The organism is Rhodococcus sp. DMF-1, from assembly GCF_021441945.1.
Classification (GTDB): domain Bacteria; phylum Actinomycetota; class Actinomycetes; order Mycobacteriales; family Mycobacteriaceae; genus Rhodococcus; species Rhodococcus ruber.
Genome location: NZ_CP090442.1, coordinates 1,197,288 through 1,426,526, shown reverse-complemented (window position 1 = coordinate 1,426,526; position 229,239 = coordinate 1,197,288). Strand labels below are relative to the sequence as shown.

210 protein-coding genes and 7 tRNA genes (2 of these 217 running past the window's edge) are annotated in these 229,239 nt (G+C 70.8%); 85 read left to right on the top strand and 132 right to left on the bottom strand.

Translation table 11 applies throughout. The annotated features are described in order from the left end of the window. A protein-coding gene (locus LZP97_RS06655; RefSeq protein WP_010595223.1) for an Hsp20/alpha crystallin family protein crosses the window boundary here: on the bottom strand, positions 1-407 show its 5' portion. 10 nt of this gene lie to the left of the window's left edge; 407 of the gene's 417 nt are visible here — the first part of the coding sequence; the start codon lies at positions 405-407; its stop codon lies beyond the left edge, outside the window. Between the two features lie 300 nt (positions 408-707). Between LZP97_RS06655 and ctaD the strand changes: the two genes are divergently transcribed. Beyond that, positions 708-2,456: an aa3-type cytochrome oxidase subunit I gene (gene ctaD / locus LZP97_RS06650; RefSeq protein ID WP_017681344.1), complete on the top strand. Its 1,749-nt coding sequence runs from the start codon at positions 708-710 to the stop codon at positions 2,454-2,456. A 99-nt stretch (positions 2,457-2,555) separates the two neighbouring features. Then, positions 2,556-3,053, top strand: a complete 498-nt coding sequence (locus LZP97_RS06645) for a hemerythrin domain-containing protein (protein WP_048774318.1) — start codon at positions 2,556-2,558, stop codon at positions 3,051-3,053. A gap of 132 nt (positions 3,054-3,185) precedes the next feature. Here LZP97_RS06645 and LZP97_RS06640 read toward each other — a convergent pair whose 3' ends face one another. From LZP97_RS06640 to LZP97_RS06625, 4 genes are read right to left on the bottom strand one after another with little or no spacing between them, the layout of a single operon-like run. Then, entirely contained in the window at positions 3,186-3,893 is a 708-nt protein-coding gene (locus tag LZP97_RS06640) for a hypothetical protein (RefSeq protein ID WP_010596860.1), read from the bottom strand. Positions 3,894-3,937: 44 nt separating this feature from the next. After that, positions 3,938-4,582: a hypothetical protein gene (locus tag LZP97_RS06635; RefSeq protein ID WP_026137909.1), complete on the bottom strand. Its 645-nt coding sequence runs from the start codon at positions 4,580-4,582 to the stop codon at positions 3,938-3,940. Then, positions 4,569-5,843, bottom strand: coding sequence for a histidine--tRNA ligase (gene hisS, locus LZP97_RS06630; protein WP_017681347.1), 1,275 nt, complete (start codon positions 5,841-5,843; stop codon positions 4,569-4,571). Before hisS ends, LZP97_RS06635 begins: the two co-directional genes overlap by 14 nt. Before the next feature lie 40 nt (positions 5,844-5,883). Further along, positions 5,884-6,567 carry an MBL fold metallo-hydrolase gene (locus tag LZP97_RS06625; RefSeq protein ID WP_026137910.1) on the bottom strand — a complete coding sequence of 228 codons (684 nt, stop codon included), beginning with the start codon at positions 6,565-6,567 and terminating at the stop codon, positions 5,884-5,886. 167 nt (positions 6,568-6,734) lie between these two features. Here LZP97_RS06625 and LZP97_RS06620 point away from each other — a divergent pair, with 167 nt between their 5' ends. The 3 genes from LZP97_RS06620 to LZP97_RS06610 all read left to right on the top strand — a co-directional run bounded on the left by LZP97_RS06620 (position 6,735) and on the right by LZP97_RS06610 (position 9,302). Beyond that, positions 6,735-7,607, top strand: coding sequence for a peptidylprolyl isomerase (locus LZP97_RS06620; RefSeq protein ID WP_010596856.1), 873 nt, complete (start codon positions 6,735-6,737; stop codon positions 7,605-7,607). Further along, on the top strand, positions 7,607-8,392 hold the full coding sequence (locus LZP97_RS06615; protein WP_010596855.1) for a peptidylprolyl isomerase: 786 nt from the start codon (positions 7,607-7,609) through the stop codon (positions 8,390-8,392). Before LZP97_RS06620 ends, LZP97_RS06615 begins: the two co-directional genes overlap by 1 nt. 112 nt (positions 8,393-8,504) lie before the next feature. Then, positions 8,505-9,302 (top strand): peptidylprolyl isomerase, encoded by a 798-nt coding sequence (locus LZP97_RS06610; protein WP_228287157.1) that lies wholly within the window; start codon positions 8,505-8,507, stop codon positions 9,300-9,302. Positions 9,303-9,331: 29 nt separating this feature from the next. Here the strand turns inward: LZP97_RS06610 and LZP97_RS06605 are convergent, their stop codons facing one another. The 21 genes from LZP97_RS06605 to LZP97_RS06505 form a co-directional block, all read right to left on the bottom strand. Beyond that, the gene (locus LZP97_RS06605) at positions 9,332-11,638 is read right to left on the bottom strand and encodes a RelA/SpoT family protein (RefSeq protein ID WP_026137911.1); all 2,307 of its coding nucleotides are present in this window, start codon (positions 11,636-11,638) and stop codon (positions 9,332-9,334) included. Between the two features lie 91 nt (positions 11,639-11,729). Further along, entirely contained in the window at positions 11,730-12,287 is a 558-nt protein-coding gene (locus tag LZP97_RS06600) for an adenine phosphoribosyltransferase (protein WP_010596851.1), read from the bottom strand. Further along, positions 12,284-14,029, bottom strand: a complete 1,746-nt coding sequence (locus LZP97_RS06595; RefSeq protein WP_234574992.1) for an ABC transporter substrate-binding protein — start codon at positions 14,027-14,029, stop codon at positions 12,284-12,286. Before LZP97_RS06595 ends, LZP97_RS06600 begins: the two co-directional genes overlap by 4 nt. Before the next feature lies 1 nt (position 14,030). After that, the gene (gene secF / locus LZP97_RS06590; RefSeq protein ID WP_225223261.1) at positions 14,031-15,233 is read right to left on the bottom strand and encodes a protein translocase subunit SecF; all 1,203 of its coding nucleotides are present in this window, start codon (positions 15,231-15,233) and stop codon (positions 14,031-14,033) included. Between the two features lie 2 nt (positions 15,234-15,235). Next, positions 15,236-16,975, bottom strand: coding sequence for a protein translocase subunit SecD (secD, locus tag LZP97_RS06585; RefSeq protein WP_040271183.1), 1,740 nt, complete (start codon positions 16,973-16,975; stop codon positions 15,236-15,238). Between the two features lie 184 nt (positions 16,976-17,159). Continuing rightward, entirely contained in the window at positions 17,160-17,498 is a 339-nt protein-coding gene (gene yajC, locus LZP97_RS06580; protein WP_010596847.1) for a preprotein translocase subunit YajC, read from the bottom strand. A gap of 117 nt (positions 17,499-17,615) precedes the next feature. Beyond that, positions 17,616-18,710: a Holliday junction branch migration DNA helicase RuvB gene (gene ruvB, locus LZP97_RS06575; protein ID WP_010596846.1), complete on the bottom strand. Its 1,095-nt coding sequence runs from the start codon at positions 18,708-18,710 to the stop codon at positions 17,616-17,618. Then, the gene (gene ruvA / locus LZP97_RS06570; RefSeq protein WP_010596845.1) at positions 18,707-19,300 is read right to left on the bottom strand and encodes a Holliday junction branch migration protein RuvA; all 594 of its coding nucleotides are present in this window, start codon (positions 19,298-19,300) and stop codon (positions 18,707-18,709) included. The genes ruvB and ruvA overlap by 4 nt, the downstream gene beginning before the upstream one ends. Next, positions 19,297-19,875, bottom strand: a complete 579-nt coding sequence (gene ruvC / locus LZP97_RS06565) for a crossover junction endodeoxyribonuclease RuvC (protein ID WP_017681352.1) — start codon at positions 19,873-19,875, stop codon at positions 19,297-19,299. The genes ruvA and ruvC overlap by 4 nt, the downstream gene beginning before the upstream one ends. 101 nt (positions 19,876-19,976) lie before the next feature. Continuing rightward, on the bottom strand, positions 19,977-20,729 hold the full coding sequence (locus LZP97_RS06560; RefSeq protein WP_010596843.1) for a YebC/PmpR family DNA-binding transcriptional regulator: 753 nt from the start codon (positions 20,727-20,729) through the stop codon (positions 19,977-19,979). 64 nt (positions 20,730-20,793) lie between these two features. Beyond that, the gene (gene pdxT / locus LZP97_RS06555) at positions 20,794-21,414 is read right to left on the bottom strand and encodes a pyridoxal 5'-phosphate synthase glutaminase subunit PdxT (RefSeq protein ID WP_026137913.1); all 621 of its coding nucleotides are present in this window, start codon (positions 21,412-21,414) and stop codon (positions 20,794-20,796) included. Between the two features lie 111 nt (positions 21,415-21,525). Continuing rightward, the gene (locus LZP97_RS06550; RefSeq protein WP_010596841.1) at positions 21,526-22,341 is read right to left on the bottom strand and encodes an acyl-CoA thioesterase; all 816 of its coding nucleotides are present in this window, start codon (positions 22,339-22,341) and stop codon (positions 21,526-21,528) included. A 117-nt stretch (positions 22,342-22,458) separates the two neighbouring features. After that, entirely contained in the window at positions 22,459-23,361 is a 903-nt protein-coding gene (gene pdxS, locus LZP97_RS06545) for a pyridoxal 5'-phosphate synthase lyase subunit PdxS (RefSeq protein ID WP_010596840.1), read from the bottom strand. 243 nt (positions 23,362-23,604) lie between these two features. Next, positions 23,605-24,624, bottom strand: a complete 1,020-nt coding sequence (locus LZP97_RS06540; RefSeq protein ID WP_010596839.1) for an NUDIX hydrolase — start codon at positions 24,622-24,624, stop codon at positions 23,605-23,607. Positions 24,625-24,664: 40 nt separating this feature from the next. After that, positions 24,665-25,792 (bottom strand): glycosyltransferase family 4 protein, encoded by a 1,128-nt coding sequence (locus LZP97_RS06535; RefSeq protein WP_010596838.1) that lies wholly within the window; start codon positions 25,790-25,792, stop codon positions 24,665-24,667. Then, the gene (locus tag LZP97_RS06530) at positions 25,789-26,694 is read right to left on the bottom strand and encodes a phosphatidylinositol mannoside acyltransferase (protein WP_048774321.1); all 906 of its coding nucleotides are present in this window, start codon (positions 26,692-26,694) and stop codon (positions 25,789-25,791) included. Before LZP97_RS06530 ends, LZP97_RS06535 begins: the two co-directional genes overlap by 4 nt. Then, positions 26,691-27,371, bottom strand: a complete 681-nt coding sequence (gene pgsA / locus LZP97_RS06525; protein WP_048774322.1) for a phosphatidylinositol phosphate synthase — start codon at positions 27,369-27,371, stop codon at positions 26,691-26,693. The genes LZP97_RS06530 and pgsA (LZP97_RS06525) overlap by 4 nt, the downstream gene beginning before the upstream one ends. A 112-nt stretch (positions 27,372-27,483) precedes the next feature. Further along, complete coding sequence (locus LZP97_RS06520; protein WP_010596835.1) at positions 27,484-28,032, bottom strand: HIT family protein; 549 nt, start codon at positions 28,030-28,032, stop codon at positions 27,484-27,486. Then, the gene (thrS, locus tag LZP97_RS06515) at positions 28,029-30,110 is read right to left on the bottom strand and encodes a threonine--tRNA ligase (RefSeq protein ID WP_010596834.1); all 2,082 of its coding nucleotides are present in this window, start codon (positions 30,108-30,110) and stop codon (positions 28,029-28,031) included. Before thrS ends, LZP97_RS06520 begins: the two co-directional genes overlap by 4 nt. Before the next feature lie 139 nt (positions 30,111-30,249). After that, on the bottom strand, positions 30,250-30,816 hold the full coding sequence (locus LZP97_RS06510; protein WP_010596833.1) for a DUF742 domain-containing protein: 567 nt from the start codon (positions 30,814-30,816) through the stop codon (positions 30,250-30,252). A gap of 167 nt (positions 30,817-30,983) precedes the next feature. Next, positions 30,984-31,055, bottom strand: a tRNA-Val gene (locus LZP97_RS06505). 310 nt (positions 31,056-31,365) lie between these two features. On the opposite strand from LZP97_RS06505, the gene LZP97_RS06500 reads away from it, so the two are divergent. The 6 genes from LZP97_RS06500 to LZP97_RS06475 all read left to right on the top strand — a co-directional run bounded on the left by LZP97_RS06500 (position 31,366) and on the right by LZP97_RS06475 (position 31,965). Beyond that, positions 31,366-31,438 (top strand) — tRNA-Gly (locus LZP97_RS06500). A 25-nt stretch (positions 31,439-31,463) separates the two neighbouring features. Next, positions 31,464-31,534 (top strand) — tRNA-Cys (locus LZP97_RS06495). A gap of 1 nt (position 31,535) precedes the next feature. Next, positions 31,536-31,610, top strand: a tRNA-Val gene (locus LZP97_RS06490). Positions 31,611-31,671: 61 nt separating this feature from the next. Beyond that, positions 31,672-31,747, top strand: a tRNA-Gly gene (locus LZP97_RS06485). Positions 31,748-31,754: 7 nt separating this feature from the next. Beyond that, positions 31,755-31,829, top strand: a tRNA-Val gene (locus tag LZP97_RS06480). Positions 31,830-31,889: 60 nt separating this feature from the next. Next, positions 31,890-31,965: transfer RNA gene (locus LZP97_RS06475), tRNA-Gly, on the top strand. 105 nt (positions 31,966-32,070) lie between these two features. Here the strand turns inward: LZP97_RS06475 and LZP97_RS06470 are convergent. Beyond that, entirely contained in the window at positions 32,071-32,583 is a 513-nt protein-coding gene (locus tag LZP97_RS06470; protein ID WP_010592556.1) for a hypothetical protein, read from the bottom strand. 365 nt (positions 32,584-32,948) lie between these two features. On the opposite strand from LZP97_RS06470, the gene LZP97_RS06465 reads away from it, so the two are divergent. After that, complete coding sequence (locus LZP97_RS06465) at positions 32,949-33,509, top strand: GNAT family N-acetyltransferase (RefSeq protein WP_010592557.1); 561 nt, start codon at positions 32,949-32,951, stop codon at positions 33,507-33,509. Positions 33,510-33,551: 42 nt separating this feature from the next. On the opposite strand, the gene zapE is transcribed toward LZP97_RS06465, so the two are convergent. Continuing rightward, complete coding sequence (gene zapE / locus LZP97_RS06460; RefSeq protein WP_010592558.1) at positions 33,552-34,568, bottom strand: cell division protein ZapE; 1,017 nt, start codon at positions 34,566-34,568, stop codon at positions 33,552-33,554. A gap of 153 nt (positions 34,569-34,721) precedes the next feature. Between zapE and LZP97_RS06455 the strand changes: the two genes are divergently transcribed. Genes LZP97_RS06455 through msrB form a run of 3 tightly spaced genes read left to right on the top strand, consistent with a single transcriptional unit; the run spans position 34,722 to position 38,071 of the window. Continuing rightward, entirely contained in the window at positions 34,722-36,278 is a 1,557-nt protein-coding gene (locus LZP97_RS06455) for an alpha/beta hydrolase (RefSeq protein WP_200903453.1), read from the top strand. 46 nt (positions 36,279-36,324) lie between these two features. Further along, positions 36,325-37,632: a glycosyltransferase family 87 protein gene (locus LZP97_RS06450; protein WP_010592560.1), complete on the top strand. Its 1,308-nt coding sequence runs from the start codon at positions 36,325-36,327 to the stop codon at positions 37,630-37,632. A 10-nt stretch (positions 37,633-37,642) separates the two neighbouring features. Next, positions 37,643-38,071: a peptide-methionine (R)-S-oxide reductase MsrB gene (gene msrB, locus LZP97_RS06445; RefSeq protein WP_040271349.1), complete on the top strand. Its 429-nt coding sequence runs from the start codon at positions 37,643-37,645 to the stop codon at positions 38,069-38,071. On the opposite strand, the gene LZP97_RS06440 is transcribed toward msrB, so the two are convergent. Next, positions 38,034-38,759, bottom strand: a complete 726-nt coding sequence (locus LZP97_RS06440; RefSeq protein ID WP_010592562.1) for an HAD family hydrolase — start codon at positions 38,757-38,759, stop codon at positions 38,034-38,036. The two genes, msrB and LZP97_RS06440, sit on opposite strands and share 38 nt — an antisense overlap. Positions 38,760-38,825: 66 nt before the next feature. On the opposite strand from LZP97_RS06440, the gene LZP97_RS06435 reads away from it, so the two are divergent. Continuing rightward, positions 38,826-39,788: an L-lactate dehydrogenase gene (locus LZP97_RS06435; protein WP_026137915.1), complete on the top strand. Its 963-nt coding sequence runs from the start codon at positions 38,826-38,828 to the stop codon at positions 39,786-39,788. Between the two features lie 104 nt (positions 39,789-39,892). Here LZP97_RS06435 and LZP97_RS06430 read toward each other — a convergent pair whose 3' ends face one another. From LZP97_RS06430 to hemE, 4 genes are all read right to left on the bottom strand, one after another. Beyond that, entirely contained in the window at positions 39,893-42,208 is a 2,316-nt protein-coding gene (locus LZP97_RS06430) for a molybdopterin-dependent oxidoreductase (protein WP_040271159.1), read from the bottom strand. Between the two features lie 101 nt (positions 42,209-42,309). Then, on the bottom strand, positions 42,310-43,005 hold the full coding sequence (gene hemQ, locus LZP97_RS06425; RefSeq protein ID WP_010592565.1) for a hydrogen peroxide-dependent heme synthase: 696 nt from the start codon (positions 43,003-43,005) through the stop codon (positions 42,310-42,312). A 5-nt stretch (positions 43,006-43,010) separates the two neighbouring features. Further along, complete coding sequence (locus LZP97_RS06420; RefSeq protein ID WP_040271156.1) at positions 43,011-44,369, bottom strand: protoporphyrinogen oxidase; 1,359 nt, start codon at positions 44,367-44,369, stop codon at positions 43,011-43,013. Next, positions 44,366-45,463, bottom strand: a complete 1,098-nt coding sequence (hemE, locus tag LZP97_RS06415; RefSeq protein ID WP_010592567.1) for a uroporphyrinogen decarboxylase — start codon at positions 45,461-45,463, stop codon at positions 44,366-44,368. The genes LZP97_RS06420 and hemE overlap by 4 nt, the downstream gene beginning before the upstream one ends. 116 nt (positions 45,464-45,579) lie before the next feature. On the opposite strand from hemE, the gene LZP97_RS06410 reads away from it, so the two are divergent. From LZP97_RS06410 to LZP97_RS06380, 7 genes are all read left to right on the top strand, one after another. Next, the gene (locus LZP97_RS06410; protein WP_048772851.1) at positions 45,580-46,155 is read left to right on the top strand and encodes a DUF3000 domain-containing protein; all 576 of its coding nucleotides are present in this window, start codon (positions 45,580-45,582) and stop codon (positions 46,153-46,155) included. A gap of 91 nt (positions 46,156-46,246) precedes the next feature. Further along, positions 46,247-47,659: a WS/DGAT/MGAT family O-acyltransferase gene (locus LZP97_RS06405; protein ID WP_010592569.1), complete on the top strand. Its 1,413-nt coding sequence runs from the start codon at positions 46,247-46,249 to the stop codon at positions 47,657-47,659. Positions 47,660-47,765: 106 nt separating this feature from the next. Further along, positions 47,766-49,142: a WS/DGAT/MGAT family O-acyltransferase gene (locus LZP97_RS06400; RefSeq protein WP_048772846.1), complete on the top strand. Its 1,377-nt coding sequence runs from the start codon at positions 47,766-47,768 to the stop codon at positions 49,140-49,142. 100 nt (positions 49,143-49,242) lie between these two features. Further along, positions 49,243-50,481, top strand: a complete 1,239-nt coding sequence (locus LZP97_RS06395) for an HRDC domain-containing protein (RefSeq protein WP_010592571.1) — start codon at positions 49,243-49,245, stop codon at positions 50,479-50,481. 355 nt (positions 50,482-50,836) lie between these two features. Then, positions 50,837-52,045: a thiolase family protein gene (locus LZP97_RS06390; protein ID WP_010592572.1), complete on the top strand. Its 1,209-nt coding sequence runs from the start codon at positions 50,837-50,839 to the stop codon at positions 52,043-52,045. 2 nt (positions 52,046-52,047) lie between these two features. After that, positions 52,048-54,153, top strand: a complete 2,106-nt coding sequence (locus LZP97_RS06385) for a 3-hydroxyacyl-CoA dehydrogenase NAD-binding domain-containing protein (RefSeq protein WP_010592573.1) — start codon at positions 52,048-52,050, stop codon at positions 54,151-54,153. A gap of 139 nt (positions 54,154-54,292) precedes the next feature. Continuing rightward, a complete protein-coding gene (locus LZP97_RS06380; protein ID WP_010592574.1) occupies positions 54,293-55,732 on the top strand; it encodes a sugar porter family MFS transporter in 1,440 nt (479 codons plus the stop codon). 49 nt (positions 55,733-55,781) lie between these two features. On the opposite strand, the gene dxs is transcribed toward LZP97_RS06380, so the two are convergent. Next, positions 55,782-57,755: a 1-deoxy-D-xylulose-5-phosphate synthase gene (gene dxs, locus LZP97_RS06375; protein ID WP_017681362.1), complete on the bottom strand. Its 1,974-nt coding sequence runs from the start codon at positions 57,753-57,755 to the stop codon at positions 55,782-55,784. A gap of 285 nt (positions 57,756-58,040) precedes the next feature. Here dxs and LZP97_RS06370 point away from each other — a divergent pair, with 285 nt between their 5' ends. Both LZP97_RS06370 and LZP97_RS06365 read left to right on the top strand, forming a co-directional pair. Then, positions 58,041-59,015 carry a daunorubicin resistance protein DrrA family ABC transporter ATP-binding protein gene (locus tag LZP97_RS06370; protein WP_010592576.1) on the top strand — a complete coding sequence of 325 codons (975 nt, stop codon included), beginning with the start codon at positions 58,041-58,043 and terminating at the stop codon, positions 59,013-59,015. Further along, positions 59,012-59,851, top strand: a complete 840-nt coding sequence (locus tag LZP97_RS06365) for an ABC transporter permease (RefSeq protein WP_048772843.1) — start codon at positions 59,012-59,014, stop codon at positions 59,849-59,851. The genes LZP97_RS06370 and LZP97_RS06365 overlap by 4 nt, the downstream gene beginning before the upstream one ends. On the opposite strand, the gene LZP97_RS06360 is transcribed toward LZP97_RS06365, so the two are convergent. From LZP97_RS06360 to LZP97_RS06345, 4 genes are all read right to left on the bottom strand, one after another. Further along, positions 59,852-61,384 carry an MDR family MFS transporter gene (locus tag LZP97_RS06360; protein ID WP_010592578.1) on the bottom strand — a complete coding sequence of 511 codons (1,533 nt, stop codon included), beginning with the start codon at positions 61,382-61,384 and terminating at the stop codon, positions 59,852-59,854. Positions 61,385-61,443: 59 nt separating this feature from the next. Continuing rightward, on the bottom strand, positions 61,444-61,902 hold the full coding sequence (locus tag LZP97_RS06355; RefSeq protein ID WP_040271130.1) for a MarR family winged helix-turn-helix transcriptional regulator: 459 nt from the start codon (positions 61,900-61,902) through the stop codon (positions 61,444-61,446). Positions 61,903-62,025: 123 nt separating this feature from the next. Further along, positions 62,026-63,294 (bottom strand): class I SAM-dependent RNA methyltransferase, encoded by a 1,269-nt coding sequence (locus LZP97_RS06350; protein ID WP_048772839.1) that lies wholly within the window; start codon positions 63,292-63,294, stop codon positions 62,026-62,028. After that, a complete protein-coding gene (locus LZP97_RS06345; RefSeq protein WP_010592582.1) occupies positions 63,291-65,282 on the bottom strand; it encodes an APC family permease in 1,992 nt (663 codons plus the stop codon). The genes LZP97_RS06350 and LZP97_RS06345 overlap by 4 nt, the downstream gene beginning before the upstream one ends. 177 nt (positions 65,283-65,459) lie before the next feature. Here LZP97_RS06345 and LZP97_RS06340 point away from each other — a divergent pair, with 177 nt between their 5' ends. Both LZP97_RS06340 and LZP97_RS06335 read left to right on the top strand, forming a co-directional pair. Continuing rightward, positions 65,460-66,125, top strand: a complete 666-nt coding sequence (locus LZP97_RS06340) for a potassium channel family protein (protein WP_017682082.1) — start codon at positions 65,460-65,462, stop codon at positions 66,123-66,125. 61 nt (positions 66,126-66,186) lie between these two features. Then, positions 66,187-66,840: a potassium channel family protein gene (locus LZP97_RS06335; protein WP_010592585.1), complete on the top strand. Its 654-nt coding sequence runs from the start codon at positions 66,187-66,189 to the stop codon at positions 66,838-66,840. A gap of 4 nt (positions 66,841-66,844) precedes the next feature. Here the strand turns inward: LZP97_RS06335 and LZP97_RS06330 are convergent, their stop codons facing one another. Both LZP97_RS06330 and LZP97_RS06325 read right to left on the bottom strand, forming a co-directional pair. Next, a complete protein-coding gene (locus LZP97_RS06330) occupies positions 66,845-67,522 on the bottom strand; it encodes a DUF3159 domain-containing protein (protein WP_017682083.1) in 678 nt (225 codons plus the stop codon). Between the two features lie 70 nt (positions 67,523-67,592). Beyond that, positions 67,593-67,970 carry an OB-fold nucleic acid binding domain-containing protein gene (locus LZP97_RS06325; protein WP_003935573.1) on the bottom strand — a complete coding sequence of 126 codons (378 nt, stop codon included), beginning with the start codon at positions 67,968-67,970 and terminating at the stop codon, positions 67,593-67,595. Positions 67,971-68,105: 135 nt separating this feature from the next. Here LZP97_RS06325 and LZP97_RS06320 point away from each other — a divergent pair, with 135 nt between their 5' ends. Next, the gene (locus LZP97_RS06320; protein ID WP_048772835.1) at positions 68,106-68,834 is read left to right on the top strand and encodes an alpha/beta fold hydrolase; all 729 of its coding nucleotides are present in this window, start codon (positions 68,106-68,108) and stop codon (positions 68,832-68,834) included. A 12-nt stretch (positions 68,835-68,846) separates the two neighbouring features. Here the strand turns inward: LZP97_RS06320 and LZP97_RS06315 are convergent, their stop codons facing one another. Continuing rightward, positions 68,847-69,635, bottom strand: a complete 789-nt coding sequence (locus LZP97_RS06315) for a DUF3710 domain-containing protein (RefSeq protein WP_048772832.1) — start codon at positions 69,633-69,635, stop codon at positions 68,847-68,849. 1 nt (position 69,636) lies between these two features. Further along, positions 69,637-70,107: a dUTP diphosphatase gene (gene dut, locus LZP97_RS06310; protein ID WP_082061237.1), complete on the bottom strand. Its 471-nt coding sequence runs from the start codon at positions 70,105-70,107 to the stop codon at positions 69,637-69,639. A gap of 19 nt (positions 70,108-70,126) precedes the next feature. On the opposite strand from dut, the gene LZP97_RS06305 reads away from it, so the two are divergent. Continuing rightward, positions 70,127-70,636, top strand: coding sequence for a DUF3093 domain-containing protein (locus LZP97_RS06305; RefSeq protein ID WP_010592591.1), 510 nt, complete (start codon positions 70,127-70,129; stop codon positions 70,634-70,636). 60 nt (positions 70,637-70,696) lie between these two features. Here LZP97_RS06305 and LZP97_RS06300 read toward each other — a convergent pair whose 3' ends face one another. Next, complete coding sequence (locus LZP97_RS06300) at positions 70,697-70,999, bottom strand: DUF4193 domain-containing protein (protein WP_003935578.1); 303 nt, start codon at positions 70,997-70,999, stop codon at positions 70,697-70,699. 366 nt (positions 71,000-71,365) lie between these two features. Between LZP97_RS06300 and cei the strand changes: the two genes are divergently transcribed. Further along, positions 71,366-72,049, top strand: coding sequence for an envelope integrity protein Cei (gene cei / locus LZP97_RS06295; protein ID WP_010592592.1), 684 nt, complete (start codon positions 71,366-71,368; stop codon positions 72,047-72,049). A gap of 13 nt (positions 72,050-72,062) precedes the next feature. Here cei and LZP97_RS06290 read toward each other — a convergent pair whose 3' ends face one another. Next, complete coding sequence (locus tag LZP97_RS06290; RefSeq protein ID WP_010592593.1) at positions 72,063-72,959, bottom strand: inositol monophosphatase family protein; 897 nt, start codon at positions 72,957-72,959, stop codon at positions 72,063-72,065. 122 nt (positions 72,960-73,081) lie between these two features. Here LZP97_RS06290 and ppgK point away from each other — a divergent pair, with 122 nt between their 5' ends. Together ppgK and LZP97_RS06280 are read left to right on the top strand one after the other, a co-directional pair. Continuing rightward, positions 73,082-73,867 carry a polyphosphate--glucose phosphotransferase gene (ppgK, locus tag LZP97_RS06285; protein WP_010592594.1) on the top strand — a complete coding sequence of 262 codons (786 nt, stop codon included), beginning with the start codon at positions 73,082-73,084 and terminating at the stop codon, positions 73,865-73,867. A gap of 134 nt (positions 73,868-74,001) precedes the next feature. Further along, on the top strand, positions 74,002-75,360 hold the full coding sequence (locus LZP97_RS06280) for an RNA polymerase sigma factor (RefSeq protein WP_010592595.1): 1,359 nt from the start codon (positions 74,002-74,004) through the stop codon (positions 75,358-75,360). 8 nt (positions 75,361-75,368) lie between these two features. Here LZP97_RS06280 and LZP97_RS06275 read toward each other — a convergent pair whose 3' ends face one another. Genes LZP97_RS06275 through LZP97_RS06265 form a run of 3 tightly spaced genes read right to left on the bottom strand, consistent with a single transcriptional unit; the run spans position 75,369 to position 77,465 of the window. Continuing rightward, entirely contained in the window at positions 75,369-76,589 is a 1,221-nt protein-coding gene (locus LZP97_RS06275; protein ID WP_010592596.1) for a cation:proton antiporter, read from the bottom strand. 3 nt (positions 76,590-76,592) lie between these two features. After that, positions 76,593-77,075, bottom strand: coding sequence for a cation:proton antiporter regulatory subunit (locus LZP97_RS06270; protein ID WP_010592597.1), 483 nt, complete (start codon positions 77,073-77,075; stop codon positions 76,593-76,595). A 45-nt stretch (positions 77,076-77,120) separates the two neighbouring features. After that, positions 77,121-77,465, bottom strand: a complete 345-nt coding sequence (locus tag LZP97_RS06265; protein WP_010592598.1) for a DUF952 domain-containing protein — start codon at positions 77,463-77,465, stop codon at positions 77,121-77,123. Positions 77,466-77,720: 255 nt separating this feature from the next. Here LZP97_RS06265 and LZP97_RS06260 point away from each other — a divergent pair, with 255 nt between their 5' ends. After that, positions 77,721-77,915, top strand: a complete 195-nt coding sequence (locus LZP97_RS06260; protein ID WP_048772828.1) for a DUF7455 domain-containing protein — start codon at positions 77,721-77,723, stop codon at positions 77,913-77,915. A 103-nt stretch (positions 77,916-78,018) separates the two neighbouring features. Here LZP97_RS06260 and LZP97_RS06255 read toward each other — a convergent pair whose 3' ends face one another. Beyond that, complete coding sequence (locus LZP97_RS06255) at positions 78,019-79,743, bottom strand: DEAD/DEAH box helicase (protein ID WP_010592600.1); 1,725 nt, start codon at positions 79,741-79,743, stop codon at positions 78,019-78,021. A gap of 253 nt (positions 79,744-79,996) precedes the next feature. Here LZP97_RS06255 and LZP97_RS06250 point away from each other — a divergent pair, with 253 nt between their 5' ends. Then, positions 79,997-81,172, top strand: coding sequence for a YihY/virulence factor BrkB family protein (locus LZP97_RS06250; protein WP_017682086.1), 1,176 nt, complete (start codon positions 79,997-79,999; stop codon positions 81,170-81,172). On the opposite strand, the gene LZP97_RS06245 is transcribed toward LZP97_RS06250, so the two are convergent. Beyond that, on the bottom strand, positions 81,145-81,381 hold the full coding sequence (locus LZP97_RS06245; RefSeq protein ID WP_003935590.1) for a DUF3039 domain-containing protein: 237 nt from the start codon (positions 81,379-81,381) through the stop codon (positions 81,145-81,147). The genes LZP97_RS06250 and LZP97_RS06245 overlap by 28 nt on opposite strands. A gap of 72 nt (positions 81,382-81,453) precedes the next feature. Between LZP97_RS06245 and LZP97_RS06240 the strand changes: the two genes are divergently transcribed. The 3 genes from LZP97_RS06240 (at position 81,454) to LZP97_RS06230 (ending at position 84,490) form a co-directional block, all read left to right on the top strand. Further along, on the top strand, positions 81,454-81,813 hold the full coding sequence (locus tag LZP97_RS06240) for a DUF3099 domain-containing protein (RefSeq protein WP_010592602.1): 360 nt from the start codon (positions 81,454-81,456) through the stop codon (positions 81,811-81,813). Positions 81,814-81,864: 51 nt separating this feature from the next. Next, positions 81,865-83,346 carry a DUF7782 domain-containing protein gene (locus LZP97_RS06235; RefSeq protein ID WP_017682087.1) on the top strand — a complete coding sequence of 494 codons (1,482 nt, stop codon included), beginning with the start codon at positions 81,865-81,867 and terminating at the stop codon, positions 83,344-83,346. 181 nt (positions 83,347-83,527) lie between these two features. Beyond that, positions 83,528-84,490, top strand: a complete 963-nt coding sequence (locus LZP97_RS06230) for a sigma-70 family RNA polymerase sigma factor (protein ID WP_003935593.1) — start codon at positions 83,528-83,530, stop codon at positions 84,488-84,490. A 134-nt stretch (positions 84,491-84,624) separates the two neighbouring features. Here LZP97_RS06230 and LZP97_RS06225 read toward each other — a convergent pair whose 3' ends face one another. Both LZP97_RS06225 and LZP97_RS06220 read right to left on the bottom strand, forming a co-directional pair. Further along, a complete protein-coding gene (locus tag LZP97_RS06225) occupies positions 84,625-87,243 on the bottom strand; it encodes a bifunctional acetate--CoA ligase family protein/GNAT family N-acetyltransferase (protein WP_234575052.1) in 2,619 nt (872 codons plus the stop codon). A 229-nt stretch (positions 87,244-87,472) separates the two neighbouring features. After that, on the bottom strand, positions 87,473-88,744 hold the full coding sequence (locus LZP97_RS06220; RefSeq protein WP_010592605.1) for an acetoin utilization protein AcuC: 1,272 nt from the start codon (positions 88,742-88,744) through the stop codon (positions 87,473-87,475). Between the two features lie 150 nt (positions 88,745-88,894). On the opposite strand from LZP97_RS06220, the gene LZP97_RS06215 reads away from it, so the two are divergent. Both LZP97_RS06215 and galE read left to right on the top strand, forming a co-directional pair. After that, positions 88,895-89,581 (top strand): metal-dependent transcriptional regulator, encoded by a 687-nt coding sequence (locus LZP97_RS06215; RefSeq protein ID WP_010592606.1) that lies wholly within the window; start codon positions 88,895-88,897, stop codon positions 89,579-89,581. Positions 89,582-89,633: 52 nt separating this feature from the next. Next, a complete protein-coding gene (gene galE, locus LZP97_RS06210; protein WP_048772822.1) occupies positions 89,634-90,626 on the top strand; it encodes a UDP-glucose 4-epimerase GalE in 993 nt (330 codons plus the stop codon). Positions 90,627-90,636: 10 nt separating this feature from the next. Here the strand turns inward: galE and LZP97_RS06205 are convergent, their stop codons facing one another. After that, positions 90,637-91,770 carry a DUF4192 domain-containing protein gene (locus LZP97_RS06205; RefSeq protein ID WP_048772819.1) on the bottom strand — a complete coding sequence of 378 codons (1,134 nt, stop codon included), beginning with the start codon at positions 91,768-91,770 and terminating at the stop codon, positions 90,637-90,639. A gap of 164 nt (positions 91,771-91,934) precedes the next feature. Beyond that, on the bottom strand, positions 91,935-92,693 hold the full coding sequence (locus tag LZP97_RS06200; protein WP_010592610.1) for a hypothetical protein: 759 nt from the start codon (positions 92,691-92,693) through the stop codon (positions 91,935-91,937). 137 nt (positions 92,694-92,830) lie between these two features. Here LZP97_RS06200 and LZP97_RS06195 point away from each other — a divergent pair, with 137 nt between their 5' ends. From LZP97_RS06195 to LZP97_RS06175, 5 genes are all read left to right on the top strand, one after another. Next, positions 92,831-93,784, top strand: coding sequence for a proteasome assembly chaperone family protein (locus tag LZP97_RS06195; RefSeq protein WP_010592611.1), 954 nt, complete (start codon positions 92,831-92,833; stop codon positions 93,782-93,784). A 182-nt stretch (positions 93,785-93,966) separates the two neighbouring features. Next, on the top strand, positions 93,967-95,004 hold the full coding sequence (locus tag LZP97_RS06190; RefSeq protein ID WP_010592612.1) for an alpha/beta fold hydrolase: 1,038 nt from the start codon (positions 93,967-93,969) through the stop codon (positions 95,002-95,004). 108 nt (positions 95,005-95,112) lie between these two features. Then, positions 95,113-97,617, top strand: a complete 2,505-nt coding sequence (locus LZP97_RS06185) for a DEAD/DEAH box helicase (RefSeq protein WP_017680653.1) — start codon at positions 95,113-95,115, stop codon at positions 97,615-97,617. A gap of 3 nt (positions 97,618-97,620) precedes the next feature. After that, positions 97,621-99,063, top strand: coding sequence for an amidohydrolase (locus LZP97_RS06180; protein ID WP_048772816.1), 1,443 nt, complete (start codon positions 97,621-97,623; stop codon positions 99,061-99,063). A 4-nt stretch (positions 99,064-99,067) separates the two neighbouring features. Then, a complete protein-coding gene (locus LZP97_RS06175; RefSeq protein WP_048772814.1) occupies positions 99,068-99,820 on the top strand; it encodes a LysR substrate-binding domain-containing protein in 753 nt (250 codons plus the stop codon). Between the two features lie 77 nt (positions 99,821-99,897). On the opposite strand, the gene LZP97_RS06170 is transcribed toward LZP97_RS06175, so the two are convergent. Together LZP97_RS06170 and LZP97_RS06165 are read right to left on the bottom strand one after the other, a co-directional pair. Next, the gene (locus tag LZP97_RS06170; protein WP_017680656.1) at positions 99,898-100,275 is read right to left on the bottom strand and encodes a VOC family protein; all 378 of its coding nucleotides are present in this window, start codon (positions 100,273-100,275) and stop codon (positions 99,898-99,900) included. A gap of 94 nt (positions 100,276-100,369) precedes the next feature. Then, the gene (locus LZP97_RS06165) at positions 100,370-101,026 is read right to left on the bottom strand and encodes a hypothetical protein (RefSeq protein ID WP_017680657.1); all 657 of its coding nucleotides are present in this window, start codon (positions 101,024-101,026) and stop codon (positions 100,370-100,372) included. Positions 101,027-101,162: 136 nt separating this feature from the next. Here LZP97_RS06165 and LZP97_RS06160 point away from each other — a divergent pair, with 136 nt between their 5' ends. The 4 genes from LZP97_RS06160 to LZP97_RS06145 all read left to right on the top strand — a co-directional run bounded on the left by LZP97_RS06160 (position 101,163) and on the right by LZP97_RS06145 (position 104,428). Further along, on the top strand, positions 101,163-102,212 hold the full coding sequence (locus tag LZP97_RS06160; RefSeq protein WP_010592618.1) for an alpha/beta fold hydrolase: 1,050 nt from the start codon (positions 101,163-101,165) through the stop codon (positions 102,210-102,212). 111 nt (positions 102,213-102,323) lie between these two features. Beyond that, the gene (locus LZP97_RS06155; protein ID WP_010592619.1) at positions 102,324-102,911 is read left to right on the top strand and encodes a cysteine dioxygenase family protein; all 588 of its coding nucleotides are present in this window, start codon (positions 102,324-102,326) and stop codon (positions 102,909-102,911) included. Positions 102,912-102,960: 49 nt separating this feature from the next. Next, a complete protein-coding gene (locus tag LZP97_RS06150) occupies positions 102,961-104,103 on the top strand; it encodes an MBL fold metallo-hydrolase (protein ID WP_048772811.1) in 1,143 nt (380 codons plus the stop codon). 61 nt (positions 104,104-104,164) lie between these two features. Continuing rightward, the gene (locus LZP97_RS06145) at positions 104,165-104,428 is read left to right on the top strand and encodes a hypothetical protein (protein WP_010592622.1); all 264 of its coding nucleotides are present in this window, start codon (positions 104,165-104,167) and stop codon (positions 104,426-104,428) included. A 38-nt stretch (positions 104,429-104,466) separates the two neighbouring features. On the opposite strand, the gene LZP97_RS06140 is transcribed toward LZP97_RS06145, so the two are convergent. Then, positions 104,467-105,729 (bottom strand): aminotransferase family protein, encoded by a 1,263-nt coding sequence (locus tag LZP97_RS06140; RefSeq protein WP_048772808.1) that lies wholly within the window; start codon positions 105,727-105,729, stop codon positions 104,467-104,469. A gap of 58 nt (positions 105,730-105,787) precedes the next feature. Here LZP97_RS06140 and hrpA point away from each other — a divergent pair, with 58 nt between their 5' ends. After that, positions 105,788-109,708, top strand: coding sequence for an ATP-dependent RNA helicase HrpA (gene hrpA, locus LZP97_RS06135; protein ID WP_048772805.1), 3,921 nt, complete (start codon positions 105,788-105,790; stop codon positions 109,706-109,708). A gap of 24 nt (positions 109,709-109,732) precedes the next feature. Here hrpA and nrdR read toward each other — a convergent pair whose 3' ends face one another. Further along, the gene (gene nrdR, locus LZP97_RS06130; RefSeq protein ID WP_010592625.1) at positions 109,733-110,206 is read right to left on the bottom strand and encodes a transcriptional regulator NrdR; all 474 of its coding nucleotides are present in this window, start codon (positions 110,204-110,206) and stop codon (positions 109,733-109,735) included. A gap of 192 nt (positions 110,207-110,398) precedes the next feature. After that, complete coding sequence (locus LZP97_RS06125) at positions 110,399-110,947, bottom strand: LysM peptidoglycan-binding domain-containing protein (protein ID WP_234574990.1); 549 nt, start codon at positions 110,945-110,947, stop codon at positions 110,399-110,401. A 276-nt stretch (positions 110,948-111,223) separates the two neighbouring features. Between LZP97_RS06125 and lexA the strand changes: the two genes are divergently transcribed. Continuing rightward, the gene (lexA, locus tag LZP97_RS06120; RefSeq protein WP_010592627.1) at positions 111,224-111,937 is read left to right on the top strand and encodes a transcriptional repressor LexA; all 714 of its coding nucleotides are present in this window, start codon (positions 111,224-111,226) and stop codon (positions 111,935-111,937) included. 71 nt (positions 111,938-112,008) lie between these two features. On the opposite strand, the gene LZP97_RS06115 is transcribed toward lexA, so the two are convergent. The 3 genes from LZP97_RS06115 to ptsP form a co-directional block, all read right to left on the bottom strand. Then, entirely contained in the window at positions 112,009-113,151 is a 1,143-nt protein-coding gene (locus LZP97_RS06115; protein ID WP_040271906.1) for an acyl-CoA dehydrogenase family protein, read from the bottom strand. An 80-nt stretch (positions 113,152-113,231) separates the two neighbouring features. After that, entirely contained in the window at positions 113,232-114,581 is a 1,350-nt protein-coding gene (locus LZP97_RS06110; RefSeq protein WP_394855356.1) for a uracil-xanthine permease family protein, read from the bottom strand. 28 nt (positions 114,582-114,609) lie between these two features. Continuing rightward, a complete protein-coding gene (ptsP, locus tag LZP97_RS06105) occupies positions 114,610-116,295 on the bottom strand; it encodes a phosphoenolpyruvate--protein phosphotransferase (protein ID WP_048772796.1) in 1,686 nt (561 codons plus the stop codon). Positions 116,296-116,433: 138 nt separating this feature from the next. Between ptsP and LZP97_RS06100 the strand changes: the two genes are divergently transcribed. The 4 genes from LZP97_RS06100 to LZP97_RS06085 are packed head-to-tail and all read left to right on the top strand — an operon-like array spanning position 116,434 to position 120,561. Next, positions 116,434-117,201 (top strand): DeoR/GlpR family DNA-binding transcription regulator, encoded by a 768-nt coding sequence (locus LZP97_RS06100; RefSeq protein ID WP_010592632.1) that lies wholly within the window; start codon positions 116,434-116,436, stop codon positions 117,199-117,201. Then, positions 117,198-118,214: a 1-phosphofructokinase family hexose kinase gene (locus LZP97_RS06095; RefSeq protein WP_040271897.1), complete on the top strand. Its 1,017-nt coding sequence runs from the start codon at positions 117,198-117,200 to the stop codon at positions 118,212-118,214. Before LZP97_RS06100 ends, LZP97_RS06095 begins: the two co-directional genes overlap by 4 nt. A gap of 9 nt (positions 118,215-118,223) precedes the next feature. Next, positions 118,224-120,266, top strand: a complete 2,043-nt coding sequence (locus tag LZP97_RS06090) for a PTS fructose transporter subunit IIABC (RefSeq protein ID WP_010592635.1) — start codon at positions 118,224-118,226, stop codon at positions 120,264-120,266. Positions 120,267-120,303: 37 nt separating this feature from the next. Beyond that, entirely contained in the window at positions 120,304-120,561 is a 258-nt protein-coding gene (locus LZP97_RS06085) for an HPr family phosphocarrier protein (RefSeq protein ID WP_010592636.1), read from the top strand. Between the two features lie 2 nt (positions 120,562-120,563). Here the strand turns inward: LZP97_RS06085 and LZP97_RS06080 are convergent, their stop codons facing one another. The 5 genes from LZP97_RS06080 to LZP97_RS06060 all read right to left on the bottom strand — a co-directional run bounded on the left by LZP97_RS06080 (position 120,564) and on the right by LZP97_RS06060 (position 125,702). Continuing rightward, on the bottom strand, positions 120,564-121,640 hold the full coding sequence (locus LZP97_RS06080; protein ID WP_040271894.1) for a membrane protein: 1,077 nt from the start codon (positions 121,638-121,640) through the stop codon (positions 120,564-120,566). Then, complete coding sequence (gene hflX / locus LZP97_RS06075; protein ID WP_010592638.1) at positions 121,640-123,088, bottom strand: GTPase HflX; 1,449 nt, start codon at positions 123,086-123,088, stop codon at positions 121,640-121,642. Before hflX ends, LZP97_RS06080 begins: the two co-directional genes overlap by 1 nt. 98 nt (positions 123,089-123,186) lie before the next feature. Continuing rightward, positions 123,187-124,053, bottom strand: coding sequence for a diaminopimelate epimerase (gene dapF / locus LZP97_RS06070; RefSeq protein ID WP_010592639.1), 867 nt, complete (start codon positions 124,051-124,053; stop codon positions 123,187-123,189). 9 nt (positions 124,054-124,062) lie between these two features. Beyond that, positions 124,063-124,998: a tRNA (adenosine(37)-N6)-dimethylallyltransferase MiaA gene (gene miaA / locus LZP97_RS06065; protein WP_010592640.1), complete on the bottom strand. Its 936-nt coding sequence runs from the start codon at positions 124,996-124,998 to the stop codon at positions 124,063-124,065. Next, positions 124,986-125,702 (bottom strand): hypothetical protein, encoded by a 717-nt coding sequence (locus LZP97_RS06060; RefSeq protein WP_010592641.1) that lies wholly within the window; start codon positions 125,700-125,702, stop codon positions 124,986-124,988. Before LZP97_RS06060 ends, miaA begins: the two co-directional genes overlap by 13 nt. A 151-nt stretch (positions 125,703-125,853) precedes the next feature. Between LZP97_RS06060 and LZP97_RS06055 the strand changes: the two genes are divergently transcribed. Further along, a complete protein-coding gene (locus LZP97_RS06055; RefSeq protein ID WP_010592642.1) occupies positions 125,854-127,212 on the top strand; it encodes a DUF349 domain-containing protein in 1,359 nt (452 codons plus the stop codon). Positions 127,213-127,347: 135 nt separating this feature from the next. Here the strand turns inward: LZP97_RS06055 and LZP97_RS06050 are convergent, their stop codons facing one another. Both LZP97_RS06050 and miaB read right to left on the bottom strand, forming a co-directional pair. After that, positions 127,348-127,956 (bottom strand): Rv2732c family membrane protein, encoded by a 609-nt coding sequence (locus LZP97_RS06050; protein WP_010592643.1) that lies wholly within the window; start codon positions 127,954-127,956, stop codon positions 127,348-127,350. Further along, on the bottom strand, positions 127,953-129,503 hold the full coding sequence (miaB, locus tag LZP97_RS06045) for a tRNA (N6-isopentenyl adenosine(37)-C2)-methylthiotransferase MiaB (protein ID WP_026137739.1): 1,551 nt from the start codon (positions 129,501-129,503) through the stop codon (positions 127,953-127,955). Before miaB ends, LZP97_RS06050 begins: the two co-directional genes overlap by 4 nt. Before the next feature lie 274 nt (positions 129,504-129,777). Here miaB and LZP97_RS06040 point away from each other — a divergent pair, with 274 nt between their 5' ends. The 4 genes from LZP97_RS06040 to LZP97_RS06025 all read left to right on the top strand — a co-directional run bounded on the left by LZP97_RS06040 (position 129,778) and on the right by LZP97_RS06025 (position 133,082). Beyond that, positions 129,778-130,506: an amino acid ABC transporter ATP-binding protein gene (locus LZP97_RS06040; protein ID WP_010592645.1), complete on the top strand. Its 729-nt coding sequence runs from the start codon at positions 129,778-129,780 to the stop codon at positions 130,504-130,506. Positions 130,507-130,558: 52 nt separating this feature from the next. Continuing rightward, positions 130,559-131,392 carry a glutamate ABC transporter substrate-binding protein gene (locus LZP97_RS06035; RefSeq protein WP_010592646.1) on the top strand — a complete coding sequence of 278 codons (834 nt, stop codon included), beginning with the start codon at positions 130,559-130,561 and terminating at the stop codon, positions 131,390-131,392. Positions 131,393-131,475: 83 nt separating this feature from the next. After that, the gene (locus LZP97_RS06030; protein WP_010592647.1) at positions 131,476-132,156 is read left to right on the top strand and encodes an amino acid ABC transporter permease; all 681 of its coding nucleotides are present in this window, start codon (positions 131,476-131,478) and stop codon (positions 132,154-132,156) included. Then, positions 132,153-133,082 carry an amino acid ABC transporter permease gene (locus tag LZP97_RS06025; RefSeq protein WP_010592648.1) on the top strand — a complete coding sequence of 310 codons (930 nt, stop codon included), beginning with the start codon at positions 132,153-132,155 and terminating at the stop codon, positions 133,080-133,082. The genes LZP97_RS06030 and LZP97_RS06025 overlap by 4 nt, the downstream gene beginning before the upstream one ends. Before the next feature lie 4 nt (positions 133,083-133,086). On the opposite strand, the gene recX is transcribed toward LZP97_RS06025, so the two are convergent. The 9 genes from recX to LZP97_RS05980 all read right to left on the bottom strand — a co-directional run bounded on the left by recX (position 133,087) and on the right by LZP97_RS05980 (position 142,900). Next, positions 133,087-133,665 carry a recombination regulator RecX gene (gene recX / locus LZP97_RS06020; RefSeq protein ID WP_010592649.1) on the bottom strand — a complete coding sequence of 193 codons (579 nt, stop codon included), beginning with the start codon at positions 133,663-133,665 and terminating at the stop codon, positions 133,087-133,089. Positions 133,666-133,673: 8 nt separating this feature from the next. Further along, positions 133,674-135,806, bottom strand: a complete 2,133-nt coding sequence (gene recA, locus LZP97_RS06015) for an intein-containing recombinase RecA (protein ID WP_010592650.1) — start codon at positions 135,804-135,806, stop codon at positions 133,674-133,676. A 183-nt stretch (positions 135,807-135,989) separates the two neighbouring features. After that, positions 135,990-136,184 (bottom strand): DUF3046 domain-containing protein, encoded by a 195-nt coding sequence (locus tag LZP97_RS06010; protein WP_010592651.1) that lies wholly within the window; start codon positions 136,182-136,184, stop codon positions 135,990-135,992. A 111-nt stretch (positions 136,185-136,295) separates the two neighbouring features. Continuing rightward, positions 136,296-137,450, bottom strand: coding sequence for a glycosyltransferase (locus LZP97_RS06005; RefSeq protein WP_026137740.1), 1,155 nt, complete (start codon positions 137,448-137,450; stop codon positions 136,296-136,298). 4 nt (positions 137,451-137,454) lie between these two features. Further along, a complete protein-coding gene (locus LZP97_RS06000; protein WP_157179985.1) occupies positions 137,455-137,631 on the bottom strand; it encodes a hypothetical protein in 177 nt (58 codons plus the stop codon). A 177-nt stretch (positions 137,632-137,808) separates the two neighbouring features. Then, positions 137,809-139,344: a serine/threonine-protein kinase gene (locus LZP97_RS05995; RefSeq protein ID WP_234574989.1), complete on the bottom strand. Its 1,536-nt coding sequence runs from the start codon at positions 139,342-139,344 to the stop codon at positions 137,809-137,811. Positions 139,345-139,584: 240 nt separating this feature from the next. After that, a complete protein-coding gene (locus tag LZP97_RS05990; protein WP_040271880.1) occupies positions 139,585-140,661 on the bottom strand; it encodes an alkene reductase in 1,077 nt (358 codons plus the stop codon). A gap of 77 nt (positions 140,662-140,738) precedes the next feature. Then, positions 140,739-142,286 (bottom strand): glycerol-3-phosphate dehydrogenase/oxidase, encoded by a 1,548-nt coding sequence (locus tag LZP97_RS05985; RefSeq protein ID WP_010592655.1) that lies wholly within the window; start codon positions 142,284-142,286, stop codon positions 140,739-140,741. After that, a complete protein-coding gene (locus LZP97_RS05980; protein WP_048772784.1) occupies positions 142,283-142,900 on the bottom strand; it encodes a TetR/AcrR family transcriptional regulator in 618 nt (205 codons plus the stop codon). The genes LZP97_RS05985 and LZP97_RS05980 overlap by 4 nt, the downstream gene beginning before the upstream one ends. 20 nt (positions 142,901-142,920) lie before the next feature. Between LZP97_RS05980 and LZP97_RS05975 the strand changes: the two genes are divergently transcribed. Both LZP97_RS05975 and LZP97_RS05970 read left to right on the top strand, forming a co-directional pair. Then, on the top strand, positions 142,921-144,543 hold the full coding sequence (locus LZP97_RS05975) for an FAD-binding oxidoreductase (protein WP_010592657.1): 1,623 nt from the start codon (positions 142,921-142,923) through the stop codon (positions 144,541-144,543). Then, positions 144,540-145,445, top strand: a complete 906-nt coding sequence (locus LZP97_RS05970) for a diacylglycerol kinase (RefSeq protein ID WP_010592658.1) — start codon at positions 144,540-144,542, stop codon at positions 145,443-145,445. Before LZP97_RS05975 ends, LZP97_RS05970 begins: the two co-directional genes overlap by 4 nt. Here the strand turns inward: LZP97_RS05970 and LZP97_RS05965 are convergent. Continuing rightward, complete coding sequence (locus tag LZP97_RS05965) at positions 145,427-146,140, bottom strand: PIG-L deacetylase family protein (RefSeq protein WP_010592659.1); 714 nt, start codon at positions 146,138-146,140, stop codon at positions 145,427-145,429. The two genes, LZP97_RS05970 and LZP97_RS05965, sit on opposite strands and share 19 nt — an antisense overlap. Before the next feature lie 57 nt (positions 146,141-146,197). On the opposite strand from LZP97_RS05965, the gene LZP97_RS05960 reads away from it, so the two are divergent. Together LZP97_RS05960 and LZP97_RS05955 are read left to right on the top strand one after the other, a co-directional pair. Beyond that, a complete protein-coding gene (locus tag LZP97_RS05960) occupies positions 146,198-147,529 on the top strand; it encodes an alpha/beta hydrolase (protein WP_017680680.1) in 1,332 nt (443 codons plus the stop codon). Continuing rightward, entirely contained in the window at positions 147,526-150,012 is a 2,487-nt protein-coding gene (locus tag LZP97_RS05955; protein WP_017680681.1) for a DUF2156 domain-containing protein, read from the top strand. The genes LZP97_RS05960 and LZP97_RS05955 overlap by 4 nt, the downstream gene beginning before the upstream one ends. Positions 150,013-150,024: 12 nt before the next feature. Here the strand turns inward: LZP97_RS05955 and LZP97_RS05950 are convergent, their stop codons facing one another. After that, on the bottom strand, positions 150,025-150,198 hold the full coding sequence (locus tag LZP97_RS05950) for a hypothetical protein (RefSeq protein ID WP_003935645.1): 174 nt from the start codon (positions 150,196-150,198) through the stop codon (positions 150,025-150,027). A gap of 216 nt (positions 150,199-150,414) precedes the next feature. Between LZP97_RS05950 and LZP97_RS05945 the strand changes: the two genes are divergently transcribed. The 3 genes from LZP97_RS05945 to LZP97_RS05935 are packed head-to-tail and all read left to right on the top strand — an operon-like array spanning position 150,415 to position 152,316. Next, positions 150,415-151,011: a biotin transporter BioY gene (locus LZP97_RS05945; protein ID WP_017680682.1), complete on the top strand. Its 597-nt coding sequence runs from the start codon at positions 150,415-150,417 to the stop codon at positions 151,009-151,011. Positions 151,012-151,033: 22 nt separating this feature from the next. Continuing rightward, on the top strand, positions 151,034-151,714 hold the full coding sequence (locus LZP97_RS05940; protein WP_010592663.1) for an energy-coupling factor ABC transporter ATP-binding protein: 681 nt from the start codon (positions 151,034-151,036) through the stop codon (positions 151,712-151,714). Beyond that, positions 151,711-152,316 (top strand): energy-coupling factor transporter transmembrane component T family protein, encoded by a 606-nt coding sequence (locus LZP97_RS05935; RefSeq protein WP_010592664.1) that lies wholly within the window; start codon positions 151,711-151,713, stop codon positions 152,314-152,316. Before LZP97_RS05940 ends, LZP97_RS05935 begins: the two co-directional genes overlap by 4 nt. Before the next feature lie 14 nt (positions 152,317-152,330). Here LZP97_RS05935 and pspM read toward each other — a convergent pair whose 3' ends face one another. The 5 genes from pspM to pgsA (LZP97_RS05910) form a co-directional block, all read right to left on the bottom strand. Beyond that, the gene (gene pspM, locus LZP97_RS05930; RefSeq protein ID WP_010592665.1) at positions 152,331-153,140 is read right to left on the bottom strand and encodes a phage shock envelope stress response protein PspM; all 810 of its coding nucleotides are present in this window, start codon (positions 153,138-153,140) and stop codon (positions 152,331-152,333) included. 40 nt (positions 153,141-153,180) lie between these two features. Next, on the bottom strand, positions 153,181-153,996 hold the full coding sequence (locus tag LZP97_RS05925; RefSeq protein WP_003935651.1) for a PspA/IM30 family protein: 816 nt from the start codon (positions 153,994-153,996) through the stop codon (positions 153,181-153,183). 194 nt (positions 153,997-154,190) lie between these two features. Beyond that, entirely contained in the window at positions 154,191-154,586 is a 396-nt protein-coding gene (locus tag LZP97_RS05920; protein WP_010592666.1) for a helix-turn-helix domain-containing protein, read from the bottom strand. 146 nt (positions 154,587-154,732) lie between these two features. Then, complete coding sequence (locus LZP97_RS05915) at positions 154,733-155,233, bottom strand: CinA family protein (RefSeq protein WP_026137742.1); 501 nt, start codon at positions 155,231-155,233, stop codon at positions 154,733-154,735. An 8-nt stretch (positions 155,234-155,241) separates the two neighbouring features. Continuing rightward, complete coding sequence (gene pgsA / locus LZP97_RS05910) at positions 155,242-155,898, bottom strand: CDP-diacylglycerol--glycerol-3-phosphate 3-phosphatidyltransferase (protein ID WP_010592668.1); 657 nt, start codon at positions 155,896-155,898, stop codon at positions 155,242-155,244. Between the two features lie 132 nt (positions 155,899-156,030). Here pgsA (LZP97_RS05910) and LZP97_RS05905 point away from each other — a divergent pair, with 132 nt between their 5' ends. Together LZP97_RS05905 and LZP97_RS05900 are read left to right on the top strand one after the other, a co-directional pair. After that, complete coding sequence (locus tag LZP97_RS05905) at positions 156,031-156,558, top strand: amino-acid N-acetyltransferase (protein WP_082061259.1); 528 nt, start codon at positions 156,031-156,033, stop codon at positions 156,556-156,558. Positions 156,559-156,589: 31 nt separating this feature from the next. Beyond that, positions 156,590-156,874, top strand: a complete 285-nt coding sequence (locus LZP97_RS05900; protein ID WP_010592670.1) for a YciI family protein — start codon at positions 156,590-156,592, stop codon at positions 156,872-156,874. 23 nt (positions 156,875-156,897) lie between these two features. Here LZP97_RS05900 and LZP97_RS05895 read toward each other — a convergent pair whose 3' ends face one another. From LZP97_RS05895 to thyX, 6 genes are all read right to left on the bottom strand, one after another. Beyond that, positions 156,898-157,884, bottom strand: a complete 987-nt coding sequence (locus LZP97_RS05895) for a TerC family protein (protein WP_010592671.1) — start codon at positions 157,882-157,884, stop codon at positions 156,898-156,900. Positions 157,885-158,091: 207 nt separating this feature from the next. Further along, positions 158,092-160,758: an FtsK/SpoIIIE family DNA translocase gene (locus LZP97_RS05890; RefSeq protein ID WP_192811058.1), complete on the bottom strand. Its 2,667-nt coding sequence runs from the start codon at positions 160,756-160,758 to the stop codon at positions 158,092-158,094. A gap of 82 nt (positions 160,759-160,840) precedes the next feature. Beyond that, a complete protein-coding gene (locus LZP97_RS05885; RefSeq protein WP_026137743.1) occupies positions 160,841-161,464 on the bottom strand; it encodes a TIGR03085 family metal-binding protein in 624 nt (207 codons plus the stop codon). A gap of 60 nt (positions 161,465-161,524) precedes the next feature. Next, the gene (locus tag LZP97_RS05880) at positions 161,525-163,342 is read right to left on the bottom strand and encodes a ribonuclease J (protein WP_017680686.1); all 1,818 of its coding nucleotides are present in this window, start codon (positions 163,340-163,342) and stop codon (positions 161,525-161,527) included. Further along, complete coding sequence (gene dapA, locus LZP97_RS05875) at positions 163,339-164,247, bottom strand: 4-hydroxy-tetrahydrodipicolinate synthase (protein WP_010592676.1); 909 nt, start codon at positions 164,245-164,247, stop codon at positions 163,339-163,341. The genes LZP97_RS05880 and dapA overlap by 4 nt, the downstream gene beginning before the upstream one ends. Before the next feature lie 49 nt (positions 164,248-164,296). Continuing rightward, positions 164,297-165,052 carry an FAD-dependent thymidylate synthase gene (gene thyX / locus LZP97_RS05870; RefSeq protein WP_010592677.1) on the bottom strand — a complete coding sequence of 252 codons (756 nt, stop codon included), beginning with the start codon at positions 165,050-165,052 and terminating at the stop codon, positions 164,297-164,299. Between the two features lie 116 nt (positions 165,053-165,168). Between thyX and LZP97_RS05865 the strand changes: the two genes are divergently transcribed. Together LZP97_RS05865 and LZP97_RS05860 are read left to right on the top strand one after the other, a co-directional pair. After that, on the top strand, positions 165,169-165,687 hold the full coding sequence (locus LZP97_RS05865; protein WP_010592678.1) for a toxin-antitoxin system HicB family antitoxin: 519 nt from the start codon (positions 165,169-165,171) through the stop codon (positions 165,685-165,687). 60 nt (positions 165,688-165,747) lie between these two features. After that, entirely contained in the window at positions 165,748-166,185 is a 438-nt protein-coding gene (locus tag LZP97_RS05860) for an SRPBCC family protein (RefSeq protein ID WP_010592679.1), read from the top strand. A gap of 23 nt (positions 166,186-166,208) precedes the next feature. On the opposite strand, the gene LZP97_RS05855 is transcribed toward LZP97_RS05860, so the two are convergent. From LZP97_RS05855 to LZP97_RS05815, 9 genes are all read right to left on the bottom strand, one after another. Beyond that, positions 166,209-166,691 carry a flavodoxin family protein gene (locus LZP97_RS05855; protein ID WP_010592680.1) on the bottom strand — a complete coding sequence of 161 codons (483 nt, stop codon included), beginning with the start codon at positions 166,689-166,691 and terminating at the stop codon, positions 166,209-166,211. A gap of 157 nt (positions 166,692-166,848) precedes the next feature. Next, positions 166,849-167,325, bottom strand: a complete 477-nt coding sequence (locus LZP97_RS05850) for a hypothetical protein (RefSeq protein ID WP_010592681.1) — start codon at positions 167,323-167,325, stop codon at positions 166,849-166,851. After that, the gene (gene dapB, locus LZP97_RS05845) at positions 167,322-168,077 is read right to left on the bottom strand and encodes a 4-hydroxy-tetrahydrodipicolinate reductase (protein WP_010592682.1); all 756 of its coding nucleotides are present in this window, start codon (positions 168,075-168,077) and stop codon (positions 167,322-167,324) included. Before dapB ends, LZP97_RS05850 begins: the two co-directional genes overlap by 4 nt. 83 nt (positions 168,078-168,160) lie before the next feature. Then, positions 168,161-169,510, bottom strand: coding sequence for a M16 family metallopeptidase (locus tag LZP97_RS05840; protein ID WP_010592683.1), 1,350 nt, complete (start codon positions 169,508-169,510; stop codon positions 168,161-168,163). An 84-nt stretch (positions 169,511-169,594) separates the two neighbouring features. Then, the gene (gene narI / locus LZP97_RS05835; protein WP_010592684.1) at positions 169,595-170,326 is read right to left on the bottom strand and encodes a respiratory nitrate reductase subunit gamma; all 732 of its coding nucleotides are present in this window, start codon (positions 170,324-170,326) and stop codon (positions 169,595-169,597) included. A 2-nt stretch (positions 170,327-170,328) separates the two neighbouring features. After that, positions 170,329-171,024: a nitrate reductase molybdenum cofactor assembly chaperone gene (gene narJ, locus LZP97_RS05830; protein WP_010592685.1), complete on the bottom strand. Its 696-nt coding sequence runs from the start codon at positions 171,022-171,024 to the stop codon at positions 170,329-170,331. Further along, a complete protein-coding gene (narH, locus tag LZP97_RS05825; protein ID WP_010592686.1) occupies positions 171,021-172,697 on the bottom strand; it encodes a nitrate reductase subunit beta in 1,677 nt (558 codons plus the stop codon). The genes narJ and narH overlap by 4 nt, the downstream gene beginning before the upstream one ends. Before the next feature lie 40 nt (positions 172,698-172,737). Beyond that, positions 172,738-176,454, bottom strand: a complete 3,717-nt coding sequence (locus LZP97_RS05820; protein WP_010592687.1) for a nitrate reductase subunit alpha — start codon at positions 176,452-176,454, stop codon at positions 172,738-172,740. A 24-nt stretch (positions 176,455-176,478) separates the two neighbouring features. Further along, positions 176,479-177,693 carry a nitrate/nitrite transporter gene (locus LZP97_RS05815; protein WP_072786443.1) on the bottom strand — a complete coding sequence of 405 codons (1,215 nt, stop codon included), beginning with the start codon at positions 177,691-177,693 and terminating at the stop codon, positions 176,479-176,481. Positions 177,694-177,971: 278 nt separating this feature from the next. Between LZP97_RS05815 and LZP97_RS05810 the strand changes: the two genes are divergently transcribed. The 3 genes from LZP97_RS05810 to LZP97_RS05800 all read left to right on the top strand — a co-directional run bounded on the left by LZP97_RS05810 (position 177,972) and on the right by LZP97_RS05800 (position 181,263). Then, positions 177,972-178,211: a hypothetical protein gene (locus tag LZP97_RS05810; protein ID WP_010592689.1), complete on the top strand. Its 240-nt coding sequence runs from the start codon at positions 177,972-177,974 to the stop codon at positions 178,209-178,211. A 45-nt stretch (positions 178,212-178,256) separates the two neighbouring features. Then, complete coding sequence (locus LZP97_RS05805) at positions 178,257-178,445, top strand: hypothetical protein (protein ID WP_124258794.1); 189 nt, start codon at positions 178,257-178,259, stop codon at positions 178,443-178,445. A 91-nt stretch (positions 178,446-178,536) separates the two neighbouring features. After that, the gene (locus tag LZP97_RS05800) at positions 178,537-181,263 is read left to right on the top strand and encodes a LuxR C-terminal-related transcriptional regulator (protein WP_010592690.1); all 2,727 of its coding nucleotides are present in this window, start codon (positions 178,537-178,539) and stop codon (positions 181,261-181,263) included. Positions 181,264-181,354: 91 nt separating this feature from the next. Here the strand turns inward: LZP97_RS05800 and LZP97_RS05795 are convergent, their stop codons facing one another. The 5 genes from LZP97_RS05795 to LZP97_RS05775 form a co-directional block, all read right to left on the bottom strand. Beyond that, positions 181,355-183,652: a polyribonucleotide nucleotidyltransferase gene (locus tag LZP97_RS05795; RefSeq protein WP_010592691.1), complete on the bottom strand. Its 2,298-nt coding sequence runs from the start codon at positions 183,650-183,652 to the stop codon at positions 181,355-181,357. Between the two features lie 369 nt (positions 183,653-184,021). Next, a complete protein-coding gene (gene rpsO / locus LZP97_RS05790) occupies positions 184,022-184,291 on the bottom strand; it encodes a 30S ribosomal protein S15 (protein WP_003935677.1) in 270 nt (89 codons plus the stop codon). A 128-nt stretch (positions 184,292-184,419) separates the two neighbouring features. Then, positions 184,420-185,049, bottom strand: a complete 630-nt coding sequence (locus tag LZP97_RS05785) for a WS/DGAT domain-containing protein (protein WP_234575050.1) — start codon at positions 185,047-185,049, stop codon at positions 184,420-184,422. 5 nt (positions 185,050-185,054) lie between these two features. Then, positions 185,055-185,831: a wax ester/triacylglycerol synthase domain-containing protein gene (locus LZP97_RS05780; RefSeq protein WP_234574987.1), complete on the bottom strand. Its 777-nt coding sequence runs from the start codon at positions 185,829-185,831 to the stop codon at positions 185,055-185,057. Positions 185,832-185,879: 48 nt separating this feature from the next. Beyond that, positions 185,880-186,851 (bottom strand): bifunctional riboflavin kinase/FAD synthetase, encoded by a 972-nt coding sequence (locus LZP97_RS05775; protein ID WP_026137746.1) that lies wholly within the window; start codon positions 186,849-186,851, stop codon positions 185,880-185,882. A 96-nt stretch (positions 186,852-186,947) separates the two neighbouring features. On the opposite strand from LZP97_RS05775, the gene LZP97_RS05770 reads away from it, so the two are divergent. Genes LZP97_RS05770 through LZP97_RS05755 form a run of 4 tightly spaced genes read left to right on the top strand, consistent with a single transcriptional unit; the run spans position 186,948 to position 190,218 of the window. Beyond that, on the top strand, positions 186,948-187,859 hold the full coding sequence (locus LZP97_RS05770; protein ID WP_072786447.1) for a metal ABC transporter substrate-binding protein: 912 nt from the start codon (positions 186,948-186,950) through the stop codon (positions 187,857-187,859). Next, the gene (locus tag LZP97_RS05765) at positions 187,856-188,623 is read left to right on the top strand and encodes a metal ABC transporter ATP-binding protein (RefSeq protein ID WP_010592695.1); all 768 of its coding nucleotides are present in this window, start codon (positions 187,856-187,858) and stop codon (positions 188,621-188,623) included. Before LZP97_RS05770 ends, LZP97_RS05765 begins: the two co-directional genes overlap by 4 nt. Continuing rightward, positions 188,620-189,507, top strand: coding sequence for a metal ABC transporter permease (locus tag LZP97_RS05760; protein ID WP_010592696.1), 888 nt, complete (start codon positions 188,620-188,622; stop codon positions 189,505-189,507). Before LZP97_RS05765 ends, LZP97_RS05760 begins: the two co-directional genes overlap by 4 nt. 51 nt (positions 189,508-189,558) lie before the next feature. After that, on the top strand, positions 189,559-190,218 hold the full coding sequence (locus LZP97_RS05755; RefSeq protein ID WP_040271917.1) for a metal-dependent transcriptional regulator: 660 nt from the start codon (positions 189,559-189,561) through the stop codon (positions 190,216-190,218). A 42-nt stretch (positions 190,219-190,260) separates the two neighbouring features. Here LZP97_RS05755 and tnpA read toward each other — a convergent pair whose 3' ends face one another. After that, on the bottom strand, positions 190,261-190,731 hold the full coding sequence (gene tnpA / locus LZP97_RS05750) for an IS200/IS605 family transposase (protein ID WP_048772774.1): 471 nt from the start codon (positions 190,729-190,731) through the stop codon (positions 190,261-190,263). A gap of 25 nt (positions 190,732-190,756) precedes the next feature. Here tnpA and LZP97_RS05745 point away from each other — a divergent pair, with 25 nt between their 5' ends. Beyond that, positions 190,757-191,950, top strand: a complete 1,194-nt coding sequence (locus LZP97_RS05745; RefSeq protein WP_010592699.1) for an RNA-guided endonuclease InsQ/TnpB family protein — start codon at positions 190,757-190,759, stop codon at positions 191,948-191,950. A 43-nt stretch (positions 191,951-191,993) separates the two neighbouring features. Here the strand turns inward: LZP97_RS05745 and truB are convergent, their stop codons facing one another. From truB to rimP, 11 genes are all read right to left on the bottom strand, one after another. Beyond that, positions 191,994-192,911, bottom strand: coding sequence for a tRNA pseudouridine(55) synthase TruB (gene truB / locus LZP97_RS05740; RefSeq protein ID WP_017680695.1), 918 nt, complete (start codon positions 192,909-192,911; stop codon positions 191,994-191,996). A 31-nt stretch (positions 192,912-192,942) separates the two neighbouring features. Continuing rightward, on the bottom strand, positions 192,943-193,647 hold the full coding sequence (npt, locus tag LZP97_RS05735) for a 4'-phosphopantetheinyl transferase Npt (RefSeq protein WP_010592701.1): 705 nt from the start codon (positions 193,645-193,647) through the stop codon (positions 192,943-192,945). Beyond that, positions 193,644-194,609 (bottom strand): metallophosphoesterase family protein, encoded by a 966-nt coding sequence (locus LZP97_RS05730; RefSeq protein WP_017680696.1) that lies wholly within the window; start codon positions 194,607-194,609, stop codon positions 193,644-193,646. The genes npt and LZP97_RS05730 overlap by 4 nt, the downstream gene beginning before the upstream one ends. Then, entirely contained in the window at positions 194,606-196,024 is a 1,419-nt protein-coding gene (locus LZP97_RS05725) for an MATE family efflux transporter (RefSeq protein WP_010592703.1), read from the bottom strand. Before LZP97_RS05725 ends, LZP97_RS05730 begins: the two co-directional genes overlap by 4 nt. Positions 196,025-196,026: 2 nt before the next feature. Continuing rightward, a complete protein-coding gene (locus tag LZP97_RS05720; protein WP_010592704.1) occupies positions 196,027-197,010 on the bottom strand; it encodes a DHH family phosphoesterase in 984 nt (327 codons plus the stop codon). 7 nt (positions 197,011-197,017) lie between these two features. Beyond that, complete coding sequence (gene rbfA, locus LZP97_RS05715; RefSeq protein WP_040271914.1) at positions 197,018-197,554, bottom strand: 30S ribosome-binding factor RbfA; 537 nt, start codon at positions 197,552-197,554, stop codon at positions 197,018-197,020. Between the two features lie 59 nt (positions 197,555-197,613). Next, positions 197,614-197,904 carry a DUF503 domain-containing protein gene (locus LZP97_RS05710; protein ID WP_003935690.1) on the bottom strand — a complete coding sequence of 97 codons (291 nt, stop codon included), beginning with the start codon at positions 197,902-197,904 and terminating at the stop codon, positions 197,614-197,616. Between the two features lie 104 nt (positions 197,905-198,008). Further along, positions 198,009-200,909 (bottom strand): translation initiation factor IF-2, encoded by a 2,901-nt coding sequence (gene infB / locus LZP97_RS05705; protein WP_082061257.1) that lies wholly within the window; start codon positions 200,907-200,909, stop codon positions 198,009-198,011. A 150-nt stretch (positions 200,910-201,059) separates the two neighbouring features. Next, positions 201,060-201,380 (bottom strand): YlxR family protein, encoded by a 321-nt coding sequence (locus LZP97_RS05700; RefSeq protein ID WP_010592706.1) that lies wholly within the window; start codon positions 201,378-201,380, stop codon positions 201,060-201,062. Between the two features lie 44 nt (positions 201,381-201,424). After that, the gene (nusA, locus tag LZP97_RS05695) at positions 201,425-202,453 is read right to left on the bottom strand and encodes a transcription termination factor NusA (protein WP_003938972.1); all 1,029 of its coding nucleotides are present in this window, start codon (positions 202,451-202,453) and stop codon (positions 201,425-201,427) included. Continuing rightward, positions 202,450-203,058, bottom strand: a complete 609-nt coding sequence (gene rimP / locus LZP97_RS05690; protein ID WP_010592707.1) for a ribosome maturation factor RimP — start codon at positions 203,056-203,058, stop codon at positions 202,450-202,452. The genes nusA and rimP overlap by 4 nt, the downstream gene beginning before the upstream one ends. 162 nt (positions 203,059-203,220) lie before the next feature. On the opposite strand from rimP, the gene LZP97_RS05685 reads away from it, so the two are divergent. Together LZP97_RS05685 and LZP97_RS05680 are read left to right on the top strand one after the other, a co-directional pair. Then, positions 203,221-203,721: a hypothetical protein gene (locus LZP97_RS05685; RefSeq protein WP_048772770.1), complete on the top strand. Its 501-nt coding sequence runs from the start codon at positions 203,221-203,223 to the stop codon at positions 203,719-203,721. Further along, positions 203,718-204,164 carry a ferritin-like domain-containing protein gene (locus LZP97_RS05680; protein WP_010592709.1) on the top strand — a complete coding sequence of 149 codons (447 nt, stop codon included), beginning with the start codon at positions 203,718-203,720 and terminating at the stop codon, positions 204,162-204,164. Before LZP97_RS05685 ends, LZP97_RS05680 begins: the two co-directional genes overlap by 4 nt. A gap of 18 nt (positions 204,165-204,182) precedes the next feature. Here the strand turns inward: LZP97_RS05680 and LZP97_RS05675 are convergent, their stop codons facing one another. Together LZP97_RS05675 and LZP97_RS05670 are read right to left on the bottom strand one after the other, a co-directional pair. Then, positions 204,183-204,857, bottom strand: coding sequence for an O-methyltransferase (locus tag LZP97_RS05675; protein ID WP_017680571.1), 675 nt, complete (start codon positions 204,855-204,857; stop codon positions 204,183-204,185). A 27-nt stretch (positions 204,858-204,884) separates the two neighbouring features. Continuing rightward, entirely contained in the window at positions 204,885-206,618 is a 1,734-nt protein-coding gene (locus LZP97_RS05670) for a proline--tRNA ligase (RefSeq protein WP_010592711.1), read from the bottom strand. 53 nt (positions 206,619-206,671) lie between these two features. Here LZP97_RS05670 and yaaA point away from each other — a divergent pair, with 53 nt between their 5' ends. Next, a complete protein-coding gene (gene yaaA / locus LZP97_RS05665; protein WP_010592712.1) occupies positions 206,672-207,415 on the top strand; it encodes a peroxide stress protein YaaA in 744 nt (247 codons plus the stop codon). On the opposite strand, the gene LZP97_RS05660 is transcribed toward yaaA, so the two are convergent. From LZP97_RS05660 to mqo, 5 genes are all read right to left on the bottom strand, one after another. Further along, positions 207,386-208,519 (bottom strand): FUSC family protein, encoded by a 1,134-nt coding sequence (locus LZP97_RS05660; RefSeq protein WP_017680570.1) that lies wholly within the window; start codon positions 208,517-208,519, stop codon positions 207,386-207,388. The genes yaaA and LZP97_RS05660 overlap by 30 nt on opposite strands. Before the next feature lie 97 nt (positions 208,520-208,616). Beyond that, the gene (locus tag LZP97_RS05655; RefSeq protein WP_017680569.1) at positions 208,617-210,098 is read right to left on the bottom strand and encodes an MFS transporter; all 1,482 of its coding nucleotides are present in this window, start codon (positions 210,096-210,098) and stop codon (positions 208,617-208,619) included. An 11-nt stretch (positions 210,099-210,109) separates the two neighbouring features. Next, a complete protein-coding gene (gene cobA, locus LZP97_RS05650) occupies positions 210,110-211,399 on the bottom strand; it encodes a uroporphyrinogen-III C-methyltransferase (RefSeq protein WP_225222750.1) in 1,290 nt (429 codons plus the stop codon). Between the two features lie 111 nt (positions 211,400-211,510). Next, complete coding sequence (locus LZP97_RS05645) at positions 211,511-213,193, bottom strand: long-chain-fatty-acid--CoA ligase (RefSeq protein ID WP_017680567.1); 1,683 nt, start codon at positions 213,191-213,193, stop codon at positions 211,511-211,513. Positions 213,194-213,323: 130 nt separating this feature from the next. Further along, a complete protein-coding gene (mqo, locus tag LZP97_RS05640) occupies positions 213,324-214,853 on the bottom strand; it encodes a malate dehydrogenase (quinone) (RefSeq protein ID WP_026137715.1) in 1,530 nt (509 codons plus the stop codon). Between the two features lie 234 nt (positions 214,854-215,087). Between mqo and LZP97_RS05635 the strand changes: the two genes are divergently transcribed. Beyond that, positions 215,088-216,095 carry an alpha/beta hydrolase gene (locus LZP97_RS05635; protein WP_026137714.1) on the top strand — a complete coding sequence of 336 codons (1,008 nt, stop codon included), beginning with the start codon at positions 215,088-215,090 and terminating at the stop codon, positions 216,093-216,095. Positions 216,096-216,126: 31 nt separating this feature from the next. Then, positions 216,127-217,500 (top strand): mycothione reductase, encoded by a 1,374-nt coding sequence (mtr, locus tag LZP97_RS05630; RefSeq protein WP_048772765.1) that lies wholly within the window; start codon positions 216,127-216,129, stop codon positions 217,498-217,500. A gap of 58 nt (positions 217,501-217,558) precedes the next feature. Here the strand turns inward: mtr and LZP97_RS05625 are convergent, their stop codons facing one another. From LZP97_RS05625 to LZP97_RS05615, 3 genes are all read right to left on the bottom strand, one after another. Further along, complete coding sequence (locus LZP97_RS05625) at positions 217,559-218,125, bottom strand: hypothetical protein (RefSeq protein WP_026137713.1); 567 nt, start codon at positions 218,123-218,125, stop codon at positions 217,559-217,561. A gap of 48 nt (positions 218,126-218,173) precedes the next feature. Further along, positions 218,174-219,031, bottom strand: coding sequence for a type I methionyl aminopeptidase (map, locus tag LZP97_RS05620; RefSeq protein WP_010592724.1), 858 nt, complete (start codon positions 219,029-219,031; stop codon positions 218,174-218,176). 70 nt (positions 219,032-219,101) lie between these two features. Next, the gene (locus tag LZP97_RS05615) at positions 219,102-220,760 is read right to left on the bottom strand and encodes an AMP-binding protein (RefSeq protein WP_040271845.1); all 1,659 of its coding nucleotides are present in this window, start codon (positions 220,758-220,760) and stop codon (positions 219,102-219,104) included. A gap of 106 nt (positions 220,761-220,866) precedes the next feature. Between LZP97_RS05615 and LZP97_RS05610 the strand changes: the two genes are divergently transcribed. Next, positions 220,867-221,727, top strand: coding sequence for a helix-turn-helix transcriptional regulator (locus LZP97_RS05610; RefSeq protein ID WP_040271842.1), 861 nt, complete (start codon positions 220,867-220,869; stop codon positions 221,725-221,727). Between the two features lie 40 nt (positions 221,728-221,767). On the opposite strand, the gene LZP97_RS05605 is transcribed toward LZP97_RS05610, so the two are convergent. The 5 genes from LZP97_RS05605 to dxr form a co-directional block, all read right to left on the bottom strand. After that, positions 221,768-223,609 carry a penicillin-binding transpeptidase domain-containing protein gene (locus tag LZP97_RS05605; RefSeq protein ID WP_010592727.1) on the bottom strand — a complete coding sequence of 614 codons (1,842 nt, stop codon included), beginning with the start codon at positions 223,607-223,609 and terminating at the stop codon, positions 221,768-221,770. 67 nt (positions 223,610-223,676) lie between these two features. Further along, on the bottom strand, positions 223,677-224,513 hold the full coding sequence (locus LZP97_RS05600; protein WP_017680563.1) for a GNAT family N-acetyltransferase: 837 nt from the start codon (positions 224,511-224,513) through the stop codon (positions 223,677-223,679). Between the two features lie 84 nt (positions 224,514-224,597). Continuing rightward, on the bottom strand, positions 224,598-225,752 hold the full coding sequence (gene ispG, locus LZP97_RS05595; RefSeq protein ID WP_010592729.1) for a flavodoxin-dependent (E)-4-hydroxy-3-methylbut-2-enyl-diphosphate synthase: 1,155 nt from the start codon (positions 225,750-225,752) through the stop codon (positions 224,598-224,600). A 45-nt stretch (positions 225,753-225,797) separates the two neighbouring features. Then, the gene (locus LZP97_RS05590) at positions 225,798-227,015 is read right to left on the bottom strand and encodes a M50 family metallopeptidase (protein WP_010592730.1); all 1,218 of its coding nucleotides are present in this window, start codon (positions 227,013-227,015) and stop codon (positions 225,798-225,800) included. Positions 227,016-227,030: 15 nt separating this feature from the next. After that, positions 227,031-228,194: a 1-deoxy-D-xylulose-5-phosphate reductoisomerase gene (gene dxr / locus LZP97_RS05585; RefSeq protein WP_010592731.1), complete on the bottom strand. Its 1,164-nt coding sequence runs from the start codon at positions 228,192-228,194 to the stop codon at positions 227,031-227,033. 142 nt (positions 228,195-228,336) lie between these two features. Here dxr and LZP97_RS05580 point away from each other — a divergent pair, with 142 nt between their 5' ends. After that, positions 228,337-228,582, top strand: coding sequence for a DUF2631 domain-containing protein (locus LZP97_RS05580; RefSeq protein ID WP_010592732.1), 246 nt, complete (start codon positions 228,337-228,339; stop codon positions 228,580-228,582). Between the two features lie 78 nt (positions 228,583-228,660). On the opposite strand, the gene rlmN is transcribed toward LZP97_RS05580, so the two are convergent. After that, positions 228,661-229,239: the 3' portion of a 23S rRNA (adenine(2503)-C(2))-methyltransferase RlmN gene (gene rlmN, locus LZP97_RS05575; protein WP_010592733.1), read on the bottom strand. 531 nt of this gene lie beyond the right edge of the window; only the last 579 of its 1,110 coding nucleotides appear in the window; its start codon lies off the right edge, out of view — the gene reads right to left on this strand; its stop codon occupies positions 228,661-228,663.

Sequence of the window (229,239 nt, the reverse complement as noted above, 5' to 3'; positions counted from 1 at the left end):
ATCGCCTTCTTGTCGCCCACCGCGATCTCGATCTTGCGCGGCTTGGCCTTCTCCGCCACGGGGATCGTCAGCCTCAGCACACCGGCGTCGTACGTCGCCTCGATGTTGTCGGTGTCGAGGTTCTCCCCGAGGAACAGCTGCCGGCTGAACACGCCGCGCGGACGCTCGGCCGCGACCATCTCCTGACTCTGGTCGCGCGCCGGTCGTTCTGCATGCACCGTCAGCACGTTCCGTTCGACGTCGAGGTCGAGCGAATCCTCGGCCACACCGGGCAGGTCGAACTCGACGACGAACTTGTCGCCCTCACGCCAGGCGTCCATGGGCATCACCGCGGGCCGGGCCGCCGTACCGAGAACCTGCTGCGCGAAGCGGTCGAGCTCGCGGAACGGATCGGTGCGCATCAACATCGTTTCCACCTCCACAGACTCTCTTCGTGCCGGTTGAGGAGAGCAGCCGATCTATGTCTGCCGCTACACCTTTCTTGTACCACTCACAACATACGAAGGCAAGGGTTTGTTCCCGGAACCGGCGCGAATCCCGCGTCGCCGGGCCATAATCCGCCGACGCAAAACCTCCCGTGCGCGGCTGTGTCCGGCTACGCTCGACCTACCGCATGATGCCGCGGCGGTTCCGGGATGCCCTGAGGCCTCACGGAGCACGCGGCGCCGCAGCGACGTCGCCGCCCCGGGGCAGCGCAAGGAGGCACCATGGTTGTCACCGAAACGAAGGCCGTCCGGCCGTACCCGCCGCGGTACGCGCCGAAGGGTTCGACGTTCTACCGACTCGTCACCACGACCGACCCGAAGATGCTCGGTCTGATGTACATCGTCACGTCGTTCACGTTCTTCCTCATCGGCGGCCTGATGGCACTGCTGATCCGCAGCGAGCTCGCCGTCCCGGGTCTGCAGTTCCTGTCCAACGAGCAGTACAACCAGTTGTTCACGATGCACGGCGGCATCATGCTGCTGATGTACGCGACCCCGATCGTGTTCGGGTTCGCGAACTACATCCTGCCGCTGCAGATCGGCGCGCCCGACGTCGCGTTCCCCCGTCTGAACGCGTTCAGCTACTGGCTGTACCTGTTCGGCGCAACCGTCGTCGCCGCCTCCCTCATCACTCCCGGCGGTGCACCGGACTTCGGATGGACGTCGTACATTCCGTTGGCGGACGATCTGCACACCCCCGGCATCGGCGCCAACCTCTGGTTCACCGGCCTCGCGGTGGCCGGTCTCGGCACCATCCTCGGCGGGGTCAACATGATCACCACGGTGGTGTGCCTGCGCGCCCCGGGCATGACGATGTTCCGGATGCCGATCTTCACCTGGAACATCTTCATCACGATGATCCTGATCCTGCTGATCTTCCCCCTGCTGACGGCCGCGTTCATGGGGGTGATGGTCGATCGGGTACTGGGCGGGAACATCTTCGACCCGGCCACCGGCGGGGTGCTCTTGTATCAGCATCTGTTTTGGTTCTTCGGTCACCCTGAGGTGTACGTCATCGCGCTGCCGTTCTTCGGCATCATCTCCGAGGTCATCCCGGTCTTCTCCCGGAAGCCGATCTTCGGCTACACCGGCCTGGTCTACGCGACCCTCGCGATCGGTGCCCTGTCGATGGCCGTCTGGGCGCACCACATGTATGCCACCGGCGCCGTGCTGCTGCCGTACTTCTCGTTCATGACGTTCCTGATCGCGGTGCCCACCGGCGTGAAGTTCTTCAACTGGATCGGCACCATGTGGAAGGGGCAGGTGACGTTCGAGACGCCGATGCTGTTCTCGGTCGGGTTCATCATCACCTTCCTGTTCGGTGGCCTGACCGGCGTCATCCTCGCCAGCCCGCCGCTCGACTTCCATGTCCACGACTCGTACTTCGTCGTCGCGCACTTCCACTACGTGCTCTTCGGCACCATCGTGTTCGCCACCTACGCCGGCATCTACTTCTGGTTCCCGAAGATGACCGGGCGGCTGATGGACGAGCGCCTCGGCAAGTGGCACTTCTGGCTGACCTTCGTCGGCTTCCACACCACGTTCCTGGTGCAGCACTGGCTGGGCAACGAGGGCATGCCGCGCCGCTACGCCGACTACCTGCCGTCGGACGGATTCACCACGCTCAACACCATTTCCACCATCGGGGCGTTCACCCTCGGCGTCTCGACGCTGCCGTTCCTGTGGAACGTGTTCAAGAGCTACCGGTACGGGCAGGTCGTCACCGTCGACGACCCGTGGGGCTACGGCAACTCCCTCGAGTGGGCGACCACCTGCCCGCCGCCGCGGCACAACTTCTACGAGCTGCCGCGCATCCGCTCCGAGCGGCCCGCGTTCGAGCTGCACTACCCGCACATGGTGGAGGTCATGCGGGCGGAAGCGCACGTGGGCGTCGGCAGGCGGCACGCCGCCGAGGTCGCCGAGGAACCCCACATCCGGGACACCGCCGACCGGACACCCAAGAGCACCTGACCGGTCGGCCGGATCGGTGTAACCGGGTTCCCGCCGGGGTATCTGGAGCGCACGCCCCGCACGGGCGAGCACTCGAGAACCACTTCGGCGGGAGGCCCGGTGTCCACTGACGCAATCGTGTTGTTGAAGGAAGACCACAAGGAGATCCGCAAGTTGTTCCGCGAGTTCCGCGGCGCGGACGACGACGACGAGGAGAAGGGTCGGATAGTCGGACGGATCATCGAACTGCTGACCGTGCACACCTACATCGAGAACGAGGGCATGTACCCCGAGGTGCGCTCGCTCCTGCCCGACCTCGAATCGGACATCCTCGAGTCGTTCGAGGAGCACCACGTCGCGGATGTGCTGGTGATGGAACTGGCGGGGATGAAGCCCGGTGCCGAGCGGTTCGACGCGAAGACGACGGTCCTCATCGAGAACGTCGAGCACCACATCGAGGAGGAGGAAGAGGAGTGGTTCCCGAAGGTGCGGGAGGCACTCGGCCGCAAGAAGCTGCAGGAGATCGGGGCGCGGATGCTCGAACTGAAGGAGAAGGCACCCCGCTCCCCCGCGCAGCCGTCGGCCCTGAAGAAGACGATCGACGCCGTCGTCAGCTGACACGTCGCCGGACCGCTACCGGTCCGGTTCACGAAGGCCGGGGGTGTGGAGTTGCTCCGCACCCCCGGCTACTGCGCTCCGGCGCCCCAGCGGTCCGGCGCCCCAGCGGTCCGGCGCCCCAGCGGTCCGGCGTTACGGAGCGGCGGCGGAGTCGGGCAGATCGCTCCGCGCGGACCCGTCGGCCGCGCCGCGACCCGCGCGGCTGCCCTGGTAGGCGTCGCGACGGAACGACACGAGCCACCGTGGCCACAGGTCGACCGAGGCCGGGTGGTTGAGCACCGGGTCGAACGACGGTTGCGCCTCGTCGGAGGCGCGTACCTCGCTCTCGAGCGTGACGCGCCCGGCCGGCACGAGCCGCCCGCGGGCCGACGCCACGTGCAACGAGAACACCAGCGGCCCGCCGCGCCGAGCCAGTTCCCGCACAGACGTCGACGCCGGCTGCTCCCCCTCGGGGAACGCGAAGATCCACCGCGGCGCGAGATCGACGTTCGTGCGATACGCCATCAGGGAGCCGTACCGCGCCGTCGACCAGCCTCGCGCCGGCAGCAGCACCGCCCTGGTCGGCACGTGCAGCGTGGCGAGCAGGATGTCCCACGGACCGCTCTCGAGCGAGAACCGCAGCGCCAGACCGAGGATGTCGGGCACACCGTCGGGCGTGCCCACGGCACCGGACAACCGGGCGGTCACCGGTACCCGGGCCGGGACCGAGCGCGGCCACCAGCCCGGCGCCAGTTCCGCTTCCCCCTGGAAGAGCACCCCGTGCGGGTGGAACACCCGGGCGCCGCGCAACGCGGAGGCAGCCCGGAACGGCGCGGCGAACACCGCGTGCATCGAGATCATGCGCCCCGCATACCCGGGGTGCCGCCACACCAATCGGCGTGCGCTCATTCGACGAGCGAAGCCACCTCGTGATCGGTGAGCGTGGTCTGCGGCACGCGCCCGGCGTCCCGGGCCAGCAACACCGCCCGGTACAGCGGCCGTTGCTCCAGTCCCGCTTCGCGGGCCTCCGCCCGCAGCTGCTCCACCAGTACCGACGACATCGCCGCGGCCGAGGCCAGCTCACTCGCCGCGAGCGCGTCTGCGAGCCGGCGCAACGCCAGCACATCGAGCTCCCGGCAGCCGCCGTTCGCGTACAACGCCAGCGGGACCGACACGATCCGGTCGCCGTCGTTGAGCCGCAGCACCACCTGACTGACCCGCAGCGCCGACACCACCAGTTCGACCCCGGCGAGGTTGCGCAGCTGCACCCGCCGGGTGCGCAGTGCCCCCTTCGCCGTGATCGTGGTGCCGTCGATCCAGCGGCGCCGGCGCAGCACCGCCAGGGCGCCCACTGCCGGCGGCACCCCGACGATCATCCCGGACACGACCGCGACCAGCGGGCTGGCCACCAGGTACACCAGCAAACCGGCCACCACGCCGATCAGGAGGGAGAACGCCGCGACCCTCCCGGCGCGGGGTGCGAGCACCCGCGCCGGGATCAGGTCCAGACGGGTCGGCGCAGGACGTCCCGACGGGTCAGGTGCCGGCAACGACGTCCCCGACCCGGGCGACCACGTCGTCGAGCGGCACGGTGTGCTGTTCGCCGGTGCGCAGGTCCTTGACCACGATTTCGCCGGCTTCGAGCTCTCGCTCCCCCAGGACCAGGGCAACGACGGCTCCGGAGCGGTCGGCGGCCTTCATCGCTCCCTTGACGCCGCGCCCTCCGTACGCCAGGTCCACCCGGATGCCGGCGGCGCGCAGCCGATGGGCGATCGGGACCAGCGTCGACTTGGCGGAGTCGCCCATCGGCACGCAGAACACCTCGCAGCGGGCGGGGCTGCCCGCGCTCTTGCCCTCGGCGGCGAGGGCGAGCACCGTGCGATCGATCCCGAGACCGAACCCGATGCCCGAGAGGGGCTGCCCGCCGAGCTGAGCCATCAGGCCGTCGTAGCGTCCGCCGCCGCCGATCCCGGACTGGGCGCCGAGGCCGTCGTGGACGAACTCGAAGGTGGTCTTCGTGTAGTAGTCGAGGCCGCGCACCATGCGCGGGTTGATCGTGTAGCGCACGCCGAGCGCGTCGAGGTGCGAGAGCACCTCGTCGAAGTGCGCCTTGGCCGTGTCGGAGAGGTGGTCGAGCATGAGCGGGGCGTCGGCCGTCATCTCCCGCACGTGGGGGCGCTTGTCGTCGAGGACCCGCAGCGGGTTGATCTCGGCGCGCCGGCGGGTCTCCTCGTCCAGGTCCAACCCGAACAGGAACTGCTGCAACAATTCCCGGTACTGGGGGCGGCACGTCTCGTCGCCGAGGGAGGTGATCTCGAGGCGGAATCCGTCGAGGCCGAGGCTGCGGAATCCGGCGTCGGCCACGGCGACGACCTCGGCGTCGAGGGCGGGGTCGTCGACGCCGATCGCCTCGACCCCCACCTGCTGCAGCTGACGGTACCGCCCGGCCTGGGGACGTTCGTACCGGAAGAAGGGGCCCGAGTAGCTCAGCTTGACGGGCAGCTGGCCACGGTCGAGGCCGTGCTCGATCACCGCCCGCATCACCCCGGCGGTCCCTTCCGGCCGCAACGTGACGGACCGGTCGCCGCGATCGGCGAAGGTGTACATCTCCTTGCTCACGACGTCCGTGGACTCGCCGACGCCGCGCGCGAACAGCCCGGTGTCCTCGAAGATCGGCAGCTCGATGTGCCCGTAGCCGGCCAGCCGCGCCGCGCGGGTCAAGCCGTCGCGCACGGCGACGAACTCCGCCGACTGCGGCGGGACGTAATCGGGTACACCCTTGGGCGCCGAGAACGTGGAGGGCTTGCTCAACTGTCGCTGCTTTCTCTCGTCGGTGGGTCGGGAGGCCGGGTCAGCGGGAGCCGGTCAGCCCGGCCAGAAAGGGGTTCGACGTCCGCTCCTGACCGATGGTGCTGGTCGGGCCGTGTCCGGGCAGGATCGCGGTGGAGTCGTCGCGCACGAGCAGTTTCGCCGCGATGGAGGCGAGCAGCTGTTCGTGGTCGCCGCCCGGCAGATCGGTGCGGCCGATCGAACCCTGGAACAGGGTGTCGCCGGTGAGGGCGATCTCGACGTCGTCGCCGTCGGCGGTCGTCGCGTGGGTGCGCAGCACCACCGAACCCTGGGTGTGCCCCGGGGTGTGATCGACGACGAACCGGATGCCGGCGTGCTCGACCTGATCGCCGTCGGCCAGTTCGATCACGGTGCGCGGCTCGGTGAATTCGGCGCCTTCGAGGAACGGCTTCAGCGTCGGGCCGATACCGCGACCGGGATCGGTCAGCATGTAGCGGTCCTCGGGATGGATGTAGGCCGGGATGTCGTAGCGGTCGGCGACGGCCTGCGCCGACCAGATGTGGTCGAGATGCCCGTGGGTGAGCAGCACCGCGCGCGGCGTCAACCCGGACCGGGTCAGAAAGTCCGCGAGGGGCTCGGCGGCATCCTGTCCGGGGTCGACGACGACGCAGTCCTCGGCGTCGTCCTGCGCGAGGATGTAGCAGTTCGTCTGGAACATCCCGGCGGGGAATCCGGTGACGAGCACGGGCATCGCTCCTACGGTGTGGGCCTCGGTGTGGCTCCTACAGCCTAGGCCGGGCTCCCCGGCGACCGGCTCTCAGGTTGGGGTGGCAGACTCGATCCGGCTCGAGCCGGGGGCCAGCGGCGACGATGGATCCGGCAACGACGATCGGTTACGGGAGGACTACTGCAGTGCCGAGTAACGCACAGCGGCGCCAGGCCGCCAAACGCAAACTCGAGCGGCAGCTCGAACGACGGGCCCAGCGGGCGCGCAAGCGCCGCCAGCTCACCATCGGCCTGTCCGCGCTCGGTGTGGTCGCGGTCGTCGCGGCCGGCGTCGGTGTCTGGATGCTCACCCGCGACGACGGCGCGGACTCGACCGCGGCGTCGGAGACGACCGAGCCGGCGCCGCCGGAGTTCGGAGCGCTGCCGGCGGCCCGGTCCGAACCGTTGCCCGAATCCGTGACCTGTGCCTATCCGGCCGCCGGTGAGCCCGCCAGGCCCGTGCAGCCGCCCCGCACGGACGGCATCCTCACCACCGGGGAGGGCAACACCGACATCAGCGTCAGCGTGGAGACCACCCAGGGCAACATCGGGCTGGTCCTGCAGAACGACACCTCCCCGTGCACGGTCAACAACTTCCTGTCGCTGGCGTCGCAGGGGTACTTCGACGACACCGCCTGCCACCGCCTGACCACGTCCGACACGCTGGCCGTGCTGCAGTGCGGCGACCCCACCGGCACCGGGGCCGGCGGTCCCGGCTACCAGTTCGCCAACGAGTTCCCCACCGACCAGTACGCACCCGAGGATCCGGCGGCCACGCAGCCGTTGACCTATCCCCGCGGGACCGTCGCGATGGCCAACGCCGGCGCCGACACCAACGGCAGCCAGTTCTTCCTCGTGTACGGCGACTCGGTCCTGCCGCCGCAGTACACCGTGTTCGGCACCATCGACGAGACCGGCCTCGCGACCCTCGACAAGGTCGCCGCGGGCGGGGTCGAGGGCGGCGGCCAGGACGGCGCGCCGGCCCAGCCGATCTCGCTGACCAGTGTCAGGATGGACTGATGACTCGTACTCGATCCGTCGTCGCCCGGACGGCCGTGGCCGGAGTGGGCGTGGCGCTGCTGCTCGCGGGGTGCTCGGACGATCCGGACGGCGGGTCCGCGACCGCGACGAGCGCCGCGGCGCCGACGTCCGCCCCGTCGCTGTCCGACTTCCCCGCCTTGCCCGTCCAGCGTGCCGAGCCGCTGCCCGAGACGGTGAGCTGCGCGTACCCGTCGGACGGACGGACGGCCGCGAAGCCGGCGCAGCCGCCGCGCGCCGAGAATGTCCCCACCACCGACACCGGCGTCACCGTCACCACCACCCAGGGCGACATCGGCCTGACTCTCCGGGGCGAGCTGTCCCCGTGCACCGTCAACAGTTTCCTGTCGCTCGCGTCGCAGGGATATTTCGACGACACCGACTGCCACCGCCTGACCACCGACCCGACGCTGTCGGTGCTGCAGTGCGGCGATCCCACCGCCACGGGCACCGGTGGACCGGGCTACGAGTTCGCCAACGAGTTCCCCACCGACCAGTACGCGCCCGGAGATCCACAGGCGCAGAATCCGATGGTCTACCCGCGGGGCACGCTCGCGATGGCCAACGCCGGCCCCGGCACCAACGGCAGCCAGTTCTTCCTCGTGTACGGCGACTCGATCCTGCCGCCGCAGTACACCGTGTTCGGCACCATCGACGAGACCGGCCTGGCGACGCTCGACGAGATCGCCGCGGCCGGGGTGGACGGCGGCGGACCCGACGGCCCACCGGCCGCGACGACGACGCTGACCGCCGTCCGCACGGCCTGACCCGGCGCGTTCCGCAACGCCCCGCCCACCCGCCGGTGAGCGGGGCGTTCGCGTCCCCGCCGCGGGCAGGGGTCTGTCGGTTTGTGACGGGATCGTCTACTGTGCCGTGTCTGTGACCTCTGGTACCTCCATCGCTGTGCGTGCGGCCCTGAGCGTGGCCGTGGCACTCGCGACCGCAGCGTGTGCCGCGTCCGCGACCGCGCCCGCCCCTGCCGCGCTGCGGGCGACGACGACCGCTACGGTCGCCGGGCCCGCCGGGTTCGACCCGTCCGCCTATGCCGCTCTGCCGCCGCGTCCCGAACCGGGTGCCGCCACGGTCACCTGCACGTATCCTGCCGCCGGACCGGCGGCGCGGACGGCGACCATGCCCGGATCGACGTCCGTGCCTGCGACCGGAACGGTGGAGCTCACGCTGACGACCTCCGCGGGACCGGTCCCGTTGGTTCTCGAGCGCGCCGCAGCCCCGTGCGCGGTGCACAGCTTCGCCGGTCTCGCGCGGCAGGGCTTCTTCGACGGGACGCAGTGTCATCACGTGACGGACGAACCGGGCATGCAGATGCTCCGGTGCGGCGATCCGAGCGGATCCGGGGTGGGCGGGCCCGGCTACACGTTCGCCGACGAGTACCCCGTCACGGTCGTCCGCGGGGAGAACGGCTATCTGCCCGCCCCGGTCGTGTATCCACGCGGCACCGTCGCGATGGCAGGCGCCGGGCACCGGGACAGCAACGGCAGCCAGTTCCTGCTCGTCTTCGGCGACTCGCTGCTCCATCCGCAGTACTCGGTGTTCGGTACCGTCGCCGAACCGGGCCTGCCGGTGCTCGAGGAGGTCGCCGCGGCCGGCAACGACGGCTCGAGCCCGCTCGGCGGCGGGCGCCCCCTCGCTCCGCTCGTCATCACCGACGTGGGATGAGGCGCGACCGGCGCGGCCCCGGAACCGGCCTACGCCGCGGAGGTCACCCGGTACACGTCGTAGACGCCCTCCACGTTGCGGACGACGTTGAGGACGTGGCCCAGATGCTTGGGGTCTCCCATCTCGAAGGTGAAGCGGCTCACCGCGACCCGGTCGCCCGTCGTGGTCACCGACGCCGACAGGATGTTCACCTTCTCGTCGGCGAGGGCCTTCGTGACATCCGAGAGCAGCCGGTGCCGGTCCAGCGCCTCGATCTGGATGGCCACGAGGAACACCGACGACGGCGACGGTGCCCACTCGACGTCGATGATCCGCTCGGCCTGCTGCTGCAGGGATCCGGCGTTGGTGCAGTCGGTGCGGTGCACGCTCACCGAGCCGGTACGGGTGACGAAGCCCATGATCTCGTCGCCGGGTACCGGGGTGCAGCACTTGGCCAGTTTCGACACCGTGCCCGGGGCGCCGGGCACGAGGATGCCGGAGTCGCCGCTCTGCCGGGACCGGGTCGGAATGGACGACGGCGTGGCCCGTTCCGCGAGTTCCTCCTCGACCCCACCGACCCCGCCGAGGAGCGCGACGAGACGCTGCACGACGTGGTGCGCCGAGACATGGTGCTCCCCGACCGCGGTGTAGAGCGCCGATACGTCGGCGTACCGCAGTTCCTTTGCCACCGCCTGCATCAGGTCCGCGTTCATCAGGCGCTGCAGCGGCAACCCGACGCGCTTGACCTCCTTGCCGATGGCGTCCTTGCCGGTCTCGAGCGCCTCTTCGCGGCGTTCCTTCGCGAACCACTGCCGGATCTTGGCCTTCGCACGTGGCGAGACCACGAAGGACTGCCAGTCGCGGCTCGGCCCGGCGTTGGGATCCTTGGAAGTGAAGACCTCGACGACCTCGCCGTTCTCGAGTTTGCGCTCGAGCGCGACGAGCCGGCCGTTGACCCGTGCGCCGATGCAGCGGTGCCCCACCTCGGTGTGCACGGCGTACGCGAAGTCCACCGGGGTCGACCCGGACGGCAACGTGATCACGTCCCCCTTGGGGGTGAAGACGAAGATCTCCTTCACCGCGAGGTCGTAACGCAGCGACTCGAGGAACTCGCCGGGGTCGGCGGCCTCACGCTGCCAGTCGAGCAACTGCCGCATCCACGCCATGTCGTCGAGTTCGGCGGCGTCGCCCGAGTGCTTGCCCTTGGTCTCCTTGTACCGCCAGTGCGCGGCGATGCCGAACTCGGCGGTGCGGTGCATCTCCCGGGTCCGGATCTGCACCTCGAGCGGCTTGCCCTCGGGGCCGATCACCGTGGTGTGCAGCGACTGGTACACCCCGAACCGCGGCTGGGCGATGTAGTCCTTGAAGCGGCCTGCCATCGGCTGCCACAGCGAGTGCACGACACCCACTGCGGCGTAGCAGTCGCGGATCTCGTTGCACAGGATTCGCACGCCGACCAGGTCGTGGATGTCGTCGAAGTCGCGGCCCTTGACGATCATCTTCTGGTAGATCGACCAGTAGTGCTTCGGCCGGCCCTCGACGGTGGCCTCGATCCGCGACGCCGAGAGCGTCGAGTTGATCTCCGCGCGGACCTTGGCCAGGTAGGTGTCGCGCGACGGCGCCCGGGTGGCGACGAGCCGGACGATCTCCTCGTACTTCTTCGGATGCAGGATCGCGAAGGACAGGTCCTCGAGTTCCCACTTGACCGTGGCCATGCCGAGACGGTGCGCGAGCGGAGCGATCACCTCGAGGGTCTCGCGTGCCTTGCGGGCCTGCTTCTCCGGCGGCAGGAAGCGCATGGTGCGCATGTTGTGCAGTCGATCGGCGACCTTGATCACCAGGACCCGGGGGTCGCGTGCCATCGCGATGATCATCTTGCGGATGGTCTCGCCCTCGGCCGCGGTGCCGAGCACCACCTTGTCCAGTTTGGTGACACCGTCGACGAGGTGGGCGACCTCCTCGCCGAACTCGGCGGTGAGTTGTTCGAGGCTGTAGCCGGTGTCCTCGACGGTGTCGTGCAGCAGCGCCGCGATCAGCGTCGTGGTGTCCATGCCGAGTTCGGCGAGGATCGTCGCGACCGCGAGGGGGTGGGTGATGTACGGGTCACCGGACTTGCGCTTCTGCGACGCATGCCGCTCCTCCGCCACGTCGTAGGCGCGCTGCAGCTCCGACAGGTCGGCTTTCGGGTACAGCTCGCGATGGATCGTGACCAGCGGCTCGAGCACCGGCTTGAGGTTGGTGCTGCGCTGCCCGGTGATGCGGCGCGCCAGCCTGGCCCGCACCCGGCGGGACGCCGAGGTGGATGCCGAGGTCGGGGTCGGACCGGAGTTCTGGGACCGATCAAGATTCTGGGTCATGCCCACACCTCCCGTCGCCGATGCACACCGGGCGTACCGTCGCGCATTCCTCGTCGTCCGGAACCACCGGCACCTGCGCCAACTCTAGCTCTCAGAGCCGGACCAATGACGTCACCGGGTACTTTTCCAGCCGCGCGCGCCCGCCGAGAACCTCGATCTCGGTGACCACGGCCACCGCGACGACGAGAGCGCCGGCCGCGTCGAGCAACTCCGCCGTCGCCGAGAGGGTGCCGCCGGTCGCCAGCACGTCGTCGACGACGAGTACCCGTCGGCCGCGCAGCCGAACCGAATCCTGCGGAATCTCGATCGCCGCGGTGCCGTACTCGAGCGAGTACTCGCGGGTGTTCACCGGCGGGGGCAGCTTGCCGGCCTTGCGCACCGCGAGGACGCCGGTGCCCAGTGCGTGGGCGATCCCGCCGCCGAGCAGGAAGCCGCGGGCGTCGACCCCGGCCACCAGTTCCGCATCGGGTGCGGTGGCGGCCAGCGCCGCGATCACCGCCCCGAACGCCTCGCCGTCGGCGAAGACCGGGGTCAGGTCGGCGAAGCGGACCCCGGGTGTCGGGAAGTCGTCGACCCAGCGGGTGTGGGCGGTGACCGCTGTGGCGGCACGGTCCATCAGCGCGTGCGCTCCGGCGGGAAGGCTGCTCATCGGTTGAGGATCCACCTGTCCATGTTCCAGCCCGCACCGGCGGCGCTGGCGTTGACGACGGCGGCACGAAGGCCGCCGGCGAAGGTCGTCTCCCGGGGCTGCGCGTACAGCGGCAGGGTCGGCATCTCGGTCCACAGGATCGTCTCGGCCTCGCCGACCAGGCCGGAAATCGTGGCGTCGTCGGTGGTCACGGCGAGGGCATCGAGGATCCGGTCGACTCGGGCATCGGCGAAGCGACCGACGTTGGCGCCGGCGGCGGAGTTGAGGGAACCGCGGGCGTCCTGCATGTCGGCCGTGCCGCCCGCGCCCGCGGCGGCGGCGGTCCCGGCCAGTACGGCGTCGACCTGACCCGCCGCGAGCTGCGACGGCGTGAACGTGTCGGAGGCGGCGTCGACCACCTCGATGCCGGCCTCGCGACAGGACTGGGCGATCAGTTCGACGGTGCGGGCGCGGCGCGGGTCGGGACCGAGGTACCCGATCCGCACGGTGATGCGGTCCGTCCCGGCCGCGGCGAGCTCGGCCTGCGCCGCGGTCGTGTCCGCCTCGTCGTAGCGGGCCGCGGGCCCGGACACACCCGGGTACAGGGGCGAGTCGGCGGGCAGCAGCCGCGACGAGGTGGTCCCGGAACCGAGACCGGTGGCGGGGACGTCCCCGACCCGGCCGAACTCGTCGAACAACTGCGACCGGGGCACGCACAGCGCGAACGCCCGGCGCGCGGCGGGGGCGCCGAGGCTCCCGCCCTCGGTGCCCAGCACGAGCTGTTCGACGTTGCGCGAGGCCGTGTCCGTCGTTTCCGCGTCGTCGCCGAGCGACAGGTCCAGGGCTCCGGTGGCGGCGTCGACGACGTGGACGCGGCCGTCGGAGGCGGCTGCGGCGGCGTCGGTGCCGCGCGGCCACACCACGATCCGGTCGGTGCCGGGCTTGTTGCCCCACCAGCGCTCGTTCGCGACGAGGACGAGTCCGTCCTCGACGGTGAACGACTCGATCCGGTAGGGACCCGAGGCCGGCAGCAGCGACAGATCCACCGCGCCCGGGGTCAGGTTCCATCCCGTGTTCCAGAAGTCGGCGAGCCGGCGCAGCGCCTCGACGTCGCCGCCGCCGATTGCGGCGACCACGTCGGGCACCCCCGAGACGCGGGCCGCGACGTGCGCAGGCATCAGTTCGGTGGCGCCGAACAGGGCCCGCCAGTCGGCGTAGGCGCGGCCTGTGCGGAAGACGACGGTGGCGTCTTTGGATCCGGTCTGGCAGTCGATCCGTTCGATGTCGACATAACCCGAGCGTCGCGCGGCGGCAAACAGGTTCTCCGCTGCTCCCGACGCGTCGGGAGCGGTGAATCGCCCACTGGCGGCCGCCCAGGTCAGCACCAGGTCGTCGCACGACATCGGCACCCCGTCCGAGTACACGGAGTCCGGGGACAGCCGGTACTGGACGGTCAGCGGGTCCTGCGCGACGACGGTGGCCGTCCCGATGTCGGTGTCGGAGATCACCTGGCCGGCCGGATCGACGTAGCCGAACCCGGGCAGCACACGGGCCAGGGCCTGCCGGGCTCCCGAGGCGGCGCCGTCGACGGTGTTGGCGTTGTAGGTGGTGACCGTGTTGTCGAGTGCGTACCCGATGGAGGGCAGAGACTCCTCCGTCGTGCCGCAGGCCACGATCGTCGCGGCGAGTGCTGCTGCAGCAGCCGTCGCCGCAAGGGCCGCGCGGACCGACCGGCGGCGCCGGGTGTGCTCGGGTGCCGACATGTCAGTGCCTTCTCTTGGCGCGCTTCCCGGTGGGGCGGACCCCCGGTCTGGGGGTGCGTTCGGCCACCCGGGGAGCACCGGCACCCGCCGTCGTGGCCACCGCGCCGCGCTCGGTCACGGACATCGGTGCCGCAGCGGCGTGCGCGCCGACGGTCTTCTCACCGGACGGCACCGAACGCGACTGCGCGGCGTCGCGCTTGGCCAGCACTTTGCGGGTGTGCGCCGCCACCGGCCCGCGCCACTCCTTGAGCGTCACCAGCAGCGGCGTCGCGAAGAAGATCGACGAGTAGGCGCCGACCACGATGCCGACCAGCTGGACGAGGGCGAGGTCCTTGAGGGTGCCGACGCCGAGCAGCCACACCGCGATCACCATCAGCGCGAGCACCGGCAGCACCGAGATGACGGTGGTGTTGATCGACCGCATGAGGGTCTGGTTGACGGCGAGGTTGGCCTGCTCGGCGTAGGTCCGTCGATGCAGGTGCAGAATGCCGCGGGTGTTCTCCTCGACCTTGTCGAACACCACCACGGAGTCGTACAGCGAGAAGCCGAGGATGGTGAGCAGGCCGATGACGGTGGCCGGGGTGACCTCGAAGCCGACGAGGGAGTACACCCCCGCGGTCACGATCATGTCGAAGAACAGCGCGGCCAGCGCCGCGAGTGCCATGTCCCGCTCGTAGCGCACCGCGATGTAGATGCTGACGAGCACCAGGAACACCGCGAGTGCGATGAGGGCCTTCTGGGTGATCTGTCCGCCCCACGTCTCGCTGACGTCGGCGACGCTGATCGCGTCGCGCGACGGCACGCCGTCGGGCCCGGTGGGCTGGAACTCGTCGTAGAGCGCGTTCTGCAGCGCCCGGACCTGTTCCAGGTCGAGGGCTTCCGACCGGATCTGGATGGAGGCGCCGGCGCCGGACCCGACGGTCTGCACCGATTCGGGTTCCGCGCCGAGGGTGTCGGAGTACACCGTCTCCACCTGTTCGGTGGTGACGCCCTCGGCGGCCGGGAGCTGGATGCGGGTGCCGCCCTCGAAGTCGATGCCCCAGGTGAAACCGCGGATCAGCATGCTCAGCAGCGCCACCAGCACGATGGCGCCGGTGAGCAGATAGTAGAACTTGCGGCGGCCGACGATCTCGAACGCGCCCGTGCCGGTGTAGAGGCGCGAGAGGGTGCTGTGCCGGGGTGCGGTCGTGGTGGTGTCGGTCATCGTCACGCCTCCTTCGCCGAGGCAGCCGCGAGCTGGCGCTCACGGGCGACCTGCTGAATGGCGCCGAGACCGTTCACGCTCGGCTTGGACCAGAACTTCGACTTCGACGCGAGGTGCACCAGCGGCCAGGTCACGAGGAACACGACCACGACGTCGAGGATGGTGGTCAGACCCAGCGTGAACGCGAAGCCACGGACCTGGCCGACCGCGAGGATGTAGAGCACCGCGGCCGCGATGAAGCTCACGGCGTTGCCGGACAGGATGGTCCGGCGGGCCCGCGCCCAGCCGCGGGGCACGGCGGAGCGGAAGCTGCGTCCTTCACGGATCTCGTCCTTGATGCGTTCGAAGAAGACCACGAACGAATCGGCGGTCATGCCGATACCGATGATCAGGCCGGCGATGCCCGCGAGATCGAGGGTGAAGTTGATGTAGCGGCCGAGCAGCACCATCACCGCGTACACGGCGAGGCCGGACATCACCAGCGACAGCGCGACGAGTACCCCGAGCATGCGGTAGTACACGAGGCTGTAGATCAGCACCAGGAGCAGTCCGACGACGCCGGCGATCAGCCCGGCCTCGAGGGACGCCAGACCGAGGGTTGCGGACACCGTCTCGGCCTCCGACGCCGCGAAGGACAGGGGCAGCGAGCCGTACTTGAGGGTGTTGGCGAGCTCGGTGGCCTCGGTGTTGCTGAAGTTGCCGGTGATGGAGGTTGCGCTTCCGGCGGGGGTGGCGCCCTGGATGACGGGCGCACTGACCACCTTGGAGTCGAGGACGAACGCAGCCTGCTGGCCGATGTTGGCGGCGGTGAACTGCGCCCAGGTGCTGCTGCCCTCGGAGTCGAACGTCAGGCTGACCTCGTAGCGGGACTGCTGGGAGTTGTAGCCGGCGGACGCGTCGGTGATCTGCTGACCGTCGATGATGCTCGGGCCGAGCAGATAGACGGCGGTGCCGTCGGTGGAGCAGGCCACCAGCGGCTTGGCCGGATCGTCGTTGCCGGCGAGCGGGTCAGCGGCCGAGCAGTCCAGGGTGGCCATGGCCTCCTGCAGGACGGCCGGGTCCTCGCTCTGCCGCGTCTCCTTCGCCGCCGCGATGTCCGCGGCCGCCCGGGCCTGCGGGTCGAGGTCCTCCGCGGGAGCGGGGGCCGGGGTGTCCGTGGCGGGTGCCGGGGTGCCGGTCTCCGGGCTGTCGGGGGTCGGGGTGTCGGGGGTCGGGGTGTCGGTGGGATCCTGCGCCGGGAACGGCCGGCCTTGCGGTTCCGGTGCGGCCGGTTCCGGGGCGGGCGTCGCGGCGCCGGGTGCCGGCGTCCCGGGAACGGGAGCCGGGGAGTCCGCGGGCGCGGGCTGAGCGGAGTTCGCGCTCGCAATGGGCTGGCCGATCACGGGCCGGATGTACAGGCGCGCGGTCTGACCGAGGGTCCGGGCCTGCGAGCTGTCGTCGCCGGGCACCGTGATCACCAGGTTGTCCCCGTCGATGACGACCTCGGAACCGGACACGCCGAGACCGTTCACGCGGGTCTCGATGATCTGCTGGGCCTGCCGGAGACTGTCCTGGCTGGGCGCACTGCCGTCCGGGGTGCGGGCGGTGAGGGTTACTCGGGTGCCGCCCTGCAGGTCGATGCCGAGCTTCGGCGTCGCCGATTTGTCCCCGGTGAAGAAGATCAGTGCATACAGCGCCACCAGGATCGCCCCGAACAGGGCGAGGGAGCGAACTGGATGCACCGATCCGTTGGAAGGTGCCACGGTCTGTCAGTCTCCTCGATGCGAGTGAGTGATGCGCTGGTCACGGGGCCATCGCACCCGTCGGGCGCGGCCCCCGCCCGGCCCGCACATCGGCCGGGATGTCGACCGGGCAGAGTCCGGCCGTTCGGTGCTCGGTTCTTCGGTGCTCGGTTGTTCGGTGCTCGGTTCTTCAGTGCTCGGTTCTTCAGTGCTCGGTCGGCCGCCCGGCCGGCGGCTCGGTGTCGTCGCCCTTGTCGAGCGAGAGTCCACCGGTCTCGTCCGCCGAGCCTTGATCGGTGATCCGCTCACGGACCACGACCCGGGCCCAGGTGGTCACCACGCCGGGTGCGATCTCGAGCTCCACGGTGGTGTCGGTGAGCGCGGTGATGGTGGCGTGCAGTCCCGCCGTGGTCATCACCCGGTCGCCGACCTGCAACGCATCCTGCAGTTCCGCGGTCTTCTGCATCTCCTTCTTCTGGCGCCGGATGCCGAGGAAGGTCGGCACCAGCAGGGCAAGGATCAGCAGCGGGAAGAGCAGTTCCATCGTTGAAGTCAGTCCTCGAAGTCGTCCGGCATCGGGCGCCGGTCGTCGCGGACCGGCGCAGTAGACCAGTGTGCCATTACCGGCGCGGCTGCTGTACCGGCGCCGGTGGCGGAGCGGTCAGTCGTCGTCGAACAGGCCGGGCTGCGGTTCGCGGGCCCGCACCTCGATGCCGCCGGTTGCGGCCTCCGGCGGCGGGGTCAGCCCGAGTTGCAGCCACGCCGCCTGGGTCGCGACCCGCCCGCGCGGGGTACGCGCGATCATGCCCGCCCGCACCAGAAACGGCTCGCACACCTCCTCGACGGTGCCGGGCTCCTCACCGACGGCTACCGCGAGGGTGGACACGCCCACCGGTCCGCCCCCGAAACTTCGGACGAGCGCGCCCAGCACGGCCCGGTCGAGTCGGTCCAGGCCGAGCGCATCGACGTCGTAGACGGCGAGGGCGGCCCGGGCGATCTCGCGGGTGATGACGCCGTCGGCGCGGACCTCGGCGTAGTCGCGGACCCGTCGCAGCAGCCGGTTGGCGATGCGCGGGGTGCCGCGGGAACGGCCGGCGATCTCGGCGCTCGCCTCCTCGCCCAGGTCGATGCCGAGGATGCGGGCCGAGCGGAGCAGGATCTGCTGTAGCTCCGCCGGTTCGTAGAAGTCCATGTGCGCGGTGAAGCCGAACCGGTCGCGCAGCGGGCCGGTCAGCGCCCCGGAACGGGTCGTGGCTCCGACGAGGGTGAACGGGGCCACCTCGAGGGGGATCGACGTCGCACCCGGACCCTTGCCGACGACGACGTCGACGCGGAAGTCCTCCATCGCCAGGTACAGCATCTCCTCGGCGGGACGCGCGATGCGGTGGATCTCGTCGATGAACAGCACGTCCCCCTCGACGAGGTTGGACAGCATCGCGGCCAGGTCGCCGGCCCGTTCCAGGGCGGGGCCCGACGTCAGCCGCAGCGACGACCCGAGTTCGGCGGCGATGATCATGGCCATCGACGTCTTGCCCAGGCCCGGTGGGCCGGACAGCAGGATGTGGTCGGGGGTGCCGCCGCGCAGCTTCGCCCCGCGCAGCACCAGCTGCAGCTGTTCCCGCACCCGGGGCTGGCCGATGAAGTCGTCGAGATTCTTGGGCCGCAGACTCGCCTCGACGTCGCCGTCGCCGGCGGTGTACTCGGCGGTCATCGGAGCCTCGTCCGAGGCTCCCTCGGTGGGAAAGTCCTCGATCATCGGCTCTTGCCCAGCAGAGCCAGCGCCGACCGCAGCGCGGTCGAGGTGTCGGCGTGCGGGTCACCTGCGAGAACCGTGTCGGTGGACTGTTCCGCCTGCTTGACGGGGAAACCGAGCCCGACGAGAGCCTCGACCACCTGGTCCCGCATCGGTGAGCCGACCACCGCCGTCGGGGCGGAGGCGCCGGCGTACGCCGCCACCTTGTCCCGTAGTTCGACGACCATGCGTTCGGCGCCGCGTTTGCCGATGCCCGGGACCCGGGTCAGGGCAGCGGTGTTGCCGTCGGCGAGGGCCGCACGCAACGAGTCCGGATCGAGCACCGCGAGGGTGGCCATCGCGAGTCGGGGTCCGACACCGGAGACCGTCTGCAGCAACCCGAACAGGTCCCGGGCGTCGGGATCGGGGAACCCGTACAGCGTCATCGAGTCCTCGCGCACGATCATCGCCGTGACCAGGCGGGTGTCCTCGCCACGACGGAGCGTGGCGAGGGTGGCGGGCGTGGCGTGGATCCGGTAGCCGACCCCCGCGGATTCGATGACGACGTGGTCGAGGGCGATCTCGAGCACTTCCCCGCGCACCGAGGCGATCACCGTGCACCTGCCTTCCGCGCGGCGGCCTGTTCCCGCAGCCGCGCCTCGTACCGTCGTTTCTGTTCGGCCGCGGCGGCTTCGGCGGCGGCCATGCGCGCGAGCATGGGCGCACGCCAGCAGTGGCAGATCGCCAGGGCGAGGGCGTCCGCGGCGTCCGCGGGCTTCGGGGCGGCGGCGAGGCCCAGGATCTTGGTGACCATCGCCGTGACCTGCTTCTTGTCGGCCGAGCCGTTTCCGGTCACGGCGGACTTGACCTGGCTCGGGGTGTGGAAGGCCACCGGGATGCCGCGCCGGGCGGCGGAGAGCGCCACCACTCCCCCCGCCTGGGCGGTGCCCATCGCGGTACGGACGTTGTGCTGGGAGAACACCCGCTCGACGGCGACGACCTCTGGTTCGAAGCGGTCGAGCCACTCCTCGGCAGCCGTGGAGATGCACAGCAGCCGGGACGGCAGGTCCATCTCGGGAGGTGTGCGGATGACATCCACTGCGACGGCAGCGACCTCGCGCCCGCGACCGGTGTCCACGATGCCGAAACCACATCGCGTCAGTCCCGGGTCCACACCCATCACGCGCACCCGTTCACCTCTCGACCGCTACGAACAATTGTTCGAGAGCATAGCGGCCGGGGCGGCGCGTCGCGGTACCGACACGCAGCCCCGGCCGGGAGCCGTCCGACTCAGGCGTCGAGTTCGGCGAGGACCTCGTCGGAGACGTCGACGTTGGTGTAGACGTTCTGCACGTCATCGGAATCCTCGAGCGCGTCGACGAGCTTGAACACCTTGCGGGCGCTCTCCGCGTCGACGGGCACCTCGACCGAGGCCCGGAAGTCCGGATCGGCCGATTCGTAGTCGATTCCCGCCTCGACGAGCGCGGTGCGCACGGCGATGAGGTCGCCCGCCTCGGAGACGATCTCGAAGCTGTCGCCGAGGTCGTTGATCTCCTCGGCACCGGCCTCGAGCACCACCTCGAGAATCTCGTCCTCGGTGCGGCCGTTCTTCTCGAGCACGACGACACCCTTGCGGGTGAACAGGTACGACACCGAACCGGGGTCGGCCATGTTGCCGCCGTTGCGGGTCATCGCGGTGCGGACCTCGCCCGCCGCGCGGTTGCGGTTGTCGGTGAGGCACTCGATGAGGACGGCGACGCCACTGGGGCCGTAGCCCTCGTAGGTGATCGTCTGCCAGTCCGCGCCGCCGGCTTCCTCACCGGCGCCACGCTTGCGGGCCCGCTCGATGTTGTCGTTGGGGACCGAGCTCTTCTTCGCCTTCTGGATGGCGTCGTACAGCGTCGGATTGCCCGCCGGGTCACCACCGCCGGTCCGGGCCGCCACCTCGATGTTCTTGATCAGCTTCGCGAACATCTTGCCGCGCTTGGCGTCGATGGCCGCCTTCTTGTGCTTGGTGGTGGCCCATTTGGAGTGGCCGCTCATTCGATTGGAGCCCCTTCCGGCGAGGTGAGGTCGGACCGGGTCCGACTGGTTCGGAGGGTCGATTCTACTCCGCGAGCAGTGACCCCGAACGGACGGTGTCGACGAACAGCCGGTGCACCCGGAGGTCACCGGTGACCTCCGGGTGGAACGACGTCGCCATCACGGCGCCCTGGCGCACGGCGACGACCCGTCCGGCGGCCGGCCCCTCCGGGACGGTGGCCAGAACTTCCACGCCGGGGCCGACCTCTTCCACCCAGGGGGCCCGGATGAACACCGCACGCACCGGGTCGCCCTCGATGCCCGCGACGGTGAGGTCGGCCTCGAACGAGTCGACCTGGCGACCGAAGGCGTTGCGTCGGACCGTGATGTCGAGGGCGTCGAGATGCTCGGCGTCCGGACGGGTGTCGAGGACCTGCGAGGCGAGCAGGATCATGCCGGCGCAGGATCCGTACGCGGGCAGCCCGGCCTTCAGGCGCGCACGCAGCGGCTCGAGGAGGTCGAACACCTGCAACAGCCGGCTCATGGTGGTGGACTCCCCACCGGGGATCACCAGGCCGTCGACGGCGTCGAGCTCGCCGGGCCGGCGCACGCCGATCGCGCGGGCGCCGGCCGCTTCGAGTGCGGTCAGGTGCTCGCGGACGTCGCCTTGGAGAGCGAGCACGCCGATGGTCGGAGAACTTTCCACTGTCGCCTGTTCTGTCGGGGACGGGCAACGCCCGCCCGGAACCTGGACGTCCACGCTAGCAGCCGGGCCGAGGTGCCCCGGCTCACGGACCGGGAACCGGGCACCCGCTCATCAACGCAGGTAGCGGGTCAATCCCTCTTGTACCACCGCGGCGACCATGCGCCCGTTCCGGTCGAAGATGCGTCCCTGTGTCAGGGCCCGCCCGAAGCCGGCCGACGGGGAGGTCTGGTCGTACAGCAACCAGTCGTCGGCGCGGAAGGAGCGCAGGAACCACATGGCGTGGTCGAGGGAGGCGCCCTGGGTCTTCTCGTCGGGATGCGCGACGCTCGCGGAACCGAGCAACGTCATGTCGCTCATGTACGCCAGGGTGCACACGTGCAGCACGTTGTCGTCCGGGAGCGGGTCCCGGACCCGGAACCACACCTGCTGCTGGGACACGATGCCGGTGCGCCGGAAGATGCGGTCCTCCGGCACCCGCCGCAGGTCCCACTCGGGCCATTCCCGCCTGGCCCACTCGTTTCCGGGGTCCTCCGAGTCCGCGAGGCCGGAGAGTTCCTCGGGATCCGGCACCGGGGGCATCTCGTCCTGGTGCTCGATGCCCTCGTCCTGGACGTGGAACGATGCGGACATGGTGAAGATCGCCTGCCCGTCCTGAACGGCAGTCACCCGCCGGGTGCCGAACGACCGGCCGTCGCGGATCGGGTCGACGAGATACACGATCGGCTTCGCCGGGTTACCGGGACGGACGAAGTATCCGTGCAACGAATGCACCGAGTACGCCGGATCGACGGTGCGCACCGCGGACACCAGCGCCTGCCCGGCGACCTGGCCCCCGAAGGTGCGTTGCAGCGACGTCTCCGTCGCCACGCCCCGGAAGATGTTCTTCTCGAGATGTTCGAGCGCCAGGATCTCCTCGATCTTCGCCATGCGGGCTCCTTCCCAGTCCTGCGACAGGCTAGCGGCAGGTGCCCGGAACGGAGCGACGGGAGCCTCCGACACGGTGGAGGCTCCCGTCGCACCCGGGAAAGCCGGCGGTCGTGCGGGTCACCAGCCTCGCTCGGCGAGGCGGTGCGGCACCGGGATGTCGTCGACGTTGATGCCGACCATGGCCTCGCCCAGGCCGCGCGAGACCTTCGCGAGCACGCCCGGGTCGTCGTAGAAGGTGGTGGCCTTGACGATCGCGGCGGCACGCTCGGCCGGGTTGCCGGACTTGAAGATGCCCGAACCGACGAACACGCCCTCGGCGCCGAGCTGCATCATCATCGCCGCGTCCGCCGGGGTGGCGATGCCCCCGGCCGTGAACAGGGTCACCGGCAGCTTGCCGGCCTGGGCGACCTCGACGACCAGGTCGTACGGGGCCTGCAGTTCCTTGGCCGCGACGTACAGCTCGTCCTCCGGCAGGGAGGTCAACCGCCGGATCTCCTGCCGGATCTTCCGCATGTGGGTGGTGGCGTTGGAGACGTCGCCGGTGCCGGCCTCACCCTTGGAACGGATCATCGCCGCGCCCTCGTTGATCCGGCGCAGCGCTTCACCGAGGTTGGTGGCGCCGCACACGAACGGCACGGTGAACGCGAACTTGTCGATGTGGTTCTCGTAGTCGGCGGGAGTGAGCACCTCCGACTCGTCGATGTAGTCCACGCCGAGGGCCTGCAGGATCTGTGCCTCGACGAAGTGACCGATACGCGCCTTGGCCATCACGGGGATGGACACGGCCTCGATGATGCCTTCGATCATGTCCGGGTCGGACATGCGGGACACGCCTCCCTGGGCGCGGATGTCGGCGGGGACGCGCTCGAGCGCCATGACGGCGACGGCACCCGCGTCCTCGGCGATCTTCGCCTGCTCGGGGGTGACCACGTCCATGATCACGCCGCCCTTGAGCATCTCGGCCATGCCGCGCTTGACGCGGGCGGTACCGGTGGTGGGGACGGACTCGGGGCTGCTCACAGCAACAAACTCCTGGGGTATGGCCTGCAGAGACTGGCGCGGCGGACGGATTCGGGCACGTCACGACGCCGCTCCCGATTCTAGGTGCGGCCGGACGGCCGTCCCATAGCCAGTCGCGAGGCCCTGGCCTGCCTCGCGGGCATCGACACGGCCTGCCTCGCGGGCATCGACACGGCCTGCCTCGCGGGCATCGACACGGCCTGCCTCGCGGGCATCGACACGGCCTGCCTCGAGCGCCGCAGCTCACCGGATGGCACGAACCTCCGGTTCCACGCGGCGTACGGCGACGTCACGCGCCTCGCCCAGCAGATCGGCGAGATCCTGCGGGTACACGGCCTCCCCGCGTCGCTGCAGGTCCCGGATCTCGTTCTCGGCGAACCAACGGTGTTCGAGGCTCATGCGGCGCTCGAGGTCCGTGAATCCGCTGCTCCCCGGTTCGAAGGCGGGCGTCTGCAGGGCGAAGAACAGCTCCTCCGAACGGATGAGTTCCCCGTTGAAGGGGAATACCGCCACTCGGCGCCACAGGGGTCCGCACAGTTGCCCGGGCGCGACCGGCAGACCGGTCTCCTCCCCTACCTCGCGGGCCGCGGCCGCGCGCAACGTCTCCCCCACCTCGACGGCGCCGCCGACGGTGAACCAGAAGTGCACGTCCGGCGTGGTCGGGTCGTGGCCGCGCAGCAGCAACACCCGCCCCTCGTGGTCGAACAGCACGACCCGCGCCGAGGTGCGCGTCTCGTCGAGCGACAGGCCCGTCGCGGCAGCCGGGCCGGTGCGCTCGGTGATCTCGAAGTAGGTGGGCAACGGCGCCGTGCCACCGAGGTGCAGCCACCGGACCGGACGGCGGGCACGCAATGCCAGGGTGTCGCGGACGGCGTCGTTGTGGAATCGGCGGGCGATCAGCACCCGCGCCTCGGCGTCGGCGAGTTCGGCCACCAGCTGCGGTCGGAGCCGCTCGGTGTCGACCGCGGCCACGGCGGCCGACAGCGTGTTCTCCGCCGACTCCCGTTCGGCACGGTCCGCCCGCTCGGCACGGTCGGCCAGGGCGGCCAGCCGGCGGCCTTCGGCGACCGGGACGGAGGCCGCGATCCCGCGCACCACCACGGCGCGGCGAGCCAGGGCGGCGTCGAGCGCCTGCCAGGAGAGGTCCGACCGCACGTGCAGCCGGTCCAGCCGGTTGGCCGTGCCGTACGCCCACAGCCCGAGCGCGACGACGAGCGCGGTGACCAGCGCGAGGACGAGTACGGTCAGCGCGGACAGCGTCACGTCCCACTCCCCTCACGCGGCGGCGTCGCCCGGCTGCATGTCACGACCGGACCTCGCGGACCGGCCCGGCCCCGACCGTGACGGTCTCGTATACGCGCAGGATCTGCTCGGCCACCACCGGCCAGTCGTACGCGCCGACGATCTCGTTCGCCGCCTCCACGAGGGCGCGGCGCCGGGCTGCGTCGTCGAGCAGGCCGCGGATCGAAGCGGCGAGCGCCGCCGAGTCGCCCACCGGGACGAGTACGCCGGCGCGGCCGTCGCGCAGCACCCGGCGGAACGCGTCGAGTTCGCTGGCCACTACCGCGGTACCGGCGGCCATCGCCTCCACGAGCACGATGCCGAAGCTCTCCCCACCGAGGTTGGGGGCGCAGTAGACGTCGGCGCTGCGCATGGCCGAGGCCTTCTCCGCGTCGGACACCTGGCCGAGCAGCCGCAGGTGCCGTGCGTGCGGTCCGGCCTCCTTGCGCAGCCGTTCCTCGTCCCCGCGGCCGACCACGAGGACCTGCAGGTCCGGGTAGTGCTCGACGAGCAGGGGCAGCGCGCCGAGCAGCACCCCCATGCCCTTACGCGGTTCGTCGTACCGGCCGAGGAACAGCACGGTGCGGCCGGCGCGGGGATACCCGGGCAACGCGGGGGCGTGCGCGAACGACGACACGTCGACTCCGTTGGGGATCTCCACGGCGTCGGAGCCGAGGGAGGTCACCTGCCAGCGGCGGGCGAGCTCGGACACGGCGATGCGACCGCTGATCTTCTCGAGATACGGCTGCAGCACACCTTGGAACGTGCTCAGTACCAGCGACTTGGTCGTCGAGGTGTGGAAGGTCGCGACGATGGGCCCTTCCGCGATCTTCAGAGCGAGCATCGACAGGCTCGGGGCGTTGGGCTCGTGGATGTGCAGGACGTCGAAGTCGTTGTCGTTGATCCATCGCCGGACCCGCGCGTAGGACACGGGGCCGAAGCTCAGACGTGCCACGGACCCGTTGTAGGGGATGGCGACGGCGCGTCCGGCGGAGACGACGAAGTCGGGCAGTTCCGTGCGGTCGGATGCCGGAGCGAGGACACTGACCCGGTGGCCGCGTTCGATGAGCACGGTCGCCAGGTCCACGACGTGCGCCTGCACCCCGCCCGGTACGTCGAACGAGTACGGGCACACCATGCCGATCTTCACCGCGCCTCCATCCGGGCCAGGCGGGCCTCGGAGAGGTCGTCGAGCCAGAGCGGTTGCAGCATGTGCCAGTCCGCCGGGTGTTCGGCGATGTCCGCGGCGAAGCAGTCGGCCAGCGCCTGGGTCGCCGGTCCGATCCCGCCGGTGACGTCGATCTCGGGATGGACCCGGAAACCCCAGCCGTCGTCGGTGAACCAGCAGTGCACCGGCAGCAGGGGCGCCCCGGTCTCGACGGCCAGCTTCGCCGGGCCGGCGGGCATGCGGGTGGGCTCACCGAAGAACGTGACCGGCACGCCCCTGCGGGCCAGGTCGCGTTCGCCGAGCAGGCAGACGATCCGGTTCTCGCGCAACCGGGTCTCGAGCCGGTCGAACGGCGGGGTCTCACCGCCGCTGAGGGGGAAGATCTCGAAGCCGAGGCTTTCGCGGTACGCGACGAACCGCTGGTAGAGCGATTCCGGGCGCAGGCGTTCGGCCACCGTGGACAGTCCGCCGTAGGTCTGCGTGCACCACACACCGGCCATGTCCCAGTTCCCGCTGTGCGGCAGGGCGAGAATTGCACCGCGCCCGGCTGCCAGGGCCTGTTCGATGTGTTCGCGGCCCTCGACGGCGTCGTCGAGTGCCGCAGCCGTCGCGGCGAGGTCCATGGAGGGCAGCCGGAACGCCTCCCGCCAGTACCGGGCGTAGGACCGCAGGGACTGCCGGATCAGCTCGTCCGGGACCTGCGCCGCGGGCACACCCAGGACGCGGGCCAGGTTGCGGCGCAACTGCTGCGGGCCGGCGCCGCGACGGGCGGCGTATTCGGCCCCGACGTCGAACAGCCGGCGCGCAGTGGACTCGGGCAGCGCCCGCACGAGCCGCCATCCCGCGGCGTAGCCGAGGTCGGAGGCGCGTTCCGTCACGCTCATCGGGCGTCTCCGTCCGCCGGGGCCGACGACGGTTCTCCGTCGGCCGGAGTCGACGACGGCAGGGGCAGCAGCTCGCGGGCCTCCGGGGAGCGCCGCACCGCGAGCACCCGCTGGAACACGGTGATCACCGAACCGGCGGCGAGCAGCCACATTGCGGCGTGGATCGCCCACCACAGGCCGAGCCCGGTGAAGCCGGCGCCGACCAGGACGATGACGAGCCGGTCGGGACGTTCGATCAAGCCGCCGTCGGCGGACAGGCCGCTCGCTTCCGCGCGGGCCTTGGCATAGGAGATGACCTGGGAGGTGACGAGGCAGATGAGGGTGGCGACCAGCAGCGGCCGGCTCTGTTCCTCGTAGACCGCCCACCAGGCGAGCCCGGCGAAGATCGCACCGTCGGCGACCCGGTCACAGGTGGCGTCGAGGACCGCGCCGAAGCGGGTGCCGCCACCTCGGGCCCGCGCCATGGCGCCGTCGAGCATGTCGAACATCACGAACAGCCCGATCACCATCGCACCCCAGAACAACTGCCCCATCGGGAACAGCGTCACGGCGGCGGCGATCGTGGCGACGGTGCCGATCAGTGTCACCGCGTCCGGCGTGAGGCCGGTGTGGATCAGGGCCCTGCCGAGCGGCGCGGTGACCTTCGACACCGACGCACGCCCGAAGAAGCTGAGCATCCCACCGACCCCCGTCTTTCGTCACATCGTTGCGTCCGGGACACGATCCTGCCATGCCTGCGAACGGCGACAACCATACAGTCGCGGGGACGGCGTTCGGTTCGGGCCGGTGTCAGTCGTTCCAGGCCGCAGCGAGCAACGCGCGGGTGTCGCGCAGCAGCTGCGGCATGACCTTGGCGCCGCCGAGAACGGTGATGAAGTTGGCGTCGCCACCCCACCGCGGCACCACGTGCAGGTGCAGGTGCTCGGCGAGTGAGCCCCCGGCGGCGGCCCCGAGGTTGAGCCCCACGTTGAAGCCGTGCGGCCGCGAGACGCTCTTGATGACCAGGATCGCCCGCTGCGCGAACGACATCAGCTCGGTGCTCTCCTCGGGGGTGAGGTCCTCGAGGTTGGCGACCCGCCGGTACGGCACGACCATCAGATGGCCGGGGTTGTAGGGATACAGGTTGAGCACCGCGTACACGTGCTCGCCGCGCGCGACGACGAGGCCCTCCTCGTCCCGCATCTTCGGGATGTCGGTGAAGGGCTCGTAGGGCGCCTCCTTGGACCGGGGCGCCTCCGCGATGTACGACATGCGGTGCGGGGACCACAGTCGCTGGAGGTGATCGGGTTCGCCGGCACCCCGATCGACGAGGGCGTCGTCGGAGCAGTCCCCGCTCATGCGGCGCCGCCGCGGTCGACGGGAGCGACGAGCTCCGCGGTGGGCGAGGCGTTCTCCCGCCGCTCGATCCACTCGGTCACCAGACGGACCGCGTCGGCCACGGGTACCCCGTTGACCTGCGTGCCGTCGCGGAACCGGAAGCTGACCGCGCCGGCGGCGACGTCACGCTCGCCCGCGAGCAGCATGAACGGCACCTTCTGCGTGGTGTGGTTGCGGATCTTCTTCTGCATCCGGTCGTCGCTGGTGTCGACTTCGGCCCGCACCCCGGCGGCCTTCAACTGCCGGGTGACGTCGAACAGGTGATCCTCGAAGGCCTCCGCGACGGGAATCCCGACGACCTGGACGGGGGCGAGCCACGCCGGGAAGGCACCCGCGTAGTGCTCGGTGAGCACGCCGAAGAAGCGCTCGATCGAACCGAACAGGGCCCGGTGGATCATCACCGGCCGGTGCTTGCTGCCGTCGGGGCCGGTGTACTCGAGCTCGAATCGCTCGGGCAGGTTGAAGTCGAGCTGGATCGTCGACATCTGCCAGCTGCGCCCGAGCGCGTCCTGAACCTGGACGGAGATCTTGGGGCCGTAGAAGGCGGCACCGCCCGGATCCGGCACGAGATCGAGCCCGGAGGCCTCGCCGACCTCGCGCAGGGTCTCGGTGGCCTCCTCCCACAGGGCGTCGTCGCCGACGAACTTCTTGGGGTTCTTCGTCGACAGCTCGAGGTAGTAGTCCTCGAGGCCGTAGTCCTTGAGCAGGTCGAGGACGAAGTTCAGGGTCGTGGTCAGCTCGTCGCGCATCTGCTCGCGGGTGCAGTAGATGTGCGCGTCGTCCTGCGTCATGCCACGCACCCGGGTCAGACCGTGGACGACGCCGGACTTCTCGTACCGGTACACCGAGCCGAATTCGAACAGCCGCAGCGGCAGCTCGCGGTAGGACCGGCCGCGGGACCGGAAGACGAGGTTGTGCATCGGGCAGTTCATCGGCTTGAGGTAGTAGTCCTGGCCCGGCTTGCGCACGGTGCCGTCCTCGGCCAGTTCCTCGTCGATGTGCATCGCGGGGAACATGCCGTCGCGGTACCAGTCGAGATGGCCGGACACCTCGTAGAGGTGACCCTTCGTGATGTGCGGGGAGTACACGAACTCGTAGCCGGCCTCGACATGCCGCTTGCGGGAGTAGTTCTCCATCTCCTGGCGGATGATGCCGCCCTTGGGGTGGAACACCGGGAGGCCGGAGCCGAGCTCGTCGGGGAAGCTGAACAGGTCGAGCTCGTTGCCGAGCTTGCGGTGATCACGGCGCTCGGCCTCGGCGAGCAGCTCGAGGTAGCGCTCCTGCGCCTCCGCGGACTCCCACGCGGTGCCGTAGATGCGCTGGAGACCGGCATTGTCCTGGTCGCCGCGCCAATAGGCGGCGGAGCTGCGGGTGAGCTTGAACGCCGGGATGTACTTGGTGGTGGGGATGTGCGGACCGCGGCACAGATCGGCCCAGATCTTCTCGCCGGTGCGCGGATTGAGGTTGTCGTAGATCGTCAGTTCCTTGCCGCCGACCTCCATGATCTCGGGGTCCTCGTCCAGGGAGCTGTTTCCGGCCGACTTCTCGCTGATCAGCTCGAGCTTGAACGGCTCGTTCTTCAGTTCCTCGCGTGCGTCGTCCAGGCTCTCGACGACGCGGCGGGAGAACCGCTGCGCCCCCTTGACGATCTGCTTCATGCGCTTCTCGAGCTTCGTCAGGTCCTCGGGAGTGAAGGGGCGGTCGACCTGGAAGTCGTAGTAGAAGCCGTCCTTGATCGGGGGACCGATGCCGAGCTTGGCCTCGGGGAACTCCTGCTGCACCGCCTGGGCGAGGACGTGTGCCGCGGAGTGCCGGATGACGGAGCGGCCGTCCTCGGTGGCGGCGGCGACCGGCTCGACCTGGGTGTCCTGTTCCGGCGTCCACGACAGGTCCCGCAGCCGCCCCTCCTCGTCGCGGACCACGACGACCGCGTCGGGCCCGCTGTTGGGCAGGCCCGCCTCCCGGAGGGCGGCACCGGCAGTGGTCCCCGCGGGCACCCGGACGAGCACGGTGGGGTCTACGGATGCGGGCGTCGTCACTGTGGTGGGCTCCTCGGGCTCGTGCCGGTGATGGGTGCCGCCGACGCCGCGGGGTATGCCACGCGTCCGGCAACCAGACCATGCTATCGACACCACCCGGAACGGCAGTTCACCCGGGCACTGCCGGGCGTCGGGCGGGCTAGAGCCGACGCAGGCCGCCGAGGACCCGAGACAGCAACTGGGCGTCGGGTCCGAGTCCGTCGGCGGTGCGGTGGACGGTGAGTTCTCCCGTGGCGGCGAGATCTCCCACCAGGACACGTGCGACGCCCAGAGGCAGTCGGGCCAGGGCCGCGATCTCCATGATGGACCGCGGTTCGGCGCACAGCGCCAGGATGGTGCGGTGCTCCTCGAGACCCGCAGTTCCCTCGGCGTCGCTCACGGCGGAGACGAGGACCTCGAGCGGGAGATCCACCTCGGAGCGGGTCCGGCCCTGGCTGCGCACGAAGGGACGGACGAAGGAGGGCTGCTGCCCGATCGGTTCTTCCTCCCTCGTGGCCGCCGTGTGCCTCGGGACCGCGGGCATCGGCTGCGACGCGGGGACGGCGACGGCCGCGGAGGTCCCCGTGGTCGGGGCGTCCACCGCGGGCGTGGCCGCTCCGCGGTCGGCGGCGCCGGGTGCCGGGTGATCCTTGCGCCGGCGGCCGGCCGATCCGAATCGTGCTCCTGTGGCCCCGACCAGGGGCCAGTTGTTGTCGGCGACGCTCATCAGTCGCATCCTCCTCACACCGACCGCAATCCTGCCATCAGCGCAGCGCGGTTCGGTGAACGCGCAGGTCACCGCCGCTCCGTCGCCGACACGTTCCGGCCGGACGCGAACCGCGCCGGCCCGGAAACGACGAAGGGCACCCCGTGGGGTGCCCTTCGTCGGTGCTGTGGTCCCGGCTGGGATCGAACCAGCGACCTCCCCGGTGTGAACGGGACGCTCTTCCACTGAGCCACGGGACCGGGCCGCTTCGCAGCGGCTCGAACGAGAAGGAACATTAACACGCCCATCGGATGAACACGAATCGCCTGGTCGCCTGTGTTTTCGATACCGCGTCGGGATGCCGCGCCCCGAGGGGGCGCGAGTTCCGTGCCCCTCACCGAACGGATCGCCCAGCCGGCGCTCGCTGGCCCGACCCGCCGCCGGAACGGGCCGGGCAGGATCCACCAGGACGGCTCGTCCATGCCCTCACCTGCAGATTTGTGTGTTCTGACGATGGTCGGCTAATGTTCTCAACCGCACCACGGAGAGCACGGCGCCGGGCGGTGCGATGCGGATGTAGCGCAGCTGGTAGCGCATCACCTTGCCAAGGTGAGGGTCGCGGGTTCGAATCCCGTCATCCGCTCGAGAGGTTGGACTCGACCTTTTACGGTGGAGTGGCCGAGTGGTGAGGCAACGGCCTGCAAAGCCGTGCACACGGGTTCGATTCCCGTCTCCACCTCGCGCGATTAGCTCAGCGGGAGAGCGCTTCCCTGACACGGAAGAGGTCACTGGTTCAATCCCAGTATCGCGCACCATGATCGACCAGGTTTCACCCTGCACTTCTCGACCCGGGTCACCGGGTCGGGGAGTGCGCATGCGGATGTAGCGCAGCTGGTAGCGCATCACCTTGCCAAGGTGAGGGTCGCGGGTTCGAATCCCGTCATCCGCTCCACCCCCCGGCGCGATTAGCTCAGCGGGAGAGCGCTTCCCTGACACGGAAGAGGTCACTGGTTCGATCCCAGTATCGCGCACCACGATCCACCCTTTCCACGCTGCACTCCGTCGCCCGGTCCCTCGGGCCGGGGAGTGCGCATGCGGATGTAGCGCAGCTGGTAGCGCATCACCTTGCCAAGGTGAGGGTCGCGGGTTCGAATCCCGTCATCCGCTCCACCCCCCGGTGTGCCACCCGGACGAGGTCGCCGGTCCCGGTCGCCCACACCACTCGACAGCGAAGGCCCTCCCGGTCGGGAGGGCCTTCGTCGTGTCACCGCTCCCTCAGCGGGAAGCGTGCAGCCGGTTGGCTCCCGCGATCATCGCGCGCAGTGCCGATTCGGTTCCGGTCGCCGCGGCACCCATGCTCCAGAGCCGGCGCCCGTCCGCCTCGCACAGCAGGAATGTCGTGTGGGTGTCGCCGAGGTCGAACTGGTGGAACGAGAGAATCTCGAGCGGCATCCCGAGGGTGTGCATCATGACGGTCATGGCGGACACCGGACCGGTGGCCGTCGCCGCCGCCGTGTGGATGGTCTCTCCCACGCCGAAAGTGGCCTCGAAGTTCCGCCGACCGGCGCACGGAGCCCCGGCCGACCAGCCACCGAGACGGACCGGCCCGTGCGGTGCATAGGTCGCGGTGAACTCGGTCCAGCTCGTGCCGAGCGCCTCGGCACGCAACTCGCGCGGCAGGGATCGTCCGTAGCGGGCGGCGAACGGATCGATCGGCGCCGAGTATGCGGTCTCCGCGTCGCCGGCGGCGTAGGAGGTGCGGGGAGCGGTGGAGGTGAAGGCGTTCATCGTAGGAGGTCTTCCGCGTGAAGGGAGGACCGACAGGTAGCTCGACGACCCGCAGCGAGGGGTCGGTCCGAATCAGACCCCGCTACGGCGGTGAACTACGAGTACGCGCTTCATGAGAGCCCACAGTAGAGCGTTGCCCGGCGGAAGGCAACCACCCGGACGGCCGGCCCGTGACCCAACCGTGACCACCCCGGTTGGAACCTGAGGGATTCCTCATGTATTGTCGGAGATGCCATCCCCCCGATGGTAATGAACCCCAGCCATGACCCCCCATCCAAGGCTGGGGTTCAGCCATTTCCGGACGTCGAACGGATACCTGCCCCGACCGTCGGCGCGGTGCCCCGCCGAGTGATCTACTGGTTCCCATGTCCACTCCGTCACTCGAGGAATCGACCGCGAACGTCTCCGTCGAGCAGGCCGGCATCTGGGATGCCGAGACCATCGCCGATGTCGCAGCCACCACGTTCCCCCTGGCCTGCCCGGCCGACGCCTCCCAGGAGGACATCGCCGCGTTCATCGACGACACCCTCTCGGCGGAACGGTTCAGCGAGTACCTCACCGACCCGACCCGCATCGTGCTCAAGGCGACCGTCGGCGGCGAGATCGTGGGCTACCTCATGGCCGTCGATGCCGAACCGACGGACCCGGAAGTCCGTGAAGCCGTGACCGCGCTGCCCACCACCGAGATCAGCAAGCTCTACGTGCTGCCGGGCAAGCACGGCACCGGAGTGGCGGCGGCCCTGATGGCTGCCGTCGTCGAGCATGCCCGGGCAGCCGGCTGCCGGGGGCTGTGGCTGGGGGTCAACCAGCAGAACTCTCGGGCCCGGCGGTTCTACGCCAAGAACGAGTTCGAGGTCGTGGGAACGCGCACGTTCCAGGTCGGCTCGCAGACCCATCACGACTACGTCATGCAACGCACCCTGTGACGCGCGGACCCCGCCTGCGGCGGGGGCAGCCGGGAACCCGACTCAGCTGGCGGCGGTCTCGAACCGCGACAGCGCCAACAGGCGCGAGGTCGCACGCAGGTACTTCTTGCGGTAGCCGCCGGCGAGCATCTCGTCGGTGAAGATCTCGTCCAGCTTCGCGCCGGCGACGGTCACCGGAATGCTCGCGTCGTAGAGCCGGTCGGCGAGCACCACCAGACGCAGCGCCACGGACTGGTCGTGGGCGGCATGAACCCCGTTGAGGAAGACGGCCGCGACGCCCTCGACGAGCTTGCCGTACCGGGACGGATGCAGCGTGCTCAGGTGCGCGCACAGCTCGTCGAAGTCGTCGAGGGTGGCGCCGGGGACCGCATCGGCGCGATCGAGCAGCTCCTCGGAGCTGATCGGGTCCGGGGCCGGCGGCAGGTCGCGATGGCGGTAGTCGGGGCCGTCCACGCGGATGGTCTCGAAGATCGAGGCGAGCTTCTTGATCTCGCGCAGGAAGTCCTGCGCCGCGAATCGCCCCTCTCCCAGCTGCCCGGGCAGGGTGTTGGACGTGGCGACGATGGACACGCCCCGCGCCGAGAGTTCGGTCAGCAGGCGGGAGACCAGCATCGTGTCGCCCGGGTCGTCGAGCTCGAACTCGTCGATGCACAGCACGCTGTGGCCGGACAGCTCCTCGACGGCCTTGTTGAAGCCGAGAGCGCCGACGACGTGGGTCAGCTCCACGAAGGTGCCGAACGCCTTCGGCGACGGCGCCGCGTGGAAGATCGAGGCCAGCAGGTGGGTCTTGCCGACGCCGAAGCCGCCGTCGAGGTAGAGACCGGCGCCGGTGGACGGCGCCTTCCGTCCGAACAGGCCGCGCCGGCCGCCACCCCGGATCTTCGCGATCTTGTGGGCGAACTCCTCCGCCGTCGCGACAGCGGTCGCCTGGCTCGGCTCGTTCGGATCGGGGATGTAGGACGCGAAGCTCACGTCGTCGAACATCGCGGGCGGAACCATCTGGGCCACCAGTTGGTCGGACGGCACCACGGGATTGCGATCGACGAGACGTTCGTGCATTTCTCCAGGGTAGGGCCGTCGCTCGAGGCGACCGGTACACCCGGGGCAGATTGCGACCTACTTCACACCACGTACACCTGATCGTCACATCCGGCGGATCGGACGATCCGGTCACGTGCGCGGGCCCGCGCACCGACCTGGCAGGCTGTGCGCATGCGCAGAACCCGTGTGCTCACCGTGGGCATCGTCGTGCTCGGAACGATGACCGCCGCGTGCGGGGCGGGCCCTTCGGTACGCCCCGACGTCGCGGTGGTGCAGGAGGCGGACGGCCGGGCCACTCCCACCGGCGAGGATCCGGCCCTCGCCCCGGAGCTACCGGTGCCGGCCCGGGACCTGGACTGGCGCGACTGCACCGCCGACACCCTCGCCGCCCAGCAGCTGCCGCCGGGACCCACCGGTCTCGTCCTCGAATGCGCCCAGCTTCCCGCTGCGATCGACGCCACAGGCACCGTGCCGGGTTCGTTTCCGCTCGACGTGCTGCGCGCCCGGCTGGCACAGACTCCCACCGATGCGGCCCCGCTCGTCATGACGACGGGCGCGGACATGCCCTCCTCGGGGGCGCTGGCCGCACTGTCGACCGGCTCGCTCGCCGAACTCGTGGCCTCCCGGCCGATCGTCGCGGTGGATCGGCGCGGCCTCGGCGCCTCCCAGCCGATCGAGTGCATCTTCGGAGCGGACCGGCGCGCCCTGGCCGACCACGGACAGTTCGGCCGCACCGGCGACGGTCCGGAGCGGGTCGCCGAACTCGGGCGGCAGGCCACCATCGCATGCACCGACTACCTGCAGCCGCAGGAACTGCTGTTCGACGCCGCCCACGCCGCCGACGATCTCGAGCAGCTGCGAACCACGTGGGGCGTCGATCGGATCGGCGTGCTCGGCATCGGCAACGGCGCCACGGTCGCCCTCGCCTACGCGTCGAAGTACCCGACCACCCTCGGCCGCCTCGTCCTCGACTCCCCCGCCGCCGCGACGGCCGACGCCGAACTGCTGGCCGAGAGCCGGGTGCGCGGCGCGGAGTCGGCGGTCGACGCGTTCGCCCGCCAGTGCGTCGCGCTGGCGTGCTCGCTGGGGCCGGACCCGCGGGCCGCGCTCGAGGACCTGCACGCCCGCGCCGCGACCGGCGCTCTTGCACCGCTCTCGTCGAACGCCCTGCTCACCGCGGTGACGTGGTTTCTGGGAACCCCCCGCAGCGACGCGCAGGCCCGGGTCCGCGAGCTGTCCGACGCTCTGTCCGCCGCCGGTGCGGGAGACGTGACGCCGATGCTCGAACTCGTCGGCGCCGCCGAGGCCGTGCTGTCGTCCGACGGGCAGTTCGTCTCCCGCTGCAGCGACGGTCAGCGATGGCCCACGACGGCCCGGGCCACCGAGCTGCAGCGAACGTGGTCGGCGAACTACCCCCTGTTCGGCGGCGACAGCGCGGTCGGTCTCACCGCGTGCAGCGCCTGGCCGAGCATGCCGACACCGCCGCTGCCGCCGGAGGTGCGCGTACCCGTGCTGGTGACGACGGGTGCCGCCGATCCGCTCGTCGGCAGCGCGGGCCTCGAGTCGGTCACCGGCGCCCTCACCGCCGTCTCGGCCCGGTGGGCGGCGCTGTCCTGGCAGGGTGCCGGATACTCCGCGGTCCTGCACTCCGGCTGCGTCCAGGCACGCCTGGCGGCCTACCTCGACACCGGTGCCCTGCCGCCGAACGGCAGCCTGTGCCCGGCGTGAATCAGCGTGCGCCGCGTCCCGGGCCCGGCGCCGTCGGGTGGGGACGGTGGGCGGCCGCTCCCGGCTCTCGGTGTACCGTGCCGTAGTGTTCCTCAGCCGCCTCGAGCCCCGCACCGCCCGCACCACCGCGGAGGTGGTCAAGTGCGTGGTGTGGCCGTTGGCCGTGCTCACGGTGCTGCACCGTGTGGTGGTCAAAGCCGTCAACGGATTCCGCACCGACGACTTCACTCCCGTCTACAACGCGGCCCTGGCGTTTCTCAACCGCCGGCCGGTGTACACGGCGAACTTCGAGTGGGTGGACCCGCACTATCTGTACCCCCCGTCCGGGACGTTGCTGATCTCCCCGATCGCGGTGATCGACCCCGAACGCTCCCGGTGGCTGTTCATCATCGCCAACGCGATCGCGATCATCGTGGCGCTGTACCTGCTGCTGCGAATGTTCGGCTACGGTCTCGACTCGGTGCTCGCCCCGATCCTCCTGTTGGCGGCGTTCAGTTCCGAGACGGTGACGAACACCCTGGTCTTCACCAACATCAACGGCCTCGTCCTGCTCGGCGAGGTCGCCTTCCTGACGCTGTTGCTGAGCCGGCGCGATCTGTGGGCGGGCGTCGCGATCGGGTTGACGTTCGCGGTCAAACCGATCCTCGCGCCCCTGCTGCTGATTCCGTTCGTGCGCCGGCAGTGGAAGGTGTTCGCCACTGCCGCGGCGGTGCCGCTCGGCCTGACGCTCGTCGCGTGGCCGCTCTCGGTGGACGCCTGGGCGTTCGTCGAGCGCACCACGCCGTACCTGTTCGAGGCACGCGACTACTTCAACAGCGCCATCGTCGGCAACGGCATGTACTACGGCCTGCCGGCGTGGCTGATCCTCGGGCTGCGCGTCGTCCTGGGCCTCATGGTCGTCGTCTCGCTGTGGCTGCTGTACCGGTACTGCCGCCACGACGAGCTCTTCTTCGTCGGCACGAGCACGGGGGTGTTGCTCACCGCGTCGTTCCTGCTCGGTTCGCTCGGCCAGATGTACTACTCGATGATGCTGTTCCCGTTGCTGATGACGGTCGTGTTGCCCAATTCGGTGATGCGGAACTGGCCGGCCTGGCTGGCGGTCTACGGCTTCATGAGCTACGACAGCTGGCTGTCGGGGCGGTGGCCGGAGGCCGGGCGCGCCGCCGAGTACATGAAGACGACGTTCGGGTGGTCGCTGCTGCTCATCGTGATCTTCGCCGTGCTGCTCGACCGCTATCTGGCCGCCCGGCGGGAGGGCCGGCTGGCGGACGGCATCGAACCGTCGTTCCTGTTGCCGGCACACGAGCCCGCACCGCAGGGCGAGCTCGTGGCGACGAACCGCGGTGACGGCTAGCGTGGAGTTCATGGCTGACGCTGTCCCGACCGAACCCGCGCCGAAGGTATCCCGCAGCGACGACGAATGGCGCGCCCGCCTCACCCCCGCGGAGTACGCGGTGCTGCGGCAGGCCGGCACCGAGCGGCCCTTCGTCGGCGAATACACCGACACGGAGACCGAGGGTGTGTACGAGTGCCGCGCCTGCGGAGCCGAACTGTTCCGCAGCACCGAGAAGTTCCATTCGCACTGCGGGTGGCCCTCGTTCTTCGACCCGGCGTCGAGTGACGCGGTGATCCTGCGCTCCGACACGTCCCTCGGCATGCGCCGGGTGGAGGTACTGTGCGCGTCCTGCCACAGCCATCTCGGGCACGTGTTCGAGGGCGAGGGGTACCCGACTCCGACGGATCAGCGGTACTGCATCAACTCGATCTCCCTGCGCCTGGTTCCGAGGGACTGAGGCCCGCCGCGAACAACGCGCGCCACAGTCCGCGGCGACGCTCGGCGGTGGGCAGCGGCTCGACGAGGGCGAAGGAGCAGCCGATGCGGCGGGCCGCACCGTCGGCTTCCTCACTGTCGCCCACCATCAGGGTGCGCTCCGGGGACACCCCGAGCGCCGCGGTCGCGTGCCGGAAGATCTCCGGCTCCGGTTTGACCGCGCCGACTTCGAAGGAAAGCACGAACTCCGACACCAGATCGTCGATACCGAGCGCCGCGAACGCCGGCCGGATGTCGAAGGCGATGTTGCTCAGCACGGCCACCGCGAGGCCCTCGCCGGCGAGCGCCTCGATCACCGGCACCGTGTCCGGGTAGACCGTCCAGCAGCGCGGATCGGTCAGCTTGGTGTACAGGCCGAGGGCCTGCCCCTCGTCGGCGACTCCGGAACGGCGCAGCACCGTCAGGTATGCGTCCCGGTGCCAGCGGGGGTCGCGGTCGCGGTTGATCCAGGCGTGATGCTCGGCGGCGTCCATCTCGACGGGCTGACCGGTGGGGGCGGTCATCCGGCGCATCAGCTCGGCCTGCCGGTGCACGTCGAAGGGCTCGCCCCGCTCGTCGGTGAGGTCGGCCAGCCAGGATTCGTCCTCCTCGAGCCGGAACAACGTGCCGGAGAAGTCGAACAGCACGGCGTCGAACGGTTGAACGTTCATGATGCGAAGGCTAACGGCTGCACCGTCGGGGTGCGGATCGAGCGCGGAGCGACGACGATCGAATCCATGTCGACGACCCGTGCGTCCAAGTCCAAGGTTTCGATCGTCGGCGCCGGCAGCGTCGGCACCGCCGTCGCCTACGCATGCCTGATCCGGGGCTCGGCGGATTCGCTGGCCCTGTTCGATCCGAACACCGACAAGGTGCGGGCCGAGGTGCTCGACCTGAACCACGGCACCCAGTTCGCCCCCGCGTGCCGCATCGACGGCGCCGACGACCTCGCCGTCACCGCCGGCTCCGATCTGATCGTCGTGACGGCGGGCGCCAAGCAGAAGCCGGGCCAGTCACGGCTCGAGCTGGCGGCAGCGAACGTGCGCATCGTCCGGGAACTCACACCGGCGCTGCTCGCGCTCTCCCCCGAGGCGGTGGTGCTGTTCGTCAGCAACCCGGTCGACGTGGTGACGTATGCGGCGATCCGCGCAACGGACGCCCCCGACGGGCAGATCCTCGGGTCCGGCACGGTCCTCGACTCGGGACGGTTGCGCTTCCTCGTCGCGCAGCACGTCGGCGTCGCGGTGGAGAACGTGCACGCCCTCATCGTCGGCGAGCACGGCGATTCGGAGATCACCCTGTGGTCGAGCGCGACGGTGGGTGGGGTTCCGGCCACCGAGTACCGCGACGAGCACGGAGCGGCGGTGTTCGACGCCGCGGTCCGCGAGCAGATCTCCACCCGGGTGATGCGCAGCGCGTACGAGATCATCCAGGGCAAAGGCGCCACCAACCTGGCCATCGGCCTGTCCACCGCCCGCATCGTGGAGGCGGTGCTGCGGGATCAGCACCGGGTGCTGCCGGTCTCGACGCTGCAGCGCGGCGTGCACGGGATCGAAGGGGTGTGCCTGTCGCTGCCGACGATCGTCGACGGCCGCGGCGCCGGCCGGGTACTCGAGATCCCCCTCTCGCCCGACGAGGCCGCCGGGTTGCGGGCGTCGGCGCAGACGTTGCGGGAGGTGCAGCGCTCGCTGGGGTTGTGACCGCCGGGCCCGGCTCCGACCGACGCATCGTCCATCTCCCGGGTAGCGACGGATACCGTCGCTCGGCCCGCAGGTACCCGGGTGGCTCGGGCAGGTACCCCGCCTCAGCGGGTGCGGATCACCGGCGGGTCGTAGGCGCGGATCGGCGGCAGGTCCCCGTCGAAGCGTTCGATCTGCACGAGCGCGTGCTGGCCCGTGCAGCCGCGGGCCAGACTCGAGGTGCCCACGTCGGCGGTGAGCACGTTGGGATTTCCGTGCACACACATCGAGCCGGGATCGGCCGGATCGAGCGGGTCGTACCAGGCGCCGGTGGCCAGCTGCACCACCCCGGGCATCAGGCCGTCGTCGAGGACGGCGCCGGCCAGGCATGCGCCGCGGTCGTTGAACACCCGCACGACGTCGCCGCCCGCCACACCGCGGGCGGCCGCATCGGCCGGATGCATGCGGATCGGTTCGCGCCCGCGGATCTTCGAGGCCTGACTGACGCCGCCGTGGTCGAGCTGGCTGTGCAGGCGGGTCTTGGGCTGGTTCGCGATCAGGTGCAGCGGGTAGTGCTGCGCGCGGGGGCCGCCGAGCCACTCCTCCGGCTCGAACCACGCAGGGTGCCCGGCGCAGTCGTCGTAGCCGAAGCCGTCGATGTCGGCGGAGAAGATCTCGATGCGCCCACTCGGGGTACGCAGGGGGTTGCGCTGGGGGTCGGCGCGGAACTCCTCGAACAGTGTCAGCTCGTCCTCGGTGCGCATCCGCACGTGTCCGCGCACCCAGAACTCGTCGAACTCCGGAGGGGATTCGACGCGGGCGTCGTCGGCGAGGACGAATCCGCGCCACTGCTCGTACAGGTGCTCGAGCCACTGCCGCGCCGTGCGGCCCTCGGTGAACCGGTCCCCGAAGCCGAGACGGTGCGCGAGCGCCGAGAACGTGTCGTAGTCGTCGCGGGCGGCGGCGAATCGCGGGGCGGCGGCGTGCATCGCGACCAGCAGCGGGTCGTTGCGGGTGCAGCTGAGATCCTCGCGTTCGAGGGATGTGGTGGACGGCACGACGATGTCGGCGTGCTTGGCCGTCGGCGTCCAGTACGGGTCGTGCACGACGATCGTGTCCGGGCGGGCCAGGGCGCGGCGCAGCCGACCCAGGTCCTGATGGTGGTGGAACGGGTTGCCGCCGGCCCAGTACACGAGCCGGATGTCGGGGTACGTCAGGCGCCGGCCGTCGAAGTCGTACTCCTGGCCCGGCCGCAGCAGCAGGTCGGAGATCGCGGCCACGGGAATCAGGTCACCGACCGGATTGTCGCCCTGGAACAGGGTCGGGAGCGGGTACGGGACGGGCGCGATGCCGGGTTCGTTCATCGAGCCGTAGCCGTGACCGAACCCGCCGCCGGGCAGCCCGATCTGGCCGAGCATCGCGGCGAGGGTCACCCCCGCCCACGGGGCCTGCTCGCCGTACCGGACCCGCTGCAGCGACCAGGTGACGGTGATCAGGGTGCGGCCGGCGGCCATGCGCCGGGCCAGCGCGGCGAGGGTCTCGGCGGACAGCCCGGACAGGGCGGCCGCCCACTGCGGTGTCTTGGCGACGCCGTCGGTGCGGCCGAGCAGATAGTCCTCGAACTTGTCGTAGCCGACGCAGTAGCGGTCGAGGAAGTCGCGGTCGGCGAGGCCCTCGGTGGCGAGCACGTAGGCGAGGGCGAGCATGATCGCGACGTCCGTCCCGGGTCGCGGCGCGAGGCGTTCGGCGGCGCCGTGCAGATCGTCGTGCAGGGGGCTGACGGACACGACCGTCCCGCCGCGGGCGCGCAGAGCGTCGAGCGCCCCCCGCGTGGGATGGTTGCTGGTGCCGCCGTCGTTGACGGCCGTGTTCTTGAGCGGCACCCCGCCGAAACACACCATCAGGTCGGTGTCGCGGGCGATGACGTCCCAGTTCGTCGCACGGGCGAACAGCTTCCAGTGCGTGCCGACCACGCGCGGCATGATCACGCCGGTCGCACCGAGCGAATAGCTGTGCACCGAGCGGGTGTAGCCGCCGAGCATCTTCAGGAAGCGATGCACCTGACTCTGCGCGTGGTGGAACCGGCCCGGCGACGACCACCCGTACGAACCGCCGAAGATCGCCCGGTTGCCGTGCGCGTCGATCACGCGCTGCAGCTCGCCGGCCAGCAGTTCGGTCAGCTCGTCCCAGGACACCGCGACGAATTCGTCGTCGCCGCGGCGATCGCTCGGCCCCGGTCCGTGCTCGAGCCAGCCCCGGCGCACCGCCGGTCCCGCGACCCGCGAGCGGTGCCGCACCGAGCCGACGGCATTGTCGAGAAACGGTGACGGATCGGCGTCGCCGCGGAAGGGATGCACGGCGCTGACATCGCCCTCGTGCGTCTCGACCTCGAACATCCCCCAGTGCGCCATGTGCTGGTACCGCACGGGCCGAGAACTCATGGTGCACAGTCTGCCAGGGGGTGCACCGCGTCCTTCCGGCGAGCCGACGGCGCCCCCGGAGTCCGCGCAAGGGCGGCGTCTCCGGGGGGTGACGGCGGGCGTCAGGGCAGCGCGGTGATCAGCGTCTCGAGGTCGACGCGCGGTCCGGTGAAGAACGGGGTCTCCTCCCGGACGTGCATGCGGGCCTCGGTGGCACGCAGGTCGCGCATGAGGTCGACGATGCGATCGAGTTCGGGGGCTTCGAATGCGAGGATCCACTCGTAGTCGCCGAGGGCGAACGCGGGCACGGTGTTGGCCCGCACGTCCGGGTAGCCGCGCGCGGCCTTGCCGTGGTCGGCGAGCATCTGGCGGCGTTCGGCGTCGGGGAGCAGGTACCACTCGTACGACCGCACGAACGGGTAGACGCAGACGTAGTTGCCGGGTTCCTCACCGGCGATGAAGGCGGGCAGGTGGCTCTTGTTGAACTCGGCCGGCCGGTGCAGGCACACGTTCGACCACACCGGGGTGGTGGTGCGGCCGAGGACGGTGGTCCGGCGGAAATCGGCGTAGAGCTTCTGCAGATCTTCGAGTCGCTCGGCGTGCGTCCAGATCATGAAGTCGGCGTCGGCGCGCACCCCGGCGACGTCGTAGATGCCGCGCACGACCAGATCGGTGCCGTCGTAGGCCGCGAAGAACTTCTGGGCGTCCTCGATCGCCGCGGAGCGGTCGTCGCCGAGGGCACCGGGCTGGACCCGGAACACCGAGAACATCGCGTAGCGCAGGGTGGAATTGAGCTTGTCGTAGTCGAGACGTGCCATACCGCTCATCCTGCCACTCGGGTTGCCAGGCGCGTCGCGGCCGTCGTGCCTGATGCGACACATGCCGGCACACCCACGCCGTGGAGCATCGCGCCGGCGACCTCGAGGCCGTCGACGGCGGCGACCGCGTCCTCGAGCGCCGCGACGATGTCGAGGTGCCCGGCCCGGTACTGCGGCAGGCCCCCGTGCCAGCGCTGGACGAACGCGGCCACGGGCTCGTCGGTGACACCGGTGACGGTGGCGAGGTCGATGCGCGCGCGGGCGATCAGCTCGTCGTCGAGTGCGTCGACGATCGCGGCCTCGCCGTAGCGGCCGAACGATGCGCGGGCCAGCGCGACGTCGCGCCCGGCCAGGTGGGGCCACTTGCGGCTCGACAGGGTGAACGCCTTGGCGGACAGATCCTCGCCGGTGGCCACGAGGATCCCCGAGTTCTGCGGCAGTGCGGCACCGTCCGGCAGTGCCAGCGCGACCACCGCCGACGATGCGAGCGGGATCCGGGCCGCCTGGGCGGCTGCCGCCGGGACGGCGTCGGCGAGCAGTTCGGCGGCGCGGTCGGCGGGCACCGCGAGGACGACGCCGTCCACGGGCCCGATCGGGTCGAGGTCCCAGCGGCCGCCGCTGCGGCGCAGTCCGCTCGCGGTGACGTGCCGGATCTCGGCGTCGGCCGCCTTCTCGAGCGCGTCGAGCAACGTGCCGTAGCCGTCGCGCAGGGTGCCGAACACGGGTGTGTCCGAGGGCTCGGGCAGGGCTCGGACGACCGCCTCGCTCAGGCTCGGGGCCCCCGCGTCGAGGGCTGCGGCCAGAGCCGGCAGGGTGGCCCGCACGCCTGCGGTGTCCGAGAGCCCGGAGTAGACGCCGCCGAGGAGGGGGTCGACGGAGCGGCGCACCACCTGCTCGCCGAACCGGGCGGTCACCAGGTCGGCCACCGAGACGTCGCGGGTGCGGTCCCAGTGCAGCGGAACGGTGGGCTCGGCGGCGATTCGCGCAAGGGTCTCGGTGTCGACGAGACCGGTGAGCGCCCCGGCGTCGGCGGGGATCCCCATCAGGGTGCCGCCGGGCAGCGGGTGCAGCGCGGCGCCGGCGTAGATCAGCGGCCGGGCCCCGGACGGGTGGACGATCCGGTCGCTCAGGCCCAGCTCCGCGAGCAGCGCCGGGACCTCGGGGCGGCGACCGATGAACGCTTCCGCTCCCACGTCGACCGGATCGCCGGCGAGCGGCACCGTGTGCAGCTTTCCGCCGAGCCGATCGGCGCCCTCGAGCAGGACGATCCGGGCGTGCGCGCCGAGCAGGCGACGGAGCCGGTACGCCGCGACGAGCCCGGTGATGCCGCCCCCGACGACGGCGACGCTCGGCGTACCGCTCACAACGAGTGCACCAGGTCGACGACCGCGGTGAGGACGTCCGGGTCGGTGTCCGGGAGGACACCGTGCCCGAGGTTGAAGATGTGCCCGGTGGCTCCCGCGGCGCGGGCGCGGTCCCCCTCGGCGACGATGCGCCGCACCTCTGCCTGGACGACGTCGGGTCCGGCGAACAGGATCGCGGGATCGAGGTTGCCCTGCAAGGCCTTTCCGGCCCCCACCCGGGTGGCGGCGACGTCCAGCGGCACCCGCCAGTCCACGCCGACCACGTCGGCGCCGGCCTCACCCATCGCGCCGAGCAGCTCGCCGGTGCCGACGCCGAAGTGGATGCGCGGCACGCCGGCGGATTCGACCTCGGCGAACACCCGTTCCGAGTGGGGCAGCACGAACTCGCGGTAGTCGGCCAGCGACAGCGCGCCCGCCCACGAGTCGAACAGCTGGACCGCGTCGACGCCGGCGTGCAGCTGGGCCTGCAGGAACGCGATCGTGATGTCGGCGAGCCGCCCCAGGAGGGCGTGCCACGTGCGCGGCTCGGCGTGCATGAGGGCCTTGGTGCGCTCGTGGTTGCGGCTGGGACCGCCCTCGACGAGGTAGGAGGCGAGGGTGAACGGCGCCCCGGCGAAACCGATGAGCGGGACGTCGCCGAGCTCGCGGGTGAGCAGCCCGACCGCCCGTGCGACGGCACCGACCTCGTCGTGCTCGAGGATCGGCAGCTTCGCCACGTCCGCCGCGGTGCGCACGGGGTCGGCGATCACCGGTCCGGTCCCGGCCACGATGTCGAGGTCGATCCCCGCGGCCTTGAGCGGAACTACGATGTCCGAGAACAGGATCGCAGCATCGACGCGATGACGGCGCACCGGCTGCAGGGTGATCTCGCACACCAGCTCGGGATCGAAGCAGGACTCGAGCATGCCGATGTTCGCCCGGATCTCCCGGTACTCGGGAAGCGAGCGACCGGCCTGTCGCATGAACCACACGGGCCGGTGTGCCGGCTCGAGTCCCCGCGCGGCGGCGAGCAGGGGCGCCTGCGGGAGCTGGCGCCGCGTCGGGTACTCCACACGCGGGGTGGAGCCGACGTTCGTGTTCTCCAGGCCGGTCATCGATCCTCGTTCGTCCAGGGGCACGGGTCGCCGCCCATGCTGCCACGTCCGGCCACCCCTCCGGAATCGGCGCGCCTCCCGCGTGGCCCCGGTCACCCGGTCTAACGTCCGCAGTCGTGACCACCTCGCCCGCCGAGCCGGCTCAGTTCCGCGCGGCCATCGACTCGATGAACGCGGCCACCGTGCGGCCGGAAATCGAGGTGGGTCCGATCCGGCCGCCGCAGCGGCTGGCTCCGTACAGCTACGCGCTGGGCGCGGAGGTGCTTCATCCGGACACCGATCTGGTGCCCGAGCAGTCGGAGGGCGACGCGTTCGGCAGGCTGATCCTGCTGCACGATCCGGACGGCGACGAGGCCTGGAACGGCACCATGCGGCTCGTCGCCTACATCCAGGCGGACGTGGACGCCTCGCTGGCTGCCGATCCCCTGCTTCCGGAGGTGGCCTGGAGCTGGCTGGTCGATGCCCTCGACGCGCACGGCGAGCCGCTGACGGCGCTCGGCGGCACCGTGACGTCGACGAGTTCGGTGCGCTTCGGTGACATCGCCGGCCCGACCCGAGCGCATCAGCTCGAGCTGCGGGCCTCGTGGACCGCGCAGTCCGGTGAACTCGGCCCGCACGTGGAGGCGTTCTGCGAGGTGCTCGCGTACGCGGCGGGCCTGCCCCCGGCGGGCGTGACGCAGCTTCAGCCCTGAATCGTCGGCACGGAATCGTCGCCGCCGGCGCCCGGGTTCCCGACGGGCCGGAACGGGTGTACGGGGCACGTCGCGGTCCTATGATCGAGGCATGCGGCGGCTCAGCGGGCTCGACGCCGCGCTTCTCTACACCGACACACCCGGGCAGCCGGTACAGATCGGTGGCCTCGCCCTGCTCGACGTCTCCACCGTGCCGGGGGGCTACTCCTTCGAACGGCTGGGATCCGACCTGGCGGCGCGGGTCGCGGCAGTGCCGCTGCTGCGCCGGCGAGTGGTCGATTCCCGGTTCAATCCCGGCCACCCCGCGTGGGTGGACGACCCGGGTTTCGACGTCGGCCGGCATTTGCGCCGGTTCACCGTGCCACCGCCGGGTACCGCCGCCGAACTGGCGGTGCTCTGCGGGCAGCGCTTCGCGCAGCGGTTCGACCGGTCCGGGCCACTGTGGGAGACCGCGGTGTTCGAGGGGCTGGCCGACGGCTCGGTCGCGGTGCTGACACGCATCCACCACGCCGTGGTGGACGGCCTCGCCGGAGCGACCCTGCTGGCGCAGTTGTGTGACCTCGAACCGGGGGCGCCGCCCCCGCAACCCGAGTCGCCCGGCGTCGGCGGGGGCAACCGCCTGAGCGTCGCCGCGGGCGGCATCGCCGATCTCGCCGCGCGTCCGCTGCACCTGGCCCGGGCGGTACGGTCCAGCGCGGCGCTGGTGCCCGGTTGGGTGGGCCGGGCCCGGCGGGGCGAGGCGATGGCGGTTCCGCTCACGGCCCCGCGGACGTCGTTCAACCGCCGCGTGACCGGCCGCCGCAACGTCGCATTCGTGACGCTGGATTTCACGGCCGTGAAGGCGGTCAAGCGGGCGTTCGGCGTCACCGTCAACGACGTCGTGCTCGCGCTGTGTTCCTCGGTTCTGCGCCGGTATCTCGCCGCCCGCCGTGAGCTGCCGGCCTCTCCCCTGTTGGCGGCCGTCCCGGTCTCGGTGCACGGACGCGCCCGGGGCGACGCCGGCAACCAGATCTCGGTACTGATGGGGCGGCTGCACACCGAGATCGCCGACCCGGTGGTGCGGCTGCATGCCGTGGCGGCGGACCAGACCGCGGCGAAGGCGCATCAGGCCACGTTCGACCCGGATCTGCTCGGCAGCTGGGGCCAGGTGACCCCGGGAGCGGCGTTCGGTGCGGTGCTGCGGCTGTATTCGGCGCTGCGACTGCCCGACGTGCTCCCCGTGCTCAACAACCTCGTCGTCTCCGATATCCCCGGGCCGAAGGACACGCTGTACTACCTGGGCGCGCGGATCACCGCGCTCTACCCGTTCGGGCCGATCTACCACGGCGCAGGCCTGAACATCACCGTCCTGTCGCTCGACGGCGGCCTGCACTTCGGTCTGCAGTCGTGCCCGGACCTGCTACCGGACCTGTGGCAGCTGGCCGGCGGTTTCCCGGCCGCGCTCGCGGAGCTGGCCGACCGGCTTCCCGGCACGCCGCCGGCCCCGCTCGCCACGCCGGGCTGACTGCCGCCGCGGCTGCGGACACCCGGAGAACGCCGGCCGGGGTGGGTTCGCGCACGTGGAGCGATCGTTCCCGTGCAGATTCTAGAACTCGTTCTACCATGAGGGCATGCATCGACTCAGCGGCCTCGACGCCGGATTCCTGTACCTCGAGACGCCGACGCAGCTGCTGCACGTGTGCGGACTGATCGTCCTCGACCCGACCACGATTCCGGACGGATACCGCTTCGAGACGCTCCGCGCCGGACTCGCCGTCCGCCTTCCGGCCGTACCGTTGTTCCGGCAGAAGATCGCCGACAGCCCGTTCAATCTCGACCATCCGGTGTGGGTGGACGATCCGGACTTCGACCTCGACCGGCACCTGCACCGGGTCGCGGTCCCGGCGCCCGGGCGCCGGGAGGAACTCGCGGAACTGTGCGGGCACATCGCTGCGCAGCCGCTCGACCGCTCCCGGCCCCTGTGGGAAATGACCGTGATCGAGGGTCTCGAGGACGGGTCGGTCGCCGTCATGACGAAGATCCACCACGCGGGCGCGGACGGCGTCACCGGCGCCGAACTCGTGGCACAGCTGTGCAGTCTCGAACCCGATGCACCGCGGCCCGATCCGGTCGCCGACGGTGCCGGCGGGGGGTCGGCGCTCGAGATCGCCCTCGGCGGCCTGTTCAACGTCGCCACCCGCCCCTTGGGTCTGGTGCGGGCGCTGCCCAAGACCGTGGAACTGCTGCCCCGGTGGATCAGCCGGGCCCGCAGGGGCGAGGCCATGCCGGCGCCGTTCACCGCTCCGCGCACGTCCTTCAACGGCACCATCACCGGTCACCGCAGTGTCGGGTTCACGCAATTCGACCTGGACCGGGTCAAGGCGGTGAAGGACGCGCACGGCGTGAAGGTCAACGACGTCGTCATGGCGGTGTGCGCCGGGGCGCTGCGCCGCTACCTCACCGAGCGCGACGAACTTCCCGACTCCCCACTGATCGGCATGGTCCCGGTGTCGGTGCGCGGCACGTCGGACCGGCCCGGGCGCAATCAGGTCTCGCCGATGTTCGCGAGCCTGCACACCCACATCACGGATCCGATCGAGCGACTGCACGCAATCGCCGATGCGAACGCGTGCGCCAAAGAACACAATTCGGCACTGGGTGCGAGCCTGCTGCAGGACTGGACGCAGTTCATGGCACCGGCGGTGTTCGGCACCGCGATGCGCATGTACGCGTCGCTGCGGCTGGCGGAACGCCACCCCGTCGTGCACAACCTGGTGGTGTCGAACGTGCCGGGTCCCGCCGCGCCCCTGTACTTTCTCGGCGCACGGATCCGGGGCATGTATCCGCTGGGGCCGGTCTTCCACGGTGTCGGACTCAACGTCACCGTGATGTCGCTGGACGGCGCGCTCGATGTGGGCGTACTCGCGTGCCCCGAACTGGTTCCCGACCTCTGGTCGCTCGTCGACGGTTTCCCCGCGGCGCTCGAGGAACTCGAAACGAGCCGATGATCCGCCCTGTGCCTTTCGTCACGCCGGGAATCGACGTGGGGACCGCGCGGTTGACCGGGTCGACGCCCCCGTTTCCGCCACCCGGATAGAGTCACGAAGCATGTCGGTAGCCAACGAGCACGAGCCCGCGCGGGCAGCGGTCCCGTTGCTGACCCCGCGGGACGGGGTCCCCGAGGTCGTCACCACGGCTGCCGGAGTGGCCGCGGCCGCGGAAGCACTCGCCGCGGGCCGGGGACCACTCGCCGTCGACGCGGAACGCGCCTCGGGTTTCCGGTACTCCGCGCGGGCCTACCTGGTGCAACTGCGACGGGCCGGCGCCGGCACGGTACTGCTCGACCCGATCCCGACGGCCGGGGCGCTCGCCCCGCTCGCCTCGGCGATCAACGATCTCGAGTGGGTGCTGCACTCCGCCGACCAGGACCTGCCCGGCCTCGACGAGCTGGGGCTGCGACCTGCGGTGCTCTACGACACCGAGCTGGCCGGACGGCTGGCCGGCTTCGATCGAGTGGGGCTGGCCGCCATCGTCGAACGCACCCTCGGTTTCGAACTGCGCAAGGGGCACGGGGCTGCGGACTGGTCCACCCGGCCGCTTCCCGACGCCTGGCTGAACTACGCGGCACTCGATGTCGAGATCCTCGTCGAGCTCCGGGACGCGATGGCGGACGAGCTCGAGCGGCAGGGCAAGTCGGAGTGGGCCGCGCAGGAGTTCGAGCACATCCGTCGCGCCGGGCCCCCCGCCCCCAAACCCGACCGCTGGCGCCGCACCTCCCGGATCCACACCCTCAAGGATTCGCGGCGGCTCGCGATCGTGCGCGAGTTGTGGACTGCGCGAGACGAACTCGCGGCGCGGCGCGATATCGCACCCGGACGGGTACTGCCGGACTCGGCGATCGTCGCCGCCGCGGAGGCCGCGCCCCGCACGGTCGAGGAACTGCGCGCCCTGCCGGTGTTCGGAGGCCCCCGTCAGCGCCGGTCGTCGCGGATATGGCTGGGCGCGATCGAGCGGGCCCGGGCACTGCCGAAATCGGACCTGCCCCCCGTCACGCAGCCGTTCACCGGCCCGCCGCCGGCCAACCGCTGGGCCCGGCACGACCCCGAAGCCGCGGCGCGGCTCACCGCGGCCCGGTCCGCGCTCGCCGAGCTGAGCGAGCAGGTGCAGGTGCCGGTGGAGAATCTGGTCGGCCCCGAAATGGTGCGCCGGCTGTGCTGGGAGTGGCAGGTGCCGGCGGATGCGGACGTGGTCGCGTACATCGAGGAACGGTTCGCCGCCGACGGGGCACGGCCCTGGCAGCGGGAACTGACGGTGCCGCGGCTGGCGAAGGCGCTGTCCGCGGACTGACCCCCCGGATCCCCTCCTTCGCGACGGTCGAGCTCGGCGCGCCGCGATCGTCACCGTCCGCCTCGTGCCCGAGCGCGCGCTCGCCGGTGCCCCCGAGCGCGCTCGCGCCGGTGCTGCAGCCGTCCGAAGCCGGCGACGAGAACTGCCACGGGCAGGATCGCCGGTCACGACCGTCCACGGCCGTCGGCCGCGCCGCCGGAACGGCAGCCCGCGGCGCACCCCTCCCGCCACCCCGGACACGGGTGGTAAGTTACCGGTCGGTAACACGCCGGCGTCCGGGCTCCCGTCGCCGGATGTTCCCGGAACCCTGGCCTCGCCCACGGCGGCGAGCATCGCTCCATCGGGAGGAATACGCGTGGCGTCAACCACCACAACTCAACGCACTGTCGTCTTCGTCGACGGCGTACGCACCCCGTTCGGGAAGGCGGGCCCGAAGGGCATCTACGCGGAGACCCGCGCCGACGACCTCGTCGTCAAGACCATCAGGGAACTGCTGCGCCGCAACCCTCAGCTCGACCCCGCGCGCATCGACGAGGTCGCCGTCGCCGCAACCACCCAGACCGGCGATCAGGGCCTGACCATCGGCCGCACCTCCGCGATCCTCGCCGGCCTGCCCGAGACCGTGCCGGGCTTCGCGATCGACCGGATGTGCGCGGGCGCGATGACCGCGGTCACCACCACCGCCTCCGGGATCGGCTTCGGCCAGTACGACGTCGTCGTCGCCGGCGGCGTCGAGCACATGGGCCGCCACCCGATGGGCGAGGGCGCCGATCCGAATCCCCGCTTCCTCGCCGACAAGCTCGTCGATCCCAGCGCCCTGGTGATGGGCAACACCGCGGAGAACCTGCACGACCGCTTCCCCGGCATCACCAAGGCCCGTACCGACGCCTACGCCGTCGCCAGCCAGAACAAGTACGACGCCGCGAAGAAGGCCGGCCACCTCGCCGACACCCTCGTACCCGTCGCGACGCGGTCCGCGAGCGGATGGGGCCTGGCCACCGAGGACGAGCCGCCGCGTCCGGGCACCACGCTCGAGGATCTCGCGACGCTCAAGACCCCGTTCCGTCCCGCCGGCCGCATCACCGCCGGCAATGCCGCCGGCCTCAACGACGGCGCGACGGCCTGCATCCTCGCCGGCGAGGACACCGCCCGCGAACTCGGCCTGCAGATCGGGATGCGCATGGTCGGGTTCGCCTTCCAGGGTGTCGATCCGGCCGTGATGGGCATCGGCCCGGTGCCGGCGACCGAGAAGGTCCTGGCCCGCACCGGTCTGACCATCGACGACATCGGTCTGTTCGAGATCAACGAAGCCTTCGCCGTGCAGGTCCTCGCCTTCCTCGAGCACTTCGGCATCGACGACGACGACCCGCGAGTCAACCAGTGGGGCGGTGCCATCGCCTGCGGCCACCCGCTCGCCTCGTCCGGCGTGCGTCTGATGACCCAGCTCTCCCGGCAGTTCGCGCAGCACCCCGAGGTGCGTTACGGCCTGACCACGATGTGCATCGGCCTCGGCATGGGCGGCACCGTGATCTGGGAGAACCCCAACTTCGAGGGAGACAAGTAGTCATGAGCGAGCTTTCGTCCCTGTTCGCCGACGAGGTCGTCACGAACGCCTACACCAAGATCCTCCGGGTGCCCGGCATCGACGGTCCCGTCGCGCTGATCACGCTGGACAACGGGTTCGACCACACCAAGCCGAACTCGTTCGGCCCTGCCGGCCTCGCCGCATTCGACGCCGCGCTCGACGAGGCGTTCGCCGCCGATCCTGCCGCCGTCGCCGTCACCGGCAAGCCGTTCATCTTTGCCGCGGGTGCCGATCTCAAGGGCGTGCCCGCGATCACCACCCGCGAGCAGGGCATCGAACTCGGCCGGCTCGGCCACCGGGTCTTCCGGCGGCTGCGCGAGTCGGCCGTCCCGACCTTCGCGTTCGTCAACGGGCTCGCGCTCGGCGGCGGCCTCGAGGTCGGGCTGCACTGCCACTACCGCACCTACGCCGACAACGTGCCCGCGCTCGGTCTGCCCGAGACCATGCTCGGCCTGGTTCCCGGCTGGGGCGGCACGCAGCTGCTGCCGAATCTGATCGGACCCGACGCGGCCGTCACCCTGATCCTCCAGAACCCGCTCGACAACGGCAAAGTGATCCGTGCGAAGCAGGCCGAGCAGATCGGCCTCGCCGACGCGGTGTTCGGATCGGCGGATTTCCTCGAGCAGTCCTTGGCCTGGGCCGCGAAGGTACTCGCAGGGCAGATCACCCCCGCCCGCCCCGAGATCGACCGCGGCGCAGGCTGGGACAGCGCCCTCGAGCGGGCGAAGGCGCTCGTCGCGGCGAAGACTCGCGGCTTCGCGCCCGCCCCCACCCGGGCGATCGAGCTGCTCGATCTCGCCCGCAACACCGACATCGGTGACCCGCAGTCGCTGTCGGCCGGCTTCGCCGCCGAGGACGAGGCGCTGGCGGACCTGCTCATGTCCGACGAACTGCGAGCCGGACTGTACGCGTTCGACCTGGTCAACAAGCGCGCCAAACGTCCCGCGGGGGCCCCGGACAAGTCACTGGCCCGCAAGGTCACCGGCGTCGGCATCGTCGGCGCGGGCCTGATGGCCAGCCAGCTGGCGCTGCTGTTCGTCCGGCAGCTGAAGGTGCCGGTGATCCTCACCGACATCGACCAGGAGCGCATCGACAAAGGCGTCGGCTACGTCCACACCGAGATCGACAAGCTGCAGGGCAAGGGCCGGCTCTCGCCCGACGCGGCGAACCGCCTCAAGGCGCTGGTGTCCGGCTCGCTGGACAAGGCCGCGTTCGCGGACACCGACTTCGTCATCGAGGCCGTGTTCGAGAACATGGACGTCAAGAAGCAGGTGTTCGCCGATCTCGAGCAGCACCTCTCGCCCGAGACGATTCTCGCGACCAACACCTCGTCGCTGTCGATCACGGAGATGGCTGCGGATCTGAAGCACCCCGAGCGCGTAGTCGGCTTCCACTTCTTCAACCCCGTCGCCGTGCTCCCGTTGCTCGAGATCATCAAGGGCGCGCAGACGGACGACGCGACCCTGGCCACGGCCTTCGCCACCGCCAGGGCACTGAAGAAGTCGGCCGTACTGTGCGCGGACAAGCCGGGATTCGTGTTCAACCGCCTCGTCACCCGCACCCTCGGCGAGGTCATGACCGCCGTGGACGAGGGCACCCCGTTCGAGGTGGCGGACAACGCCGTCGGCGCGCTCGGCATGCCCATGAGCCCGTTCACCCTGCTCGCGCTCGTCGGCCCGGCCGTCGCGCTGCACACCGGCGAGACCCTGCAGGCCGCCTACCCCGAGCGCTTTGTCTCCTCCCCGGGCCTCGAGGCACTCGTCGAGGCCCGCAAGCCCGGGGTGTGGACGTACGTCGACGGCAAGCAGGTCGTCGACCCGGACGTCGCCGCGCTCTGGCCGCAGGGCGACAGGCCCTCCACCGCCGAGGAGGTGCTCGAGCGGACCCGCCGCGCGTTCGCGGAGGAGATCCGGATCATGCTCGAGGAGGGCGTCGTCGCCGCCCCCGAAGACATCGACCTGTGCCTGATCCTCGGTGGCGGCTTCGGATTCTGGAACGGGGGCATCACGCCGTACCTGGATCGCACCGGCACCTCGGAGGCCGTCAACGGCGCACGCTTCCTCGCACCGGGAGTGGCGAGCGTCTGACGTCCGGTTGCTCGTCGGGGCGGCCCGCGGTCCGCGCACTCCGCTGCGGACCGCGGGCCGCCCTCGGTGCATATCGCCCCGGCCACGGTGCCCGCCGAAGCGGCCCCCTCGGTGCACCGTCAGGCGTACCGTCCAGCCTGTGACCGACAGTTCCCACCTCCCCCATTCGAGGCTCGAACAGCAGCACACGGTGACCCGGGCGGTGCTGTTCGCCGCCGCGGCCGCACTCGGCGGATTCCTGTTCGGGTACGACACCGCCGTCATCAACGGCGCCGTCGGAGCCATCCGTGAGCGCTACGAGGTCGGTGCCGGCGCGATCGGATTGTCGGTGTCGCTGACACTGGTCGGCGCGGCGCTGGGCGCGTGGATCGCGGGCAGCGTCGCCGACCGGCTGGGCCGGATCCGGGTCATGCAGATCGCCGCGATCCTGTTCATGATCAGCGCCCTCGGGTCGGCGTTCCCCTTCAGCATCTACGACCTGACGTTCTGGCGCACCGTCGGCGGTGTCGGCGTCGGCTTCGCCTCCGTCATCGCGCCGGCCTACATCGCCGAGATCTCGCCCGCCGCGGTGCGCGGCCGCCTCGGCTCGATGTACCAGCTCGCCATCGTCCTGGGTATCGCGATTTCCCAGCTCGTCAACTATGCGCTGGCCGCGGCCGCGGGTGGGGCCGGCGAGAACCTGCTCGGCATCCAGGCCTGGCAGTGGATGCTGGCGCTGGAGGTCGTTCCCGCCGGCTTGTATCTGCTGCTGACCTTCCCCATCCCGGAGTCGCCGCGATTCCTCGTGCGGATCGGCCGGGAGGACGCGGCGCGGCGGATCGTCTCGGCGGTCGAGGGCGGCGACCAGGTGGCGGTCGCCGAGCGCATCGCCACCATCCGCGAGACCCTGCATCTCGAGGCGGCGCGGCCCGGCGTGCGGGACGTGTTCACCCGGCGCTTCGGCGTCGCCACACTCGTCTACGTCGGTATCGCCCTGGCCGCGCTGCAGCAGTTCGTCGGCATCAACGTGATCTTCTACTACTCGTCGACGCTGTGGCAGGCAGTCGGGTTCGGTGAGGATCGGTCCCTGCTCATCAGCGTCGTCAGCGCGCTGGTCAACATCGTCGGCACCTTCGTGGCCATCGCCGTGATCGACAAGATCGGACGCAAGCCGCTGCTGCTGGTCGGTTCGGTGGGCATGGCGCTCTCGCTGGGCACCGCGGCGGTGTGCTTCCACTCGGCGACGTTCGTCGTCGACGAGGACGGGGAGAAGGTCGCTACGCTGTCCGACACCTACGGGATGATCGCCCTGCTCGCGGCCAACGCCTTCGTGTTCTTCTTCGCCCTGTCGTGGGGGCCGGTCGTATGGGTCCTCATCAGCGAGATGTTCCCGAACCGGGTGCGCGCCGTCGCCGTCGGCATCGCGACCGCGTCCAACTGGATCGCCAACTTCCTCGTGTCTGCGACATTCCCCGCGCTGGCCGACTGGAACCTGTCGTTCACCTACGCCGGCTACGCGGCGATGGCCGCGCTGTCGCTGCTGGTGGTGATCAAGTTCGTGCCCGAAACCCGCGGACGGACGCTCGAGGAAGCCGGCTGAACGATCGGCGGGCCGACCGCAGGTGCGGTCGGCCCGCCGACAGCAGCACTCAGCGGCCGGGGTCCCGGCGGACGACGACGTCGCCCGCGGACTCCTCGCCGGCCGATCCGTCCACGGCCGGCTCTGTCTTCTGGGCGGCGCCGAGCCCGACCACCCAACCGGTGACCTGACGTGCGACGTCCTGCGCGGTCAGACCCAGCTCGCGGTGGATCTGCTCCCGCGATGCGTGATCCAGGAACCGTTGCGGCACACCGAGTTCGCGCGTGGGAACGTCCACGCCGGACGAGCGCAGTGCCGACGAGACCGCCGAACCGACGCCGCCGTGCATGCCGCCGTCCTCCACGGTGACGACGAGCCGGAAGTCCCGCGCCAGTCGGGCGAGGGCCGCCGGCACGGGCAGCACCCAGCGCGGGTCGACGACGGCGGCGGTGAGGCCGTGCTGCTCGAGTCGCTCCGCCGCGTCGAGGGCCAGGCCGGCGAACGCTCCGACCGCGACGATCAGCACGTCACCGCGGCGCCCGGACGGCATCCGCAGCACGTCGACGGTGCCGTCGATGCGCTCGACCGCGGGAATGTCGGGACCGACCGCCCCCTTCGGGAACCGGAGTACGGTCGGGCCGTCCGCGACGGCGAGCGCCTCGCCGAACTCCTCGCGCAGGGTTGCGCCGTCGCGTGGCGACGCCACCCGGATCCCCGGGATCACACCGAGCAGGGAGAAGTCCCACATGCCGTTGTGACTGGCGCCGTCGGCGCCGGTGATGCCCGCCCGGTCGAGCACGACGGTCACGGGGAGTTTCAGCAGCGCCACGTCCATCAGCAGCTGGTCGAAGGCACGGTTGAGGAACGTCGAGTACACCGCGACCACGGGGTGCATCCCGCCGAGCGCGAGGCCCGCGGCGGAGGTGACGGCGTGCTGTTCGGCGATGCCGACGTCGAACATCCGGTCGGGGTAGCGTTCGCCGAAGGCCGACAGGCCCGTGGGTCCCGGCATCGCGGCGGTGATCGCCACGACGTCCTGGCGGCGGCCGCCCTGCACGAGCAGTTCGTCGGAGAACACCGACGTCCAGTCCGGTGCCGACGCTGCCGCCGTGGCGCGGCCGGTGACCGGGTCGATGACACCGGTGGCGTGCATCTGATCGGCGACGTGGTTCTCGGCCGGTGCGTACCCGGCGCCCTTGCGGGTGACGGCGTGCACGATCACCGGCCCGCCGAACGACTTGGCCCGCCGGAAGGCCGCCTCGAGCGCGGCCTCGTCGTGCCCGTCGACCGGCCCGAGGTACTTCAGGCCGAGATCGGTGAACAGCACCTGCGGGCTGACCGCGTCCTTGATACCGACCTTCATCCCGTGCAGCACGGAGTACGCGGCCGCCCCGATCCACGGCAGCCGCTTCACGAAGCGGCGGCCGTTGTCGAGGACCCGCTCGTAGCCGGGTTGCAGCCGCAGCGCCGCGAGGTGCTCGGCGAGTCCCCCGATCGTGGGCGCGTAGGAGCGGCCGTTGTCGTTGACGACGATCACGAGCGGGCGGTCCCGTCCGGCTGCGATGTTGTTCAGCGCCTCCCAGCACATTCCGCCGGTGAGCGCGCCGTCGCCGACCACGGCGACCACGGTCCGGTCCTGCTGGTCCGACAGCTCGTAGGCCTTGGCGAGGCCGTCGGCGTAGGACAGGGCCGCCGAGGCGTGCGAGGACTCGATCCAGTCGTGCTCGCTTTCGGCGCGACAGGGATATCCCGACAGGCCGCCCTGCTTGCGCAGCGTGTCGAAGCCGTCCTTGCGGCCGGTCAGGATCTTGTGGACGTAGGCCTGATGGCCGGTGTCGAAGATGATCGGGTCGTGGGGTGAGTCGAACACCCGGTGCAGTGCGATGGTCAGTTCGACGACGCCGAGGTTGGGGCCGAGGTGTCCCCCGGTCGCCGCCACCTTCTCCACCAGGAACCGCCGGATCTCCTCGGCGAGTTCCCGGATCTCGGGTTGGCTGAGCCGGCGCAGGTCCTCGGGCGACTCGATGCGGGACAGGACACCCAACTGGTATTGCTCCCTCCGGCTCGGTCCCGCACGTTTCCGCGCGGGCGGTTCCACCCAGTCTACGGAGCGTCGGGGGTGGCCGACTCGTCACGTCGCGCCGCCGGTCCGTCTCACACCGTGTCCCTCACCTCATTATGCCGGTGCTGTGATGCTGCACACCCTTCCGACGGGGCCGGTTGCGGGATCCCTCGTCGCCGGGGGTGGGCACCACCCGCGGCCACGGCGGGCCGGTCGAATCCGACAAAACCGATTGCCGCGCCCGGCACCGTGGGCAAGGCTGGAGCCATGCCCCCTGCACTGGCCATCGAGACCTCGGGCTTGATCAAACGTTTCGGCGCGGACACCGCCGTGGACGGCATCGACCTCGCCGTGCCCGCCGGCGGCGTCTACGGCGTGCTCGGCCCGAACGGCGCCGGGAAGACGACCACGATCCGGATGCTCGCGACACTGCTTGCACCGGACGGCGGCACCGCGACCGTCCTCGGGCACGACGTGCGCCTCGAACCCGAGCGGGTTCGCCGCCGGGTCTCGCTCACCGGTCAGTTCGCCTCGCTCGACGAGGATCTGACCGGTTCCGAGAACCTGGTGCTGCTCGCGCGGCTGCTGGGATTCTCCAGGGCGGGTGCCCGGTCCCGGGCCGGACAGCTGCTGGCCGCGTTCGACCTGGAAGCGGCCGCGGGCCGTCAGGTGAAGCTGTACTCCGGAGGTATGCGGCGGCGTCTCGACATCGCCGCGAGCCTCATCGTCGCACCCGAACTGATCTTCCTGGACGAGCCGACGACGGGACTCGACCCGCGGAGCCGGAACCAGGTGTGGGAGATCGTGCGAGCCCTGGTGTCCGCCGGGACGACGGTGCTGCTGACGACGCAGTACCTCGACGAGGCGGACCAGCTCGCCGATCGGGTCGCGGTCATCGACCGGGGCCGGGTGATCGCCGAGGGCACCCCGGGCGAACTCAAGGCGTCCGTCGGGTCCGGTTCGCTGCACGTGCGGGTGGTCGATCCTGCGCGCCGGGACGATGCGGCGGCCGTGCTGGGCGCGGCGCTGGGGATGGCGGTGACGGCCGGCTCCGACCCGGCGGCGCTGACCGCGCGGGTGGACGATCCACGGGCCGCGGCGGCGGCTCTGACCGCCCTCGACACCGCGGACATCGGGGTCACGACGTTCGCCCTCGGGCAGCCGAGCCTCGACGAGGTCTTCCTCGCCCTCACCGGCCATCCCACGGAAGTTCCCGACGAAGACGAGGAGATCGCATCGTGACCTCGACCGCCGACCGACGGGCAGGCACGACCGCCGCCGTCGTGGACGTCCTGCACGTCGCCGGACCGCCCCCGACTCCGGCGTCCGCGTTCGCCGCGTCGCTGTCGTTCGGGTGGCGGGCGCTGCTGCGGATCAAGCACGTTCCCGAGCAGCTGTTCGACGTGACCGTGTTCCCGCTGATGTTCACGCTGCTGTTCACGTTCCTGTTCGGCGGTGCGCTGGCCGGATCGACCGATGCGTACGTGCAGTTCCTCATCCCCGGGATCCTGGTCCAGACGGTGTGCACCATCACGATGTACACGGGCATGACGCTCAACCGCGACATCGAGAAGGGGGTGTTCGACCGGTTCCGGTCCATGCCGGTGTGGCGGCCCGCACCGCTCGTCGGCGCCTTGTTCGGCGATCTCGCCCGTTACACGCTGGCGTCGGTGATCGTGCTGACGCTCGGGATCGTGCTCGGGTTCCGGCCGGCGGGCGGTCCGGTCGGCGCGGCCGCGGCGGTGGCGCTCGTGCTGCTGTTCGCGTTCAGTCTCTCGTGGGTGTGGACGATGCTGGCGATGCTGCTGCGCACCGAGCAGGCGGTCATGGGTGTGTCGATGACCATCCTGTTCCCGCTCACCTTCGCGTCGAACGTGTTCGTCGATCCCGCGACGATGCCGAGCTGGCTGCAGGGCTTCGTGACGGTCAATCCCATCAGCCGCCTCGTCACAGCCGTCCGGGACCTGACGGCGGGTACGCCGGACGCCGCGCACCTCGCGATGGTGTTCGGGTGGTGCGCGGCGCTGGTGGTGCTGTTCGGCCCGGCGACGATGTGGTTGTACAACCGCCGGTCCTGATCAGCGCCCCGCCGCGGCGGGCTGCTCCTCGGTGACGATGTCGATGGTCTTCCGCAGGGGACGGTTCGGGATGAACACGACCGCGGCGACGGTGACCAGCGCGATGATCGCGGCGACGAGGAACAGCAACCCGGTGGCGTCGCCGTAGGCGTGACGGATGATCTCCGCGACCGGCTCGGGCAGGGCCGCGAGGTCGAGGTTGCCGCCACCGCCGGCCGAGCCGGTGTCGATGCCGAGGGCGGCGAAGCCGTCCGCGGACAGCGTGGTCACCCGGGTGGCGAGGATCGATCCGAGCACGGACACCCCGATCGCTCCGCCGAAGGTGCGGAAGAACGCGACTGAGCTGCTCGCGGCTCCGATGTTGCGGACACTGACGGTGTTCTGCACGGCGAGCACGAGGTTCTGCATGAGCATGCCCGTGCCGAGGCCGACGATCGCGATGTACACACCGATCAGCCACATCGGGGTGGCGTGGTCGAGGAAGCCGAGCAGACCGAAGCCGACCACCTGCAGGACCGCGCCGAGCACCAGGAACGGCTTCCACCGGCCGAAGCGCGTGATGAGCTGACCGGAGACCACCGAGGCCACGAGCGAGCCGAACACCATGGGGATGGTGAGCAGGCCGGCGGCCGTCGGGCTGTAGCCGCGGGCCGTCTGGAAGTACTGGCCGAGGAAGGCGGTGGCGCCGAACATCCCGACGCCGACGGCGACCGACGCGATGATCGCGAGTGCGGTGGTGCGCTCGGTGACGATCTTCAGCGGGATGATCGGGTCGGCGACCTTGGACTCGACGACGACGGTGGCGGCGAGCAGTCCGACACCGACGCCGACGTACGCGAGGGTCTCCCACGACAGCCACCCGTAGTAGCCGGCCTTGCCCGCGAAGGACACCCAGATCAGCAGGACGCTGACACCGGCCGTCAGCAGCGTGGCGCCGAGCCAGTCGATGCTCACGTCCTGCTTGCGTTCGGTCACGATGTGCAGGGTGCGCTGCAGCAGCGCCATGGCGGCGACGGCGATCGGGATGGAGATGAAGAAGCACCAGCGCCAGCCGAGCGGGCTGTCGACGATGACGCCGCCGAGGATCGGCCCGCCCGACATGGACACGGCCATCACCGCGCCCATGTAACCGGAGTACCGGCCGCGTTCGCGGGGCGGGATGATGCTGCCGATGACCGCGACGACGAGCGCGGTGAGGCCGCCCATCCCGATGCCCTGGATCACGCGGGCGGCGAGCAGGACGGGCACGTTGGTGGCGAGGCCGGCAACGATCGAGCCTGCCACGAAGATGAGGATCGCCGTCTGGACCAGCAGCTTCTTGTTGAACAGGTCCGCGAGCTTGCCCCAGATCGGCGTCGAGGCCGCGTTGGCGAGCAGGGCGGTGGTGATGATCCACGCGAACTGGGTCTGGGATCCGTTCAGGTCCGCGATGATCGTGGGGAGCGCAACCGCCACGATGGTGCTGCTCAGCAGCGCCGTGAAGAGGGCGGCGAGCAGCCCCGCGAGAGCCTCGAGGATCTCGCGGTGCGTCATGGTGGTTTCGGCGGCGCCCGGGGCGCTCATCGAGGAGGGGGGACTGACAGCTGCGGCACTCACAGGCAGTTCCTTCCGGTGGTGTCGTGGACGGAAAGGGTGTCGTTCAGGTGCGCGAGCGCGCCGAGGGCGGATTCGGCTTGCGCCTGGTCCCAGCCGCCGAGCAGCTCGTGCAATCGGGAGGCGCGACGGTCGCGGATCTCGCGCAGGGCTTTGTGCCCGGTCTCCGACACGCTGACGCGGTGGGCCCGCCGGTCGTCGGGGTCGCGGTGACGGTCCACCATTCCCCGTTCGACGAGTTCGCCCAGCTGCCGGCTCAACGCGGACTGGCTCATACACAGTTCCGCGGCGAGTTCGCTGGGACGGCACTCCCCCATCCGCCACAGGACGAACAGAACTCCGGTCAGGGCGTTGGGCAGCTCGTCGCCCGTCGAGTTGGCCAGGGCCGTGCGCAGCGTGCGACCGAACAGGAAGATCGCGTCGACAAGCGCGTGCGCGGTGTCGGGCTGGACGGCCACGGATCGCCTCCGAATCGATATTAATTGCTTGCAACACGCAACTATACATTTAGTTGCGTGTTGCAAGCAACCACGAAGGCGCGGGACCCTACGACGAGGGCAGCCCCGATCAGCGGGTGAACATCAGCGGGTGAACAAGGCCAGACACTCCACGTGGTGCGTCGAGGGGAACGCCGCGTAGACGCGCAGGTCGGCAAGCTCGAAGCCGTGGTCCCGGTACAGGCCGACATCGCGGCCGAAGGCCGCCGGATCGCATCCGACGTGCACGACGCGCTCCGGCCCCGCCGCCGCGACGGCCGCCACCACATCCCGCCCGGCGCCGGCCCGGGGCGGGTCGAGCACCACGACCTGCGGGGCGGGAAGCTCCGGGAGCAACTGCTCCACCCGGCCCGCATGGAACCGCACCTGTCCGAGATCCGAGAGTGCCTCGGCCCCGTCCTGCGCCGCCCGGCGGGACAGTTCCACCGCCTCGACCCGGCCGCCGGTGCCGACCTGATCGGCCAGGACGGCGGCGAACACCCCCACCCCGCCGTAGAGATCCCACGCCGTCGCGCCCGGCGACACCGCCGCCCACTCCCCCACGGTGTCCGAATAGGCCTGCGCTGCCCCGCGATGCGCCTGCCAGAAGCCGGTTGCCGCCACGTGCCATTCGCGGCCGCCGACGCGCTCGACCGCCCGCCCCGAGCCTTCGACCACCTTCTCGGCGCGGGGCGCACCGGCCGCCGCGCGGCGGGCTGCCGCTCCCCGCCGCCCCGGGCTGCGACGGCCCGTGCGGGACACGGGCGGCGGTGCGATCTCGATCACGTGCCGCGTCCCGTCCGCATCGAGGACCACCTGGACCTCGGAACCAGGTCGCCACACCCGTTCCGCCAGCCCCTCGTAGGCCCGGGCCTCGATCTGCGGGCAGGCCAGGTCGGTCTCGATCTCGTGGCTGCGGTAGCGCCGGTACCCCGCTCGGCCCGCGGCGTCGACCGCCAGGCGCACCCGGGTGCGCCACCGGGTGCCGTCGAGCGCACCACCCGGCAACTCCTCGACGAGCACGTCCCGCTCGACCCCGCCGAGACGGCGCAACTGCTCCGCGACCACCGCGGCCCCGAAGGCCCGCTGGGCCGGCACCGTCGCGTGGGACAGGTCGCAGCATCCCGATCCGCCGGGCCCGGCGATCGGGCACACCCGCTCCCTCCGGTCCGGCGAGGCCTCGAGAATGTGCACGGCGTCGGCGCGGCAGAACGAGCCGCCTCGGTCCTCCGTCACCGACGCGACGACCCGCTCGCCGGGTAGGCCGTGCCGGACGAACACGACCCGGCCCTCGTGCCGCGCGACGCAGAACCCCCCGTGCGCCGGGTTGCCCAGTGTCACCTCGAGCCGGCGTCCGGACCAGTCGACACTCATCGTTCCTCCTCGAATCCCCGCCGCACCGATCCCGGCGCGGAATCCAGACGTTCCGCGCGGGCGTGGGCGGACGAACTCAGCTGCCACGGGACGCTGGTGACCATGACACCGGGCTGGAACAACAGCCGGCTCTTCAGCCGCAGCGCGCTCTGGTTGTGCAGGATCTGCTCCCACCAGTGACCGACGACGTACTCCGGGATGAACACGGTCACCACGTCGCGCGGTGAATCCCGCCGCACCCGCCGGACGTATTCGAGGACGGGACGGGTGATCTCCCGGTACGGCGACTCGACGACCTTGAGCGGGACGGTGATGTCGCTGCGTTCCCATTCGCGCACCAGCATCCGCGTGTCGGCGTCGTCGACGTTGACCGTGACCGCTTCGAGTGTGTCCGGACGGGTCGCCCGCGCGTACGCCAGCGCTCGCAGGGTCGGCATGTGCAGCTTGGACACCAGCACGATCGAATGGGTGCGACTGGGCAACACCCCGTCCCATTCGGTGTTCTCCAGTTCCTCGGCCACGCTGTCGTAGTGACGGTGGATGGCCTTCATCACGCCGAAGATCGCGACCATCGCCACGATCGCGATCCACGCGCCCGCCGCGAACTTCGTAACCAGCACGATCACCAGCACGGACGCGGTCATGGCCAGGCCGATCGTGTTGACGATCCGCGACCGCTGCATGCGTCTGCGCTGCTCGGGATCGGTCTCGGACGCCAGATGCCTCGTCCAGTGCCGGATCATGCCGGTCTGACTGAGGGTGAACGAGACGAACACACCGACGATGTAGAGCTGGATCAGCTTCGTGACCTCCGCGTCGAAGGCCCACACGAACACGATGGCCACGCCCGAGAGGAACAGGATGCCGTTGCTGAAGGCCAGCCGGTCGCCGCGGGTGTGCAGCTGCCGGGGCAGGTAGCGGTCCTGCGCCAACACCGAGGCCAGCACCGGGAAGCCGTTGAACGCCGTGTTGGCGGCCAGCACCAGGATCAGCGCCGTCACGACGGTGATCAGCACGAAGCCGAGCGGGAAGCCCTCGAACACCGCGTGCGCCAACTGTGCGACGAGCGTCTTCTGCTGGTAGTCGTCCGGCGCGCCGCGCAGCTGGGTCTCGGGATGCTCGGCGATGACCACACCCACCTTGTTCGCGAGCAGGATCATGCCGAGAAGCAGCACGATCGCGATCCCACCGAGCATGAGCAGGGTCGTGGCAGCGTTCCGGGACTTCGGCTTGCGGAACGCGGGCACCCCGTTGCTGATGGCCTCGACCCCGGTCAGGGCCGCACACCCGGACGAGAACGCGCGGGCGATGAGGAACACGAACGCGATCGCCGTCAGACCGGACTGCTCGGCGACCAACTCGAAGCCGGCCGACTCGGCCCGGACGTCCTCGCCGAACACGAAGATGCGCACCAGCCCCCAGCCCAACATCACGAGCATGCCGATCATGAAGGCGTAGGTGGGAATCGCGAAGGCCGTGCCGGCCTCGCGGAGGCCACGCAGATTGATCGCGGTCAGCACGACGATCGCGGCGACCGCGAAGAGCACCTTGTGCTGCGCCACGAACGGGACCGCCGAGCCGATGTTCGCCGCAGCCGAGGAGATCGAGACGGCGACGGTGAGCACGTAGTCGACCATCAGGGCGCTGCCGACGGTCAGGCCGGCGGTCGGGCCCAGATTCTTGGTCGCCACCTCGTAGTCTCCGCCCCCCGACGGATAGGCGTGCACGTTCTGCCGGTAGCTCGCGACGACGACCGCGAGGACGAGCGCCACCGCGACGCCGATCCACGGGGTGAACACATACGCCGACAGACCCGCGACCGACAGGACGAGGAAGATCTCCTCCGGGGCGTACGCCACCGACGACAGCGCGTCGGATGCGAACACCGGCAGGGCGATTCGCTTGGGCAGCAACGTGTGACCGAGCGTGTCGCTGCGAAACGGCCTACCCAACAACAACCGCTTCGTGGCGGTCGAGAGCTTGGACACTCGCAAAGCCTAAGCCGTCCCGCCGGCCACCCGCCGGGCGCCCGGGGTCGTGTCCGAAATGCACCGCTGCCGGGGCACCTTCGCCGGGCACTGCACACCGGTCCTGCGCGAGCGGTACGGTTCGGTTCTGCGCGTCGCGACCGGGCGACACGGCAAGCAAGAGAATCGGAGCGAACGGTGTACGTGGTGGTCATGGGTTGCGGCCGGGTGGGTTCCTCCCTGGCTGCGGCGCTCGTCCGGCTGGGCAACGAGGTGGCCGTCATCGATCGCGACCCGAGCGCGTTCCTTCGGCTCGGCCCGGACTTCCCGGGACACACGATCGTGGGGATGGGCTTCGATCGGGACGTGCTGGTGCGGTCCGGCATCGAGCGGGCCGACGCGTTCGCCGCGGTCTCGTCCGGGGACAATTCGAACATCATCTCGGCCCGGGTGGCCCGGGAGACCTTCGGTGTCGAGCGCGTCGTCGCCCGCATCTACGATGCCAAGCGCGCCGCGGTGTACGAGCGCCTCGGGATCCCGACCGTCGCCACGGTGCCGTGGACGACCGACCGGTTCCTGCACAACCTCACCCACGAGAGCCAGACCGCCAAGTGGCGGGATCCGACGGGCACCGTCGCCGTCGCCGAGGTCTCGGTGCACGAGGACTGGATCGGCCGCAACGTCACCGACTTCGAGGCGGCGACCCATTCGCGGGTCGCGTTCGTCATCCGCTTCGGCACCGGGGTCCTACCCGACCGGAAGACGGTGCTGCAGGCCGACGACCAGGTCTACATCGCGGCCGTCTCGGGCACCGTCGCCGAGGCGATCGCCCTCGCCGAACAGCCCCCCGCGGCCGACGACTGACCGTCCGGTGCCAGCAGGCGCAGCCGAACACACGACCCGGACATCACCGAGAGGAACGCCGATGAAGGTGGCCATTGCGGGGGCGGGAGCCGTCGGGCGCTCCATCGCGCGCGAACTGATCCGCAACCACCACGACGTCATGCTGCTCGAGCGCAAGCTCGAGCACGTCGAGCCCGACTCCGTACCCGATGCCAAGTGGGTGCACGCCGACGCCTGCGAGCTGAGCCTGCTCGAGGCCGCACAACTCGAGCAGTACGACGTGGTGATCGCCGCGACCGGCGACGACAAGGCGAACCTGGTGCTGAGCCTGCTTGCCACCACCGAGTTCGGGGTCGCGCGGGTCGTCGCGCGCGTCAACGACCCGCGCAACGAGTGGCTGTTCGACGAGTCGTGGGGGGTCGACGTCGCCGTCTCCACGCCGCGCATGCTGGCGTCGCTGGTCGAGGAGGCCGTCTCGGTCGGCGATCTGGTCCGGCTGATGACACTGCGCAAGGGCGCGAACCTGGTCGAGATCACCCTGCCGGACACCACCGCGCTGGCCGGGAAACCGGTGCGCAAACTGCAACTGCCCCGGGACGCGGCCCTGGTGACGATCCTGCGCGGGGGCCGCGTCATCGTCCCGCAGCCCGACGACCCGCTCGAAGGCGGCGACGAACTGCTGTTCGTCGCCGCGGACGAGGTGGAACAGGAACTGCGGGGAGCGCTCGGGCTCTAGCGGATCAGCGGACGTCCTGGTCGGGGCCGTCGGCGGCCCGGCCCGGCCCGGTCTCGATCGGCTCGTCGACCGTCTCGGGCGCCGGTTCGACGACCCGATCAGCGCGGCGCACCGCCCACAACGTGACCAGCAACGCCACCGCAGTCAGCGGCCATCCCATGCCGATGCGGGCCACGGCGAGCCAGCCGGTCCGGTCGGCGTCGTACAGCTCGTGTTGCACGAGGTAGCGGGCCGCGAACACGAGCGCCCACGCCGCCGTCGCGATGTCGTAGGCGCGCACGGCGACACGGTGCCGCCGCCAGGACGATCCCTGCCCGTTGAGCATGCCCCAGATCACGCCGACCAGGGGTCGCCGCACCAGGACGGACAGGACGAAGCCGGCGGCGTACAGCAGACTGGTGTAGATGCCGAAGAGGAAGTATCCCTTGGCGTCGCCGGTGCGATAGGCGATGAACGCGCACACACCCACACCGAGGAACCCTGAGACGGCGGGTTGGACGGGAGTGCGCTGGACGAGCCGCCACACGAGCACGGCGGTGGCCGCGGCGAGGGCGGCCCAGATCGCGGCGGTCAGACCCCAGATGCTGTTGACCGGAACGAACACCAGCACGGGCACGGTCGACGAGACCAACCCGCTGAGTCCACCGAGTTGTTCCAGAACCGTCTGCTGCTTCTCGCTCACTCCTACGAGGGTGCCACAGCTCAGCTCAGGGGCGGGTGGCGACGGGTACGGGCGCGGGGCGACGACCGGGTCAGGCCCGCTCGCGCAGTTCGTAATACGGGTTGTAGAGGACCTTCGCGCCGTCGCGTTCGCCGACGCGGCCGCGCACGAGCAGCGTCTTGCCCGGCTCGATGCCCGGGATGCGGCGACGTCCGATCCACACGAGCTTGACGGCTTCGGTGCCGTCGAACAGTTCCGCCTCGACGGCGGCGCTGGCGGCCTTCGGGCACGCCTCGACACTGCGGAGGCGGCCGAACATGGTCACTTCCTCCCCGCGCGCACAGTCGCAAGCGCGGCGGGCCCCGGTCGCCTGGGCGGTTTCGGCGATCTCCTCGGCGTCGAGCTGTTCGAGATCTTCCGTGAGCCGACGGGTGAGTCGGCGGAAGTAACCGGCTGCGGCGGTTGCCATAGCGTGCTCCTGGAACGGGCGCGGCACGGGTCGCGGGCCGCGCATGGGGCTTTCCTGAGGGCCACTGTAGACCCATCGGGACAGGGCAACCACTCCGGTTCCCACCTGCGCCGACGGGTCCGGCAGGATCGGGGCATGCCCTCCGTGAACAGCTCCCCCGAACGCCACGCGACCAGGGCTGTCGTCGCCGTGATCCTGCCCGGAACAGGCTCCGACGCGCACTTCGCCGAGCGTGCGTTCGCGGGTCCGCTCGCCGCCACCGGAGTACGCACCGTCGCGGTCGACCCGGATCCGGCACGCGTGGTCGGCAGCTACGTCGATGCCCTCGACCGGGCCGCGGCCGAGGGGCCGGTGCTGGTGGGCGGCGTATCGCTCGGGGCCGCGGTCGCACTGCGATGGGCGGCCGAGAATCCCGGACGCACCGTCGGCGTGCTGGCTGCGCTGCCGGCGTGGACGGGCTCACCGGACGCCGCACCGGCGGCGGCGAGCGCCCGATGGACCGCCGGGGAGCTACGCACCCACGGGCTGGCTGCGGTGACCGCCGCGATGGTGGCGTCCAGCCCCGCGTGGCTCGGGACGGAACTGGCCCGCTCCTGGCGGTCGCAGTGGCCGGGCCTGCCGGCGGCGCTCGACGAGGCATCCCGATACCGGGCCCTGGACCTGCACGAGCTGCAGGCCGTGGAGGTGCCGGTCGGCATCGCCGCCGCCGTGGACGACGCGGTCCATCCCCTCGCGGTCGCGCAGGAATGGTGTGCCCACCTGACGCGCGCCGCGCTGGGCACCGTCACCCTCGCCCAGATCGGCGCCGACCCGTCCGTACTGGGAACGACCTGCCTGGAGGCGCTGCGGCGCGTCCGGGGCTGACGGATCGGACCGTCAGAAACCGAGCTGCTGCATCGCCGAGCCCGACTCGCCGTGCCGCGGGCGCGTCTGTGGTGCCGGCTGCTGAGGCGGTGCCGGCTGCTGAGGTGCCGGCTGCTGGGGCGTCGGCTGCGCTGCCTGCTGCGCGGCTGCCTGCTGCTGCTGTGCGGCGGCGGCTAGTTGCTCGGCAAGAGCCTTCGGCAGCACCACCGGCAACGGCGTGCGCACCGGGTGCGGATCCTGGCCGCGACGCACGACGGTTTCGGCGACGATGCTGCGTGCGGTCTCCACCAGCGGCGAATCACCCGTCACCGAACCGGCCGGCCCGGCGACCACGCAGCGGATCATCCACCGGTAACCGTCGACCCCCAGAAAGCGCAGATCCGCGTTCGGGGTGCTGCCCTGCAGTTCCCGGCCCCACGGTCCGCTCTCGATGCTGACCGTCGCATTGTCGCGGCGCAGCGATTCGGCCAGCTCGGCAGCCACCTCCCGCCACTGCCCCGGAGACTTCGGCGCCGCGTACGCGGAGACGGTGATCCGTCCGTGCTGGGTCACCAGATGCACGGCCTGGGGTTGACCGTTCGGCGCCATCTCCACCTGGATCTGCCCACCCGGCGGCAGCGGCACGAGGACCGACCCGAGGTCGAGCCGGCCGCCGACCGCGTCCTCGCCGATGTCGTCGATGTCGTAGGGACCGCCCTGCGGCACCGGTGTCTCGTCCTCCCCGGGCATGGGCGCGAACTCAGCCTCGTCCGCGAGTCCGGGTGCTTCGGCGTCCCGGTTCTTCCGGCGTCGTCCGAACATGTCAGGAACCTTCCTTCACCAGACCTGCGTGCCCACCGCTCGATCCGTATCCTCCGGCGCCTCGGCTGGTGTCGTCGAGAGAGTCGACCTCGACGAAGTCGACGAGTTCCACCTTCTGCACGAGCAGTTGGGCGATGCGGTCGCCACGACGCAGCTCGACCGCGCGGTCGGGATCGTGGTTGATCAGGCACACCTTGATCTCGCCGCGGTAGCCCGCATCCACCGTCCCGGGGGTGTTGACCACCGAGAGCCCGAACTTCGCGGCCAGGCCGGAACGCGGATGGATCAGACCCACCGTGCCGACGGGCAGGGCCACCGCGATGCCGGTCCCCACCAGCGCTCGCCGCCCGGGCTCGAGGGTCACGTCCACCGTGGTGCACAAGTCCACGCCGGCGTCGCCGGTGTGTGCGCGGGCGGGCACAGGAATCCCCGGGTCCAGACGGAGCAGAGGGACGGCTGGAAGATCGGTCACGTGCACCGAGACTACTCTGATGGACGTGTCTCGAACCTCTCGACCCGACGCGGATGCGCAGCAGACGACCGACGTGCCGGTCTACTCCGAACGGATGTGGGTGCCGCTGTGGTGGTGGCCCCTCGGCCTGGGCGTGGCCGCGCTGCTGGCCGCGGAACTGCACATGGGGGCGCCCGGTCTGCAAGCCTGGCTGCCGTACGTGCTGCTGCTGCCGTTCCCTGTCTGGGCGCTCGTGTGGCTGTCCCGTCTGCGGTTGGAGGTGACGGGCGGGGAACTGATCGTCGGCCGGGCGCACCTGCCGCTCGAGGTGATCTCCCGCGCTGTCGTGGTGCCGGCGTCGGCGAAGAGCGCCGCCCTGGGCCGCCAGCTCGACCCGGCGGCATACGTCCAGCACCGCCCGTGGATCGGGACGATGGTGCTCGTCGTGCTGGACGACCCGGACGACCCCACCCCGTACTGGCTGATCAGCACCAGGCGGCCCGCGGAGCTGCAGGCCGCCCTGGGATGCGCCGACCACTCCGGACACTGAACCGGGCGCGGCCGGTCAGCGCGATCGTCCGGGACTCAGGCTGCACAGTCCCGCCGGGACTCAGGCTGCACAGTCCCGGCAGATCATCACGCCGTTCTCGTCGCTGGCGAGCCGACTGCGGTGGTGTACCAGGAAGCAGCTCGAGCAGGTGAACTCGTCGGCCTGCTTGGGCACCACCCGGACCGACAGCTCCTCGCCGGACAGATCGGCGCCGGGCAGCTCGAAGGACTCCGCGGTATCCGACTCGTCGACGTCCACGACGGCGGACTGCGCCTCGTTGCGTCGCGCCTTCAGTTCTTCGAGTGAATCCTCCGACACCTCGTCGGTTTCGGTTCGCCTCGGTGCGTCGTAGTCAGTCGCCATTTCCTCTACCTCTAGTCCTCGTGCAGGTGCCCGGCCGGAGGACACTGTTCATGTCCTTCGGCGGGGGCAACGCCCGACCGTCTCCGGAAGTTCCCGCCGACCGTGTCCGGGTCCCGGACACGACCCGGGCCTCCCGCTGTCGAAAGCCCGATCATCGAATCTTCGACGACCTGGGCCGCCGAACAATAGCGGAAGTACCCACAGAAGCCGTAACCGATACACGCGATCCGGGGAAATGTCGGTCAATTGTCACCAACACCACAGCAACTCGAGACATTCCACCGTTCGCCCGCCTTCGCGGACCCCCCCGGGATGCCCTCTACAGTGGTCGCACACACCCCTTGGAGATGCGAGAGGCAGGGCGCCGTGGTTTCCCTGATCACCGAAGGCCGGGCGCGTGACGAACGCGGCCGGCCGTTCCCCCGCCGCCGCGTCGTGCCGGCCGCGGCACTGTTCGCGATTCTGGCTACGGTCGGGATCGTGGTGTGGGCATCGGTGTTCGCCGGTTCCGACCCGGTATCCCGGACCGTGGCATGCAACGCCCCGCCGACCGTGCCGTCGGAGCCCGGAGGACCGCAACCGGCCCCCCTCGGCGAGGTGGTCGACCGGTCCGTCCTGCTCGACGTCGAGCCCGCTCCCCTGGCGGCGACGCGGGTGCGGGTGTTCAACGCCAACGGTGAACGTGGCCAGGCGACCCATGTGGCCACCCAGCTGGCCGAGTACGGCTTCGCGAGCGCACCGGACGTCCAGGCGGGCAACGACCCCGTCTACGTCGACCAGAACATGCAGTGCCACGGTCAGATCAGGTTCGGGGCGGCCGGAGCCGCAGCTGCCAGCACGGTGTGGCTGGTCGCACCGTGCGCCGAACTCGTCCGCGACGACCGTGCCGACGACACCGTCGACCTCGCCCTGGGCACCTACTCCAAGGAGATCGCGCCCAACGCCGATGCCGAGGAGGTGCTGCAGTCGCTGCGGGAGGCGCCGGTGGGTGCGGCCGCCGCGCCGCTGGACATCGACCTGCTGGCGGCGGCCCGCGACGCCCGCTGCTGAGCGCCGCGGACCGTCAGGCCGGGATCGGAGCGTCGGCGCCGAACGTGGCGAGCAGGTCCGCGAGCTGTGCTGCGACGCCGGGTGCAGCGGCGACGGTGATCTCGCCGACGTCGCCGCCACCGGTCGGTAGCCGCACCCAGGCGCCCGCCTCCGCGGCGATCAGCGCACCGGCGGCCCAGTCCCACGGTTGCAGCCCGTGTTCGTAGTGGGCATCGACCCGGCCCGAAGCCACCATGCACAGGTCCAGGGCGGCCGCGCCGATCCGGCGGATGTCCCGCACTCTCGGCAGCAGCTCCGCCACCAGAAGGCCCTGTCGTTCGCGCCGGTGCGGCGCGTAGGAGAAGCCGGTCGCGACGAGTGCGTGGGCGATGTCCCCGACCGGGTTGCAGCGCAGACGCGTCACCGATCCCCCGGCGTCGGTGCGGGTGGCCCCCTCTCCGCGCGCGGCCGAGTAGACATCTCCGGCGGCGACATCGACCACCGCTCCCGCCACGGATCTTCCACCGACCTGGGCTGCTATCGAGACCGCGTACGCGGGGATGCCGTACACGAAGTTCACCGTGCCGTCGATGGGGTCGACAACCCATCGGACACCGGTCGACCCGGCATCGGCGCCGCCCTCCTCTCCGAGGATCGCGTCGCCCGGCCGCGACCGGGTCAGCAGTCGCCGGATGAGGTCCTCGGTCTCGGTGTCCGCCATCGTCACCGGATCGGTGTCGGTGCTCTTCGATCGCACCGCGCCGGCCGTGCGAGCACCCGGGTCGGCGGCCGGGAACAGCTCGGGCCGCCGGGCGCGCACGTGGGCGGCGGCCGCCACCGCGACGTCCACGGCGATCTCCCGCAGCCGGGCCGGGTCCGTGGTGGCGTCGCGGGAAAGGGTGCAAGGGTGGGGATCCGGGGTGTCGGGCACCCGAGTATCCGAACACACTGCGCGGTACGGCACCACCCGCGTTGCCGCCGCGTTCGCATTAGGGTGACGTCACGACAGCGGTTGCCCGCGGTGACTGTTCCGGTGACGAGAGGGAGCGCGAGATGACGCAGACGACCCAGCCGGCCATGCCGGATCCGGACCTTCTGGGATTCGGTGTCGACGTCGGGGGCAGCGGCATCAAGGGCGGGGTCGTCGACATGTCCACGGGTGTTCTGGTGGGTGAGCGCATCAAGATCCTGACTCCCCAGCCGTCGACTCCGCAGGCGGTCGCGGACACCGTCGCCCGAATCGTGGAGCAGGCGCAGTGGACCGGACCGGTGGGGGTCACCCTGCCCAGTGTGGTGACCGGTGGGGTGGCGCGTACGGCCGCGAACATCGATCCGGCATGGATCGGCACCGACGCCCGGGCGTTGTTCGCTTCGGCTCTGGGGGATCGCCCAATCAGCGTGCTGAACGACGCGGATGCCGCCGGTCTCGCCGAGGACCGCTTCGGTGCGGCCAGGGACGCGTCGGGAGTGGTCGTCCTGCTCACCTTCGGAACAGGGATCGGCTCGGCGGTGCTGCACAACGGCGTTCTGTTGCCGAACACCGAGTTCGGGCACATGGAGGTCGACGGGATGGAAGCCGAGCACCGCGCGGCGTCGTCGGTCAAGGAGAGCAACGAGTGGTCGTACAAGCGGTGGGCCAAGGAGGTCTCGCTGGTGCTGTCGCGGTTCGAGGCCCTGCTGTGGCCCGACCTGTTCATCGCCGGCGGCGGCATCAGCCGCAAGCACGAGAAGTGGATCCCGCTGCTGACCAACCGCACGCCCGTCGTTCCGGCCGCGTTGCGCAACACCGCCGGCATCATCGGGGCCGCGTGGGCTGCGAAAACAGGCGTCCACCCCTGAGTCCTGCACATCGCGCACGACGGCGATCGTTACAATGGTGCACAGCCGGCTGCGAACCGGCCTGATCCCGACAGACCTCTCCGCCGGAACCCCTCTGGCGCGACGCCGCACTACCTCGTCACGAAAGGGCGTACGTGGCAGCCACCGACATCCACACGGCTGATTCCCCCAACGAATCGGCAGCCTCCGCGGACGCCGCGGAATCCGCGACCGGTACCGCACCCGCCACGAAGCGGCCGGCGAAGAAGGCCCCGGCCAAGAAGGCCCCGGCGAAGAAGGCGGCCGCCAAGAAGGCCCCGGCGAAGAAGGCCGCCGCCAAGAAGACGACGGCGAAGAAGGCCGCCGCCAAGAAGGCGGGCAAGCCGGCCGGCGACGAGTTCGAGGGCGAGGAAGCCGCGCTCGAGGACATCGACGTCGCCGAGGCCGAACTCGAAGGCGCCGAGGACGTGGTCGTGGAGGCGGCGGACGCCGACGACGAGCCCAGCGACAAGGACAAGGCGTCGGGCGACTTCGTCTGGGACGAAGAGGAGTCGGAGGCGCTGCGGCAGGCCCGCAAGGACGCCGAGCTGACCGCCTCCGCCGACTCGGTGCGCGCCTACCTCAAGCAGATCGGCAAGGTTGCCCTGCTCAACGCCGAGGAGGAGGTCGAGCTCGCCAAGCGCATCGAGGCCGGCCTGTACGCGACCTACCGGCTGCAGGAGTACGCCGACAAGGGCGAGAAGCTGCCGGTCGCGCAGCGCCGCGACCTGAACTGGATCTGCCGCGACGGCAACCGCGCCAAGAACCATCTGCTCGAGGCCAACCTGCGACTCGTCGTCTCACTCGCCAAGCGCTACACCGGCCGGGGGATGGCCTTCCTGGATCTCATCCAGGAGGGCAATCTCGGTCTGATCCGCGCGGTGGAGAAGTTCGACTACACCAAGGGTTACAAGTTCTCCACGTACGCCACCTGGTGGATCCGGCAGGCCATCACCCGCGCCATGGCGGATCAGGCCCGCACCATCCGCATCCCGGTGCACATGGTCGAGGTGATCAACAAGCTCGGCCGCATCCAGCGTGAGCTCCTCCAGGACCTCGGGCGCGAGCCCACTCCGGAGGAACTGGCCAAGGAGATGGACATCACGCCGGAGAAGGTACTGGAGATCCAGCAGTACGCCCGGGAGCCGATCTCGCTCGACCAGACCATCGGCGACGAGGGCGACAGCCAGCTCGGCGACTTCATCGAGGACAGCGAGGCCGTGGTGGCGGTGGACGCGGTGTCGTTCACGCTGCTGCAGGATCAGCTGCAGTCGGTACTCGAGACACTGTCCGAACGTGAGGCCGGGGTGGTCCGGCTGCGGTTCGGCCTGACCGACGGTCAGCCGCGGACCCTCGACGAGATCGGGCAGGTCTACGGGGTCACCCGCGAGCGGATCCGGCAGATCGAGTCGAAGACCATGTCGAAGCTGCGGCACCCGTCGCGGTCGCAGGTGCTGCGCGACTACCTCGACTGAGGATCCACCTAGAACTCCTCCGCTTCACGGCGATCGGCCGTCGGCTCCGCAGCCGGCGGCCGTTCGCGTAGCCGGGGTACCACGGCGCGGGTCGCCGGCTCGACGAACCGCGCCGCCACGGGGCCGAGCACCGCCGTGATGAGCACGTACGCCGAAGCGAGGGCTGCGAGCTCGGCGTCCACGTGACCCGAGGTGACGGCGAGTCCGGCGATGACGATGGAGAACTCACCGCGGGCGATGAGGGCGGCGCCCGCGCGAGCGCGGCCCATGGTGGCGATGCCGTGCTGTCGCGCCGCCCACCAGCCGGTGGCGACCTTCGTCAGCGCCGTGACGACGGCGAGCAGCGCCGCCCACCCCAGTACCGGAGGAATGGCGGTCGGATCGGTGTTGAGGCCGAAGAACACGAAGAAGATCGCCGCGAAGAGATCCCGCAGCGGCTCGAGGACGCGGGCCGCGTTGTGGGCGGTCGAGCCGGAGATCGCGATGCCGAGCAGAAACGCGCCGACCGCCGCCGAGACCTGCATCGCCGAGCTGACACCGGCGACCAGCAGCGCGGCGCCGAGAAGCTTGAGCAGCAGCGTCTCGCTGTCCGGGCTGTCGAGCACCGCGGAGACGTAACGCCCGTATCGCAGCACCAGCACGAGCACGACCGTGACCAGCCCCAGCGCGATCGCGACGGCCTCGAGCCCACCGATCAGGCTGACCCCTGCGAGCACCGCGGTCAGGATCGGCAGGTACACCGCCATCGCGAGGTCCTCGAAGACGAGGATCGACAGCACCACGGGAGTCTCCCGGTTACCCAGGCGACCGAGGTCGGTCAGGGTCTTGGCGATGATGCCCGAGGACGAGATGTAGGTGATGCCACCGAGGACGAACGCCCCCGTCGCGCCCCACCCGAGCAGCAGCGCGATCACCACTCCCGGCGCGGCGTTGAGTACGAGATCGAGCAGGCCTGCCGCGCGGGACCGTTTGAGCCCGGTGACGAGTTCGGAGGCCGTGTACTCCAGGCCGAGGAGCAGCAGCAGCAGGACCACGCCGATCTCACTGGCAACGTGACTGAACTCGCTGATGTCACCCAGCTGGATGAACCCACCGGTGCCGAACGCGAGACCGCCGAGGAGGTAGAACGGGATCGGCGACATGGCGAAGCGCGCGGCGAGGCGTCCGAGCACGCCGAGGGCGAAGAACACCGCCCCCAGTTCGATCAGGGCGAGCGTGGTCGAATTCATCGGTCAGCCGTTGCGCAGGATCCTGGCCGCGGCGTCCAGGCCGTCGGCCGTGCCGACGGCGACGAGGATGTCTCCCCCGGTGAGTACGAAGTCCGGCCCCGGCGAGGGCGTCACCTGCCCGGCGCGCATCACCGCGACGACGGACACACCCGTGCGGGTACGCATCGCCGTGTCCCCGAGCACTGCCCCGTCGAAACGGGAGCTGTCGTGGATGTGCAGCTGCCGGGTGATGATCCCGGGCAGTTCCCGGTGGTCCTCCTGGAGCTGGGCGACGAGTTGCGGCGCGCCGAGCAGGTTGCTCAGGGTGGCGGCCTCCTCGACGGTCAGCGGCAGGGAGGCCGCACAGGCATCGGGATCGTCCGCCTTCGAGACGATGAGGTCCGAATGGCCGTCCCGATGCGTGATGACCCCGATCCGCCGACCCGACGCCAGCTCGAAGTCCTTGCGCACGCCGATTCCGGGAAGCGGCGTCACTTCGACGTTCATGCCGCCAGAGTAGGACTCACAGTCCACCCGGGTGACGGCGCACCCTCAGGGATCCCCGAAAAGTCCGTTTCCCCCGGGGCGATAGTCCACCACCGCGGTGACCGCAGCGACCGGCAGCGGGCCGTAGAGGTGCGGAAACGTCATCCCCTCCGGATCGTCCGGGAGGCCCGGCTCCCATCGCACTTCGTCCGCGAGCCGCGCCGGGTCGAGATGCAGCAGCACCAGGTCCGTGCGGCCGGCGAACAACCGGTTCGCCGGCAGGTGCACCTGTTCCGGGGTCGACAGGTGCACGAACCCGTGCGTGGCGAGCGAGTCGGGGGCAAGCTCTCCTTGGCGCTGCGCCCGCTCCCAGTCGGCTCGCGCGCAGATGTGTACCAGCCGATTCGTCACCGCAGCCTCTCCCGGTGGCCGTTCCGGGCCCGCGACACCGCCGAGGGCTCTGCGCTGTGAGCGAACACCCGCAGCCCCGAAACCGCACGTCGTGGGCGTTCGGGGGGGTCGGGGGTGAAACTCGACACGATTTTCGGAGGATTGGAACAACGCGTGAACGGGAATCGTCTGACACAGTAGTTCCACCGCGCCGGCCCGGTGCGGCGGACCAGACCCCAGGCAACCGACGACAGTGGTGGCCAGTTTGGAGGAGTCATGCCCGGAACGTTGACCAGCCCGAAGTTGACCGCCGCAGACCGCTGCGATCGGTGCAGTGCAGCCGCTCGCGTCCGTGCCGTCCTTGCCACCGGTGGCGAGCTGCTCTTCTGCGGCCACCACGCCAAGGAGCACACCGACCGGCTGCGTGAACTCGGCGCCACGATCGAGTCCGACGCCGAAGCCGCCATCTGATCCACCGTTCCGGAGCCGGACGACTCCGAGACCCGAGCCGAAACGGGCGACCACCGCGGGTGGTCGCCCGTTTCGCCGTTTCGGGGGTGCGTCGGCAGTGGGTTCACCACTGGCGCAGCAGCGCGATGCGGTCGCCGAGTTGCTCGGCCGTGGCGATCGCGGTCGGCGGACCCCCGCACTGCCGTCGCAACTCCCCGTGGATGACCCCGTGCGGCTTACCGGTCCGGTGGTGGTGCATCGCGACGAGCGAGTTCAGTTCCTTGCGCAGCCGGGCCAGCGAGTCGGCGGTCGCCACCCGCTCGGCCACCTGCGGCGGCGGAGCGGGTGCGGGGACCGGCGTCGGCTTGTCCAGCTGCTCCTGCTGCCGGCGACGCAGCAGCGCCCGCATCTGTTCGGCGTCGAGCAGCCCGGGCAGACCCAGGTAGTCGGCCTCTTCCTCGCTGCCGGAGAACGTCGCCGTGCCGAACGAGGAGCCGTCGTAGATCACCTGGTCGAGTTCGGCCTCCGCGCCGAGCGCGGTGAACGCCTTCTCCTCCTCGCCCGGTTCGTCCTTGGTCCGGTTGGCGTCGGCGAGCAGGTCGTCGTCGAAGCCCTCCTTCACGCGGTGCGGCTTACCGAGCACGTGGTCCCGCTGCGCCTCGAGCTGGCTGGCCAGGTCGAGAAGCACCGGCACGGACGGCAGGAACACGCTCGCGGTCTCGCCCTTGCGTCGCGACCGCACGAAACGGCCGATGGCCTGGGCGAAGAACAGCGGCGTCGAGGCGCTGGTGGCGTACACGCCCACCGCGAGCCGAGGGACGTCGACGCCTTCGGACACCATGCGCACCGCCACCATCCAGCGCTGCGTGCTCGCGTCGAACTCCGAGATGCGCCGCGACGCGGTCGGGTCGTCGGACAGGACGAGGGCGGGCGTCTCACCGGTGAGCTGCTCGAGGATCTTGGCGTACGCGCGGGCCACCGTCTGGTCGCTGGCGATGACCAGTCCGCCCGCATCGGGCATCCCGCCCTGGCGCAGTTGCTCGAGCCGCGTGTTGGCGGCGGTGAGGACGGCCGGGATCCAGTCGCCGGCCGGATCGAGAGCGGTCCGCCACGCGCGTGCGGTCTGCTCGGCGCTGAGCGGCTCACCGAGTCGTGCCGAGTACTCCTCCCCCGCGTTGTTGCGCCATCGGGCTTCGCCGGAGTAGGCGAGGAAGACCACCGGACGCACGACACCGTCCGCGAGGGCGTCGGCGTAGCCGTACGCATGGTCGGCCCTGGACTGCATGAAGCCGTCGGTGTTCGGTTCGTATGTCACGAACGGGATGGCGCTGTCGTCGCTGCGGAACGGGGTACCGGTCAGGGCGAGCCGGCGGGTGGCGTCGCCGAACGCCTCCCGGATTCCCTCACCCCAGCTCTTGGCGTCGCCGCCGTGGTGGATCTCGTCGAGGATCACCAGGGTGCGGCGGGCCTCGGTGCGGACGCGGTGTTTGAACGGGTGCGAGGCCACCTGCGCGTAGGTCACCACGACGCCGTGGAAGTCGCTCGACGTCTGGCCGGTGGAGTTGGTGAAGTTCGAGTCCAGGGCGATGCCGGAGCGCGCGGCCGAAGCGGCCCACTGGTGCTTGAGATGCTCGGTGGGGGCGACGACCGTCACCTGGTCGACGGTGCGGTCGCGCAGCAGTTCGCCCGCGACTCGAAGCGCGAACGTGGTCTTACCGGCGCCGGGGGTCGCGACGGCGAGAAAGTCCCGCGGGCTCGTCGCGAGGTACTTCGTCAGGGCTCGGCGCTGCCAGGCGCGCAGCTGTCCGGCCGGGGCGGAGGGCGCTGTTCCGACGGTCTCGGTGCTCACCGGCTACTCGTGCTCCTTCTCCGGTCGTGCGGGTGGTCTCGCTCTGCGGCCCGCCGTCGGGCGGACGGACACCGCCGTGCGGTCGCCGGACGGACGACGGCCGTCGAGCAGCCTATCCCGGTCCGCCGGCCCCGCCCGCATCCGAGCCGCCGGCCGTGACGCGGGCGACAGGAGACGATCATGTCAGAATTCGCGGTGTCGTCGGCCCGCCGCCGCGCACTGCGGCGTGTCGTCAGGAATGCTGGAAGTACCCATGAGCGACACACCTCCTCCGGCCGGATCGACCGCCGCACCGCGCCCGCGGCGGCGGCCGGTGCATCGCGGGCTGCAGGTGCTCGCCCGGACGGCGGTCAAGGCATGGGACGACTCCATCTTCAGCAAGGCCGCGGCGGCCGCCTTCTGGCAGACGCTGTCGCTGCCCCCGCTGCTGCTGGGGCTGCTGGGCAGTCTCGGCTACGTCGCCGGGTGGTTCGGACCCGATACGGTGGAGATCATCCAGTCCAAGATCGTGACGTTCTCCCGCACCATGTTCAGCGAGAACGTGGTCGACGACATCATCGGGCCCACGGTGCAGGACGTGCTGCTGCGGGGCCGCGCCGACGTGATGTCCCTCGGATTCCTGCTGTCGCTGTGGGCGGGTTCGTCGGCGATCTCCACGTTCGTCGACTCCATCGACGAGGCACACGACCAGCACGACCACCGTCATCCCGTCTGGCAGCGGTTCTTCGCCCTGCTGCTGTACGTGGTGTTCCTCGTCCTGGCGGTGTTCACGCTGCCGCTCGTCGCGCTCGGGCCGACCATGATCGGACGGGCGCTGCCGGAGGCGTGGTACGACGTCGGGTCCCGGTTGCTGGACACCTTCTACTACCCCGGGGTGGGCCTGCTGCTGCTCGTGGGCCTGACGACGCTGTACAAGGTGGCGTTGCCGAGGTCCCTGCCGTGGCATCGCCTGCTGGGTGGTGCGATCCTGGCGGGCACGTTCTTCATGGCATCGAGCGCGGCGCTGCGCTGGTACCTGCGATGGGTCTCCGGGACCGGATACACCTACGGAGCGCTCGCCACCCCGATCGCGTTCCTGCTGTTCACCTTCTTCCTCGGCTTCGCCGTCGTGCTGGGCGCCGAGTTCAACGCGACGGTGCAGGAGTTCTGGCCGGCGCGCGAGACCCGCATCGAACAGATGCGCCGGTGGCTCGCCGAGCGGGCGGCCGCAGCGTCCGCACCGGCCGCGGTGACCGGCCTGACCCGGCGGCTGGGGACGGCACCGATCCCGATCCGGCTACCGGACATCATGCGGCCGGGGCAGCGGGAACCCGAGTCGTGCCCCGTGGACGCGCCGCACCCACGCGCAGCGGAGGGCATCGTCGGCGAACCCGCGCCGGCGGCCCCGGACGAGACGGTCGATCAGTCGCCCTTGCGCAGACCCTCGTAGACCTTCTTGCATTCCGGGCACACCGGTGACCCCGGCTTCGGGGAGCGCGTCACCGGGAAGACTTCGCCGCACAGCGCGACGACATGGGTACCCATGACCGCACTCTCGGCGATCTTGTCCTTCTTGACGTAGTGGAAGAACTTGGGAGTGTCGTCGTCGGTGGTTTCGTCGGTGGTGGTATCCGGCCGTTCCTTGATGTCGGTGCTCACCGTTACATGATGCCGCACCCCGGGTGCGGATGTGTATGTGCATTCCGTGGACGCGAGTGGGACAGTAGAAGGATGTCGAGAACTCCGGGTTTCCATGGGGACTACGACGACGGGTCACCCGAGAAACCGGTTCTGATCACCGAGGCGGCGTCGTCGCTGGAGGAGCAGCACCGAGCGAGGGTCCGCAAGTACCTGACGCTCATGTCCTTCCGCATCCCCGCCATGATCCTCGCTGCGCTCGCGTACGCGGCGTTCGCCAATCCGTGGCTGGCGGTGGGCATCCTCGCTCTGTCGGTCCCCCTTCCCTGGGTGGCGGTGCTCATCGCCAACGATCGCCCACCGCGGTCGAAGGACGAGCCCAGCCGTTGGGACGGCCGCGCCGACGACACCACGGCGCTCGAGGGCCCACAGCCGCGCATCATCGAGGGCTGACCCGGTTCCCCGGCCCGGGGCGCGGCACCAGGGTGCTGCCACAATGCGTGGATGGACCGCGACCTGCTGCTTTCGATCTGTCCCGCGCTGCGCACGGCACTCACTCGCGCACGGTTCGACACCGACACGATGCTCGAGCTGCTCGGTCCCGACGCGCACGCCGCGCTGGGACGCGGCGAACCCGTGCCGGTGCGACGGGCCGCGGCGGGCGGCGGTGATCTCGGCACCCTCGTGCGCCTGTTCCTCGTGTGCGACACGCTTCCCGCCGACGAGGTGGGCGACGCGCTCGCACCACTCGACGTGGCGACGGCGATCGCGTCCGGGCTGCTCGAACGCGACGGCGATGGTGTGCGCGCAGCGCTGGATCTGCGACCGCTCGACGCCGGCACCGGGACGCGCTGGATGCTGTCGGACCTCGACGGGGCGATGCGTCCCCGGCGCGCCCGCGAGGATCATGTGCTCGGCGTCGGACACGCGTCGCTGTCGCTGCTGCAGGCCATGCCCACCGATCCGGTCGGCTCGGTGCTGGACCTGGGCACCGGCTGCGGCGTGCAGGCTGTACGCGCGACCGATTTCGCCGACACTGTCACCGCCACCGACGTCAATGCCCGGGCACTGGTTCTGGCCGCCGCCACGGCCGCGCTCAACGAGGTCGAGATCGAACTGCTCGAGGGGTCGTGGTTCGAGCCGGTGGCCGGCCGTCGCTTCGACCGGATCGTCGCGAACCCGCCGTTCGTGGTGAGTACGGGACGGGTCGAGCACACCTACCGGGACTCGGGCCTGGACCTCGACGGCGCGAGCGAACTGATGATCTCGCGCGCCGCCGAGCACCTGAACCCGGGCGGGACCGCGGCGATGCTGGCTTCGTGGGTGCACCTCGAAGGCGAGGACTGGCGCCGCCGGATCGCGTCCTGGCTGCCCGCCCACGGCGTCGACGCGTGGATCGTGCAGCGCGACGTCGCCGACCCCGCCTTCTACGTGGGCACGTGGCTGCGCGACGGCGACGCCGACCCGCGGGATCCGGCGGTGGCGGCACGCGCCGAGGCCTGGCTCGACCACTTCGCGCGGCACGGGGTCGAGGGCATCGGCTTCGGATTCGTCTACCTGCGGCGCACCGACGCGCCGAGCGACGTCCTCGCCGAGGACCTGCGGCACGGCTTCACGGACCCGCTCGGGGCGGAGGCCGTCGCGTACTTCGACCGGCTGGCCTGGCTGCGTGACCACGACGTCCTGGAGGCGCGGTTCGTCGTCCGGCCCGACACCGCCCTCGAACGGGTGTACCTCCCCGGGGAGGACGGCTGGCGGCAGGTGGTGACGCGCGTGCACCGCGGCGGGGGCCCGAACTGGCAGCACGAGGTGGACGAGCCGGCGGCAGCGCTGCTGGCGGGGATGCGGGCCGACGGCCTGCCGCTGGCGGACCTGGTTGCGCTGCTCGCCGTCGCGCACGGCGAGGACGAACAGGCGCTGACCGAACGGGCGGTGGCTCTGGTACAGGCGCTCGTGCGGCACGGGCTCGTCGAGCCGGTCCGGTAGGGCGTTCCGGGCGGGCCGAAAGTTACCGGCCGGTTCCCCCGGTGGTGTGTTCTCAGCAACTTCTCAGGACCTCCGTGCCGTTTGCGCAGGTCAGAGCAGTTCCGGCAATGGAACCTCGGGAACTTTCCCAGGGGCCTGGCGCGTTGAACGCTTCGAGACACCACCGATGAGGAGGCACGTCATGGCACGCCCCGATACCACCGCCCGCGTCGATTCCGACCTCGACAGCCAGAGCCCGGCCGCAGACCTGGTCCGCGTCTATCTGAACGGGATCGGCCGCACGGCCCTGCTGAGCGCTGCGGACGAGGTGGAACTGGCCAAGCGGATCGAGGCCGGCCTGTACGCCCAGCACCTGCTGGAGACCAAGAAGCGGCTCACCGCAGCGAAGAAGCGCGACCTCGCGATCCTGGTGCGCGACGGACAGGCCGCTCGCAGCCATCTGCTCGAGGCGAACCTGCGTCTGGTCGTGTCCCTGGCCAAGCGTTACACCGGCCGTGGCATGCCGCTGCTGGACCTGATCCAGGAGGGCAACCTCGGACTGATCCGCGCCATGGAGAAGTTCGACTACGCCAAGGGCTTCAAGTTCTCGACCTACGCCACCTGGTGGATCCGTCAGGCCATCACCCGCGGTATGGCCGACCAGAGCCGCACGATCCGGCTCCCCGTCCATCTCGTCGAGCAGGTCAACAAGCTGGCCCGGATCAAGCGGGAACTGCACCAGCAGCTCGGCCGGGAGGCCACCGACGACGAACTGTCCGCGGAGTCCGGCATCCCGGTCGAGAAGATCGGTGACCTGCTGGACCACAGCCGCGACCCGGTGAGCCTGGACATGCCGGTCGGCAACGACGAGGAGGCCCCGCTCGGCGACTTCATCGAGGATGCCGAGGCGACGTCCGCGGAGAACGCGGTGATCGCCGGGCTGTTGCACAGCGACGTGCGCAGCGTCCTGGCCACCCTGGACGAGCGCGAGCAGCAAGTGATCCGTCTGCGTTACGGCCTCGACGACGGCCAGCCGCGCACCCTCGACCAGATCGGCAAGCTCTTCGGCCTCTCCCGTGAGCGAGTCCGCCAGATCGAACGCGAGGTGATGGGCAAGCTCCGCGAGGGCGACCGCGCCGAACGTCTGCGCGCCTACGCCAGCTGACCGGGCAGTCGGCCGGACGATCCCCGAGAACCGGGCTGGGTTCTCGGGGATCTTTGTCTCTGTGGCCGGTCCAGCGCAGCCGGCGGGACCGGCGTGGTCCGTCTGGCAGAGCCGGCCGGACCGCCGTGGTCCGTTCAACGCAGCCGGCGCGGGCCGAGGTCGAGTGGGTGCGGCTCGGGACCGATCCGCAGGTGCGCGTCGGTGAGCTCGGCGCCGGTGGGGGACGCGAGGACCGGTTCGCACGCGATCTCCCGTACCTCCGGTAGGTCGTCGGCAAGGGCGGAGATGCGCTGGACCAGGTCGACGAGTGCCGCCTTGCTGACCGGTTCGGTGTTGCGGTAGCCGGACAGCAGTGGCGCCGCCTTGGGGGCGTCGATCAGCTCGACGGCCTCGTCCTCGGTGACCGGCAGGACCCGGAAGGCGCGGTCGCCGAGCAGGTCGGAGATGACTCCGGCCAGACCGAACGAGATCAGCGACCCGAACGACGGGTCGTCCTGGACCTGCACGACGCATCCGATGCCCTTGGTGGCCATCTTCTGCACGTGCAGCAACGGCTCCCCCGAGACCGCGGCGAGGTCTCGGTACGCGATCCGCACCGCCTCGGGTCCGAGCAGATCCAGCCGCACACCGCTCAGGTCCGGCCGGTGCCGCCAGTGGGCGCCGGTGGCCTTCACCGCGACGGGAAACCCGATCTCCTCCGCGGCGGCGACGGCTTCCTCGGCAGTGGTCACCGCCCGGAACTCCGCGATGTGCACGCCGTAGCACGCGAGCAGGAGTGCGGCCTCGGTGTCCGAGAGCCAGCGCCCCTCCGGCGACGTCGCGAGCCACCCCTCGACGAGGGTGCGGGCCTTCTCTGCGTCGATGCCCGCCGGGCGGACGACCTGGGAGGCGGGACGGCTGCGCCACTTGGCATACCGCCATGCCCGGGCCAGCGCGAGGGCCGCCCGCTCGGGACCCGGATACGAGGGCACCGAACCTCGGGTGGGGTGACCGTCGGGTCCGCGCACCGCGAGGACGTCGGGCAGGCCCTCGGTGGCGAGGAACGTCGTGAGCACCGGCTTGTCGGTGCCGGCAACGGCGTCGCGCAGGGCCTGCGCGTACGGCTCGATCGTCACGGCGACCGGCGGTACGAACACTGCGATCACCGCGTCGACATCGGTGGATTCGAGTGCGTGGGTGACGGCCGCCGCGAACTGCTGTGGGGACGCCGCGGCCCCCAGATCGACGGGTTCGCCGACGTGCAGGCCCTCACTCCGGGCGGCGTCGACGGCGAGCACACCCAGCGCCGTGGAGTTGCCCACCACCGCGACGCGCGGGCCGGCCGGCAGCGGCTGATAGCCGAACAACAGGGCCGAATCGAACAACTGGGAGATCGAACCCACCTGCACGACCCCGGCCTGCTCGAACAGGTCCCGCACGATGGTGTCGTCCATTTCCCCCGTCCGGGCGGCCAGGACGGGGGGCACGGCGTGCCGACCGCTCTTGACGGCGACGATCGGCTTGCTGCGAGCCACGCGCCGGGCGATGCGCGAGAACTTGCGCGGATTGCCGAAGCTCTCGAGGTACAGCAGCACCACCTCGGTGGCCGGATCGGTGTCCCAGTACTGCAGCAGGTCGTTGCCCGACAGGTCGGCGCGGTTGCCGGCGGAGACGAACGAGGACAGGCCGACGCCGGTCTTGGCGGCCTCGTCGAGGATCGCGATGCCCAGCGCGCCGGACTGGCAGAAGAAGCCGACGTTGCCGGCCGCGGGCAGCACGGGCGCGAGGGTGGCGTTGAGACGGACCTCGGGGTCGTTGTTGGCGACACCGAGGGCGTTCGGACCGATCAGCCGCATGCCGTGTGCCCGTGCCGCGTGCGCGAGGCGGCGTTCCGCGGCCCGGCCTTCCGGTCCGGTCTCGCCGAAGCCGGACGACACGACGAGCAGCGCCTTGACGCCCTTGGCGAGGCAGTCGTCGAGCACCGCGTCGATGGCCTCGGCCGGGACCGCCGCGATCGCGAGGTCGATGTCGTCGGGGATGTCGCGGACGGTCGGATAGGCCCGCACGCCGCGCACCGAGCGGTGCTCGGCGTTGACCGGATAGACCGGGCCGGTGAAGCCGCTGCGCAGCATGTTGACCAGGACCGCGTTACCCACCTTGCGACTGTCGGTGGACGCGCCGATGACGGCGGCGCTGCCCGGGCTGAGCAGGTTGCGGACGCTCCGCGCCTCGGCGGCCCGTTCGCGGGCATTGCGTACCGACACCAGCGCCTCGGTGGGGTCGATGGCGAATTCGAGCCGCACCACGCCGCCCTCGAAACTACGGCTGACCTGGTATCCGGCCTCGCGGAACACCGTGACCATGTTGCGGTTCTCGGCGAGTACCTCCGCGACGAAGGTGTGGATGCCGTTCTCGGCGGCGGCGCCTGCCAGGTGCTCGAGCAGGATGGGGCCGAGACCGCGGCCCTGATGCGCGTCGGCGACGGTGAAGGCGACCTCGGCGGACAGGCCGTCGCCCTCGGGCAGTCCCTCGTAGCGGCCGACCGCGATGATCTCCCCGCCGAGCAGGGCCACGAAGGCGACCCGGCGGTGGTGGTCGACCACGGTGAAGTTGAACAGGTCCCGTTTCGACATCGTCGGGTAGGGACCGAAGTAGCGAAGGTAGCGGGTGCGCTCCGAGAGTTTGCTGTGGAAATCCACGAGCAGGTCCGCGTCCTCGGGGACGATGGGCCGCAGGTGCACGGCCTTCCCGTCGGAGGCCAGGACGTCCGCCACCCAGTGCTTGGGGTAGTTCCGCGCGACGGCGAGTGCCCGCTCCCGGGCGGCGTCCTTCTCCGCCTGGGCGCGCGCTGCGGCGTCGGCCTGCGTGCCGGCGGGTGCGTCGCCGTCGGGCGTCTGTCCCGCGGGGCCGTGAGGCGTGCCCTCGGATGCGGTGCTCTCGGATGCTGTGCTCTCGGATGCTGTGCTCTCGGATGCTGTGCTCTCGGATGCTGTGCTCTCGGATTCAGTCACGCGGGTCCTCCGGGTCCAGGCCGAGCAGCGGGAAGCAGGCCCGACGGGTGGCGACGATGGCCGAGTCGACTCGGCTGAGGGCACGATCGAACGAGGCGACGCCGGTCTCGGGGGTGCCGCCGGGACCGTCCCACGGCAGATACGCCACGTCGCCGCCCTCCCCCATCACGGTCGGCAGATCGACCCCCGGTGCCATCGCAGCGACCCGCTCCCGCCATTCGCCGGGAATCGGCGTAGCGGGGTCGATCTCGCGGTCGAGCACGGCGGCGATCAGGTGGGTCCACGATCGCGGTACCACCCGCACCAGCCCGTAGCCACCCCCTCCGACGGCGAGCCACCGACCCTCGCAGTGCCGGTCCGCGAGCTCACGCATCGCCAGGTACGCCGCGCGTTGACCGTCGACGGTCAACGAGAGGTCGGCCAGCGGATCCTCCCGGTGGCTGTCGGCACCGCACTGGCTGATGATGATCTGCGGCCGGAACGCGGCGACCGCCGCGGGGACGACGGCGTGGAACGCGCGCAGCCACAGGGCGTCGACGGTGCCGGGCAGGACCGGCAGGTTGACCGCGGTGCCCTCGGCGGCACCGGTACCGATCTCGCTGGACCAGCCGGTGTTCGGCCACAGCGTCGCGGGGTGCTGGTGGACGGAGACGGTGAGCACCCGGGGATCGCCGAGGAACGCGTGCTGCACTCCGTCGCCGTGGTGGGCGTCGACATCGAGGTAGGCGATCCGGTCGAAGCCGTTGTCGAGGAGCCACGAGATCGCGATGGCGGCGTCGTTGTAGACGCAGAATCCGGCGGCCCAGTCGGCCATCGCGTGGTGCATCCCGCCGCCGATGCTCACCGCCCGCCGGGTGCGGCCGGCCGCGATCTCGCGCGCGGCCGCGAGGGTGCCGCCCGCGAGGACGGCGCTCGCCTCGTGCATGCGCGGGAAGATCGGGTTGTCCTCGGTGCCGAGACCGTGCGGGGCCTCCGGTCCGGCGGTCGAGCCGGGAGGCAGGTTGCCGGCGTGCTTGACGGCCTCGACGTAGGCGGGGGTGTGGATGCGCAGCAGATCGGCGTCGGTCGCGGCCGGCGGGCGCAGGGTCTCCACCCCCTCGAGCAGGCCGAGACCCCGGGACAACGCCATCGTGAGATCGAGCCGGGTGGGGTTCATCGGGTGGGACGGACCCCACCGGTAGTCGAGGTAGTCCGGACTCCACACCACCACTCGGTCGCCGCTCGGATGTGTCGGATCGCCCGTCGCGGCGGAGGTCGTGGTCATGGCCACAAAGCTACTGCGCCGCTCCGGGTGACGCGAGTGCCCGAAGACCTCGGCGTGCCCACCGCCCACCGCGCCGGGCGGGGCCGCTCGGGGTTCACCCGCCGGGGGTTTCGCCCGGTTAGAATCGGCCGCAGACGAAGGGGTGTGAGAGTGAAGGACCTGGTCGATACCACGGAGATGTACCTCCGGACGATCTACGACTTGGAGGAAGAGGGCGTCGTGCCGCTGCGTGCGCGCATCGCCGAACGCCTGGAGCAGAGCGGCCCGACTGTGAGTCAGACCGTCGCCCGGATGGAGCGGGACGGGCTGCTGCGGGTGGCGGGCGACCGGCACCTCGAGCTGACCGAGAAGGGCCGCGATCTGGCGGTGTCGGTCATGCGCAAGCATCGGCTCGCCGAGCGGCTGCTCGTGGACGTGATCGGCCTCGACTGGGAGAACGTGCACGCCGAGGCCTGCCGCTGGGAACACGTGATGAGCGAGGAGGTCGAGCGCCGCCTCGTCGAGGTGCTGCACAACCCCACGACGTCGCCGTACGGCAACCCCATCCCCGGACTGGACCAGCTCGGCCTGGACCGGCCGGTGGCGGCGGACGAGCCGCTGGTCCGGCTCACCGAGATTCCGCCGGGTAAGCCGACCGCCGTGGTCGTGCGACGGCTCGCCGAATACGTGCAGTCCGATCACGAGGTGATCGGCCGGCTGCGGGAGGCGGGGATCGTGCCCGACGCACGCGTTACAGTCGAGACGAAGCCTGGGTCGGTGGTCATCAACGTGCCCGGCCACGACGGCTTCGAACTTTCCGACGAAATGGCCCACGCGGTGCAGGTGAAGCAGGTCTGAGGCAGGCCCGTTCGCCGGCCCTGCGCGGGCCGGCGAAGAAGGGGCGCACAGCGTGAGGCTTCTGGTGACCGGCGGCGCCGGGTATGTGGGCAGCGTCTGCAGCACGGTGCTGCTCGAGCAGGGACACGAGGTGGTGGTCCTCGACGATCTGTCCACCGGCAACGCCGACGCCGTGCCGGCCGGCGCGGAGTTCGTCGAGGGCGACATCGCCACCGCCGCCGCGACGGTGCTCGGCGACGGCGCTCGGCCCCGATTCGACGGTGTGCTGCATTTCGCGGCGCAGTCGCTGGTCGGCGAGTCCGTCGAACAGCCGGACAAGTACTGGCACGGCAACGTCGTCGCGACCCTCGCCCTGCTCGACGCGATCCGGCGATCGGGAACTCCGCGGCTGGTGTTCTCGTCGACGGCGGCGACGTACGGCGAACCGGAGCAGGTCCCGATCACCGAGGACGCCCCCGCCCGCCCCACCAACCCGTACGGCGCCACGAAACTCGCCATCGACCATGCGATCTCGTCCTACACGCGGGCCTACGGGCTGGCCGCGACGAGCCTGCGTTACTTCAACGTCGCGGGTGCGTACCACGGCGCCGGGGAGAACCGCGTGGTCGAGACCCACCTGATTCCGCTCGTGCTGCAGGTGGCCCTCGGCCAGCGCGAGCACATCTCGGTGTTCGGCACCGACTGGCCGACCAAGGACGGTACGGCGGTGCGGGACTACATCCATGTCAAGGACCTCGCCGACGCCCATCTTCTGGCACTGGAGTCCGCCCGTCCCGGCGAACACGCCGTCTACAACCTCGGCAGCGGTGAGGGTTTCACCGTCCGGGAGGTCATCGAGGCGTGTGGCCGGGTGACGGGGCTGCCTATCACGGTCGTCGACGCCGCCCGGCGTGCCGGGGACCCGGCCGTGCTGATCGCCTCGAGCCGCCGCGCCGTCGAGGAACTGGGCTGGAAGCCGCAGCACACGAGCCTCGACGAGATCGTCACCGACGCGTGGGCCTACCTGCAGGGGCTCGGCGACCGGTCGCACGCGGCACGGCGCTGAGCGGCCGAGGTCACGCCGCCGGCTCCGGCGGGGGCATTCGCACCCCGAGCCGCGCGGCGATCTCGTAGCCGGTGTCGGCGAGACCGCGCACGGTGTGCGGCCGCAACCCGGCCTGCAGGGCCTGGTCGAGAAGGTCGGCCAGCCGGTGCCGCGGATTCGATTCGAGTGCGACACCCAAAGCGACCCCGGCGAGCGGCCCGTCGCCACGTACGTATGCGCTGTAGCCGACGAGAGCGGCGGCCTCGGCTCGTTCCGGGTCCGGGAGACGCCGGGTGAGCGCGATCCACAATCGTTCGGCAGTGTCGGACTCGGCACCCGTCGCGAGGGCCATCACCGCGTCCCGCACGGTCGAGTTCGACAGCAGGACTGCGAGTTCGGCGAGTTCGGGGGCGAGCAGTTCGGCGCCGTCGCCGTGCCGGGCGATGTGACTCAGGACGGCCTCGAGTTCCTGACGGTCGGCGCGCTCGCGGCCGCCGGCACGGACGGCGAGTTCGTAGGCGAGGTCGCGGGTGTCGATCGCCTCGTCGATGTGGTCGGCGACCTGCAGCCGTCCGGGCATCGGCACGGGGGCCAGCAGGTCGGCGAGTTCGGCGCGCGACCGTCGGATGGCTCCGCCCTCGAAGACCCGAGCGGCGGCGACGGGTGAGGCCTGCGGGTCCGGCACCGTCCCGTGCACGCCGCCGACGAGCGCGAACCATATCTTGCCACAGGCGACTTCGGAGACGGCGTGGGCGCCGGCGATGCGGATCCCGTGACGATCGAGACGGACGGCGAAGTCGTCGAGCAAGCGGCAGGCTGCGGCGACGGCGGGGGCGTCCGGATGGTCGAGGCGGTCGTCGACGAGGACGACGAGCACGGCGTCGGCGCCCTCCCGGTCGCAGAGCGCACCGAACCGCTCGAAGACGTCACGCATCGCGGCCGGTACCGGATCGTCCTCGCCGGGAGGCAGCATCAGGTCGTGGCGCATGACGGCGCCGACGGCCGCGGACCGGGCGCCGTCGCGTCCGCCACCCACGTCGGACGCGAGACTCAGCACGATCAGCGACCGCGCGGGAAGGAAGCCGAGCATGGCCGGCACGGCGGCGATCAGTTCACCCGGATCGGTGAGTCGCAGCGGGCGGGGCGAGGAAGTCGATGTGGTCATGGCCCGACTGTCCCCGACGGTCCGCGCCCCCGGAGACCGTGCGACCCGGATTCGCCGAATCTGGGGACGAACGCCCCGGTTGTGGACAACTACGGCGGTTGCGGGAGTCCGGACCGCCCGTTGTCGGCGGGCGCTGGTAGCGTGCCGCGCTCGAGCGACTGCACTCAGGCGGCGCGAACACGCTCCACGCTCGCATCGAAGACCCGGGTGAGGCCGCCGGTGTCGGCGGGCCCGGCACCGAAGGACATGTAGGTCACCAGCACCCGCACGTCACCGAGCTGGGCGATGCGGCTGGTCATCGACTGGGTGACCACCTCCCGGCCCTCCCCCGACCGGACGGTCCGGGTGAAGGCGAGGGTCTCGACCCCCGGGGGCGCCGGGGGCGCCGACGGGTCGAGCGTGGTGGTCACGGTGGCGGTGACGCCCCGGCGGGTCGCCGCGACGACGGGGCATTCGACGAGATGCTCGCGGTAGGCGGCCAGCTCGTCGGTGACGGCGACGAGTTCCACCGAGATGGTGGCCCGGCTGTCGTTGTCCGTGCCGACCACCATCGCGGTCCCGTCCGGGCCGAAATTCTGCGGCGGTGGCAGGCAGCCGGGTGGATCCACCTTGGCACCCTCGGGCACGCCCGTGAGATCGGGAGCGGCCTGGGCGACCGCCTGCGGCGGGAGTACCACCGCGTCGTACGGCTCGGGGAACTCCTCGGGGGGCAGCAGCAGTTCGGCGAGGGGGCGGCTCGCGGTCGCGGCGTCGCCCGTGGTGGCCAGCGCGGCCGGCTCGGGCTGGGGTGTCCCGCCGACGGTCGACGAGCACCCGGCGGCGAGCAGCAGCACCGCGCCGAACGCGGTGGCGCCCAGCCGGCGGCCGGGGGCCGGGGGGCGGCGCGGCGGCCGGACGTCGTCTCCTGCGCTGTGGGGTGCCACCGGACCTCCGCTGTCGCGTTCCGCCGGTCACGCCCCGGCGGAAGCTGATCATCAGTTCAACTAGACTCGAACTCCACCATGCCACGCCGGGGACCCGGCGGTATCACGGCGCCCCGGATCGAACGGAGGATGTTCGCATGGACGACCAGTCCCGCATGTACGAGCTCGAGTTCCCTGCGCCCCGGTTGACGTCCGCGGACGGCGAGGGCCCCGTCCTGGTGCACGGCCTCGAAGGGTTCGCCGACGCGGGGCATGCGGTACGGCTCGCCACCACACACCTGCGGGAGAGCCTCGAAAGCGAGCTCGTCGCGTCGTTCGCCGTGGACGAGCTGATCGACTACCGGTCCCGGCGCCCGACCATGACGTTCAAGGCCGATCACTTCTCGGATTACGCCGCCCCGGAACTCAACCTGTACGCCCTGATCGACACCGCCGGTACTCCCTTCCTGCTTCTCGCCGGCGCGGAGCCCGACCTGAAATGGGAGCGGTTCATCACCGCGGTGCGCCTGCTGGCCGAGCAGTTCGGCGTCCGGCGCACGATCGGGATCAGCGCGATCCCGATGGCGATTCCCCACACCCGCCCACTGGGCGTGACCGCGCACTCGACGAACAAGGACCTGATCGCCGATCACCATCGCTGGACGGGCGAACTGCAGGTGCCGGCGGGGGTGTCGTCACTGCTCGAGCTGCGGATGGCGCAGCACGGTCACGAGTCGGTGGGGTTCTCGGTCCACGTGCCGCACTACCTGGCACAGACCGACTATCCGGGTGCCGCCGAGACACTGCTCGAGAACGTCGCCGAAGCCGGGGGCCTCGGGCTGCCCCTGGCCGCGCTCGGCGAAGCCGCCGCGCGCGTGCGCGAGCAGATCGACGAGCACATCGCCCAGAACGAGGAAGTGCAGGCGGTGGTCCGGGGACTCGAGCGGCAGTACGACAGCTATGTCGCCGCGCAGGAGCAGCAGGCTGCCCAGCTGCCGACGGACGAGAATCTGCCGACCGGCGAGGAGATCGGCGCCGAGTTCGAACGTTTCCTCGCCGAGTACGAGGATCGCGGCGGAAACGGGCCGGGTGAGGCGGAACCGCCCGCCTGACCGGGTTCGAATCGCCGCCGGTCCGACCCCTGATCATTACTCTCTCGTTACCTTTGACGTTGTGCAGGTCACATACAGTCAGTACGCTCGGTTCGACGAGTTGAGCGGAAGGGTCGGGCCGGCGACGGTCCGGCGCCTCGGACGACACAGGTCGACGAGGATCCGGCGGTCAGGAGACGCACATGGGTTCATCACGCACACGCACGCTCCGGCCGGTACCGGATGCGGAGACTCGGGTGGTCTTCCGGACCATCCACGGTTACCGCCGCGCGTTCCGGCTCGCCGGCGACGGGCCCGCCCTGCTGCTGATCCACGGGATCGGCGACAACTCCTCGACCTGGCAGGAAGTCATCCCGCACCTGGCCCGTAAGTACACCGTCATCGCCCCGGACCTGCTCGGCCACGGCCGCTCCGACAAGCCCCGCGCCGACTATTCGGTCGCCGCGTACGCCAACGGGGTCCGAGATCTGCTGTCGGTCCTGGGCATCGAGCACGTCACGGTGGTCGGGCATTCCCTCGGCGGCGGCGTCGCGATGCAGTTCGCGTACCAGTTCCCGCAGATGGTCGACCGGCTCATCCTGGTCTCGGCAGGCGGCGTCACCAAGGACGTCCATCCCGCCCTGCGCCTGCTGTCCATGCCGGGCCTGAGCGAGGTCCTCAAGCTGCTCCGGCTGCCGGGCGCGATGCCCGCGGTACGCGTCGCCGGCGGCCTGCTGGGGCAGTTGCACGACACGCCGCTGCGGCCGGGGGTCTTCCTGCACGACACGTCGGATCTGATCCGCGTCCTGAGCGGATTGCCCGATCCCACCGCCTACGAGGCGTTCCTGCGCACACTGCGGGCCGTCGTGGACTGGCGCGGGCAGGTGGTGACGATGCTCGACCGCTGTTACCTGACCGAGAACCTGCCCGTGCAGCTGATCTGGGGAGATCACGACAGCGTGATCCCGGTGAGCCACGGTTACCTGGCGCATTCGGCGATGCCGAATTCCCGGCTCGACGTCTTCCGCGGCGCCGGTCACTTCCCGTTCCGCGACGACCCCATCCGGTTCCTGCGGGTGGTCGAGGAGTTCCTCGACTCGACCGCGCCTCTCGTGTTCGACGAGGAGCGCTGGCGTGAGTTGCTGATCAACGGCGTCAGCGAGAGCCAGATCACCGGCGGCCCGGCCACCCGGCAGGCCGTGCTCGGTGCGATGGGCGCCGACGAGCGCAGCGCCACCTGAGCGCCCCGCCCACCGTGGCGAGCGGCGGACTCGACGGGGACGGGCGCCGCGGTCCGCGGCCGGCCGGCGCGTCGGCGCGGTCCCGCCGGCAACAACTAGCCTGGAGCGGTGCTGCTTCCGGAACTGATCCCCGACATCGTCGACGAGGACTCGTTGTTCGACGCCTTCACCGCCTTCACGACCGGGCGCGGCCTCTCGCTGTATCCGGCGCAGGAGGAGGCGCTGCTCGAACTGGTCTCCGGGTCGAACGTCATCCTCGCGACGCCCACCGGGTCGGGCAAGTCGATGGTCGCACTCGGTGCGCACTTCTTCGCCCTGGCCACCGGTAAGCGCACGTTCTACACGGCCCCGATCAAGGCCCTGGTCAGTGAGAAGTTCTTCGCGCTGTGCGAGGTGTTCGGCGCCGATCGGGTCGGGATGATGACCGGTGACGCCTCGGTGAACCCCGGTGCCCCGATCGTCTGCGCCACCGCCGAGATCGTCGCCAATCTGGCGCTGCGCGAGGGCGCCGACTCGGACATCGGCCAGGTGGTGATGGACGAGTTCCACTTCTACTCCGAGCCGGACCGTGGCTGGGCCTGGCAGGTGCCCCTCGTCGAGCTGCCCCGTGCGCAGTTCCTGTTGATGTCGGCGACCCTCGGCGACGTCACGTTCCTGCAGAAGGACCTGACCCGTCGCACCGGCCGCCCCACCACCGAGGTCTCCGGCTCCGAGCGGCCGGTGCCGCTGTCGTTCACCTATTCCCAGAAGCCGATCGGCGAAGAGATCGAGGAACTGGTCACCACCCATCAGGCCCCCGTCTACGTCGTCCACTTCACCCAGGCCGCCGCCCTGGAACGAGCGCAGGCCCTGACCAGCGTCAGCATGTGCTCCCGCGAGGAGAAGGAGGCGATCGCCGAGGCGATCGGCGCGTTCCGGTTCTCCACCGGTTTCGGCAGGACGCTCTCGCGGTTGGTGCGGCACGGTATCGGCGTGCACCACGCCGGGATGTTGCCGAAGTACCGGCGACTCGTCGAGCGGCTGGCCCAAGACGGCCTGCTCAAGGTCATCTGCGGCACCGACACGCTGGGCGTGGGCATCAACGTGCCCATCCGGACGGTGCTGCTGACCGGCCTGACGAAATTCGACGGCACCCGGACCCGGCAGCTCAAGGCCCGCGAGTTCCATCAGATCGCCGGCCGCGCCGGCCGCGCCGGGTTCGACACGATGGGCACCGTCGTGGTGCAGGCACCCGAGCACGAGATCGAGAACGTGCGGGCCCTCGCCAAGGCCGGTGACGACCCGAAGAAGCGCCGCAAGGTGCAGCGTAAGAAGGCTCCCGAAGGGTTCGTCTCGTGGGGCGAGGGCACGTTCGACAAGCTCGTCGCCGCCTCCCCCGAGCCCCTCACCTCGCGCTTCTCCGTGAGCAATTCCATGTTGCTGAACGTGATCGCCCGTCCGGGCAGCTGCTTCGAGGCGATGCGTCACCTGCTCGAGGACAACCACGAGACGCGCCCGGCCCAGCGCCGGCACATCCTCAAGGCGATCTCGCTGTATCGGGGGCTCGTGCAGGCCGGCGTGGTGCAGCAGCTCGACGAGCCCGACGAGTTCGGCCGGACGGCGCGACTGACGGTGGACCTGCAACGCGACTTCGCGCTGAACCAGCCCCTGTCGCCGTTCGCGCTCGCCGCGATCGAGCTGCTCGACATCGACTCCCCCACCTACGCGCTGGACGTGGTGTCCGTGATCGAGTCGACGCTCGACGATCCGCGGCAGATCCTCATGGCCCAGCAGCACGCCGCCCGTGGTGAGGCCGTGCAGCAGATGAAGGCCGACGGCATCGAATACGAGGAGCGGATGGAGCTCCTCGAGGAGATCACCTGGCCGAAGCCGCTCGCGGACCTGCTCGAGCCGGCCTTCGAGACGTACCGCACGGGGCACCCGTGGGTCTCGGAGTTCCCCCTGTCCCCCAAGTCGGTCGTGCGGGACATGGTCGAGCACACCATGACGTTCGCCGAACTGGTCGGCCACTACGGGCTGGCCCGCTCGGAGGGGCTGGTGCTGCGCTACCTCGCGGACGCCTACCGGGCCCTGCGCCAGACGGTTCCCGACGCGGCCCGCACCGAGGAACTCGAAGACCTCACCGAGTGGCTGGGCGAGCTGATCCGCCAGGTCGATTCGAGCCTGCTCGACGAGTGGGAGTCGCTGACCAATCCCGGCATCGAATCCGACGATCAGCAGGTGGCCTTCGGTGCGGACGTGCCCAAACCGATCTCGGCGAACCCACGGGCGTTCAAGGTGATGGTGCGCAACGCGATGTTCAAGCGGGTGGAACTGGCGTCGCGACGACGCTGGGACGCACTCGCCGGCCTCGGCGACGGACTCGAAGCGCAGGACTGGGCCGATCTCCTCGAACTGTACTTCGAGGAGTACGACGAGATCGGCACCGGTCCCGACGCGCGGGGCCCGCAACTGTTCACCGTCGTCGAGGAGAAGGACCTGTGGCGCGTCCGGCAGACCTTGGCCGACCCCGAAGGCGACCACGGCTGGGCGCTGCTCGGCGAGGTGAACCTCGCCGAATCCGACGCGGCCGGCGAGGTCGTGTTCGACGAGTTCGAGATCGTCGAAGGCTGAGCCGTGCCGCCGCACCTCGTCCTGCGCAATGCCCGCACCGCTCCCGGCGCCGACCCGGTCGACCTGCCGATCACCGGCGACCGCGTCGTCTCCGATCCCGCGGGCGGCGCCGAGACCGTCGACGTCGGGGGGCGACTGGTACTGCCGGGACTGTGGGACGCGCACGTGCACTTCGACCAGTGGGCCCTCGCGCACGCCGCGCTCGACCTGTCGGGCGCGACGTCGGCCGCGCACGCGGTCGCGCTGGTGGCCGCCCGCCTGGTCGTCGACCCCGCTCCCGTCGTGGTCGCGCGCGGCTTTCGCGACGGGCTGTGGCCGGACGCACCCACCGCAGCGGTGCTCGATGCGATCGCCCCCGCCCGGCCGGTCGTCGCGCTCAGCGCGGACCTGCACTGCGCCTGGTTCAATACCTCCGCGCTACAACACTTCTCGCTGCATCCACATCCCACGGGATTGCTGCGCGAGAGCGAGTTCATGCCGCTGATGAACGACATCCAGCGCGTGGACGCCGAGGTGCGCGACCGGCTCGTGGACGCCGCGGCCCGAGCGGCCGCGGCCCGGGGTGTCGTCGGGGTCGTCGACTTCGAGATCGCCGACAATCTGGCCGCCTGGTCACGCCGCATCGGCGCCGGGACGCGGTACCTGCGTGTCCGGTGCGGCATCTGGCCCCGGTGGCTCGGTGCCGCGATCGCGGCGGGAATGCGGACCGGCGACCCGGTGCCCGGCACGGCGGGTCTGGCGACGGTCGGTCCCGTGAAGGTGATCGTCGACGGGTCGCTCGGCACCCGCACCGCCTACTGCCACGAGCCGTATCCCGACGGCGAGCACGGGGTGCTGACGGTGCCCCCGGAACAACTCGAGCCGCTGATGCGCCACGCCCACGACCACGGGTTCGAGAGCGCAGTCCACGCGATCGGCGACCACGCGTGTGCGCACGTGCTCGACGCGTTCGCCGCCACCGGGGCACACGGCAGCGTGGAACACGCTCAGCTCGTGGCCGAGCGCGACGTCCCACGCTTCGCGCGGTCCGGTATCGCGGCGAGCATCCAGCCGGCGCACGTGTACGACGACGTGGACCTGGCCGAGCGGTACTGGCCCGGCCGGACGCACCGCTCGTTTCCGTACGCGACGCTCCACGCGGCGGGCGCGCGCCTCGTCCTCGGCTCCGACGCACCGGTCGCACCCCTCGATCCGTGGCGGACCCTGGCCGCCGCGATCGACCGCACCCTGCCCGACGGCCGCGTCTGGCACCGCGAGCAGGAACTGGATCTGCAGGTGGCGCTCGCAGCGTCCACCGGCGGCCGGACCCGCGTCACCGCCGGCGACGTCGCCGACCTGGTGGTGCTCGACGCGGACACGCTGCCCCGCTCCGGCGCGGAGCTGGCCGCGACGGCGGTGTGGGGCACGATGCTCGGCGGCCGTTGGACGCACGGGCCGCTAGCCTGAGCGGGTGAGCGAAGAGTCCGCCCCGGCGTTCCGGCTGGGCTACGTCCCCGGTGTCACCCCCGGGAAATGGGCGCGGGTGTGGGCGGAACGGATACCCGACGTCCCCCTGGAACTGGTACCGGTGGCGGCCGCGGCCGGCGAGAGCGCGGTGCGCGACGGCACGGTCGACGCCGCGGTGCTGCGATTGCCGCTGCCTCGCGACGGACTGTCGGTGATCAATCTCTACACCGAGACGTCGGTGGTGGTCGTGCCCGAAGACCATGTGGTCGCGGCAGTCGACGAACTGGACGTCGCGGATCTCGCGGAGGAAACGGTGCTGCACCCGCGCGACGACGTGCTGGACTGGGCGCGCCTGCCGGGACAGGAGGCGTTCGAGCGGCCGGCTACGACGGAGGCGGCCGTGTCGTACGTCGCCTCGGAGGTGGGGGTGCTGGTCGTGCCGCAGTCGTTGGCGCGGCTGTACCACCGCAAGGATCTGACGTATCGGCCGGTGACCGACGCCCCGCAGTCCCAGGTGGGACTGGTGTGGCCGTCGGAGCGGACCACCGAGCTGGTCGAGGAGTTCGTCGGGATCGTGCGGGGCCGCACCGCCAACAGCTCGCGGGGCCGGCAGGACGAATCCCAGCCGAAGCAGAAGCGGCGCGGGGAACGCCAGGGTTCGCAACCGAGGAAGGTCGTCGGCGACAAGAAGCCGAAGACCCGCCGCGGCAATGCGGGACGCCCGAAGAGCGCCGGACGTGCGCGGCGGCGTCGATAGCGGGTCCGGCGCGGTGACCGGTCTCGGAGCGGGGAGGCTGCAGGACACCGCGCGCAGAGCCCGGCGTACCCGGCGGCTCACCCCGAACGCACGAGGCAGAACACGTGGCCGCCCGGATCACGGTAGGTACGAAAGGTAGGGCTGGGATTGGGACCCGCGACGCGGGTCGCGCCGTGCCGCAGGGCCCACGCCTCCGCGGCCTCGAGGTCGTCCACCTCGAGGTCCAGGTGCGCCTGCAACCGCACCCCGCCGTCCGGCCACCTCGACGGGGTGAATTCGGGTGCCAGCTGGAACGCCAGGCCCCCACCGGCAGGGGCACGCAACTGGACCCAGTCGTCGTCGGTGGCGGCGTCGTCGATGTCCCAGCCGAGCAGCGCGGCATAGAACGAGGCCAGCCCGGACGGATCCGGTGTGTCGAGGACGTAGACCTGAAGTGCGATGGCGGGGCGCGACATGGGCTCATGATCCCGCGAAGTCACCGGCCGGGGCCGGGGAACGCGGCCATTCGACGGCGCGGGCTCCCGTCGACGGCACAGGCCGTGCGGGCTCTCACCCGGTCCCAGGGGGCACGACCTCGATCTCGCGTCCCCACGAGACACCGGGAGCGGCGGGCAGCCGGTCTCCGCTCCAGAACCGTCCGGGGTCGTACCAGTTGCTGCCGCGTCCGCGCTGCTCGAGCAGGCCCATCGCCTCGAGGGTCGCGCCCACCACCTCGGCGCAGTACGCGCGCTCGAGGCCCGCGTCCGCCGGACGTGTGCGCCACGGCAGCCGGCCCGCGAACCAGCGCCCCGCCAGCCGGCTCGTCGAGGGGAACGGCGTGCCGTCCAGCCGGGCGACGGTGCGCAGCAGCTGATCCTCCTGCGCCGGCGTCACCTCGACGCCGAGCTGGCGCAGCCAGCCGCGCTGCCCGTACCGGGCGCTCCACACCTGCACCGCCTCGCGCAGGTCGTGCAGCTGCACACCGCGGTGGTGCCGGCCGGTCCACATGTCGGGCAGGCTCCTGCCCAGCTCGGCGTGCCACATCAGTGGGGGCAGGTCGTCGAGCACCACTGCCAGGCCGACGTGGTTGACGGGGGCGTTGGTCAGCGTCTGGATCGCGCGGTCGGCGTGGCTGCTGCCGCGAAAGATCCAGAGATCACCGGTGCGGGTCACCGCCACCGCGTCGTCGAGGGTGATCCGGGCCTGCGCTGAGCGCCGCTGCTGCATGATCGACAGCCTCTCACGCGGGGAGGTAGCGGGATCCGGCGCCGGATCGCGGCAGCGGCCGACCCGCCGGCGCCACCCCGCATCGATACGCCTCGCCCGAGGTTGACAGTGCGGCAGACGGCGCTACGGTGCAGGGATGGACCACGAGGTCCGGTACGCCGCCGGCGGAGATGTCAGCATCGCATACCAGGTGCTGGGCAGAGCGGGACCCGACCTCGTCTTCGTTCCGGGATTCGTCTCACACCTCGACCTCGCCTGGGAAGAGCGGTTCTTCGCGCGTTTCCTGCGCAGCCTGGGGTCGTTCACCCGGCTGATCTGGTTCGACAAGCGGGGAACCGGCCTGTCGGACGTGCCACGGGAGGAGGTGTCCATGGACGCCTGCGTCGAGGACGTCCGGGTCGTGATGGACGCCGCCGGGTCCCGGCGGGCGACCCTGTTCGGGGTCGCCGTCGGCGCCGGGATCTGCACCTCGTTCGCATTGAAGTACCCCGGCCGCACACGTTCGATGATCCTGTGGGACGCGCATGCCCGGCTCCTGGAGGACGACGGGTATGCGGCGGGGTGGAGCGAGGAGTTCTTCTCGTCGGTCCTGGCCGGCATCGACGAGGGGTGGGCGACGGGCTCCGGTATCGCGTCGATGAATCCGACACTGGCCGGGGACGAGCGGTATCGATCCTGGTTCGCGCGTCACGCCCGGGCGGCGGCGGGCCCGGCGCAGGCACGGGAACTGTTCCGGCTCTGCGCCGCGACCGATCTTCGTCCGAGGCTGCACGAGATCCGAGTTCCGACGCTTCTGCTCCACCACGTCGACGATCCGTGGCTGTCGGTCGAACACTCCCGCTACGTCGCGGCGCGCATCCCGGGCGCGACGCTCGTCGAACTACCCGGGATCGATCACTGGCCCTGGATCGGCGACATGGACGCGGTGCTGATCGAGATCGAGGCCTTCCTGACGGGGGTACGGCGGGGCCGCCGGAACCGCCCGGCGTGGGGGCCGGAGGCCCTGACCACCCGGGAACGAGAGGTGGGCGCGCTGGCCGTCGCCGGACTCAGCTCCCTGGAGATCGGCCGGCGCCTGTTCATCGGCGAGCGGACGGTCGAGACCCACCTCGCCAACATCTACGCGAAGCTCGGCATCAACTCGAGGGTGGAGCTGGTGCGGCGAGCGGTCGACTTCGGTCTGTGAGCCGGCCTCCGGCACCGCCGGGACGGCGCGCGACGTCCGTACTGGTACCGATGCACTCATCTCTGGTGAGCGCATACCGTTCTCTTCGAAAGCGGTTGCAGGAGGTGCATCATGAACAGGCACGCCGAACTCGGCCACCGGCAGTCGATCCACGATCTGATCCCTCGCCTGCGACAGGCGTCCACACTGCGCGACGGACCGGAGTCGGTCCGTGCGGTTCTGGCCGCGGCAGTCGCCGACGACAGCGACTGGCTGGACCCGCAGTACCAGGAGCGTCCCGAGACGCGGGACTGGGTGCTGTACCCCGTCCACCGGGCCTCGGACGGGCACCTGTCGATCCTGGTGGCGGTGTTCAGGGCCGGAGTGAGCACTCCGGTCCACAATCACGGTGCGTGGGCGGTGGTCGGCGTGTACCGGGGCCGGGAACGTGAGACGTGGTATCGCCGGCTCGACGACGGGCGTGTGCCGGGCAGGGCCCGGCTCCAGGTTGCCGACACCTTCGTGAACCCGCGGGGCACGGTGACCGTCGTACCCGACGGAACGATCCACTCGGTGGAGGCGCTCGACGGGACCGATGCGATCTCGATCCACGTCTACGGCACGGACATTCTCACGCAGAACCGCAGCACGTTCGATCTGCGGACGGGGAGCGAGGCGCCCTTCCGTCCCGACTTCACCGACCTCGGATCCGAGCGCTGACGGCCCGGCGCCGACGGCTGTTTCACCGTATCCACCGGAAGGAGGAGGGGTGACGACGAGAGCGGAGACCCGCGATCGACGATCCGCCGGACAGCTGCCGGAGCGGGACCCGGTACGGGTGGAGCTCCGGCCGGTCGACGCGGTCGATGTGACGACGCTGGTGGACAACTCCTCCGATGTGCTTCTGCCCGACGTGGGGCCCGTCCGCCGCTGGGGGCTGGCCGGATCGGCAGGTCCGCTCCCGATCGTCCCCAGCGATCTGGCGGTCGGATTCCGGACTGTCGACCTCCTCCGTGCGGAGCACGGGTTCTCCGTACTGATCGAGATCCGGGTCGGCGAAACCACGCACCGCGTCCTCTACGACGCGGGGGCCACGCCGGACGGGCTGATGGCGAACCTCGATCGGCTGGCGATCTCCCCGGACGGCATCGAGGCGATCGTGTTCAGCCACGGCCACTTCGACCACGTCATGGGTCTGCAGGGCCTCGCCCGCCGGCTCGGCTCCCGGCGCCTGCCGATCCTCGTGCACCCCGATTTCTGGACGCGCCGGCGCATCGTCGGTCCCGGCGGCGCCTTCGAGCTACCGACACCGAGCCGCGCGGCGATCGAGGGCGCGGGGTTCGTCGTCGTCGAGAACCGGCGCCCCTCCTTCCTGCTCGACGGAATGCTCCTGGTGACCGGCCGGATCGCGCGGACCACCGGGTACGAGACCGGCATGCCGGGCCATCAAGTCCACCGGGACGGCCGCTGGCGGCCCGACCCGCTGATCGACGACGACCAGGCCGTCGTCCTGCACCTCCGCGAGCGGGGACTCGTCGTTCTCACCGGATGCGGGCACGCCGGGCTGATCAACATCCTCGAGCACGCCGAGCGGCTCACCGGGGTCGGCCGGCTCCACGCCGTCCTCGGCGGGTTCCATCTCCGCGACGGTCCGATCGTCCCTCGGACGGTGACCGCCCTCGCGGCGGCGGACCCGGCCGTGGTCGTGCCCGCCCACTGCACGTCCTGGAAGGCGCAGCACGCGCTGTTCACCGCCCTCCCGGACGCGTTCCACCCCAATGCCGTCGGTAGTCGATTCGAGTTCCGGACACGCCCGCAGCCGGATACGACCGGGACGCAACGGATCACCGGACAGGCCCTGAAACACACTGTCCGCCCGGAGCGGCCGGGAGATCGCGCCGGTCGACGGTGACGAGCATCGGTCACAGGTGAGCGCGGCCCCGGCCCGACCCCTGCCGTCTAGGCTCGCGCGCATGGCATTGAAGGGCAGGCAGTGGTGGAAACTCGTCGGGCTCGCCGGAGCGGTCGGCGTCGCCGCGACGGGCGCAGTCGTGATGCGCGACGAGCGCAGGCGGCGTGCGTACACCCCCGACGAGGTACGCACGAAGCTGCACGACCGCTACGCCCGCGTCGCCGCCGCGCACGACACGCAGAGCGCGGTGCCCCTGGACGAGGTGACCACGGGACTGTGCACGCGGATCCGCACCGGGTTCCGGGGGATCCGGATCCGCCGCTGAGGCGACCCGCCCGGCCGGGCGGCTGCGCCGGCCGCCGATCACCCCAGGGCGGAGGCGAACCCGTCCGCGAGGTCCTGCACCTGCTCGTCCGTCATCACGAACGACGGCGAGATCTGCAGTGCACCCTGCCCCGCGGCCCGGCTCGAAATCCCGTGCTGCCGAAGCGTCTTCACGAACTGCAGCGCCTCGGACGCGTCGGCGAGCTGCACTGCGGCCACGGCACCGAGACCGCTGCGGACCTCCGCGACGCGCGGGTGCTCGGCCAGCGGGGACAGCTTCTCGTGCAGGGTCCGCTCCAGCCGCGCCGACTCGGCGAGCAGGTTCTCGCGCTCGAGGATGTCCAGGTTCGCCAGGGCCGCCGCCGCGGCACCGGCATGCCCGCCGTAGGTGTAGCCGTGCCGCCACCACACCCCGCCGGCGAAGAACGGTTCGGCCACCTTGGGCGACACGAACACCGCGCCCATCGGCACGTACCCGGAGGTGAGCCCCTTCGCCGTGGTCATCAGGTCCGGTTCCAGACCGAGCCGGTCCGAGGCGAACCACGAGCCGCCGATGCGGCCGAAGCCGGTGACCACCTCGTCGACCACGAAGAGCACGTCGTGCTCACGGCAGATGTCGCGGACCTCGGCGAGATAGCCCTCCGGCGGCAGGTACACGCCGCCCGCGCCGATGATCGGCTCGCAGAAGAACGCCGCGATCCGGTCGGCCCCGACCCGTTCGATGAGGGCGAGCAGCGACTTCGCGTCGTCCCACGACACCTTGGCGGCGTCGTCCCAGAGGTCGCCGTACCCCTCGGCGTTGACCGGGATTCCGGCGAGGGACGTGCCCCCGACGTGCATGCCGTGATAGGCCTTCTCCCGGCTGACGACGAGGGTCTTCTCCGGCCGTCCCAGCTCCTGCCAGTAGCGGCGCGTCAGCTTGGCCGCCGTGTCGATCGAATCCGAACCGCCGGAGGTGAAGAAGATCTTGCTGCCGGGAACGGGTGCGATCGTGGCGAGCCGTTCCGCCAGTTCGACGGTCGGCTCCGCGGCCAGGTCGCCGAAGTTGGAGTAGTGCGCCACCTTCGCCAGTTGCGCTGCCACCGCGTCACCGATCTCGGAGCGGCCGTGACCGACGTTCGCGAACCAGAGGCCGGCGGTGGCATCGAGATACCTGGTGCCGGCCCGGTCCCAGATGTAGGCGCCCTCGCCGCGCGCGACGACGAACGCACCGTCCCGTTCGACGGCACCCATGTCTGCGAACCCGTGCCACAACGCGCCCACGATCTGCTCCTGTTCCACGAACGGCGATGAAACCGCCATCCTATGCGCCGGGCGGCGCGCAGCGAGAACGCGCGCTTCGCTAGGCTGTACATCCAGCATGTCCACCTCACGCGAGACTCCGCACTCCCCCGCCCCGCCCGGGCCGACACGCCGTGACCTGAAGTCGGCCCTCACCGACGTGTCGCTGCGCGACGAGCATCGCCTTCGCCGGCGGCTCGACCGGGCCCGCCGGCCCGGGGACCTGGCGAAGATCGCCGCCGAGATCGAGCAGGCCCGACTGCGGCTCGCCGCGCGGGTGGCCGCCGCGCCGACCGTCACCTATCCCGAGAACCTCCCGGTCTCGCAGCGCAAGGACGACATCGCCGCCGCCATCCGCGACCACCAGGTCGTCATTGTCGCCGGGGAAACCGGGTCCGGCAAGACCACCCAGATCCCGAAGATCTGCCTCGAACTGGGGCGCGGGGTGCGCGGCCTGATCGGGCACACGCAGCCGCGCCGCATCGCCGCCCGCGCGGTCGCCGAGCGCATCGCCGAGGAACTCGACTCCGAGCTCGGCGACACCGTCGGCTACACCGTCCGGTTCACCGACCAGGTGTCGGACGCAACCCTGATCAAGCTGATGACCGACGGCATCCTCCTCGCCGAGATCCAGCGCGATCGGCTGCTGCGCCGATACGACACCCTCATCATCGACGAGGCACACGAACGCAGCCTCAACATCGACTTCATCCTCGGCTACCTCAAGGAACTGCTGCCCCGGCGACCGGACCTGAAGGTGATCATCACCTCGGCGACGATCGACCCCGAGCGGTTCGCGAACCACTTCGCAGCAGCCGACGGCACGCCCGCACCCATCGTCGAAGTCTCCGGCCGCACCTATCCGGTCGAAGTCCGCTACCGGCCCCTGACGATCGAGGTGGGCGACACACTCGTCGACCGCGACCCGGTCGACGCCGTCTGTGAGGCGGTCGAGGAACTCGCCGCAGAAGGCGACGGGGACATCCTCGTCTTTCTCTCCGGTGAACGCGAGATCCGGGACACCGCCGATGCCCTGCGCGACCGCAGACTCCGGGGCACCGAGATCCTGCCCCTGTATGGACGGCTGTCGGCCGCCGAGCAGCACCGGGTGTTCACCCCGCACACCGGCCGGCGAGTGGTGTTGTCCACCAACGTCGCCGAGACCTCGCTCACCGTCCCGGGCATCCGCTACGTCGTCGACCCCGGCACCGCGCGGATCTCCCGCTACTCGGTGCGCACCAAGGTCCAGCGACTGCCGATCGAGGAGATCTCGCAGGCCTCGGCCAGGCAGCGGTCCGGGCGCTGCGGTCGTGTCGCCGACGGCATCTGTATCCGGCTGTACTCGGAGGAGGACTTCGAGGCCCGCCCCGAGTTCACCGAGCCGGAAATTCTGCGCACCAACCTCGCCTCGGTCGTGCTGCAGATGACGGCGCTCGGACTCGGGGACATCGCCTCGTTCCCCTTCGTCGAAGCCCCCGACCCGCGCGCCGTCCGCGACGGCATCGCGCTGCTCGAGGAGCTCGGGGCGCTCGAGCGGGCCGCGAAGGACGAACTGCCCCGGCTCACCGGGACCGGGCGCGAACTCGCGCTGCTGCCGGTCGATCCGCGGATGGCACGGATGATCGTGGAGGGGCACCGCAACGGATGCCTGCGCGAGGTCCTGATCATCGTCGCGGCCCTGTCGATCCAGGACGTGCGCGAGCGACCGGCCGAGTTCCAGCAGGCGGCCGACGAGAAACACGCCCGGTTCGCCGTGGAGGGCTCGGACTTCCTCGCGTACCTGCAGTTGTGGGACTACCTCAAGCAGCAGCGGAAGGAACTGTCGTCCAGCAGGTTCCGCAAGATGTGCCGCGACGAGTTCCTGCACTGGCTGCGGATCCGGGAATGGCAGGACCTGCAGGGCCAGCTCCGTCAGATCACCCTGAATCTCGGCTGGGAGACCCGGCACCAGGACGTCGGGCCCGACTCGATCCACCAGTCGCTGCTGGCGGGGCTGCTCTCGCACGTCGGCCTGCGCGAGGGCGAGAAGCGGGACTTCCTCGGCGCGCGCGGAACCCGGTTCGCGATCTTCCCCGGTTCGTCGCTGGCCAGGAAGCCGCCGCGCTGGGTGATGGCGGCCGAGCTCGTCGAGACGTCGCGGCTGTGGGCCCGGACGGCGGCGCGCATCGAACCCGAGTGGGCCGAGAAGCTCGCGCCGCACCTGGTCAAACGCACCTATTCCGAACCGCACTGGTCGACCAAGCGCGAGGCGGCCATGGCCTACGAGCGGGTCACGCTCTACGGCATCCCCCTGGTGGCGCAACGGCCGGTGCAGTACGGGGCGATCGACCGGGAGACCTCCCGCGAGCTGTTCATCCGGCACGCCCTCGTCCAGGGCGAGTGGCGGACGCGCCACAAGTTCTTCCATGCCAATCGCGCGCTGCTGGACGACGTCGAGGCGCTCGAGCACCGGGCCCGCCGGCGCGACATCCTCGTCGACGACGAGACCCTGTTCGACTTCTACGACCAGCGCGTCGGACCGGAAGTCGTGTCGGCGCGGCACTTCGACACGTGGTGGAAGAAGGAGCGGCAGAAGAACCCCGAACTGCTCACCTTCACCCCGGACACGGTGGTCAACCAGGACGCCGCCGCGGTCCTCGGCGGCGACTACCCCGACGCGTGGCGGCAGGGCGATCTGCAGTTCCCCCTCACCTACCAGTTCGAGCCGGGCACGGAGGAGGACGGCGTCACCGTCCGCATTCCCGTCGCGCTGCTCGCCGGGGTCCGGCCCGTCGGCTTCGACTGGTCGGTGCCCGGCATGCGGGTCGACCTGGTCACCGCTCTCATCAAGACGCTCCCCAAACATCTTCGCCGCCAAGTGGTTCCGGCACCGGACTTCGCCGCGGCGGCCCTCGCGTCGGTCCGGCCCCGGTCCGAGCCGCTCGTCAACGCGATGGCCCGGGAACTGTCGCGGCTCGGGGCGACACGGATCGAGCCGAGCGACTTCGAGCCGACCGCGCTGCCGGACCACCTGCGGATGACGTTCGCCGCCGTCGACGAACAAGGATCGGTTCTCGCGCGCAGCAAGAGCCTGACCGATCTGCGGAGGCGGCTGGGAACCCGCGTCGAGGCCGAAGTCTCGCGGGCGGCGTCGAGCACCGAACGGGAGCCGGCACTGGTCTGGACAGCCGAGACCCTCGGCACCCTCGAACCGACGGTGACACGCACCGTGGCCGGACAACGCGTGACGGGATATCCGACGCTGGTCTCCGAGGATCGTGGTGTGGCGGTCCGGGTGCTCAGCACCTCGCAGGCGCAGCAGGCCGCGATGCGCACCGGGTTGCGGGCACTGCTCCTCGAGGCAGTCCCCATGCAGGCCCGCGCTGCTGCGTCGGGCCTGAGCAACAGCGAGCGGCTGGCGCTCGGACGCAACCCCGACGGCTCCTTCGAGGATCTGCTCGAGGACTGCCGGGCCTGCGCGGTGGACGAGTCGATCGTCCGGCACGGCAAGCCGGTACGCACACCCGACGAGTTCAGCGCGTTGGCGAAGGTGGTGCGCGCCGAGTTGCCGGGCCGGGTCGCGGCGCTGCTGAAACTCGTCGTGCCCGCCCTGGCGCGCGCGCACGACGTGGAAGTCCTGCTCGAGAAGGTGCGCGGCGAGGCTGCCGAGGACGTGCGGGAACAGCTGGCCTCGCTGCTGTTCCGCGGATTCGTCACCGAACTCGGCAGTGCCCGGCTCGCCGATCTGCCCCGCTACCTGGCCGCGGCGGCGCATCGGCTCGAAGCGCTGCCGGCGAGCGCGCACCGCGATCGGCAAGGCATGGACGTGCTGGACCGGGTCTACGCCGAGTACGACCGCCTGCTCGCACGGCTGCCGCAGGAGCGGGCCACCGCCGCCGAGGTGGTGGCGATCTCGTGGATGATCGAGGAGCTACGGGTCAGCCTGTTCGCCCAGCATCTCGGAACCCGTGGGCCGATCTCGGAGCAGCGGATCCTCAAGGCCGTCGCGGCGATTCGCTGAGCGGCGACGCGTCCCGCCGGGCGCTCAGTTCTCGGATCCGGTCTCGCGCCGGTGCTGGTGCTCGCGCAGCTCCTTGATCTCGCGTTCGAAATCCTCTGCGGAGCTGAAGGACCGGTAGACGGACGCGAACCGCAGGTACGCCACCTCGTCCAGGTCGCGCAGGGGTCCGAGGATGGCCAGACCGACCTCGTTGCTCGGAATCTCCGGGGACCCCTTGGCCCGCACCGCGTCCTCGACCTGCTGGGCGAGGAGGTTGAGGGCATCGTTGTCGACGTCGCGTCCCTGACAGGCGCGAGCTACGCCGCGCACCACCTTCTCCCGGCTGAACGGTTCGGTGACGCCGCTGCGTTTGACGACCGACAGCACCGCCGTCTCGACCGTGGTGAACCGTCTTCCGCACTGGGGGCATGCCCTCCGGCGCCGGATCGCGGCCCCCTCGTCGGCTTCACGGGAATCGACGACGCGGGAATCGGGGTGCCGGCAATACGGGCAGTACATGTCGATTCCTTCGTCGTAGCCGTGCTGGCCGCGACGTCGGCGTCGAACCGATGCCGTCCTCCCGAGACCGGACCCACCGGCAGGCGAATCGCTCTCGGCGCGACCACACGAGGTGGTGTCACTGACAAGAGTCGACAATACCTGCATACCCGGGTCGTCGGCCGAACCCGGTGCCTGCCCGCCCATGCCTGTTCACCGCGGCGCGGAGGCCGGAACGAGCAGGGTCTGGCCGGTGCGGAGGCGACCGTCCGGCATGGCATTGAGGTCGAGGATCCGCTCGATCGCCTCGGACCGGGACAGACCCGGAGCCACCCGGGCCGCGACGTCGCCGAGCGATTCGCCCGCCTGCACGACGGTGACGTCGGTGCGTGCGGCGCCGGCCGCGACCTGACTGGTGCGCAGGTGCGCGATGCCGAGCAGTCCCGCAGTCACGAGCGCGGTCAGCAGCGCCGTCGCCAGTATCGTGCCCGGGCGGGTGTGTGCGACCTCGGCCGGCCGGTGCGGGACGCGTGAGACCCGGACCGGAGCGCGCCGGTAGTCCACGATCCCCCCGTCCGGACGGACGGGAAGCCGGCGGGCGGGCGCCTCGTGGGGGCGCCGCACGAGATGCGTCGTCCCTGCCCGGCGTACCCGGTCCTCGGTGTCCTGCGGCCCGGTGTCCTGCGGCCCGGTGTCGTGCGGCCCGGTGTCGTCGAACTGCCGGTGGTTCCGTTCGGTTCGGCGCACTGCTGATGTCCTCATCGAGGCCTCCGTGTCACTCGCCCGCGGGACGGTGCCCGCGACGTGTCGCTCGTCCGCGGGACAGGACCCGCAGCGGAACTTCGGTCATCGCTCGATCGACGGCCGTTCGATCACCTGTTCGAAGGAACGTATGTTCGATGTGTACCACGTCGCTCCGACAAAGTCAGCACAACGGGCGGAAAACGTCGAACAGATGTTTGATAACCGGGCCGCGGAGAGCTAGATTCGATCCATCACATCCAGCACATCCGACACACGACGCACGGAGGTCACGACATGACGGACGGCCATCCCCCGGCGGGGCGGAGCCGGACGACCACCGCGGATCCGGCCGTCGGCCTCACGGAACGCCAGCGCCGCGTCCTCGAGGTGATCCGCGAATCGGTCACCCAGCGCGGCTACCCTCCGAGCATCCGCGAGATCGGCGACGCAGTGGGCCTCAACTCCACCTCGTCGGTGGCGCACCAGTTGCGCACCCTCGAGCGCAAGGGTTTCCTCCGGCGCGATCCGAACCGTCCCCGCGCGGTGGACGTGCGCGGGCTCGAGGATTCGCAGCCGCCGGCGCCGCAGGCGCAGCCGGTGGACGGGGTCGATGTCGCCGCCGAGTCGGCCACGGCGGCTGCCATGGTCCCCGTGCTGGGCAGGATCGCCGCGGGCGGGCCGATCCTGGCGGAGGAGTCCGTCGAGGACGTGTTCCCGCTCCCGAGAGAACTGGTAGGTCAGGGTTCGCTGTTCCTGCTCAAGGTGGTCGGCGAGTCGATGGTCGACGCGGCCATCTGCGACGGCGACTGGGTCGTGGTGCGCCAGCAGAACGTCGCGGACAACGGGGACATCGTCGCCGCGATGCTCGACGGTGAAGCGACCGTGAAGACGTTCAAGCGCGTACACAACGACGTGTGGCTGATGCCGCACAACCCGATGTTCGAACCGATCCCGGGCAACGACGCGGTGATTCTCGGCAAGGTCGTGACCGTGATCCGCAAGATCTGACCTCGCCCCTTCCGCAGAACGCGCACGGCGGCGCCGCGATTCGCGGCGCCGCCGTGCATGTCCCGGTGGGGTCAGAGATTCAGGCCGCGGCCGATGATGTCCTTCATGATTTCGTTCGTCCCGCCGTAGATCTTCTGCACGCGGGCGTCGAGATACGCCTTCGCGACCGGGTATTCACGCATGTAGCCGTATCCGCCGTGCAGCTGCAGGCACCGATCGATCAGCTCGACCTGCTTGTCGGTGGTCCAGAACTTGGCCATCGCCGCCTCCTGCACGCTCAGGGTGCCGGCATTGAGCTGCTCGATGCACTTGTCCACGAACACGCGTGCAAGGGTGGTCTCGGTGGCCAGCTCGGCCAGCTCGAAACGGGTGTTCTGGAAGCTGCCGATCGACTTGCCGAATGCCTTGCGGTCCCGGCAGTACTGCATCGTGTCCTCGAGCACGGCTTCCATCGCCGCCGCCGCCACCACCGCGATCGACAGACGTTCCTGCGGCAGGTTCTGCATCAGGTAGATGAAGCCCATGCCCTCCTCACCGAGGAGGTTGGCGGCAGGCACCCGCACGTCGGTGAAGTGCAGTTCGGCGGTGTCCTGCGCCGCGAGGCCGATCTTGTCGAGGTTGCGGCCCCGCTCGAAGCCCGCCATCCCGCGCTCGACGACGAGGAGCGAGAAGCCCTGCGCGCCCTTCTCCGGGTCGGTGCAGGCGACGACGATCACCAGGTCCGCGTTGATGCCGTTGGTGATGAAGGTCTTGGAACCGTTGAGGATCCACTCGTCGCCGTCGCACACCGCGCGGGTCTTGATGCCCTGCAGGTCGCTGCCCGTACCGGGCTCGGTCATCGCGATCGCAGTGATGATCTCGCCGGAACAGAATCCCGGCAGCCAGCGCTGCTTCTGCTCCTCGTTCGCCAGCTTCAGCAGGTATGGGGCCACGACGTCGTTGTGCAGCATGAAACCGATGCCGCTGAACCCTCCGCGGGTGGTTTCCTCGGTGACGATCGTGTTGTAGCGGAAGTCCTCGACACCGCCGCCGCCGTACTCCTCGGGCACGGCCATGCCCAGGAAACCCTGCGCGCCGGCCTTCTTCCAGACCTCGCGGTCGACGATCTTGTCCTGCTCCCACTGCTCGTGGAAGGGAGCCACCTCCTGCTCGAGGAACTTCCGGTACGACTCCCGGAAGAGTTCGTGCTCGGGCTCGAAGAGGGTGCGTTCCATGTGCGCTCCTGTATCCGATGACGTACGTCACGCTCACGGTAGACATCGGAAGGCCCGTCTGACGCTGACAGGAACGAGCGTTATTTGTGACCGGACACGCCGGGCGCTCGACGGCGCAGGTCCGCCGCGCGGCGCAGGAGCGGGTAGGCGATCAGGATGCCGATCGAACCCCACGCGATGCCGCCGAGCTCGACGGAGCCCACGGTGAGGGTGAGGTCGCCGATCCCGGCCACCAGCGCGGCGGCGGCCACCGTGAGGTTGACCGGATCGGTGAAGTCGACCTTCGCCTCCATCCAGATCCGCACGCCGAGAATGCCGATCAGGCCGTACAGGACCAGGGTGGCGCCGCCGAGCACCCCGTCGGGGACGGTGAAGACGAGGGCCCCGAACTTCGGCGAGAAGGCGAGGACCACGGCGGTCGCGGCAGCCACCCAGTACGCCGCGGTCGAGTACACCCGCGTCGCGGCCATCACGCCGATGTTCTCCGCGTAGGTGGTGGTGCCCGAGCCGCCGCCGACCCCGGCGAGCGTCGTGGCCAGGCCGTCGGCGAGCAGCGCGTCGCCCGCGACGTCGTCGAGGTTGCGGCCGGTCATCGCCGCCACGGCCTTGACGTGGCCGACGTTCTCGGCGACGAGAACCACCACGACGGGCAGCGCCAGCAGCACCACGGAGAGCTCGAACGCCGGGGCGCGCAGTTCGGGCAGGCCGAACCATGCGGCGTCACGCAGGGCCGTGACGCGTTCCTCGGCGAGTCCGCCGGTGACGGCGGCGAATATCCAGCCGACGACGACGCCGACGAGAATGCCGAGACGGCCGACGAGTCCGGGGCCCAACACGGTGACGAGCAGGATGGCGGTCAGCGTGATCGCCGCGACGAGCGGCTGGGCTTCGAAGGACCCGACCGCGACCGGCGCGAGATTCAACCCGATGAGCGCGACGATCGCGCCGGTCACCACGGGGGGCATCAGTGCGTCGACGACGCGGGATCCCAGCGCCCTGACGACGAGTCCGACGAGGACGAGGGCGAGGCCCACGGCGACGATGCCGCCGAGCTGGGCGGCGGGGCCCTCCGCGGCCGAGGCCGTCAGCGGTGCGATGAACGCGAACGACGAGCCGAGGTAGCTCGGTACCCGGCCGCGGGTGATCAGCAGGAACAGGGCGGTGCCGACGCCGGAGAAGAGCAGCGTCGTGGTGACCGGGAAGCCGGTGATCGTCGGCACGAGCAGCGTCGCGCCGAACATGGCGACGACGTGCTGCATGCCGATGCCCACGGTGCGGGGCCAGGACAGTCGTTCGTCCGGGGCGACGACCTCGCCGTCGGCAACGCGACGCCCGTCGCCGTGCAGGGTCCAGCCCAACCCGGCCGTCCGTGTCCTCAGTTGTTCCTTCACAACGGGGAATGGTAGGCGCCCGCCCCGGTCCGGTCGCATCGGCTGCTCCCGGCGGCAATCGCGTCCGTCAGGCGAGTACGCGGGCCGCCGCGTCGCGGGCTTCCCCGGGGTCGACGGCGCGGAGCACCTCGTCCGCGGCCTCGCGGCAGCGGTCGAGGGTCACCGCGGCGAGTCGGGACCCGACACCGGCGACGGCCGCGGCCGCACACGACAGCGAGGTGACCCCCATGCCGGCCAGGACACAGCCGAGCAACGGGTCGGCGGCCGCCTCCCCGCACACCCCGACTCGCTTGCCGGCGGCGCGTCCGGCGGCGGCGGTGCGGGCGACCAGGGCCAGCACAGCCGGCTGCCACGGATCGGTGAGGGATGCGAGGTGGGGCGACATGCGGTCCGCGGCCATCGTGTACTGCGCGAGGTCGTTGGTGCCGATCGACAGGAAGTCGACGTGTTCGAGGAGACGTTCGGCGAGCAGCGCGGCGGCCGGCACCTCCACCATCACGCCGGGCACGAGCCCGCGGGCGCGGACGGCAGCGGCGAAGTGTGCGGTCTCGGCGACGGTCGCGATCATCGGTGCCATCACCCAGGGCTCGGTGCCCGTGCGCGCGGCCGCGGCGGCGACGGCGTCGAGCTGCCGGTCGAGCAGTCCCTCGGTGGCGTTCGCAATCCGGATGCCGCGCAACCCGAGTGCCGGGTTGTGCTCGTCGGGATGGTCGACGAAGCGCAGGGGCTTGTCGGAGCCCGCGTCGAGGGTCCGCAGGACGACCTTGCGGCCGGCGAAGGCGCTGAACACCTCGGCGTAGATCTCCGCCTGCTCCTCGACGGTGGGTTCGGTTTCCCGGTCCAGGAAGCACAGCTCGGTCCGGAACAGGCCGACTCCCTCTGCGGGGGTCGCGCGGGCCGCGCGGGCACCGGCGCCGTCCTGAACGTTGGCGAGGATCTCGACGCGATGCCCGTCCTCGGTGGCGCCCGGGCCGGCCCACGACGCGATGCGCGCCTGCTCGCTGCGGGCCGCGGCGACCGCAGCGGCCGCCTCTTCGGGGTCGGGATCGAGGCGGAGCTCACCGGCCGCGCCGTCGAGCAGGACGCGGACGCCGGCCGGGACGGTGTCGAGGTCGGCCGCCGCGACCACGCAGGGGACGCCGAGCTGGCGGGCGATGATCGCGGTGTGACTGGTGGGCCCGCCGAGGGTGGTGGCGAGTCCGATCACCCGGCTCGGGTCGAGGCCGGCGGTGTCGGCGGGGGCGAGGTCCTCCGCGAGCAGGATGGACGGCTCGTCGGGCAGGTCGAGGCCGGGTTCGGGATGGCCGGCGAGTTCGGCGATCACCCGGTCGCGGATGTCGAGAAGATCGGTGACGCGCTCGGCCATCAGCCCGCCGAGCTTGGTGAACATGTCCGCGAACTGGTCGGTGGCGCCGACTGCGGCCTCGATCGCGCCGGATCCGCTGCGGATCTTCGCGGCGACGGCGCCGAGCCACCCGCGGTCCTCGGCGAGCTGGGCGTTGGCGAGCAGAACCTCGGCGGCGGCGCCCGAGGCTCGCCCGGCGCGACTGCGCAGCCGCTCCGCGACCGCGCCGGCGGCGGCCCGGAAACGCTCGGCCTCGGCGTCGCGTGCGGTGTCCGGGATGCGCTCGAACGTGGTGGGGATCTGTGGCCGCGGGGCGGGGCGTACGACGGGCCCGTAGGCAACCCCGGGCACGACCGGCGTGCCCCGCACGATCGAGATCTCCGCCGCTGCGGGGATCGCCTTCTCCATGTCTCCTCCTCGCCGCCCGGTGTGTCGGGATGAGCCTCCGGGGTAATTCTGTGATCGAGATTACTCCGAACCATTGACATGTCAACACATACGGGCGTAAAACAACATGAAACAACATTCAGCGGCAAGGAGCCCGGCGTGTACGCAGAGGAACGGCAGCAGGCGATCGCCGAGTTGATCGGCCGGCGGGGACGGATGTCCGTCGCCGACCTGGCCACCCGCTTCCGCGTCACCACCGAGACCGTCCGCCGGGATCTGGCCCTGCTCGAACGGCTGGGACATGTGCGCCGTGTGCACGGCGGCGCCATCCCCACCGCTGCACTCACCGTCACCGAACCCGCACTGAACGAGCGCGAACACACCCACGCCGCGCAGAAGGACCGGATCGCAGCCGCGGCGGCCCGGTATCTCCCCGCCGCCGGCGGCAGCGTGGTGTTCGACGCCGGCACCACCACCGGCCGCCTGGTGGCGGCCCTGCCCGCCGACGTGGACCTCGAGGTGGTCACGAACTCGGTTCCCATCGCCGCGCGGCTCGCCGGACTCGGATCGGTGCGTCTGCACATGCTCGGCGGCCGGGTCCGCGGGATCACGCAGGCCACGGTCGGCGAGGATGCGCTGCGGTTCCTCCGCGCGCTGCACGTCGACGTCGCCTTCATCGGCACGAATGCACTCAGTGTCGGCCACGGCCTGTCCACTCCCGACCCGGACGAGGCCGCCGTCAAACGCGCGATGGTGCGCTGCGCCGACCGGGTCGTGGTCCTCGCCGACTCCTCCAAGATCGGCCGGCAGCACCTCATCAGCTTCGCCCCCGTCGACGCCGTGGACGTTCTCGTCACCGACACCGAGCTCGACGACACCGACTGCAAAGAACTCACCGACAACGGAATCGAGGTGGTGACGGCATGATCGTCACGCTGACCGCCAATCCGAGCCTGGACCGGACGGTGGCGCTGACGGGCCCCCTCGTCCGCGGCGCCGTGCACCGCGCCGCCGCCACCCGCGTGGACCCAGGTGGCAAGGGCGTCAACGTCGCCCGGGTGCTCCGCGCGGCCGGACGCCCGGTCCTGGCGGTCCTGCCGGGGAACACCGGCGACCCGCTGCTCACCGCGCTCGACGACCACGGCATCGGCTACCGCGCCGTGCCGACCGGGGGTCCCGCCCGCAGCAACATCACCGTCGCCGAGCCCGACGGCACCACCACCAAGTTCAACGAACCCGGGCCGGCGTACACGCAAGGCACCCTGGAGTCGCTGCGCCGGACCGTCGTGGACGCCGCCGCCGCCGCCCACTGGCTGGTGATGTCCGGATCCTTGCCACCCGGTGTGCCGACCGACTGGTACGCCGACCTCGTCCGCGCCGTCCGCGCCGCCGTTGACGGGTCCGCCTGCCGAATCGCCGTGGACACCTCCGAGTCGCCCCTGCTGGCGCTCGCGGCCGGGTTCCCGGACGCCGCACCCGATCTGCTCAAGCCGAACTCGGACGAGCTCGCACAGCTCACCGGCGCGGACGCCACCACCCTGGAATCGGCGGCGGCCGCCGGCGACACCGAACCCGTCGTCGCGGCAGGACGACGACTGGTCGAACGTGGCGTCGGGGCGGTACTGGCCACACTCGGCGCGGCGGGCGCGGTCCTGGTCACCGACGAGGGTGCGTGGCACGCAGTCCCCGGCCCCGTGACCGCGCGCAGCACCGTCGGCGCCGGCGACTCCTCCCTCGCCGGCTATCTCGTCGCGGAGCTGGCCGGACTCGATCCCGCCGAACGGCTCCGCCACGCCGTCGCATACGGCTCGGCAGCCGTGGCCCTGCCCGGCACCACGCTGCCCGGACCCGACGACGTCGCCACCGGCGCTGTCGAGGTCACCCCGATCCGTCCCCGCCCCCTCGGCACCCCCTCCCCGGTCCTCCCTCACCCCCAGTAAGGACACGCCATGCCAGACCTCGCCTCCGGCCCCGCCTCCGGACCCGCGATCATCGACGACGGCCTGATCGCACTCGACGCAGACCTCGGCGCCGACAAGGAGTCGGTCATCGCCGCGCTCGCCGCGCGGCTCGCCGACGCCGGCCGCGCCACCGACGCGGCGGCACTGACGGCCGCCGCCCTGGACCGGGAGGCCAAGTCGGCCACCGGCCTGCCGGGTGGGATCGCCATCCCGCACTGCCGCGCGGACGCCGTCGCCACCGCATCGCTCGGCTTCGCGCGGCTGTCCCCCAAGGTGGACTTCGGCGCCCCCGACGGACCCGCGGACCTCGTGTTCCTGATCGCCGCCCCGGAGGGGGCCGGTGCCGAGCACATGAAGCTGCTCTCCTCGCTCGCCCGGGCGCTCGTGCGGCCGGACTTCGTCGGTTCGCTGCGCGAGGCCGCCACCGCTGCGGACGTGGTCGCGCTGGTCGAGGGAGTGCTTCCGAAGCCGGCGCCGGCTACCGCTGCGGCCGCCGAGCCCACGCCGCCCGCCACCGAACCCACGCCGGCCCCCGCGACCGCCGAGCGCACCATCGTCGCCGTCACCGCCTGCCCGACGGGGATCGCCCACACCTACATGGCCGCCGACGCCCTCAAAGCCGCGGGTGAGCGCGCCGGAGTCACGGTGCGGGTCGAGACCCAGGGCTCGAGCGGCAGCACACCGCTGCCGGCGTCCGTGATCGCCGGCGCCGACGCCGTCATCTTCGCCACGGACGTCGGCGTGAAGAACCGGGAACGGTTCGCGGGCAAACCGCTCGTCGCCTCGGGTGTCAAACGAGCCATCAACGAGCCCGACGTGATGGTCGCCGAGGCGGTCCGCGCGGCGAAGGATCCGTCCGCGAGCACCGTCGACGCGGCCGCCGTCGCCGCCGCCGCCGACGAATCCTCGTCCGGCGAGGTGGGCTGGGGAGTTCGGCTACGGCAGATCCTGCTGACCGGCGTGAGCTACATGATTCCCTTCGTCGCGGCGGGCGGCCTGCTGATCGCTCTCGGCTTCCTGCTCGGCGGGTACGAGATCACCGAGCCCGCCGCCGACATCGTGGTGAACAACTCGCTCACCGACCTGCCGGACGGCGGCCTGCCCACCTACCTCGGCGCGGTGCTCTTCCAGCTCGGCTCGCTCGCGTTCTCGTTCCTGGTGCCCGCACTCGCCGGCTACATCGCCTTCGCGATCGCCGACCGGCCCGGTCTGGCACCCGGCTTCACCGCCGGCGCGGTCGCCGTGTTCGTCGGTGCCGGGTTCATCGGCGGCCTCGTCGGCGGCATCATCGCCGGCTTCGCCGCGCTGTGGGTGGGCCGCATCCCCGTCCCGGTGTGGGCGCGCGGCCTGATGCCGGTGGTGATCATTCCGCTGTTCGCGACCCTCGCCGTCGGCGCCCTGATGTTCCTCGTCCTCGGCAAGCCCCTCGCCGCGATCACCTCGGGCCTGACGAACTGGCTCAACGGCCTGTCCGGGAGCTCGGTCGTCATTCTGGGCGTGATCCTCGGCCTGATGATGTGCTTCGACCTCGGCGGCCCGGTCAACAAGGCCGCCTATGCGTTCGCCGTCGCCGGACTCGACGTCTCGAACAACGCATCGCTGCAGATCATGGCCGCCGTGATGGCCGCGGGCATGGTGCCGCCGCTGGCGATGGCGCTGTCGTCGACCCTGCGACCGGGGATCTACAGCACCGCCGAGCGGGAGAACGGCAAGGCCGCATGGCTGCTCGGGGCCTCGTTCATCTCCGAGGGCGCAATCCCGTTCGCGGCGGCGGACCCGCTGCGGGTTATCCCGTCCATGATGGCCGGCGGCGCCGTCACCGGCGCCCTGGTAATGGCGACCGGGACGACCCTCAGCGCCCCGCACGGCGGCATCTTCGTGTTCTTCGCCATCGGCAATCTGCTGTGGTTCCTCGTCGCCCTCGCCGCCGGCACCGTCGTGGGTGCGCTCTGCGTGACCCTGGCCAAGGAGGTGCACCGACCCGCCCACCTGCGCAGCAGCGACACCGCGGCCCAGCCTGCCGTCGCCTGATCCGATCGACGACCGTCCCTACCCCGAAGGAGTTCTCATGCCCAGCACCACCGTCACCGTCGGCTCGTCCATCGGCCTGCATGCCCGGCCTGCCGGCATCATCGCCGAAGCCGTGGTCGCCGCCGGAGTCCCGGTGACCCTCGCCGTGGACGGCGGCGAACCCGTCGACGCGGGCTCGGCGCTGCTCGTCATGACGCTCGGCGCCACCCAGGGCACCGAGGTCACCGTCACCAGCGACGACGCCGACGTGCTCGCCCGCATCGCCGAACTGGTGGCCGCGGACCTCGACGCCTGACCTCAGCCGCGGCGGCGGCGCGACGACCGTCGCCACAGCCCGCCCGCAGCGGCGGCGACCACCACGATGCCCGCGGCGATCGCCGCGGGCATCGCGCCGCGCGGGGTCCGCACCGGCTCCGGCGCGGCCACGGGCCGGAAGAGGGTCACCACGTCACGCCACACCCGCACGGGCGGCAGGGCACCACCGGCGGATTCGGACGCGGTCAGCAGGTCCCCGTCCGCGGTGAAGGCCACCGCCTCGCCCTGTGGTTCGCCGGGCACCGGCACCCGCAGGGACGGTCCCGCCGCGAGCGCGGCCGCGACGTCGCCGTCGGGGGCATGGAAGAGGTGGACATCGGTGTACGTGCGTACCGCGGCGACGGTGCCGTCGGGACTGATCGCGCCGCCGGTGATCAACGTGGAGGACGCCCCGCCGACGGGGCCACCGGGGGTGTCCGTGGGACCGAGGGTGACGGTCCCGATGCGTTCGAGAGGGACCGGACCCGGCTCGGGCAGCTCGTCCACGCTTCGTCCGCCGGCCGGCCGGTAAAGGCCGGCGCTGCCGAACAGGGGCTTGGAGACGATCAGCGGCACCCCGTCGCGGGGGACGAGCAGCGTCTCCGCATCGCGTGGGCCGTCGGGGTAGGCGAGCCGGTGCAGACTCCCCGCGCCGGTCTGCGGGTCGACCGAGATCAACGCGACGGTGTCGCGTGCGGCGCGATTGTCGCCGAGGTCGCCGAGCCAGAGCCGGCCGTCCGGACCCGCGGCCAGGTCCTCCACGTCGTACGGGTCGACGGCCGGCGGGATGCGTCGCAGCACCGCACAGTCGTCCCCCAGCTCGAAGACCGCCTCGTCGGCACCGGCGTCCGGCACCGCGAACAGTCGCCCCCCGGCGACGGCCAGGCCCGACAGTTCCGCGAGGGCAGGATCGGCGGGGGTGCACAACACGCTCCCGTCGACCTCGGCGGCCGGGGCGGTGGTCTGCGCCGTGGCGGCCGGGGCGGTGGTCTGCGCCGCGGCGACCGGGGCGGTGGTCTGCGCCGCGGCGGCCGGCGACGACACCGTCGCGACCACCAGGGCGACGAGAGCGCCGCGCACTAGGCGGCGTACTCGACCAGGGCCGACGCGAGGGCCCGCGGCACGCGGGCGTGCACGCGCGTACCGTCCACCTCGTGCGCGGAGGTCAGGACCTGCCCGTCCGAGTGGATCCGCGCGAGCAGGTCCCCTCGTGTGTACGGCAGCAGCACCTTCACCTCGACGTCCGGGTGTTCGAGCAGCGCGGCGAGGTGCTCGCGCAGATCGTCGAGTCCCGCGCCGCTGCGCGCCGAGACGAACACCGCGTCGGGGAGCAGGGCACGCAGTTCGGCGACGGTCAGCGGGTCTGCGGCGTCGACCTTGTTCACCACGATGAGCTCGGGCGGCGGCGGCGCGTCGGACTCGCGCAGCACGTCGGTGATCACCTCGCGCACCGCCTTGATCTGGTCGGTCGGCAGCGGGTCGGACCCGTCGACGACGTGCAGCAGCAGGTCCGCGTCCGTGACCTCCTCGAGGGTCGACCGGAACGCCTCGACGAGCTGGGTCGGCAGGTGCCGCACGAACCCGACGGTGTCGGTGAGCACGTACTCGCGCCCGTCCGGGAGTTCGGCCCGGCGGGTGGTCGGATCGAGCGTCGCGAACAACGCGTTCTGCACCAGCACACCGGAACCGGTGAGCTTGTTGAGCAGGCTCGACTTGCCGGCATTGGTGTAGCCGACGATCGCGACCGACGGGATGCGGTTGCGCATCCGCCGGGTGCGTTTGGTGTCGCGAACGGACTTCATCGCCTTGATCTCGCGGCGCAGCTTGGCCATCCGCTCGCGGATACGGCGACGGTCCGTCTCGATCTTCGTCTCGCCGGGACCACGCAGGCCCACGCCCCCGTTGCTGCCGGCACGGCCACCGGCCTGCCGCGACATCGATTCGCCCCAGCCTCGCAGCCGCGGCAGCATGTACTCCATCTGCGCGAGCGATACCTGCGCCTTGCCCTCGCGGGAGGTCGCGTGCTGGGCGAAGATGTCGAGGATCAGCGCGGTGCGGTCGATGACCTTCACCTTGACGATCTTCTCCAGGGCGGTCAGCTGCGCGGGGGTGAGCTCGCCGTCGCAGATGACGGTGTCGGCGCCGGTGGCCAGAACCACCTGGCGCAGTTCCTCGGCCTTGCCGGAACCGATGTAGGTCGCGGCGTCGGGACGGTCCCGGCGCTGGATCAGGCCCTCGAGCACCTGGGAACCGGCGGTCTCGGCCAGGGCGGCGAGCTCGGCGAGACTCGCCTCGGCCTGAACCGCGGTGCCTCCGGTCCAGACCCCGACGAGCACGACCCGTTCGAGGCGCAGCTGCCGGTACTCGACCTCGGTGATGTCCTCGAGTTCGGTGGACAACCCAGCGACGCGGCGCAGGGCGCTGCGGTCCTCGAGTTGCATCTCGCCGACCGACGGGTCGGCGGCGGCCCAGCCGGGGACGCGGTCCGTGTCGCCGGTGGCCGATTCGTTTCGTCGTGTGTTCGTCATACACGACCATCGTCCCACTTCGGGCGCGCGGACGCATGCGACTTTCCCGGTGTCCGCGCAGGGCGAAACCGTGCGACGACGCGGCGTCGCCGTGACAGTCAGTCCAGGCCGTCCCACCAGTGATCGCCGATCGTGCCCGACGCGACCAGCACCGAGGGGCCACGCAGCGCGGCCCGGCCGTCCTCGAGGCGCACCTGCACCGCCCCGCCGGGGACGTGCACCCGGACGGTGCCGGAGTCGGCGCCGTCGAAGCGCAGCGCCGCCGCGGCGGCGGCGACCGTGCCGGTGCCGCAGGACCGGGTCTCGCCCACCCCCCGCTCGTACACCCGCATGTCCACCGCGCCCGCGGCGATCGGGGTGAGGAACTCGATGTTGACGCCCTGGGGAAAGAAGCCGGGGTCGAAACCCGGACCGGACAGGTCGAGGGCGGCCAGGGTCGCCGCGGTCAGGTGCGGATCGACGCAGGCCAGATGCGGGTTCCCGACGTCGATGCCCAGACCGCGGTACACCCGGCCTTCGATGGTCGCGGTCGACTCCCCCAGCTCGCGCACCACGCCCATGTCGACGGTGACGTCGCCGTGCGTCGCGTCGGCGCTGTGCACCTGCACCGGCTTGCCGCCGGCGCGACTGCCGACGACGAACGCGTCACGCGATTCGAACCCGCCGGCGGTGACGAAGTGCGCGAACACCCGCACCCCGTTGCCGCACATCTCCGCGATCGACCCGTCGGCGTTGCGATAGTCCATGAACCAGTCGTCGGCGGCCGTCCCCTCCGGCAACGCGGGCAGGACCCCCGCGTCGACGAGCGCCCCGGCCCGCGCCACCCGCAGGACCCCGTCGGCGCCGAGACCACGACGACGGTCGCACAACGCCGCCACCCGCTTCGGCTCGAGGGAAATCCGCACCTCCGGATCGGGAAGGATCACGAAGTCGTTCTCGGTGCCGTGGCCCTTGCTGAAGTCCATGCCGCCACCTTAACGACGGTCCGCCCCGGCGAGAACTCGAAGCGCCGCGTCCCGCAGCGCAGGATCGGCGCCGTCGATCCAGTGCACCCGTGGGTCCCGGCGGAACCACGAGCGTTGCCGGCGCACATAGCGCCGGGTGCCGATGAAGGTGCGCTCCCGCGCGTGTGCGAGGTCGCACTCCCCGGCCAGGTACTCGAGTACCTGCGCGTACCCGATCGCCCGGCGAGCCGTGACCCCCTCGCGCAGCCCCCGTTCGCACAGCGCCGCGACCTCGTCGACCAACCCCTGCTCGAACATCCGGTCCGTGCGCCGCGCGATCCGGTCGTCGAGCGCCGCGGTGTCCCGGTCCACCCCGAGCACGACCGTCCCCCATCTGGGTTCGCCGATCTGCGGCTGCGACGCCGCGAACGGCGCCCCGGTGAGTTCGACGACCTCGAGTGCGCGGACCATGCGGCGACCGTCGGTGGGCAGGATCGTCGCCGCGGCCACCGGGTCGGCCCGGCGGAGCGCGTCGTGCACCGCGGCCACCCCCTCGTCGGCGAGCAGCGCCTCCCACTTGGCGCGGACCTGCGGATCCGTCGCGGGGAACTGCCACTCGTCGAGGAGCGCCTGGACGTACATCATCGAGCCGCCGACGATGATCGGCACGACGCCGCGCGACCGGATCGCCTCCACGTCGGCGGTCGCGGCCTGTTGATACCGCGCGACCGTGGCAGTCTCGGTGACGTCGAGGACGTCGAGCTGATGATGGGCGATGCCGCGGCGCTCGCCGACGGCGAGCTTGGCGGTGCCGATGTCCATGCCGCGGTACTGCTGCATCGCGTCGATGTTGACGATCTCCCCGCCGAGTTCCTCGGCGAGATCCAGGCCCAGGTCGGACTTTCCGGTGGCCGTCGGGCCGACGACGGCGACCGGGCGGACGGGGTCGACGCTCACGGCCGCCACATCCCCACGTGGTATCCGACCCCGTACGGCGCGCTGCTGTGGGTCGTGGCGGCCGACGCCGGTCCCTCGGGACCGAACACCGCGGCCAGCACCTGCCAGGCCGCGCGGCCGTCGCAGACCGTTTCGGCGCAGAGTGCCGGGTCGAGCGCGGCGAGGGCGGCGACGTCGCCGACCGCGAGGGCGACGCCGAGCGCCTCGTCCAGGTTCTGCGCCTCGGGACGGTAGGAGCCGGGAGACTTCGCGGTGAGCGTGGCGGGACCGTCGGCCACCACGAGCAGTGCCGTCGGGGTGCGGTCCGCGTCCAGGGTGCTGCGCAGCTGCCGCCCGAGCCGGGCGCAGTCCTGCGGGGTCGTCCCGGCCGGCACGACGTGCGTGGTGGCGCGCACGACCGGTGCGGTCCGGTCGCGCAGCCAGCCCGCGATCAGCGCCGGCAGCGGCAGCTGCGGATCGGGGGTCCCCGTGGCCGCCGGCCCGAGCGCGACGACCAGGTCGACGCCGAAGCCACGGAACGTTCCGACGGCGGTGTCCGGGACGTCCGTGGCGTCCGTGCCCGCACCGACGACGACCCACCGTGCCGCGGCACGCAGCTCCGTCCCGACGGCGAGCACGGCGGCGCGCAGGTCGGCGGTCTCGGCGGCCGCGGAGCCGGTCAGCTCGGGAACGAGCAGGGGCGGGGACGGCACGAACGCCGCGGCGATCAACACACGGGCCACCGTAGTCGACCCGACCCGCCGACTCGCGGCCGTGCGACCTGTTTCAATAGTGGGCGGGCGTGGTCTCGGAGCGACCTCCGCGGCCCGACCACGCGAACCAATGCGACCAGGCAGCCGTGCCGCGCGGCAGAGATGAGGACCGATGACCGACCCGAACGCAACCCAGGAATCCCGCGCTCCGAAGCCGGGCGCCCCCAAACCGGGTCGGCAGCGGCCGGCCGCCGAGACCTCGGCTCCCAAACCGCACCCGGCTGCCCATCCCCACCCGCAGCCCACCGTTCCGGCCAGCGATCCGAGCCGGTGGGGCCGCGTCGACGAGGACGGCACGGCGTGGGTGAAGACCGCCGAGGGCGAGCGGTGCATCGGGTCCTGGCAGGCGGGCGACGCCGCCGAGGGTCTGGCCCACTTCGGCCGCCGATACGACGACCTCGCGACCGAGGTGGCAATTCTCGAGTCGCGGCTGAGTTCGGGCACCGGCGATGCGAAGAAGACCCGGGCGGCCGCCCAGGCGCTCGCGGAGTCCCTTCCCACCGCCGCGGTGATCGGTGACCTCGATACCCTCGCCGCACGGCTTGCGGCGATCGTGGCGGACTCCGAGAAGGCGGCTCTCGCCGCGAAACAGGAGAAGGAGCACCAGCGGGCAGCGGCCACCGCCCGCAAGGAGGCCCTCGCGGCGGAGGCCGAGCAGATCGGCGCCGAGTCGACGCAGTGGAAGGCCGCCGGTGACCGGTTGCGGGAGATCCTCGAGGAGTGGAAGACGATCCGCGGCGTGGACCGGAAGGTGGACGACGCGCTGTGGCGGCGTTATTCGAAGGCCCGCGAGGCGTTCAACCGACGGCGTGGCGCGCACTTCGCCGAACTGGACCGTGAGCGTGCCGCCGCCCGGGCCCGCAAGGAGGAACTCGTCGCGCGGGCCGAGGACCTGCAGGACTCGACGGACTGGGGGGCGACGGCGGCCGCGTTCCGCGAACTGCTGGCGGAGTGGAAGGCGGCCGGCCGCGCCCCGCGCGAGGCCGACGATCAGCTGTGGAAGCGGTTCAAGGGCGCCCAGGACGTGTTCTTCGCCGCCCGCAACGCCGCCGCCTCGGAGCGGGACGCCGAGTTCGAGGAGAACGCGCGGGCGAAGGAGGCGCTGCTGCAGTCGGCGGCGTCGATCGATCCGTCGGCGGACATCGACGCCGCCCGGGCCCGGCTTCGCGAACTGCAGGACCGGTGGGAGGAGATCGGCAAGGTCCCGCGGGAACGTATGCACGACCTCGAGAGTCGTCTGCGGGCGATCGAGAAGCGGGTCCGCGAGGCCGCCGAGTCCGAGTGGCGGCGCACCGACCCGGAGGCGCTGGCCCGTGCCGCCCAGTTCCGGGAGCGTGTGCGCCAGTTCGAGGAGCAGGCGGCCAAGGCCACCGCGGCGGGCCGCCCGAAGGACGCCGAGAGCGCCCTCGCGCAGGCGCAGCAGTGGCGGGAGTGGGCCGACGCCGCGGAAGGTGCCGTCGGGGAGCGGTGAACCCCGGGCACGACCGAACCCGGACACGACCGAACCCGGACACGACCGAACCGCGAGCACGACCGAGCCCGGACACCACGGTGCCCCCGGCTCGTTCGAGCCGGGGGCACCGTGGTTCGTGCGGTTCCGGGACGATCAGTCGTCGAGCAGGCCCTTGTTCTCGTCCCGGGCGGCGGCGTCCCGCAGCTCCGCCTCGGCGGCGAGCTGGAGCGCGGTGCGCGTCCACACCACCTTCGCCCAGTGGAAGGTGAGCACCATGACGGCGAACCAGCCCAGGATCAGGCCGATGCCCGGTCCCGCTCCCGGGTCGCCGACGGGCAGGGTCTGCCGGGTCCAGATCGAGAGCATGCCGAACACGATCGACACCGCGGAGCCGGCCAGCGCCAGCCACGCCAGCACCCATCGGCGGGTGACGAGCGCCAGGATGGCGAAGATCGAGCCGAAGACCAGGGCGAGCCACACGAAGATGCGGGACGGCAGGGCAATGGATTCGGCGGTCGCATCGGGGGCGAAGGACAGCACCTCCCACCCGTTGGCCGCCCCGGCGTGGGGCAGGCTGAACGAGCCGAGCAGCACGAGCACCCCGACCGCGACGACGAGCGCCCGGGCGCCCGGGTCGATCTCACCGGCGATCTTGCGTTCGGCCGCTTCGAGGTCGGCACGGACTTCGTCCATCGGATCCCTTCCGTCGTTCCCGGCACCGTCGCCGGGGGTCCTGCCCTCGTCGGGGCCGCCCGCCGTCATGCCCCGCATCCCGTCCGGGCCGGAAGCGGTTCGGGCGCACCGATCTGCGGGAGACCGAGTCCGACACCGATGGGTGGTGTCTTGGGTGTGCGGCCCTGCTCGAACCGGTCGCCCGCGCGGGTGCGCCGGTGGGTCAGGATCGGGGTGTCCGCGACGAGATGATGGGGAGCGGCCTCGCTGACCACGACGGTGACGATGTCGCCGGGGCGGACCGCACGGTCGACGTTCCCCTCGGGCCGGAAATGCACGAGCCGGCCGTCCCGGGCGCGACCGCTCATTCGGGCGGTCTCGGCATCCTTGCGGCCCTCCCCCGCGGCGACGAGCAGTTCGACCTGAGCACCCACGAGCGCGCGGTTCCCCTCGAGGGTGATCCGTTCCTGCAGGGCGATGAGTCGTTCGTACCGTTCCTGGACCACGGCCTTGGGCAGCTGGTCGTCCATCTCCGCGGCGGGAGTGCCGGGACGCTTGGAATACTGGAACGTGAAGGCGCTGGTGAAGCGGGCCTTCTCGACGACGTCGAGGGTCTCCTGGAAGTCGTCCTCGGTCTCGCCGGGGAATCCGACGATGATGTCGGTGGTGATCGCCGCGTGCGGCATGGCCGCGCGCACCTTCTCGATGATCCCGAGGAATCGCTCCTTGCGGTACGACCGTCGCATCGCACGCAGGACGCGGTCCGAACCCGACTGCAGCGGCATGTGCAGCTGCGGGCACACGTTCGGGGTCTCGGCCATCGCCTCGATGACGTCGTCGGTGAACTCCGCGGGGTGCGGGGAGGTGAACCGGACCCGTTCGAGGCCCTCGATGTCGCCGCACGCGCGCAGCAGCGCGGCGAACGCGCCCCGGTCCCGGGGCTGCTCGGGGTCGGCGAACGATCGGCCGTAGGAGTTGACGTTCTGCCCGAGCAGGGTCACCTCGAGCACGCCCTCGTCGACGAGCGCGCGGACCTCGGCGAGGATGTCACCGGGCCGGCGGTCCACCTCCTTGCCGCGCAGCGACGGGACGATGCAGAAGGTGCAGGTGTTGTTGCAGCCGACGGAGATCGACACCCACCCGGCGTAGCTGGACTCGCGCCGGGCCGGCAGGGTCGAGGGAAACGCCTCGAGGGATTCGAGGATCTCCACTTCGGCGCGGCGGTTGTGCCGGGCACGATCGAGCAGTGCCGGCAGGTTGCCGATGTTGTGCGTGCCGAACACGACGTCGACCCACGGCGCCTTCTTCACGACGACCTCGCGGTCCTTCTGGGCGAGGCACCCGCCGACGGCGATCTGCATGTCGGGCTTGGCATCCTTGACCGGCCGGAGATGGCTCAGGTTGCCGTAGAGCTTGTTGTCGGCATTCTCACGCACCGCGCAGGTGTTGAAGACCACGAGGTCGGCGGCCGCACCCGGCCCGGCCTTGACGAATCCGGAGTCCTCGAGCAACCCGGACAGCCGCTCGGAGTCGTGCACGTTCATCTGGCAGCCGTAGGTGCGCACCTCGTAGGTGCGGGCGGCGGCCTCGCCGGTCGCGTCGAGGGCGGCCGGGGCGTTGGGGGGTTCACGGTCGATCGATGACACGTCTCAGCCTAGCTCACGGACCCGGCCGGCCCCGCAGTGGGCCGAGGGAAACAACGCCAAGGGAGACAACTTAGTCCATCGCCCGTCGCCGCGGGGCGAACCGGCTCCGGCCTTTCGGCGCCGACCGTAAATTTTCCATTACGCAGTCCGAACTCGGCTTCCGAAAGTTGCTGCACGGCGGCACGGGCAGCATAGGGTTCTGACCATGACACCAGCGGCGGTCGAATCCGAGAAGCCCTCCGGCTCGACGGGCGGCGCACCCCCGATGATCTCGATGTCGGAGGTGCAGAAGCACTTCGGAGCCCTGCACGTGCTGCAGGACATCAATCTGGACGTACCTGCGGGGCAGGTCGTGATCGTGGTCGGGCCGTCCGGGTCCGGCAAGTCCACCCTGTGCCGGACCATCAACCGGCTCGAGCCGATCGACTCGGGTGAGATCCGGGTGGACGGCAAGGTGCTCCCCGCGGAGGGCAAGGCGCTCGCGGCGCTGCGCGCCGACGTGGGCATGGTGTTCCAGTCGTTCAACCTGTTCGCGCACAAGACGATCCTCGAGAACGTCATGCTCGCCCCGGTGAAGGTCCGTCGCAAGGGCAAGAACGAGGCCAAGGAGCAGGCGCTGCAGCTTCTCGACCGGGTCGGCATCGCCAACCAGGCGGAGAAGTACCCCGCCCAGCTCTCGGGCGGGCAGCAACAGCGCGTCGCGATCGCGCGGGCCCTGGCGATGAACCCGAAGGTCATGTTGTTCGACGAACCGACGTCGGCGCTGGATCCCGAGATGGTCCAGGAAGTGCTCGACGTCATGACGTCCCTGGCCCGGGAGGGCATGACGATGCTCGTGGTGACCCACGAGATGGGTTTCGCCCGCAAGGCCGGCAACCGCGTGCTGTTCATGGCGGACGGGCAGATCGTCGAGGACACCGATCCCGACACGTTCTTCACCGCGCCCAAGTCCGCCCGCGCCCAGGATTTCCTCGGCAAGATCCTCAGTCACTGACCCGGCGTCGCTGCCGCATCCGGCGGCACCACCCACAACACGGAGGTACTCGATGAGAATCACCCGCTCGGTTCGCCTGGGCATCGGCGCGATCGCCGTCGCTGTGCTCGCCACCGCGTGTGGCGGAGACGAGCAGCGCAGCGTGTCGCAGTCCGCCGAGAGCGGCTCCCTCGTCGTCGGCATCAAGTTCGACCAGCCCGGACTCGGGTTGCGCAACCCCGACGGCACCTTCAGCGGGTTCGACGTCGAGGTCGCGAAGTACGTCGGGCAGCAGCTGGGGGTGGCGCCGGAGAACATCGAGTTCAAGGAGGCTCCGTCCCCGCAGCGCGAGACGCTCATCGAGAACGGTGAGGTCGACTACATCGTCGCCACCTACTCGATCACCGACGCGCGCAAGGAGAAGGTCGACTTCGCCGGGCCGTACTTCGTCGCGGGCCAGTCGCTGCTCGTGCGGGCCGACAACACCGACATCACCGGGCCGGAGTCGCTCAGCGGCGGTAAGCGGCTGTGCTCGGTGGCCGGTTCCACTCCCGCCCAGAACGTCAAGGACACCTACGCGCAGGATGTGCAGCTGCAGGAGTTCGACACGTACTCCGCCTGCGTCGAGGCGCTGCGCAACGGCGCGGTCGACGCCGTGACCACCGACGACATCATCCTCGCGGGTTACGCGGCGCAGTACCCGGGGCAGCTGAAGGTCGTGGGCGAGCCGTTCACCGAGGAGCGCTACGGCATCGGCCTGGCCAAGGGTGACACCGAGTCCCGCACTCTGCTCAACGACGCGATCGAGGAGATGATCGCGAGCGGTGCCTGGCAGGCGGCCCTCGAGTCCACCGTCGGCCCGTCCGGGTACCCGTTGCCGGAGCCGCCGCAGGTCGACCGCTACTGACCGTCCCATGCCGTCCGGCCGGCCCGTGCGACGACTCGTCGCGGGCCGGCCGGACCCCAGTCCCCGATCGGTGGAGTTGACCTGTGGATCTGTTGAGCAAGTACGGCGACGAGTTGATCGACGCCTTCTGGACCACTGTGCAATTGACGGTGCTCTCGGCGATCGGCGCGCTGATCCTCGGAACGATCCTCGCCGGGATGCGCGTGTCCCCGGTACCGGTGGCGCGGGCGGTCGGCACCGTGTACGTGGGGATCTTCCGCAACACCCCCCTGACGCTGATCATCATCTTCTGTCTCTTCGGCTTGTCGCAGACGCTCGGCATCAGCCTGGCACCGCAGTCGTCGCCGACGTTCCTGGTGGACAACAATTTCCGGCTCGCCGTGCTGGGACTGAGCGTGTACACCGCGGCGTTCGTCTGCGAGTCGCTGCGCTCGGGCATCAACACCGTGAACGTCGGGCAGGCCGAGGCAGGCCGCTCCCTCGGGTTGACCTTCGGCCAGAATCTGCGCCTGATCGTGCTGCCTCAGGCGTTCCGTGCGGTGATCGCCCCCCTCGGTAGCGTGCTGATCGCCTTGACCAAGAATTCGACGATCGCGTCCGTCATCGGCGTCTCGGAGGCCTCCCTGTTGATGAAGACCATGATCGAGAACGAGGCGCAGATCTTCGTCATCGGCGGCATCTTCGCCCTCGGCTTCGTGATCCTGACCCTGCCCACGGGCCTGCTGTTCGGCTGGCTGAGCACGCGATTCGAGGTGTCCCGGTGAGCACCGGCCGCGCAACCGTCCTCTACGACGCTCCCGGTCCCCGGGCGCGAACCCTCTACCACGTCGCCTCGGCGGCGGTGGCCGTGCTGCTCGTCGCCGTCGGCTACTTCGTCTACCGGGCGCTCGACGACAAGGGTCAGCTCACCAGCGACAAGTGGGACCCGTTCCTCGAATCGAGTTCGTGGACCACGTACCTGATCCCCGGCATCCGCGGCACCCTCGTCGCCGCGGCGATATCGATCGTGCTCGCCCTGCTTCTCGGGGCCGCACTGGGCATCGGCCGGCTCTCCGATCACCGGCCCGTGCGCGCCGTGTCCGGGTTCGTCGTCGAGCTGTTCCGGGCGATCCCGGTGCTGATCCTGATGATCTTCGCCTACCAGCTGTTCGCCGAGTACCAGGTCTTCCAGTCGGAGTATCTGGCACTGGCGGCGGTGGTCACCGGCCTGACCCTCTACAACGGCTCGGTGATCGCCGAGATCGTGCGTGCCGGCATCCGGTCCCTGCCCCGCGGACAGACCGAGGCCGCTTCGGCGCTGGGCATGCGCAAGAGCCAGATCATGCGCCTGATCCTGCTGCCGCAGGCCGTCACCGCGATGTTGCCGGCGATCGTCTCGCAGATGGTGGTGGCCCTGAAGGACTCCGCACTCGGTTACCTCATCGGCTACGTCGAAGTCGTGCGATCCGGTCAGCAGCTCGGTGCGTTCTTCGGCAACTACCTGCCGTCGCTGCTCGTGGTGGCGGCGATCATGATCGTGCTCAACGGCGCGTTGACGATCCTCGCGACCCGGCTCGAACGTCGCCTGCGCACCGGGCGCAAGAACCGGGCCGCGATGCCGGAGGCCGACGAGAACGCGCCCGACAACGTGCTGTCCGGCATGACCGTGCCCGGGGTGGACATCACGAGCGACCACGACAAGCGCCGGTAACGCGTCAGTCGGCGGCGAATTCGCCGGGCCCGGAATCGTGCCCGGCGAGTTCGTTGCGGACCACCTCGAAGGCCAGGCCCTGCGGGTATCCCCGGCGGGCGAGCATGCCGACCAGCCGTCGCACCACCTTGTCCCGCTCCGCAGCGATCTCGCGCCGGTCGCCCTCCGTGGGCAGCGGCGGTTGGGTGCGCAGCTTCTTGCGCACCAGTTCGGTGGCACGGGCGCGCTCGTCGTCGCCGTCGATCTGCTCGAGTGCCTCCGCGGCCTCGACCTGCCCGATTCCCTTGCGGCGCAGCTCCATGGCCAGGGCACGTTTGCCCTTCCCGGCGTACAGGTGGCGGGAGCGTACCCACTGCTGGGCGAACTCGGCGTCGTCGACGAGACCGACCTCCGTCAACCGGTCGAGGGTCCGCTCGGCGACGTCCGCGGCGAAGCCCTTCTGTTCGAGCTTCGCGGCGAGTTCGGCGCGGCTGCGAGCCCGGTCGGTCAGCAGACGGAGGCACAGGTCCTTGGCCTGTGCCTCCGTTCCACCACCGGGCCGGTCGCCGCCGCGCCGGTCACCGCGACGGGAGTCGCCGTCCAATGCCCGACTCAGAAGTCGGCGGGCTCGTCGGCGTTCTCGGCGGTGATATCCGCCCCGATCCCGAGCTTCTCCTTGATCTTCTTCTCGATCTCGTCCCGGATGTCGGTGTTCTCGAGCAGGAACTTGCGGGCGTTCTCCTTGCCCTGACCGAGCTGATCGCCCTCGTAGGTGTACCAGGAGCCGGACTTGCGGATGAAGCCCTGCTCGACACCCATGTCGATGAGCGAGCCCTCCTTACTGATGCCGTGGCCGTAGAGGATGTCGAACTCGGCCTGCTTGAAGGGCGGCGACACCTTGTTCTTGACGACCTTGACGCGGGTGCGGTTGCCCACCGCATCGGAGCCGTCCTTGAGGGTCTCGATGCGCCGCACATCCAGTCGCACCGACGCGTAGAACTTCAAAGCCTTACCGCCGGTGGTCGTTTCAGGTGAATTGTGAACCATTACACCGTCGACGAAGTAGTTGTGGTTGCCCTCGACCTCGATATCGAAACGGCTCATCGACCGGGTCGGCGGCTTCACGTGCACGTCGAGCACACGCGAGGGGACGAGCCGCTGAGTCGGCTCCACGAATTCGGGAGCCACGATGCCGAGACCGCGGAAGCGGGGCAGCAACTTGTACTCCATCGAAGGGGCCATGTACGGCGCAACGATCTCCTGGAACTTCGCGGAGGCCGACGTGGAGAAGACCAGCACGGCCTTCTGCGCGGCGCCGGCGAGTCGCAGCCGAACGTCGAGTCCGTGGACATCTCGCAGGTAGTCGCGCAGACGTGCGCGCGAGCCCTCGCTCATGGCCTCCACACAGATCTCGATACGGCCACTTCCATCCTCGGTACGCTGCTGCACTCCCTTGGAACGCACAGAGAACGACCCGTCGTCCATGTACCAGACCGCCAGCGCAAGCGGTGTGAGCGACTTCAGATACTCCTCCGAGAGAAACTTCTTGCCGTCCCCGAGGTACACGGCGCGCTGCAGCTCCGCCAGCTCGGGCAGCGGCGTGAAGTCGACGAACTTCGCACCCTTGTCGTTCTCCCGCACGGAGTGCCCGATGTTGCCGAGCAGATTCGTCTTCCAGTCGAGGTACGCGTGTTGCGCAGGACCGTGCCCCATGCGGAAGCGAACGCCGTTGCGGTCACGCCGGTTCGGGGAGAGATTGCCGTCCCCCATCAACGAGCCCAGGACGATCTGGAACTGCTGGTCGCTCAGGCGATGCGGTTCCATCGAGAGGACGCGGTCACCGGCGATGATCTCACCGGCAGGGGTCCACCCTCCCGGTGTACGGATGAGATGGTTCGGAGTCGCGGCGAACTGAGACCGACCGTTCCCTCCGGACTTCTCCACAGTGAACTGCAGGAAATGGTCGGCACGGCCGTTGTCGAACCAGTTCACGATCCGGCGCGGCACGATGCTGTCGGTGTCGGGATCGTAGGACATCACCTCGACGTCCATCTTCTGGTTGACGATCTTGCCGATCTTCTCCGTCGTGCCGTCGGCCAGCTGGACCCGGGTGCCGTAGGAGAAGCACCCGAACATGACGCCGATCTTCTCGCGCAGCTGGTTGATGAAGATCGCGGTGGTGCCGGAGTTGTTGAGCGCGCCGGTCATCTTGCGCAGTGCCTGGCTCATCAGGCGGGCCTGCAGTCCGACGTGGCTGTCACCCATCTCGCCCTCGATCTCGGCGCGCGGCACCAGGGCCGCCACCGAGTCGACCACGATGATGTCGAGCGCGCCGGAACGGATCAGCATGTCCGCGATCTCGAGTGCCTGCTCACCGGTATCCGGCTGCGACACGAGCAGGGCGTCGGTGTCGACGCCGAGCTTGCGGGCGTACTCCGGATCGAGAGCGTGCTCGGCGTCGATGAAGGCCGCGATGCCGCCGGCGGCCTGGGCGTTGGCGACCGCGTGCAGCGCGACCGTCGTCTTACCGGACGATTCCGGGCCGTAGATCTCGACGACCCGTCCGCGCGGGAGGCCACCGATGCCGAGCGCGACGTCGAGTGCGATCGAGCCGGTCGGGATCACGGCGATGGGCTGGCGGGACTCCTCCCCCAGGCGCATCACCGAGCCCTTGCCGAAGCTCTTGTCGATCTGCGCGAGCGCCAGTTCGAGCGCCTTGTCGCGATCGTGTGCCTGTGGTGCCATCGTGGTCCCCTTTTCGAGTCTCGTCTTGCTTGCCGATGACGTTAGAGTCCGGCACCGACAAGTTCGCCGTCCCGACCGGCGAGCGGCCGGATCTGTGGATGAATCGGACGCCTGTGGACTACTTCTCCACCACCCGCGCCCCAGCATAGGCGAACAATTGTTCGAACGGAACGGCGCGGCGGTTCACCGGCGTGCGGGCGGGACGTCGAATTCGTCGCACAGGGCCCGCCACACCTCGCGGGGTTCCTGCCCGGCCTCGATGGCCTCGGCGGCGGTGTGCCCGCCGAGGGAGAGCAGGACGTGGTCACGGAGCAGGGCGTCGCCACGCATCTGCCCGAACTCGTTGCGGACATACTCGTGGAATTCGGTCAGTCGCACCCGAGCCACGGTAGTCGCTCTCCGGCGTGGGCCCCGGCGCCCGGCGCCTGTCCCATCACCGCGCCCACGTCACCGCGCCCGCGTCACCGCACCCACGTCACCGCACCCGGGTCACCGTACCTCGGGCACGACGCCGCGGCAGACGGCGATCGGGTCCTCGACCTGCGCTGCCGTCGCGGCGGCCAGGCGCGCCGACCGGGCGAAGCGCGGCTCGGCCAGCACGGTGTCCACAGCCGCCCGCAGTGCGCCCGGCTCGAGTGGCCGCACGACGACCGCGCTGCCCTGCCGGGCGGCCCGATTGGCCAGTTCCCACTGGTCGCCGCCGCCGGGCACCACCACGGCGGGCACCCCGGCGCTCAGCGCCTTGGCGAGCATCCCGTGCCCGCCGCCACACACCACCACGTCGGCCTGCTCGAGCAGCAGGTCCTGCCGGCCGTGCCCGGCCACGACACCGTCCGGCCAGGCCCGCTCGGGCGGCTCGAGCATCGCGACGACGATCCGCATCCCGGAGCCGCCGAGACCCGCGCACACGGCGTCGAGCAGGCCGGGCACGCCGGTGGCTGCGGTGGACGGCGCCACCATCACCAGGGGTCCGTCGCCGGCGGGCGGCTCCAGGACCTCGCGGGTGGGTTCCCACAGCAGCGGGCCCACGACGTGCGCCTGCGCGGGCCAGTCCGGTCGCGGCACCTCGAGGGCCGGAAGCGTGGCGACGAGCCGGGCTGCCGGCCCCGGATCCCGCGCGGCCAGGCCGATCCCGACGCGCGCCTGCGCCCGTTCGCGCTCCCCCTGCCGAATCGAGCGGGCGGTCGCCGCCCGCAGCACCGCGTCCCGCGCCCGGCCGCGCAGGCCGGTGCCGGGGGCGAGACCGCTCCCGACGGGCGGCAACCCCCGCGAGGGCAGATACAGCGGATGGGGCGACAACTCCACCCACGGGATGCCGAGACGTTCCGCGGCCATGCCACCGCCGGCGGTGAGGACGTCGGAGACGACGAGGTCGGGAAGCAGGGCGCTGAGCCCGGGCAGCATCTCCGCCGCGATGTGCGCGGCGCGGGCATGGATGCGGGCGCCGGCATCGGCATCGTCGTCCTCCGGGCGCGGCGCCAGGCCGGCGAGCGGCGCCAGCGTCACGCCGTCGAGGTCCAGGCCCAGCCACCGCTCGCCGGTGAACAGAACCGGGTCGTCGCCCGCCTCGGCCAGCCGCAGACTCAGGGCTATCGCGGGGATCGCATGCCCCGCGTCCGGCCCGGCCACCACTGCCACTCGCATCGATTCAGACTGCCACACCGGGTTCCCGCACTCTGCGGACAGCGAGGATCGGGCCGGCGGCGGGGCACCCGGACGTGCCGATCCCGTCGGCCCGCCCGGACGGTGCGACGAGGTCGTCGCAGGCGGGCACGTCGACGAGCACGCAGCGTGGCACCGTCCCCAGCCGACGTTCGTCGCGCACGCGCCCGTGATGCCGGGTCCGGCGGACGGCCGCTCCCCCACAGCGAGCGGGCAGGTCCCCGCACGGGTGGCTTCTTCGACGGTCGGCTCACCGATCGGTGGTCGGTCCCTTCGAAGACGGGTATGGCGGTCGCTTCCGGTGATCACTCCGTTCCGGTCGCCCCGGGCGAGCGGCCTTTCAGGGATACGCCGACCAGAACTGGAGCACCTGTTCGCGGGTGGTGACCGTTCCGTTCTCGATGATCAGCAGTTCGTTCCGGTCGAACGTGTAGCGCACAGGTCCCGACACGACCGTGAATCCGGCGGCGTCCGGGACGGCATCGGCCAGCTCGATGTCGGCGCCGTCGCCGAGTCGCAGACCCTTGTAGTAGAGGCCGTCGAAGTCGTTGCGGCACACCAAGACCCGAGATTCCGAAGTGCGCGCCACCGCGACGGCCTCGTCGGCAGCGTTGCAACGCGGCCCGATGTCGTCGTCGAAGCCCCGGATACCTGCCTGCGCGACGGGGATGCGGTCCGGGCGGCTCTGTGGCGCGGCGGTGGTCGTCGGCGCGAGGGCGGAGGTGGTGATGTCGGTGATCTCCGCCGTGGCCGGGGCGGACACCGAAGGAAGCGTGGCCGGGCCGGGGGTGTCGACCCGTCCGGTAGCCGAGATGCCGGCCCGCACGTCCGCGTCCTGCGAGCCGTCGCGGGCGAGCAGGATCCCGGTCAGCGCCCCGGCCAGCGTGACAGCCGCCACCACGCCCAGCAGCACGAGCAGCGGCCGCGGAGAACGCGCCCCCGGATGTCCGGACGCGGCAGGGTGCCCGGGAGACACCGGGGCGGCGGTCGATGCGGCGGAGACCGTCCGCGTCGGCTCGGTGACCGGCTCGTCGAGAGCGGCGCGCGCGGCTGCGGCCAGCGCGCCGCACGTGGGGAAACGATCCTCGGGCCGCTTGGCCATCGCGCGGGCGATCACCGCGTCGAGCGCGGGTGGTAGCTCGGGCCGCGCCGCGGTGGGACGGGGCGGGGCCAGATGCAGATGTGCGTGGACCAGATGCGCCGCCTCGGTTCCCGGGAAGGGGGGCCGCGCCGTGAGCAACTGATAGAGCGTGCACCCCAGGGCGTAGACGTCGGTGCGAGGGCCGGGCGGCCGTCCCTCGATCTGCTCCGGGGAGGCGTACTGCAGGCTGGCGACGAGGATGCCGGTCTCGGTGACCGCCGTGCTGCCGAGACTCTTGGCGATCCCGAAGTCCGCGAGCAGGACGCGCTCCGGTTCACTTCCGCTGCTCGGGGCGAGCAGGATGTTCGCGGGCTTGACGTCGCGGTGCAGCACACCGTGCGCATGCGCGTGATCGAGTGCCCGAGCGGTCTCGGACACGATGCGCACGGCGCGCGCCGGACGCATCGGCCCCTCTCGCAGAGCGCCCACCGCATCGGTGCCGTCCACGTACTGCATCGCAATCCACAACTGGTCGCCGACGTTGCCGCGGTCGTACACGGTGACGATGGTGGGATGTTCGAGCCGCGCGACGTGATCGGCCTCCCGGAGGAACCGGCTGCGGTTGCCGGGATTCGCGTTCGCCGACAGGTCGAGCAGCTTCAGTGCAACGAAACGCGGCAGGTTGGGATGCCGCGCCAGGTAGACGCTGCCCATGCCCCCGGTCGCGAGGCGGCGTTCGATGCGGTACCCGGCGAACACGGAACCGGGCTGCAATTCTCCCACGGTGTCGTCCACTCCCGAGTCCGTCGTGGCGCCCGCCCGACGGCCGTCTCAGAATATCGCGCACCGACGCAGGACCCGCACCCGAATGCTCCGAATCGGATCGCGGTGCTACCCGATGTCGCCCGAGGCGCGGCAGCGTCGCCCGCACCCGGCGTCGGTGGCCCGGTCGGCGGCAGGTGATCACGAGGGCACGAGGCACGCAGCCACCTGGCCGGCTCTGCCCGGCTGCCGGAGCCGGGCAGAGCCGTGGGGTCAGCCCGCGTGCAGGAAGGGGTAGTCGGTGTAGCCCTCGGCGCCCGACGAGTAGAACAGCGCCGGTTGCGGCTGGTTCTCCGGGTGCTCCCCCGCCCACCGCTCGACCAGGTCCGGGTTGGCGAGGACCGCCCGGCCCACGGCCACGGCGTCGGCGTGGGCGGCCTCGATCAGCTCCACCGCTTCGTCCCGGGTGGTCGGCGCGCCGAAGCCGCTGTTGCCGATCAACTTGCCGCCGAACCGCCGGCGCAGCTCCTGCACCAGTTCGCCGGCCGGTTCCTTGTGCAGCACGGAAAGGTATGCCAGGCCCAGTGGACGCAGTCGATCGAGGAGGGCGCCGTAGGTGGCGAGGACGTCGTCGCGGTCGGTCTCGTAGGCGTCCTGGATGTTGTGCTCGGGCGAGATCCGCAGTCCGACCCGGCCGGGGCCGATGGCCGACGCCACCGCCGTGACCACTTCGACGACGAAGCGGGCCCGGTTCTCCGGAGAGCCGCCGTACTCGTCCGTACGCTGATTGGCGGCCGGTGAAAGGAACTCGTGCAGCAGGTAGCCGTTGGCGCCGTGGATTTCCACCCCGTCCAGCCCGGCCTCGATCGCCCGCCGCGCCGCGGCGACGAAGTCCTCGACGATCCCGCGCGCTTCGTCGGTGGTCAGCGCGTGCGGTATCGGGTACGGCTGCTTGCCCTTCTCGGTGTGTCCCACGCCGTCGATCGCAATCGCGCTCGGAGCGACGACCCGTCGGCCGCCGTTCACGTCGGGGTGGGTCACGCGTCCGCCGTGCATCACCTGCATCACGATGTGGCCGCCGCGGGCGTGCACCGCGTCGGCCACCCGTCGCCAGCCGGCCACCTGCGCGTCGGTGACGATTCCCGGCTGGCCGACGAAGGCCTGCGACTCGTGGTTGGGGTAGGTGCCTTCGGTGATGATCAGCCCCACGCTCGCCCGCTGCCGGTAGTGCTCGACCACCAGGTCGCCGGGAACACCCGACGGTCCGGACCGCAGCCGGGTCAGCGGGGCCATGACGACCCGATTGGCGAGCTCGAGATCTCCGAGAGTGACGGATGTGAACAGGTCCATGGCAGGGGCAACGGGTGCGGGCACACCTGCGATTCCCGATCGGAGTGCGGCAGGTGTCACACCGGTCGCTGCCGGGGTCAGTCCGGCACGTCAGCCAGCACGTCACCGGCGACGGCGAGCGCCCTGGCCCGGTCACCGGGTACGAGTCCGATCCGGGTGCGGCGGTCGAGGATGTCGTCGACATCCAGGGCGCCCTCGTGGGTGACCGCGAACTCGAGTTCCGCCCGGCTGACGTCGAGTCCGGGGGCGATCGGCTCGAGCGCGTGCGGACCCGCGGCGAGCAGCGCAGCTTCGGTTCCGTAACGCCGCACCAGGTTCGGCGGGGCCGCGACGGTGCGCAGCACGCCGGGCGGGGCTGCGCCGACGAGGGCAAGCCGCGTGGTGCGGCACGGTCCGGCGCGCAGCCCGGCGGCCTCGACCGCCGCGTCGACGGCGTCCTGCGCCATCCGCCGGTAGGTGGTGAGCTTGCCCCCGACGATGCCGATCGGACCGTGCTCGGACCGCACGACGGCGTGCCGGCGTGACAGGTCCGCGGTGGCGTCCCCGATTTCGGTGCCCGGTGCGGACGAGTCGAGCAGCGGCCGCAGTCCCGCGAAGGCCCCGAGGACGTCGTTGCGGGTCAGGGGTGTGGCGAGGGCCGTGTTGGCGGTGTCGAGGAGAAAGTCGATCTCGTTGTCGGTGGCCTGCGGGACGTCCGGCAGCGGGCCGGGCGCCGGCTCGTCGGTCAGACCCAGGTAGATCCGGCCCGACTGGGCGGGCAGCGCGAAGACGAATCGGTTGGTGGCACCGGGAATCGGCACGGTCAGCGCGGCGGTCGGGTTGCCGAGGGCGGTGGCGTCGAGGACGAGGTGCGTGCCGCGGCTGGGCCGTAGCCGGATCGAAGGATCTACCTGTCCGGCCCACACGCCGGCCGCATTGATCACGGCGGCGGCCGCCACCCGGATCTCGGTGCCGGTGAGCGTGTCACGCAGGACGGCGCCGCCGGCGGTGACGGACTGCGCGTCGACGCGGGTGAGGATGCGGGCGCCGTGGGAGGCGGCGGTGCGGGCGAGCGCGACGACGAGCCGGGCGTCGTCGACGAGCTGACCGTCGTACGCGAGCAGGCCCCCGCGCAATCCGTCGCGCCGGACGGCGGGCACCAGGCCGGCGACGCGTCCCGCGCCGATGCGACGCGAGCGCGGCAGCACCGCGGACGGGGTGTGCGCGGAGACGCGCAGGGCGTCGCCGGCCAGGAACCCGGTGCGTACAAGTGCGGCCTCGCCGCGTCCCACCGACGGCAGCAGCGGCACCAGCTGCGGCATCGCCCGCACCAGGTGCGGCGCCGTGTGGGTCATGAGGATGCCCCGCTCGACGGCGCTCTCGCGGGCGATGCCGATGTTCCCGGTGGCGAGGTAGCGCAGTCCGCCGTGGACGAGCTTCGAGCTCCACCGGCTCGTGCCGAAGGCGAGATCGTGACGTTCGACGAGGACGACGCTCAGGCCGCGCGACGCCGCGTCGAGGGCGGCGCCCGTGCCGGTGACACCGCCGCCGACGACGAGCACGTCGACGGTGGGGTCGGCGGCGAGGTCGTCGAGTTCCCGGCGTCTGCGGGCGGCGTCGAGGGCACTGGAGGCAGGTCCGGTCACGGTCGATCCTCTCCGGCAGGTGCGAGGTAGGTGTCCACGGCGTGCGCCAGCTCGGTCAGCAGTGCCTCGCGGTCGACCACCTCGGCGATCATCCCGGCGGACTGCACGACCGACTGGGCGGTGAGCAGTACGAACGCGGCGAGCGCACGGACGTCGCCGCTGCGGACGGTGCCGTCGCGCTGACCGCGGGTGAGCGCACCGGTCAGCACCTCGAGGACCGCGTGCTGGCTGGTGCCGAGCCGGTCCACGATGTACGTCATGAGCAGGTCCGGATCCGATCGGAGGATCTTCTCGAACAGCGGGTGCGCGCCGATCTCGTCGACGGCCGTCACGACGGCCCGTACGATCCGCGGCCGGACGGGTCCCTCGCCGTCGAGATCCGGGAGTACGGCGCGGATCTCCCGGGTGAGCAGGTCCGCGACCAGGGCACGGGTGTCGGGCCAGCGGCGATAGACCGTGGGGCGGCTGACACCGGCGCGGCGTGCCACCTCGGCGAGGGTGGTGCGCCGCAGTCCGAAGTCGAGCAGGCAGGAGCGGGTGGCGTCGAGGATCTGATCCTCGACGGTCGTTGCCGGCGCACCCGACGACCGGAATTCTTCGTTACGGATAGACATTGTATGTAACACTGTAACGCATGACTGTGAGCTTCACACCCCGCCATCCGTCCGCTGCCGCCGAGATGGAGTGGGACGCGTGGGGTACGGCGGATCGCCGGAAGGAACTCGGCGACGGCGTCCGCACCCTGCTGCAGCAGGCCCTCGGCGTGGACACCCACCGGGCCCCGTCCCTGGCCGAGAGCGCGGTGCGACTCCTCCCCTCCCGCCTGGACACGCGGCACCGCCACGGCCTCGGCCGCATCGTCGGCCCCGGGCACGTCGGCGACGACGACGCGGCCCGCCTCCGTCACGCCGGCGGCAAGAGCACCCTCGACCTGCTGCGACGACAGGACCCGGGACCGCAGGATGCTCCCGACGCGGTGGTGCGGCCCGGCAGCCACGACGAGGTACTCGCCGTACTCGACTACTGCGCCGGCGAGGCGATCGCCGTCGTCCCGTTCGGCGGCGGCACCAGCGTCGTCGGCGGCCTGGACCCGGTGCGCGACGGATTCGACGCCGTCGTCGCCGTGGACCTGCAACGGATGAATGCGCTCACCGATCTCGATCCGGTCTCCGGCGTGGCGACGCTGCAGGCCGGCGCCACCGGACCACAGGTCGAGGAACTGCTCGGCGCCCACGGCTTCTCGCTCGGGCACTTCCCGCAGAGCTTCCGCCACGCGACCGTGGGCGGGTTCGCCGTGACCCGGTCCTCCGGCCAGGCATCGGCGGGCTACGGCCGGTTCGACGACATGGTCGAGCATCTCGTCGTCGCGACGCCGAGCGGTACCGTGCGCGCAGGGCGCGCGCCGGCCTCGGCCGCCGGACCGGACCTGCGGCAGTTGTTCCTCGGCTCCGAGGGACTGTTCGGCATCGTCACCGAGGTCGGCGTGCGAATCCACCCGGTCCCCGCCGCGGTCGCCCGTCGCGCCTGGTCGTTCCCCGACTTCGCCACCGGTGCGGACGCCCTGCGCACCCTGGTGCAGACCGGCGCCGTCCCCACCGTGCTGCGTCTGTCGGACGAGTCCGAGACCGCCGTCAATCTCGCGCTGCACGAACACATCGGTTCGACCGCCCCCACCGGCTGCCTGGCCGTGACCACCGTCGAGGGCACCGCGGACCACGTGCGCGCCCGCGCCGCCGAGGTCGATGCCCTGCTCGCAGCCACGGGCGGCACCGACCTCGGCGAAGAACCGGCCCGGACCTGGGAGGACGGCCGGTTCGACGCACCGCACCTGCGCGACGCGCTGCTGGGGGCCGGGGCGCTCGCCGAGACCCTCGAAACCGCCACCACGTGGAGTAATCTGGCGCGGTTGCGGACCGCGGTGACCGACGCGCTCACCGCATCGCTGCAGGATCAGGGCACCCCGCCTCTGGTGCTGTGTCACATCTCGCACACGTACCCCACCGGGGCATCCCTGTACTTCACCGTCGTGTGCGCACAGGCGGACGATCCCCTCGCGCAGTGGTCGGCAGCCAAACGCGCCGCCACGGACGCGATCGTGACGGCCGGCGGCACGGTCACCCACCATCATGCCGTCGGCCGGGACCACCGGCCCTGGATGGCCGAGGAGATCGGCACACTCGGCACCGGCCTGCTGCGTGCGGTCAAGGACGCAATCGACCCGCGCGGCATCCTCAACCCTGGGAAGCTGCTGCCGTGATCGAATCCGTCACCGTCCTGACGAATCCGGCCGCGGGTCCGCGTACCGCGCGCGCGACCAGGGCTGCCACGACCCGGTTGCGCGAACGGGGCCTGCACGTCACCGAGATCGCCGGCGACACCCCGCAGCATTCGCTCGAACTGGTCCGGCGCACCGTGGCCGCCGGTACCGGGGCACTCGTCGCGGTCGGCGGGGACGGGCTCGTCTGGCTCGCCTGGCAGGCACTCGCGCAGAGCGGCATACCGCTCGGCATCGTCCCGGCCGGGACCGGGAACGATCTGGCCCGCGTCCTGCAGCTGCCGTCGGACCCGGTGGCCGCGGCCGACGTGGTCGCCGACGGGTCGACGCGGACGATCGATCTCGGCCGGGTCCGGGCGGCCGGCCGGCCGGACCACTGGTTCGGCACCGTGCTCGCCAGCGGCTTCGACTCACTGGTCACCGACCGCGCCAACCGGATGCGGCGGCCGCGCGGCCGACTGCGCTACAACGTCGCGATGGTCGCGGAACTGGCGCATCTGCGCTTGCTGCCGTACCGCATCACGCTGGACGACGGCGACCTCGAGGTGGCGGCGACGATGGTGGCCGTGGGCAACGCCTCGACCTACGGGGGCGGCATGCGCATCGCCCCGGCCGCACGTCTCGACGACGGTCTCCTCGACGTCGTGATCGTGACCTCGGCCAACCGGACCCGCCTGCTGCGCCTGTTCCCGACCGTCTACCGCGGCACCCATGTCGAGCTGGACGAGGTGACCGTGCGCCGCACCCGGCGAGTGCGGCTCGAATGTCCCGGCATCTCCGCGTACGCGGACGGCGAGCCGCTCGGCCCGCTGCCCGTCGACGTCGAGGCCGTACCCGGAGCCGGAGTCGTCCTCGTGCCCGGTGCTCAGCCCCCGAACGTGTAGAGCTCGAAACCGGCGGCCCGGTCGAAGCCGGGCAGCGCCGCGGTGGCCGACTCCACCTGCGCCCGGGCCTGGTCGATCACCGGGTCGGCCGCGAGCGCCTCGAGGTAGCGGCGATGCTCGGCGAGGGACGCGACGCCGGCCTCGACCGTGTCGGTGACGTCCACCGCGTGAGTCGGAGACGTCGTGTTCACCGCGACCCACCGCACCCCGGGCCACGGCGGCAGCCCCTGCTCGGCCAGCTCCGGGAAGATCCATTCGTTCGCCGCGTCGGCGACCGCGTCGAGCACGCTCAGTCCCAGGGCCCGATGGTCGGCACTGTTGAGGACACCGGGAAACCACGTGAGCCCGAAGTGGCCGGTCACCACCATCTCGGGACGGTGCCGCCGGATCGCCGCCGCAAGATCGCGACGCAGGTCCGGCCCGGCCACCAGGCGGCCGTCCGGGTGCCCGAGGAACTCCACCACCTCGACTCCGACGACGCGAGCCGACGCCCGCTCCTCCTGCTCACGCAGCGGCCCGCACTCGGCCGGCGGCAGACCCGCGATGCCGGCCTCACCGCTGGTCGCCAGCACGTACCGCACGTCCTTGCCCTGGCGGGTCCACCGCGCCACCGCCGAGGCCGCACCGTACTCGATGTCGTCCGGGTGCGCGGCGATCACGAGCGCACGCTGCCAGTCCTCGGGTACCGGTTCCATTCCTCTACTATCGCCGATCCCGGTGCGCCGGTGGGAGCCTCGCGCATACTGGATGTCGTGTCGTGGTCCGGACTCGTCGAAGCAGCGCTCGACGTGCATCTGACCACGACGGCTGCCGCCGTGGTGTTTGTCGTCCTCGCCGTCGGCGGTTTCACCGCGCTCGTCGCACGCCGTAGCCGCCGATGGCTCGTCGTGTGGGTTCCCGTGGCCGTCGTGTCCACGGTTGTGCTCGTGCTCGCGGCGGCCGTGCTCGTCGAGCAGGTGTGGCGACCGTTTCCGGACCGACTGCCGCGCTCGGTGTACGTGTGGTCCGGCCTGGCCGTCCTGGCAATCGCGCTCGGCGCCGGCCGCTGGGTCGTCCGGCACCGGGACCGGCGACCGCTGGCCGCGGCCGGTCTCGTCGTGGCCGTCGTAGCGGTGGTGGTGGCCGCCGCGGGGCAGGTCAACGCGGTGTACGACGCCTACCCGACGGTGCGTGCGGCTCTGGGTCTGAGCAACTACCGCACGGTGCCGCTCGCCGAGGCCTTGGGCTCGGCGGCGGCGACGATCGACCGGCGACCTCTGTCGGAGAACTGGACACCGCGCGGCGACCTGCCGGAAACCGGGGCGGTGACGACCGCACGGATACCGGGCGCTGTCTCCGGATTCCGTGCGCGGGACGCACGAATCTACCTCCCCCCGGCGTACTTCGCCGACCCGCGACCCGAACTGCCCGTGCTGGTGCTGCTGGCCGGCCAGCCCGGTGGCACCGAAGACTGGCTCGTCGGCGGACGGTTGACGCAGATCATGGATGCCTACGCGGCGGAACACGACGGCCTCGCACCCGTCGTCGTGCTGGCCGACGGAACCGGCGGGCAGTTCGACAACCCGCTGTGCGTCGACTCGCATCTCGGCAACGTCGCGACGTACCTGACCGTCGATGTGCCGGCCTGGGTGCGCAGGCAACTGCAGGTCGACCCGGATCCGTCCGGATGGGCGATCGGCGGCTTCTCCTACGGCGGGACGTGCGCCCTGCAACTGGCGACCACCCGGCCCGACGTCTACCCGACCTTCCTCGACCTGTCGGGGCAGGCGGAACCCACCATCGGAGACCGGGACCGCACCGTCCGGGAGGTATTCGGCGGCGACGCGGCCGCCTTCGCGCGCAACAACCCGGCCGAGTTGCTGACGCGTAACCGGTACCCCGGATCGGCGGGTGTCTTCGTCGTCGGTCTCGACGACCGCGAATATCGCTCCGGGCTGGAGCAGCTGACGACAGCGGCCGCGGCCGCCGGAATGGACGTCCACCTGACGGAGCTTCCCGGCGCACACAGCTTCGCGGTGTGGTCCGCCGGATTGGAGAAGGAGTTGCCGTGGCTCAGCCGACGACTCGGCCTCGTCGCTCGATGACGGCGCGTGCCGGTGGGGTGCTGCGCCGGGCTCCGGTGTCCCTGACCCTGCTCGCGGTGTTCTGGGTGGCCGGACTCGTCACTGGTTCGGTGCTGCACGGCCCGTCGCGCGAGTTGGCCCTCCAGATCTCGCTGGGTACCGGCAGCATCGGCGAAGGCCGCGTATGGGTGCTGTGGACCTCCGGGCTGTTCGCCTCCGGTCTCGGCGAGTACATTCTGGCGACTGCGGCGATCCTTGCGGTGGCCGTGCCCGTCGAGAACCGGATCGGTGCCGGCAGGTTCGCGGTGGCCGCCGTGGTCTCGCAGGGCGCAGGTGCCACGCTCGCGCTCGTCGTGGCGCTGCTCGCGTCCTCCGTACCGAACTCGTGGGGATTCGAACTGCACGGTCACCTGATCGAGGACCCACTGCCGTGGATCCTGGGCGCCCTGCTCGCGGCCACCGCGGGGATGGGCACTCTGTGGCGTCGCCGTATTCGCACACTGGTGCTGGTGTTCCTCGTCACGACCGCGCTGTTCGCCGGCCACCTGCAGGACGTCACGCGCCTCTGCGCGGCGCTGACGGGGTTTTTCCTCGGTCCGGTGCTGTTCGGGCGGGCCGCCCGCGGTCCGGCACTCGGCGGCACGGTGCGGGAGCGCCGCACCCTGGTGGCGCTCGTCGTGGCGGCGAGCGTCCTCGGGCCCGTCCTCGCGGCGTTCTCGCCACACGCCATCGGCCCGCTGTCCGCGCTGCGCGAGCTGTTCGACCAGGTCCCCTATACCGCACGGGAGCTGGTCGACGTCTGCGCGGACCCGGCTCTGCGTGACGAGTGCCGCAAGGGGCAGCAGGCGCTGCGCTTGTCGGGCATCGGGCCCCTGGTGATGAACCTCATGCCGTCGGCGGTGCTACTGGTCGGGGCGGAGGGTCTGCGTCGCGGGCGCCGCGCCGCCTGGCTCCTGTCGGTATGGGGACACGTCGCACTGATCGCCGTGGCCGCAGTGAGCGTGATCGTGCAGATCACCGAGCAGGACGAGACCCGCTCACTGCTGTACGGCGCGCGCCGCAGCAGCTCGGTCTCCATGGAACTCGCACCGCTGCTCGCCCTTGTCGCGGTGCTCGTGCTGCTGCTGGCGACCCGGCGGTTGTTCGGCGTGCAGGCACCGCGCGGCACCTATCCCCGCGTGTGGCTGGGCACCGGGGCCGCCGCAGGCGTCGCCCTCGTCACCTATGTGGCGCTGGGAACGCTGCTCTCCGACGACTTCGACCGCGATCCGGGCATCGGCACGCTGCTGCGCGACGCGCCGCGACGGCTCGTGCCGCCTGTGTACCTGCAGTTGTTCGAACCCCCCGTACTGCCGCTGACGTCACCCGCCACACTGCTGTTCGAGTGGGTCGGAGTGCTCGTGTGGGTCACATTCTGCATGCTGATGCTCCGCAGCTTCGTGGTCCCCGCCGTCGGGCACGATCCCCGCGACGAGCTTCGCGTCCGTGCGCTGCTGCACCGCCCCGGGGGTAGTTCCCTGTCCTGGATGACCACGTGGAGCGGCAACCGGTACTGGTTCACCGCCGACGGCCGGCACGCCGTCGCCTACCGGGTGCACTCGGGTGTCGCGCTGACCACCGGTGACCCCGTGGGCAATCCGGCCGACCTCGAGCGGGCGGTCGACGAGTTCGCCACGTACTGTCTCGGCAACGGCTGGACCCCGTGCTTCTACTCGGTCGGGGAGGACACCGCCGCAATCGGCCGGGGTCACGGCTGGAGCTGCCTGCGGGTAGCCGAGGAGACGGTCGTGGCATTACCCGGCCTCGCCTTCAAGGGCAAAAAGTTCCAGGACGTGCGCACCGCCCTCAACCGCGCCGTCAAGGACGGAGTGCAGGCACGGTGGACGACGTTCGCCGAGGCTCCGCTGGCGGTGACGGAACAGATCGTGGCGATCTCCGAGGAGTGGGTCGCCGACAAGGGCCTCCCCGAGATGGGCTTCACCCTCGGCGGCCTCGAAGAACTGCGCGACCCGGAGGTGCGACTGCTCCTGGCGATCGACGCGGACGACCGCGTGCACGCGGTGACGTCGTGGCTGCCGGTCTACCGGGACGGCGCCCTGATCGGTCTGACGCTGGACTTCATGCGCCGCCGCTCGGAGGGATTCCGTCCCGCAATGGAATTTCTCATCGCCTCCGCCGCGATGTCCGCGCAGGAGGAGGGTCTCGAGTTCCTCAGCTTGTCGGGCGCGCCGCTCGCCGGAACCGACCCGGCGGCCGACGCACTCGACCGCGGCGCACTCGACGCGCTGCTCGATCTGCTGGGCCGCACCCTCGAGCCGGTCTACGGATTCCGGTCCCTACTCGCCTTCAAAACGAAGTTCCAGCCGCAGCACCGGCCCATGTACATGGTCTTCCCCGACGCCGCAGCACTGCCCACGATCGGACTCGCCGTCGGGCATGCGTATCTGCCCGACGTGTCGCTCGGGCAGGGACGCCGGCTGGTCGCGCAGTTGCTGCGCCGATGAGCCGGCGTGACCTCACACCCGGGTGATGTGATCGTCCTTGCTGCCGCTCACGGCCTTGTACACCATGTAGCCGCCGAAGATCAGCGCACTCACCACGAGAATTCCGAACAGGTGCTCCGCGAGCGCCCCGATCACCACGAGAGCGATCCACACCAGCGCCACCACACCCACGATCTTCCAGAACATCGTCCACTCCTTGCCTCGTTGCCGTCGAGGTCGATCCTGACACTCCCCGCACCGAAAAACACCAGGTCAACGCAGAGATCAGGGAAAGATGGGTGGTTACCCGGAGACCGGAGCCGCACTGCTGGGGGCCCGGCCCGGAGCGGGGTGGTGACAGGGAGCACGCCGCGGCGACATACCCTCGACAGGTTCGGTCCCCTCGTCAGAAGGCTGAGAATCGTGTCCTCGACCCGCAGCACGCCCGCCCGCGACCTGGCACAGATCGCCGTGTTCGCCGCCCTGATCATCGCCCTGGGCCTGCCCGGACAGATCACCATGGGCTCGTCGGGCGTGCCGATCACGCTGCAGACGCTGGGCGTCATGCTTGCCGGCGCCCTGCTCGGCGTCCGCAGGGGCGTGCTGTCGGTGGCGACGGTGATCGTGCTGGGCCTGGCGCTGCCGGTGCTCGCGGGGGGACGCACCACGCTCACGGCGCTGGCCGGGCCCACGGTCGGCTTCCTGCTCGGCTGGCTGCCCGCCGTGGCGGTGATCGGCTGGCTCTCGGCGCGCATGCTGCCCCGCTACCGGGTGCTGCCGGGCATCGCCGTCAACGTGCTCGGCGGCATCGTCGTGCTCTACGCGTTCGGGATCGCCGGCATGCTCGCGCGCACCGATCTCACGCTGTGGGCGGCCCTGAGCGCGAACGCCACCTTCCTGCCCGGTGACCTGCTCAAGGCCGTCGTGGCGGCGGTCGTCGCCGCGCAGGTGCACCGCGCCTACCCCGCCCTGTCGAGTCCGAGCGCACCGGCGCGCCCGGCCGCCGATCCCGCGCACTGAACGTCGCGCCGGACACGACCGCATGAGCGAGATCCGCTTCCGGCAGGTGGGGCACGCCTACGGGGAGCGCACCGTCCTCGACGGCATCGACGTGACCCTCACCGAACGCCGCGTCGGGATCGTCGGTGCCAACGGCAGCGGCAAGTCCACCCTGGCGCGGATGATCAACGGACTGGTGGTCCCGACCTCCGGCACCGTCACGGTGGACGGCCTCGACACCGCCCGCAAGGCCCGCGAGGTGCGCCGGCGCGTGGGATTCGTGTTCACCGATCCCGATCATCAGATCGTGATGCCCACTGTCGCGGAGGACGTCGCCTTCTCCCTGCGCCGCAGCGGACTCGGCAAGGACGAGCGCGCGGAACGGGTACGGCGGGTGCTCGCCGACTTCGGGCTGGCCGGGCACCACGACCACCCGAGTCACCTGCTCTCCGGTGGGCAGAAGCAACTCCTCGCCCTCGCGGCGATCATGGTCACCGAGCCGCACGTACTGGTGGCGGACGAGCCGACGACGCTGCTGGACCTGCGCAACGCCCGGCTGATCGCCCGGACCTTCGCCGCCCTCGAGCAGCAACTGGTCGTGGTCACCCACCATCTGGATCTACTGGCGGGCTTCGATCGGGTGCTCGTCGTCGACGGCGGCCGCGTCGTCGCCGACGATGCGCCGGGCCCGGCGATCGACTTCTACCGCAAGCTGGTCTCGTGAGCACCCTGGGGCTGTACCACCGCGCGTCGTCGCCGGTGCACCGGGCACCGGCGGGACCGAAGCTGCTCGTCACGGCCGCGCTCATCGTGGCGCTCACGGTGTGGATGCGGCAACCGTGGCAGGTGCCGGCCGCCTCGGCACTCGTGCTCGGGCTCTACCTGCTGGCCCGGATCCCGCCCCGTCCCGCGCTGCGACAGCTTCGGCCGCTGCTGTGGATGCTCGTGGTGATCGCGGCGTTCCAGGTGCTGCTCGCCGGCTGGGAACGGGCGGTGGTGGTGTGCGGCCAGCTGCTGGTCGCGGTGGCCTTGGCCGCGCTGGTCACGCTGACGACCCGGGTGAGCGACATGCTCGACGCGATCGTGACGGGACTTCGTCCGCTCCGCCGGGTCGGCGTCGACCCGGAGCGGGTGGGTCTCGTCCTGGTGATGACCGTCCGGGCGGTCCCGATGCTCGGAGCGATCGTCGCGCAGGTCACCGAGGCGCGGAAAGCCCGCGGCCTCGGCTTCTCGCTGCGGGCCCTGGCGGTGCCCGTCGTGGTGGGGGCGCTGCTGACCGCCGAGGCGATGGGTGAGGCCCTCGTGGCCCGCGGCCTGGACGACTAGTCGCCGGCGCGCCGTCAGTTCCGGTAGCGGCTCTCGATCTGCTGGATCTCCCGCCACGACTGGGCCCAGCCCTCGAGTCGATCCGACGCCGAGATCAGCTCGGCGCGCTGACGGTCGAGCAGATCCATCGAACGGGTCCCGTCCGGGGCCGCCGCGAGCCGGGCCGCGGCGGCGACGAGTTCCTCGAACTGGTCGACGCCCGTGTCGAGCCGCTTCCCGGCGGCCGCGACGGCCGGACCGAGGTGGGCTTGGGCGGCGGCGCTGTCGCGGGCCGCGGCTTCGAGTGCGACCACGTCGACCGCGACTGCTTCGAGGGCGCCGGCGGCGTCTCGGGCGGCCGACGCGATCTCCTCCAGATCGTCGGCGGCGACGGTGCGGGACCGGGCCAGCACCGTCAGCAGCTGGGCGAGACTCTGTTCGTCGCTGGCGAGCCGGGCCATCGGGGACCGCGCGACGGAACCCGACGGCGGCAGGGCCCGGCGGGCGGGCGCCGGCGGCGGCAGCGCCACGGCGTCGAGACGCCGGAAGGTACGGAACGCGAGTGCGGCGGGCACGACGAGCGCGGCCGTCGTGCCGCCGGTGGCGACGACGGTCCAGTCGGGAGCCGACGCTGCCACCAGGGTCGCGGTGCCGACCCCACCCATTCCGGAGGCAGTGCCGAAGATGCGGGCACGGCGACGCGCGCGACGCTTCTTGCGCCGCAGCCGGGCCGCGGGGTCGTTCCAGCGGCGCGCCGCCTCGACCACGTTGCCGGTCATGTCCCGGAGCGCGGCCGCGGCCGGACCGGGAAACTGTCCGGTCCGGCCGCGTGCGGGAATGTTCATGACGATGTCGCGTTTCTGCAGTCGGTGATCGACGCCGGCGCTACTGAGAGCCGGCGCTACCCGCCGCCGAGGGCGGTTCCTTGGTCGGGTTGACCGCGGGGGTCGCGGGCGCCGCGGCGCCGGGCAGCGCCTCGCCCTTCATGGAGGCGCGGATCTGCTCGAGACGGCTGTGGCCGGCCATCTGGACGGTGGCCTGCTGGACCTCGAGCATCCGGCCGTGCACCGAGTTCTGGGCGAGCTCGGCCGACCCGAGCGCGGTGGCGTAGCGACGCTCGATCTTCTCGCGGACCGCGTCCAGGCTCGGCGTGGTGCCCGGCGCGGCGAGCGTCGAGTCCATCGAGCGCAGGGACTCGCTCACGCGCTCCTGCATCTTGGCCTGCTCGAGCTGGCTGAGCAGCTTGGTGCGCTCGGCCACCTTCTGCTGCAGCGCCATCGCGTTCTGCTCGACGGCCTTCTTCGCCTGTGCCGCAGCCTGCAGCGACTGGTCGTGCAGGACCTTCAGATCCTCGACGGACTGCTCGGCGGTGACCAGCTGGGCAGCGAAGGCCTCTGCGGCGTTCGTGTACTGGATGGCCTTCTCGGTGTCGCCGGCCGCGTTGGCCTGGTCGGCCATGAGCACGGCCTGCCGCGCGCTCGCGTTCAGCTTCTCGACCTCGTCCAGCTGCCGGTTGAGCTTCATCTCCAGCTGACGCTGGTTGCCGATGACGGACGCGGCCTGCTGGGACAGCGCCTGGTGCTGACGCTGCGCATCCTCGATCGCCTGCTGAATCTGGACCTTCGGATCGGCCTTCTCATCGATCTTGGAGTTGAACAGTGCCATCAGGTACTTCCAACCCTTGACGAACGGATTAGCCATGGGTGTGATCCTGCCTCCATCTGGTACGCCGCGGCGAACGCGACCCGATGCACGGCCCTCGCGCACCGTTTCCGGACGGTCCCGGGAGCCCCGCATACCCGGCCGTCGTGTGTCCCGAGCCACCCCCCGGTGGTGACCCGGAGTGTGTCGCTTTCGTCCGCGTCCGGCCAGGCCGTCGCGGTCCGACCTCCATGTTATGCGGCAGCCAGCGCGCGTGCCGCCGGCGGCGGGATCACCACCCGCGTGTCCTGCGCCACGAGTGCCGCGTGCTCGGCGGCGAGGGCCTCCGAGTCGCGGGGAGCCGGCTCGGCTCCGACGACCGCCGCTCCCACCGGGGTCCGGCCGCGGGCGGGAACCGCATCGGCGAGCGACTCGCTGACGTCGAAGAGCACGTCGGACAAGGGCACGTCGAGGGCGTCGCAGATCGCGGCGAGCAGTTCGCTCGACGCCTCCTTGCGTCCGCGTTCGATCTCGGAGAGGTAACCGAGGCTGACCCGGGCGCTGCTGGAGACCTCACGCAGGGTGCGGCTCTGCGAAACGCGGGTGCGCCGAAGGCTGTCACCGATTGCCTCACGCAACAACAGCGCCATCCCATCCTCCTTCGTCCGTCGTCGCTCAACCCGTCAACGCACGACGCACGTCGCCGGGTTCCCGGCTCCCCGCCCGGGCACGAAAACCCCTGCCGGGCGCGGCTCCGCACGGGTCCGGTTGCCACCGGTACCGCGGTGTCAAGACACTACATCCCCGCGGCGGCGTGCACGCGGGTGAGTAGGCCCGACACGGCGGCGTGGGTGGCACCGGACCGGATGTCCCACCGGTCTCCGGACACCGACGGACAAGTGACCACCGTGCCTCCCGGTCCGGCGATCCCGAGGTACAGCGTGCCCGGCGGATGCCCGTCCTGCGGATCCGGCCCGGCCACGCCGGTGACGCCCACGCCCCACGTCGCGGCGCAGCGCGCTGCGGCGCCCTCGGCCAGGGCCGCGGCGGTCGACTCGGAGACCGGCCCGTCCGCCGCGAGGCGCCCCGCATCCACCCCCGCCAGGGTGGACTTGAGGTCGGTGGCGTAGACGATCAGCCCGCCGCGCAGCACCACGCTTGCACCGGGTACCCCGGCGATCGTCGCCGCAATCAGCCCGGCCGTGAGAGATTCGGCCGTCGCCACCGTCTGCCGCTGCGCGGCCAGGGCCGCGACCAGCTCCGCGGCCGCGGTACCGGCAACGAGGGGGTCGGGCACCATCCCACTCACTGCCCGTGCTGTTGCTCGACGCGGTGCACGCCGGCGCGTAGCCGCACCGCCTGGACGACGTAGTCGATGCCGGTGCCGACCGTCAGGATCACTGCCAGCGCCATCAGCGCGACCGCGAACGGCGTCGCCGCCGCCGGCAACGGCAGCAGGTACAGCACGATCGCGAGGGACTGGAACAGGGTCTTGGCCTTGCCGCCGCGGCTCGCGGGGATCACCGCGTGCCGCAACACGAAGAAGCGCAGTGCGGTGACGCCGAGTTCGCGCGCCGCGATGATGCCGGTCACCCACCACGACAGGTCACCGAGCAGCGACAGGCCCACGAGGGCGGCGCCGATGAGGGCCTTGTCGGCGATCGGATCGGCGAGCTTGCCGAAATCCGTCACGAGTCCGTGCTTGCGCGCGAGCTGGCCGTCGATCCGGTCCGTGATCGCCGCGACGGCGAACACGGCCGTGGCGGCGAGGCGCCACGCGGCATCGTGGCCGTCGCCGGCGAACAACACCAGCAGGAACACCGGCACCAGAGCGATCCGCACCATGGTGAGGATGTTGGCGATGTTCCACAGCGGCACCGGCTCCGCGGCCGCGGGCGCGTGCGGCCCGGGGGCCGCCGCGGCCCCACCGGTCCCGGCCACCTCGGGATGCGGCGCGCTCACACCGGCCTCCCTGCCGCGGACGGCGCCGGGGGACGACGCGGACCCGGGTCCGCCGGGGCGACACGTGAGCATGGAGATCCGACCGGCACACGGACACAATATCGGTAGAGCGACCGGCTACTGTTCACCACTATGAATTCGCGGACGACGGACCCGGAACCCCACGACCGCATAGTCGTGCGACGGGCGCGAACCGGCGACATTCCGGAGATCAAGCGACTGGTCGACATCTATGCGGGCAAGATCCTCCTCGAGAAGAATCTCGTCACGCTGTACGAGTCCGTGCAGGAGTTCTGGGTGGCCGAGACGGCGGGCACCGTCGTCGGCTGCGGGGCCCTGCACGTGCTGTGGTCCGACCTGGGCGAGATCCGCACCGTCGCGGTGGATCCGCGGGTCAAGGGCCGCGGAGTCGGCCACCTGGTCGTCTCCCACCTGATCGACGTCGCCCGCGACCTCGAACTGGAGCGGCTGTTCGTACTCACCTTCGAGGTCGAGTTCTTCGGCCGGCACGGATTCACCGAGATCGACGGCACTCCCGTCACCGCGGAGGTGTACGCGGAGATGTGCCGTTCCTACGACACCGGTGTGGCCGAGTTCCTGGACCTGAGCTACGTCAAGCCGAACACCCTCGGAAACACCCGGATGCTGCTCTCCCTCTGAGCCTCTTCCCCCACCACGAATGCGAGGATCCATGCCGCTGTTCGCTGTCGAGTACACCTACTCCGAGGCCACCGCCGACGGCCGCGACGAGCACCGGCCCGCCCACCGGGGCTGGCTCGGAGCACTCGTCGACGCCGGGACGGTACGCGCGACCGGCCCGTGGGCCGACGGGTCGGGCGCGCTGATCGTCGTCGAGGCTGCGGACGAGCCGGCCGTGCGCGAGGTCATGGCGCAGGATCCCTTCGCGCGTCGCGGCCTGGTCGACGACGTCCGGATCACGGAGTGGCTCCCGGTGATGGGCGTCTTCAACGACTGACGCCCCTCACCGGTGCCGCGAGGTCAGGTGAGGTCGGCCTTCTCGCTGCGCGTCTTGAGCAGACTCGCCACGGTCGTCACCACGAGCACACCGACGATCACGCCCAGCGACAACCACGTCGAGATCTCCGGCACCGCGACGTGCTCCCCGCCGTTGACGAACGACAGCGTGTTCTCGTGCAGCGCGTGGAGCACCAGTTTGATCCCGATGAACCCGAGGATCACGGACAGGCCGTAGGACAGGTAGACCAACCGTTCGAGCAGGCCGCCGATGAGGAAGAACAGCTGTCGCAGGCCCATCAGAGCGAACGCGTTGGCGGTGAACACCAGGTAGGGCTCGCTGGTGAGGCCGTAGATCGCGGGGATCGAGTCGAGCGCGAACAGGATGTCGGTGAAGCCGATGGCGGCCAGGGCGAGCAGCATCGGGGTCGCGAACCGCTTGCCGTCGATCCGGGTGAACAGCTTGTCGCCGTGGTACTCGTCGGTGGTCGGGTACACCTTGCGGACCAGGGAGACGATCCGGTTCTCCCGCTCCTTCTCGTGCTCGACCTCCTCACCGTGCTCGCGGATCAGCTTGATCGCGGTGTAGATGAGGAATGCGCCGAAGAGGTAGAACACCCAGCTGTAGGTGTTGATGGCCGCGGCACCGACGGCGATGAACGCCCCGCGCATCACGAGTGCCAGGACGATGCCGATGGTGAGTACCTTCTGCTGGTACTCGCGCGGCACCGCGAAGGTCGACATGATGATCACGAAGACGAACAGGTTGTCGACGCTGAGAGCCTTCTCGGTGACGTACCCGGCGAAGTACTCACCGCCGTACGTCGGTCCCCAGACGGCGAACACCACGACGCCGAACACCACGGCGAGGCCGATGAACACCGCCGACCAGAAGCCCGACTCGCGCAACGTGGGCGCGTGCGGTTTGCGGACGTGCGCGTAGAAGTCGAAGACGAACAGTCCCAGGATCACCAGGATGGTGACGATCCAGACGAGCGGGGTGACATGCATCTGCAGGCATTCCTCCGGTAGGCACAGCAAACCACCGGAGGTCTCTCCCACCTCGACTCACGGCTCCGAGGAGCGGCTTCGAGGTCGACAGCCCCGGGACGACATCGGTGTCGCACGTGTTGACGGAACTGCCGCGAGTTAGGGGATACTCCCCTCCACTTCGTCCATTCAACCACATGCGGGAAGCGGCATCGATCCGTGCCGCCCCTACTCCGCCGGTGCCGGCGCGTCCGCGTCCCCGCCGCCCCGGATGGAGAGCAGCAGGCCGTCGAGTTCGTCCGGCTTGACCAGGACCTCCCGCGCCTTGGAGCCTTCGCTGGGACCGACGACCCCGCGGGTCTCCATCAGATCCATCAGGCGCCCCGCCTTCGCGAACCCGACCCGCAGCTTGCGCTGCAGCATCGACGTCGACCCGAACTGACTCGACACCACCAGCTCGACCGCCTGCAGGAACACGTCGAGATCGTCACCGATGTCGGGGTCGACATCCTTCTTCTCGCCGGGCTTCGCGGTGGTGACACCCTCGGTGTACTCCGGTTCCTTCTGGTTCTTGGCGAAGTCGACGACGGCCGCGATCTCCTCGTCGGTGATGAACGCGCCCTGCATTCGGATCGGCTTGCCGGCACCCATCGGCAGGAACAGGCCGTCACCCATGCCGATGAGCTTCTCGGCACCGGGCTGGTCGAGGATGACTCGGGAGTCCGTCAGCGACGAGGTGGCGAACGCGAGTCGCGACGGCACGTTCGTCTTGATCAGACCGGTCACCACGTCGACGGAGGGCCGCTGGGTGGCGAGCACCAGATGGATGCCGGCGGCCCGGGCCTTCTGCGTGATCCGCACGATGGCGTCCTCGACGTCACGGGGGGCCGTCATCATCAGGTCGGCGAGTTCGTCGACGATCGCGAGGATGTAGGGGTACGGCCGGTAGACCCGCTCGCTGCCGAGCGGCGCGGTGATCTCGCCGGACCGGACCTTGGTATTGAAGTCGTCGATGTGCCGGACCCGGTTGGCCTGCATGTCCTGGTAGCGCTGCTCCATCTCCTCCACCAGCCACGCGAGAGCGGCGGCTGCCTTCTTCGGCTGGGTGATGATGGGCGTGATCAGGTGCGGGATGCCCTCGTACGGCGTGAGCTCGACCATTTTCGGGTCGATGAGGATCATCCGGACCTCGTCCGGGGTGGCCCGCACGAGCAGCGACACGAGCATCGAGTTGACGAAACTGGACTTGCCGGAGCCGGTGGAGCCGGCGACGAGCAGATGCGGCATCTTGGCCAGGTTCGCGCAGACGAAGTCGCCCTCGATGTCCTTGCCGAGCCCGATCACCAGCGGATGGTGATCCTTGCGTGTCGACGGAGCGGCGAGCACGTCGGCCAGACGCACCAGTTCGCGGTCCGAGTTCGGGACCTCGATGCCGACCGCGGACTTGCCGGGGATCGGCGCGAGCAGGCGCACGTTGTCGGTGGCCACGGCGTAGGCGATGTTGCGGGCGAGCGCGGTGATCTTCTCGACCTTCACGCCGGGTCCGAGTTCCACCTCGTACCGTGTGACCGTCGGGCCGCGGGTGAAGCCCGTGACCGCGGCGTCGATCTTGAACTGTTCGAGCACCTCGGTGATGGCCTCGATCATCTGGTCGTTCGCCGAACTGTGCTTCTTGGGCGGATCGCCCTCGAGCAGCAGCCCGAGCGACGGCAGAGCGTAGTCGCCCTCCACCACCCGGTCGGGAACGAGCGGCTCGAGCTTGCCGTCGTCGGAGGGTTCCTCGACCGGCGGGACCGGCGCGGGAGCCTTCTTGGACCGGGCGCGGGCGCGCGGCGGCTCGGGTGCCGGTTCCGGTGCGGGTTCCGGCGCCGGAGGCGCGGCGGGCGCCGGCTCCGGATCCCACACCGGCAGCACCTCGGTGCGGGCGTCGCCGTCGAATTCGTCCGTCGGGTAGTTCTCGACGGGGGTACGCCGCCGGCCCCGGGTACGCCGCTCGACCAGGTAGCCGTCGGCGTCGAACAGAGTCGGGTCGTGCTCCGGGTCGTAGTCGTCGGCGTGGTCCGGGTCGTACGCGCCGTACTCGTCGTCGGCCCGATAGTGCAGGCCGAAGTACTCGCGGAACATCCCGGGCAGTTCCCGGATCGTCGTGCCGGTGAGCAGCAGGATCCCGAACCCGGCTGCCATCAGCAGCAACGGCACCGACAACCACACCGTCAGACCGTCGGTGAGGGGCCCGCCCACCAGATATCCGAGGAAGCCGGCGCCCCCTGCCCGGCCCGCGCCGTCGGTGGGCATGCCCGAGGCGATGTGCCACAGGCCGAGCGCGGGGAGGGCGACGAGTATCGACCCCAGGACGAGCCGGGGCCGGATCTCCGGCCGCGGCTCGGTGCGCATGAGGACGACCGCGATCACGAGACCGGTCAGCGGCAGCACGGCGCTGGCGCCGCCGACGAGCGCGCGGACCGCGGCCTCGATCCAGCCGCCGAGCGGGCCGCCGACGGCGAACCAGACGCTGCCGGCGACGACGACGCTCGCGGCGATGAGCCCGAGGGCGATGCCGTCGCGGCGGTGGCCGTGCTCGACCTCCGTCACCCTGCCCACCGTGCGGGTGGTGGCACCCACCCCGCGGGCGATCATCGTCCAGCCGGTGCCGATCCCGCGGCCGAGCGTCTGCAGGACGCCCGGCCGTGACGAACGAGAGGGCGCCTTGCGCCGGGGGCCGGCGGTGCTGCGAGCCGGGCGTCGTGCGGCGGGTTGCCGGCGGGTCGTCGTGGCGGGCTTGCGGGTGCTGCCCTTCGCCCGCGACGCGCCCGAGGCCCCGGACGAGCCGCGCGCCCCCGACCTCGACCGTGAGGTCGTCGACGACGATCCGCGGGCACCCGACTTTCCTGCCATACCCGTCAGGTTAGTCGCAATGTCCACAACCGAACCATCCGCAACACCGGCATCAGCCGCGCGCGGTGGTCACACGGGCGGATCAGATGCCGCGACCGGACGCGGCAACCTCCGCGACGTCGGCGGCCGGCCCGGTGGTCTCGACGCGCACCTCGTCACGGCCGAAGGCGTGCAGCAACAACTCGGACGGTTCGCCGCGCAGGATCACGGTGCGCGGACCGCGCCGACGGACCGTCGCGCGGGTGCCGTCGGGGCGCTCGAACACCACGGTGACGTCGGTGCCGCGGTAACCGCGCCGGCCGATCTGCCGGGCCATCTGCCACAGGCGGTCCTGGGTCGGTGCGTCGAGCGGTCGCGGCTGCCACCCGGGCGCGGCGCGGCGCACGTCCTCGTGGTGGACGAACATCTCCGCGGCATTGGCGATCCCGTCGACGAGGTACAACGGCGACCAGACCGGCGGGCCGGACTCGATGTCGGCGAGCAACTGCTCCCACGGTCGGTCCGCCGCCCCGGCGCGCACCCGCTCGGTGTGCCCGGCCAGCGGAGGCAGGACGATGCCCGGCATCGTGTCGATCCGGCGTTCGCGGACCACGAGATGGGCGGCCAGGTCCCGGGTGGTCCAGTCCCCGCACAGGGTGGGGGCGTCGGGACCGGTCTGCGTCATGGTGCGGACGAGTGCGTGTCGTTCGTCACGGGCGAGGCTCACACGGCCCACTGTAGCGTCGGACCACCGCTGCCGCCGGACCGTCCGCGCCGTGGAGTGCCGCTACGCCGGACCCGGAACGGTGATCACCGTCGGCACGATCATCGGCCGGCGACGGTAGGTGTCGGACACCCAGCGCCCGACGACGCGGCGGATCGCCTGGGCGATGCGGTGGGCGTCGTCGATGCCCTCGGCAGCGAGTTCGTTGAGGACCTTGTCCACGAGCTGCGCGGCCTCGGACAGTGCCCCCGGGTCGTCGGAGAACCCGCGGCCGGACACCCCCGGCGTGCTCACGGCGCGGCCGTTCTCGTCGACGGCGACGGAGATGGAGATGAAGCCGCCCTCGCCGAGGATCAGCCGGTCCGACAGGGTGGATTCGCCGACGTCGCCGACCGACAGGCCGTCGACGTAGACGTGGCCGACGGGTACCTGCCCGACGATCTCCGCGAGCCCGTCGACGAGGTCGACGACCACGCCGTCCTCCGCCAGCACGATCCGCTCCCGCGGAACCCCGGTCGCCTCGGCGAGCGCCGCGTTGGCCCGCAGGTGCCGCCATTCACCGTGCACCGGCATCGCGTTCGTCGGGCGCACCGCGTTGTACAGGTACAGCAGTTCGCCCGCGGAGGCGTGGCCGGAGACGTGCACCTTCGCGTTCTGCTGGGTGACGACGGTGGCGCCACGCTTGGCGAGGCCGTTGACGACCGCGAACACCGAGTTCTCGTTGCCCGGGATCAGCGAGGACGCCAGGACGACGAGGTCGTCGGCCCGGATGTTGATCTGCCGGTGTTCGCCCCGCGCCATCCGGGAGAGCGCGGACAGCGGTTCCCCCTGGGAGCCGGTGGAGATCAGCACGAGCCGGTTGTCGGGCAACGTCGCCGCGGTGTCGAGATCGACGACGAGCCCGTCCGGCACCCGCAGGTAACCGAGGTCCTGCGCGATCTGCATGTTGCGCACCATCGACCGCCCGACGAAGGCGATGCGGCGGTTGTACCGCTCGGCGACGTCGACGACCTGCTGGATGCGATGCACGTGGCTGGCGAAGGACGCGACGATCACGCGCTGGGTGGCCTTGCCGATGACATTGTCCAGCACGCCGCCGATTTCGCGTTCCGGCATCACGAAGCCGGGAACCTCGGCATTGGTGGAGTCGACGAGGAACAGGTCGACGCCCTCGTCACCGAGCCGGGAGAAGCCGGCGAGGTCGGTGAGGCGGCCGTCGAGCGGCAACTGGTCGAGTTTGATGTCGCCGGTGTGCAGCACGAGGCCGGCCTCGGTACGGACGGCGACGGCGAGCGCGTCCGGGATCGAGTGGTTGACGGCGAAGTACTCGCACTCGAACGGCCCGTGCGTGGTCCTGTCCCCCTCGACGACCTCGACGAGGTTGGGACGCAGCCGGTGCTCGCGGCATTTCGCGGCGACGAGTGCGAGGGTGAACTTCGAACCCACGACCGGGATGTCGGGACGCAGCCGCAGCAGGAACGGCACCGCCCCGATGTGGTCCTCGTGCCCGTGGGTGAGGACGACGGCTTCGACGTCGTCCATGCGGTCCTCGATGTGCCGGAAGTCCGGCAGGATGAGGTCGACGCCGGGCTGCTGATCCTCGGGGAAGAGCACGCCGCAGTCGATGACGAGGAGCTTGCCCTGGTGCTCGAAGACCGTCATGTTGCGGCCGATCTCGCCGATGCCGCCGAGCGCGACGACGCGCAGACCCTTGCGCGGTGCCTTCGGCGGGGTGCCCAGACGCACCGACATGTCCGCGACCTTGCGCGGGTCGGGCCGCTGGGTGTCGGCCGAATTCTGCACGGTCCGGCGGACGGGCCGGGTGCTGGGCGGTCCGGCGTTGCGGGTGGCGCGGCCCCGGCCGCGCGACGGGCGGCTCATGCGAGCACCCCTGCGGCGTGCAGGTCGGCGGCCAGTGCGTCGATCTGCAGGGAGGTCGGCGCCACCTGCGGCAGGCGGGGCTCGCCGACGTCGAGGCCCATCAACCGCAGCCCCGCCTTCGACGCGCTCACCCCACCGAGGCGGGAGACGGCACGCAGGATCGGCATGAGGCTCAGGTTGATCGCGCGAGCGCGGACGAGATCACCGGCCTGGAAGGCGTCGTACAGCTCCCGCAGGCGGCCGGGCACGAGATGACCGATGACACTGACGAATCCGACGGCACCGACCGACAGCCACGGGAGGTTGAGCGGGTCGTCTCCGGAGTAGAACTTCAGGTCGGTGGTGCCGATGAGCTCGGCGCCGGCGTTGAGGTCGCCCTTGGCGTCCTTGACCGCCACGATGCGGGGGTGCTCGGCGAGCCGGCGCAGCGTCTCCGTTTCGATCGGCACGACCGAGCGCGGCGGTATGTCGTAGAGCATGACGGGCAGGTCGGTGGCGTTCGCGACGGCCGTGAAGTGGGCGTAGAGCCCGGCCTGCGGCGGCCGGGAATAGTAGGGGGTGACGACGAGCAGTCCGTGGGCGCCGGCTCGCGCGGCGTCGCGGGCCAGTTCGACGCTGTGGGCGGTGTCGTTGCTGCCGGCGCCGGCGATGATCTTCGCGCGGTCCCCCACCGCGGCGAGCACGGCGCGCATCAGCTCGAGCTTCTCGTTCTCGGTGGTGGTCGGCGATTCACCGGTGGTACCCGCGAGGACCAGCGCATCGCAGCCGCCGTCGACCAGATAGGCGGCAAGACGCACACCCGCGTCCACGTCGAGCTTGCCGTCGGCGGTGAACGGGGTCACCATCGCTGTGGCGATGGTGCCGAACGGAAGCTCGACAGCAGAAGCGGAATCACCGTTGGTCATGGTCAGAAGGCTACCGCGTGACCCGGGCTCTTCCACACACACCTGCCGGTCAGGTCTCGGTCGCGAAGGCACCGGCGGCAACCTCGGAACCGTCGGGCAGACGGGTGATAGTGAAGTCGCCGAAGATGTTCGGCGCGGCGTCCTGCAGCTGGCGCAGGCACTCGACGGCGAGGCGGCGGATCTCGACGTCGGCGTGCTCGGTCGCACGCATCGCCACGAAGTGCCGCCAGGATCGATAGTTGCCGGTGACGACGACGCGGGTCTCGGTGGCGTTGGGCAGTACCGATCGCGCGGCCTCGCGGGCCTGCTTCGCACGGATCGGCCCCTCGGGCAGATGGGACAGCTTCTCGTCGAGCGCGTCGAGCAGTTCGATGTACGCGGCCCGGCTGGACTCGGTGGCGGCGAGGAACAGGTCCTCGAGTCGCGGGTCCCCGGCCACGGCCGGCGGGACCACGACCGGAGCGTCGCTGCCGCGGACGAACCGCTGGGACAGCTGCGAGTAGGAGAAGTGGCGGTGCCGGATGAGTTCGTGGGTGCAGGACCGGGAGATGCCGGTGATGTAGAAGCTCACCGAACCGTGCTCGAGCACGGACAGGTGCCCGACCGTGAGCAGGTGGCGCAGGTATCCGGCATTGGTGGCCGTGCGGGGGTTCGGCTTGGACCAGCTCTGGTAGCACGCCCGGCCTGCGAACTCGGCGAGTGCCTCTCCGCCGTCGGCGTCGGTCTCCCAGGGCACGTCGGCGGGCGGGACGAACTCGGTCTTGGCCACCAGCCTGACCTTGAGCGTGACTGGCTCGGGCGCCATCGGTTCTCCTCCAGGTTGTCGATCCAGTCGACCGTAGCGCCGCGCGGGGCGGCACCCGACCGCGGGCTGCATTCCGACGCCTTGACTGACATCACATATGACGTCATGATGGCGTCATGCGCCTCGATCCGTATCTGGATGCGATCACCGATTCCCTCGTCGCCGCCGCGGAACTCGGCGACGAACAGACCCGCCGGACCGCGGCGGCCCTCGCCGCAGCGGTCGCTGCGCCCGCCCGCCTGGCCGTGCTGCAGGCACTGTCGGACATGGCGGCGGAGATCTCGGGCGAACTCGGCGACCGGGTGGTCACCGTACGTCTGGACGGCGACGACGCCGTACTCGAGGTGCGGTCGGAGATGTCCGCCGAAACCCCCAGCCCTGCCCAGACTTTCGAGGACGTCACCGGAGACATCAGCCGGGTGACCCTGCGCCTGGTCGAGCAGATCAAGGCCCGCGCCGAGGAGGCGGCGGCCCAGAACGGCGTGTCGCTGAACTCGTGGGTGTCGCAGGCCGTCCAGGGGGCGCTGCGCGAACAGATGCGATACCAGCGCCGCGCCGACGAGCGCGCCACGAGGCGCCCCGCCGACGAAACCGGAGCGGGTCCGTCCGAAACCTCCGAGCGCGAGGACGGTTGAGCGGGAGGCGGTGCGGTACATTGCCGACGCACGTCACCCGAAAGCCGAGGAAGTGAGCGCATGGCCGTCAGCAGTTCCAGCAGTTTCGAGATCAAGGCCGACCCGAGTCGCGTGATGGCGGGCATCGCCGCGGTCGATCGACTGCCGGAGTGGTCCGGTCCGCACAAGACCGTCGTCGTCGAGACCACCCACCCGGACGGCCGCCCCCACCGCGTCCGGATGACCGTGTCCATCATCGGAATTCACGACGAACAGGTGGTGGACTACTTCTGGAACGGCGACGAGTCGATGTCCTGGACCCTGATCGAGAGCCACCAGCAGCATCAGCAGGACGGCACCTACACCCTCACCGCCACCGAGAGCGGCACCCGGGTGGACTTCACCCTCACGATCGACCCGAAGATCCCGCTGCCCGGCTTCATGGTGAAGAAGGCGCAGAGGATGGCGATGGAGACCGCCGAGAAGGGGCTGACGAAGTTCGTCGAGAAGCTGCTCTGACGCGCCGCGCGGTGTCCGCGCGGTCAGACCTCCGGTGACACGGACACCGCGACGGTCGCCCCGAGCTCGTAGCAGCGCTCCCGGACCTTCGCGTCGATCGGACCGGTGATCTCGAGGTCCTGCGTGACCTGCGCCAGGGCGAGGCCCGTGACGAGTTTCCGCACGGAGGCAACGGCGCCCGCGGTGTCGTTGTTGCCGTGCACCCACAGCCCGTACGGCCGCCCTGCGACCGCGTCGAGGCACGGGTAGTAGACGGTGTCGAAGAAGTGCTTCAGGGCCCCCGACATGTACCCGAAGTTCGCGGTGGTGCCGAACACGTAGCCGTCGGCGGCGAGCACATCCGGCACCGTCGCACCGAGCGCGGGCACCGTCCGCACCCGCACCCCGGCGATGTCGGGGTCGTGCGCCCCGGCGAGCACCGCCTCGAGCAACTCGCGGGTCGACGGGGACGGGGTGTGGTGGACGACGAGCAGCGTGCGCTCGCCGTCGGCAGGAGCCTCGGTCACACCCTGCAGGGTACGTCGCCGGCCGCGCGGTGTCCGTGCCCCGCAACGGCACCCGCCACCCGCGCCGGGCCGGGTGCGGGTGCCGCCGACGTGGATCGAGCGCATGTACCGCCCGCGACTGCCGAGGAGAGGACCGATACATTCGCTCGGCGCGGGATCAGTCGGGGGACTGTGTGCGTTCGAGCTTCTCGAGGGCGACCGCCCGGCGCATGGTCTCCCGGGCCCGGCCGCGGTCACCGGCGTAGTCGTAGGCGCGGGCCAGCCGGTACGAGTGGCGCCAGTTGTCCGGGTCGGCCTCCCACTCCTCCTTGACCTGCTCGAACAGGGCGTCGGCGGCGTCGCGGTCGACCCGTCCCGAGGGCCGGCGTGGCAGATCGCTCACGTCGAGTTCGAGGCCCTCGTCGTGGATCCGCCGGGCCAGGTGCTGGTGCTGGAGACCGGCCCGCAGGGTGGCGTAGACGATCCACACACCCACCAACGGCAGCAGCAGCACGCCGATACCGAGGCCGACGGCCGCAGCCTCGCCCGAGCGCACCAGTTCGAGCCCACGCCCGCCGAGGAGCACGAAGTAGAACCCCAGCGCGAGAACGATGAAGACGATCGGCGCCAGGACCTTGACCAGGTCGCGTCTCACAGGTCGAGGAGCGGGTCGATGCCGACGGTGAGGCCGGGCCGGCCGCCGATCTCGCGTACGCCGAGCAGCACGCCGGGTGCGAAGGAGGAGCGGTCGATCGAGTCGTGGCGGATGGTCAGGGTCTCGCCCTGGGTGCCGAGCAGGACCTCCTGGTGGGCGACGAGACCGGCCAGACGCACGGAGTGCACCCGCACCCCCGCCACGTCGGCGCCGCGGGCACCGTCGAGTTCGGTGGTCGTGGCGTCCGGGCTGCGGCCCACGCCGGCCGCGGCGCGGGCTTCGGCGATGAGCGCCGCGGTGCGGTACGCCGTGCCCGAGGGCGCGTCCGCCTTGTTGGGGTGGTGCAACTCGATGACCTCGACGGAGTCGAAGAACCGAGCTGCGGCCTGCGCGAAGCGCATCGACAGCACGGCACCGATCGCGAAGTTCGGCGCGATCAGGACGCCGACCTCAGGTTTCGCGGCCAGCCAGGCGCGGACCCGGTCGAGCCGTGCCTCGTCGAATCCGGTGGTGCCGACGACCGCGTGGATGCCGTGCTCGACGAGGAACTGCAGATTGCCCATCACCACGTCGGGATGGGTGAAGTCCACCACCACCTGCGCCCGGGAGGTGACGAAGTCCTCGAGGCTGTCGTCCCGGTCGACCGCGGCGACGAGCTCGAGGTCGGTGGCCGCCTCGACGGCCGCGCAGATCGCCTGTCCGACCTTGCCCTTGGCGCCGAGCACACCCACCCGGATTGCTGCTGCGTTCACTTGACTCTCCACGCTTCCTCGTCCGATCTCCGTCCCGCAGCAGCCTACGCAACCGGACGTCCCTGTCCGTGGTCAGGCCGCGGTCACGCGACGAGGGCGCGCACCGACGCGGGCAGGTCCCGGGGCCGCCGGTACGGCCCGGCGACGGCCGCAGCGAACGGCCGGTGCAGCAGTTCGGCGGCGACCTCTCGGACCTCCGCCGCGCTCACCGACGAGATCCGCTCGAGTGTCTCGGTGACGCTCCAGTGGGTGCCGTAGCTCAGTTCGCTGCGGCCGATCCGATTCATCCGGGCCCCGGTGTCCTCGAGGCCGAGCACCAGGGCGCCGCGCAGCGAGCCCTTGGCACGGGCGCACTCCGCCTCGGTGACGCCGTTGTCGGCGACGTCGGTGAGCACCTCGCGGACGAGGGCGGCCACCTCGCCGAGGTTCTCGGGCTGGCACCCGGCGTAGACGGAGAACGCCCCGGTGTCGGCGAAGGTGTCCACGCCCGAGTACACCGAGTAGGCGAGCCCGCGCTGCTCCCGGATCTCCTGGAACAACCGTGAGCTCAAGCCGCCACCGACCGCGGCGTTGAGCACCGACAGCGCCCAGCGCCGGGAGTCGTGGCGGCCGAAGGACCGCACACCGACCGCCAGGTGGGCCTGCTCGCCGTCGCGGTCGGTGATGCTCAGCGTCGGCGCCGTACGCAGGCGGAGACTGCCCTCCCGCCGGGGGGCGGCGGTCGCGGCGGGGTCGAGGTGCCCGGCGAAGGCACGACGGACCAGTTCCACGGTGTGGTCGTGGTCGACGTTGCCGGCGACGGCGACGACCATGCGGTCCGGCGTGTACCGCCGCACGTGGAACGAGTGCAACTGGGTGCGGGTCATCGCCTCGATCGACTCGACCGAGCCGATGATGGGCCGGCCGATCGGGTGGTCGCCGTACAGCGCGGTGAGGAAGGCGTCCCCGAGCAGATCCTCCGGATCGTCGTCGCGCATCGCGATCTCCTCGAGGACGACCTGTCGTTCCAGGTCGACGTCGGCGCTGCGGCATCGGCCGCGCAGCACGACGTCGGCGACGAGGTCGACGGCCAGGGACAGGTCGTCGTCGAGCACGTGGGCGTAGAAGCAGGTGTGCTCCTTCGCGGTGAACGCGTTGAGTTCACCGCCGACTCCGTCGACGAGTTCGGCGATGTCGAGCGCCGTCCGGGTGGGGGTGGCCTTGAACAGCAGGTGCTCGAGGAAGTGGGCGGCACCGGCGACGGAGGGCTGCTCGTCGCGGGAGCCGACGCCCACCCAGACACCGACGGCGGCCGACCGCACGCCGGGCACGTGCTCGGTGACGACGCGGAGCCCCCCGGGCAGGAGGGTGCGCCGAACCCCGGCGTCGGGTTCGGTGGGCGCCGAGGTGGATGCGGCGACGGACGGGGCGGCGGAGCGGCGGGTGGCAGCCATGAAGATGTTCGACGGTCCTACAGGCGAGTGGGTGTGCTGGACTGAACGACTCACACTACACGCGGCGCCGTGCACCCGATCCGGTCACCACCCGCGGCGGCGAGGCTGCGACCCGACGAGCTGTCCCTTCGCGGCGACGTCCCGGCTCCGGTAGACCACATACGGCCGGAACAGGTATCCGACGGGCGCGCTGAAGGCGTGCACCAGGCGGGTGAACGGCCACAGCGCGAACAGGATCAAGGCGATCAGCGCGTGCAGCTGGAACGACAGGGGTGCCTGCACCATCAGATCGCCGCGCGGCTGCAGGATCCAGATGGATCGGAACCACGGCGAGACGGTCTCGCGATAGTTGTGCTCCTCCCCCACGACACCCGAGCCCATCAGAGTCGTGGCGAGTCCCGCGACGATCGCGGCGACGAGGACGACGTACATGAGCTTGTCGTTGGCCGTCGTCGCCATGAACACCGGACCACGGGTGCGGCGACGGTAGATCAGCAACAGGATCCCGACGAGGGTGGCGATCCCGGCGATGGTGCCCAGCGTCACCGCCTGCACGTGATACGCGTGCTGGCTCAGGCCGACCGCCTCGGTCCAGGACTGGGGAATGAGCAGACCGATCACGTGGCCCACGATCACCACGAGGATCCCGAAGTGGAACATCGGGCTGGCGATGCGCAGCAGCCGGCTCTCGTAGAGCTGAGACGAACGCGTGGTCCAGCCGAACTTGTCGTAACGGTAGCGCCACCACGTACCTACGACGACCACGGCGATCGTGACGTACGGCGCGACATCCCAGAAGATCTCCCCTGCGGACATGGTCAGCCGGCTCCTTCGACTCGGGTCTGCGCCGCGGCGGGTGCGGTCCGGCGCGGCGGGACCGTGAGGGTGAACGGTTCGAGACCGATCGCCTCGGCGGGTGGACCGGCCTCGGCGAGGTGCCGGGCGCGGTGCACTTCCTGATCGCCGACCGGAGGCAACGTCGCACACACCGCCCCGATCGTCGCCGCATAGCAGGAATTGCGTTCCTCGAGTGCGATGCGGAGCACGTCGATCGGGACCCGGTGCGCGGCGAGCAGTCGCTCCCCCGCATCCGGGTCGACGGTCGCGGCGAATTCGAGCACCACCGGCAGATGATCGGGCGCCTCGCCGGTCGGTGGCTCGACGCCGGCCTCCCGGTAGGCCTGCGCGAACGCGTGGATTGCCGTGCCGCGGTTGCGGGTGTCACCGCCGGTCCAGTACGTGAGATACATCGTCGACCGCCGGCGCATGTCGAAGGTGTCGACGTAGTCGGCCTGCGCAGCAAACGGATCGGCGTCGCGCAGGGCGGCGAGAGTCCGGCTCAACAGCTGCGCCGGTGCCCCGGTGATGTGCCCGAGAAGACCGTCGACCGTCGCGAGGCGCGACCGCAGCCCGTCGTCGGGGTATGCCAGCAGCAGCGAAGCCGCCTGCCGGATCAGCCGGTGCTGCAGTTGCCGCGACGCGGTGTCGCGCCCCCGGCGTATCCGCGCCCTCATTGCCCACTCCCCCGGTCGTCGACACGATGCCCGGCCGGGAACAACCCCTGGGGCACGCCCTTACCGTCCCAGTTGAGCAGGTTCACGCGGGAGGGATTCGACGCGTTCGCCGCCATTCCCTCGGAGGTCTGTCGCTGCCGGAGCGCGTGGAAGGTCTCCACCGCGACCGGGACCGGGCCTCCGCTGGCCTCGCCGAACGGCCCGGAGTCGTACATGCCCGGGCCGCCGTCGTACGACAGGGCGCAGTCGGTGGCGGATTCCTCGAGCCGGTGCCCCTCGGCGGCGTAGGCGGTCGGGATCACGTACCGCTCGTCGTACTTGGCCAGGGCGAGCAGGCGGTACATCTCGTACATCTGCTCCTCGGTCATGCCGACGGCGTCGGGGATCTCCGGTCGCGTGTCCCGGCCCAGGTTGATGTCCCGCATGTACGACCGCATCGCGGCGAGCCGGTGCAGCACTGCTTCGACGGCATCGGTGTCGCCCGCGGTGAACAGTCCCGCCAGATACTCGATCGGGATGCGCAGCGATTCGAGGGCACCGAACAGATTGCCCATGTCCTCGCCGTCGTGACCGTCGCGCGAGACCGCGTCGACCACCGGGGACAGCGGCGGCACGTACCAGACCATCGGCATCGTGCGGTACTCCGGGTGCAGGGGCAACGCGACCCGGTACGTGTTGATCAACGCGTACACGGGTGACCGCTGGGCGGCCTCGATCCATTCGTCGGAGATGCCCTCGGCGCGGGCGCCGGCGATCACCTCCGGGTCTGCAGGGTCGAGCAGCACCTGTCGCAGTGCGTCGTAGAGGTCCTTCTCGTCCTCGACGGACGCGGCCTCGAGCACCCGGTCGGCGTCGTAGAGCACGAGGCCGATGTAGCGCAGCCGGCCCACGCAGGTCTCGGAGCACACGGTCGGCAGGCCCACCTCCACGCGCGGATAGCAGAACGTGCACTTCTCGGCCTTCCCGGTCTTGTGGTTGAAATACACCTTCTTGTAGGGACATCCGGACACGCACATCCGCCAGCCGCGACAGCGGTCCTGGTCGACGAGAACGATGCCGTCCTCGACGCGCTTGTACATCGCTCCCGACGGGCACGACGAGACGCACGACGGGTTCAGGCAGTGCTCGCAGATGCGAGGCAGATAGAACATGAAGGTCTGCTCGAGTTCGAGCCGGACCTGCTCGCCGACCTTCTTCAGGACCGGATCGTCGGGCACGATCTCCGGGGAGCCGCCGAGGTCGTCGTCCCAGTTCGCCGACCATTCGACCTTCATCGGCTTGCCGCTGATCAGACTTCGCGGCGGCGCCACCGGGATCTGGTCGCCGAGCGGCGCGGTGGTGAGGTTCTCGTAGTCGTAGGTCCACGGCTCGTAGTAGTCGTCGATCGCCGGCATCTTCGGATTCGAGAAGATCCGGAAGAGCTTGTTCCACCGGCCGCCGTCCCGCAGCCGCAGCCGCCCGTTGCGGTCGCGGATCCATCCGCCCCGCCAGCGTTCCTGGTCCTCGTAGGTGCGCGGGTATCCCTGGCCGGGGCGGGTCTCGACGTTGTTGAACCACACGTACTCGGTGCCGGATCGGTTGGTCCAGGCCTGCTTACAGGTGACCGAGCAGGTATGGCAGCCGATGCACTTGTCGAGGTTCATCACCATCGCCATCTGGGCCATCACCTTCATGCCGGCCTCGCTTCGCTGGTCGTGGTCGTGGGCATCGACATCAGTACCTGACCTCCTGCGACCGGCGGCGTACGACCGTCACCTCGTCGCGTTGATTTCCGGTGGGCCCGAGGTAGTTGAACGCGAAGGCGGTCTGCGCGTAGCCACCCGCCATGTGGGTGGGTTTGATCAGGATCTTCGTGAGCGAGTTGTGGATGCCGCCGCGGGTACCGGTGGTCTCGGTGAGCGGCACATCGATGGTGCGCTCCTGCGCGTGGTAGACGTACACGACACCCTCGGGCATGCGGTGCGAGACGATCGCGCGGCACACCACGACGCCGTTGCGGTTGACGGCCTCGACCCAGTCGTTGTCCCGCACCGAGATCTTCGCCGCGTCCGCCGGACTCATCCACATGGTCGGTCCGCCGCGCGAGAGCGAGAGCATGAACAGGTTGTCCTGGTACTCGGAGTGGATCGACCACTTCGAGTGCGGGGTCAGGTACCGCACGGTCAGTCCGACGCCGTCGCCGCTGCCGACGGCCGGTTCACTGCCGCTGCCGCTGCCGACGGCCGGTTCACCGAACAGGCGCGACATGTCCAGCGGCGGGCGGTAGGTGGGGAGTTGTTCGCCGAGTTCCTCGATCCAGTCGTGATCGACGTAGAAGTGCATGCGGCCGGTGAGCGTGTGGAACGGTTTGAGTTCCTCGATGTTCACCGTGAACGGGGCGTAGCGGCGCCCACCGGTCTCGCTGCCGGACCATTCCGGGCTGGTGATCACGGGGACCGGGCGGGACTGGGTGTCGGCGTAGGTGATACGGCGTTCCTCACTGCCCTCGGCGAGGTGCACGAGCCGGCGGCCGGTACGCTTCTCGAGTTCGCGGAAGCCCTCGACCGCGAGCCGTCCGTTCGAGGTGCCCGACAGCGCGAGGATGACGTCGGCCATGCGTTCGGCGCTGGTGACCGCCGGGCGGCCCTCGCCCGCACCGGAATTCATCACGCCGAACTTCTCGGCGAGTTCCGCGACCTCCTGCACCGGGTGCGTCGTGACGCCCTTGGTGGTCAGGCCGAGGGTGTCGACGAGCGGCCCGAGGGTCGACCACTTGTCGGCGATCGCCCCGTAGTCCCGTTCGACGACCGCGAGCGGGCCCATGGTCCTGCCCGGGACCGGCACCTCCCCGGTCACGCGCCAGTTGTTCTCCGTGCCCGACGGATACGCCATCGCCCCCGGGGTGTCGTGCTGCAGAGTGCCGAGCACGATGTCGGTGCGGGTGCCGAGGTGCTTCGACGCCAGCGCGCTGAACACCTTCGCGACGGCGCCGAATGCCTCGTAGTCGGAACGGGTCTCCCACGGCGGGTCGATCGCGGGACTGAACGCGTGGATATAGGGATGCATGTCGGTGCTCGACAGGTCGCCCTTCTCGTACCATGTCGCGGCGGGCAGCACCACGTCGGAGAACAGGGTGGTCGACGTCATCCGGAAGTCGATCGACATCAGCAGGTCGAGTTTGCCTTCGGGCACCTCGTCCGGACATTCGACGTCGTGTGGACGCTGGTCCGGGCCGGTGGGGGCGCCCTGGATGTTGGCGTCGGTCCCGAGCAGGTGCCGCAGGAAGTACTCGTTGCCCTTGCTGGACGAGCCGAGCAGGTTGGACCGCCACACGTTCAGCACCCGCGGCCAGTTGCGCGGGTTGTCCGGGTCGGTGACCGACAGCTTCACCTCGCCGCTCGCGAGTTTCCGGGCGACGTACGCGGGGATGTCCTCGCCTGCTGCTCGCGCCTCGTCGGCGAGGTCGTGCGTGTTGCGATCGAACTGCGGGTAGAACGGAGTCCACCCCATCGCGACGGCGGAGACCATCACGTCCATCGTGTGCTTGTCGCGGAACCGGCCCCGCCCGAGCGGGCTCGCGAGCGCGTCGGCGCGGTACCCGTCGTAGCGCCACTGGTCCGTGTGGACGTACCAGTAGGAGGTTCCCGCCATCTGCCGAGGCGGGCGGGACCAGTCCGTTCCCATGGCCATCGCGGCCCACCCGGTGACCGGACGGCACTTCTCCTGACCCACGTAGTGTGCCCAGCCGCCGCCGTTGCGGCCCATGGAACCGGTGAGCATCAGCAAGGCGAGAATTGCCCGGTAGGTGGTGTCGCCGTGGAACCACTGGCAGATGCCGGCACCCATGATGATCATGGACCGGCCGCCGGATTCCTCCGCGTTGCGGGCGAACTCGCGCGCGATCCGGACGGCCTGTGCGGCGGAGACCCCGGTGATCGGCTCCTGCCAGGCGGGGGTGTACGGCGAGGCCGGGTCGTCGTACCCGCTGGGCCAGTGTCCGGGCAGTCCCGGACGCGCGACGCCGTACTGGGCCAGCATGAGGTCGAACACCGTGCACACCAGATGTCCGCCCACCCGCCGCACGGGGACGCCGCGTTCGACGGTCTCGCCGTGGCCGTCGACGGTGTCGAAACCGGGCAGATGGACGAGCGCGGTCTCGTCCGCGGCGTCGTCCCGATGCGCGACGGTCAGCGCCGGCACGAGATCGCCCAGGTCCAGGTTCCATTTTCCGGCTCCGTCGTCGCCGTAGCGGAACCCGAGGGAGCCGTGCGGCACCGCGACCGTGTCGGTGGCACCGTCGAGCAGCACCGGCTTGAACGCCGCGTTCTCCACGTCCTGGCCGAGGTCGGCGGCGGTGAGGTTCTTGCCGGGCACCAGCCTGCCGTCGCGTTCCTCGAGCCGGACCAGGAACGGCAGGTCGGTGTACCGGCGGACGTAGTCGACGAAGAACGGCACCCGCCGTCGCACGAAGCACTCGGTGAGCACGACGTGCCCCATCGCCATGGCCAGCGCCCCGTCGGTGCCCGCCGCGCACGGCATCCACTCGTCGGCGAACTTCGTGTTGTCGGCGTAGTCGGGGCTGACGACGACGACCTTGGTGCCGCGGTAACGGACCTCGGTCATCCAGTGCGCGTCCGGTGTCCGGGTGACGGGGACGTTCGATCCCCACATCATCAGGTACGCCGCGTCCCACCAGTCGCCGGACTCCGGCACGTCGGTCTGGTCGCCGAACACCTGGGGCGATGCGACGGGCAGGTCGGCGTACCAGTCGTAGAAGGAGGTCATGACGCCGCCGATCAACTCGACGAACCGGGAACCGGCCGCGAACGACACCATCGACATCGCCGGGATGGGCGAGAATCCGGCCACCCGGTCGGGGCCGTACTCCTTGACGGTGTGCACGTGCGCGGCGGCGATCATCTCGGTGGCCTCGGCCCACGTGACCCGGACCAGACCGCCCTTGCCGCGGGCCCGCTGGTACCGGCGGCGTCGCTGCGGGTCGTTCTGGATGTCGGCCCAGGCCAGCACGGGGTCACCGAGCCGGGCCCTGGCCTCGCGGAACATCTCGACGAGCACGCCGCGGGCGTAGGGATAGCGCACCCGCGTCGGCGAGTAGGTGTACCACGAGAACGCCGCCCCGCGCGGGCAGCCGCGGGGTTCGTACTCGGGACGGTCCGGTCCCACCGTGGGATAGTCCGTCTCCTGCGTCTCCCAGGTGATGATCCCGTCCTTGACGTAGATCTTCCACGAGCACGACCCGGTGCAGTTGACGCCGTGGGTGGAGCGAACCACCTTGTCGTGACTCCAGCGGTCACGGTAGAAGACGTCACCTTCGCGGCCGCCGCGGCGGGTGATCGTACGACCGTCCGCGGAGATCTCCCCCGAGGTGAAGAAACGTCCGCTGCTGCGCAGCAACTCTTCGGCGGCACCGCCGGTGTGGTGGATGGTCACATGCACTCCTTCGGGACGGAATCGTCAGCGGCTGTCGGCCTGCACGGGCTCGTGCGCGTGCAGCTTCACCGCGGTGTAGACGAGCGCGACGAGCGCGGTCGCCACGAGCAGCAGCAGACCGATGGTGTAGTCGTTGTCGGCGGAGTCGTAGGTGGCGCCCATGACGAGCGGCGGAAAGTACCCGCCGAGCCCGCCGGCGGCCGCGACGAGGCCGGTGACCGATCCCACGGACGTGGCGGGTGCGCGACGCGCCACCCACGCGAAGACGCCACCGGTGCCGATGCCGAGGAAGATCGCGAGCAGGATGAACGTCGCCGCGGACCACACGTCCGGGGGCGGCTGGGCGATCGCAATCGCGGCCATCGCTGCCGTCCCGGCGAACGACACGAGCACGACGTACTTCGGGGCGATGCGGTCGGACAGGGCACCCCCGATCGGCCGGGCCAGCACTGCGGCCAGAGCGAACGCCGCTGTCCGCGCGCCGGCGTCGACAGCGGAGAAGCCGTAGATCGTCTTGATGTAGGTGGGAAGGTAGTTGCTGAAGGCCACGAAGCCACCGAAGACGACCGCGTAGAGGAACGACATCTCCCAGGTCACGCGGAGTTTCAGCGCAGCGGCAAGCTTCGGGACGACCGCGTCGGTGTTCGGGCGGAACTGCGGCGAATCACGCATCACGAGGAAGCACACCCCTGCCGTGACGGCAAGCGCCGCGGCGACGATGACGTGGGTTACCAGCAGCCCGAACCACTCTGCGAACCGCGGAGTGAAGAACGCGGACAGGGCCGTCCCCACCATGCCGGCTCCGAAGACGCCGGTCGCGAAGCCCCGCCTGGACGCCTCGTACCAGTTGTTGGCGAACGGGATACCCACTGCGAAGATCGTTCCGGCGATACCGAGGAAGAAGCCGAAGACGAGCAACAGAGGGTAGGAGCCGACGCTGCCGGCCACACCGACGGCGAGCACCGGGACGATCGAGGCCAGCGAGATCGCGATGAACATGACGCGGCCGCCGTAACGATCCGTGAGCGAGCCCACCACGATGCGCCCCAGGGATCCTACGAGAATGGGCGTCGCGACGAGGATCGAGGCCTGTGTACTGCTGAGCGAGAGGTCGCCCGCATACGTCGTGGACAAGGGGCCGATCATGTTCCATGCCCAGAAATTGATTGCCGAGACCCACGTTGCCAGCGCGAGGTTCGAGCTCCGCCGCGCCTCTGTAACACCTACCGAAGCCGTCACGGATCCAGCAAATCATCGACACGCGCACGCGGGGTGAATTCGAGGAAAATACCGACGGTCCGTTCCGCCCCGGAGCCGCGGCAGGGGCGGGTGCTCCTCCTGTTCGAGGCCGGGTGTTCACCCTCGGGCTGCGGTTTCGGGCTGCGGTTTCGGCCTGCGGTTTCACCCTCCAGGGGTGAGGCGCCGCACAGGGGTACGACCTACCGTCGGAATCGACCGCGGATTCACTCGCGGCCGAAAGGCGCACCCGCGTCCCGATCGAACGAAGTGGATCGACGATGACCGCACCCACTCACTCCACCGTCCGTACCCGCGCGCAGAACGCGACGTCACGCAGGGGCGGTGCGTCCCGCCACGACATGCCCTGGTCGCTGCCGATTCCGGCCATCGTCCTCGGCGCCGCAGCGGCCGCCGCGGCACCCGTGGGGGCGTACACCGGCTCCGTTCTCGCCGGCGTCGTCACTGCGGCGGCAACGACCGCGGCCGTGGCGTCCGCCGCGTTGATGATCCGGGCCTGACCCTCAGCCCTCGACGATCCCTACCGGGAACTCCCGAAGGACCCCATGAGGAGACGACAGACCGCGGGTGGCCTCACCCCGACGGCCACGATGACCACCGAAGAGATCAAGACCCGGATCACCGCGATGTTCGACTACGGGAACGACACTGTTCCCGGGTCCGACCGCGCCGCGGAGGAACGGTCGCAGGCGCCGGAGCGCGGTCGATCCGTCACCGGCTCGCCGGGCACGTGACCCGGCTTCCGATCCGCCTCCGTTCACCGCGGATCACCGAACCCGTCCCATGACGAGGGCACCGGCCGCCGCACAGGACTACTCTCGTCGCATGACGGGGCCACCGGCCGGCGCGCAGGACGAGCATGCTCCCGCGTTGTCGATGGTGCGTTCCCTCGTGCCTCGGCTTCCCGGCCGGGTGGTGCGGCGCGCGCGTCTCGAACGCATCCTCGAAGACGGGGTGAGTGCCGGCACCGTGCTCGTATCGGCACCGGCCGGGTCGGGTAAGACGCTGTTGCTGGCCTCCTGGGCAGCGGCACATCCCGGGCCCGTGGCATGGCTCTCGGTGGAACGTGAGGACGCCGAACCGACGCAGTTCTGGAGCCGGGTCCTGGACTCGCTCCGCGCCGTCGGCGGGTTCCCCGCCGGGTCGTTGCTGGCGACGATGCAGGTCCCACCCAGCTTCGACCCCCGATTCGTCTCCGTGTTCGCCGATGCGTGTGGCCGGCTTCCCCATCCCGTCGTCCTGGTGCTGGACGACATGCACCTGCTCGCGGGGACGCCGGCCGTGGAGTCGCTCGCGGCAGCCGTCCGCAGGGGGCTCGGCAACGTGCGACTGGTGATCGCCACTCGCAGCGATCCCGCGTTGCCCCTGCAACGACTCCGCCTGAGCGGTCAGCTGACCGAGATCCGCGCGGAAGCGTTGCGGTTCGATGCCGCCGAGGCGAAACAGCTCCTGGCCGACCACGATGTCCTCCTCGAACCCGCGCAGATGCAGACCCTCCTCACCAAGACCGAGGGATGGGCGGCCGGCCTGCGGCTCGCGGCCCTGTCGCTCCGGACCTCGAACGATGTGGAGGCCACCGTGGAGTCGCTTGCGGGGGACGAACGGTCGGTCGCCGACTACTTCGCGGAAGAGGTTCTGGCCAACCAGGATCCGGCACTGGGCCGGTTCCTGCTCGACACGTGCGTCGTAGGGCGGATTTCCGCCGAACTGGCCGACGTCCTGACGGGGCGTACCGACGGCCAGCAGTTTCTGATTCGGCTCGAACGGGACAACCTGTTCGTCGTCGCGTTGAACCACCGGCGGGAGTGGTACCGCTATCACCAACTGTTCGGGGACCTGCTGCGACACCGACTCAAGTCCCAGGATCCCGAGCGCCGCCGCGTGTTGCACCGGCGTGCCGCCCGGTGGTTCGCGGACCACGGCGAACTCCTCGAGGCGGCCCGCCACCTGCGCGCCGCGGAGGACTGGCTCGGACTTGCCCGGTTCGTCCTGCGAGCGGCGGGAGCAGAAATCCTGGGTCCGGAACGTCCGGCGCTGGTGGCACTGCTGCGGGACGCACCCGCCGAGCTGGTCGGGGGGCATGCCGAGGTGGCGGCGGCCGCCGCGGTCGCCGCGTATGCGGAGTACGATCCGGTCGGCGTCGCCACCCACATGGCCCGCGCCCGCGAGCTGCTCGACCCTCTCCCGACCGCCGACGCGCGGCTCACCGGGACGGTCCTGGTCACTCTCGATGCGGTGCTCGCCTGGATGAAGGCAGATCCGTCGCGGCAGGTCAGCGCCGCACGAGAAGCGATCCGCCAACTCGAGGGGATCTCGCCGGCGGACATGCCGGCCTCTCCCGTATACCGAATCGCCGCCGGCACCGTCCTCGCGATGGGCAAGCTGTGGTCCGGAGAACTCGATGCCGCCGAGGCGATGCTCGCGTCCACGACTTCGGCGCTGGCCGCCGGATCGGCGATGACACCGGTACTCGCGCTGCACCTGCACGGCAACACAGCCGTGCTCATGGCGATGGCCGGCCGGTTGCGGGCGGCACGCAGAGAGGTCGATCTCGGACTGGCTGTCGCCGACGAGCTGGGATGGACCTTCCTGCCGCCGTCGGCCACGGCGCTGCTGGCCGAGTCCATGATCCGCCTGCTCGAGGCGGACATCGAGGCCTGTTCCGTTGCGGTCGAGCGGGGGCACACGAGCCTGGGCGAGTTCCGCGACCGCTACATCGAAACCAGCTTCGGGCTCGTACAGGCACGGCTCGCGCTCTCGGCGGACAACCCGGCGGCGGCACGGGCGCACCTGGGGCGATTGCGGCAGCGCATGTCCGACTGGGTCATCCCGCGCTTCCTTGCCGAGTGGTACGAACTCGTCGAGGCAGAGATCCTGCTCGCCGAAGGACGGGCCCACGAGGTTGCGGCGCTGCTGTCCGCCGAGAAGGGACGAGCGGATCTCGCGCGCCCCGGCGCGCACCGTGTGGTCCTCGTGGCGCGGTCGTACCTGGCGTCCGACGAACCGCGCCGATGCCTGCAACTGGTGGCACCGCTGCTCGGGGGAGAACCGATCGACAACGGGCCGACCGTCGATGCCTGGCTGCTCACCGCACTCGCACACGACCGGCTGCAGGCGGATGGCGAAGCCGAGATTGCCCTGGCACGTGCCCTCGTCGTGGCCGCGCCCGAAGGAATCGCGCGGCCGTTCCTCCTGGCCGGGGGCCGAGTCCGAGCACTGCTGGAACGACACAACCGCCTCGACGACGCCCACCGCGAGTTCGTCTCGATGCTGATCGGCAGGATGGGCGGGACCGCCGACCGGTCCGAGGCCCCGCAACTGCTCGAGCCGTTGACCAGTCGCGAACGGGCTGTCCTTCTGCTCCTGCCCACCATGATGAGCAATGCCGAGATCGCCGACGAGCTCTTCGTGTCAGTGAACACCGTCAAGGCACATCTGAAGTCTCTGTACCGCAAGTTCGGTGCCACGAGTCGCCGCCAGGCGGTGGTGCGGGCGCGGGAACTCGGACTGCTGTCGAGCGCAGGCGCCCCGACTACCTCCCAGGGGCCGTAGCAGGCGCCGCGCCGGCGGGAGAACACGCGACCGCCCGCGTCTCCGTCCGTCCCAGGGACAGACGGAGACGCGGGCGGCCGGGATCCGAGTGTCAGCTCTCGGCGGTGTCGCCGGACTCGGCCGGAACTGCGGGTGTCGCGTCCGAAGCGCCGGCGGTGTCCTCGTCGGGCACCGGCACCAGGCTGATCTTGCCCCGGTTGTCGATGTCGGCGATCTCGACGCGGATCTTCGAGCCGACGTTGACGACGTCCTCGACCTTGGCGATGCGCTTGCCGTTGCCGAGCTTGCTGATGTGCACCAAGCCGTCGCGGCCCGGCAGCAGCGAGACGAACGCACCGAACGCCGTGGTCTTGACCACGGTCCCCAGGAACCGCTCGCCCACCTTCGGCAGCTGCGGGTTCGCGATGGCGTTGATCTTGTCGATCGCGGCCTGGGCGGACGGGCCGTCGGCGGCGCCGACGTACACCGTGCCGTCGTCCTCGATGGAGATGTTCGCGCCGGTCTCCTCGGTGATCGAGTTGATCATCTTGCCCTTGGGGCCGATGACCTCGCCGATCTTGTCCACCGGGACCTTGATGGTGGTGATCCGCGGAGCGAACGGGCTCATCTCGTCCGGGGTCTCGATGGCCTCGGCCATCACCTCGAGGATGGTGGCGCGGGCGTCGCGAGCCTGCGCCAGCGCGCCGGCGAGCACCTGGGACGGGATCCCGTCGAGCTTGGTGTCGAGCTGCAGCGCGGTGACGAAGTCCTTCGTGCCGGCCACCTTGAAGTCCATGTCACCGAACGCGTCCTCGGCGCCGAGGATGTCGGTCAGTGCGACGTAACGGGTCTCACCGTCGACCTCGTCGGAGACCAGGCCCATCGCGATACCGGCGACGGGCGCCTTGAGGGGCACGCCGGCGTTCAGCAGCGAGAGCGTGGAGGCACACACCGAGCCCATCGAGGTGGATCCGTTCGAGCTGAGCGCCTCGGAGACCTGACGGATCGCGTAGGGGAACTCCTCCTGGCTGGGCAGGACCGGGATCAGGGCCCGCTCGGCGAGGGCGCCGTGGCCGATCTCGCGGCGCTTCGGGGAGCCGACGCGGCCGGTCTCACCGGTGGAGTACGGCGGGAAGTTGTAGTGGTGCATGTACCGCTTGCTGGTCTCGGGACCGAGCGAGTCGATCTGCTGCGCCATCTTCACCATGTCCAGCGTGGTGACACCCATGATCTGGGTCTCGCCGCGTTCGAACAGCGCCGAGCCGTGCGCGCGCGGCACCACCGCGACCTCGGCGGACAGGGCACGGATATCCGTGACACCGCGGCCGTCGATGCGGAACTGGTCCCGCAGGATCCGCTGGCGGACCAGCTTCTTCGTCAGGGAACGGAACGCCGCGCCGATCTCCTTCTCGCGGCCCTCGAAGTTGGGGGCCACCTGCTCGAGGACCTCGACCTTGACCTCGTCGGTCCGCTCGTCGCGCTCCTGCTTGCCGGCGATGGTCAGCGCCTCGGACAGCTTGGCCGACGCGGCGGCCTCGACGGCCTCGTACACGTCTGCCTCGTAGGCCGGGAACACCGGGAAGTCACCGGTGGGCTTCGCCGCGGCGGCGGCGAGCTGCTGCTGGGCGATGCACAGCCGCGCGATGAACGGCTTGGCGGCCTCGAGGCCCTCGGCGACGACGGTCTCGGTCGGTGCCTGCGCCCCGCCGGCCACCAGCTCGACGACGTTCCCGGTGGCCTCGGCCTCGACCATCATGATCGCGACGTCGGCGGTCTCGGGGTTGTCGCCGCCACCCACGATGCGGCCCGCGACGACCATGTCGAACACGGCGTTCTCGAGCTGCTCGACCGTGGGGAACGCGACCCACTGGCCGGTCTTGTTCTCCTCCGAGGTGATCAGCGCGACCCGCACGCCACCGACGGGTCCGGAGAACGGCAGGCCGGCGATCTGCGTGGATGCCGACGCGGCGTTGATGGCCACGACGTCGTACAGGTCGTTCGGGTTCAGGCTGAGCACCGTCACCACGACCTGGATCTCGTTGCGCAGGCCGTCGACGAACGACGGGCGCAGCGGCCGGTCGATGAGACGGCAGGTCAGGATCGCGTCGGTCGAGGGCCGGCCCTCACGACGGAAGAACGAGCCGGGGATGCGTCCCGCGGCGTACATGCGCTCCTCGACGTCCACCGTCAGCGGGAAGAAGTCGAAGTGCTCCTTGGGCTGCTTGGAGGCGCTCGTCGCCGACAGCAGCATGGTCTCGTCGTCGAGGTACGCGACGACGGAGCCGGCGGCCTGCTGGGCGAGGCGGCCGGTCTCGAAACGAATCTGACGGGTGCCGAAGGACCCGTTGTCGAGGACCGCGACGGACTCGAACACGCCCTCGTCGACCTCGACTGCGGAATTGCTGGTCATCTCTACTCTTCTCTTCCCTCTCGTCTTCGCCGTACCCGCGCGGGCGCCACAACCCTCGTGGCTGCAGCTGCGCACCGATCGCCCGTACCCGCGTCTCACGGGCCGAGCGTGCGGAGGCGGTCGTCGATCGAAACCGTCCGGACCGGGTCCGGAAGGTCACTACCGAAGACCGACACCGTCGGTGCATACGGTTCCGCGGGCGGTGTCGCCGTCCGCGGGTGCCGCTGCCGGTGTCCGACGGGCACGTAGCCCGTCTCCGACCGCACAGCGGCCAAACACCGATAGCCAACGAGGCTCAGTCTAAGCATTGCCTCGTTGGCTATCGGAAAGATCAGCGAACGCAGATCGCGTCGTCGCTTCGTCGCGCTCCTATCGACGCAGACCCAGACGCTGGATCAGCGAACGGTAGCGGTTGACGTCGACCTTCTCGACGTACTTGAGCAGCCGGCGACGACGACCGACCAGCAGCAGCAGGCCGCGGCGGGAGTGGTGGTCGTGCTTGTGCTGCTTCAGGTGCTCGGTCAGGTCCTGGATGCGCTTGGTGAGCATCGCGACCTGCGCCTCGGGCGATCCGGTGTCGGTCTCGTGGAGGCCGTACTCGCCGAGGATCTGCTTCTTCTGCTCGGTGGTCAATGCCACTGGTGATACTCCTGATCGATGACGTCCGCGCGCTTCGTGAAACGGGCCGGAACCCGTCGGTGCGGCCACCGCGAACCACAGCACACACCAGCGGATGAGCGTACCAGAGGGGTGCGCACCCGCTTCGGTCACCCTCGCCCCCGGGGGCCGGTGCCGGATCGCCGGCCGCCGGTGGCCTCGATCACCTCGGCGAACCCCTCCTCGAGGAGGGTCGCGTACCGATCGAGGTCCGGCATCAGCAGCGGGGAGCTCATGACGGTGACGGCGAACGAATCGCCGGCCCGGCTGAAGGAGTGCACCAGACCCATCCCCGGACGCAGAGACTGGATGCCGGCGACGAATCGGAATGCCGCGCCGCCGTAGGTCCAGTCGGCCTCGCCGCCACAGTCGACACTGGTGACCGCCGTCTGGGCCGGGCCCGGGGCTCCACCTGCCGACGCCGCGCGGTCGTGCCGGTCCGTCACCCGGCGGTACACCGGATACGGCACCGCACCCGCGCCCGCGAGGCGGTCCAACACCTCGGGAGACGTCGCGATCCGCCGCTCGTGGGCGAGCGCGTCGGCCACGGCCGCCACCCGGTCGCGGGGATCGGCGACCTCGGTGCACAACGGAACGATCGCGGCAGTCAGCCGGTTGACGCCCAGCGCGACACCGGCCGCGCCCACCGCGACCGGAACCGCGACGCGTACATCGACGACGGGCGCGCAGTGCTCGCCGAGGTAGCGCTGCAGCGCCAGGGATACCGCCGCCAGGCCCATGGCTGTCACGGTGTAGGTCCGGCCCACGAGACTGCCCAGGTCCGGACGCACGATCCGGATCGCCCGGTCGCGCCCGGGGGCGCGGGCGAGCATCGGCCGCGCCGCCGGCGACGGGACCGCCGGGGTGTCCGCGGACCGCGCCGATGCCGCCCGCCGCACCAGGACCGCGCCGAGCCCAGGTACCAGCGAGCGAAGCGTGCCACCCCCGACACCGCTGCGGCGGCGTGGTGCGGGCGCGTCGCGGCCGGCGCCAGACCGGGAACGCGCAGTGGCTGCCCGTCCGCGCCGAACAGTGCGCCGAGGAAGGCACCCAACGCCGAACCGACCATCACGGCGTGGCTGACCTGCAGCACGACGACCGTCACGGTCGCCGTCGGGTCGTCGGGGTCGGACACTCCGGCGAAGACGTGCAGGCACCACGCACGCCGCCGGACGTCCAGCGGGTCCGCGCAGAGGTCGGCGATGGCGTCGATGCAGTCCGTGAACGAGCCGCCGGCCCACTCGCGGTACTCGATACGTTGCTCGGGCGGGAGTTGCGCCCGCACCCAGTACGGGTAGTCCAGCCGGCCGGGCGCCTCGACGATCCGCCGGTCCAGCGCCGTCAGCAGATGCGTCCGGGAACGCAGGTGAGCGAGCGCGTCCCCGGGGCCGCGAACGGTCCTGTCCTGCTCATCGAACACGACGAATGCGGACCAGTCGGTCGGCCGGCCCGGTTTCGACTCGTAGTAGTTCGCGGCATCTGCCCAGGTCAGGCGCGCGTGCCGCCACTGACGTATCGACACACCGGGAATTGTCCCCGATCGGGGCGCGATCCCGGGCCGGAACGGCCCCTAGCCGCGAGCGCGCTCGAGCACTTCGCGTGCCCGCTCGGCGTCACGGTGCATCGCCGAGACGAGGGCCTCCACCGATTCGAACCGCTCCATCCCGCGCAGCCGCTCGACGAAGTCGACCGCGACGTGCTGGCCGTACAGGTCGGCCTCCTCGTCGAGGACGAACGCCTCGACCGTGCGGGTACGCCCGGAGAAGGTCGGGTTGGTGCCCACCGATACGGCCGCGAGGTACCGCTCCCCCGGGGTGACGGTGCCGAGTCCACCGCTACCCGGACCGAGGACGGTGAACCAGCACGCGTAGACGCCGTCCGCGGGAATGGCCGAGTACATGGGCGGCGCGACGTTCGCGGTGGGGAAGCCGAGATCGCGGCCCCGGCCGTCGCCGTGCACCACGACGCCCTCGACGCGGTGGGGGCGGCCCAGCGCGTCGGCCGCGGCGGCGACGTCGCCGGCGTCCACGCACGAGCGGATATAGGTGGACGAGAACGTCACCGCATGTTCGCTGAGCAGGGTCAGGCCCTGGACGGCGAAGCCGAAACGCTCGCCGATGGTGCGCAGCAGATCCACATTGCCGGCGGCCTTCTTGCCGAAGGTGAAGTTCTCGCCGACGACGACCTCGGCGACATGGAGCCGCTCGACGAGGATCTCGTGGGCGTACCGCTCGGGGGACAACTTCATGAACTCGGGCGTGAACGGCATGACGCAGAAGACGTCGATGCCGAGTTCCTCGGCCAGTTCGGCACGTCGCGCCAGGGTCGTGAGCTGCGCCGGGTGGCTGCCCGGCCGGACGACCTCCATCGGGTGCGGATCGAACGTCATCAGGGCGCTGGCCGTGCCGCGTTCCTTCGCCGACTTCACCGCCCGCGCGATCAGTTGCTGATGCCCGCGGTGCACACCGTCGAACACCCCGATCGTCAGGACACAACGACCCCAATCCGCAGGAATTTCGTCGAGACCTCGCCATCTCTGCACACGCTGCAGCCTACGACCCGGCGGCCGGGCGGTCATCTCCGGCTCGCCCGGAGCGCCTCATGGACAACTCCGCCAGTGTCCCGCCATAATTTCGGCATGCCGAACATTTTCGTTGGACTACGCAAAATCGTGGTGGTCGTCGCGGCCACGACGGTCCTGGCGGGCTGTGCCGCGGCGCAGAGTTCCGACGACGACCGGCCCCTGGTACTGACCACTTTCACCGTGCTCGCGGACATGGCCCGCAACGTCGCCGGGGAGCACCTGCGGGTCGAGTCGATCACCAAGGTCGGCGCCGAGGTCCACGGTTACGAACCCACCCCGGGCGACCTGCGTTACGCCTCCCGCGCCGACCTCGTCCTCGACAACGGCCTCGGCCTCGAGCGCTGGTTCGAGCAGTTCCTCGCCGATACCGACGCGGCCCACGCCGTGCTCAGCGACGGGGTTCCGCCGCTGCCGATCGGCGAGGACGCCTACGCGGGGCGGCACAACCCGCACGCGTGGATGTCCCCGTTGGCGGCCCAGACCTACGTCGACAACATCGCCGCCGCCTTCACCGACCTCGACCCCGAGCACGCCGCGGACTACGCCGCCAACGCCGCGGCGTACCGCACCGAACTACAGGCGCTGCACGAAGAACTCGTCGCCGATCTGGCCGTGCTGCCGCCGAACCACCGGGCGCTGGTCACCTGCGAGGGGGCCTTCAGCTACCTGGCCCGCGACGCCGGCCTGAGCGAGGCCTACCTGTGGGCGGTCAACGCCGACCAGCAGGGCACCCCGCAGCAGATCGCCCGCACCGTCGACTTCGTCCGGACCAACGCCGTGCCTGCCGTGTTCTGCGAGTCCACCGTCTCGGACAAGGCCCAGCGGCAGGTCGCCGAGGACACCGGAGCCCGGTTCGGCGGAACCCTGTATGTCGACTCGCTCTCCGAGCCGGACGGTCCCGTGCCCACCTACCTCGACCTGCTCCGGCACGACGTCCGCACCATCACCGAAGGGCTGCGTCCATGACCGCGACACCCACCCCCGCCCTGGCCGTCTCGCGGCTCAGCGTGCACTATCGCACCGTCACGGCGCTCGACGGCGTCGACCTGACGCTCATCCCCGGCCGGGTGTGCGGGCTCGTCGGTACCAACGGCTCGGGCAAGTCCACCCTCTTCAAGGCGATCATGGGCATCGTGCGACCGAGCACCGGCACCGTGTCCATCGGCGGGACCGACACCGTCACCGCCCGGAAGGCCGGTGCCGTCGCGTACGTGCCGCAGAGCGAGGCCGTCGACTGGGACTTCCCCATCAGCGTGGGCGAAGTCGTGATGACGGGCCGCTACGGCCGGCAGAACTGGCTGCGCCGGCCGCGGCCCGCCGACCACGCCGCCGTCCGGGCCGCGCTCGAACGCGTCGACATGGCCGGCTACGTGCAGCGGCAGATCGGCCAGCTCTCCGGGGGTCAGCGCAAGCGTGTCTTCGTCGCCCGTGCCATCGCCCAGGGCGCTCCCCTGCTCCTGCTCGACGAGCCGTTCGCCGGCGTGGACAAGCGCACCGAGGCTGCCCTGACGGAGGTGATCCGGGACCTTGCCGGTTCGGGGCACACGATCCTCGTCGCCACCCATGACCTCGCCGGACTGTCGCTGCTGTGCGACGAGGCCGCGCTGCTGCAGCGGCGCATCCTCGTCCACGGCGCCCCGGACGAGGTGCTGCGGCCGGAGAACCTCGCGCGCGCCTTCGGCGTCGACCCCCTGCTGCCGGCCCCCCACGTCGCCCAGGAGGCACGGTGAACCTCGTCGAACTGATCGTCGAACCTCTGCAGTACGGCTTCATGCAGCGCGCCCTCGTCGTCGCGGTGGCCGCCACGATCGTGTGTGCCCTGCTCAGCTGCTGGCTCGTACTCATCGGGTGGTCGCTGATGGGCGACGCCGTCTCCCATGCCGTGCTGCCCGGCGTGGTGCTGGCCTACCTGGTGGGAGCGCCGTTCGCGGTGGGCGCGCTGCTGTTCGCCGGGGCCGCCGTCGCTCTGATCGGGCTCGTCCGCAACACCACCAAGGTCAAGGAGGACGCCGCGATCGGCGTGGTCTTCACGACGTTGTTCGCCCTCGGTGTCGTGCTGATCTCGAAGAACCCGAGCCAGGTGGACCTGCACCATGTGCTGTTCGGCAACCTGCTGGGCCTGGCCACCGCGGACATGTGGCAGGTCACCGCGCTCGCAGTGGTGGTGCTCGTCGTGTTGATCGCCAAGCGCCGCGACCTGACCCTGTTCGCGTTCGACCGGGGGCAGGCCCACGCCCTCGGGATCTCCCCGGCCCGGCTGTCCGCGCTGCTGCTCGCGCTGCTGGCGGTCACCATCGTCGCCGCCATCCAGGCCGTCGGGGTCATCCTCGTCGTGGCGATGCTGATCATCCCCGGTGCGACGGCGTACCTGCTCACCGAACGGCTGTCGCGGATGCTGGTGCTCGCTCCCACCCTGGCTGCACTGACGTCGGCGACCGGCGTATACGTCAGCTACTACACCGATGCCTCCACCGGCGGCGTCGTCGTTCTGGCCCAAGCGGTCGTGTTCACGATGGCCTATCTGTTCTCGCCCCACCAGGGACTCGTCACCGGAGCCCTGCGACGGCGCACTCGGCTGCGCGAGCCGGATGATTCGACGGTGAGAGTTGCCTAAGCTGTCCCCGTGGGCGACAGGAGCGGGGCGACCGAGGTGGCGGCGACGGACATGCTGACGCCGGTCGCGCAGGACTATCTCAAGATCATCTGGACCGTCCGGGAATGGTCGGGTGAGAAGGTCTCGACGAAGCTGCTCGCCGAGAAGCTCGGAGTGTCGGCCTCGACCGTCTCCGAGGCCGTCCGCAAGCTCGCCGAGCAGGGTCTCGTCGACCACGCACGCTACGGCGCGATCTCGCTCACCGAGGCCGGGCGCGCGGCGGCCGTGGCCATGGTCCGCAAGCACCGCCTGCTCGAGACGTATCTGGTCCGGGAACTCGGCTACGGCTGGGACGAGGTGCACGACGAGGCCGAGGTGCTCGAGCACGCCGTCTCCGACCGGCTCGTCGCCGCGATCGACGCCAAGCTCGGCCATCCGGAACGGGACCCGCACGGAGATCCGATCCCGGCGGTCGACGGCACGATCCCCACGCCGCCGGCCCGCCAGCTCAGCGCGTTCGTCGACGGTGAGCACGGCCGGGTCGCCCGCATCTCCGACGCCGACCCGGCAATGCTGCGCTACTTCGACGACGTGGGCATCGCCCTCGACACCGACATCCGCGTCGTCGAACGCCGCGACTTCGCAGGCACCGTCGCGGTTCGCATCGGCGGCGACGCCGGCAGCACGGTCGACCTGGGACATCCCGCCGCCGACGCGATCTGGCTGGTGTAGGCGGCTCCGCCGCTACCGGGATGTGGGTCAGTGCGCCGCCGTTCACGGCGGTGGTGAAGGCCCGCGCGGGAAGGGCCGCCAGGGCCGAGCCGTGCCCTGGACGGGACGGTTCTGCTGCTCGATGTACTGGCGCACGATGCTCAGCGGCGCGCCGCCGACGGACCCGGCGAAGTAGGACCCGGACCACAGCCGTTGCGCGCGCCAGTAGTGCCGGACCAGCTCGGGGAACTCCTGGCGCAGACGACGGGAGGAGACGCCTTTCAGGCTGTTGACCAGCTTCGAGACGGCGACCTTGGGCGGGTAGTGGACCAGCAGGTGTACGTGGTCGGCCTCGCCGTGGAACTCGACCAGCTCGGCCTCGAAGTCCGTGCACACCGCGCGCATGATCTCTTCCATCCGGTTCAGGTGCCGGTCACCGAACACCTGGCGCCGGTACTTCGTGACGAAAACCAAGTGCACATGCACTAGAAAAGTGCAGTGTCTGCCAGTGCGGATGTCGTCGTCATCGCCCATAAACCAATAAGGTACAGTGGTCTGTGTGCAGCTCCGGTACGCCTACCGGCTCGACCCGACCCCGGCCCAGCGCCGAGTGTTGGCGCGGGTGTTCGGCTGCGCCCGGGTGGTGTTCAACGACGCCATCGCCGCTCGGCGGGCGGCGCACGAGGCGGGGGCGCCGTTCCCGACCGACGCGGCGCTGTCGAAGGCGCTGACCGCGGCGAAACGGACCCCGGAACGGGCATGGCTGGCCGAGGTGTCCGCCGTCGTCCTGCAACAGGCCCTCGCCGACGCCTGCGCCGCCTACCGGAACTTCTTCGCCTCCCTCGACGGCACCCGGAAGGGTCGCAAGCTCGGCGCGCCCCGGTTCCGGTCACGGACGGACCGGGCCCAGTCGATCCGGTTCACCAAGGCCGCCCGGTTCCGGGTGCTCCCGAACGGGCGGCTGCGGCTGCCGGGGGTCGGGGACGTCCCGGTGCGCTGGTCGCGCGACCTGCCCTCGGCGCCGTCGAGCGTGACGGTGACGATGGACGCGGCCGGGCGGTACCACGCCTCGTTCGTCGTCGACGTCCCCGACCAGCCGTTGCCCCTCGTGCCGCACGAGGTGGGGATCGACCTGGGGCTGACACACTTCGCGGTACTGTCGGACGGCACGAAGGTCGACGCCCCCCGCCTCGCCCGCAAGGCGCAGGCCAAGCTGCGGACCGCGCAGAAGGAACTCGCCCGGCGGCAGAAGGGCTCGGCCCGCCGGGAGCGTGCGCGCCGAAAGGTGGCGCGCTGCCACGCCCGGGTCGGGAACACCCGCCGGGACTGGCTCCACAAGCTCTCCTCCACGATCGTCCGCGAGAACCAAGCGGTGTACGTGGAGGACCTCGCCGTGTCCGGGCTGGCCCGGACGAAGCTCGCCCGCTCGGTGCACGATGCCGGGTGGTCGACGTTCACGGCGATGCTCGAGTACAAGGCACGGCGGCACGGGCGCACCTTCGCCCGGGTCGACCGGTGGTTCCCCTCCACGCGGGCGTGCTCGGTGTGCGGGGCCATCGGGGAGGCCAAGCCCCTGCACGTCCGGTCGTGGACCTGCCCGTGTGGCGCGGTCCACGACCGAGATGTGAACGCCGCGAAGAACATCCTGGCCGCGGGACGCGCGGACAGCCCAACGCTCGTGGAGCCGGTGTCAGCCGGGACCCCGGTCCCGCACCCGGCCGTGAAGCGAGAACCCGCCGGGAGCACCGCATGAGCGGCGCAGACCGGAATCCCCGCTGTTCACGACGGGGAGGACGTCAAATGGTGGCCGGGCGCACGACGAACACCGCCGAGGCCCGCGTGCCCTTCTCCTGGAGCAGCGCCGCGGCGCGGCCGGACGGATCGATCGCCGCGTACACGCCGGGGATCCCCACCGGGTCCAGCCACCGGCCGTTCGCGAGCAGTGCCGCCTCCGCGGCGGTGACGTCCCGGCACGGGAACGCCGTCCGGATCGCGGCGTCGATGTCCAGGCTCACGGTCGGGTCGTCCTCGAGCTGGGCGAGCGTGCGAGCGTGCTCGAGCCCGAACGGGCCGACCCGGGTGCGGCGGAGCGCGGTCAGATGCGCGCCGACACCCAGCGCGGACCCCAGGTCGCGGGCGAGCGCCCGGATGTAGGTGCCCGACGAGCACTCCACCTCGACGTCGAGGTCGACGAAACACCCGCGGTCCGCGCGCACCTCACGCCGGGCGAGTACCGCGAAACGGGAGACCGTGACCGGGCGGGCCGCCAGCTCGACGGCCTCCCCGTCGCGCATCCGGGCGTAGGCACGCTTGCCGTCCACCTTGATCGCGCTGACGCTGGCGGGCACCTGGGAGATGTCCCCCGTGAGCGCGGCGACGGCCGTAGCGATCGCCTCGTCCGTGACCGCGGCGGCGTCGGTGGTCGCGAGCACCTCGCCGTCGGCGTCGTCGGTGACGGTGCTCTGGCCGAGCCGGATCGTCGCCGCGTACGCCTTGGTGGTGAGGGCGAGCAGACCGAGGATCTTCGTCGCGCGCTCCACCCCGAGGACGAGCACGCCCGTCGCCATCGGATCCAGGGTGCCGGCGTGACCGACCTTGCGAGTGCCGAGCAGTCGCCGGCAGCGGGCCACCACGTCGTGGCTCGTCATGCCCGCGTCCTTGTCGACGACGAGCAGACCGGCACGGGTGAGGGCGGGGTTCTCGGAGGCAGACACGGGGCCCGATTCTGCCACGTCGACTGCGACGTCAGCGCACGACGATCGCCGTGAGCACCAGCCCGTCGGCGATCAGCCACCGCCCGTCGAACGCGGCCAGGGGGGCACCCGTCCGGGTGTCTCCGGGGACGAGCAGGTCGGAGCGAAACGTGCCCGACGCGACTGCGCCCGGTGCGGCCGCGCCGTCGCGCTCGAACGTGATGTGGGCGTCCTCGAAGCCGAGCCAGCGTCCGGTGAGCGGGAACCACGCCTTGTAGGTGGCCTCCTTGGCGCAGAAGAGCAGGCGGTCCCAGTGCAGACTCGGATCGGTGCCCGCGAGCCAGGTGCGCTCCTGGGGCAGGGAGACCGCTTCGAGCACCCCGTCGGGGAGAGGTCCGTGCGGCTCGGCGTCGATCCCCAGCGACCGCACCTGCAACGCATAGGCCAGAACAGCTCCGCGGTATCCGTCGCAGTGGGTGAGGCTGCCGACCACCCCTCGCGGCCAGACCGGTGCCCCTTTGTCGCCCTTGAGCACCGGGCCGGGTTCCATCCCGAGCTGCCGCATGGCCAGCCGGGCGCAGTGCCGTGCCCCGGCGAACTCCCGCCGGCGCTTGTCCACCGCGCGGGCGACCAGCGGCTCTTCCTGCGGGTGCGGTCGCAGACCGGGCGGGTCCTCGAACAACTCCGCGGCGGCGATCCCGTCGGGCAGGATCCGGCTGATCAGCCCGGTGCGGGTCGCGGTGGTCGGGTCGGTCATCGCAACTCCCCTTCGCGCCCCGCGCGCATGCTCTGTGCAGTGCGCCCTGCACGCATCTTCTCGACTTCGGCTTCCATCTCGGGCGTGACCCGGAAGTGTCCGCCCCATTTGTTCAACGATCCCGGCGGGTACTCCGGCACGGGCAGGATCTGGCGTAACAGTCGATCCGGCAGGCCCCGGCGCTGCCATTCCCGCGGATAGCCGAGAGAGACCTCCTCGAAGCGGACACCGTCGTAGTACGTGGTACGCGGGATGTGCAGGTGCCCGTACACGGCGCAGAGGGCGCGGTAGCGCAGGTGCCAGTCGGCGGTCTCGGTCGTGCCGCACCACAGGGAGAACTCCGGATAGAACAACATCCGGGTGGGCTCGCGCACCAGCGGGAAGTGGTTGATCAGCACCGTCGGCAGCGATGGATCGAGGGCGTCGAGACGCTTGCGGGTCTCGTCGAGCCGTACGCGGCACCACACGTCCCGAGTGACGTACGGGTCGGGCGCGAGCAGGAATTCGTCGGTGGCGACGACGTTGCGTTCACGGGCCAGCGCCAGGCCCTCGGCCTTCGTCGCGGTGCCCTCGGGAAGGAAGGAGTAGTCGTAGAGCAGGAACATCGGCACGAGCGTCACCGGTCCGCCCTCGCCGTGCCACACGGGGTACGGGTCCTCCGGGGTGAGCACGTCGAGTTCGCGGCACATCGTCACCAGGTAGTCGTACCGGGCGGCGCCGTGCATCTGAACCGGGTCCTTGGCGGTGGTCCACAGTTCGTGGTTGCCGGGAACCCAGATCACCTTCGCGAAACGGCTGCGCAGCAGCGACAGTGCCCAGCGGATGTCGTCGGACTTCTCGGCGACGTCGCCGGCGACGATCAGCCAGTCGTCCGGCGATTCCGGGTACAGATCCTCGGTGACGGGGCGATTGCCTCGATGCCCGACGTGGATGTCGCTGACCGCCCACAGTTTCCCCGTCACCGGCTCTCCTTCTTCGTCTCGTCGCGCGCCGTCTCGTGCGGGGGCCGAGCCTGCCGGTCCGCACCGGTCACCGCCCACCGCCCCGACCGCGTCCGCCACACGACGGCCGCCATCCGGAACACGATGAACACCGTAAGCCCAGTCCAGATACCCGCGAGACCCCAGTCCCACACGAGCGAACACCACACGAGGGGCAGGAATCCGAACAGTGCGGACGCGAGCGTGGCGGTGCGGAGGAAGGCGGCGTCGCCGGCGCCGAGCAGCACGCCGTCGAGCGCGAACACGACACCGGCGACGGGTAGGAGCGCGACGAAGAACCACCAGGCGACGTCGATCTGCTCGAGCACCCCGGGATCGCTGGTGAACAGCGCCGGAATCGCGTCGCCGCCCCCGAGGAACACCAGCGCCAGGCCGGTGGCGAACACCGTGGACCACGCGGTGATCCGCCACGCCAGGCGCTTCGCATCGGAGCGGGCTCCTCCCCCCAGGGCCGCGCCCACCAGCGCCTGGGCGGCGACGGCGAGCGAGTCGAGGGTGAGCGAGACGAAGTTCCACAACTGCAGCACCACCTGGTGTGCTGCGACGGCGGCCGCCCCGAACCGGGCGGCGACCGCGGCCGCGGACAGGAAGCACGCCTGGAAGGCCAGGCTGCGGGCGATCAGGTCGCGGCCGAGCCGCACCTGCGCGGCGATCACCGTCCGTTGTGGTCGTAGCGGCACACCGGACCGGAGCAGTGCCCCGACGAACAGCGCTGCGGACACACTCTGGCCGGCGACGTTGGCGAGGGCGGAGCCGACGAGTTCCCAGCGGGGGGCTCCGGCCAGGCCGTGCACGAGCAGCGGGCACAGCACCGCCGAGAGCGCGAGCCCGGCGAGCACGTACCGCAGGGGGCGGGCGGTGTCCTGCACACCGCGCATCCAGCCGTTGCCGGCGAGGCCGACGAGGATCAGCGGTGCGCCGAACAGGGCGACGCGCAGCCACGACACCGCGGCCTCGGCGATCTGCTCGTCGCCGGCGATCAGCGCGGCCACCGGTTCGGCCAGGAGCTGGCCGACGATCAGGATCGCCGTCCCGACGGCGAGTGCGAGCCAGGTGGCCTGCACCCCCTCGGCGACGGCGGCGTCCCGCCGTCCGGCGCCGTGGAATCTGGCGGCCCGGGCGGTGGTGCCGTAGGACAGGAAGGTCAACTGGGTGCTGACCTGGGCGAGGACGAGGCCGCCGATGGCCAGTCCGGCCAAGGCCAGGGCGCCGAGCCGGCCGACGACGGCGATGTCGAACAGAAGGTACAGGGGTTCGGCGGCGAGTACTCCGAGTGCCGGCACCGCGAGCCCGAAGATGCGTCCTGCGGTGGCCTCGGGGACGAGGTGGGACGCGGCGTCCGGTTCCGGGCCGGCGGTGTCCTGCGGCGCCGGCATCGTCAGTCCAGTGCCGCGCGCAGTGCCGCGACGACCAGGTCGCGGTCGCCGTACGCGGTGTAGCCGGATGCGAACCGGTGCCCGCCTCCCCCGAGCGCGGCGGCGGTCGCGGAAACGTCGATGTGCCGCTTCGATCGCAGCGACACCGTCCACACGTCCGGCCCGCACTCCTTGAATACGGCGGCGACCTCCGCCTCTGCCGTCGTTCGAACGATGTCGATGACGCTCTCGATCTCCTCGGCTCCCAGATGCGCGGAGTCCGCGCGGCGCACTGTCGCGTGGACGAGTCCGCGACCGCCGGCGGCATCGGGGACGAGCGTCGCCGAGGCGAGCACCATCGACAGCATGGGCAGCCACCCGAACGGGTGGGTGTCGAGAAGCCGGCGGGTGATCGCGGCGCCGTCGATCCCGGTCGCCAGCAGCCGTTCCGCGAGGCGGTGCGAGCCCGCACGCCCCCAGCGGAACGATCCGGTGTCGGTGACCAGCCCCGCGTACAGACAGTGGGCGAGGTCCGCGTCGATCTGCACGCCCCACTCGTCGAACAGATCGGCGAGCACGGCGGTGGTGGATTCGGCGGCCTCGTCGATCAGATTGTGGGTGCCGAACCGCGTGTTGGAGCGGTGGTGGTCGATCACCAGGATGCGCTTCGCTCCGGCCAGGCGGCCCGCGAGTTGCCCGAGTCGGCCGACCGTGCCGCAGTCCACGGTGACGAGGAGATCCACCTCGTGACGGACCTGCCCGGCGGGCACCCGTAGGTGACCGCCGGGCAGGTCGCGCATCGAGGCCGGAACGGCAGCCGGAGACGCGAATGCCACCTGCACCGGAGTGCCACGCCGCTCGAGCACCGTGCCGAGGGCCAGGCCGGAGGCGAAGGTGTCGGCGTCGGGCTGGACATGGCAGAGGATCGTCACCGACGTCGCGTCCTCGAGGAGCGCGACGGCGTCGCGGAGATCGACCGCCGGGGCGGCCTGCGTCGATTCGGCCATCGGTGCGCTACAGATCGTCACCGTCGTCGGGACGCGACAGATCGTCACCGTCGTCGGGACGCGACAGATCGTCACCGTCGTCGGGACGCGACAGATCGTCACCGTCGGGACGGGTCCGGGGCTCCTTGTATGGGTCGGGCTCGCCGGCGGGTGCGGCTCCCTCCCGGGCCTTGGCCAGCTCCTCGTCGGCAGCCCGTGCGCGCTCGAGAAGTTCCTCCATGTGCCGGGCGGTGTCCGGCACGGTGTCGGTGACGAAGGTCAGCGTGGGGGTGAATCGCACTCCGGTTCCCGCTCCGACCTTCGAGCGCAGCACACCCTTGGCCTTCTCCAGGCCGGCGGCAGCCGCGGCCAGGTCGGGTTCGGCGTCCAGATTCTCGCCGCGGACCGTGTAGTAGACGGTGGCGTCGTGCAGATCGGCGGTGACCTTCGCGTCGGTCACCGTGACGAACGCCAGCCTCGGATCCTTGATCTCGTGATCGATGGCCGTGGCGACGATCGTGGCGATGCGCTTGGCCAGTCGGCGTGCCCGTGCTGGATCGGCCATGTCAGTCGGTTCCTCTCCCCGGCCGCCGACGGCGACCACATGTTGTTCGACCGGTCCGGTCAGTCCTCCGGACCGAAAATTCTTCGCCGCACGGAGAGCAGCTGCAACTCCGGGCGTTCGGCGACGAGCCGCTCGCACGTGTCGAGCACCTCGTTGAGGTACGGCACCGCGGACGCGGCCACCGCCACCCCGATCTCGGCGCGGCGGTAGAGGTCCTGGTCACCGGTCTCGGCGGCACTGACCGTCATCCGCCGCAGCTCGGCGAGCACAGGACGGATCACGGACCGCTTCTGCTTGAGCGAGCGCACGTCGCCGAGCAGAACGTCCAGTTCCAGAGCCCCGAGATACATCCGTCCTCCGATGTCGTGCGGTGCCGATCTCCGGCACGCCGACGGCGGCGGGCGATCATCTCGCCCACCGCCGCCGACGAGACCGTCGGGTGTATCCGGCCGCGTCAGTCGCGCGGCTTCTCGCGCAGCTCGTACGCCTCGATCACGTCACCGATCTTGATGTCGGAGTAGGTGACCGTCAGACCGCACTCGAAGCCTTCCCGCACCTCGGTCACATCGTCCTTCTCGCGCCGCAGCGAGGAGATGGTGACCGTCTCGGCGACGACGTTGTTGTCGCGGAGCAGACGGGCCTTCGCGTTGCGCTTGACGATGCCGGACTGGACCATGCAGCCCGCGATGTTGCCGACCTTGGACGACTTGAAGATCGCCCGGATCTCGGCGCGGCCGAGCTCGACCTCCTCGTAGATGGGCTTGAGCATGCCCTTGAGCGCCTTCTCCACCTCGTCGATCGCCTGGTAGATGATCGAGTAGTAGCGGATGTCGACACCCTCGCGGTTGGCGAGCTCGGTGGCCTTGCCCTCCGCGCGGACGTTGAAGCCGATGATCACAGCGTTGGACGCGGCAGCCAGGTTGACGTTGGTCTCGGTCACACCACCGACACCGCGGTCGATGACTCGCAGCCGCACCTCGTCCCCGACCTCGATACCCATGAGGGCCTCCTCGAGGGCTTCGACCGTACCGGCGTTGTCGCCCTTGAGGATGAGGTTGAGCTCGTTGTGCTCCTTGAGCGCGGCATCGAGGTCCTCGAGGCTGATCCGCTTGCGGCTCTTGGCGGCCAGCGCGTTGCGCTTGCGCGCATTGCGGCGGTCCGCGATCTGCCGTGCGATGCGGTCCTCCTCGACGACGACGAGGTTGTCACCGGCGCCGGGCACCGACGTGAAGCCGATGACCTGGACCGGCCGCGAGGGCGACGCCTCGAGGACGTCGTCGCCGTGCTCGTCCACCATGCGGCGGACCCGGCCGTACGCGTCACCCGCGACGATCGAGTCGCCGACCCGCAGCGTGCCGCGCTGGACCAGGACGGTGGCCACGGGGCCGCGGCCACGGTCGAGGTGCGCCTCGATCGCGACGCCCTGCGCCTCCATGTCCGGGTTGGCCCGCAGATCGAGGGACGCGTCCGCGGTGAGCAGCACGGCCTCGAGCAGCTGGTCGATGTTCAGGCCCTGCTTCGCCGAGATGTCGACGAACATGGTGTCGCCGCCGTACTCCTCGGTGACCAGGCCGTATTCGGTGAGCTGCTGGCGGATCTTCTGAGGGTTCGCACCCTCCTTGTCGATCTTGTTCACCGCGACCACGATCGGCACGTCCGCAGCCTGAGCGTGGTTGATCGCCTCCACCGTCTGCGGCATGACGCCGTCGTCGGCCGCGACCACGAGGATCGCGATGTCGGTCGACTTCGCGCCACGGGCACGCATGGCGGTGAACGCCTCGTGACCCGGGGTGTCGATGAAGGTGATCAGCCGGTCTTCGCCGTTGAGGTGGGTCATCACCTGGTAGGCACCGATGTGCTGGGTGATGCCGCCGGCCTCGCCCTCGCGGACGTTGGCCTTGCGGATCGTGTCGAGCAGGCGGGTCTTGCCGTGGTCGACGTGACCCATGACGGTCACCACCGGCGGGCGCTGCACGAGGTCTTCCTCGGTGCCCTCGTCCTCGCCGTAGGTGATGTCGAACGACTCGAGCAGCTCGCGGTCCTCGTCCTCGGGGCTGACGACCTGAACGTTGTAGTTCATCTCGGAGCCGAGCAGCTCGAGAGTCTCGTCGTTCACCGACTGAGTGGCCGTGACCATCTCACCGAGGTTGAACAGCGCCTGCACGAGGGCCGACGGGTTCGCGTCGATCTTCTCCGCGAAGTCGGACAGCGACGCCCCGCGAGCGAGACGGATGGTCTCGCCGTTGCCGCGCGGCAGCCGCACACCGCCGACCGACGGTGCCTGCATCGAATCGTATTCCTGCCGCTTCTGCCGCTTCGACTTGCGGCCACGGCGCGGAGCGCCACCGGGACGGCCGAAGGCACCCGCGGTGCCACCGCGGCCACCGCGACCGGCACCACCGCCGCCACCACCGGGGCGACCGCGGAATCCACCGGGAGCGCCGGCACCGGTGCCGGCACCCGGAGCGCCGCCACCACCACCGCGGTAACCGCCGCCACCGCCGGCCGGACGCCCGCCGGGGGCACCGGGCCGACCGGGACGACCGGTCGGGGCGGGACGTGCAGCACGCTGCGGCATCGCGCCCGGGTTCGGACGCGGGGGCATCGATCCCGGGGACGGCCGGGGGCCACCCTGACCGGGGGCCGGACGGGGACCGCCGGGACCGGCCGCGGGGCGACCCTGACCGGGGGCCGGACGGGGACCGCCGGGACCGGCCGCGGGGCGACCCTGACCGGGGGCCGGACGGGCACCACCGGGACCGCCAGCGGGGCGACCCTGACCGGGAACCGGACGCGGGGCGCCCGGACGCGGCGCAGGACGCTCCGCGGGGGCGGACGAGTACGGGTTGTTGCCGACGCGCGGCGGCTTGGGACCGGGACGGGGACCGCCCGGCTTGGGACCGGGGCTCGGCGTCTGCGGGGCCGGCGCCTGCGGGGCCGGTGCCTGCGGCGCGGCCTGCGCGGCCGGGGCCTCCGGGGTGGCCGGCTTCGGGGCGGCCGGGCGCGGAGCGCCGGGCTTGGGGCCGGACGCGGCGGGACGCGCCGCCGGAGCCGGGCTGGGCGCCGGGGCGGCGGCTTCCGGCTGCGGGGCCGGGGCGGGTGCCGGTGCGGCCTGCGCGGGCGCAGCCGGACGGGGACCGGGGCGCGGCGCCCCGGGCTTGGGGGCCGCCGACGGGGCTGCGCCGTCGCCGTTCGCCTTCGCGAAGGACTCGCGCAGTCGGCGCGCCACCGGCGGCTCGACTGTCGAGGACGCCGACTTCACGAATTCGCCCTGTTCCTTCAAACGGGCGAGAAGTTCCTTACTGGTGACACCGAGTTCCTTGGCCAACTCGTGTACACGGGCCTTGCCTGCCACTGCTCTCCTCACTGATGAGGTCGAGCGGCTGGTGCCCGCACGACCTCGGGTTATCTCCGATGGACGTTCATCGCTGGTGCTTCACGGTGTGCTCATGAGTGTTCGTACCTGTTCTTCTCAGAGTTGGTGTCCCCGGTCCGGCGCGTATCGCTACGCCGAGTTCCCCTCGTTCCGGACCCCGACCAGCTGAACAAGCGCGGACGGGTCGATTGTTCCCGACACCCGCAGCGCTCTGCCGAATGCTCGACGCCGCTCCGCCTGACCGAGGCATTCCGGATCGGGGTGCAGCCACGCGCCCCGACCGGGCATCCTCCGCCCCGGATCCGGCACCAGCACGAAACCTGTCGACTCCGTCGCCCGCGCCACGACCCTCAGCAGATCGGCAGCCAGCACCCGCTGCCGACACCCGACGCAGGTGCGCACCGGAGCGATGCGCTCTCGGCCGGCCGAGGGCAGCTCATGCTGAGCCATCGACCACTCTACCGCTGATCGGGCCGGAACCGTGCATTCCACCCCTACCTGCCTGTCGCGGGCGACCCCGCCGACTCCGAACCACCGGCCGCGGCGTCGCTGCGGATGTCGATCCGCCACCCGGTCAGCCGCGCAGCCAGGCGGGCATTCTGCCCCTCCTTGCCGATCGCGAGGGAGAGCTGATAGTCGGGGACGACGACCCGGGCCGCACGCGCGTCGGGATCGACGACTGTGACGGATACCACCTTCGAGGGGGACAGTGCGTTGCCGACGAACCTCGCCGGGTCCTCGTCGAAGTCGATGATGTCGATCTTCTCGTCCCCGAGTTCACGCATGACGTTGCGCACCCGTTGCCCCATCGGGCCGATGCACGCGCCCTTGGCGTTGAGCCCCGGCACTCGCGAATGGACCGCGATCTTGGAACGGTGGCCGGCTTCCCGCGCGACGGCGACGATCTCCACCGACCCGTCCGCGATCTCCGGCACCTCGAGGGCGAACAGCTTGCGCACCAGATTGGGGTGCGTCCGGGACAGCGTGATCTGAGGACCGCGCTGCCCACGGGAGACCCCGACGACATAGCAGCGGATCCGGTCACCGTGCTCGTACGTCTCGCCGGGCACCTGCTCGGCCGGCGGGATCAGCCCCTCGGCGCCGGTGGTCTCGCCACCGATCTTCACCACGACCATGCCGCGGGCGTTGGCGCGGGTGTCGCGCTGGACGACGCCGGCGACGACCTCACCCTCGTGCGTCGCGAACTCCCCGAACCGCTGTTCGTGCTCGGCATCGCGAATGCGCTGCATGATCACCTGGCGCGCGGTGGTCGCCGCGATGCGGCCGAAGCCCTCGGGGGTGTCGTCCCACTCGGAGACGAGGTTGCCGTCCGCGTCGAACTCCTGCGCCATCACCCGCACAGCGCCGGTCCTGCGGTCCACGTCGACACTCGCGTGCGGCTGGTGCCCGTCGGTGTGCCGGTAGGCGGTGAGCAGGGCCGTCTGGATCGTCTCGATCAGCGCATCGAACGGGATGTTCTTGTCGGCCTCGAGGACCTTCAGGGCTGCGATGTCGATATTCACTTGTCCACCTTCACTTCGTCCGTGCCGTTGTAGTCGGTGCCGTTCTCGTCGTCCGGATCCTCGCCGTCGCTCTCGGCGATCTCGCCCGCACGCACCCGGCCGTCCGGCACCCCGCCCGCGAGTTCGAGTTCGCGCGGATTCGGCGCGTTGAACTCGACCTCGACAACGGCGCGGCGCACATCCGCGAGCGGAAGCACCCGCACGGACGGCCCGTTGCGGCCGGGGACGACGACCCGGACCTCGTCGCCGACGAGCTCACCGATGCGGCCGACGATCGTCTCGTCGTCCAGGTCGATCCGCGCCTTGCGGGCCTGGGACCGGCGCCAGTGCCGTTCGAGGGTGAGCGGGCGGCCGATGCCGGGGCTGGTCACCTCGAGCACGTAGGGCGACTCGCCGAAGTCGGCGACGGAATCGAAAACCTCCGAGACGAGAGTGCTCAGACGGGCGGCCTCGTCGAGGCTCAGTCCGGTGTCGCTGTCGACGAACAACCGCACCGTGCTGTGCTTGCCCGCAGACGTGACCACGACGTCCTCGAGGTCGTATCCCTCGCGCTCGATCGGTCCGGAGACGAGTTCGGCAATTCTCTCCGGGGGCGGCACCGGCATCGCGACAAGCTCCTCGTTCAGTTGTGATCGCAGCGGACGACATGCCGGCGCACGAGCGGACCGGCAGGTATCCCAGGATATCGCGCATTCGGTGCCCCCGTGACCAACCCCCGCGGCCGACCACCGTCGGATCCACGCGGACCGGGCTGGCACGATGGTGCGGTGCCGACGCTCGCATCCTCACCGCCCGTATCCCGCCGCACCGTGTTGCGGTGGTCCGGCGCCGCGCTCGGCGGTCTCGGCGCGCTCGCCGTCGCCGGGTGCGCTGCCGGCGAGGACGACGGCAGCGGAGAGGTCGATCCGCTGATCGCGCAGGCCGAGCGGGCGCGCGTCGACGCCGCGACCGCCGCCCTGCTCGTCGCGCTGCTTCCGGACCGTGCGCAGGCGCTGCAGGCCGTCGCCGCCGAACGCACGACCCACGCCCAGACCCTGGACGCCGAAGTGGCCCGGCTCGCCGGGACCGACCCGACGGTGTCGGACGTCACGACGACGACCGTCGCTCCGGCCGCGGATCCACCGACCCTCGATCTGATGCGCGACCGGCTGGGCACCTCGCGGCGCGCCGCCGCCGATCTCGCCCGCGCCCTGCAGGGGTACCGGGCGGGCCTGCTCGCCTCGATCAGCGCCGCGTGCGCCGTGCACACGGGGGTGCTGCTGCCGTGAGTTCGCAGTCGCTGGGTGTCGAGCAGCAGGCCCTCGTGGACGCGTTGAACGCCGAGTACGCCGCGGTGTTCGGGTACGGAATCGTCGCCGCCTTCTCCAACCCCGCCCGGGCGGCCGAGGTCTCGGCCGACACCGCGGCCCACCGCGCCCGGCGCGACGCCACCACGGATGCGCTGCGGGCCGCGGGCGTGACCCCGCCCCCCGCTGCCGCCGGGTACACCACGCCCTTCCCGGTGACCGATCCGGTCTCGGCGGCACAGCTGGCGGTACAGATCGAGGCCGATGTCGCCGTGGCGTGGCGTTCCGTCGTCGAGCGGGCCCGCAGCGAGCACACCCGTGGAGCGGCGATCGAGGCGCTCACCGAGTCGGCGATGCGGGCGGCACGGTGGCGCGTCAACCTGGGGATCGCCCCGCCGTCCGTCGCGCTGCCCGGGCAACCCTGAGCCGTCCGGCGCGGCGGGTCAGCCGGTCATCACGGCGATCGCCACGCCGTCCCAGCCCTTGACCCCGACGGTCTGCAGCGCGGTCGCGTCGAGGCGGGGATCCGCCCCCATGAGTTCGAGCACCTCCCGGGCGCCGCGCACACGCTCGTCGTCGAGGTCGGCATTGGTCACCGATCCGCCGCGGATCACGTTGTCGACGACGATCACGGTTCCGGGTCGGCCGAGCCGCAGCGCCCACCGCACGTAGTGCGGGTTGTTCTCCTTGTCGGCGTCGACGAAGACCAGGTCGAACGGGGCCTCGACCTCGAGGGACGGCAGGAGGTCGAGGGCGGCGCCCACGCGGACCTCGACGCGCTCCCCCACCCCGGCGCGGTCGAGGTTGGCGCGGGCGACCTCGGCGTGCCGCGGTTCGTACTCGAGGGTGACCACGCGCCCGTCGTCGCCGACGGCCCGCGCCAGCCAGATGGTCGAGTACCCGCCGAGCGTGCCGATCTCGAGGATGCGCCGGGCACCGCGGATCCGGGCCAGCAGGTGCAGCAGCTTGCCCTGCACCGGTGCCACGTCGATCGGCGGCAACCCGGCCGCGGCGTTGGCCTCGAGCGCCGCGGTCAGGGCGGGGTCGTCGCCGACGAGGAGCTCGGCGAGGTAGCTGTCGGTGGCGGCCCAGTCGTCGGCCGTGTCGCTGTCGGTCATGACACCGATTGTGGGGTCCGACGCGCCTCAGCGGCCGAGGATCTCCTGCAGCGCCTCGTCGGCCGGAACCTCCCGGGACTCGCCGCCGAACCGGTCGCGCAGCTCGACCTTGCCGTCCGCCCATCCCCGTCCGACGACGACCACCAGCGGCACGCCGAGCAGCTCGGAGTCCTTGAACTTCACCCCGGGCGAGGCCTTGCGATCGTCGAGCAGGACCTCGACTCCGGCCTTGTCGAGTTCGGCCGCCAGGTTCTCGGCGCCCGCCCGGGCCGCCTCGTCCTTGTTGGCGATCACCAGGTGCACGCCGAACGGAGCGACCTCGGCCGGCCAGCGCAGACCCTTGTCGTCGTGCTGCTGCTCGGCGATCACCGCGACGAGCCGCGAGACGCCGACACCGTAGGAACCCATGGTCGGCCGCACCGGCTTGCCGTTCTCGCCGAGCACGTCGACGGCGAAGGCATCGGTGTACTTGCGGCCGAGCTGGAACACGTGGCCGATCTCGATGCCGCGCGCCGACACCAGGGGCCCGGCACCGTCGGGCGACGGATCACCGTCGCGCACCTCGGCGGCCTCGATCGTGCCGTCCGGGACGAAGTCCCGGCCCGCGACGAGTCCGACGACGTGCCTGCCGGGTTCGTCGGCGCCGGTGATCCACGACGTGCCGTCCACGACCCGCGGATCGACGAGGTAACGGACCCCGTTGTCCAGCAGCGCCTTCGGACCGATGTACCCCTTGACGAGGAACGGGTGGGCCGCGAAGTCGGCGTCCGTGAGCAGCTCGTACTCGGCCGGCTCGAGCGATGCCCCGAGCCGCTTGTCGTCCACCTCTCGGTCGCCGGGGATGCCGATACCGAGCAGTTCCCACTCCCCGCCGGGTCGCCGCGTCTTGACGAGGATGTTCTTCAGGGTGTCGGCGGCGGTCACCGGGCGGTCGAGCGCCCCGGCTGCCCACTCGACGAGAGTCTCGATGGTCGGGGTGTCGGGGGTGTCGTGCACCACCGGCTCGGGCAGCCCGTCGAACGCGACCGGCTCGGGAGCCAGAGTGCGCACCGCTTCGACGTTCGCGGCGTAGCCCGACTCGAGGCAGCGCACGTACGTGTCCTCACCCACCTCGCTCTCGGCGAGGAACTCCTCCGACGCGCTCCCGCCCATCGCGCCCGAGGTCGCGGAGACGATGACGTACTTCACCCCGAGACGCGCGAAGATCCGCTCGTAGGCGTCGCGGTGGGCCCGGTAGGACTCGGCCAGGCCCTCGTCGGTGAGATCGAAGCTGTAGGAGTCCTTCATCACGAACTCGCGGCCGCGGAGGATCCCGGCACGCGGCCGCTCCTCGTCCCGGTACTTGGTCTGGATCTGGTACAGCGTGACCGGAAAGTCCTTGTAGGAGTTGTATTCGCCCTTGACGGTGAGCGCGAACATCTCCTCGTGGGTGGGCCCGAGCAGGTAGTCGGCGCCCTTGCGGTCGTGCAGCCGGAACAGCCCGTCGCCATACTCGGTCCACCGGTTCGTGGTTTCGTAGGGGTCGCGCGGCAGCAGTGCCGGCAGCGAGATCTCCTGCGCGCCGATCGCGTTCATCTCCTCGCGCACGACACGCTCGACCTGCCGCAGCACCCGCAGACCCAGTGGCAGCCACGAGTACACCCCCGGCGCTATGCGGCGGACGTAGCCGGCGCGCACGAGCAGCTTGTGGCTGGCGACCTCGGCGTCGGCCGGATCGTCGCGGAGGGTGCGGAGAAACAGGTGCGACATGCGGGTGATCACGGGAGAGCAGCCTACCTGCCGCCCCCGGACCGGCCTCGGTACGGTTACCGCTTGTGCTGGTGCTTCTGCCTCCTTCCGAAACCAAGTCCGACGGCGGCGACGGTGCGCCCCTCGACCTGGGCGAACTGTCGATGCCGCAGCTGACCGTGACTCGCGAGGCGCTGGTGCAGGCACTCGTCGACCTGGCCGCGGACCACGAGGCGTCGACCGTGGCGCTCGGCCTGGGTCCCACGCAGGCGGACGAGATCGAACGCAACGCCAAGCTGTGGGTCTCGCCCACGCGACCGGCGCTCGCGCGATACACCGGAGTGCTGTTCGACGCCCTCGACGCCGCCGGGTTCACCAGGGCGCAGCGGGCGAAGGCCTACCGGCGGCTCGCGATCGGGTCGGCGCTGTTCGGCGCGGTCCGTGCGGGCGATCCCGTCCCTGCATATCGCCTGTCGGGCGGATCGAAGCTGCCCGGGTTCGGCACCCTCGCGTCGTTGTGGCGCCCGGAACTGAGCGACGCACTGTCCGCGGAGGCCGCCGGGGAGCTCGTCGTGGACCTGCGCTCGGGGGTGTACCAGCAACTCGGACCTGTCCCCGGTGCGGTCACGGCAACCGTGCTCACCGAGCAGCCGGACGGCAGCCGCAAGGTGGTCAGCCACTTCAACAAGCACCACAAGGGCCTGCTGGCACGTGCGCTCGTGCTGACCCGCGCGGAGCCGGCGGACGTCGACGGTGTCGCGCGGGTCGCGGCCCGCGCGGGTCTGCGGGTGGAGACGGCGTCAGCCACCGAACTCGTGATTCTGACCTGATTGCGGTGTGCGCCCGGTGTCCTGCACCGCGGTGAGGAACCGGTGCGCCGGGTGCCAGAAGCTCCCGAGCACGGCCGCCACCCGGGGATCACCGGACCCGGCGGCCGAGCGCTGCAGTTCGGCGAGCCGGCGGGCGCACCGGTCGCGGGCCTCGTCGAATCGCGCGGGGTCGTCGTGGGCGTCCCCGATCCGGTCCACGAGCCCGGCAAGGGCCGTCAGGAGGGTGGGCACGGAACACCGCGCCGCGTCGTCCGCCTCGGCGAGAACACCGTCCGACGCCGCCTCGGCGACACGTGCGAGTTCGCGCAGCGCCGGCACGGCGTACCACAGCCGGTCCAGGACGCCCTGGGAGGCCGTGGCCTGGTCCCGGACCCGGTCTGCGATCGGACGCGGATTGAGCCGCGCGCTCTCGCGTGCCCACTGCGAGGATTCCGCCGCGCGCTCCATCATCCGGTCGATCTCCTCCGCCCGGCGCGCCCAGCCCCCGGTGCCCGGCCCCGCGTCGTCGCCCGTCCCGGCGGCCATGTCGCACAGCAGGGATCGGATCTCCCGGGTGAGTACCTGGAGCTCGTCTCCGACCGGGTAGACGGGCGGGAAGAGCGCCGCGGTCACCACGAGTCCGCAGACCGCGCCGATGGCGGTCACGATCAACCGGTCTCCCAGCATCACCGGATCGCCCGCGACGCCCGTCGCGATGACGAACAGGGCGGTGATCGCCACCCAGATCCCGTTGGTGCCGAACACCCGCCACCGGCCGACGAACCAGCCGACGAGCACGGCTGCGCCGATCGACAGCGTCGGTCCGGGCACGAGCGCGATCGCCGCCGCGGCGAGCAGTACCCCGGACAGGACGATCGCCATCTGCACGAACGCCTGCCGGACCGACCGGAACACCGTCGTCTCGACGAGGAACACCGCGACGTACGGCGCGAGATAGGCCTGCGGCAGCGCGAGCCACTCGGCGGCGACGAGCCAGGCCATCATCGCAGCGACGGACGCCTTGGCAGCCTGGGTGGCGATGTGGCGCTCGTGGCCTCGTTCGCGGACGGCACGTACCGTCCACGACGCCGAGTATCGAACCCGGTCGGTGAAGGCGGACAGCATGTGCTCCGGCTACCCGGGACGCACGGCGGTCACACCCCGCTGCGGGCGGCCACCGCGGCGGAGGTCTGTGTGCTGTTGCACCTCCGGCGGCGGAGGTCTATGTACCCTGCGCCGCCTTCTCCGCTTCCTGGGCCTGCGCGACCTGCTCCGGGGTGAAGCGGATGAACAACGCCGCAGCCCCCGCGATCACGGCGCACACCGCGCAGCCGACGAGAGCGAACAGATAGCCCTCCCCCAGCGCGTAGAGCTGGGCGGGGTCCATGTCGGCGACGGCGCCGGACGTACCCCCCAGGGCCAGGGTCCGGGAGGTGGCCATCGCGCCGATCACGGCGAGACCGATCGGGCCGCCGAGCGTCTGCGCCACCTGGGCGATCGCAGCGAGCGGGCCGATCTCGTGCGAGCCGACGCCGGCGATCGCACACAGCGGCAGCGGGACCACGGCCAGGCCCACGCCGAATCCGACGACGAGCACCAGGACGAACAGCGTCGGCACGTACGCGACGGTGTGCGACATGGTCGACCCGTACAGCAGGCTGACCGCCATGATCAGGGCTCCGGTGACGACGAGCCACCGGGGCCGCACCCGGACCGCGAGCTTCGACGCGACCGCAGCGGCGGCGCCCAGCCCGAAGGCGAACGGCACGAACGCCAGACCGGCCTGCAGCGGCGAGTACCCGAGGATGTCCTGCACGAACAGGGCGACGAACGCGGCGAGGCTGAACATGACGGCACCGGCGAAGAAGATCGACACGAACGTCGCGACCCGGTCGGGATTGCGGAACAGCACGAACGGCAGCAAGGGGTTCTCGGCGCGGCGCTCCACGACGAGGAACACCGCGAGCAGCGCGGCACCGGCGAGCAGCGCGCCGACCACCGCCGGGCTGCTCCACCCCATCTCGGGGCCCTCGGTGAGCCCGAAGACGAGACCGGTGCAGCCGAGCGTGGCGAGCACCGCGCCCGGCACGTCCAGCGGCAGCCGCTCGGCGGCGGTCTCGCGGAGTGCGATCACGGCCAGGGTCACGATCAGGATCCCGATCGGCACGTTGATCAGGAAGATCCAGCGCCAGGACACCTCGGTCAGAGCACCGCCGATGATCAGCCCGGCGATCGAGCCGACACCGGTCATGGCCGCGAAGATGGCGATCGCCTGGTTGCGGGCCGGTCCGGGTGCGAAGGTGGTGGCGACCAGCGCCAGGGCCGTGGGCGAGGCCACAGCGGCGCCGACGCCCTGCAGCGCGCGGGCCGCGACGAGGGTGCCCTCGTTGACGGCGAGTCCGCACAGCAGCGAGGCGAGCGTGAACAACCCGACGCCGGCGATGAACATGCGTTTGCGACCGAAGGCGTCGCCGAGGCGTCCGCCGAGCAGCATGAGACCGCCGTAGCTCAGCGCGTACGACGTGAGCACCCAGTTGCGGCCCGCGTCGCTCAGGCCGAGGTCCTCCTGCAACGGGGCCAGCGCGAGATTGGCGACCGTGCCGTCGAGCACGACCATCAACTGGAGGCCGCTGAGGACGACGATCGCCAGACCCAGCGCACGCGTGGTGACGGGGTAGCTCACGGGCGAGGAGGTTTCGGCCATGTGGATCAACGTTACCGAGCGTCCGAGGCGACCTCGGCCACCGGCCCGACGTCGAACGCGGCCACCGGGCCGATGACGACGATGGCCGGCGGGCGGATCTGCTCCTCCCGGACCCGCGCGGCGACGGTCGCCAGATCGGCACGCAGCACCCGCTGGGTGCGCAGCGTGCCCTCCTGGATCACGGTGACCGGCGTCTGCGCGGGCCGGCCCCCCTCGAGCAGGGCGGCGGCGAACTGCTCGATCCGCTCGACCGCCATCAGCAGCACCAGCGTGCCGCGCAGGCGCGCGAGCGCACCCCAGTCGGTGAGCGAATCCGGGTGGTCCGGGGCCACGTGCCCGCTGACCACGACGAACTCGTGGGTGACCCCGCGATGGGTGACCGGGATCCCCGCCGCGGAGGGCACCGAGATGGCGCTGGTGATGCCCGGAACGACCGTCACGGGCACCCCGGCGGCAACGCATGCCTCGAGTTCCTCGTAGCCGCGGCCGAACACGTACGGGTCGCCGCCCTTGAGCCGGACGACGAACTTCCCGGCCTTCGCGCCGTCGATGAGGGCCTGGTTGATGGCCTCCTGCGCCATCGCCCGGCCGTAGGGGATCTTGGCGGCGTCGATCACCTCGACGTGGGGGCCGAGCTCGGCGAGCAGTTCCGGTGGGGCCAGCCGGTCGGCGACGACGACGTCGGCCCGGGCCAGCAGGCGCCGCCCGCGGACGGTGATCAGGTCGGGATCGCCCGGGCCACCCCCGACCAGCGCGACCCCGGGACGGGCGGGTTCGGCGTCTGCGACGACGGCGCCGGACTGCAGGGCCTCGCGGATCGCGGTGCGCACGGCCGCGGAGCGGCGGTGGTCGCCGCCGGCCAGCACACCGACGGTCATCCCGTCGTAGTGGGCGGTGGCCGGGGTGACCGCGGTGCCGCGACGGGCGTTGTCGGCCCGGACGCAGAAGATGCGGTCGCGTTCGGCCTCCGCGACGATCGCGGCATTCGTGTCCGGTTCGTCCGTGCAGGCGATGGCATACCAGGCGCCGTCCAGATCCCCGGCGCGGTAGTCGCGCAGTTCCAGGGTGATCTGCCCGGCGGTCGCCATGCCCTCGACGGCGGGCGTCGCGGCACGGGTGATCACGTGCACGTGGGCACCGGCGGCGACGAGCAGGCCGAGCCGCCGCTGTGCGACGGTACCGCCGCCGACCACCACCACGCGCCGGCCCCGCAGATTGAGTCCGACCAGGTAGTTGGTCTCGTCGTCGGCAGCACTGGACACCGGCACTTCCCATCTTTCGGCACTGTCTGCAACGCGCATCACGCTGCGTGGAACGCACAAACACTACGGGCACGGTGGTTTGCGGCGCCATCCGCCGTACGAACTTCGTGAGCGACGCCGCAGTCGCGACCCGCACGGCTGCCGGAGGGATCAGCCGGGGAGGAGAGACTCGCGGACCTGCCGGCGCAGTACCTTCCCGATCTGGGAGCGCGGCAGGTCCTCCACCACCACCACACGTCGCGGAACCTTGTAGGCGGCCAGGCGCGACCGGCAGTGCTCCCGCGCCGCCTCGGGGTCGATGTCCTCACCCGAAACCAGCACCGCCGCCACCACGTCCTCGCCGCCGTCGGAAGCCGGCAGTCCCACCACGGCGGCATCGACGATCCCCGGGAACGACCGCAACGCCGCCTCGACCTCGGACGGCATGACATTGAATCCACCGGTGATGACCAGTTCCTTGATCCGATCCACCACCGTGACGAATCCGTCCCGGTCGACCAGGACGATGTCCCCGGTCCGGAACCAGCCCCCGTCGAGCAGTGCTTCCGCCGTCTGTTCGGGCTTGTTCCAGTATCCGGAGAACACCTGCGGACCCCGGAGCAGCAATTCTCCCCGCTCCCCGGGTTCGACGTCGCGCGCCGGGTCGGCAGGATCGACCACCCGGATCTCGGTGCTCGGGAAGGGCACCCCGACGGCGCCGGGCCGGCGGGTGAGTCCGATGGGATTGCCGATCGCCACCGGCGACGTCTCGGTGAGCCCGTACCCCTCGACCAGTACCCCGCCGGTGACCTCCTCCCACAGTTCCAGGGTCTCCGTCGGCAAGGGCATCGCCCCGGAGATCGACCATCGCGCCGACGTCAGGTCCACCGATCGCTCCCGGGCCGCGCGGGCGAGCCGCTCGTAGATCGGCGGCACCGCCGGCATGAACGTGGGCGGGTGCTTCGCGGCGGCGGTGAGCACCAGATCCACGTCGAACTTGGGGAACAGGACCAGCCGGGCGCCGATACTCATCGCGAAGGTCACGCACAGCGTGAGCCCGTATGCGTGGAACATCGGCAACACCGCGTACACGACCTCTTCGCCGTCCACCAGGCCCGGTACCCACGCACGACCCTGGGCGGCGTTGGCGCCGAGGTTGCGGTGGGTCAGCATCGCGCCCTTCGGGACGCCGGTGGTGCCGCTCGTGTACTGGATCACCGCCAGATCCTCGACCGAGGGCCCCGGTCGATCGGGGTCGACGGGCCCGTCCGCCAGCAGCCGTTTCCACGGAATCGTCCCGGGCGCAGAGCCGGTCAGCGCGTCCCGCGCCGCACGCGCTTTCGGAACGGGAAGGGCGAGCGCGAGCCGCTTGGACCACGGCATCGAACGCGTGATGTCCACCGCCACGATGTGCTCGACGGCCGTGTCCCCGGCGATCTGCTGCAGCAGCGGACAGACCTTGTCCCAGGCGATCGCCACCGTGGCGCCGTGGTCCGCGAACTGGCGGGCCATCTCTTCCTCGGTGTAGAGCGGATTGTGCTCGACCACCACGCCGCCGATCCGCAGGACCGCATAGAACGCGATCACATGTTCCGGGCAGTTCGGCAGGACGAGCGCCACCCGGTCACCGGGGCGCACACCGAGCCGCCGTAGCCCCTCCGCGCCGCGGTGCACCCGGTCGGCGAGTTGCGAATAGGTCAGTTCCGCGCCGAAGAACTCGAGCGCCGGACGTGGTCCGAACCGGGCTGCCGAAGTCTCGAGCATGTCGACCAGCGAGTGCTCCGGAGGCGTGATGTCCGAGGGCACGCCCTCGGCGTAGCTGGCGAGCCAGATCCGTTCCCTAGCGGTGCTCACAGCCCTGCCCCTCTCCACGCTGGAACCAGCGTAGACCGCCGGGCGGGGACACCGGCATGTTCCGGCGGACGAGGGCGGCCCGCGCGGGACCCGGGCGGGTCCCGCGCGGGCCGCCTCGACGACAGGACGGTCAGACCGTCGCCGGCTCCGCCGGGGCGGGGGCGTCGACCGGGGAGGCGACATCGAGCTGCAGGGACTTGGTACCCCAGCGCCAGACCTTGTCGAACAGTGCGGTGTCGTCCGAGAGCTTGACTCCGAGGGACGGCACCATCTCCCGCAGGGTGTCCTGCCATGCCGTCCACCGGTCGGGGAAGCACCGTTCGAGCACGTCGAGCATCGCCGGAACCGCGGTCGAGGCCCCCGGCGACGCGCCGAGCAGGCCGGCGATCGTGCCGTCGCCGGCATTGACCACGGCGGTGCCGAACTCGAGCACTCCGCCCGCGCCCTTGCGGCGGATGACCTGTACCCGCTGGCCGGCGGTGATGAGCTCCCAGTCCGCCATGCGGGCCTGCGGCACGAACTCGCCCAGGGTGCCGATGCGGTCGCGCGGCGACTGCATCAGCTCACCGATCAGGTACTTGGTCAGTCCCATCTCGGTGAGGCCGACGCCGATCATCGACAGCAGGTTGTTCGGCTTGACCGACCCGGGCAGGTCGGTGAACTTGCCGTTCTTGAGGAACTTCGGGGACCAGCCGGCGTAGGGGCCGAACAGCAGGCCCTGCTTGCCGCCGATCACGCGGGTGTCGAGGTGCGGGACCGACATGGGCGGTGCACCCACGGCGGCCTTGCCGTACACCTTGGCGCTGTGCATGGCGATCAGCTCCGGATTGGTGCAGCGCAGGAACTGACCGGAGACGGGGAAGCCGCCGAAGCCCTTGGCCTCCGCGATACCCGACTTCTGCAGCAGGTGCAGCGCGCCACCGCCGGCACCGACGAACACGAACCGGGCGTGCACCTTGCGGGCCTGGCCGGTGCGGCGGTTGCGGACCTTGACGCTCCAGCTTCCGTCGGACTGCTTGTCCAGATCCGTCACGTCGTGGCCGAAGTGCACGGTGCCGCCGGACGCGGCGACGTTGTTCAGCAGCTGCTTGGTGAGGGCGCCGAAGTCGACGTCGGTGCCGTCCTGGGTCCAGTTCAGCGCGATGGGCTCGGAGAAGTCCCGGCCCTGCGCCATCAGCGGCAGCCGTTCCGAGAAGTACTCGGGGCTCTCCGAGTACTCCATGCCGGCGAAGAGCGGGTGCCCGGCCAGCGCGTCGTAGCGGGCACGCAGGTACTTCACGTTGTCGGCGCCGTGGACGAAGCTGACGTGCGGAACGGGATTGATGAAGTTCTTGGGATCGGTGAGGATGCCGTTGTCCACCGCGAACGCCCAGAACTGGCGCGAGACCTGGAATTGCTCGTTGACGTTGATCGCCTTGGTGATGTCCACGCCACCGCCCGGCTTGGCGGGCGTGTAGTTCAGCTCGCACAGCGCCGAGTGGCCGGTGCCCGCGTTGTTCCAGGGATCACTGCTCTCGGCCGCCGCGGCGTCGAGCCGCTCGAAAGCGGTGATGGACCAGTCGGGCTGCAGCCGGCGCAGGATGGCGCCGAGTGTCGCGCTCATGATGCCCGCACCCACGAGCACTACATCGGTCTTGGCCTCTACCACGTTCTCTGACACTGGAGGATCGACTTCCTTGTCTGTTCGCACGCGCCGCTACGTTCCGCACTGCACCGCGTGAGTGTCCCGTGCACGTCCGTGCTCGTCCGCCGGGTCTCGCTGAACTCACGGATCCCGGCGACGTCGCGGCCGCGCCGACTGCGACGAACAGGTTACCCGCGCGTTGTCCGGCGTTTGTCTTCACCCAATTGTGCCCCCACGACAGGTCCGCGTACCGACCAATACAGTGTGATCGTGACTACTTGGCAGCCCGATATCCTCGGCGACGGATACGAGCAGCTCACGCTGCATCTCGGCCCCGATCCGGACGGCGAGGGCGAGGCCACCGCCACCCTCGTCCGCTACCAGCCGTCCGTCTACCCCGGCGGCGAGTCCGCGCCGGACCGCGCGGTGATCTACGTGCACGGCTTCACCGACTACTTCTTCCAGCAGCACCTCGCCGAGCACTTCGCGGCCCAGGGGTACCGGTTCTTCGCCCTGGACCTGCGCAAGTGCGGGCGCTCGCGGCAACCCGGGCAGACCCCGCACTTCGTCACCGATCTGACCTACTACGACGCCGAACTCGAGGAGGCACTGCGGATCGTCCGCGGTGAGGTCGGCGGCGGGATCCTGCTCGTGGCGCATTCCACGGGCGGGCTGGTCCTGCCGTTGTGGCTCGATCGGATGAACCGCCGACCGGGCGGTACGGGCGGCGCCGGGATCCAGGGCCTGATCCTCAACAGCCCGTGGTTCGACCTGCAGGGACCGTCGATCCTGCGCGGCCTCGGCACCGTCGCGGTCGATGCCGTCGGCCGGGTGCGCAGCCGCGCCGTCATCCCGGGGCAGAGCCTGGACACCTACGGGATGAGTCTGCACAAGGACGCCAACGGCCACTGGGAGTACGACCTGGACTGGAAGCCGCTGGCCGGGTTTCCCGTCACGTTCGGCTGGCTCCGTGCCGTCCGCCGCGGCCACGCGACACTGCACCGCGGCCTCGATGTCGGCGTCCCGTCGCTGATCCTGCGGTCGAAGGACACCCGCTGGGCCCCCGCGTACGACCCCACGGTGGACACCGCCGACGCGGTCCTCGACGTCAAGCAGATCGCCCGGTGGGCCGGATGCCTGGGCGACCGCACGACGATCGTTCCGATCACCGGCGCCCGGCACGATGTGTTCCTCTCCACACCCGACGTGCTCGACGTGGCGTTCCGGGAATTGGATCTGTGGCTGGACTGGTTGGACGGTCACAGCAGATCCCTGTGATCGTCCACGCGAACCTGACAACGGGAGAACAGTGAGTCACTACGACCTGGCCATCATCGGCACCGGCTCCGGAAACTCGATCCTCGACGAGCGATTCGACGGCCGGAAGGTGGCGATCCTCGAGCAGGGCACCTTCGGTGGCACCTGCCTCAACGTCGGCTGCATCCCCACCAAGATGTACGTCTATGCGGCGGAGGTCGCGCAGACCGTGCGCAAGGCCGCGAAGTACGGTGTCGACGCGACGATCGACGGGGTCCGGTGGAGCGACATCGTCGACCGGGTGTTCGGCCGGATCGACCCGATCGCGGCCGGCGGCGACCGCTACCGCACCGAGGACTGCGCGAACGTCACCGTCCACCGCGGGCACGCCCGGTTCGTGGGCGAGCGCACCCTCGACACCGGCACGGGCGAGATCATCACCGCCGACCAGGTCGTCGTCGCAGCGGGCGCGCGTCCGGCGATCCCGCAGGAGGTACTCGACGGCGGGGTCCGCTACTACACCAACGACGACATCATGCGGCTGCCGAAACTGCCGGAATCGCTGGTGATCCTCGGCTCCGGGTTCATCGCGATGGAGTTCGCGCACGTCTTCTCCGCCCTGGGCACCCGGGTGTCGGTGCTCGCCCGCACCGGTCAGTTGCTGCGGCACCTCGACCACGACCTCGCCGAGCACTTCACCGGCCTGGCCACCGACCGGTGGGACGTGCACCTGTCCAACCCCGCGACGGCGTTCCGTCCCGTCGGCGACGGCGTCGAGGTGGAACTGGCCGACGGCACCACCGTCAGCGGCGACGCGCTGCTCGTCGCGGTCGGCCGGACACCCAACGGGGACGCACTCGACGCCGCCGCGGGCGGCATCGCGCTGCACGACGACGGCCGGATCGTCGTCGACGAGTTCCAGTGCACCACCGCGCGCGGGGTCTTCGCGCTCGGCGACGTCTCGTCGCCGCACCAGCTCAAGCACGTCGCCAATCACGAGGCCCGCGTCGTACAGCACAACCTGCTCCACGACGCGTGGGGCGAGGACGTCTCGGTCCTGCGCCGCTCGGACCATCGGTTCGTGCCGTCCGCGGTCTTCACCGACCCGCAGATCGCGACGGTCGGCCTGACCGAGGAACAGGCCCGCGCCCAGGGCTACGACGTCGCGGTGAAGATCCAGTACTACGGCGACGTCGCGTACGGCTGGGCGATGGAGGACACCGAGGGTTTCTGCAAGGTGATCGCCGACCGCACCACGGGCAAGCTGCTCGGCGCGCACATCCTGGGCGCCCAGGCGTCGTCGGTGATCCAGCCGCTGATCCAGGCCATGAGCTTCGGTCTCACCGCCCGGGAGACGGCCACCGGACAGTACTGGATCCACCCGGCCCTGCCGGAACTGGTCGAGAACGCTCTCCTCGGGTTGTGATCGGTGTGTCCTTTGGGCGGCTCCCACCGCCCAAAGGACACACCGGCGGCGAAGCCGCCTACCAGCTGCCGGTGCGCAGGGCGATCGCGCTGGCCAGTTCCGCCGGCGCCTCGGCCGGGATGTTGGCCACTCCGCTCAGTTCGACGACGCGGAACTCCGACAGGACGTACCGCATCGAGGCGTCGGCTTCCGGGCGGCGCGCGGCGCTGCCCACGAGCACGGTGGTGGGCACCTCGGCGGGGGCGGCGTCCGCGTCCCGTACGACGCCCTCGACGTCCGGCACCGCCGGGTGGCCCCGGTCGGCGACCACGAGGCTGGCGAACCGGCCGAACCGGCCCGAGGCGGCCGCCCACGCCAGCTCCGCTCCAGCCCCACTGCCGACGAGGTGCACCCACGGCAACTGCAGGGCGTCGAGCAATGCGTGCACGCCCGCGACGTCGAGACCCTCGATGGTCTCCGGTACGAACGTACGCAGATCCGAATGGTGCAGCCGCGCGCACACCGCGTCGTAGACGTCGGCGGATTCCCCGGCGCCGGGCAGCAGCAGCACCGCGTGCCGGCTCTCGGGGCCGTCGATTCGCACGGTGAAGGTGCCGGCCGGGATCGCCACGTCAGTCGGTTCCATGCCGAAGCACGGTACGCGACAAGGCGTTGCGCCCGGCACCCGGCCGCGTCACGGCAGCGTGAGGATATCCGCTCCGCTGTCGGTGACGACGATGGTGTGCTCGAACTGGGCGGTCCACTTGCGGTCCTTGGTGACCACGGTCCAGCCGTCGTCCCAGATCTCGTAGTCCACGGTGCCGAGGTTGATCATCGGCTCGATCGTGAACACCATTCCCGGCTCGAGCACGGTGTCGACGGACGGCTGGTCGTAGTGCAGGATCACCAGCCCGTTGTGGAACGTCTCGCCGATGCCGTGACCGGTGAAGTCACGCACCACCCCGTACCCGAACCGGTTCGCGTACGACTCGATGACCCGGCCGACGACGTTGAGGGCCCGGCCCGGCTTGACCGCCTTGATCGCCCGCATCGTCGCCTCACGGGTCCGTTCGACCAGCAGGCGGTGCTCCTCGGAGACCTCGCCCGCCAGGAACGTGGCATTGGTGTCACCGTGCACTCCCCCGATGTAGGCGGTGACGTCGATGTTGACGATGTCGCCGTCCTCGAGCACCGTCGAATCCGGGATGCCGTGGCAGATCACCTCGTTCAGCGACGTGCAGCACGACTTGGTGAAGCCCTTGTACCCCAGCGTCGAGGGATACGCGCCGTGGTCGCACATGTATTCGTGCGCGATCCGGTCCAGTTCGTCGGTGGTCACGCCCGGCGCGACGGCCTTGCCCGCCTCGGCCAGGGCCTGCGCGGCGATGCGGCCGGCGACCCGCATCTTCTCGATGGTCTCCGGGGTCTGCACCCACGGCTCGTGCCCTTCGTTCGCCGTCGGCTTCCACGCGTACTCCGGTCGCTCGATCCCGTTGGGGACGGCGCGGACGGGTGAGACGGTTCCGGGGACGAGTGCGGTGCGAACAGGCATGGTCACCAGGATAGGCCCCGACCGACGGGGGGCGACGCGGCGCCGGCCGCGCCGCCCCCACGCGGGCGACTCAGCCCTGACGCAGGATGTAGCGCTGGATCTTGCCGCTGGGCGTCTTCGGCAGCTGCGGCACGAAGTGCACGGTCCGCGGGTAGGCGTGCGCCGCGAACTTGCGCTTGACCAGCTGCTGCAGCTCCACCTCGAGCTCGTCGGTGCCGTCGACGCCGTCGCGCAGCACCACGAACGCTTCGAGCACCTCGCCGCGCAGCTGGTCGGGCATGCCGACGACGGCGGCCTCGACGACGTGCTCGTGCATCACCAGCACGCTCTCGACGTCGAACGGGCCGATCCGGTAGCCCGCCATGATGATCACGTCGTCGTCGCGGGCGGAGAAGTAGAAGAATCCGTCCTCGTCGACCTGTCCGGCGTCGCCGGTGAGGTACCAGCGGCCGTCCTCGGTGAACCGCTGCGCGGTCTTCTCCGGCGCGTCCACGTACCCCGTGAACCACAGCAGGGGGCTGGCGTGGGTGTCGATCGCCACCCGTCCGGGCACGCCGGGGGCGGCGATGTCGTCGGAGTCGTCCGAGAGCACGGCGCAGGACCACCCGGGCAGGGGCTTACCCATCGATCCGGGCCGCACTTCTTCGCGCAGCCCGTCCGCCCACGCGTTGACGACGAACATGCCGTGCTCGGTCTGGCCGTAGTGGTCGCGCACGATCACGCCGAGGGTCTGCTCGGACCATGCCACGACGTCCGGGGTGAGCGGCTCGCCGGCGGACGAGGCGCGCCGCAGCGAGACCGACTCCGGCACGGGCGCCGAGTCCGCCCGCAGGCTGCGGTAGACGGTGGGCGCGGCCGCGAAGTTGGTGACCCCGAACTTCTCCATCACCTGCCAGGTGAGGGCGGCGGAGAACCCGGCGTGCAGCAGCAGGCTGCGCACACCGGCGGCCAGCGGCGCGAGCAGCGCGTAGTAGAGCCCGTACGCCCATCCGGGATCGGCGGCGTTCCAGAACACGTCGTCCTCACGCACGTCGAGGCCGAAGTCCAGGTAGGCGTGGAACGACGCGAGCGCCCGCACCGGCACCGGCACACCCTTCGGGGTGCCGGTCGTGCCGGAGGTGAACAGCTGCACGAGCCCGCCGTGCCCACCGACGGCGACCGCGGCGCCGCGCGGATCGTCCGCATCGTGCGAGGCCACCAGGTCGGCGAAGCGGACGCCGATGCCGGCGGTGCCGGCCTCGGCGGGACCGGCAACGACGATCTGCCACGGCGCGTCGGCGGGGATGTCCTCGCCGGGCGCGAGCTTGCCGACCTGGTCCGCGTCGGCGACGACGACCTTCGCCCCGCTGGCCTGCAGCCGGAAGCCGATCGCCGGGGGTGCGAAGGCGGTGAACAACGGCACGTGCACGGCACCGCGACGCCAGATGCCGAGCAGCGCCACCACCAGGTCCGCGGACTTGCCCATCAGGGTGGCGACATGGTCGCCCGGCTCGACGCCGAGATCGGCCAGGGCCGCGGCGAACCGGGAGGACTGCTCACGCAGCTCGCCGAAGGTCAGGTCGGTCGCGGTCAGATCCGCCTCGACCACTGTGAACGCGACGGCGTCCGCGGGATGCCCGTCGCACAGCAGCTGTGCGGCACACGCGTCGGCGGTGTCGTAGCGGTCCAGCAGTTCCCGCACCCGTGCCTCCTGCCCGGAATGCGCACGCGCGGTGGTCTCGGTGGTCATCGAATCCGTCCTCTCGTGAAGCACCCCGGGGTGAACGTCCCGAGGATCGATTCCTTTATGATCCAAGTCACACGTCCGTCCCGATACCCCCGGAAAGGGGTGACCGATGGCGCCGGCCGGCACCTCGCCTCTCCTTCGTCCCCGCGACAGCGACGCCCTGCGCGGGGAGCTTCGCCGTACCGCGGCCGAGGCCCTGATCCCTGTCGTGTTCGCCGGGGAGGTTCGCGACGGGAACCTGCACCTGACCGAGTTCTTCGGCACCCGCACCAACGCTCTCGAGGGGGTCGTGGTCCCGCCCCGGGCCGGTCTGGGCGGCCTCGTGGTGGACCGGGCCCGGCCGGCGACGGTGCCGGACTACGGCCGGTCGTCGTCGATCACCCACCACTTCGATCGGCCGGTCCTCGGCGAGGGGCTGCGCTCGATCCTCGCGGTGCCGGTGATGGTGAGCGGGGCGGCTCGTGCCGTGCTCTACGGCGCGATCCGGGAGTGTTCCCCGCTCGGCGACCGCGCGGTGGGAGCCTTCGTGCAGGCGGCGCGACGGCTCAGCAGCGAGATCGCCGTCCGGGACGAGGTGGACCGGCGGCTGGCGATGCTCGGTTCCCTCGACCGCCCGGTCGAGAGCCCGGTCGCGGCCGCCCAGATCCGGGACGTGCACGCAGAACTGCGCGGTCTCGCCCAGTGCGTCGAGGATGCCGGCCTGCAGCGTAAGCTGCGGGACCTGTCGGACCGGCTGGCCGGGGCGCTCGGCGGCGCGGCACCGCTCCAGAGCGACGTGGTGCTCTCGCCGCGCGAGACCGACGTGCTCGCGCACGTGGCGCTGGGATGCACCAACGCCGAGATCGCCGACCGGCTGTCGGTCGGCCCGGAGACGGTCAAGAGCTACCTGCGCAGCGCGATGGGCAAGCTCGACGCCCACACCCGGCACGAGGCCGTCGTGTCGGCGCGACGCCTGGGGCTGCTGCCCTGACCGGCGGCCGGTGGGCTCTCCCGCGGCGCGCCCGGGCCGGTCAGTAGCCCTCCGGCAGCGCCGCGAACATGTCGCGGGTGACGGCGACGGCGTTGTCGGAGCTGCCGCCGCGCACGACGAGCGTCGCGAAGGCCAGGTCACCGCGATATCCGACGAACCATGCGTGGGAGCCGCCCGCGACCTCGGCCTCACCCGTCTTGCCGTACACCTCGCCCTGGTCGCGAATCCGGTCGGCGGTACCGCTGGTGATCACCAGGCGCATCATGCCGCGCAGGCCGTCGACCATCTCCGGGGTGACCGGCGGCCGGTCGCCGGTGACGACGGTCTCGCGTCCCTGCAGCAGGTAGGGCACGGGTGCGCTGCCGTGCGCGACGGTCGCCGCGGCCAGGGCCATCCCGAACGGGCTGACGACGACCCTGCCCTGACCGAAGCCGTCCTCGGCGCGCTGGACCAGGTCCTCCGCGGGCGGCACCGATCCGGAGAACGTGGGCATGCCCACCACGTCGTACTCGGGTCCGATGCCGAACTGCGCGGCCGCGACGGTGAGGGCGTCGGGCGCCATCTCGGAGGCGAGTTTGGCGAACGAGGTGTTGCACGAGCGCGCGAACGCCGTCGCCATCGGCACGGTGCCGACCGAGAATTCGTTGTAGTTCGGAACACTGCGCTCGCCGATCGTGATCCGGCCCGGGCAGGCCACCATGGTGCCCGGTCCCGCGAGCCCGCTGGAGATGGCGGCACCCGAGGTGATGATCTTGAAGGTGGAGCCGGGCGGGTACTGTCCGGCCAGCGCGACCGGCCCGTCGCGGTCGGCGGCCTTGTTCTGCGCGACGGCGAGGACCGCGCCGGTGGACGCCTCGATCACCACCATCATCGCCTGTTCCGTGCGGGCGTCGACGGCGGCCTGCGCCGCCACCTGGATGGGACGGTCCAGGCTGACGGAGAAGGACGGCGCGGGTTCGGGCGGCGTCTCGGTGAGGACCCCGGTGTCGACACCGTTCTGGTTGACCGCGACGACGCTCCACCCGGCCTTGCCGTCCACCTCGTCGATCACGGTCTTCTTGACCTGGCCGACGAGGTCGGGGGCGAAGGTACGGTCGGTGGCGACGAGATCGGCCTGCTCGGTGATCGTGACCCCGGGCACCGCCGCGAGGGTGTCGGCGACGCGTTCGTAGTCCTCCTCACGCAGCCGCACGACCGAGTAGGCGCCGTCGGCGGCGGTCGCGGTCTCGGCGATCGACTGCGCGGTCAGCGACGGGTCGAACTCGGTCAGCGCCGCCGACAGCGCCCGCGCCGCGGCCCGGACATCGCCCGCCTGCGCCGCATCGAAACCGATTCCGTAGACGATGCCCGGAACGAGCACGTCCGAGCCGGAATGCTCGTTGACGCGGGCACGCGGGGCGGGATTGGTCCGCAGCTGCATCCGCTGCCGGTCCCCGAGCTGGGGATGCAGGTTCGACCGCGTCCAGCGCACCACCCAGTCCTCGCCGCTGCGGCCCATGTTCATCTGCCCGGAGTACCGCCACACGCGCTCGCCGGGCAGGTCCCACTCGTAGACGTAGGTGACGGTCGCGGTGTCCCCGTCGATCCGCACCCCGTCGGTGTCCACCTCGAGACCCTCCGCCTGCAGCCCCGTCCACGTCGCCGCGAGCGCCTCCTCGGCCGAGTCGGGACGATCGGTCAGGGCAGCGGCCGCAGCGAAGTCCCGCTCGGCGAAGTCGGTGAGGAACTCCTGTGCGGCAGGCTCCGGTCCGGCGGGTTTGGGGGTGCATGCCACGACGCCGCCGGCCAATGCGACGGCGGCTGCCAGGATCGGCAGGAGCCGACGCGGTGCCTGGACGAACCGGACGGACGGGACCGGGGCGCAGACGGGTCGAGTTCTCATCGCCGTCATCGTAGGACCGGTGGCACCCGGGATCGGGGAGGCGACACGGCCCGGACGGAGCGGCCCCTCAGTCCAGCAGAACCGTGCAGAAGGTCGCGACCTGCCGGAAGCCGATCCGGGCGTACGCCGCGCGAGCGCGGTGATTGAAGCTGTTGACGTACAGGCTCGGCAGCCGGCCACCGGCGGTGACGGCGGCGGCGACGGCCGCGGTGCCGGTCGAGCCGAGGCCGGCGTCGCGCCTGCCGGGGTCCACCCACACGCCCTGGATCTGCCCCACAGACGAGGACTGGGAGCCGATCTCGGCCTTGAACACCACCCGGCCGTGCTCGAAGCGGGCCCATGCGCGTCCGGTGGCGATCAGGCTCTGCACCCGGCGGCGGTATCCCGCTCCGCCGTCACCCGCGCACGGATCCACACCGACCTCCTCGCGGAACATCGCGATCGCGGCCGGCATGTAGGCGTCGATCTCGTCCGGTCGCACGCGCCGCACCAGCGGGTCGGGGACGACGAGGGGTTCCCGGTCGAGCACCAGCAGCGGTTGCTCGGCCCGCACCTCGCGGGCGGGACCCCATTCCGGCTGCAGGACCTCCCACATCGGCAAGGCGAGTTCGGCACGGCCGACGAGCGACGAGCACAGGCGGGGGCCGCGGGCGGCGCGGTCCGCGAAGGCATGCAGGTCGTCGCGATCGCCGAGCAGCGGGACGAGGTTCGCCCCCGAGAAGCACAGCGACTCGTCGGGTCCGCCCCGGCTCCACATGTCACCGCCGACGGCGCGGGAGTCGAGGCCGTACTCCTCGATCCGGCCGGCCACCATGCACGCCGCCACCGGATCGCGGGCCAGCACCCGCAGCACGTGTGCGGTGTCACGGCCGCCGAGAGACCGGACTCCCAGAAGCTTGAGCACGTCCCACCACCTGTCGACTGCGGATACGCACTCAGACTGCCAGAAGCCGGGGCCGCGCGGGAGTCCTGTGCCCGCCGAACCGGTTCAGCCGACCGAGACCACCGGGTTTCCGGTGCCGGCGTCGCCTTCCATCTCCTCGGCGATGCGCATGGCCTCCTCGATGAGGGTCTCGACGATCTGGGCCTCGGGGACGGTCTTGACGACCTTGCCCTTGACGAAGATCTGGCCCTTGCCGTTGCCGGACGCGACGCCGAGGTCGGCCTCGCGTGCCTCACCGGGGCCGTTGACGACGCAGCCCATGACCGCGACGCGCAGCGGCACCTCCATGCCCTGAAGGCCTGCGGTGACCTCGTCGGCGAGGGTGTAGACGTCGACCTGCGCGCGGCCGCACGACGGGCAGGAGACGATCTCGAGCTTGCGCGGCCGCAGGTTCAGCGACTGCAGGATCTGGGTGCCGACCTTGATCTCCTCGGCGGGCGGCGCCGACAGCGACACCCGGATGGTGTCGCCGATGCCCTCGCTGAGCAGCGCACCGAACGCGACGGCCGACTTGATCGTGCCCTGGAAGGCGGGCCCTGCCTCGGTCACACCCAGATGCAGCGGGTAGTCGCACTGCGCGGCGAGCTGACGGTAGGCCTCGACCATCACGACGGGGTCGTTGTGCTTGACCGAGATCTTGAGGTCGCCGAAGCCGTGCTCCTCGAACAGGCTCGCCTCCCACAGCGCGGACTCGACGAGCGCCTCGGGCGTGGCCTTGCCGTACTTGCTCAGGATGCGCGGATCCAGCGAGCCGGCGTTGACTCCGATACGGATCGGGATGCCCGCGGCGCCGGCGGCTTTGGCGACCTCCTTCACGCGGCCGTCGAACTCCTTGATGTTGCCGGGGTTGACGCGCACGGCGGCGCAGCCGGCGTCGATGGCGGCGAAGATGTAGCGCGGCTGGAAGTGGATGTCCGCGATGACCGGGATCTGGCTCTTCTTCGCGATCGCGGCGAGCGCGTCGGCGTCCTCCTGCCGCGGGCACGCGACCCGGACGATGTCGCAACCGGACGCGGTGAGCTCCGCGATCTGCTGCAACGTCGCGTTGACGTCGTGCGTCTTGGTGGTGCACATCGACTGCACCGACACCGGGTGGTCGCTGCCCACGCCGACGTCGCCGACCATGAGCTGACGGGTCTTGCGCCGGGGCGCGAGGACGGCGGGAACTTCGGGCATGCCCAAACCGACGGGGCTGGTCACGTTTCGCCTTCTTTCGTAGCTACGCGGCAATTCTAGCGGTGTGGGTCAGAACAGCTGGATGGGGTTGACGATGTCCGCGGTGAGTGTCAACAGCATGAACGCGCCGCCGATGAGGACGAACACGTAGGTGACGGGCAGCAGCTTCGTGTAGTCGACCGGGCCGCCGACCGGCAGCCCGCGCAGCCCGCGGATCCAGTTGCGGACCTTCTCGTACACGACGACGGCGATGTGGCCGCCGTCGAGCGGCAGCAGCGGGAGCAGGTTGAACATGCCCAGGAAGAAGTTCAGCTGGGCGAGCAGCAGGACGAACATCTGCCAGATGCCCCGCTCGGCGACCTGCCCACCGATGACGGAGGCACCGACCACGCTGATCGGGGTGTCGGGGTCGCGTTCGCCGCCCGTCACCGACTCCCACAGCGCCCCCACCTTGCTGGGCAGGTCGGCGAGGGCCTGCGCGGTGAGCACGAACATGTCGCCGGTGAATTGCAGCGTGCCGCCCACTGCGGTGAACGCGTTGTATTCGGTGACGGACGGCGGCGCGGCCACCCCGATGGCGCTGACGGTCTCCGAGGTGATCGCGCCCGTCTCGGGATCCTGCACCCAGCGCTGGGCGGACTGGACCGGCACCGGGATCGTCAACGTGCGACCGTCGCGCTCGACGACGAAATCCACCGTGCCGGTCGCGGCGCGGGTGACCTCGACCAGGTCCGCGAATGTCGCGACCTCGGTGCCGCCGACGGAGACGACGACGTCCCCGACTTCGAGGCCGGCGGCAGCGGCCGGACCCGGCCCGCTGCACGGCGCGAGCTCGTAGCCCCCGGATTCACCGGCCTGGGTCGGTGCGACGCACGAGAGCTCCCCGATCTCCGCCGGGGTCTCCCCCAGCCGCGGCAGACCCCACGCCACGGCGAGCCCGAAGATCAGCACCATGCCGAGGAGGAAGTTCATCGCGATGCCGCCGGACATCACCACCACGCGCTTCCATGCCTTCTGCTTGAACATGGCGCGCTCGTGCTCGTCGGGAGCCAGCTCGTCGAGCGCCGTCATGCCCGCGATGTCGCAGAAGCCGCCCGCCGGGATCGCCTTGAGGCCGTACTCGGTCTCACCGCGCCGGAACGAGTACAGCCGCGGCCCGAACCCGATGTAGTAGCGCCGCACCTTCATGCCGAGGCGCTGCGCGGTCCACATGTGCCCGGCCTCGTGCAGGGCGATGGATACGGCGATGCCGAGGGCGAACAGCACGACGCCCAGAACGAACATCATCGGTGGCCGGTCCTCCTACTTCACGAGCGCGCGGGCTCGGTCCCGAGCCCAGCCGTCGGCGGCGAGCACATCTTCCACGGTAGCGGGTGCCGCGGACCAGGCGTCGGCGTCGGCCAGCACCGCCGCCACCGTGCGCACGATCCCGGGGAACGGCAGCGCCCCCGCCAGGAAAGCCTCCGCGGCCACCTCGTTCGCGGCGTTGTACACCGCGGTCAGGCATCCGCCGCCCACCCCGGCGGCCCGGGCGAGTTCGATCGCGGGGAAGACGTCGTGATCCACGGGTTCGAACTCCCACGTCGAGGCGGTCGTGAAGTCGAGGGCCGGCGCCGCGTCCGCGATCCGGTGCGGCCAGCCCAGCGCGAGCGCGATCGGCAGCTTCATCGACGGCGGCGACGCCTGGGCCAGCGTGGACCCGTCGGTGAAGGTGACCATCGAGTGCACGATCGACTGCGGGTGCACGGTGACGTCGATCCGGTCGTAGCCGATGCCGAACAACAGGTGCGTCTCGATCAGTTCCAGGCCCTTGTTCACCAGCGTCGCCGAGTTCAGGGTGTTCATCGGGCCCATCGACCAGGTCGGGTGGGCGCCGGCCTGCTCGGGGGTGACCGACTCGAGCCGTTCGGCCGTCCAGCCGCGGAACGGACCACCCGAGGCGGTCAGCACGAGCCGGGCCACCTCGTCGGGGCTGCCGCCGCGCAGGCACTGGGCCAGCGCCGAGTGCTCCGAGTCCACCGGCACGATCTGCCCCGGGGCCGCGGCGGCGGTGACCAGTGCGCCGCCCGCGACGAGCGACTCCTTGTTGGCCAGCGCCAGGCGTGCGCCCGTCGCCAGTGCGGCCAGCGTCGGCTCCAGGCCGAGGGATCCGACGAGGGCGTTGAGCACCACGTCGGCCTCCACGTCGCGCACCAACCTCGTCACCGCCTCCGGCCCGCTGCGGACCTGCAGGCCCGGGAGGTCGAGGCGCGCGGCGGCCTGTGCGTTCGCGACGGCCACCTCGGTCACACCGGTGACGCGGATCTGTTCGGCGAGCAGATCGATGTTGCCACCACCGGCGGCGAGACCGACCACCTCGAACCGGTCGGGGTTGGCGGCGATCACCTCGAGTGCCTGGGTGCCGATGGAGCCGGTGCTGCCGAGCAGCAGGACACGGGTGCGGGAGCTGGGTTGCGAGTCGGCCACGCCGACATTGTTCCCGACCGCCCTGAGGGGAGGCTGAATCACCCGCCCGGCGCGCGGGAGCGCGCCCCCACTTCGTACGACGGGCGGTCGTATGTCACGATTGGCCCAACAGCGAAGATCTTTGCGACCAGGAGGACAAGCGGTGGCCGGTACCGAGTTGAAGACCACTGGCGTCGACACGGCCGAGGTGCCGTCGGCGGAGTGGGGCTGGAGTGGCGAGGCGCCCCGCCTGTTCCGTTTCATGGGCTGGCTCATCGCCCTGTTCCTGCTGGCGATGATCATCGGCAACCACAACGGCAACGTCGAGAACTGGTTCCTGATCGGTTTCGCCGCGCTGCTCGTCGCCATCCTGGTGCGCGACATCGTCCAGCGCCGGCGCCGCAGGTAGCCGCACGTCCCCACAGCAACACCGAAGGGTCCGCCCGGTTCGTCCCGGGCGGACCCTTCGCTTGCCGCGAGTCCGTGTTCAGTTCTCGGCGGCGAGCTGGCCGCAGGCTGCCGCGATCTCCTGGCCCCGGGTGTCCCGCACGGTGCACGAGACCCCCTGAGCCTGGACGCGACGAACGAACTCGCGCTCGACCGGCTTCGGGCTGGCGTCCCATTCGCTGCCCGGCGTCGGGTTGAGCGGGATCAGGTTCACGTGCACCAGCGGGCCGAGCGCCTTGTGCAGCTTCTTGCCCAGCATGTCCGCCCGCCACGGCTGGTCGTTGACGTCGCGGATCAGGGCGTACTCGACGGAGACACGGCGACCGGTCCGGTCGGCGTAGTAGCGCGCGGCGTCGAGCACCTCGGCGACGGGCCAGCGGTTGTTGACCGGCACCAGCGTGTCGCGCAGTTCGTCGTCCGGCGTGTGCAGCGACACGGCGAGGGTCACGTGCAGTCCCTCGTCGGCCAGCCGGCGGATCGCCGGCGCCAGACCGACGGTGGAGACGGTGACCGACCGCTGCGACAGGCCCAGTCCCTCCGGCGGCGGGGCGGTGATGCGCCGCACCGCGGCCACCACCCGCTTGTAGTTCGCCAGCGGCTCCCCCATCCCCATGAACAC

What these genes read in the sequence shown, in the direction of transcription:
- LZP97_RS05615 (WP_040271845.1), bottom strand. Translation starts at nt 220,760, where the DNA reads ATGACCACCGAGACCACCGCGCGTGCGCATTCCGGGCAGGAGGCACGG.
- LZP97_RS06160 (WP_010592618.1), top strand. Translation starts at nt 101,163, where the DNA reads ATGGACCACGAGGTCCGGTACGCCGCCGGCGGAGATGTCAGCATCGCA.
- LZP97_RS05925 (WP_003935651.1), bottom strand. Translation starts at nt 153,996, where the DNA reads ATGGCTAATCCGTTCGTCAAGGGTTGGAAGTACCTGATGGCACTGTTC.
- LZP97_RS05940 (WP_010592663.1), top strand. Translation starts at nt 151,034, where the DNA reads ATGAGCGAGATCCGCTTCCGGCAGGTGGGGCACGCCTACGGGGAGCGC.
- LZP97_RS06335 (WP_010592585.1), top strand. Translation starts at nt 66,187, where the DNA reads ATGAAGGTGGCCATTGCGGGGGCGGGAGCCGTCGGGCGCTCCATCGCG.
- pgsA (WP_048774322.1), bottom strand. Translation starts at nt 27,371, where the DNA reads ATGCTCAGCTTCTTCGGGCGTGCGTCGGTGTCGAAGGTCACCGCGCCG.
- cobA (WP_225222750.1), bottom strand. Translation starts at nt 211,399, where the DNA reads ATGCGCGTTGCAGACAGTGCCGAAAGATGGGAAGTGCCGGTGTCCAGT.
- dapF (WP_010592639.1), bottom strand. Translation starts at nt 124,053, where the DNA reads ATGGACTTCAGCAAGGGCCACGGCACCGAGAACGACTTCGTGATCCTT.
- thyX (WP_010592677.1), bottom strand. Translation starts at nt 165,052, where the DNA reads ATGGCGCCCGAGCCAGTCACGCTCAAGGTCAGGCTGGTGGCCAAGACC.
- LZP97_RS06370 (WP_010592576.1), top strand. Translation starts at nt 58,041, where the DNA reads ATGCCCCCTGCACTGGCCATCGAGACCTCGGGCTTGATCAAACGTTTC.
- LZP97_RS06115 (WP_040271906.1), bottom strand. Translation starts at nt 113,151, where the DNA reads ATGGAACGCACCCTCTTCGAGCCCGAGCACGAACTCTTCCGGGAGTCG.
- ppgK (WP_010592594.1), top strand. Translation starts at nt 73,082, where the DNA reads ATGACGCAGACGACCCAGCCGGCCATGCCGGATCCGGACCTTCTGGGA.
- LZP97_RS06085 (WP_010592636.1), top strand. Translation starts at nt 120,304, where the DNA reads ATGCCCAGCACCACCGTCACCGTCGGCTCGTCCATCGGCCTGCATGCC.
- hflX (WP_010592638.1), bottom strand. Translation starts at nt 123,088, where the DNA reads ATGACGAACACACGACGAAACGAATCGGCCACCGGCGACACGGACCGC.
- LZP97_RS06190 (WP_010592612.1), top strand. Translation starts at nt 93,967, where the DNA reads ATGGGTTCATCACGCACACGCACGCTCCGGCCGGTACCGGATGCGGAG.
- LZP97_RS06110 (WP_394855356.1), bottom strand. Translation starts at nt 114,581, where the DNA reads ATGCGACCGGACCGGGGCGGGCGCCTACCATTCCCCGTTGTGAAGGAA.
- yajC (WP_010596847.1), bottom strand. Translation starts at nt 17,498, where the DNA reads ATGGAACTGCTCTTCCCGCTGCTGATCCTTGCCCTGCTGGTGCCGACC.
- LZP97_RS05975 (WP_010592657.1), top strand. Translation starts at nt 142,921, where the DNA reads ATGACTGTGAGCTTCACACCCCGCCATCCGTCCGCTGCCGCCGAGATG.
- LZP97_RS06090 (WP_010592635.1), top strand. Translation starts at nt 118,224, where the DNA reads ATGCCAGACCTCGCCTCCGGCCCCGCCTCCGGACCCGCGATCATCGAC.
- nrdR (WP_010592625.1), bottom strand. Translation starts at nt 110,206, where the DNA reads ATGTACTGCCCGTATTGCCGGCACCCCGATTCCCGCGTCGTCGATTCC.
- LZP97_RS05700 (WP_010592706.1), bottom strand. Translation starts at nt 201,380, where the DNA reads ATGGCTCAGCATGAGCTGCCCTCGGCCGGCCGAGAGCGCATCGCTCCG.
- LZP97_RS06005 (WP_026137740.1), bottom strand. Translation starts at nt 137,450, where the DNA reads ATGCGAGTGGCAGTGGTGGCCGGGCCGGACGCGGGGCATGCGATCCCC.
- LZP97_RS05800 (WP_010592690.1), top strand. Translation starts at nt 178,537, where the DNA reads ATGACGGGGCCACCGGCCGGCGCGCAGGACGAGCATGCTCCCGCGTTG.
- LZP97_RS05795 (WP_010592691.1), bottom strand. Translation starts at nt 183,652, where the DNA reads ATGACCAGCAATTCCGCAGTCGAGGTCGACGAGGGCGTGTTCGAGTCC.
- LZP97_RS06055 (WP_010592642.1), top strand. Translation starts at nt 125,854, where the DNA reads ATGACCGACCCGAACGCAACCCAGGAATCCCGCGCTCCGAAGCCGGGC.
- rimP (WP_010592707.1), bottom strand. Translation starts at nt 203,058, where the DNA reads ATGCCGGTGCCGCCCCCGGAGAGAATTGCCGAACTCGTCTCCGGACCG.
- LZP97_RS05605 (WP_010592727.1), bottom strand. Translation starts at nt 223,609, where the DNA reads ATGAGAACTCGACCCGTCTGCGCCCCGGTCCCGTCCGTCCGGTTCGTC.
- LZP97_RS05965 (WP_010592659.1), bottom strand. Translation starts at nt 146,140, where the DNA reads ATGGAACCGGTACCCGAGGACTGGCAGCGTGCGCTCGTGATCGCCGCG.
- LZP97_RS05905 (WP_082061259.1), top strand. Translation starts at nt 156,031, where the DNA reads ATGAATTCGCGGACGACGGACCCGGAACCCCACGACCGCATAGTCGTG.
- LZP97_RS06510 (WP_010596833.1), bottom strand. Translation starts at nt 30,816, where the DNA reads ATGAGCGTCGCCGACAACAACTGGCCCCTGGTCGGGGCCACAGGAGCA.
- LZP97_RS05895 (WP_010592671.1), bottom strand. Translation starts at nt 157,884, where the DNA reads ATGCATGTCACCCCGCTCGTCTGGATCGTCACCATCCTGGTGATCCTG.
- LZP97_RS05865 (WP_010592678.1), top strand. Translation starts at nt 165,169, where the DNA reads ATGCGCCTCGATCCGTATCTGGATGCGATCACCGATTCCCTCGTCGCC.
- LZP97_RS05660 (WP_017680570.1), bottom strand. Translation starts at nt 208,519, where the DNA reads ATGCTGTCCGCCTTCACCGACCGGGTTCGATACTCGGCGTCGTGGACG.
- LZP97_RS05860 (WP_010592679.1), top strand. Translation starts at nt 165,748, where the DNA reads ATGGCCGTCAGCAGTTCCAGCAGTTTCGAGATCAAGGCCGACCCGAGT.
- LZP97_RS05720 (WP_010592704.1), bottom strand. Translation starts at nt 197,010, where the DNA reads ATGGCCGAATCGACGCAGGCCGCCCCGGCGGTCGATCTCCGCGACGCC.
- LZP97_RS06605 (WP_026137911.1), bottom strand. Translation starts at nt 11,638, where the DNA reads ATGACCCAGAATCTTGATCGGTCCCAGAACTCCGGTCCGACCCCGACC.
- LZP97_RS06350 (WP_048772839.1), bottom strand. Translation starts at nt 63,294, where the DNA reads ATGAGTGTCGACTGGTCCGGACGCCGGCTCGAGGTGACACTGGGCAAC.
- LZP97_RS05770 (WP_072786447.1), top strand. Translation starts at nt 186,948, where the DNA reads ATGCCGAACATTTTCGTTGGACTACGCAAAATCGTGGTGGTCGTCGCG.
- LZP97_RS06615 (WP_010596855.1), top strand. Translation starts at nt 7,607, where the DNA reads ATGACTCGTACTCGATCCGTCGTCGCCCGGACGGCCGTGGCCGGAGTG.
- LZP97_RS06595 (WP_234574992.1), bottom strand. Translation starts at nt 14,029, where the DNA reads ATGTCGGCACCCGAGCACACCCGGCGCCGCCGGTCGGTCCGCGCGGCC.
- LZP97_RS06195 (WP_010592611.1), top strand. Translation starts at nt 92,831, where the DNA reads ATGGACGACCAGTCCCGCATGTACGAGCTCGAGTTCCCTGCGCCCCGG.
- LZP97_RS06400 (WP_048772846.1), top strand. Translation starts at nt 47,766, where the DNA reads ATGCATCGACTCAGCGGCCTCGACGCCGGATTCCTGTACCTCGAGACG.
- LZP97_RS06600 (WP_010596851.1), bottom strand. Translation starts at nt 12,287, where the DNA reads ATGAGCAGCCTTCCCGCCGGAGCGCACGCGCTGATGGACCGTGCCGCC.
- LZP97_RS05920 (WP_010592666.1), bottom strand. Translation starts at nt 154,586, where the DNA reads ATGGCGCTGTTGTTGCGTGAGGCAATCGGTGACAGCCTTCGGCGCACC.
- LZP97_RS05710 (WP_003935690.1), bottom strand. Translation starts at nt 197,904, where the DNA reads ATGTATCTCGGGGCTCTGGAACTGGACGTTCTGCTCGGCGACGTGCGC.
- LZP97_RS05725 (WP_010592703.1), bottom strand. Translation starts at nt 196,024, where the DNA reads ATGCCGGCGCCGCAGGACACCGCCGGCCCGGAACCGGACGCCGCGTCC.
- LZP97_RS05625 (WP_026137713.1), bottom strand. Translation starts at nt 218,125, where the DNA reads ATGGAACCGACTGACGTGGCGATCCCGGCCGGCACCTTCACCGTGCGA.
- narJ (WP_010592685.1), bottom strand. Translation starts at nt 171,024, where the DNA reads ATGAGGGCGCGGATACGCCGGGGGCGCGACACCGCGTCGCGGCAACTG.
- narH (WP_010592686.1), bottom strand. Translation starts at nt 172,697, where the DNA reads ATGAAGGTGATGGCCCAGATGGCGATGGTGATGAACCTCGACAAGTGC.
- ctaD (WP_017681344.1), top strand. Translation starts at nt 708, where the DNA reads ATGGTTGTCACCGAAACGAAGGCCGTCCGGCCGTACCCGCCGCGGTAC.
- LZP97_RS06165 (WP_017680657.1), bottom strand. Translation starts at nt 101,026, where the DNA reads ATGCAGCAGCGGCGCTCAGCGCAGGCCCGGATCACCCTCGACGACGCG.
- ruvB (WP_010596846.1), bottom strand. Translation starts at nt 18,710, where the DNA reads ATGATCGAGGACTTTCCCACCGAGGGAGCCTCGGACGAGGCTCCGATG.
- tnpA (WP_048772774.1), bottom strand. Translation starts at nt 190,731, where the DNA reads ATGGGCGATGACGACGACATCCGCACTGGCAGACACTGCACTTTTCTA.
- hrpA (WP_048772805.1), top strand. Translation starts at nt 105,788, where the DNA reads ATGTCCACCTCACGCGAGACTCCGCACTCCCCCGCCCCGCCCGGGCCG.
- secF (WP_225223261.1), bottom strand. Translation starts at nt 15,233, where the DNA reads ATGACCGACACCACCACGACCGCACCCCGGCACAGCACCCTCTCGCGC.
- LZP97_RS05805 (WP_124258794.1), top strand. Translation starts at nt 178,257, where the DNA reads ATGAGGAGACGACAGACCGCGGGTGGCCTCACCCCGACGGCCACGATG.
- LZP97_RS06240 (WP_010592602.1), top strand. Translation starts at nt 81,454, where the DNA reads ATGTCGAGAACTCCGGGTTTCCATGGGGACTACGACGACGGGTCACCC.
- LZP97_RS06385 (WP_010592573.1), top strand. Translation starts at nt 52,048, where the DNA reads ATGAGCGAGCTTTCGTCCCTGTTCGCCGACGAGGTCGTCACGAACGCC.
- LZP97_RS06125 (WP_234574990.1), bottom strand. Translation starts at nt 110,947, where the DNA reads ATGAGGACATCAGCAGTGCGCCGAACCGAACGGAACCACCGGCAGTTC.
- LZP97_RS06455 (WP_200903453.1), top strand. Translation starts at nt 34,722, where the DNA reads ATGCGCAGAACCCGTGTGCTCACCGTGGGCATCGTCGTGCTCGGAACG.
- pspM (WP_010592665.1), bottom strand. Translation starts at nt 153,140, where the DNA reads ATGAACATTCCCGCACGCGGCCGGACCGGACAGTTTCCCGGTCCGGCC.
- LZP97_RS05610 (WP_040271842.1), top strand. Translation starts at nt 220,867, where the DNA reads ATGGCGCCGGCCGGCACCTCGCCTCTCCTTCGTCCCCGCGACAGCGAC.
- LZP97_RS05880 (WP_017680686.1), bottom strand. Translation starts at nt 163,342, where the DNA reads ATGAGCCGCCCGTCGCGCGGCCGGGGCCGCGCCACCCGCAACGCCGGA.
- LZP97_RS05785 (WP_234575050.1), bottom strand. Translation starts at nt 185,049, where the DNA reads ATGGGCCTGGCGGCGGTATCCCTGGCGCTGCAGCGCTACCTCGGCGAG.
- LZP97_RS05890 (WP_192811058.1), bottom strand. Translation starts at nt 160,758, where the DNA reads ATGGCAGGAAAGTCGGGTGCCCGCGGATCGTCGTCGACGACCTCACGG.
- LZP97_RS06235 (WP_017682087.1), top strand. Translation starts at nt 81,865, where the DNA reads ATGGACCGCGACCTGCTGCTTTCGATCTGTCCCGCGCTGCGCACGGCA.
- LZP97_RS06465 (WP_010592557.1), top strand. Translation starts at nt 32,949, where the DNA reads ATGTCCACTCCGTCACTCGAGGAATCGACCGCGAACGTCTCCGTCGAG.
- LZP97_RS06530 (WP_048774321.1), bottom strand. Translation starts at nt 26,694, where the DNA reads ATGAGCGTGACGGAACGCGCCTCCGACCTCGGCTACGCCGCGGGATGG.
- LZP97_RS05675 (WP_017680571.1), bottom strand. Translation starts at nt 204,857, where the DNA reads ATGACCGACAGCGACACGGCCGACGACTGGGCCGCCACCGACAGCTAC.
- zapE (WP_010592558.1), bottom strand. Translation starts at nt 34,568, where the DNA reads ATGCACGAACGTCTCGTCGATCGCAATCCCGTGGTGCCGTCCGACCAA.
- LZP97_RS06405 (WP_010592569.1), top strand. Translation starts at nt 46,247, where the DNA reads ATGCGGCGGCTCAGCGGGCTCGACGCCGCGCTTCTCTACACCGACACA.
- LZP97_RS06640 (WP_010596860.1), bottom strand. Translation starts at nt 3,893, where the DNA reads ATGATCTCGATGCACGCGGTGTTCGCCGCGCCGTTCCGGGCTGCCTCC.
- ptsP (WP_048772796.1), bottom strand. Translation starts at nt 116,295, where the DNA reads ATGGAGAAGGCGATCCCCGCAGCGGCGGAGATCTCGATCGTGCGGGGC.
- LZP97_RS06275 (WP_010592596.1), bottom strand. Translation starts at nt 76,589, where the DNA reads ATGAATTCGACCACGCTCGCCCTGATCGAACTGGGGGCGGTGTTCTTC.
- LZP97_RS06170 (WP_017680656.1), bottom strand. Translation starts at nt 100,275, where the DNA reads ATGTCGCGCCCCGCCATCGCACTTCAGGTCTACGTCCTCGACACACCG.
- LZP97_RS06430 (WP_040271159.1), bottom strand. Translation starts at nt 42,208, where the DNA reads ATGAGTTCTCGGCCCGTGCGGTACCAGCACATGGCGCACTGGGGGATG.
- LZP97_RS06315 (WP_048772832.1), bottom strand. Translation starts at nt 69,635, where the DNA reads ATGTTCGGACGACGCCGGAAGAACCGGGACGCCGAAGCACCCGGACTC.
- LZP97_RS06145 (WP_010592622.1), top strand. Translation starts at nt 104,165, where the DNA reads ATGGCATTGAAGGGCAGGCAGTGGTGGAAACTCGTCGGGCTCGCCGGA.
- LZP97_RS05980 (WP_048772784.1), bottom strand. Translation starts at nt 142,900, where the DNA reads ATGTCTATCCGTAACGAAGAATTCCGGTCGTCGGGTGCGCCGGCAACG.
- LZP97_RS05900 (WP_010592670.1), top strand. Translation starts at nt 156,590, where the DNA reads ATGCCGCTGTTCGCTGTCGAGTACACCTACTCCGAGGCCACCGCCGAC.
- LZP97_RS06250 (WP_017682086.1), top strand. Translation starts at nt 79,997, where the DNA reads ATGAGCGACACACCTCCTCCGGCCGGATCGACCGCCGCACCGCGCCCG.
- LZP97_RS06140 (WP_048772808.1), bottom strand. Translation starts at nt 105,729, where the DNA reads ATGGCGGTTTCATCGCCGTTCGTGGAACAGGAGCAGATCGTGGGCGCG.
- LZP97_RS06470 (WP_010592556.1), bottom strand. Translation starts at nt 32,583, where the DNA reads ATGAACGCCTTCACCTCCACCGCTCCCCGCACCTCCTACGCCGCCGGC.
- LZP97_RS06320 (WP_048772835.1), top strand. Translation starts at nt 68,106, where the DNA reads ATGCCCTCCGTGAACAGCTCCCCCGAACGCCACGCGACCAGGGCTGTC.
- LZP97_RS05590 (WP_010592730.1), bottom strand. Translation starts at nt 227,015, where the DNA reads ATGATGTTCGTTCTGGGCGTCGTGCTGTTCGCCCTCGGCATCGCCGTA.
- LZP97_RS06035 (WP_010592646.1), top strand. Translation starts at nt 130,559, where the DNA reads ATGAGAATCACCCGCTCGGTTCGCCTGGGCATCGGCGCGATCGCCGTC.
- lexA (WP_010592627.1), top strand. Translation starts at nt 111,224, where the DNA reads ATGACGGACGGCCATCCCCCGGCGGGGCGGAGCCGGACGACCACCGCG.
- LZP97_RS06205 (WP_048772819.1), bottom strand. Translation starts at nt 91,770, where the DNA reads ATGACCACATCGACTTCCTCGCCCCGCCCGCTGCGACTCACCGATCCG.
- LZP97_RS06300 (WP_003935578.1), bottom strand. Translation starts at nt 70,999, where the DNA reads ATGGCGACTGACTACGACGCACCGAGGCGAACCGAAACCGACGAGGTG.
- rbfA (WP_040271914.1), bottom strand. Translation starts at nt 197,554, where the DNA reads ATGGCCGATCCAGCACGGGCACGCCGACTGGCCAAGCGCATCGCCACG.
- LZP97_RS05755 (WP_040271917.1), top strand. Translation starts at nt 189,559, where the DNA reads ATGCTGACGCCGGTCGCGCAGGACTATCTCAAGATCATCTGGACCGTC.
- recA (WP_010592650.1), bottom strand. Translation starts at nt 135,806, where the DNA reads ATGGCACCACAGGCACACGATCGCGACAAGGCGCTCGAACTGGCGCTC.
- LZP97_RS06360 (WP_010592578.1), bottom strand. Translation starts at nt 61,384, where the DNA reads ATGACGCACCGCGAGATCCTCGAGGCTCTCGCGGGGCTGCTCGCCGCC.
- hemQ (WP_010592565.1), bottom strand. Translation starts at nt 43,005, where the DNA reads ATGGCACGTCTCGACTACGACAAGCTCAATTCCACCCTGCGCTACGCG.
- LZP97_RS06095 (WP_040271897.1), top strand. Translation starts at nt 117,198, where the DNA reads ATGATCGTCACGCTGACCGCCAATCCGAGCCTGGACCGGACGGTGGCG.
- LZP97_RS06230 (WP_003935593.1), top strand. Translation starts at nt 83,528, where the DNA reads ATGGCACGCCCCGATACCACCGCCCGCGTCGATTCCGACCTCGACAGC.
- LZP97_RS05990 (WP_040271880.1), bottom strand. Translation starts at nt 140,661, where the DNA reads ATGGACCTGTTCACATCCGTCACTCTCGGAGATCTCGAGCTCGCCAAT.
- LZP97_RS05655 (WP_017680569.1), bottom strand. Translation starts at nt 210,098, where the DNA reads ATGGCCGAAACCTCCTCGCCCGTGAGCTACCCCGTCACCACGCGTGCG.
- LZP97_RS06550 (WP_010596841.1), bottom strand. Translation starts at nt 22,341, where the DNA reads ATGGCGAAGATCGAGGAGATCCTGGCGCTCGAACATCTCGAGAAGAAC.
- LZP97_RS06270 (WP_010592597.1), bottom strand. Translation starts at nt 77,075, where the DNA reads ATGAACGTCGAAGTGACGCCGCTTCCCGGAATCGGCGTGCGCAAGGAC.
- LZP97_RS06395 (WP_010592571.1), top strand. Translation starts at nt 49,243, where the DNA reads ATGTCGGTAGCCAACGAGCACGAGCCCGCGCGGGCAGCGGTCCCGTTG.
- LZP97_RS06440 (WP_010592562.1), bottom strand. Translation starts at nt 38,759, where the DNA reads ATGAACGTTCAACCGTTCGACGCCGTGCTGTTCGACTTCTCCGGCACG.
- msrB (WP_040271349.1), top strand. Translation starts at nt 37,643, where the DNA reads ATGGCTGACGCTGTCCCGACCGAACCCGCGCCGAAGGTATCCCGCAGC.
- LZP97_RS06050 (WP_010592643.1), bottom strand. Translation starts at nt 127,956, where the DNA reads ATGACGGCGGGCGGCCCCGACGAGGGCAGGACCCCCGGCGACGGTGCC.
- map (WP_010592724.1), bottom strand. Translation starts at nt 219,031, where the DNA reads ATGCCTGTTCGCACCGCACTCGTCCCCGGAACCGTCTCACCCGTCCGC.
- LZP97_RS06040 (WP_010592645.1), top strand. Translation starts at nt 129,778, where the DNA reads ATGATCTCGATGTCGGAGGTGCAGAAGCACTTCGGAGCCCTGCACGTG.
- npt (WP_010592701.1), bottom strand. Translation starts at nt 193,647, where the DNA reads ATGACCGACCCGACCACCGCGACCCGCACCGGGCTGATCAGCCGGATC.
- hemE (WP_010592567.1), bottom strand. Translation starts at nt 45,463, where the DNA reads ATGACCGGCCTGGAGAACACGAACGTCGGCTCCACCCCGCGTGTGGAG.
- LZP97_RS06220 (WP_010592605.1), bottom strand. Translation starts at nt 88,744, where the DNA reads ATGACCACGACCTCCGCCGCGACGGGCGATCCGACACATCCGAGCGGC.
- LZP97_RS06435 (WP_026137915.1), top strand. Translation starts at nt 38,826, where the DNA reads ATGTCGACGACCCGTGCGTCCAAGTCCAAGGTTTCGATCGTCGGCGCC.
- LZP97_RS06155 (WP_010592619.1), top strand. Translation starts at nt 102,324, where the DNA reads ATGAACAGGCACGCCGAACTCGGCCACCGGCAGTCGATCCACGATCTG.
- LZP97_RS05810 (WP_010592689.1), top strand. Translation starts at nt 177,972, where the DNA reads ATGACCGCACCCACTCACTCCACCGTCCGTACCCGCGCGCAGAACGCG.
- LZP97_RS06560 (WP_010596843.1), bottom strand. Translation starts at nt 20,729, where the DNA reads ATGAGCGGCCACTCCAAATGGGCCACCACCAAGCACAAGAAGGCGGCC.
- LZP97_RS05950 (WP_003935645.1), bottom strand. Translation starts at nt 150,198, where the DNA reads ATGTTCTGGAAGATCGTGGGTGTGGTGGCGCTGGTGTGGATCGCTCTC.
- LZP97_RS06305 (WP_010592591.1), top strand. Translation starts at nt 70,127, where the DNA reads ATGGACGTGTCTCGAACCTCTCGACCCGACGCGGATGCGCAGCAGACG.
- LZP97_RS06260 (WP_048772828.1), top strand. Translation starts at nt 77,721, where the DNA reads ATGCCCGGAACGTTGACCAGCCCGAAGTTGACCGCCGCAGACCGCTGC.
- narI (WP_010592684.1), bottom strand. Translation starts at nt 170,326, where the DNA reads ATGTCCGCAGGGGAGATCTTCTGGGATGTCGCGCCGTACGTCACGATC.
- LZP97_RS05765 (WP_010592695.1), top strand. Translation starts at nt 187,856, where the DNA reads ATGACCGCGACACCCACCCCCGCCCTGGCCGTCTCGCGGCTCAGCGTG.
- dapA (WP_010592676.1), bottom strand. Translation starts at nt 164,247, where the DNA reads ATGACCAACGGTGATTCCGCTTCTGCTGTCGAGCTTCCGTTCGGCACC.
- LZP97_RS06520 (WP_010596835.1), bottom strand. Translation starts at nt 28,032, where the DNA reads ATGAGCGGGGACTGCTCCGACGACGCCCTCGTCGATCGGGGTGCCGGC.
- LZP97_RS05955 (WP_017680681.1), top strand. Translation starts at nt 147,526, where the DNA reads ATGACGGCGCGTGCCGGTGGGGTGCTGCGCCGGGCTCCGGTGTCCCTG.
- LZP97_RS06325 (WP_003935573.1), bottom strand. Translation starts at nt 67,970, where the DNA reads ATGGCAACCGCCGCAGCCGGTTACTTCCGCCGACTCACCCGTCGGCTC.
- LZP97_RS05840 (WP_010592683.1), bottom strand. Translation starts at nt 169,510, where the DNA reads ATGGCTGCCACCCGCCGCTCCGCCGCCCCGTCCGTCGCCGCATCCACC.